Source organism: Sphingobium sp. L-44, from assembly GCF_056859495.1.
The window spans coordinates 1-171,582 of the sequence record NZ_JBSXOQ010000093.1; the positions used below are offsets into that span (position 1 = coordinate 1).

Below are 171,582 nucleotides of genomic sequence, written 5' to 3' on the forward strand. Positions count from 1 at the left end.
TTCGGATGGATGACCCGATGGCGCCGTCTGGTCCGCGACTACGAAAAGCGCATCGACGTCTCACAGGCGATGATCCTCGTCGCCATGGGTGGAAACCTACTACGCCGAAACGCTCATCCCTGATTTTCCAAACGGACTCTAATTCCAAGAGCAGTTCAGTCGTTTTGGTGTACCAACGTTCCAAAAAAATTAAGTGATGATCCGGCCACGCAATATATGATGGCCATGGCAGACAGAGAGGGCAACCCTTTGCAGGCAGGAAAGCTCTATAAAATAGACATTCCCGCAAAAATGCCGGTTAAGCAATTCTGGGCATTAACCGTGTATGACTTTTCTAATTTGAGTTTCATTTATAGTAATACGAACCGTACTACTCTTTCATCTTACGATCTAGATAAAATGAAAAAGAATTCAGATGGTAGCGTAACTATTTATGTCGGCCCTAAGGCGCCAAGCGGCTTGGAATCGAACTGGATTCCCACGGTCGGGAAAAGGCCTATTCCTGCAGTGCGCTTTTATGGTCCTACTCAAGATTTCAATAATAAGACATTTAAACTTCCTGATTTTGAATTGGTGAATTAGTTAAAAGAGATTGATTTTGCGATGTCTTGATAATAATTGAAATAATGATTTTATATGTATTTTTTTTGTTACATTGTATTTTAGGTGATGGAATATGTTAAATAACATCGGATATTTAATGTAACCATGATTAACGTTGGTAGATTTGGTGTATTGCATTGAAATAAATGATTGTTGATCGCCGATGAGAATGGTCCCCTTGCTTTGACGAGCGAGTCGGGTAATTGTGGCTCGCGCCGCGCACTTCGCCCTGAGTAGGGCCAGAACAATCGTCGCTTTCTTGGGCTTGGTGCTCTAAACCCCGCATTCGCGAATATTCCAGGCACAGCTATAATCTGAATGTCCGCTCCGGGCGCGGAAAACTCGCTGTCGAACGGCTTGGAACGGGACTGACCAGCCCCTCCCACCCCTCCGCTTCCGCTCCCCCTTAATCACCGCTATAGCCGCGCCATGGTCGCTGCGATCCTCTTGTCCGCGCTGGCGATGACGCTGATCGTCGGGGTGCGCTATCTGATTGCCAGTGGCGGTTTTGCGCTGGCGACAAGGCTGCGGCAGCCGGGCCTCTATCGCGGGCAGGGGCGGCAGATCGGAAGGGAGATTGGCTGGTCGCTGGCGTCCGCGGCCATCTATGGCATTCCCGCCGGTATCGTCGCCTGGGGCTGGCAGGCGCGGGGGTGGACGCGCATCTATGAGGATGTCGGCTACTATCCGCTCTGGTATCTGCCGGTGTCGGTGCTGCTCTATCTCGCCGCGCATGACACATGGTTCTACTGGACGCACCGGTGGATGCACGCGCCCCGGCTGTTCCGCATCGCCCATGCGGTGCATCATGCCAGCCGGCCCCCGACCGCCTGGGCGGCGATGAGCTTTCATCCGTGGGAGGCGCTGACCGGGGCGGTGGTGATCCCGGCTTTGGTCTTCCTGATCCCGATCCATGTCGGCGCGCTGGGCGTGGTGCTGTCGATCATGACGATCATGGGCGTGTCCAACCATATGGGGTGGGAGATGTTTCCGCGCTGGATGGTGCGCGGGCCGATCGGCCGCTGGCTGATCACCGCCAGCCATCATCAGCGGCATCATGAGCAATATCGGTGCAATTATGGCCTCTATTTTCGCGTCTGGGACCGGCTGTGCGGCACCGACCGGGGGCTGGGTGATTTCAGGCGTGATTTGAGGAAGGAACAGGCGTGATCGGTCGGGTGCTATTTGCGGTGGCGGCATTGGCAGGGCTGGCGGGGGCGGCGCCGCTGGACCTGGCCCAGCCGATCAGCATGACGGCCGAGGGGCTGCGATCGGCCAAGGGGCGCATCCTGATCTGCGTGGCGCGATCGGCCGATTATTTTCCCGATTGCAGCAAGGATCCGGACAAGCGCCACCTGATCGTGGCGACGACGGGCAATGCCATCCCGCTCGGCAATCTGGCGCCGGGCGACTATGCGATCGCGATCATCCATGACGAAAATGGCAATGGCAAGCTGGACACCTTTGCCGGCATTCCGCGCGAAGGGGTGGGCTTTTCGCGCAATCCGGTGCTGCGCTTTGGCGCGCCCAGCTTCCGGTCGGCCGAGTTCGTCGTGAGCGGCGCGCCGGTGCGGCAGGCGATCCGGCTCAAATATTTCCTGTAACGATGCGGGCGGCCGCGACCTTGTCGGCCAACTCTGGCAGGGGTGGGGGTGACGCCCCACATAAGGCGCTGTATGACGGCGGCGACTAACCGCATTGCAGGAGAATGAAGCGTGGCGACCCTGGGACTGAGCGAGGCCGACAAGGCGGCCGTGGAGGCGTTTCGCCAGGATGTGGTGGAGCCTTCGCGCACGAGCCTGGTGATCGTCGACTTCTGGGCCGAATGGTGCGGTCCGTGCAAGCAGCTGGCGCCGGTGATCGAGAAGGTGTGCGCCGACTATGCCAGCAAGGGCGTCAAGCTGGTGAAGGTGAATGTCGATGAAAATGGCTTCATCGCCAGCCAGTTCCGCGTCCAGTCGATCCCGACCGTCTATGCCGTGTTTCAGGGCCAGCCGGTCGCGGACCTGAGCCAGGCGCGGACCGAAGGGCAGTTGAAGCAGTATCTCGACCAGTTGCTGAGCCAGTTGCCGATCGAATCGGACGAGAAGGCGCAGGCGGAAGAGATTGCGCCGCTGATCGCGATGGGCGAGGAGATGCTGGCTGGCGGCGAGGCGGAGCGCGCCTTGTCGGTGTTCCAGCAGATTGCCGACATCGCCCCCGACAATGCCGAAGTGCTGAGCGGCCTGTTGCGCGCGCTGGTGGCGCTGGGGCAACTGGACGAGGCCGATGCGCTGCTCGCCGAACTGCCCGCCGAGATGCAGAAGGACCAGGCGATCGAGCGCGCCAAGGCGGCGCTGGCGCTGGCCCGCAATGCCAAGCCCGTGGCCGACCTGTCGGGGGTCGAGGCGCGGCTGGCGGCCGATGCCGACGATCATGAAGCGCGCTTCGAGCTGGCGACCGGGCTGATGGGCAATGGCGACCGCGACGGCGCGGCCGAGCAGCTGCTGGAGATCGTGCGCCGCGACCGGGCCTGGAATGATGGCGCCGCGCGCACCCAGCTTCTGACCCTGTTCGAGGCGGTCGGGCTGGAAGATCCGTGGGTGTCGGCGCAGCGCCGCAAGCTGTCGCAGATCCTGTTTTCGTAAAGGATCGGTGAGCCGGTGAATCGCGCGCGCATCTCGATCTTTCCGCTGTCCGGCGCGCTGCTGCTGCCGGGTATGGAGCTGCCGCTGCATATCTTCGAGCCGCGCTATCGGGCGTTGGTGCAGGATGCGTCCGCGCGCGACCGGCGCATCGGCATGATCCAGCCGCGCAGCGAGGGGCAGAAGCCGGCGCTGTTCGACGTCGGCTGCCTGGGGCGGATCAGCCATATCGAGGCGCTGGACGATGGCCGGTTCAACATCATCCTGACCGGGCTCGCCCGGTTCCGGCTGGTGCGTGAGCTGGAGGTGTCGACGCTGTTCCGCCAGATCGAGGCGGAGGTGGAGCAGGCGCCCGAGGATGAGGTGCTGCATCTGGTCGAGCGGGCGGCGCTAGAGCAGGAATCGCGCCGCTTTGCCGATGCGCTGGGCTATGCGGTCGACTGGACGGCGGTGTCGCGGCTGGACGACATGGCGCTGGTCAACGGCATCGCCCAGATCGCGCCGTTCGACCCGGCGGCCAAGCAGACGCTGCTGGAGGCGGACACGCTGAGCGAGCGGGCCGACCGGATCATCCAGTTGATGCAGATTGTCGGCCGCGCCGAGCGCGACGGCGGCGCGACGATGCAATGAGCGAGATTATGAGCGAAGAGACGGCCCCGATCGATCCCTGGCTGCTGGCCAAGCTGGTCTGCCCGGTGACGCGCACGCCGCTGCGCTGGGACGGCGCGCGCCAGGCGCTGGTGTCGGACGCGGCGGGCCTCGCCTATCCGGTGCGCGACGGCGTGCCGGTGCTGATCGTGCGGGAAGCGATCGCGCTTTCCTGACCGGGCGCGGTCGGTGTCGGCCTAACCCTGTCCGCCGAGCAGCTGATATTTGAGGCCCATGGCCTGGGCGAGGTTGCGCAGCCGGCGTTCGACCGCTTCGCCGTAGAGATCGGCATCCTCGTCGCGCAGATGGAGGTCGATGCGGTCGCCATGCCGCTCCAGATAGGAAATGACGAGCGGGCCTTCGACGCCGCCCGACAGGCGCTGGGCCAGGCGGATGGCGAGGCCCCAGAGGGCGGCGCGGCGCAGTGCGTCGGGGCTCGCCATGCGGTCGAGGTTGGGCAGCGTGCCGACATCGCCGCCGAAATGGGTGTGCAGCGCCTGGCCCAGCATCGCGCGCTCGGCAGCGGTGATGCCGACCCAATTGCTGTGCAGGGCGATTTCGACGCCGCGCTCGGCGCGGAAATCGGGATTGGCGCGCCAGCTGACATCGGCCAGCAAACAGGCGGCGCGGCGGATACGGTGGGCATCCTTGTCATCGTCGGGGAAGAGCGGCGCGATCCAGCGGTCGATACGGTCGCCATGGCCGCGGAAGCGGGCCTGGGCCTCGCCCTCCGCCTCGGCCGCGACCAGCAGCGGGTCATGGGCGCGGATATCGTCGGGCAGATTTTCGTAGAGCAGCCCTTCGCGCAGGCCATAGGCCGACACGATCATCCGGCTCGACTTGAGCTGGCGCACGACCACCGACAGCAGCGCGGCGGCATCCGGCAGGGTCGGCACGCGCGATCCGGTCATGGCCGGGATCTGCTTCAGCCGGCCCTTGTCGACATGGGAGATGATGCGGGTAAGCTGTTCGGCACGGGCGGCGCTCATCTCATATTGATGCACCACCGGCAGCGGGAAATGGGTGAGCTGCATGTCGAAGCGGGCGAGCGAGCGCCAGGAGCCGCCGACAAGATAGAAGGGCAGGTCCGGTTCCGCCTGCCAGCCGGCCTTTTCCAGCATCTTGGCAACGCAGCGATCAAGCGCACGTGGCCCCTTGGCCCGGATCTGCGGCAGGCGCAGCACGCCCAGCGGCAGCGAGATGGTCTGTTCGACCGCGCCCTTGCGCACGCGGGCCAGTTCCAGGCTGCCGCCGCCCAGGTCGCCGACAATGCCGTCGGCATCGGGAATGCCCGACAAGACGCCCATGGCAGCGCCGATCGCCTCCTGCGCGCCCGACAGCAGTTCGACGGTCAGGCCCATCGCCTTGGCGCGGCTGATGAACTCGGCGCCATTGGTGGCGTCGCGCACGGCGGCCGTCGCCACGCAGCGTATGTCGGTGACGCGCATGTCGCGGCACAGATGGGCAAAGCGGCCGATGGCACGCAGGCCGCGCTCCATCGCTTCCGGTTCGATCGCACCGGTCTTGGCCAGCGAGGCACCCAGGCCCGCCATCACCTTTTCATTGAACAGGATGAAGGGGATGCGGCGCGGCCCGTCATAGACGACCAGGCGGACGCTGTTGGAGCCGATGTCGATGATCGCCGAGCGCGCCGTGGCGGGTTCGGGCGAGGTCGCCATGGTCTCCGCCATGGCGCGCACGCGGCTGAGCATCGAGTTCATCGCGCGATCAGGCCCGGCCACGCAGGCGCAGGGTCGGCACCGCGCCATGCTCCTGCGCTGCGCCGCGCCCGGACAGCGACGGGTTGGTCATGAAATAACGGTGCAGGTTGAACGGCCGGTCGCCCGGCTCCAGCCGGGTATAATGGCCGTCGCGATCCAGCACCCAGCTCTGTTCGGTGTCGATCAGATTGGCGACCATCACCTGGTCCAGAATCTGGTCATGGACGGTCGGATTTTCGACCGGTGCCAGAAATTCGACGCGGCGGTCGAAGTTGCGCGGCATCCAGTCGGCCGAGCTGATATAGACCTTCGCGCCATTATTGGGCAGCGCCTTGCCATTGCCGAAGACGGTGATGCGGCTATGTTCCAGGAAACGGCCGACGACCGACTTCACCCGGATATTTTCCGACATGCCCGGAACGCCCGGCCGCAGGCAGCAGATGCCGCGCACGATCAGGTCGATCTGCACCCCGGCATTGCTGGCGGCATAGAGCTTCTCGATGATCGCCGGGTCGACCAGGCTGTTCATCTTGGCCCAGATGGTGCCGGGGCGGCCGGCGCGGACATGGTCGATCTCCGCATCGATGCAGGCGCACAGCGTGTCGCGCAGGTCGCGGGGCGACATGACCAGCTTTTCCAGCCGCTGCGGCTCGACATAGCCGGTGATGTAGTTGAACAAAGCGGCGGCATCGCGGCTATAGGCCGGATCGGCGGTGAAGAAGCTGAGATCGGTATAGATGCGCGCGGTGATCGGGTGGTAGTTGCCGGTGCCGAAATGGCAGTAGCTGCGGAACTGGTCGCCCTCGCGCCGCACCACCATCGACACCTTGGCATGGGTCTTCCAGTCGATGAAGCCATAGACGACCTGGACGCCCGCGCGTTCCAGCGCGTCGGCCCACATCAGATTCTGTTCCTCGTCGAAACGCGCCTTCAGTTCGACCACGGCGGTCACCGACTTGCCGGCCTCGGCCGCGTCGATCAGGGCGCGGATGATCGCCGACTGCTTGCCCGCACGATAGAGGGTCTGCTTGATCGCGACCACATCCGGGTCGGACGCGGCCTGTTTCAGGAAGGAGATGACGACGTCGAACGCCTCATAGGGATGATGGACGACGATGTCCTTGGCGCGGATCGCGGCGAAACAGTCGCCGCCATATTCGCGGATGCGCTCGGGGAAGCGCGGCGCATAGGGTTCGAACTTGAGGTCGGGGCGGTCGGCATCGACGATGCCGCTAAGGTCACCGATGCCGATGAAGCCCTCCACCTCAACCACGATCGCCTCATGGCCCTGGAGCATGTCCTGGAGCATTTCCTCGACCGGTTCGGGGATGCGTTCCTCTATCTCCATGCGGATCACGCGGCCGCGGCGGCGGCGCTTGATGGCGCTGCGGAAATAGCGGACCAGATCCTCCGCCTCTTCCTCGATCTCGATGTCGCTGTCACGAATGATGCGGAACACGCCGCTGTTGCGGACGCGATAGCCGGGGAAGAGATCGGCCGAGAAGCGGCGGATCACCGCCTCCAGCGCCATGTAGCGCATCGGTTCGCCCGGAATGCGCACGAAGCGGGCGAGCGAGGAGGGGATCATCACCAGTTCGCGGATCGGCTGCTTGTCCGACAGACGCTCCAGATCGAAGACGATCGACAGCCCCTGATTGGGGATGAAGGGGAAGGGATGTGCCGGGTCCAGCGCCTGGGGCGTCAGGATCGGGAAGATCTGGGTCAGGAAATGCTCGCGCAGCCATTGGGCGCAGCCGACATCCATTTCCGCGGACGGACCGATCACCTCGATCCCGACCTGCACCAGCTCGCCATGCAGCGCGCCCCAGACCTTCTGCTGGGCGCGCATCAGGCTGGCCGTGGTTTCGGTGATCGCGCCGAGCTGCTGCGCCGGGGTCAGGCCATCGGCCGACCGCAGATCGACATCCTGCAATTGCTGCCCCTTGAGCCCGGCAACGCGAACGGAGAAGAATTCGTCGAGATTGGCGCCCGAAATCGACAGGAAGCGGAGCCGTTCGAGCAGTGGGTGGGCCCGGTTCATCGCCTCTTCCAGCACCCGCTGGTTGAAGGCCAGCCAGGAAAGCTCGCGGTTGAAATAGCGCTCGCCCGCGGGCGAAAGGCTGGCGATGGGATCGGCTTCGGCCACGGATTACTCGCGCTGGTCGTTGGTGGGATCGGGCGGGACTATAGGCAAGATTCCTGCAGATTGCAGGGCCTCTTTCGCCAGTGCGACCGAAATCTTACGTCCAGATGACAGCGATGCCTCATCCAGCAGCGCCGTCACCGCCGCAATCGCGCCATAGCTGCGCTCGATCCGCCGGAGCAGCCAGGGGGCAAGGTCCGGCGCGAAGCTGGCGCCCGACGCGCCCAGCCGCCGCTCGATCAGCGCCAGCGCCAGCGCCTCGTCCGGCTCCTCGATCGCGACATGGGGCGATCCGGCCAGCCGCGATCGCAGGTCGGGCAGCGCCACCGTCCAGCGCAGTGGGGACGTGCGGCCGATCATCAGCAGCGGGCGATGCTCGGTCTGCGCCTCGTTCCAGGCATGGAACAGCATATGCTCGTCCTGCCCCTCGGCATCGTCGATCACGCTGCCGCCGCTCATCGCCACGAACTGGCGGCCCAACGCCGAACGGCCCGACAAGGGCGGGCCGGTCAGCACGGTCACGGACACAGGCCAGTCGCGCCAGCGTTCCAGATGGGCAACGGCCAGTTGATTGGCCTCGCTCACCAGAAACTCCTCGCCCTGGCCCTGCCATTCGAAAGGCAGGCTGATCTGGCTCATGGCTGTCCTGCGGGCGCCTGCCGGCGCGAGATGCGCATGGTGTTGCCCGATACCGCCACGCTGTAGCCGCGGGCCTGCAATCCGGTGCGCAGCGTTTCGGCCGTGCCCTCGAAGCTGACCTGCATCACCGACGTGCCGCCCAGCGCCAGGCTGCTGGTCGCGGCTGAGCGGACGCCCGGAATGCTGCGCAAGGCCGATTCGCCGGCGGTGACCGATCCGACGTCGGGCGTGTCGAATTGGATCGCGAAGCTGGCAACGCTGGCGCCTGCGGTGGGCAGCGGCATGTCGACCGCGTCGATCGGCGCCTCGGTCGCATTCTCGATCGCCAGCGCGCTGGGATCGACCGGTTCCTCGATGATCAGTGACGGATCGGGCCGCAGGCGGCCGTCATTGAGCGCGCGGATATAGAGTTCGTCGATCCGGCGCGCGCCTTCGTCCAGCATCTGCGGGATGCCGCTGTCGTTCGAGGCACGCAGCGCGAAGCTGCCGATCAGGCTGTTGTCGGGGCCATAGCGGGCGGTGAAATTGGCCGTCACCGGGCCGCCGGGCCATTGCCGGTCGAGCCGCACCATCGGGATCACCACGTCGGCCGCGCCATATTGGTCGAGCAGCACGCGCCACCACAGGCGGCCGCGCCGTCCGGTCTGGCCGGCGTTGAGCAATACCGGGTCGGCGACCGAGCCCGCGACCCGGACATAGTCGATCGCGCTGTCGCCGGTGCGATAACGCGCCCAGGCCTTCTGCCATTCATTGACCCGTTCATAGGATACGGCGGAGCCGCCATCCCACAGGACCGGGATCACCAGCAGCGGCGGCGAGCGCATCACATTGCCGGAAACGCCCAGCAACTGGCCGGTACGCGCGCGGTCGAACAAGATGCCGAGCGTCGCGACATAGCGACCGGGGCCGGCCTGTTCATATTCGACCTCGATGCCCGAGATCATGGCTTCGAGCTGCGAATCGGACAGGCTGGGCACGCCGGTGCCGCCATGGGTGCGGGTCCACAGCATCTTCCAGGCCTGACGCTGGGCCAGCCGCCAGCCGGCATAGCGGGCCGCATCGGCGCTGCCGGCCTGGACGTCGACCTTCACGCCGCGCACCTCATAATCGCCGCCGCTGGCGATCGGCGGGACGCCGCGTTCGCCCTCCATCTGGGCGAACAGCGCCGCGCCGACCAGGCCGATTCCCACCGCGCCGGCGATCTGCGCCGGCCGGGACAGGGCATGGAGAGCAAGCGCTGGCGGAAACGACAGGCGACGAAGAGTCTTGGCAAGGATCACGGGCGTCCTTTTGGCGAGATTTGCCCCGCATGCCAAGCGCCAACCCATCCAGCCTTCCGTTTTCGGCTCTATTGTTCTAGGGCGCTGGCCCATGAGCGACAACGAATCCTACAGCTACGCCAAGGCTGGCGTCGACATCGCCGCGGGCAACGCCCTTGTCCGTGCCATCGCCCCCCTGGCCAAGGCCACCCGACGCCCCGGCGCGGACGCCGAACTGGGCGGTTTCGGCGGCTTTTTCGACCTGAAGGCGGCGGGCTATGACGACCCGTTGCTGGTCGCGGCCAATGATGGCGTCGGCACCAAGCTGAAGCTGGCGATCGACCATGACCGCCATGACGGCGTGGGCATCGACCTCGTTGCCATGTGCGCCAACGATCTGATCGTGCAGGGCGCCGAGCCGCTCTTCTTCCTCGACTATTATGCCACCGGCAAGCTGGAGTCGGGCGTTGCCGAGCGCGTCATCGCCGGCATCGCCGAGGGCTGCCGCCAGGCCGGCTGCGCGCTGATCGGCGGCGAGACCGCCGAAATGCCCGGCATGTACAGCGACGGCGACTATGACCTGGCCGGCTTCTGCGTCGGCGCGGTGGAGCGCTCCAAGGCGCTGACCGGCAACAAGGTGAAGGCCGGCGACGTCCTCATCGGCCTCGCCTCCTCGGGCGTCCACTCCAACGGCTTCTCGCTGGTTCGCCGCCTCGCCGCCGACAAGGGCTGGAAGCTCGATCGCCCGGCGCTGTTCGACAATGAAGTGCTGCTGATCGACGCGCTGATGGCGCCGACCAAGATCTACGTGAAGAGCCTGCTGCCGTTGGTCCGCGCCGGCATGATCAATGCGCTCGCCCACATCACCGGCGGCGGCCTGCTGGAAAATATCCCGCGCGTCTTGCCCGAAGGCACCCATGCCATCGTCGATGCCGACGCCTGGGAACAGCCGCGCCTGATGGCCTTCCTCCAGGCGCAGGGCAATATCGAGCCCGAAGAGATGGCGCGCACCTTCAACTGCGGCATCGGCATGATCCTGGCGGTGGACGAGGCGCATGTCGCCGGCGTCACCCAGGCGCTGGAGGATGCGGGCGAAACCGTGTTCCGCGTCGGCACCGTCAGCGAAGGCGACAAGGGCTGCACCGTCAAGGGCAGCGCTGAAACCTGGAGCGCCAAGGCCGACTGGTTGGCCACGCATCTGGGCTGACAAGCACCACCAATCCCCCTCCCGCCTGCGGGAGGGGTTAGGGGAGGGTTTTCCAAGGGATCGCCTTTAAGACAGGCCCTCCCCCGGCCCCTCCCGCCAGCGGGAGGGGAGACCCCATGACCAAAGCAAAGATCGGCGTCCTGATTTCGGGCCGTGGCTCGAACATGGCGGCCCTGCTCTATGCGGCGAAGGCGCAGGACTGTCCGTTCGAGATCGTGCTGGTCGCCGCCAATGATCCGGACGCGCCCGGCCTGGCGCTTGCTGCAGCCGAAGGCATCGCCACCTTCGGCCAGAGCCACAAGGGCATGAAGCGCGCGGAGTTCGACGCGGTGATCGACGCGCAGCTGCGTACCGCGGGCGTCCAATATGTCGCACTTGCCGGCTATATGCGGCTTCTGTCGCCCGAGTTCGTGTCCGGCTGGGAAGACAGGATGCTCAACATCCATCCCAGCCTGCTGCCCAAGTACAAGGGCCTCGACACCCATCAGCGCGCGATCGACGCGGGCGACAGCCATGCCGGCTGTTCGGTCCATATCGTCACCGCCGAGCTGGACGATGGCCCGGTGCTGGGCCAGACCCCGGTGGCGATCCTGCCCGGCGACACGGCCGACAGTCTGGCCGGGCGCATCCTGATCGCCGAACATCAACTCTATTCGCGCACGCTCGCCGATTTCGTCACCCGCGAGCGTCAGCCCGACTGGCTGCTGAACAAGGTGCGCGAGGCCGCGTTGGCGCTGCCGCAGGCGGACGAGATCGTGTCGCACGGCATGCCCTGCTTCGGCATCGTCAAGGGCAAGAAATTCGCCTATTTTACGCGCGACCATCATGGCGACGGCATCATCGCCGTGCTGGTGAAGACCACCGCGCCGGAGGAGCAGGCGACCCTGATCGAAGCCGACCCGGCCCGCTATTATCGCCCCGCCTATTTCGGCAATGACTGGGTCGGCATCCGCCTCGACCTGGGCGATACCGACTGGGACCATATCGGCGAGCGGCTCCATGCCAGCTGGCGCCAGATTGCGCCGAAGAAGCTGCTGGGCCTGATGGATATCGCCGACCAGTTCTGACCATCTGCTCGATGGGCCGAACAAATATGCAGGATGAGTTGTGATCTTCCTGCGTCGGGCCGATGCTGGACATTGTCCGGAAACATTGTGCTGTATTTACAGTATATTGCCTGGAAATTATTGTGCCGGGCCATGGATGCCCGTGCGCCGGCACGGGGGCTGGTCGATCTTCGGACGGCCGTTTCGACAGGGATTTGCATAATGAAATCGACGATGGTCCGATCGAGCATCGCGCTGCTTGCCATGGGCGCAGCTGCGCAGGTGGCAGTCAAGGCGCAGGATCTCAGCAGTTCGCGCCAGTCGGTGGGGCAGCCGAGCAAGGACCGGGTCGTCATCGGCCTGGGCGCGGCGGTGACGCCGGTCTATCAGGGCGCCGACGATTATCGCGTGCTGCCGCTGCCGGCGATCGACATTGTCGAGGGGCGCTTCTTTGCCAATTTCCGCAATGGCGTCGGCCTCAACCTGGTCGATGAGCGGGCGCTGACCATCGGTGCGGGCGTCACGCCGATGCCCGGCTATCGGCGGCGCGACGTGCCCACGGGCGTCGATCGGCTGTCCTGGGGCGTGGGCGGGCGCGTGTTCGCCAATCTGACCGGCGGCGGCGTGGTGGCGACGCTGGGGGCGACGCAGGGCATTACCGGCAGCACCGGCGGCTTCATTGCTGACGCCAGCCTCTCCTATCCGGTCATCCTCAATCCGAAGGTCATCATCACCCCCTCTATCGCCACCAGCTTTGCCGACGGCAAGCATATGGACGGCTATTTCGGGGTGAATGCGCGCGAGGCGGCAGCATCCGGGCTGGACCAATATCGCGGCAAGGCAGGGTTCAAGGATGTCTCGGCGCTGCTCAACATCGTCTATCGGCTCGACAGTCGCTGGAGCGTGACCGGATCGGTCGGGGCGACCAGCCTGCTCGGCCGGGTCAAGGACAGCCCGCTGGTCGAGCATGCGACGCGGCCGACCGGCTTTCTGGCGCTCGCCTACCGGTTCTGAACCAGGCGATCGGCGGCGGGTTTAGCTGCCGACCGTCAGTTCCTCATAGCAGGCCTGCGCCTCGGGCGCGGGGCCGCGCCGGGTGGGCAGCTGGATCACGCGGACGACGCGGACGCCGGCGGCGTGGGGAAAGGTGATGAGGTCGCCGGCGCGCACTGGCGCATGGGACCGGTCGATGCGCCGGCCGTTGAGGCGAATATGGCCGTCCTCGGCCAGCTTCTGCGCGGTCGATCGGCTTTTCGACAGGCGCGCGAACCACAGATATTTATCGATGCGCAGGGACGGGCCGACGCCCGTCCCCGGCATTGTCATGGCCCCCTTGGGGTCAGCCATTGCGCCCCAGCAGTTCGGCCAGGCCGGCGAAGGCATGGTTGCTGGTGGCGGCCTTGTGGCTGGCGGGGGTAGCGCGCGGCGCGCGATTATCGTCGCGGTCGCCACCCTTGCGCGGGCCGCGATCGCCGCCCTTGCCGCCACGGTTTTCACCGCGAGTGTCGCCCTTGCCGGCAAACTTGCCTTCGGGGCGCTGCTGCTGGTCGCGGCGGGGACCGCGCGGGCCACGATCGCCCTGCGGGCGGCCCTTCTGCCGGCCCTTGAACACCCAGTTGGCGCCGGTGGCGGCCACGGGCGCTTCGGCCGGGGTTTCGGTTGCCGCTTCGGCAGGCGTCTCCGCGTCCGCTTCGACGGGGGCCTCGGCAACGGCTTCCGCTGCGGCTTCAGGCGCAGCGTGGGTTGCATCGACCACGTCCGTGCCTGCCACGGCGGGCGCGGCTTCGGCCGGCGCCTCGGCGACGGGCGCCGGGGTCGGCACCGGATCGATCGGGCGGAATCCGGCGGCGCGCATCAGCTGCAGGAACGCCTCTTCGCTGAGGCCCAGCGACACGATCTGCGGGCTGAGCGCGCTGAACGGCTCGTTCTTCGCGATCGTTTCATGCGCGGTGCGGGCCATGCGCTCGGCCATGTCGATGCGCAGCATCTGCGGACCGAAGCTGCGGAAGCCGGCGATGCGGGCGCCCATTTCCTGCACCTTGTCGCCGGTCGGGATCAGGGTCAGGCCCGGCTGGGGCAGCGGCAGGCAGGGCTTGCCGATGCGCGCCGCCTGCAGCGCCGCACGCCAGCGCGCCGCGCCCGGCTTCAACAGGCCGGGGTGATAGAGGTCGAGCACGCCGATATTGATGCCGGCGCGGCGCAGCAGATGGCGCTGATCCTTGTCGAGATGGCCGAGCGCCGAATCTAGGTCGAGTCGCGGCGCGACGCCACCGGCATCGGCCAGCTGCGCGAAGACCGCGCGGACGACGGCGGGCACGGCCGGATCGGCAGCGCTTTCGCTCATCTTGACCAGCGGCAGCAGATGCTTCTGCTTCTGCGCCTCGAACCAGGTCGCCAGACGGGTGGTCACCTGCTTCTGCACATCCGGGCCCAGCGCGGCGAGCGCGCGATCGAGCCGGATTTCAGGCGCGAGCAGGCCTGCGCCCGCCATCAGCGTTGCGACCGGGGTTCCCTGCCAGGCGATGCCCGGCGTCTGTCCCGCATCGTCCATGAGCGCGAAATCCGTATCCGCAGCGCTCATCAATTCGTCAGCCTTCACTCGTAATACCTTTCCAAGGCGCCTTTCCGCCGCCGCCAGCAACAGCTTTCTGTCCTGGAGTCGCGTAGCGGGATCGACTGAGAAACGAAATCCGTCAAGTCGCCCGATCGTCTCGCCATCGACGCAGACCGTCCCATCCGGGTCGACCGTGACCGGCAGATTGCTCGCATTCTGTCCGATGTCCCTTAGCAGAACTGAGGTGCGTCGGTCCACGAAACGCTGCGTCAGGGCCGCATGCAGCGCATCGGACAGTTTTTCTTCAAGTGTCCGAGTGCGTTCCGCCATCTCCACCGGATTGGCGAGCCAGTCGGGGCGATGGGCGATATAGGACCAGGTGCGCGCGGCGGCGATCCGGCCCGATAATGTGTCGATATCGCCCTGGACCGAATCGAGGCGGGCAATCTGCTGGGCGAACCAGTCGCGCGGGATATGGCCGCCAAAGCCGGAGCCATTGCCGGCGATGAAGCGCCAGATGCGCGCCACGGTGCGGGCATGATGCTCCGCGCCCAGCTTCTGGAAATCGGGCAGGCCACAGGCGGCCCAGAGCCGTTCGACATCGCGCTTGGAGCGGACACGGGCTTGGACCTCCGGATCTTCGGCCATGCGGTGCAGCACGGCCAGGTCGACCGCCTGCGGCGCTGCACGCAGTTCCGGGCGATCGGGCCGGGCCTCCAGATCGATGATGAGATGATCGATGCTGTCGGTGCGCGGTGCGCCGTCGCGCCAGAAAAGCTGGTCGACGGACGGAAAGCGATGCGCCTCGATCGCCTCTATCTCTTCCGGCGTGAAGGCGGCATCGCCATCCTCTGACCCCAGGCTGCCGAAGGTGCCGTCCTTGTGATGGCGCCCGGCGCGGCCGGCGATCTGGGCCATTTCGGCGACCGTCAGGCGGCGCGAACGGCGACCGTCAAACTTGCGCAGCGAGGCGAAGGCGACATGGGCGACGTCGAGGTTGAGGCCCATGCCGATCGCGTCGGTTGCGACCAGATAATCGACGTCGCCATTGAGGAACATCTGTACCTGGGCGTTGCGGGTGCGGGGCGAGAGCGCGCCCATCACCACCGCCGCACCGCCCCGGAAGCGGCGCAGCATTTCCGCCACGGCATAGACTTCCTCGGCCGAGAAGGCGACGATGGCGGAGCGGCGCGGCAGGCGCGACAGCTTCTTGGCGCCAGCATAGGAGAGCGTGGAGAAGCGCGGCCGGCCGATGATCTCGACCTCCGGGACCAGGCTCTTGACCGTCTTCGCGATGCTGGCGGAGCCCAGGATCATCGTTTCTTCGCGGCCGCGGGCGCGAAGGATGCGGTCGGTGAAGATATGGCCGCGCTCGGGATCGGCGCCCAGTTGCGCCTCATCCAGCGCGACAAAGGCGAAATCGCTGAGGCCGCCGGTCATCGCGGCGGCTTCCCTGCCGCCACTGATGGGCATGGATTCGGCGGTGCAGAGGAAATAGCGCGCGCCCGGCGGCACGATCTTTTCCTCGCCGGTGATGAGGGCGACCTGCTGCGCGCCCTTGATCGCGACGACGCGGTCATAGACTTCGCGCGCCAGCAGGCGCAGCGGAAAGCCCATCATGCCGCTCGAATGGCCGCACATGCGCTCGACGGCGAGATGGGTCTTGCCGGTATTGGTGGGGCCCAGCACAGCGGTGACGGGCGAACGGGCGAACTGGGCCATGATGGGGCCTATGTCGTGCAGGATGGCGGGCAGGGCAAGGACTTTGCGCGATCGGGCCGATGTTCCGTTGGTTAACGGGACTCTGCCCGGCCATGGGCACGTTTCGTCGCAGCGGCGCGGGTCATGGCGGCGTCTTAAATTGACTTTAACCCTGCGCGTTCACAAGGGTGCGGTCCGACGCATGGCGCGGGGACCATTGCGTTGGCGATGCGATAAAAAGCACCCCGGGGGTTGCGGCTTTTGTTCCAGGATAATCAGTCGGGTTTTCAGCAGGGTGGCGCGTCCATGTCGCTATGGCTGGCGGACAGCCTGCAGCGACCGGCGGCGCCGCGCGACTGGCGCACGCGCCTGCGCGACTGGGCGGAGGACGTCAATCTGGTCCCGGACCTGGGGCAGAATGTCGGCAGCCTTACCTGGTTCCGCGGCCTTGCCACCTGTTTTGGCCTGTGCGCCACCGCCCTCTATCTCTCGCCCGGTTTCCAGCCGGTGCCCGGCGCGCCCGAACCCCTGCTGACGCCAGCCCAATATGACGAGGTGCGCAGCCAGATGATCACGCCGCTGGCGCTGGGCGCGGACAGTGGCCGGCGGATGGGCGCGACCGATGCGGTGCAACCGCTCAAGGAAACGCCCGAGCGCCCGCAGATCGAACTCAATGCCCAGATCGGCAGCAGCGACACGCTGGCCCGCGCCTTGTCGCGTGCCGGGGTCAGCAGCGGCGATGTCGCGACTGTGACCAGCATGGTCGGCGGCGATATCGGCGCGGGGGTGAAGCCGGGCACCCGGCTCGACATCATCCTGGGCCGTCGTGCCAGCCGCACATCGCCCCGGCCGCTCGACAAGCTCAATTTCCGCGCGCGGCTCGACCTGGCGGTCGAACTCAACCGGGTCGGCGGCGTGCTGCAGGTGACGCGCGTGCCCATTCGCGTCGACAACACCCCGCTGCGCATCCAGGGCGTGGTCGGCGACAGCATCTATCGTTCGGCCCGCGCCGCCGGCGCGCCGCCCAAGGCGGTGCAGGCCTTCCTGCGGGTGATCGCCAAGCAGGTCGATCTGGGATCGATCGGCGCAGGCGACCGCTATGACATCATCACCGAATATCATCGCGCCGAAACCGGCGATGTCGAGGTGGGCGAGCTGCTCTATGCCGGTTTCCGCCGGGCGCGGGGCAAGGCGGTCGACATGCTGAAATGGACCAGCGAGGGCCGCACCGAATGGTTCGAGGCATCGGGCGTGGGCGAAAAACGCGGCGTGCTGGGCGCGCCGGTTGACGGCGCTCGCATGACGTCGGGCTTCGGGATGCGCCGCCATCCGATCCTGGGCTATACCCGCATGCATGCCGGCATCGATTTCGGCGCACGCTACGGATCGCCCATCTATGCCGTGACCGACGGCGTGATCGCCTTTGCCGGCCGCCATGGTGGCCATGGCAATTATGTCCGTGTTTCCCATGGCGGGGGCCTCGCCACCGGCTATGCCCATATGAGCCGGATCGCGGCGGTGCCGGGCCAGCGGGTGCGGCGCGGCCAGGTGATCGGCTATGTCGGCTCCAGCGGCCTGTCGACCGGTCCGCATCTTCATTATGAGCTGTATCGCAATGGGCAGGTGATCAATCCGCTGTCGGTGAAGTTCACCACGACGGCGCAGCTGACCGGCAGCAATCTGGCCGCCTTCCGCACGCGCCTTGCCCAGCTCAAGGGGCTGAAGGTCGGCACGCATGAGGTGGCGGCGGCCGCGCCGACCGTTGGCGCACCGGCTGCTGCGGGGAAATAAGCGGCTTTGCGGCGCTGGCTCGCTCGGCTAACGAGCGGGCATGACATCCTCCGATCCCGCCACCATCACCGCGATCCTGCTGGCAGGCGCGCGGCCGATCGCCGATCCGCTCGCCACCGCTGCTGGCGTGCCGGTCAAGCCGCTGGTGCCGGTCGCGGGGGAACCGATGATCAACCGCCCGGCGCGCGCCTTGCTCGCCCATCCGGCGATCGGCCAGCTGGTGGTGCTGACGCAGAATCCCGAATATTTTGTCGATGATCCGGCCACCGCCTGGCTGGCCAGCGATCCGCGCGTGCGGTTCGAGCGCGGCGGCAAGGGCATTGCCTCCTCTCTGCTGGAACTGATGGAGAAGGCGGACCTGCCTTTCCCGCTGCTGATGACGACGGCCGACCATGTGCTGCTCGACGCGGCGATGCTGGACCAGTTCGTGGCGGAGGCGACGGGCGCCGACATCGCCGTCGCAATGGTCGAAAAGGCGACCCTGCTGGCCCATTATCCGCAGTCGCGCCGCACCTGGCTCAAGTTCCGCGATGGCTGGTGGTCGGGCGCGAACATCTTCTGGTTCGGCAGCGCCAAAGCGCGCCCGGTGATCGCGCTGTGGCAGGATGTCGAGCAGGACCGGAAGAAGGGGTGGAAGATCCTGTCCGCCTTTGGTCCGCTGGCACTGGTCGGCGCGCTGCTGCGCATACTGACCCTGCGCGGCGGCATTGCGCGGGTGGGGCGGCGGTTCGGCCTGACTGCGCGGCTGGTGGCGATGGACCAGGCGGAAGCCTGCATCGACGCCGACAAGCCCGACGACATCGTGCTGATCGAATCCATCCTTGCACGCTGAAGCATAGGGCAGCCCGTATCGGGTTATTCCCGATGCCGCGCGTCTTGGCCGCATGCTAGAAGCAATCGGACCCGGCAGACGGGCCCGATGAAGGGAGCACCCGCATGCGCAAGATTCTGCCCCTGGCGACTTTGTTGCCCGCCACCCTCGTCCTGATGGCACAGACAGCGCCCGAAGCGGCGCCCCCACCGCCGGCGCCGACGCCGGTCACTCCGGTCAGCGGCGATTCCCGCGACGTGTCGGTCGCGGCCTGCCTGAACGAAGCCAAGGCCCAGGGCGCGAAGAAGGGGGTGATCGACGTCACCCTGCGCGAGGTCGAGGATACCGACAAGAAAAGCGACAGCCGCGGCGCCGTGCGCGCGCTGGTCAATGTCGCGATCGACAAGGACGGCAAGCAGAAGACGGTCAAGAAGACGTTCAAGTGCAGCACCCAGAATGGGGTGGTAACCGCCTTCAAATATTATTGAATTTCCCTAGCCCGGTCTCATCAGGCTGAACCGGGCGCGGCACCAGTGCGTCGTTCCTCTCCCCCCTCGATCCAGGGATGGCGCGCTGGTGTCGCTCAGTTGGCGTCGGGCTCCGGCGGCAGCGTATCGCGCAGCGCCAGCGCATGGCGGGTGGCAAGTCCCATCATCAGGAAACCGGCGATCGAGGCGACGATATTGGCGATCGCCGCGCCGATCGTGCCGTTCATCGGCAGCAGCACCGCCTGCATCCCCAGCAGCAGCAGGGTGGAGGCAAAGGTGATGCGCAGCGACAGGCCGGCCCGGTCGGTCGCCATCAGCAGCGGGCGATAGCTGACCCCGACCAGGTCGATACAGGCCGACACGCCCAGCAGCATGAGCAGCGGATAGGCGGGCAGGAATTCCTTGCCCGCGATCAGGCCCAGCAGCGGATGGCCGATGGTCAGGATCAGCGCGATGATGATGGCGCCGGCGATCAGCGCCAGCCGGTTGGTGCGGCGGAACAGGGACCGCAGCGCATCCACGCCATGGCTGGACTGGGTGCGCGACAATTCGACGAAGATGCTGCGCGAGAGCAGGCTGGAAATCTTGGTCAGCGACTGGGCGAGCTGGTTGGCAAGGCGATAGAGGCCCGCGCCCACCGGCCCGACGAACAGGCCGACGACCAGAACCGCCACCTGCTGTCCCATGGCGGACAGGCTGGTCTGCAGGTTGGTGGCGGTCAGGAAGCCGACGATGCCGGGATTTTCGTGGCGCGCATCAAGCGCTCGGCCGGCGGTCCAGTTGCCGAGCCGTCCCTTGCCTTCGCGCAGGGCGAGATACCAATAGGCCGCCGCGCACAGCAGTTCGGCGGCGCCCCAGGCGATCAGGAAGCCGGTGATGCCGGGCATCAGGGCGAGGGCCAGGCCCGCGCCGATCATCCGCCCGATCGGGATCATGGTTTCGGCGACGGCGGCCGAATCGAACCGGTCGAACAGGCGCAATATGCCGGTGGGGGAGGAGCGGATGGTGATCATCATCACCATGCAGAACAGCCAGGCCTGAAGCCCCATGCCCGGCCCCAGCTGCAGCTGGTTGCCGAAGGCCAGGATGATGATCGCGGCGATCAGGCCGCCGGCCACGGCCGAGGCGAGATCGATCAGGATGCAGAAGCGCAGCACCCGGTTGAGCGCATTGCCGTTGCCGTCGGCCAGATGCGGCTGGCCATAGCGCACGACGATCTGCCAGCTGTCGAACGACACCAACGTCTTGATGACGTTGGCGGCGCTCAGCACCAGCGCGAAGCGGCCGAAATCGGCGACGCCCAGCGTGCGCGTGACGATGGCGAGATAGGCAAGGCTCAGCACCGCGCCCACGCCCTTGCCGCCCAGCAACCAGCCGGTATTGGCCAGGATACGGGCAAAGCCATCCTGTGCGCTGCTACCCTTTGCGCGCTTCAACTTCACCGGAACAGGAGCCTTTCGCGTGACACGCCGTTTGTTGCTGGCGGGCGTCTATCTAGGGAAGGGCGGTGCATTGCGCAAATGCGTCCTTCTCTTCCCTGCGCTGCGAAATCGCTCTAAAGCGCGGGCATGACCATCAAGAAAGCCATCATCCTCTCCGCCGGCCAGGGTTCGCGCCTGCTGCGGCTGACCCGTGACGTGCCCAAGTGCATGATCGACTTCAACGGCCGCACCCTGATCAGCTGGCAGATCGCCGCGCTGGTCGCAAATGGCGTGACCGACATCGTCGTCGTCACCGGCTTCCGCACCGAGCGGGTCGAGGATCATGCGCTGCAGCTTTATCGCGAGACCGGCGCGCGCATCCGCACGCTGTTCAATCCCTTCTTCCAGGTCGCCGACAATCTGGGCAGTTGCTGGATCGCGCGTGAGGAGATGGACCAGGACTTCATCATCCTGAACGGCGACACCATCGTGTCGGACGAGATCGTGGCGAAGCTGGTCACGGGCGCGAAGGACGCGATCACCGTCACCGTCGATGTGAAGCCCGACGGCGACTATGACGATGACGACATGAAGGTGAACCGGGACGAGACCGGTCGCCTGCACCATATCGGCAAGCGGCTGCTGCCGCCCGACACCAATGCCGAATCGATCGGCATGCTGGCGTTCGTGGGCGAAGGGCCGGCGATCTTCCGCAACCAGGTCGACCAGATGATGCGCACGCCCGAAGGCGTTGCCCGCTGGTATCTGCGCGCGATCGACATCATCGCCAAGGGCAACCGGGTCGGCACCGTGTCGATCGAGGGGCTGGAATGGCAAGAAGTCGATTTCCCGCAGGATGTCGATGCCGCAAACGCGCTGACCGAGAAATGGGTGGAAGAAGGGCGTTACGGGGCATGAGCGCCTAAAAGGCTTCCCCGATCCCGAAATAGAAGGCGGCGCCGTCCTTGCCCCAGGCGATGTCGGCCCGCAGATTCACATTGGCCTCCTTCGAGGCGAGATAGCGCAGGCCGAAACCGCCGGCCGGCAGCATCTTGGTGTGTTTCCAGATATCCTTGCCGCTGCGCGCAATGCCGCCGATGCCGCCGAAGGCGACCATGCCGATCTTGCCGAACAGATGCTGGCGCACCTCGCCCTGCAGCGCCCAGCTGGCCCGGTCGCGATAGCGGCCGGTCTCATAGCCGCGCAGGTCGCCATTCTGGCCATAGAGGCACAGGTCATAATAGGGCGCGCCGTCCGACGCCTCGCACAGCGTCTTGCGCACCACCAGCACGGTCTCGCGCCCCAGCGGGAAATAGCCATTGCCCGCAATCTGCAACTTGTGATGGGAGAAGTCGCTGCCCAGCCAGTCGGCGCCATAGGTCAGCGAACCGGTGGTGTAGACGCCCTTGCGCGGATCGACCGGATTGTTGCGGCTGTCGAAGGTGAAGGAGGGGCCGAGCATGGCAATCTGGCTGTGCCGCTCGATCGCGGGCGGCGTCAGGTTCGGATGATTGGGCAGCGGCAGCGAAACGCGGGCGTTCATGTCGAGATAATAGAGGCGCGCGCCGAAGGAGAGGTGGCGCAGGAAGCCCTTGCTGAAGATCTGATATTGGGTGTCGACCATGGCGGCAAAGGCCTTGTCGCGCAGCTTGATCGACAGGTTCGACGCGCCGGCATTGGCACCGATGCCGTAGAAGCGCAGATTGGCGACGCCATAGCCGGTCCAGCCCTGGAAGCGCAGCCGGTCGTCGGCCAGCGTCATATTGTGCGACGCGCCCAGGCCCCAGCTATCGGTCCTGGTGTAGCCGCCGCCAAAGCCGCTGACCCAGGGGCGGGACGATCCGTTGGGATTATAATAGAGCACCGCCGCACCGGCGAGGCCGGTGCCCATCGCCGGATTGGACAGCGGGATCGGCGCGATCACCAGGTCCGGCTTGGTGCTGGGCGGGGGCGGGGCGGCATCGGGCGCGGGTTCCGGTTTGCCGGCCTGCACGCTTTGCGCCTGATCCATGATCTCGCGCGATGGCGTATTCTGGGCGGCGGCGGGGAGGGCCATGCCCAGGCACATCATCAGGCTTGGCCCGGCCAGCGCGTGTCGCACGCCATGTCTCCCTGTCATATCGGACCAGCCTAGAGGAAGGCAGGGGCGGCGCCATCGGGGGAAATGTGCAGGCAAAAGGGGGAAATTACCCAGAAGCCAGGCGAGTGCCTTTCCCGCATATTGTCTGCCCGGCCGAAGGAGCGGGGCGCGGGGCCGGGGGACAGGGGATGATGGCGATGCGAGGAGTGACGCTGCTATCGGTCATGACGCTGGGCGTGGCGGGCCATGCCCGCGCAGAAGAAGTGCCGCCCGTCCCGATCATTACCCAGGTCGCGACCAGCGCCGATCCCGTCAGCGGGACGGCCGACACGCCGATGCCCGTTGCGCCCGCAGAAGGGGCGGCGGAGCCCCCGCCCGAGCGCAGGACATATCCGCTGCTGCCGATCGGCGGGCGGGCGGCGATCGAGCGCGGCTATCATATCCAGCGCGCGCTGGGCGCCAGCGGCATGCTGATCCACAATGTCCAGCATATGAACAGCCGGAACCTGGCAGTCGCCATTGCCAAGGGCGAGGATCCGCCCGAGGGCGCGTCGCTGCTACAGGTGCCCTTCGTCACCACGACGGAGATGGAAAGCCGGACCAGCAACACCGAATTCAAGGCGGATGTCTGGCTGTTTCCCTTCCTCAACCTGTTCGCCGGAATCGGCAAGGTGAAGGGGCATGTCGATGTCGGCGTCGACATCGACCTCGATGCCTTCGTGCCCTTCCCCTTCTGTCGCCCGGCCAAGCCCTGCGGTCATAGCCAGCTGCCCTTCAAGGCGGATGTCGACAACACCTCCTTCACCTTCGGCAGTATCCTGGGTTATGGCAGCAACAGCTGGTTTGCCGCCCTGTCCCTCGCCAAGACGATCAGCGTGGCGAAGAAGGACCGGTCCGACATGCGGATGACCAACATCGCGGCACGGGCCGGCCCGCGCGTCTCGCTGGGCGGTGACACGATCCTGACACCCTATGTCGGCGCCAATTATTTCGACATGGATGTCACCGTGTCGGGGTTGGTGCGCAGCGGCCCGTTGTTCGACGACGGCGATGGTGTCGGCCTGCGCTACAAGGTCGATCTGTCCAGCCGCCGCCCTTGGGCCGGCATCGCCGGCGCCAATCTGGAACTGTCCAGCCATTGGGCGATGCAGGCCGAATATAATCTGGGGCAGGAATCCAACCGCTTCGTGCTGAGCCTGACCTTTCGGCCCTGATCAGCCCGGCCCCGATCCGACTGGTCAGAGGGCGAAATGCCCCTTCAGCCAATCGCGCAGCGACGTGTCAGCTTCGCTGTCAATCTTGACCGCGCTGCCAAGGTCAGGCTGGCCCGGCCAGCCGGCGTCGGTGATGGTCAGGCCGGCGGCGCTGCGTTCCCCTTCGTAGCGGGGGATGACATGGAAATGGACATGCGGATCGACCATCATCAGCATGAGATAATTGATCTTCGCATAGTCCACCGAGCGGGTCAGCGCGGCCTCGATCGCGGCGGTGACGGTCTTGAGTTCGGCATGCGCCGCGCCCGGCAGGTCGCCGAACGCGGTCGCGTCGCTCTTGGCCGCCAGCACCAGCGATCCCAGCGTCGGCTGGGCCGGGCGCAGCAGCACGACCCAATGATCGAATTCGGCGACCAACGTCGCGGGCCAGCCGAACTTGGCGATGGTCGCGTTCATGCCGCGGCTTCCGCTTCGTCCATCCAGCTGACGATCGGCCGGCCGGAGCGGTGGACGATATAGGCCTGGGCCAGGCGCACGGCATGGACGACCAGCGAGATGATGGTCCACCAGGCAAGCGCGATCAGGCCGATGTCGGGCCGGCCGAACAGCAGCGCCACGAACAGGATCACCATGTTCGGGTTGCGGCGCGCGGTGATCAGGCGGAACTGGCTGTCGAACGGACGCCAGACATGGATGTCCATCTTGAAGTCCTTGAGGAACATCCCCTCGATCAGGCGCTGGAGGATATAACCGGCGATCACCGCGGTCATGATGAAGGTGAAGGTGCCGGCCGACAGGCCCAGCCCCCAATAAGTGAGGCCCGTGCCCCAGAAATACCACCAGAAGGGCGGGTGGACCAGGTCGACGCCATGATCGATCACATTGCCCCATTTGGACGAAGTGATGGTGCAGCGCGCGAGCTTGCCGTCCACCGTGTCGAGCACCATGAAGATGAAGCCGCACAGGAAGCCGGTCCAGAACAGCCCCTTGGCGAACAGGAAGGTGGCGACGAGGCAGAGCGTCACGCCGATCACCGACACCATGTTCGGCGTCATCTTCAGCTGCGCGGCGATGCGCGTCAGGATCAGCGCCAGTTCGGGCCAGAGATATTTGGTCAGCAGGTCGGTCACGCCCTTATAGGCGCCGAAATAGCTTTGCCGCTCGATCGCCTTGCGGGTCTGGGGCACCAGTTCGCGCACCATCGGCTGTTCCAGCTTGCGCAACTGGCGATTGTAGAGCTTGCGCCCGTCCGACAGGTCGATGAGGCCGCTGGCCTGCATCGGGTCGCTGCCCGCCGTCACCTGGCCGACGATCGGCTGGCCGGCCCAGGCGAACATCGTGCCGGGCGTTTCCAGCACCAGCCGCAGCAGCAGCGGGTCGAAGGCATAGGCGAGGTTGAAGACCAGTTCATGGCCCGGCGCCAGCGTGCTGCCATTCTTGGCCGCGCTTTCCGCCATGCGGCGATTGCGTTCGGCGTTGGACATGCCCCAGATCGGGGTCGCGTTCTCGCCGAGCAGGCGAACCGGGCCGAGGGTGGTGCTGATCGTCTGCATCATGCCTGTGCCTTCTGCGCAAAATCGAGGATGAGGGCGGCCTGCCGCTGCGAGGCGGGGACCGGAGAAAGATCGATACTATCCTGCATTGCCGCTTCCTGAGCAGCAACCAGGCCCGGTTGCAAGTCCGCTGCCCGATCGAGCGCGCCCTGAAGCGCATCCGCGCGGTCGATCACCTGGCCTAGACGCCAATGGGCGAAGGCCTGATCCTCGCGCCAGTCATGATGGTCGAGGTTCAGGAAGATGCAGGGGCGGGGGGTGAGCAGAAACTCGTAAACCTGGCTCGATACGTCGCCCAGATAGGCGTCGGCGCTGGTCGTGTAGCTCATGTCGATCGAGTGGCGGCTACCCATGTCGACGCGGATATGGGGGCTGTCGCTGTGGATCGGCGGGACGCGACGGGCGAGCTTCACATGCGGCGCGATGATGACGTTCCAGCCCCGCAACGCTTCGAGCGCGGCCATGACCTGCGGCCCGTGCCTGACCCAGGAGGACAGCTCCGGGTCGAAATGCGGATTGTAGAGCAGTACCGGCTTGTCATCGTCGAACAAGGGGCGGCGCGGCGCGCGCAGTTCGAACTTGGCATAGCCGCCGACCAGGCAATTGGCTTCGGTGCAGAGGCCGTAGCCGATCATCCGGCGCCGGTCCTTCTCGCCCGCGACGATGGTCAGGTCGAAATCGGCGTGGCGCTGCTTGTAGCCGCCGGCCCGGTCGCCCGCGCCATGCTTGATCAGGATCAGGCGGGTGGCAAAGCCGGGCACCCGTTTCAGCCAGGCGCTGGTGATTTCCGTCGTCACCAGCGTCGGGAAGCGGGCGATGGCGCGATAGTTGAGCAGCAACGTCGCCAGCCGCGAGGGCAGGCGGAACAGGGAGTCGGGCTTGGTCGAGGGGCGGCGCAGCTTGATGAGGTCGAGCCGTCCTTCGGGATCATAGCTGGCGACCAGATCGAGAATCAGGCGCGAGGGCGAAAGCACATGGACGCGCACATCCGCGCGCTTGCCCAGCTCAAGGGCGGCCGGCAGCCAGTGGAACACCTGCTGGGCTTCGGCGATGGCAAGAAAGGCGATGTCGATCGGCAATGAAGGCGGTCCCCACAGATATTCGCCGCCGCAGGGGCATGACCTGCGTTTGCTTTACTTCGCCCCGCGTCGCAATGCGAGGGGGGAGCGAAACGAGGTCGCTCTAGCGTGGCTGGCGCGGGACGCAAGCCGAAGCCCCTCTTCGGCAATGATTATTTGCAATCGATTTGCAACAAGGCCCGCCGGGGCAGAATCATGGTCTCAGTGCTGGACCTTTGCAGATTTTTCGTTATGCGGACCCCCATCAGACAGACATCGACGAAGAGGCTCGACGAGCGATGGCCGAATTTGCTTTGCCCAAGAACAGCAAGATCAGCGGCAAGGGCGTGACCCACAAGGCGCCCGAGGGCGCGACCAATGTCCGCAGCTTCAAGGTCTATCGCTACGATCCGGACTCGGGCGAGAATCCGCGCTACGACACGTTCGAGATCGATCTCGACAATTGCGGCCCGATGGTTCTCGACGCGCTGCTGAAGATCAAGAACGAGTATGACTCGACCCTGACCTTCCGCCGTTCGTGCCGCGAAGGCATTTGCGGTTCCTGTTCGATGAACATGAACGGCAAGAACGGCCTGGCCTGCACCACCGCGATCGACGAATGCGCCGGCAAGCAGGTGCAGATCACCCCGCTGCCGCACATGGACGTCATCAAGGATCTGGTGCCGGACTTCACCCACTTCTACGCCCAGTACAACAGCATCAAGCCCTGGCTGCAAACCGTCAGCCCCGCGCCGAGCGGCAAGGAGCGGCTGCAGTCGCCCGCCGATCGCGAGAAGCTGGATGGTCTTTATGAGTGCATCCTGTGCGCCTGCTGCTCGACCAGCTGCCCCAGCTACTGGTGGAACAGCGACAAGTTCCTGGGCCCGGCGATCCTGCTGCAGGCCTATCGCTGGCTGGCCGACAGCCGCGACGAGTTCACCGGCGAGCGCCTCGACGAGCTGGAAGATCCCTTCCGCCTCTATCGCTGCCACACCATCATGAACTGCGCGAACGTCTGCCCCAAGGGCCTGAGCCCGGCCAAGGCGATCGCGGAGACCAAGAAGATGATGGTCGAACGGCAGCTGTAAGTTGACCAGCGACGGTGTTGCAGGCGGACGACCGCTGAACGAAGGGAAATGGTCGGGCTGGACCGCCTGGCACGATCCGCATCCTGACACCTTCCTGCAGGCCATCGGCCGCGGCTACATGCGCGGGCTGGGCGAGAAGAAGGCGCATGTCGCGCTGGAAACCCGCACCAGCCACCGCAACCGGCTCGATACGCTGCATGGCGGCTTCCTCGCCGCCTTTGCCGACCATGCCTATTTCGGCGCACTCTGGGCGATGGGGCATCAGGGCCAGGTCAATGGCGTGACCATCGACCTGTCGATGCAATATCTGGGCGCGGGCAAGGTCGGTCCCGACCTGCTGGCCGAGGTGGAATTGCTGCGCGAGACCGGGCGCCTGATGTTCCTGCGCATGCTGATCACCCAGGAGGGCGAGCCGGTCGCGGCGTCCACCGCCACGCTGCGCAAGGCGCCCAAGGCGCAGTGACCAGCGTCATCGCCCGTTATGATGCGCTGGTCGCGGCTGGCGAATTGCGGCCCGACCCGGACCAGCGGGCCGCCGCCGTGCGACTCGACCAGCTTCAGCATGATCTGGAAGCGACGCCGGCGCGTGGCTCGACGCTGTGGAAGCTGCTGCGCAAACAGCCCGAGCCGCCGCGCGGCCTCTACATGTGGGGCGGGGTCGGGCGCGGCAAGTCTATGCTGATGGACCTGTTCTTCGACACGGTCCATGTGCAGCGCAAGAAGCGCGCCCATTTCCATGAATTCATGCTCGACGTGCATGCCCGCCTGGCCGAGGCGCGCAAGTCCGAGTCGGGCGATCCGATCCCGCCGGTGGTCGAGTCGCTGGCCGAAGAGGCGCGGCTGCTCTGCTTCGACGAGATGGTCGTCAACAATATGGCCGATGCGGCGATCATGTCGCGGCTGTTCACGGGGTTGCTGGAAAAGCGGGTGACGATCGTCACCACCTCCAACCGCGAGCCCGACGAACTCTACAAGAATGGCCTCAATCGCCAGCTGTTCCTGCCCTTCATCGACCTCATCAAGGCCAAGCTGGACGTGATGACGCTGAACGGTCCGGTCGATTATCGCCGCGACCGTCTGGGCGACTCGAAGCTGTGGCATGTGCCCAATGGGCCGGAGGCGACCAGGTCGCTGTCGGAGGCCTTTTTCCGCCTGACCGACTTTTCGGTCGAGGATCGGGCCAAGGTGCCCTCGGAGGAGATCGTCGTTCAGGGCGGGCGCACCATGCATGTGCCCAAGAGCCTGAAGGGCGTTGCCGTCTTCTCGTTCAAGCGGCTGTGCGTCGAGGCGCGTGGCGCGCCCGACTATCTGGCGATCGCGCGCAAATATCATACGGTCATCATCGTCGGCATTCCGGTGCTGGGGCCGGAGAAGCGCAACGAGGCGGCGCGCTTCGTCACGCTGATCGACTCGCTCTACGAATATAAGGTCAAATTGCTCGCCTCGGCCGATGCCGAGCCGATGCGACTCTATCCCGAAGGGGATGGGGCGTTCGAATTCGAGCGGACCGTGTCGCGGCTGATGGAAATGCAGTCCGACGATTATCTCGCGCTGGGCCACGGCCCCAAATAAGCGCGACGCACCCCGTCGTGCGCGCATTTCGCCCTATCGCCGCTTGCGTCGACGTTCATCAGGGCGCAACTTTCTTACGGAAAAACAGACCGGATGCTTCCACTTGGGAAGCATCCGGCAGGCTACCGCTGCAGGGAAGGCTCTAGGTCCAGGGTAGGAGACCAGGAGCGACAGGGTGTGAAAAAGCCTCTAATGCAACTGCGAATGAATTGCAAAGATAATTTGCCGCAGGGGGCTTTGTTTGGTTGAAACCCCCACAATATGGGCGTAGGCGCACTGACAATTCCAGAGTTCACATCTTGGAGGATGATTGCATATGGCCCGTAAGAAGATCGCGCTCATTGGCGCTGGCAATATCGGCGGCACGCTCGCGCATCTCGCGGCTCTCAAGGGACTCGGTGACATCGTCCTGTTCGACGTCGTCGAAGGCGTTCCCCAGGGCAAGGCTCTCGACCTGTCGCAGTGCGCCTCGGTCGAAGGCTTCGATGCGAAGATCACCGGTTCCAACGACTATGCCGATATCGCGGGCGCGGACGTCATCATCGTCACCGCCGGTGTCGCCCGCAAGCCGGGCATGAGCCGCGACGACCTGCTGGGCATCAACCTCAAGGTCATGAAGGCCGTGGGCGAGGGCATCGCCGCCAACGCCCCCGACGCTTTCGTCATCTGCATCACCAACCCGCTCGACGCGATGGTCTGGGCGCTGCGCGAATTTTCGGGCCTGCCCGCGAACAAGGTCGTCGGCATGGCCGGCGTTCTGGACAGCTCGCGCTTCAACCACTTCCTGGCGGAAGAATTCAACGTCTCGGCCAAGGATGTCACCAGCTTCGTGCTCGGCGGCCACGGCGACACCATGGTTCCGGTGATCGAATATTCGACCGTCGCCGGCATCCCGGTTCCCGACCTGATCAAGCAGGGCCGTTCGACCCAGGAGCGCATCGACGCCATCGTCAAGCGCACCCGTTCGGGCGGCGGCGAGATCGTCGCGCTGCTCAAGACCGGTTCGGCCTTCTATGCGCCCGCCACCAGCGCGATCGCCATGGCTGAAGCCTATCTGGGCGACAAGAAGCGCCTGCTGCCCTGCGCCGCGAACCTGACCGGCCAATATGGCGTCGACAATCTCTATGTCGGCGTGCCGGTCATCATCGGCAAGGACGGCGTTGAGCAGGTCATCGAGATCGAGCTGAACGACGAAGCCAAGGCCAACCTCCAGGTGTCGGTCGACGCCGTCAAGGAACTGCTGGAAGCCTGCAAGGGTATCGATCCCTCGCTCGCCTGAGCCAACCAGCTTGCACCGTCCCGTTCCAGGTAAGTGCGCAGCCTGGGACGGGTCGCTTTAGACCCAAGTGCCACGTCCACAGAGAATAAAGGGACACCCATGTCCATTCTGGTGAACAAGAACACCAAGGTCATCACCCAGGGTATGACCGGTGCCACCGGCACCTTCCACACCGAAACCGCTCTTGCCTATGGCACGCAGATGGTTGGCGGCGTGACCCCCGGCAAGGGCGGCACGACCCACATCGGTCTGCCGATGTTCGACACCGTTGCCGAAGCCAAGTCGAAGACCGGCGCCGACGCCTCGGTCATCTATGTTCCGCCGCCGTTCGCGGCCGACTCGATCCTGGAAGCGATCGATGCCGAAATCCCGCTGATCGTCGCGATCACCGAAGGCATCCCGGTTCTGGACATGGTCAAGGTGAAGCGCGCCCTGTCGGGTTCGAAGTCGCGCCTGATCGGCCCGAACTGCCCCGGCCTGCTGACGCCTGGCGAGTGCAAGATCGGCATCATGCCCGGCAACATCTTCTCGAAGGGTTCGGTCGGCGTCGTGTCGCGTTCGGGCACGCTGACCTATGAAGCCGTGTTCCAGACCACCAATGCGGGCCTGGGCCAGACCACGGCCGTCGGCATCGGCGGTGACCCGGTCAACGGCACCAACTTCATCGACGTGCTGGAACTGTTCCTGGCCGACGACGCCACCGAATCGATCATCATGATCGGTGAAATCGGCGGCGACGCGGAAGAACAGGCTGCTCAGTTCCTGATCGACGAAGCCAAGAAGGGCCGCAAGAAGCCGATGGCCGGCTTCATCGCTGGTCGCACGGCGCCTCCGGGCCGTCGCATGGGCCACGCCGGCGCGATCGTGTCGGGCGGCAAGGGCGACGCGGAAAGCAAGATCGCGGCGATGGAAGCGGCCGGCATCAAGGTCGCTGCCAGCCCGAGCCTGCTGGGCGAGACCCTGCTGGAAGTGCTGAAGGGCTGATCCGCCTTTAAAATATGATATGGAAACGCGGCCGGGCTGCACCCCGGCCGCACTTTCCCGCTCCGCGACTGCACGCGGCATGCATGGGACACAAGACGATGGGTTACGAGAACCAGGATTTCGAGATCGAACAGGGGCCGAGCTGGGCACGCCCCAACTGGCCGTTGGCGGACACCGACGACCTGACCGGGGCGATGGACCCGACGCAGATGCAGGTGGCCGTGAAGGCTGCTGCAAAGGCGCAGGGTGCCGCTGTTTCCGAGGCCGATATCGCATCGGCTGCCGAGGACGCAATCCGCGCGCAGATGCTGATCCGCACATATCGCGTGCGCGGTCATCTGGCCGCCAATCTCGATCCGCTGGGCCTGGCCAAGCGTGACCTGCCGGCGGACCTGACCCCGGAATATCATGGCCTGACCGACGCGTCGAAGAAGGTCTTCCTGGGCGGCACGCTGGGCCTGCAGTATGCGACCGTCGCGGAGATCGTGACGATCCTGCGCCAGAATTACTGCGGCAATGTCGGCCTTGAATATATGCATATCGCGGACGTCGAAGAGCGCCGCTTCCTGCAGGAACGCCTGGAGGGCAAGGACAAGGAAATCCACTTCACGCCCGAGGGCAAGAAGGCGATCCTGGCCAAGGTCATCCAGGGCGAGCAGTATGAGAAGTTCCTGGGCCGCAAATATGTCGGCACCAAGCGCTTCGGCCTCGACGGTGGCGAGTCCATGATCCCCGCGCTCGAAGCGGTCATCAAATATGGTGGCGCATCGGGCGTGCGCGAGATCGTGTTCGGCATGGCCCATCGCGGCCGCCTGAACGTCCTCGCCAACGTCATGGCCAAGGGCTTCCGCGTCATTTTCCACGAATTCTCGGGCGGCACCGCCAACCCCGAAGACGTGGGTGGCTCGGGCGACGTGAAATATCACCTCGGCACCTCGACCGACCGTGAGTTCGACGGCGTCAAGGTTCACATGTCGCTGGTGCCCAACCCGTCGCACCTTGAAACCGTCGATCCGGTGGTGCTGGGCAAGGTTCGCGCGCAGCAGACCTTCCGCGACGACCTCACCAAGCATGAGCAGGTTCTGCCCGTGCTGATCCACGGCGACGCGGCCTTTGCCGGCCAGGGCATCGTCTGGGAGTGCCTCGGCTTCTCGGGCGTCAGCGGCTACAACACCGGCGGCTGCGTCCACTTCATCATCAACAACCAGATCGGCTTCACCACCAGCCCGCAATTCTCGCGCGGCTCGCCCTATCCGTCGGACGTGGCGAAGGGTGTCCAGGCGCCGATCCTGCACGTCAATGGCGACGATCCCGAAGCCGTGACCTTCGCGACCAAGCTGGCCATGGAATATCGCCAGAAATTCCATCGCGACGTCGTCGTCGACATGTGGTGCTATCGCCGCTTCGGTCATAACGAAGGCGACGAGCCGGGCTTCACCCAGCCGCTGATGTACAAGGAAATCCGTCAGCATCCGCCGGTCAGCGACATTTATGCCGCGCGCCTGAAGGCAGAAGGCGTGGTGGACGACGCGTTCGTCTCCGGTTCGACCGACGAGTTCGTCGCCCATCTGGAAGACGAGTTCGAAGCCGCCAAGAGCTACAAGGCCAACAAGGCCGACTGGTTCGCCGGTCGCTGGTCGGGCCTGCACAAGCCGGCCGATGCTGAAACCGCGCGCCAGAGCGTGGAATCGGCGATCAATCAGAAGCTGTTCGACAGCCTGGGCCGGACGCTGACCACGGTTCCCGAGGGCCATAATGTCCACAAGACGCTGAAGCGCGTGCTGGATGCCAAGGCCGAGATGTTCAAGTCGGGTGCCAATTTCGACTGGGCGACCGGCGAGGCTCTGGCCTTCGGTTCGCTGCTGTCGGAAGGCTATGGCGTTCGCCTGTCGGGTCAGGACTCAGGTCGCGGCACCTTCAGCCAGCGTCACGCGGTCTGGACCGACCAGGACACCGAGGCCAAATATATCCCGCTCTCGACCGTGCCGCATGGCCGTTTCGAAGTGCTGGACTCGCCTTTGTCCGAATATGGCGTGCTGGGCTTCGAATATGGTTTCGCCCTGGCGGACCCGAAGAGCCTGGTGATCTGGGAAGCGCAGTTCGGCGATTTCGCCAATGGTGCGCAGATCATCTTCGACCAGTATATCGCGTCGTCGGAAACCAAGTGGCTGCGCTCCAACGGCCTCGTCTGCCTGCTGCCGCACGGCTATGAAGGCCAGGGGCCCGAGCATAGCTCGGCGCGTCTGGAACGCTATCTGCAGCTCTGCGCCGAAGGCAATATCCAGGTCGCGAACATCACGACCCCGGCCAATTACTTCCACGCGCTGCGTCGCCAGATGCTGCGGCCCTTCCGCAAGCCGCTCATCATCATGGCGCCCAAGTCGCTGCTGCGTCACAAGGCCGCCGTCAGCAAGGCCGAGGACTTCCTGGGCGAAACGCACTTCAAGCGCATCCTGTCGGACCCCAATGGGTCGGCCGACAAGGATACCAAGCGCCTGGTGCTCTGCTCGGGCAAGGTCTTCTACGACCTGATGGAGGCCCGCGACGCCGCCGGCGACGCCAACACCCAGATCGTCCGTATCGAACAGATTTATCCGTTCGCGACCGACGCACTGGCCACGCGCATCGAGCGCATGACCAATCTGGAAGACGTCGTCTGGTGTCAGGAAGAACCGCGCAACAACGGCGCCTGGTCCTTCGTCGAACCCTATATCGAGGAAGCGCTGGCCAAGGCCGGCAAGGCGCCCAAGCGCGCCCGCTATGCCGGCCGCAAGGCATCGGCATCGCCTGCCACGGGCCTGGCCTCGCGCCATGTGTCCGAACAGGGCGCCCTCGTCGCCGATGCGCTGGGTCACAGCGTTCGTGAAGAAATCCGTCGCCAGAAGAAAGGCTGAGAAAGCACATGGCAACCGAAGTCAAAGTCCCCACGCTGGGCGAATCCGTTACCGAAGCAACCGTCGGTCAGTGGCTCAAGAAGCCGGGTGAAGCGGTCAAGGCCGACGAGCCGATCGTCAGCCTGGAAACCGACAAGGTCGCGGTCGACGTGCCCTCGCCAGTCGCCGGTGTCATGGGTGATCTGGTCGCCAAGGAAGGTGATACGGTCGAGGTCGGCGCGCTGCTGGCCTATGTGAACGAAGGCGGTGCCGCTGCCGCCGCACCGGCTGCTGCCGCTGCTCCCGCCGCCAAGGCGGAAGCCGCTGCACCCGCGCCGGCCGCTTCGGCTCCGGCTGCATCGGACGACGAAGAGGGCGGCAGCCTGACCCTGTCGCCGGCGGTCCGCCGCCTGGTGCTGGAGCATGGTCTTGACCCGAGCAAGATCAAGGGCACCGGCAAGGACGGCCGTCTGACCAAGGACGACGTCATGGCCGCCGTCGCCGCCGGCACTGCCAAGGCAGCTGCCGCGACCCCGGCTTCGGCGCCTGCCGCCGACGCCCCGGCCGCTGGCCCCAGCCGCAAGCAGGAACGCGTCAAGATGACCCGCCTGCGCCAGACCGTCGCCAAGCGTCTGAAGGAAGCGCAGAACAACGCCGCGCTGCTGACCACGTACAACGACGTCGACATGACCAACGTCATCGAGGCGCGCGCCAAGTACAAGGATCTGTTCGAGAAGAAGCATGGCGTCCGTCTGGGCTTCATGGGCTTCTTCACCAAGGCCGTCTGCATGGCGCTGAAGGACATTCCGGGCGTCAATGCACAGATCGAAGGCGACGAGATCGTCTATAACGACTTCGCCGACATCTCGGTCGCCGTCTCGGCCCCGACCGGCCTGGTCGTTCCGGTCATCCGCAATGCGGAAAGCCTGAGCGTCGCTGCCATCGAAAAGACCATCGGCGGCTTCGGCAAGAAGGCCAAGGAAGGCAAGCTGACGATGGAAGATATGAAGGGCGGCACCTTCACCATCTCCAACGGCGGCGTGTTCGGTTCGCTGCTGTCCAGCCCGATCATCAACCCGCCCCAGTCGGCGGTTCTGGGCCTGCACCGCATCGAGGACCGTCCGGTCGTCCGCAACGGCCAGATCGTGATCCGCCCGATGATGTATCTGGCGCTCAGCTATGACCATCGCCTGATCGACGGTCGTGAAGCGGTGACCTTCCTTGTCGCGGTCAAGAACGCGATCGAGGATCCGACCCGTCTGCTGATCGACCTGTAATAATCACCATTTATTGTTGCCCCGGCTTCGGCCGGGGCGCCTCTTGCCCTTGATTTGGGGCAGAGCGATGCCAGTTTGGCTGGCATGACTGGAGAAGGGAAAACCCCATGTCCGATTTCGATTATGACGTCCTGGTTATCGGTGCTGGCCCGGGTGGCTATGTCGCCGCGATCCGTGCTGCTCAGCTGGGCCTGAAGACCGCCTGCGCCGAAAGCCGCGAGACGCTGGGCGGCACCTGCCTCAACGTCGGCTGCATTCCGTCCAAGGCGCTGCTGCACGCCTCGGAACTCTATGACGAGGCCGCCAACGGCGCGCTCGCCAAGCTCGGCGTCAAGATCGACAAGATGAGCCTGGACCTGCCCACCATGCAGGGCCAGCGCGTCGATGCCATCAAGGGCCTGACCGGCGGTATCGAATATCTGTTCAAGAAGAACAAGGTGACCTGGCTCAAGGGCCTGGCCAGCTTCACCGGCGCCAACACCGTCGAAGTGAATGGCGAGAAGGTGACGGCGAAGAACATCGTCATCGCCACCGGTTCGTCGGTCGCCCCGCTGCCGGGCGTGGCCGTGGAAAATGAAGGCGGCAAGATCGTCGATTCGACCGGCGCGCTGGAACTGGACAAGGTTCCGGGGCATCTGGTCGTCGTCGGTGGCGGCGTCATCGGTCTGGAACTGGGTTCGGTGTGGAAGCGCCTGGGCGCCAAGGTGACCGTGGTCGAATATCTCGACCAGATCCTGCCTGGCATGGACGGCGAAGTCCGCAAGGAAGCAAACAAGATCTTCAAGAAGCAGGGCTTCGAATATAAGCTCGGCACCAAGGTAACCGGCGCCGAAGTCGGCAAGTCGGGCGTGACCCTGACCGTCGAACCCGCCGCCGGTGGCGAAGCCGAGAAGATCGAGGCCGACGTTGTCCTGGTGTCGATCGGTCGTCGTCCCAACACCGAAGGCCTGGGCCTCGACAAGATCGGCCTGGAGCTGAACGCGCGCGGTCAGATCGAGACCGACCATGAGTTCGGTACCAAGGTTCCGGGCGTCTGGGCGATTGGCGACGTCATCCCCGGCCCGATGCTGGCGCACAAGGCCGAGGACGAGGGCATTGCCGTCGCCGAGAATATTGCCGGCCTGACCGGCATCGTGAACCATGACGTGATCCCCTCGGTGGTCTACACCAAGCCGGAAATCGCGGGCGTGGGCCTGACCGAGGAAGCCGCCAAGGAACGTGGCGCCGTCAAGGTCGGCAAGTTCCCGATGATGGCGAACAGCCGTGCCAAGACCAATCACGAGCCCGACGGCTTCGTGAAGATCATCGCCGACGCCGAAACCGACAAGGTGCTGGGCGTGTGGATCATCGCCACCGTTGCCGGCACGATGATCGCACAGGCGGCGCAGGCCATGGAATTCGGCGCGTCGAGCGAAGACATCGCTTACACCTGCCACGCGCACCCGACGCACAGCGAAGCGATCAAGGAAGCGGCGATGGCCGTGACCGGCAAGCCGATCCACATGTGATCGACTGCGCTATCGCAGGATAAGGGAAGGGGCCTCCGCCAAGCGGGGGCCTTTTTCTTTTGGGGAAGGACGCGCGCTGCTCTATCGGACGTGCATGAACCAATTCCCCTCCAGCCAGTCGGTGCCGTCAGCCAATCCCGAGCGGTTGTTCCTTGCGCTGTGGATCATCTTTTCGGTGCTGACCGCGCTGGCCGACATCATCGCGATCGTCCGCCATCCCGAAATGACGTTGCAGATATTGCCGCAGACGGCCCTGGGGCTGGCGGTATGCCTGCCCTTCAGCGCGGTCGCCATCCTGCTGCGACGCCGGCGGCTCAAGCGCCAGGCCGCGCGCGACGCCTTTCTTCAGGCGATGGCGCGGCTCGACTGAGCATCGCCGGCGGGCGCCAGCGCGGGCCGAATGGCGACGCGGTTGCGGCCCTTTTCCTTCGCTTCATAGAGCGCGCTGTCGGCGCGGGCGATTGCGTCATGGATTGAGCGGTCGGCACGATGCAGGCTGGTGAGGCCGAAGCTGGCGGTGAGCGGGCCGGGCAGGCCAAGCCGGCTTGCCGCCTGTTCGGCAAAGCGCAGCCGGATCGCGTCGGCAATGCCGGTCGCCATGGCGGGGTCTGCGCCGGGCAGGAAGAGGATGAACTCCTCGCCGCCGAAGCGGGCGATGACGGCATCGGCCGGGGCCAGCGCCCGCAGCGCATCGGCCAGCGCAACGATCACCCGGTCGCCCAGCCCATGGCCATGGGCGTCGTTGACGCGCTTGAAATGATCGATGTCGCAGGCGATCAGGCTGCCGCCGGCATCATGGCGCGCCACCGCTTCCTCGAACCCGCGGCGATTGAGCAGGCCGGACAGCGGATCGACATGGGCATCATGACGATAGCGGGTGAGAACGTCCTGCATGGCCGCCGCGAGCGCGGAGAGGGCCAGGAACAGGCCGAACATGCAGGCCAATGCCTGCATCAGGAAGGCATATTGGCTGTCGCGGAACGCGCCGCCGCCGGGCAGGGTGAAGGACACGCTGCTGCCGCGCAGCAGATTGTCGAGCGCCACCAGGGTGACTGCGGCATAGAGGGCGCGATCGGGCCAGCCGCGCAACTGGCCGCGGCCCGCGATCAGCGGAATGGAAATCAGCAGGAAGCAGCCGAAGTCGGACGACACCAGTTCCAGCGGGACGATGTCCTGCATCACCGCAAAGCTGCAGAGCAGGATCGATATCGCCCAGGTGGCGATGCGCAGCCCCAGCACCCAATTGGGGCGCCAGCGCGTCAGCAATGCCTGGCTGAACAGCAGGAAGCCGGTGGCAAAGGCGGTGTCGGCGACGATACCCCACAGGTCGGTCGGCAGGAAGTCGAACGCGACCGGCACGGCAAAACCCATGGCGACGCTGAAGAAGGCGCCGCTCCACCAGCCCGCTTCCCGCGCGCCCCAGCCCCAGACGATGAGGAAGGCGACGCCGAAGCTGGCCATCATGATGGGCAGGAAGAAGGCGAAATTCTCACCCACGAAGCGCGACCGATCCTTTGTGCAGCATGACGGCATGACGTCGCGTCATGCAGGAGCGCCATCCTGCATTTTCCGGTAAATGTCGATGGTTAAGAGAGCGTAACGGTTGCGACGGGCCGAGCAGGGAAACTGTCTAACCTGGATCAGAAACGCGGTTTCCGCTTCTCGCGGAACGCCGCGACCCCTTCGGCAAAGTCGGGATAGGTGAAGGCGTCGCGGAACATTTCGAGCGTCACCATGTCGTCATCCGCCTGTCCGTCAAGGATGCGGCGAACCATCGCCTTGGACGCGCGCACGCTATGCTGGGCATTGGCGGCAATCTCGCGGGCGAGCGCGGTGGCGGCAGCCAGTGGATCGGCCGCGATCTCGTCCACCAGGCCGATGGCAAGCGCCGCCTTGGCATCGTGCAGCGCGCCGGTGAAGAGGATGCGCTTGGCCCGTGCCGGCCCGACCAGATCGACCAGCAGGCGGGTGTCGAACAGCGAATAGACGATGCCGAGCTTGGCCGGGGTGATGCCCAGCCGTGCGGTGGGCGCCGTAATGCGCAGGTCGCAGGCGATCGCCAGGCCGCATCCGCCGCCGACACAATCACCGTCGATCGCCGCGATCACCGGCTTTTCCGCATGGGCCAGCGCATATTGGCTGGCGCGGATCGCGGCCTGGTTGGCGGCGCGCCAGTCAGCGTCGCCCGAACAGGCGGCAAATTCGTTGATGTCGGCGCCGGCGCAGAACAGGCCGGGCGTGGCCGAGGCGAGGATCAGCACGCGGATATCCGCATCGGCCATGGCATCGGCGACCATATGGGGCAGAGCCTCCCACATCGCCTGGGTCATGGCATTGCGGCGATCGGCCCGGTCGATCAGCAGCCGGGCGACCGCGCCGTCCCGCTCCAGGCGCAAGGTCATGCCGGCCAGGCTTCCAGCATCGGCACCAGTTCGTCGAAATGGTGGATCACCGCGTCGGCCTCCAGATTTTCTACCGGGCCATCGAGGAAGCCGAAGCTGACCGCGATGCTGGGAATGCCGGCATTGCGGGCGCCGGCAATGTCGTTGATCGTGTCGCCCAGGAAGATGGTGCGGCCGCCGCCGGCGCGCTCGATCATTGCATGGATCGGCGCCGGATCGGGCTTGGCAATGCCGACCGTGTCACCGGCAATGACCGAGGCGAAGCGGTCGAACAGGCCCAGTTGGTGCAGCAAGGGAAGGGTGAAGCGTTCCGCCTTGTTGGTGCAGATGGCGAGTTTTACGCCGCGCTCCGCCAGCGTATCCAGCATCGCCATCATGCCGGGATAGGGCAGGGAGTGGAGCGCCAGATTCTGTTCATAATAATCGAGCAGGATCGGCAGTGTCTGGTCGAGGATCGCCTCGTCATAGCCGCCCGACGCGTCGAGCGCGCGCTGCAGCATCACCTTGGCGCCCTTGCCGACGAAGGGCCGGATGGAATCGACCGGGAAGGGGGCTCGGCCGATCGTGCCGATCGCATAATTGACCGCCGCGGCCAGATCGCCGCTGGTGTCGAGCAGGGTGCCGTCGAGGTCGAAGCCGACAATGTCGAAGGATAAGCGTGCCATGGCATCGCCATGCCGCGTCGGCGGTGGCAATGGCAAGGCAAACATGGCAGAGAGCCGTGATATTCCAGACCACTTGAACGAAAAGGACGCGCTCGCCGTGACCGCACCTCGCCCCCTCGCAGTCGTCATCCTTGCCGCCGGGCAGGGCACAAGGATGAAGTCCGGCACGCACAAGGTGCTGCACCCGATCGCCGGGCGGCCGATGCTGCTGCACCTGCTTGCCAGTGTCGCGGACCTGCTGCCCGAGCGGCAGGTGGTCGTGGTCGGCGCCGGCCGCGAGCAGGTCGAAAAGGCGGTCGAGGGCAGCGGCGTCGCCATCGCCGTGCAGGAACAGCAGCTTGGCACCGGTCATGCCGTGGCGCAGGCGCATGATGCGCTGGCGGGGTTCGCCGGTGACGTGCTGATCCTCTATGGCGACGTGCCGCTGGTCAGCGGCGCGACGATGAAGGCGATGCTCGATCGGCTGAGCCGGGGCGACGAGCCGCGCGCGGTGGTGCTGGGCTTCCGCCCGGATGATGCCGCCGCCTATGGCCGGATCATCGCTGATGGCCAGGGCATCATCGAGAAGATGGTCGAGTTTAAGGATGCGAGCGAGGCCGAGCGCGCCATCACCCTGTGCAATAGCGGCCTGATGGCGGTGCGGGCGAGCGACCTGTTCGTGCTGCTCGACCAGATCGGCAACAACAATGCGGCCGGCGAATATTATCTGCCCGACATCATCATGCTGCCCGGCGCGAACAGCGCCGTGATCGAGACGGAAGCGTGGGAAGTGGCCGGCGTGAACAGCCGCGCCGAACTGGCCGGCGTCGAAGCCGTGTGGCAGGACCGCCGCCGGGCCGAGGCGATGCGCGAGGGCGTGACCCTGGTCGCGCCGCAGACCGTCTTCTTCTCGTACGACACTGTGCTGGGTCGCGACGTGACGGTCGAACCCAACGTCGTCTTCGGTCCGGGTGTCACCATCGCCGACAATGTCGTCATCCATGCCTTCTCCCATCTGGAAGGCGCGACCGTGGCCAGCGGCGCCGACATCGGCCCCTATGCCCGGCTGCGTCCGGGCGCTGACATCGGCCCCAAGGCGAAGGTCGGCAATTTCGTCGAGATCAAGAAGGCGCGCCTCGACGAAGGGGCGAAGGTCAATCACCTGTCCTATATCGGCGACGCCAGCGTCGGCGCAGCGGCCAATATCGGCGCGGGCACGATCACCTGCAATTATGACGGCTTCTTCAAATACAAGACGCAGATCGGGGCGGGCGCTTTCATCGGCTCCAACAGCGCGCTGGTCGCGCCGGCGACGATCGGCGATGGCGCGATCGTCGCGGCGGGCAGTGTCGTGACCAAGCCGGTTCCGGCCGACGCGCTGTGCCTCGTCCGGCCGCAACAGGAAAGCAAGCCGGGCTGGGCGGCGGCGTTCCGCACCCGCATGCGCGAGCGGAAGGCGAAGGCTTGAGCTTCATCCGGCGCCGGCCGTTTCTGTCCGCTCTGCTGCTCCTGCTGCTGATCGCGGTGGCAGGGCCGCTCTGGCTGTTGATGAATGCGCGCGCCATGCCGGTCGTGCGGCGCGCCGAGGTCGTGCTGCCTTTCCCGGCGGGCGCGCCGCAGCAGCCGATCAGGGTCGCGCTGCTGACCGACACCCATCTGTCCGGGCCGGACAACAGCCCGGCGCGGATGGCGCGGATCGTGGCCCGGATCAACGGCCTCAAGCCCGACCTCATCCTGCTGGGCGGCGACTATATCGGCGACAATAAATGGGGCGCGACCTATGATGCGCGCCACGCGATCGCCCCCTTTGCCGGGCTGCGCGCGCCGATGGGCGTGGTCGCGGTGCTGGGCAATCATGACAGTCGCAGCAGGAAGAACCGGGTGGCGCTCAGCGCCGACGACTGGCAGCGCGCCTTTGCCGATCTGGGCATCACCCTGGTGCAGGATGGCGCGGTGCGGCGCGGGCCGCTGGCGATCGGCGGGCTCAAGGATATCTATACCCGCAAGCCCGACATACCCGATACGCTGAAAGCGATGCAGGACATCGGTGGCGCGCCGGTGATCCTGTCGCACGGGCCTGATGTCTTCCCGCTGCTGCCCGATGCGCCGTCGCTGACCTTGGTCGGCCATACCCATTGCGGTCAGATGGCACTGCCCTTTGCCGGGATCGTCTATGTCCCCTCCCGCTATGGCACCCGCTATGCCTGCGGCCGCTATCAGGATGGCAAGAAGGCGATGATCGTGTCCGGGGGCGTGGGCACCAGTGGCCTGCCTTTCCGCATGCTGGCGCCGCCCGACATCTGGCTGATCACCATCCGGCCACGATGACATTCTTTTCATGGCTCGGCCATGGCGCTGTCGCCCGACCGGCATTAATGGCATGGCGACAAAGCTGTCCTATATGGACGCTATCTGACTAATCTGGTTCGGCGGGGCTTTCCACCATGTGCGGTATCATCGGAATTATCGGTAAGGATCAGGTCGCGGAACGACTGGTCGATGGCCTCAAGCGACTGGAATATCGCGGCTATGACAGTGCCGGCGTCGCCACCGTGCATGATGGCCGGATCGATCGCCGCCGGGCCGAGGGCAAGCTCAACAATCTGGTCAAGGAACTGGCCGCCTCGCCGCTGGCCGGCACCACCGGCATCGCCCATACCCGCTGGGCGACCCATGGGGCACCGACCACCAGCAATGCGCACCCCCATGCGACCGGCGAAGTGGCGCTGGTCCACAATGGCATCATCGAGAATTTCAAGCCGCTGCGCGACGAACTGATTGCCCGCGGCCGCACCTTCGACAGCCAGACCGACACCGAAGTGGTCGCCCATCTGGTCAGCGAACTGGTGGAGCAGGGCGTGGCGCCGAAGGAGGCCGTGGCGCAGGTGCTACCGCGCCTGCACGGTGCCTTCGCACTCGCCATCCTGTTCAAGAGTCATCCCGACATGCTGATCGGCGCGCGCCTCGGTTCGCCGCTGGTAGTGGGCTATGGCGATGGCGAGACCTTCCTCGGCTCCGACGCGCTGGCACTGGCGCCGCTGACCCAGCGCATCGCCTATCTGGACGAAGGCGACTGGGTCGTCATCACCAGGGACGGCGCCGAAATCTTCGACAAGGACAATAACCCGGTCGAACGCCCTGTCACGATCAGCGGCGTATCCGGCGCGATGATCGACAAGGGCAATCATCGCCACTTCATGCAGAAGGAAATCTATGAGCAGCCGGTCGTCGTGGCCCAGACGCTCAAGGCCTATCTGCAGCGGATGGACGACCGCGTGTCGCTGCCGATCCCGGATTTCGACCTGTCGACCATCCGCCGCGTCACCATCGTCGCCTGCGGCACCAGCTTCTATGCCGGCATGGTCGCGCGCTACTGGTTCGAACAATTCGCCCGCGTGCCGGTCGATTTGGATTTCGCCTCCGAGTTCCGCTACCGCGAGCCGGTGATGGAGGAGGGCGGCCTGGCCCTGTTCATCAGCCAGTCGGGCGAAACCGCCGACACGCTCGCCGCGCTGCGCTATGCCCGCGCCCAGGGGCAGAAGATCGCCGTCGTCGTCAATGTGCCGACCAGTTCGATGGCGCGCGAGGCCGACCTGCTGCTGCCGACCCATGCCGGCCCGGAAATCGGCGTCGCCTCGACCAAGGCCTTTACCTGCCAGTTGGCCGTGCTGGCCGCCTTTGCCGCCAATCTGGCGCGGGCCAAGGGCAAGCTCAGCGCCAAGGATGAGAAGGAAATCGTCCGCCACCTCGCCGAAGCGCCCGCCGCGATCAACGGCGCGCTCGCCTATGACGAGGCGATCGAGGCGATGGCCCATCATATCGTGCCGGCCCGCGATGTCCTGTATCTCGGCCGCGGCACCGACTATCCGCTGGCGCTGGAAGGTGCGCTGAAACTCAAGGAAATCAGCTATATCCATGCCGAGGGCTATGCCGCCGGCGAGATGAAGCATGGCCCGATCGCGCTGATCGACGAACTGGTGCCGGTGATCTGCATCGCGCCCAGCGGCCCCTTGTTCGAAAAGACCGTCAGCAACATGCAGGAGGTGCAGGCGCGCGGCGGCAAGGTGGTGCTGATTTCCGACTATGACGGGGTGCAGGCGGCAGGCGAAGGCTGTCTCGCTACCATCACCATGCCCAAGGTCCACCCGCTGATCGCGCCGATGGTCTATGCCGTGCCGGTTCAGCTGCTGGCCTATCATGTCGCCGTGCTGAAGGGCACCGACGTCGATCAGCCGCGCAATCTGGCGAAGAGCGTCACCGTCGAATAATCGGCCGCCACGCAGCGGCGGCCGATCCGAGGGATAGGGTCAGCCGCCACCGGGCGAATTATGGCCACCGGCCGGCACCGGGCCACCGCTTGGCGCGTGGCTGTGGTCGGGATTGCTGTCCCAGTCGATATGATAAAGGTCGAAGCGGCGGTCGCGCAGGTTGCGGACCGTGCCTTCGGCGCGCGCCCAGCTGAGGTCGGCCAGATTGACGTCCGCCATGGTCAGCGTCTCGACATTCTCGCTCGCCTCGGCTGCGATGCCATCACGGGCGAAGGGCAGGTCGCACGGCGTCAGGATCGCGCTCTGGGCATATTGGATGTCCATATTGTCGACGTTGGGCAGATTGCCGACATTGCCCGACATCACGACATAGCATTGATTCTCGATCGCGCGGGCCTGCGCGCAATAGCGCACGCGCATATAGCCCAGGCGCGAGTCGGTGCAGAAGGGGACGAAGATGATGCGCGCGCCCTGATCGACCAGGCGGCGGGCCAGTTCGGGAAATTCGCTGTCATAACAGATCAGCACGCCGATCGGGCCGCAGTCGGTCTGGATCACGTCGAGCGCGTCGCCGCCCTTGATGTTCCACCAGAAGGCTTCGTTGGGGGTCGGGTGGATCTTTTCCTGGGTGTGGACCGATCCGTCGCGCAGCGCGACATAGGCGATGTTCTGGATGTCGCCATCATCGGCGCGGGTCGGGTGCGATCCGCCGATGATGTTGATATTATATTCCAGCGCCATCCGCGTCAGTTCCTTGGTCAGGCGCGGGGTATAGCCGGTCAGCCGGTCGATCGCCTCGATCGGCGACAGCTTCTTGGTCTCGAACGAGAGCAGGGGCAAAGTGAACAGCTCGGGAAAGACGATGAAGTCCGATCGGTAATCGGCCGCCACGTCGACGAAATATTCGATGTTGCGAACGAACTCGTCGAAATCCTTCACCGCGCGCGCCTGCAGCTGGCAGGTGGCGAGGCGGACGCTTTCGACGCCGCGCGGCACCCGCATTTCCGGCGCCTCGTCCGGGTCTACATAGGGATTGCGCCAGACCAGATGCGCCGCATGTCCGTCCGACTGCTTGTCTTCGGGAAGGTAATTTTCCAGCACGCCCAGCGGCTCGAACTGGTTCTTCAACTGGAAGCTGATGACCTGGTCGCGCAGCTTGCCGCTGACCACCTTTTCCAGATAGTCGGCTGCGCTGCCGGCGCGGCGCTTGGCGCGGGCATAGCCGGGCATGCGGCCCGCAATGACGATGCCGTGCAGGTCGAGTTCCTCGGCCAGTTCCTTGCGCTCGTCATAGAGGCGCTGGCCGATGCGCAGCCCGCGCAGCTTGGGATCGACCGCCATTTCATAGCCATAAAGCCATTCGCCCGCCGCGCTGTGGCGGGTGCCGAAACCGTTGGCGGTGATCTCCTCCCAGTCATGATGGGAAAAGGCCATCGCCTTGCTGACGCGCATGGTGGCGCAATAGCCCACGACCTTGCTGTCATAGAGGGCGACGAAGCAGCCATTGGGGAAATTGTTGATCTGGCCGCGGATGGTGGCCAGCGAATAATTGGGCATGCCGGGATAGGCCCGAGCGATCAGCCGCTGGATGCCGCGCACATCGCCGGGCACCGCCGCCCGGACTTCCAGGCGCTTCTTGGCTGTCGTGGTCATTCTTTGCTCCCGTCGCATCAATCCGAAAAGGAAAAGGCGGCGCCGGGATGCGGCGCCGCCTCGTTCCGTTTCCGTATTGAAAGCTTCAGGAAGCGATCAGTTCCGGGAAAAAGCCTTTATCAGGCCCACTTGGCCATTTCGGCTTCCAGATTGACGCGGATCGCCTCGAAGAACTGCTCCGTGGTCATCCAGGCCTGATCCGGGCCGATCAGCAGGGCCAGATCCTTGGTCATCGCGCCGCCTTCGACGGTCTTGATGCAGACCTGCTCCAGCGTCTCGGCGAACTTCACGACGTCCGGCGTGTCGTCGAACTTGCCGCGGAACGACAGGCCCTGGGTCCAGGCGAAGATCGAGGCGATCGGGTTGGTCGAGGTCGCCTTGCCCTGCTGGTGCTGGCGATAGTGGCGGGTGACGGTGCCGTGCGCGGCTTCGGCTTCCACGGTCTTGCCGTCGGGCGACAGCAGGACGGAGGTCATCAGGCCGAGCGAGCCGAAGCCCTGGGCCACGGTGTCCGACTGGACGTCGCCGTCATAGTTCTTGCAGGCCCAGACGAACTTGCCGCTCCACTTCAGCGCCGAAGCGACCATGTCGTCGATCAGGCGATGTTCGTAGACGATGCCGGCCGCCTTGAACTTGTCGGCGAATTCGGCGTCGAACACTTCCTGGAACAGATCTTTGAAGCGGCCGTCATAGGCCTTGAGGATGGTGTTCTTGGTCGACAGATAGACGGGCCAGCCGCGGTTCAGGCCATAGTTGAAGCTGGCCTTGGCGAAATCGCGGATCGATTCGTCGAGATTGTACATGCCCATGGCAACGCCGGCGCTGGGGAATTCGAACACTTCATATTCGAGTTCCTCGCCATTGGTGCCGACCCACTTCATGGTCAGCGTGCCGGCGCCGGGCACCTTGAAATCGGTGGCCTTATACTGGTCGCCAAAGGCGTGACGGCCGACGACGATCGGGTCGGTCCAGCCCGGAACCAGGCGGGGGACATTCTTGATGACGATCGGTTCGCGGAACACGACGCCACCCAGGATGTTGCGGATGGTGCCGTTGGGCGACTTCCACATCTTCTTGAGGCCGAATTCCTCGACGCGCGCTTCGTCGGGGGTGATGGTGGCGCACTTCACGCCGACGCCATATTCCTTGATCGCGTTGGCCGCGTCGATCGTGATCTGGTCGCTGGTCTCGTCGCGCTTCTCGACCGAAAGATCATAATATTTCAGGTCGACGTCGAGATAGGGGAGAATGAGGCGCTCACGGATCCATTCCCAGATGATGCGGGTCATTTCGTCGCCGTCGATTTCCACGACGGGGTTTTTCACCTTGATCTTCGCCATAGCGCCTATTCGCCTTCTTCTCTTGGGTGGAATTATGGGGACGCCCTACGGCCTGCGCCGCCAATGTTCAACCGTCCAGCGCCGGATTTCCGGCCGATCATGCGATGCATGCGCAAGACTGTTGTGCGATGCGCGTTCATGCCGGGAGCCAAGGACGGGGATCGTCGTTGTCAGGATCAATGTCTCCCCCTAAAGACATGCCCATGGAAAATGACGAGATCACGATTGCCGCAGGCGGCAATGTCAAATGGCGCTTCCCCTCGGTCCATCCCGAAGGGGTGAAGTTCGGCGCGATCGCGGCTGCGATCACCGGCCTGTTCTTCGTGATGGGCTGGGAAATCATCGGCTGGCTGATGCTGATGGTCACCATCTGGGTGCTGGCCTTCTTCCGCGATCCGATCCGCGCCGTGCCGCAGGATGAAGGCGCGATCATCGCCCCGGCGGATGGCCTGGTGACCCTGATCCAGCGCGTGCCGCCGCCGCGCGAGATGGCCGGGCCCGATGGCCTGGGCGATCAGCCGCTGATCCGCGTGTCGATTTTCATGAGCGTGTTCGACGTCCATATCAACCGTACCCCGATCGGCGGCACGGTGAAGGCCGTCACCTATATTTCGGGCAAGTTCCTCAACGCCGATCTCGACAAGGCGAGCGAGGATAATGAGCGCCAGCATATCCTGGTCGAGCGTCATGACGGCCTGCGCGTCGGCTTCACCCAGATTGCCGGCCTTGTCGCGCGTCGCATCGTGCCCTTCGTCAAGCCGGGCGACATGGTCGCCGCCGGCCAGCGCATCGGCCTCATCCGCTTTGGCAGCCGTGTCGACGTCTATCTGCCCGCCGGCACCGCGCCGCGCGTGATCCTGGGCCAGCGCACCGTCGCGGGCGAGACGATCCTGGGCCAGATCGGCGATCGCCGCGTGATCGCGGGCATCCAGCAGTGAGGCGGCGTCGCGCCGTTCCGCGCGGGCTGCGGCGCGGCATCACGCTGCGCATGCTGGCACCCAATGCGGTGACGGCGATGGCGCTGTGCTTCGGCCTCACCGGCGTGCGCTACGGCATTTCGGGCGAGTGGGAACGGGCGGTATTGTCCATCCTGTTCGCCGGCGTGCTTGACGGACTGGACGGTCGGATCGCCCGGATGCTGCGGGGCGAGAGCCGCTTTGGCGCCGAACTGGATTCGCTGTCCGATTCGATTGCCTTTGGCGTCGCGCCGGCGCTGATCCTCTATCTCTGGTCGCTGCATGCCATGCCGAAATTCGGCTGGATCTTCGCGCTTGCCCATGCCCTGTCCTGCGCGCTGCGCCTGGCGCGGTTCAACGCCAATATCGATGTCGAGGAACAGCCGCACAAATCGGCCGGCTTCCTGACCGGCGTGCCGGCCCCGGCCGGCGCCGGCCTCACCTTCGTGCCGCTCTATCTGTGGCTGGTGACGGGCGAAGAGATTTTCCGCGCCTGGTATGTGGTCGCGCCCTGGACCGCGTTCGTGGCCTTCCTGATGATCTCGAGCATTGCCACCTATAGCTGGTCGGCGCTGCGGCTGCGCAAGCGCGTCCGGCTGGAACTCATCGCCTTTGTCGGCCTGTTGGCGGCGGCGCTGGCGACCCAGCCCTGGTTCACTCTGCTGCTGATCTGCGGCGTCTATGTGCTGCTGATCCCGTTCGGTATCCTGTCCTACGCCAAGGTGCGCAAGCAGCCTGTCGGCTGAGCCGAATGCCCTGTTCAGGCAGCGAGGGCGCTGCCGGGCAGGGCGGTGGCGGACAGGGTAGTGCTGCGGCCCGGCTGGCGAACGCGGTTCCGCGTGATGCGGATGTGATAGACGGGCGGGGTCTGGGGAATCGGCTCGAACAGCAGGGCTGCCGCCATCTTCTGATGATAGAGCGCAAACATCCAGGCAATGGTGCCGACCGCCAGCAGGAAGGCGGCGGAGAAAATGGTCGCTGCAACAATGGTGAACATGGCCGCTGACTTTCTATCTTGCCATTTGCACGCTTAGGCTCACTATGTCGTTGCAAACGGGCGTTTAGACTGTTTGTTCCATCTGTTCACTTTATGTTCTCATATTGAGAGCGAGTCAACCCCTTGCGCAACGGGGTTTTGGGCGTTAAAGGCGCGCCCATTCCACATGGGAATCGACATATCCGGTGCCGGACGGGTCTTTGAGACCATCCAAGGTTCCTGATTCCCAGAGGTAGCAACCGGAAGGAGAAATGATTATGGCGACCCCCGTCGTCACCATGCAGCAATTGATCGAGGCTGGCGCCCACTTCGGCCACCAGACCCACCGCTGGAACCCGCGGATGAAGCCGTATATCTTCGGCGACCGCAACGGCATCCACATCCTTGACCTGTCGCAGACCGTGCCGCTCTTCGCGCGCGCCCTCGACTTCGTGTCGGCCACCGTCGCCGGCGGCGGCAAGGTTCTGTTCGTCGGCACCAAGCGCCAGGCCCAGGATCCGATCGCCGAAGCCGCCCGCAAGTCGGGTCAGCACTTCGTCAACCATCGCTGGCTGGGCGGCATGCTCACCAACTGGAAGACCATCTCGGGCTCGATCAAGCGCCTGAAGACCCTCGAAGAGAAGCTGTCGGGCGATACCCACGGCTTCACCAAGAAGGAAGTCCTCCAGATGACCCGCGAGCGCGAGAAGCTGGAACTGTCGCTGGGCGGCATCCGCGACATGAACGGCATCCCCGATGTCATGTTCGTGATCGACGCCAACAAGGAAGAGCTGGCGATCAAGGAAGCCAACACCCTGGGTATCCCGGTTGTCGCCATCCTCGACTCGAACGTCTCGCCCGACGGCATCGCCTTCCCGGTTCCGGCGAACGATGACGCCAGCCGCGCCATCCGCCTCTACTGCGACGCCGTTGCCGCCGCCGCCACCAAGGGCAACCGTGGTGCGCAGCAGGCTTCGGGCATCGACCTGGGCGCTCTGGACGAGCCCGAGGCCGAAGAGGTCGTCGCGCAGGCCTGATCCGCGGTCTTCGAACTGCAAGAATGACAGGCTAGGGCGCGGTCCATTACGGAACGCGCCCTAGTGCTTATCTGATTAAACCCCTTTTGATTTAGGAGCCTCAACATGGCCGAGATTACCGCTGCCGCCGTCAAGGAACTGCGCGACCGTTCGGGCGCGGGCATGATGGATTGCAAGAAGGCCCTCACCGAAGCCAATGGCGACATCGAAGCGGCGACCGACTGGCTGCGCGCCAAGGGTCTGGCTGCTGCCCAGAAGAAGTCGAGCCGCACCGCCGCTGAAGGCCTGGTCGGCGTTGCCGTCGCCGGCACCAAGGGTGTTGCCGTCGAAGTGAACAGCGAAACCGACTTCGTTGCCAAGAACGACCAGTTCCAGGACTTCGTTCGCACCGTGTCGACCGTTGCGCTGGAATCGGGCGCGGCTGACGCCGAAGCCCTGTCGGCCCAGCCGCACCCCGCCGGCGGCACCATCGCCGAAAAGCTGGTCGCCAACATCGCCACCATCGGCGAAAATCAGAATCTGCGTCGCGTCGCCCATGTCGAAGTGACCGAAGGCGTCGTCGTGCCCTACGTGCACAACGCTGCTGCGCCGGGCCTCGGCAAGATCGGCGTGCTCGTTGCGCTCGAAGGCGATGCCCCCGCCGACGTTCTGGAGCCGCTGGGCAAGCAGCTGGCCATGCACATCGCCGCTGCCTTCCCGCTGGCCCTGTCGGCTGACGACATCGATCCGGCCCTGCTGGAGCGTGAGCGCGCGATCGCCGCTGAAAAGGCTGCCGAATCGGGCAAGCCCGCCGAAATCGTCGCCAAGATGGTCGACGGTGCGGTCGCCAAGTTCGCCAAGGAGCAGGCCCTGCTCTCGCAGCTGTTCGTGATGGACAACAAGACCCCGATCGCCGACGTCGTCGCCAAGGCGGCCAAGGATGCCGGCAAGTCGATCTCGCTCAAGTCCTATGTCCGCTTCCAGCTGGGTGAAGGCATCGAGAAGGAAGTCAGCGACTTCGCCGCCGAAGTGGCTGCTGCCGCCGGCGCCTGATCGCCGATCGAGCGACAAGCAAAGGGAAGGGGCGTCCTGCGGGGCGCCCTTTTTCTATGAGAGCATGGTGCGTTCGGCGGTCGGCGCCGGTCGGGCCGGGCGCCATCGGTGCCGCTTTCTCCATGAAGAGGCTGGAGCGCACGACAAACGCCCCTTGGCATCGCGCTTTACCGCCTCTAATGTCCCGGCCGCTTCCCCTGCCAACCATCAAGGATTCTTGCCCCACATGACCCGGCCAGCCTTCAAACGCATCCTGCTGAAATTGTCGGGCGAGGTGCTGATGGGGTCCGGCCAGTTCGGCATCGATCCCGAGACCGTCGATCGCGTCGCTGGCGAAATCGCCGCGGCGAAGGATGCGGGCTTCGAACTGTGCGTGGTCGTGGGTGGCGGCAACATCTTCCGCGGCCTTGCCGGCGCGGCCAAGGGCTTCGACCGCACCAGCGCCGACTATATGGGCATGCTGGCGACCGTGATGAACGCGCTGGCGGTGCAGAATGCGCTGGAAAAGATCGGCTGCGACACCCGCGTTCAGTCGGCCATTCCGATGGCGTCGGTGTGCGAACCCTATATCCGGCGCAAGGCCGTGCGCCACATGGAGAAGGGCCGGATCGTGATCTTCGCGGCGGGCACCGGCAATCCCTTCTTCACCACCGATACCACGGCGGCCCTGCGCGCAGCGGAAATGAACTGCGACGCGCTGTTCAAGGGCACCAGCGTCGATGGCATCTATGATGCCGATCCCAAGAAGGTCGCGGACGCCACCCGCTATGAGGCGATCAGCTTCGATCAGGTGCTGACCGACAATCTCAAGGTCATGGACGCCAGCGCGATCGCGCTGTGCCGTGAAAATCATATTCCCATCGTCGTCTTCAACATCCGCGAGGAAGGCAACCTGGCCAAGGTGCTGGCGGGTGAAGGCACCGCGACGATCGTGCAAAATCAGGAGCGCTAATAATGGCCCAGTATAACAAGTCCGACCTCGAACGCCGCATGGCCGGCGCAATCGAAGCGCTGAAGGGCGATCTCACCGGTCTGCGCACCGGCCGCGCCAATGTGCAGCTGCTCGATCCCGTCATGGTCACCGTCTATGGCGCCAACATGCCGCTGAACCAGGTCGCCACCGTGTCGGCGCCCGAGCCGCGCATGCTGTCGGTCCAGGTGTGGGACAAGGCCAATGTCGGCCCCTGCGACAAGGCGATCCGCTCGGCGGGCCTGGGCCTCAACCCGATCGTCGACGGCCAGACGCTGCGCCTGCCGATCCCGGACCTCACCGAGGAACGCCGCAAGGAACTGGCCAAGCTCGCCAGCAAATATGCCGAAGGCGCGCGCGTCGCCGTCCGCAACGTCCGTCGCGACGGCATGGACAGCCTGAAGACCGACGAGAAGAAGGGCGAGATCAGCGAAGACGAGCGCAAGCGTCTGGAAACCGAAGTCCAGAAGCTGACCGACGCCACCATCGTGGATATCGACGCGGCCGCTTCGGCCAAGGAAAAGGAAATCCTCGGCCAGTAAGCCGGGGCTTTTCTTTCGCGGCCAAAGCACGCATTCCTATCTGATGGCCACACAAGCCAAGCCCGATCTTACCAGCGCTGCGCCTGCCCATGGTGCGCGTCATGTCGCCATCATCATGGACGGCAATGGCCGCTGGGCGAAGAAGCGGCTGTTGCCGCGCATCGCCGGCCATCGCGCCGGGGTGGAGGCGGTGCGCCGTGTCGCCCGCGCGGCGCAGGATATGGGCCTTGAATGCCTGACGCTCTACGCCTTTTCTTCGGAGAACTGGAAGCGTCCGGCGACCGAGGTGTCCGACCTGATGGGGCTGCTGCGCCATTTCATCCAGTCGGATATCGACGAGTTCCATGCCAATGGCGTGCGGCTGCGGGTGATCGGCAACTACAAGGCGCTGGAGCCTGGCTTGGTCGAACTGATCGAAAGCGCGATGGCGCGCACCGCCGCCAACACTGGCCCGGTGATCGCGATCGCGCTCAACTATGGCGCGCAGGACGAGATGGTGCGCGCGGCGCAGCGTCTGGCCGAGCGGGTGGCGAGCGGTGAATTGTCGGCCGAAAATATCGGCATCGAAGCGATCGACGCCGAACTCTACACTGCCGACCTGCCGCCGCTCGACCTGCTGATCCGCACCTCGGGCGAGCAGCGGCTCAGCAATTTCATGCTGTGGCAGGCGGCTTATGCCGAACTCTATTTTACCGATATGCTCTGGCCCGATTTCGATGGCCGGGCATTGGCGCAGGCGCTCGACGCCTTCCGCATGAGGGACCGCCGTTTCGGCGGACTGTGAGTAACATGTCGAGTGAATTGCGGACCCGCACGATCGTTGGCCTTGGCCTGATCGCCGTTGCCGTCGGCGCGCTGGTCTTTGGCGGCTTCGTCTTCTGGATGCTGCTGTCGATCGCCGGTGTGCTGATGATGGGCGAATGGGGCATGCTGACCGGCGCCTCGTCCGATCAGCGCAAGATGGCGATGTATGCCGTCTCGGTGCCGCTGGCGATCCTCTGCCCGGTGGCGGCGGGCGTGTCCTGGCTCGGCTTCGGCCTGATGATGGCCTCTTTCTTCTTCGTGCTGATCACCAGCCGCGCGATCAAGCTGGCGCTCGGCATTCTCTATATCTGTCTGCCGGTGATGGCGCTGCTGTTCCTGCGCGGGCAGGCGCCCGACAGCCATGGCCTGCTGCTCGCCTTCTGGGCACTCGGTCTGGTCTGGGCCACCGATATCGGCGCCTATTTTGCCGGTCGCTCGATCGGCGGGCCCAAGCTGGCGCCACGGGTCAGCCCGTCCAAGACCTGGTCGGGGCTGGGCGGCGGCGTGCTCGCGGCCCTGCTCACCGGCTTCCTTCTCTATCGTTTTGCTGACCTGCCGATCCAACTGGCGGCGGCAAGCGGCCTGCTCGCGGTTGCGGCACAGCTTGGCGATCTGCTCGAAAGCGCGATGAAGCGCCGCGCCGGCGTCAAGGACAGCAGCAATCTGCTGCCCGGCCATGGCGGGGTGATGGACCGGCTCGACGGCGTGGTAGCGGCGGCGCCGCTCGCCGCCTTGCTCTATCTGGTCCTGGCGGGCGCCTGATGCGCAGCGTTTCCGTCTTCGGCGCCACCGGATCGGTCGGCATGTCGACGCTGGACCTGATCCAGCGCGACCCCGATGCCTATGCGGTCATTGCCCTGACCGCCAACCGCGATGTCGCCGGCCTTGCCGCCGCCGCGCGCGCGGTCGGTGCGCAGATCGCCGTGGTCGCGGACGAAGCCCATTATGGCGCGCTCAAGGACGCGCTTGCCGGATCGGGTGTCGAGGCGGCGGCGGGCGAGGGCGCGCTGGTCGATGCCGCGGCGGCGGGTGCCGACTGGACCATGGCTGCGATCGTCGGCTGCGCGGGCCTCAAGCCCACCATCGCCGCGCTGCAGGCCGGCGGTACGGTGGCGCTGGCCAACAAGGAATCGCTGGTGTCGGCCGGCGCGCTGATGATGCAGGCGGCGACCGCATCGGGCGCGACGCTGCTGCCGGTGGACAGCGAGCATAATGCGATCTTCCAGTGCCTGGCGGGCAGCAGCCTGGACGATGTCGCGCGCATCATCCTGACCGCGAGCGGCGGACCGTTCCGCACGCTCGGCTATGAGGATATGCGCGCCATCACACCGGCGCAGGCCGTGGCTCATCCCAACTGGTCGATGGGCGCGAAGATCAGCGTCGACAGCGCGACGATGATGAACAAGGGGCTGGAATTGATCGAGGCGGCCCATCTCTTTCCGGTCGGGCTCGACCGGATCGAGATATTGGTCCACCCGCAATCGGTCATCCATTCGATGGTCGAATATCGCGACCGGTCCACTTTGGCACAGCTCGGTTCGCCCGACATGCGCATCCCGATCGCCCATGCGCTGGCCTGGCCGGCGCGGATCGCCACGCCCTGCCAGCCGCTCGACCTGGCCCGGATCGGCCGTCTGGACTTTGAAGTGCCCGACGACCGGCGCTTCCCGGCGCTGCGCTTAGCGCGCGCGGCGGCGCAGGCGGACGACGCATCGGCCGCCATCCTCAACGCCGCCAACGAGGTCGCCGTGGCGGCCTTTCTGGCCGGCCGCATCGGCTTCCTTGATATCGCCATGATTGTGGAGGATGTTCTCAATCGCTATAGCGCGCCGATGCCTGCCTGCATGGACGATGTCCTGCACGCCGATGCAACGGCACGGGTTATGGCGGGTGATGTGATGGAAAGATTGACGGTTTGATCCACAATCCCGGTTTCCTGTTGACCATCTTGGCTTTCGTGGCGGTCATCGGGCCGCTCGTCTTCGTGCATGAACTGGGTCATTATCTGGTCGGACGCTGGTGCGGGGTGAAGGCGGAGGCCTTCTCGATCGGCTTCGGCCCGGAAATCGCCGCCTGGGTGGACAGGCGCGGCACCCGCTGGCGGCTCGCGGCGCTGCCGCTGGGCGGCTATGTCCGCTTCAAGGGCGACATGAACGCGGCCAGCCAGACCGATCCCAAATGGCTGGAAATGTCAGCGCAGGATCGCGCCGAAAGCTTCCCGGCCAAGCCGTTGTGGCAGCGCGCGGCGATCGTCGCCGCCGGCCCGGCGATCAATTTCCTCTTCGCCATCCTGATCCTGGCCGCCTTCGCCTTCCTGCATGGCGAAAGCCGGACCCCGGCGGTTGCTGGCATGGTCCAGCCCGGCAGCGCCGCTGCCATGGCCGGCATTCAGCCGGGCGATCGCATCGTCTCGCTCAATGGCCGGGCGATGAGCACCTTCGACGATATCCGTCTTTATGCGCAGATCCGTCCCGGTGAGCCGGTGACGATCCTGCTCGACCGCAAGGGGCAGGTGATCGAGAAGCAGGGCCATGTCGGCGCGGTCAGCGAAGATGACGGTTTCGGCAACAAGTTCCGCATCGGGCGGCTGGGCATCGCGCCGGGCGAGCCCGTGATCGAGCCGGTCAGCCTGCTGCGCGCGCCCGTGGTGGCGATCGAGCGGACCGGCCAGATCATCCGCACCATGGTGGAGACGCTGGGCCAGGTGATCGGCGGCGACCGTTCGGTCAAGGAACTGGGCGGGCCGCTCAAGATCGCACAGGTGTCGGGGCAGGCGGCGACGCTGGGGCTGGAGAGCTTCATCTTCTTCATCGCCCTCATCTCGATTAACTTGGGGTTCATCAACCTCTTGCCAATTCCCATGCTGGATGGCGGTCATCTGCTTTTCTATGGGGTGGAGGCAGTGCAGCGGCGGCCGGTGAGCCCGCAGGTGCAGGATTGGGCCTATCGGTCGGGTCTGGCGCTGCTGATGACGGTCATGTTGCTGGTGACCTTCAACGATTTGTCGTCTTTCGGATTGTGGGAGCGGCTGTCCGGCTTGATCGGCTGAGCCGCATCGGGCAGGGAAGGCGCGGTTCGGCGCCGTCTATTTCTGGCGAAACAGTTTTTTACTTTTTTGAGGTGAGCGGGTGACAGCGATGAACAGCAGCAAGGGCCAGCGTCCGATCATCGCGGCCCTGTTGGCCACGACGATGATTGCGGGCCTGTCGGCCGTGCCGGCGATGGCCCAGAATGCGGCCCCGGCAGCACCGGCGGCTGCGCCGATCGCGACGTCCACGGCCAATACGCCCGAAGGCACGATCCGCAGCATCACCGTGACCGGCACCCAGCGCCTGGAGCAGGACACGGTCATGTCCTACACCAAGCTGCGCGTGGGCCAGGCCTTCAGCCAGGAATCGCTCGATCAGGCGCTGCGCGACCTGTATGAGACCGAACTCTTCGCCGACGTCCAGATCCGCAACGATGGCGGTGCGCTGACCGTCGAGGTGAAGGAAAACCCCGTCATCAACCGTATCGTCCTTGAAGGTAATAAGCGCCTGAAGGACGACAAGATCCGTCCCGAAATAAAACTGGCGCCGCGCCAGATCTATACCCGCTCCAAGGTCCGCGCCGACGTCGCCCGCATCGTCGAGCTGTATCGCCGCCAGGGCCGCTTTGCCGCGACGATCGAGCCCAAGATGGTCCAGCTGGACCAGAACCGCGTCGACATCGTGTTCGAAATCTCGGAAGGGCCCAAGTCCAAGGTCCGCCAGATCAACATCATCGGCAACGAGAAGTTCAAGGACGGCGAACTGCGCGGCCAGATGGTGACCAAGCAGTCGCGCTGGTTCCGCATCTTCTCGTCGGGCACCAGCTATGACCCGGATCGCCTGGCCTATGACCAGCAGAAGCTGCGCCAATTCTACCTGACCGAAGGCTATGCCGATTTCCGCGTGATCTCGGCCGTCGCGGAACTGACGCCTGACAAGCAGGACTTCATCATCACTTATGTGGTCGAGGAAGGGGATCGCTACAAGTTTGGCGACGTGAAGGTCGAATCCGATATTCGCGACCTGTCGGGCGATGCGCTGACCCGCCGCCTGCCGATGAAGAAGGGCGACTGGTACAATGCCAAGCAGGTCGAGGACACGGTCGATACGCTGAGCGAAACCGCCGGCCTGTTCGGCTATGCCTTCGCCCAGGTCGAACCTGACTTCAATCGGTCGAAGGACGACCTGACGATGGGGATCAATTTCCGCATCGCCAACGCCCCGCGCGTCTATGTCGAGCGCGTCGACATCAACGGCAACACGCTGACCCAGGACAAGGTCGTCCGCCGCGAGTTCCGCCTGGCCGAAGGCGACGCCTTCAACAGCTTCCTCGTCAAGCGCTCGAAGGACCGTATCAACTCGCTCGGCTTCTTCCAGGAAAAGCTGGACATTGAGCAGAAGCCCGGCTCGGCGCCCGACCGCATCGTGCTGGAAACCAACGTCCAGGAAAAGTCGACCGGCGAACTCTCGCTCTCGGCCGGCTACTCCTCGCTCGAACGCTTCATCATCTCGGCGTCGATCACCCAGCGCAACTTCCGCGGCAAGGGCCAGGAACTGCGCACCTCGGTCAATTATTCGGCTTATTCCAAGTCGGTCGAAGTGGGCTTCACCGAGCCCTATTTCATGGACAAGAATATCGCGCTGGGCGGCGACATCTATCGCCGCGACCTCAACAGCTTCCGTTATCTCAGCAATAACGACCGCGACACCACCTATGAACAGACCACGACCGGCTTCCAGCTGCGGGCCGGCGTGCCGATCACCGAATATGTGTCGCTGGCACTGCGCTACACGCTGAACTTCGACGACGTGACGCTGGACAAGGACACCTATTATACCGACGGCGTCTGCGACCCGCTGCTGGCCGGCCGCTATCTCTGCGATGCCATCGGCAAGCGCACGACCTCGTCGATCGGCTACTCGCTGATCTATGATACCCGTGACAACCGCATCCGTCCGACCCGTGGCCAGACCGTTACGCTCAGCCAGGACTTTGCCGGCCTGGGCGGCGATGTCCGCTACATCCGCACCCGCGCCAATGCTGCCAAATATTGGGGGCTGGGCGGCGGCTTCATCTTCTCGCTGACAGGCGAAGGCGGCTATATCCACAGCCTCCAGGGCACGCGCTATGACGCCACCGGCGCCGAAGTCGACCCGATCCGCCTGACCGACCGCTTCTTCCTGGGTGAACCGCAGATGCGCGGCTTCGACATTCGCGGCGTTGGTCCGCGCGTGAAGCGCTATTATCTGGTTTCGCAGACCAATGATGACGGTTCCACCAGCTATGTCCGCCAGACCGGCAACAATAATGTGTCGGATGACGCGCTGGGTGGCCGCGTCTATTATATGGCCCGCGCCGAAATGGAGATTCCGCTGGGTTCGGGTGCCCGTGAAATGGGCCTGCGTCCGTCGATCTTCGCGGATGTCGGCGCCGTTGCCGGCCTGAAGAATCCGGGCACCATCAACTTTGCGGGCTATTGCTCCGACTCCACCGGTTCGCTGAGCACCGTCCGTGCGACCGGCACGGCGGCCAGCCCGGTCTGCCCTGTTGGCTATGACACCAAGAGCGGCATGTTCGAGGAAGATTATCTGGGCGACACGCTGAAACCGCGTCTGTCCGTGGGCTTCGGCGTCAACTGGAACTCGCCCTTCGGGCCGTTCCGCATCGACATCGCCAAGGCCCTGCTCAAGGAACCAGGGGACGACAACAAACTCATCACCTTCAACGTAGGGACTCAATTCTGATGAAGACGTTTATCAAGGCTCTGGCGCTCGGTATCGCGCCTGTCACCGCCATCGCTCTGACCGCCGCGCCGGCCGCTGCCCAGTCGAAGCAGGGCATCGCCGTCGTCGATCTGCAGCGCGCGGTTGCCACCAGCGCGGCCTATTCGACCGCTCGCACCCAGATCCAGACCACCTACAAGGCGCAGATCGACAGCTTCACCGCGCGCAAGACCGCGATCGACACCGATCTCAAGACCAAGGGCGACGCCCTGCAGGCTGCCCTGAAGGCGGCCGGCGGCAAGCCGACCCCGGCGATCGAAACCCAGTATCAGCAGTTCCAGCAGTCGCAGCAGACCGCGCAGGCCGAACTGCAGCGCCTGGGTCAGCCGATCGCGCTCGCCAATGCCTATGTCGAGGAACAGATCACCGCCAAGCTGTCGGACGCGCTGAAGGCCGCCATGACCAAGGCGAAGGTCGACCTGGTCCTGTCGCCCGACGCGACCGTCTCCTATCAGCCGACCGTCGACATCACGGCCGCGGTCGTGACCGAACTCAACACGCTGGTGCCCAGCGTCGGCATCACCCCGCCCGCCGGCTGGCAGCCGGGCGGTCGTCAGGGCCAGGCTGCGGCCCCGGCCGCTGCCGCTCCGGCCCCCGCCAACCCGGCGCAGGCGCCCAAGTCGCGCTGATAAGATGACCGGAGAGGTTGATAACAAGGAAGCCCGTGGCCCGATGGATATCCGTCGGGTCATGGCCGCCCTGCCGCATCGTTACCCGATGCTGCTGGTTGACCGCGTGGCGTCGCTGGTGCCGAGCCAGTCGATCCATGCGATCAAGGCGGTGTCGATGAACGAGCCCTTCTTCCAGGGGCATTTCCCCGGCCGGCCGATTATGCCGGGCGTGCTGATCGTCGAGGCTATGGCCCAGGCGGCCGGCGTGCTGGTGGTCGATTCGCTGGGGCTCGCGGATTCCGGCAAGCTCGTCTATTTCATGAGCATCGACGGCGCGAAGTTCCGGACCCCTGTGGAGCCGGGCTGCCTGCTCGACCTGCATGTCGAAGTGACGCAGATGCGCGGCGCGGTCTGCAAGTTCGCCGGCCGTGCGCTGATCGACGGCAAGCTGGCGGCGGAAGCCAATTTCGTCGCGATGATCGCCGATCCGCCCAAGGACTGAGGGAGCGCGCGAGGCGTTAAACGGAACGCCGGTCGCGCGCTCGTTCTTTGTTACCGCATCGTTTTAAGCGAAAAACCGGTTCCCACTTTTTCGCACGATGCTTGGGCGCATCCTTTTCCTTGCTTTGGCGCGCCGAAAACGCTAACGGCGCGCCTTCGCATTTTATCGCATCCATAGCCGGTCGGAACCGGCACACACACGGAGCAAGACGCCATGAAGGCCGATACCCACCCCGATTACCACTTCATCACCGTCCAGATGACCGACGGCACCACCTTCCAGACCCGCTCGACCTGGGGCAAGGAAGGCGACACGATGGCGCTCGACATCGACCCCAAGTCGCACCCGGCCTGGACCGGCGGCAACCGCCAGCTGGACACCGGTGGCCAGGTTGCGCGCTTCAACAAGCGCTTTGGCGGCCTGACGCTGAAGAAGTAATCGGCCTTTCACAGGCACGATATCGAAAGGGCGCCTCCACCGGGCGCCCTTTTTTTGTGCCTGGGCGCGATGCGCACGGCACAAAAAAAAGGGCCTCCAGCTAAAAGCTGGAGGCCGAGGTTCAGGGGAGGATCAGCGGCGACAGAGGGGGATCTGCAAGGGGATGCCGCTGACAAGGACTGGTCTAGCCCGCAAATGCTGCGGGCGAATGTCCCGATTATTACCGAGGCCGATGGGTGCTGAAATGTCGGCACAATGCTATATTCCTCCCCTCCCTTCCAGGGAGCGGGCGGGGGTGGGTGCGCCGCGTAGCGGCGGTCTACGGTCGATAGGGCAGAAGCTCGCTGCGCTCGCTACCCACCCCAACCCCTCCTGGGAGGGAGGGGCGGTAATTGCCTGCTGCGTAATAGGCCCTCGTCAGGCGCCAGCGCGGTCCGCGTCGAGAAACGCCGCCACATCGTCCAGCACCACATCCTTCGACAGGAAGGTCTGGCCGATGCCGCGCGCCAGCAGGAAGGGCAGGGTGCCCGCCGCCATCTTCTTGTCGTGCAGCATATGTGCGACCAGCGCCGCGCCGTCGGCCGTCACATGGGCGCTGGCCAAGTCATGGGGCAGGCCGATCGCTTTCAGATGCGCGGTCACCCGTTCCGCATCCTGCGCGCTGCACAGGCCAAGGCGCGCCGAATAGCGGAAGGCAAGCGCCATGCCGGCGGCCACGCCCTCGCCATGGAGCAGCGTGTCGGAAAAGCCGGTATCGGCCTCCAGCGCATGGCCGAAGGTGTGGCCAAGGTTCAGCAGGGCGCGCCGGCCGGTCGTCTCGCGCTCGTCATCGGCGACGATCGCCGCCTTTGCGCGCACGCTGCGCTCGATCGCATAGGTGCGGGCTTCCGCGTCGCCGTCCAGCAGCCGGTCGGCATTGGCCTCGCACCAGGCGAAGAAGTCGGGATCGTCGATCAGGCCATATTTGACCACCTCGGCATAGCCGGCGCGGGTTTCGCGCAGCGGCAGGCTGTCGAGCACCGACGGGTCGATCAGCACCAGGCTGGGCTGGTAGAAGCTGCCGATCAGATTCTTGCCGGCGCGCGCGTTGATCGCGGTCTTGCCGCCGACCGAGCTGTCGACCTGCGCCAGCAGGGTGGTGGGCAGCTGCACGAAATGGCAGCCGCGCTTCAGGATGGACGACGCAAAGCCGACCAGGTCGCCGATCACGCCGCCGCCCAGCGCGATGACATGGTCGCCACGCTCGATCTCCAGCGCCAGCAGCGCGTCGAGCAGTTCCTCCAGATGGCGCCAGCTCTTGGTCTGTTCGCCCGCCGGCAGGATGATCGGTTCGATGACGATATTGGCGCGGCGCAGGCTGGCGTCGAGCCGGGGCAGTTGCGCTGCCGCGACATGGGTGTCGGTGACGACGACCAGCCGCCCGCCACGGGCATAGCGTGCCAGATGATCGGCCGCACGATCGAGCGCGCCCTGTTCGATGACGATGTCATAGCTGCGCGCGCCCAGCGCGACGGGGACTAGTGCCATGCGGATAGCTGCTCCAGGATGCGGTCGACGGCGACCTCGTGCGGCGCGGCGATGCTCTTCACATGGATCGGCGCCAGCGCGTAGATGGGGTTGCGGACCGCCGCCAGCTCGGTCAGCACGATGCGCGGGTCGCGATCCTTGAGCAGCGGGCGCCCCTCGCGGCGGGACACGCGATCGACCAGCACCTCGATATCGGCATCCAGCCAGATGGTGGTGGCATGGTCCAGGATCAGCGTGCGGGTCTCGTCCTGCATGAAGGCGCCGCCGCCGGTCGCGATCACCTTGGGCACGCCGTCCATCAGCCGGGCGATCACCCGGCGCTCGCCATCGCGGAAATGGGCCTCGCCATAGCGGGCGAATATCTCGCTCACGCTCATGCCGGCGGCCCGTTCAATCTCTTCATCGGCATCGACGAAGCTCAGGCCCAGGCGCGCGGCAAGGCGCCGGCCGACGGTGGATTTGCCCACGCCCATCATGCCGATCAGCACGATCGGGCCGCGCTTGGCTTTGCTCTCCGGGAATTTGCTGTTTCGCTGCATGGCGAGGGGGGCTATACAGCCAGCCGTCGCTGAGGCAAACGCAACTTTCCCCTGTCGTCCGGCAAACATCGCCGGGCCAGCCGCAGAAGAGACCATGAAGAATAATCGTTCCCTGAGCAGTTTCGAAGGCGGTTCGCGCCGTCGCACCCGTCTGCCGATCCTTCCGATCGCGGCGGTGTTGGTTCTTATCCTGCTGATCGGCGTGCTCTGGTCGCGCGGTGGCGAACAGCCGCAACAGCCCGTCGAGAAGGTCATCCCGGCCGAGAAACTGGGTCAGTAAGCCGCATGAGCCGCCTGCGGGGGAATGCGAAATGGGCGCTGGGCAGCTTTGCGCTCGCCCTGGCGCTGCCGGTCGTCGCGCAGCAGGCGCCCGAATCGCTGCTGCCGCCCGGCTTTGGTGATCCGGCCCCGGCGCCGACCCCCACGCCCGCGCAGCCGGCCCGTCCGGCATCGCCCGCACCGGTCGTGCCGGTCACGCCGTCGCCGTCGGGCGAAATCGTCCAGCCGCTCGACCTGTCGGTCGCCAATGCGTTGGACAATGCCGCCGAGGCGATGAGCGCGGACGAACTGGCCGCTGAAAAGGCCAAATATGACCTGCCGCAGAGCGCGCGCCGCTCGCTCGACCGCATCGGCCCGCTGACCCCGGCCACGCGCGGCATGGAACCCGACGCCTTCGGCGCGGAATATGGCCCCTATCTCGCCACGCTGATGAAGCAGACTCATGCGCCGATCCTGTCGCGCTGGGCCTCCATCCTGCTGCGGCGCGCGCTGCTGAGCGCCACAAACACGCCGCGCGGCATCAATGGCGCCGACTGGGCGGCCGAGCGCGCTTGGCTGCTGCTGCGCATGGGCGAGGCGGATAGCGCCCGGCTGCTGGTGCAGAGCGTCGACCCCGACAAATATACGCCGCGTCTCTACGCGATCGCGATGCAGACCTATCTGGCGACCGCCGATCCTGCGGGCCTGTGCCCGCTGTCGGCGGGCGCGCTGCGCACCAGCAAGGAACCGGGCTGGGACATGACGCGGGCGATCTGCCCGGCGCTGTCGGGCGATCAGGGTTCGGCCAGCGCTGCACTCAATCAGGCCCAGCGCAAGGGCGTGGTGCGCGGCATCGATTATCGCTTGGCCGAAAAGATGGTCGGCGCGGGCTTCAATGCGCGTCGTTCGGTCAAGATCGAATGGGACGGCGTCGATGGCCTCACCGCCTGGCGCTATGGCCTGGCGACGGCGCTCAACGTGCCGATCCCCGACGACATGTTCGGTAGCGTCGGCCCGCACGTCCGCGCCTGGGAAGCGCGCGCGCCGGCCCTGACCGCCGTGCGCCGCCTGCCGGGCAGCGAAGTCGCCGCACGGCTGGGCGTCTTCTCCAGCGAGGCGCTGGTCAATTTCTATGCCGAGCTGGGCAGCGAAGGCGATCTCGCGTCCGATCTGGCCGATCGCGTCGATGCGCTGCGCAATGCCTATTCCGGCCCGACTGCGGGTGCCCGCATCCAGGCGATGCAGACGCTGTGGCGCGACAATGGCGCGCCCGATTATGTGGGCCTGATCGCCACGGCCCGCGCCGCCGCCGCACTGCCGGTATCGCAGGCCGATGGGCGCGATGCCGCCAATCTGGTCGCGGCGATGCTGACCGCCGGCTATGATCGCAATGCGGCCCGCTGGGCACAGGCGATCGGCCAGATCGATGGCGATGGCGCGCAGGATTTCTGGGCGTTGCTCGCGGTCGGCGCACCCAGCGCCGTGGTTGACAGCGGCAGCAGCCGCATCTCCAGCTATGTCGGCGATGCCGGCCCTGAAAAGGGACGGATGCTGATCGCCGCACTGGCGGGCCTGTCGCGCCTGTCGGCCAATGATGCGGCCGCAGTGGCGCAGGATAATGGCTTCACTCTGGCCGCCAACAGCCGCTGGGCGCGTGCGATCGACGCCGCCGCGCAGCGGGGCGAGAAGGCGACCGTGGCGCTGCTCGCTGCTGTCGGCATGCAGGGGCGCGACTGGCATCGCCTGCCGCCTGGTCATCTCTATCATGTGGTGGCGGCGCTGCATCGCGTCGGGCTGGACCCGGAGGCGCGGATGATCGCGGCCGAGGCCCTGACCCGCCTGTCCTGACCCGGTCCGGGGCGATGGATGATGATGCCGTCCTGATCGACCGCTTCCTCGAAATGATGGCGGCGGAACGGGGCGCGTCGCGCAACACGCTGCTTGCCTATCGCACGGACCTTCAGGGCGCGGGCGAGATTGTCGGCGGGCTTGCCGCGGCCAGCCAGGACACGCTCGGCCGCCTTGCTGGCGAATGGGCGCCGCTCGCGGCCTCCACCGTGGCGCGCAAGGCGTCCGCGCTGCGCGCCTTCTACGCTTTTCTGGAGGAAGAGGGGCTGCGCGCCGACAATCCCGGCGCGGCATTGCCCCGGCCGGTCACACGCCGGCCGCTGCCCAAGATATTGTCGTCGCAGGAGGTCGATTCGCTTTTTGCCCTGATCGCGCAGCGGGTGGAGACGGCGCATCCCGCGCCGCTCGACCTGCGGCTCTCGGCGCTGATCGAACTTCTCTATGGCTCGGGCCTGCGCGCGACCGAACTGGTCTCGCTGCCGCGCAAGGCGCTGGCGGTCGATCGCCCCTTCCTCATCATCAGGGGCAAGGGTGCGCGCGAACGGCTGGTGCCGATCTCCGACCGCGCCCGTGCCGCCGTCGCCACCTGGCTCACCCATGTGCCGGCGGACAGCCCCTGGCTTTTCCCCTCGGGCAAGAGCCATGTCAGCCGCATCCGCCTCTATCAGCTGGTGAAGCAACTGGCCGCGGCGGCCGGCATCGCGCCCGAACGGGTCAGCCCCCATGTGCTGCGCCACGCCTTTGCCACCCATTTGCTGGAGGGCGGGGCGGACCTGCGCGCGCTGCAATCGATGCTGGGCCACGCCGATATCGGCACGACGCAAATCTACACCCATGTCGACAGCCGCCGGCTGGTCGAACTGGTCAACAGTCGGCACCCGCTGGCCGGCATGCAAGCCAGGATCGCGCATCCCCGCGTTGACGGCGACGCGTCCGCGCCTTAACGCCATCCGCCATGGTAAGCTTTCTCGAATTTGAAAAGCCGGTCGCAGAGCTGGAAGCCCGCATCATCGAACTGCGCCAGACGGCCTCCGTCGGCGACATCGACATCAGTGGCGAGATCAACACGCTGGAACAGCGTGCCGACAAGATGCTGTCGGACATCTATGCCAAGCTGACGCCCTGGCAGAAGACGCAGGTGGCCCGCCACCCCGAACGCCCGCACTTCAAGGATTATGTCGCGGGCATGTTCGACAATTTCATGCCGCTGGCCGGCGACCGCGCCTTTGCCGACGATCAGGCGATCATCGGCGGCTTCGCGACGCTGGGCGAACGCAAGGTCATGGTCATCGGCCATGAAAAGGGCGACGACACAGCCAGCCGCGTCCGCCACAATTTCGGCATGGCCAAGCCCGAAGGCTATCGCAAGGCGATCCGCCTGATGGAACTGGCCGACCGGTTCGGCCTGCCGGTCGTCACTTTGGTCGACACCTCGGGCGCCTTTCCCGGCGTCCAGGCCGAAGAACGCGGCCAGGCAGAAGCCATTGCCCGTTCGACCGAAGCCTGCCTGGCGCTCGGCGTCCCCATGGTCGCGGCCGTGGTGGGTGAGGGTGGCTCGGGCGGCGCAGTGGCGCTGGCCGCGGCCAATCGCGTGCTGATGTTCGAACATGCCGTCTATTCGGTGATCTCGCCCGAAGGCTGCGCCTCGATCCTGTGGCGCACCGCCGACAAGGCCAGCGATGCGGCGACCGCGATGCAGGTCACGGCGCAGCATTTGAAGGGCCTGGGCGTGATCGACCGCATCGTGGCAGAGCCGGTGGGCGGCGCCCATCGCGAGCCGGTGCAGGCGATCGCCAATCTGGGTGCAGCCATTGGCGAGGAACTGGACGCGCTGTCCGGCCTCGAACCGCAGGCGCTGCGCACCGATCGCGCCGACAAGTTCCTGGCCATCGGTATCTGACGTCAATTTCCCGGAACAGCATCCTGTCCTCGCTCGTTACGGCACGCTAACAGGGGACAGGGTGTCAAGGATGGGAATGGAATGAATCGGACATGGTTGTCGGCCGGCCTTGGCGTCGGCCTGATCGTAGCGGGCGTGGCGCCGGCGGTGCTGGGGCAGCAGCGGGCGATTCGCACCGTCTCCTCGATCAGCGCGCAAGACAAGGCATCGGGCGCCAAGCAGCATCCCGAACTGCTCAAGGAATTTGGCGGCGCCTATGTCGGGCCGCAGGCGCGCTATGTGGAAACGGTCGGACGCCGCATCGCGGTCCAGTCCGGCCTCTCCAACGCGCAGGGCGATTTCACCGTCACCCTGCTCAATTCCCCGGTCAACAACGCCTTCGCCATCCCCGGCGGCTATGTCTATGTCACGCGCCAGCTGATGGCGCTGATGAATGACGAGGCGCAACTGGCCGGCGTGCTGGGCCATGAAGTCGGCCATGTTGCCGCCCAGCATGGCCAGCGGCGCCAGCAGGCGGCGCAGCGCAACGCGATTGGCGGCGCGCTGCTGCAGGTGCTGACCGGCGCCTTGCTGGGCGATTCGGCGCTGGGCGGCGTGCTGCAGCAGGGGATCGGCACCGGCAGCCAGCTTCTGACCCTCAAATTCTCGCGCAGCCAGGAATATGAGGCGGACGATCTGGGCATCCGCTACCTCGCCTCGGCCGGCTATGATCCCCGTGCGCTGTCGGACATGCTCGCCTCGCTCGCGGCGCAGACCAGTCTGGACCAGCGTGTGTCGGGCGACGCGCGCTCCATGCCCGAATGGGCCAGCACCCATCCCGATCCGGGCGAGCGCGTCGATCGGGCGGCGCAGATGGCGTCACGCACCGGCGCGACCAGCACGTTGCGCAACCGCGACGCCTTCCTGACGGCACTCAATGGCGTCCTTTATGGCGATGATCCCAAGCAGGGCGTGATCGATGGCAGCCGTTTCCGCCATCCCGACCTGCGCCTGTCCTTCACTGCGCCCTCGGGCTTCGGCATGGAAAATGGCGCGGACGCGGTCAGCATCACCGGTTCGGGCGGTCAGGCACAGTTTGGCGGCATGGCCTATAATGGCAATCTGTCGACCTATATCGATTCGGTGCTCAAGCGACTCGCGGGCAATGCCGGCGCCCCGCCTGCAGGCGAGGTGCAGCGCACGACGATCAACGGCCTGCCGGCCGCCTGGCGCACGGTGCGCGCCAACACCAAATCGGGTCAGATCGACGCGACCGTCTTTGCCTATGATTTCGGCGGCGGAAAGGCCTATCATTTCCTGCTGCTGACCCCGGCGGGCAAGGGCATTGGCCCGTTCGACTCGATGGTCCGTTCGGTCCAGCGCCTGTCGGCGCAGGATGCGGCGGCGATCAAGCCGCGCCGGGTCAATCTGGTCACCGTCAAGGCGGGCGACACCGTCCAGTCGCTTGGCCGCCGCATGGCCTATAGCGATTATCCGCTGGAACGCTTCCTGGTGCTGAACGCCCTCAACGAACGCTCCGTGCTGAAACCGGGCGATCGGGTGAAGATCGTCACCTGGTAAGATTCGGCACATTCCTGGCAAAGAAAAAGGGCGGCGGAATTGCTTCCGCCGCCCTTTTCTAACATCGGTTTCGAGCTTACTTCAGGTTGCCCGAAACGTTGTTGAAGGTGCTGCCCAGCTTCGAGCCCAGGCTGGTCATGGCGCCGATGGCGGCCACGGCGATCAGAGCGGCGATCAGGCCGTATTCGATGGCGGTCGCGCCCTTTTCGTTCTTCAGCATCTTGCGAATGAACTGCATGTGATGTCTCCTTGACAAACGTTACGTTAAACTACCCGGCCGCCCCGCTTTGGATTAGGTCAGCGAAGACCTCTCTAGATTGGCTCGGTTGAGAAAAGTTTAATGCGGAAAGTGGCGTGTCAGAATTTGTTGGTTAATGCTTGGTAACTTCTTCGGCGACGTTGTTCCACATGCCGGTGGTTCGTGTCGCGACATTGTTCAGTGCCGCGATCATGGCCAGCACGATCATCGCGATGATCAGGCCATATTCGACCGCGGTTGCCCCCCGCTCACATCGCGAAAGCGCGGATTTCGTGACGAATTCGATGATCGCGCGCATATGACCCCGCTTGGCTACAGACACTCCACGATCAGTGTGTAAAGCAGCCACGGTTAACAAAGCCCTTGCAAGGGAGCGTTATGCAGAGTTTTACCCCGTTTCTGGTCGTCGCCGTCGCCCTGATCGATGCCGATGGGCGCGTTCTGGTGCAGCAACGGCCGCCCGGAAAGCCGATGGCGGACCTGTGGGAATTTCCCGGTGGCAAGGTGGAGCCGGGTGAAACGCCCGAGGCGGCACTGGTGCGCGAACTGGAGGAGGAACTGGGGATCCGCACCCATGAAAGCTGCCTCGCGCCCGCGACCTTCGCCAGTGCACCGCTGGAGAGCAAGCATCTGCTGCTGCTGCTTTATGTCTGCCGCAAATGGGAAGGGATGCCCGAAGCGCGCCATGCCACCGCGCTGCAATGGGTGCGGCCCGCGCAAATGTATGCGCTCGACATGCCACCAGCCGACCTGCCGCTGATCGGCATTCTCGACGCGCTGATCTGACGGGAAATCCGGCTCTGCACCGATGGCGCAAGGTTAGGCCATAAAGGGCAGGGGAAGGGCGATGCGCGCCTTCCCCCGCAGCCTGTAAACGGGGCCAACCGCCGGACAGCCGGCCCCGCGCGTCAGTCTCAGTCTTCCTTGGCCTTGCTCTGCAGCTGGACATAATTCTGGATGCCCATGCGCTCGATCATCTCGAACTGGGTTTCCAGCGTGTCGACATGCTCTTCCTCGCTTTCGAGGATATACTGGAACAGGTCGCGGCTGACGAAGTCCTTGATCGACTCGCAATAGGCGATGGCGTCGCGCAGCACCGGCAGCGCCTCATATTCCAGCTCCAGGTCCGCCTTGAGGATTTCCTCGACGGTTTCGCCGATCTTCAGGCGGCCGAGCAGCTGGAAATTGGGCAGGCCGTCAAGGAACAGGATGCGCTCCGCCACCTTGTCGGCGTGCTTCATCTCGTCGATCGATTCCTCATATTCGAACTTGGCGAGCTTCTCGATGCCCCAGTGATTGAGGATGCGATAGTGGAGGAAATATTGGTTGATCGCGGTCAGCTCGTTCTTGAGGACCTCGTTCAGATAATCGATAACCTTCTGGTCGCCCTTCATGGCGCTATGCTCCGGCTGTTATTGGGAATGCCGGACATATAAAGGTTTCGCATCCGGTTGTTAAGCTGGAAAGGCGCAGAAAACCGCCATTTTTCAGGCGGCTATTGCGTCGACTTCGCGATTGTCAGGGGCCTTTTACTGCGCCTGCTTCGCAATGATATCAGGCCGTCGCGCGCTCTGCTGCAATGATCGTGCGGGCATAGCCGACACATTGGCCGCACTTGGGGCGGCGGCCGAAACGGGCATAGGCGCTACAGGGGGTATCGGCACCATCGCGCGCCGCTTCCCGCAGATCCTTTTCGCGAATGGCATTGCAAACACAGACGACCATTGGATTCTCCTGACCCGTGAAATAGGTCAGATGCTAATGGATCGCAATAGAAGATCATGCGCTTCTGCGAATCTTTTGCACTTTTCCCTTTTGCAGGCTGCGCCAGACCCATTCGGCCGGCCCCATCGCGAATCGGTTGAGCCAGGCTTGGGACCAGAGCAGCATCACTGCCCAGACGGCGATAAGGAAGAGCGGAAAGGCTGCCGGGCGCACCTGTCCGAACAGCCCCAGGCCCCAGCCATAGAAGATCGCCGTCATGATGAGGCTGGTGCCCAGATAATTGCTGAGCGCCATGCGCCCGGTCGCGGCGATCCGGCCGACCAGCCAATGATCGCGATGCCGCGCCAGCAGCCACAGGATCAGCGCTGCCCAGCCGACCGCCAGCGGGATGCGGAAGGGGAAGGACCATAGCAGAGCGGTCGAAAAGGCGGTCAGCGGCGCAAAACCGCTCGCGATCACCCAGATGGTCAGGCCGATCATCGGCACCAGCCCGATCAGGAAGCAGTGGCGCGCGGTCTGCCTATATTGCTCGGCGGGCCAGCGGCCGATCAGGAAGCCGCCTTTCAGCATCGCCATGCCCAGCAGCATGAAGCCCAGCGTGTCGAGCCCGGTGAAGAGGAAGGTCCACAGCCAGTCGCCGACAAAGCCGGTCAGATGGTGGCGCACGATCCCGCCGAAGCTGCCGGTATAGATGGCAATATCCTGCTGGATGATCGGACTGCTGGGGTCGGACAGGCCAGCGAGGAAGCTGTCCAGTCCCTCGCGCGTCGCGGCGGCGGCACCGGGTGCGGCGGCGGCATGAGCCCAGCCATAGAGGCTGGCGATGAAGGCGCCGCAGATCAGGAAGTGGATCAGGAAGGCGAGAAACGCCCATTTGACCAGCGCCAGCGGCTCCTTCTGGGCAAAGAGCAGGGCGATGGTGCCGACCACCGCATAGGTCACTAATATGTCGCCCCACCACAGCAATATGTGATGCAGCAGGCCGATTGCCAGCAGCCAGCCGCCGCGCACCAGTTGCGTCCGCGTGCCATCCCGCCCGGCCATTTCTTCCCGGTCGATCAGCAGCAGCATCGAGGCGCCGAACAGCAGCGAGAACAGCCCGCGCATCTTGCCGTCGACCAGGATCAGGCTGCTCGCCCAGAAGGCGATGTCGCCGGCCGACATCAGCCCGGCCGCGACCGGATTGAAATAGGCGTTCTGCGGCAGGGCGAAGGCGGTGATATTCATCCACAATATGCCCATCACCGCGCAGCCGCGCAGCACGTCCATGGCGGGGATACGGGGCGATGCGGCGGTCATGCGGGCAATCCTTGAAGATGCTGGCCATCGGGGCATTGGTCTGTCATGCGCCTAGCCATGAATGATGGCCGCAAGCAACGGATAAGCGAGTCCTTCGGCGCGGCGGCCGACCGGTATGACGAACATGCCGGACCGCAGCGGACGGCCGCCGGGTTGGTGGCGGACATCGCCCAGCGGCAAAGCCCGGACGGCGTCGCGCGCATCCTGGAAATCGGTTGCGGCACCGGCCTGCTCACGCGCGACATCCAAACCCGCTGGCCCGGCGCGGATCTGGTCGCGACCGACATCTCGCCAAAGATGCTGGACCGGGCTGCATCGGCCGGGCTGGTGGCCGGCACCTTCCTCGCGATGGATGGGGAGGCACCCTCGTTCGAGGGCGAATGGTTCGACCTCATCCTCTCCAGCCTTGCCTTCCAATGGTTTGATGACCTGCCCGCCGCGATCGCGCGGCTGGTGGCGCTGCTGCGCCCCGGCGGCAGCCTCATCTTCTCGACCATGGGGCAGGGCAGCTTTGCCAATTGGCGCGCTGCCCATGCGGCCTGCGATCTGACGCCCGGCGTCCCCGCCTATCCCTCGCTCGACGCGCTGCGCGCGATGCTGGCGGCCTATGGCGACGCCTTCGCCTTTGACGAGACTGTCCTGCTGGACGGGCAGGGCGCGCGCGCACTGATCGGCCATCTCAAGGGCATCGGCGCGGTTGTGCCGGACGAAGGGCGGCGACCGCTATCCCCTGCCGCCCTGCGCCGGGTCATGGCCGCCTATGACGAGGCGGGCGGCCGCGACGTCTATCAGTTGCTGATCGGCCGGGTGACGCGCGCCGCCCAGGCATAGGGACCGACCACAGTCCCGACGAAGCCGCCAGCCTCATGGGTGCTGAGGAAGCGGATATCGACATCGCGTGCCAGCACCGCCTCCCGCCCATCGACGCCATAGACGAAGCGCGCCATGCCGCCATCGAAGTCCATCGTCAGGCGGACGGGCTTGGCCGGATCGATCGGCGCGGCCGCGACCAGCCTGTCACGATCGCTGTCCTCGCGGACCATCAGGGCGACCTGCGGTTTCCCGTCCTTCTGCGTCACGCCGAAGAACAGGAAGGATCGGTCGGACTGCACCGCCGCCAGCCCCGCACGATCCCCCTCCGTCTCCGGTCGATAGATTAGGTCGGTGCTGATGGTCGCGACATGGTGCTGCTGACGCCGCCCGACAAAGGCTGGCGCACCGCTCAGGTCGCCCAGCGCGGTCGTGCCGTCCAGCACCAGCGCGCCCGCCTCCAGTCGGTAAAGCGGTGCCTTGGGCGTCCGCAGCCCGATCCGGTCCATGCTAAGGCGCGGTCCGTCGAACCCGTCGCGATAGGCAAAATCGCCGCTGGTCGGCGGCGCATCCGCATCGCGCACGGGCAGGGCCGGGCGTTTCGCCGCATAGGGAATGGTCTTGCCGGCCTCCAATATATGCGGCCAGCCATCGCGCCATGCGACCGGCAGCAGGAAGGTTTCGCGCCCGATATTGTAGAGGTCCGGGCCATAAGGGCGGGTGGCGAGGAAGGTCGCCCACCAGACGCCCGCCTGCGTCTGCACCAGCTTGGCATGGCCGGCCGATGTCACCGGATGGGGACGGGCCGGGTCCAGACTGCGCTGGCTCAGGATCGGATTGCCGGCATAGGGGGTGAAGGGCCCCCGCAGGTCGCGGGCGCGGAACACCACTTCGCTATGCTGGTCGCCGGTGCCGCCCTCGGCTGCGATCAGATAATAATAACCCTCGCGCTTCAGCAGATGCGGTCCCTCGATCCAGGACGGCTTCTGGCTGATGTCGACGCCGCCATTGACGATCTGCGTCGCCGTGCCGGTCATCCTGAGCGCGCGCCAGTCAAATTCCTGCACCCAGATCGCCCGATGCCCCTCATAGCGGGGAGGTTCGGCCGGCGCGCGATTATTGACGATGAAGGCCTGCTCGCCTTCCCAGTAAATCGACGGATCAATCCCCTCGAACGGCAGCCAGTGGGGCTTGGACCAGGGGCCAGCCGCGTCCTTTGCCGTCATCACGAAATTGCCGCCGCAATCGACGCAGGTGCCGACCAGATAGAAGAGTCCGTCATGGAAGGAGATGTCGGGCGCGAACATGCCGCGCGAACTGCGCAGGCCGCTGAAATCAAACTGGTCGGGCCGGTCGATCGCATTGCCGATCTGGCGCCAATGCACCATGTCGCTCGACCGGAAGACCGGCAGCCCCGGATAATGGGCGAAGGAGGAGTTGACGAGATAATAGCTCTCGCCAACCCGCGTGATCGACGGGTCGGGATAATAGCCCGACAGGATCGGGTTGCGAAAGTCGTCCGGTCCGGGCGTCACCTGTTCCTGGGCGCGACCGTCATAGCGGAAATCGCTGAAACGGGCGGGGCCTGCCAGGGCCGGGCTGGCGATCGCAGCCAGCAACAGCCAAGCGGCACGACGGGTCTTGCGCATATCCTCTCCTCCCATTTTTGCCGAACATAGGAGAGAGTTTTTGATAGCGCTATCAAAAATCCGGCCCTGCGCGCGCAAACGGCCTGGATATGTCAACTTCGCTGTCACTATCTATCGTCGGCGCCCGGCCGCGATGAAGGCGATCGGCAGGCCGACCAGAATGCAGTGGGAGAAAAGCTGGTTGCCGATGTTCCAGGCGATCCGGCCGATTGGCAGTGCGGCATAGGCGGCGGGCAGCCACATGGCGGGCCAGCGCCACGGCCGCACGATCCAGTACATGATCGCCCAGAGCAGCAGGCCATAGAGCAGGCCGGCGACGACCGGATGGCGGCGCAGGGCAGGGCGCCGCTGTGCAATCAGCATATAGGCGCCCGCCATGCAGGCCATGATCGCGAAATGGACGGCCAGGCCGGCAATCGCCCATAGCCAGGCGGGATCGCCCCGCGCGCGATCGCCCAGCGGGCCGCTCGCGACAAATTGCAGCACCGCATGCGGCGCCGTGCCTGCCATGCCGGCAAAGACGAAGGCGGAAAATATGTCGAGTGTGCCGGCAACCAAGGTTGCCCGGATGATCCTCTCGCGCATGGTGCGCTCCCCATTTTCTCGGGGTGGATCATGACAGATTGCGATGAATTTGTCCCGCCGGATGCGCTGCACCCGGCGGGACGGAAAGATTTAGAGTTCGCTGTCCATCAGCGCGGGGAAGAAGCCCTCATGCGCGGTGCGCAGCGCGTCGATCGACACGCCCGCCACGCTGTCGCCGCCGACGGTGCCGATCTTGACCGCGCCCGCAATCTCGACGCCGGCCGGCGCCGTGACGACATAGCGGCTCTGGTCTTCGCCGAACGCCGAAGCGGTGGTCAGCGCCACGTCCAGCGTCGCGCCGATCTTGCCGGCCAGCGCCATCTCCGCGATCGTGACGATCAGGCCGCCGTCGGAAATGTCATGCACGGCATTGACCGTGCCGGCCACCACCAGCGCGCGGACGGCGTCGCCATTGGCGCGCTCGACCGGCAGGTCGACCTTGGGCGCATCACCCGCTTCGCGGCCGGCAATCTCGCGCAGCCAGATCGACTGGCCCAGATGCGTGCCTTCGCCACCGACCAGCCAGATCGCGTCGCCTGCATTCTTGAACGCCACGGTCGCCATGGCATCGATGTCGGCCAGCAGGCCGATGCCGCCGATCGCCGGGGTCGGCAGGATCGCCGAGCCACCGCCGGTTGCCTTGGATTCATTGTAGAGGCTGACATTGCCCGACACGATCGGGAAGTCGAACGCGCGGCAGGCGTCGCCCATGCCTTCCAGACAGCCGGTCAGCTGCGCCATGATCTCGGGGCGCTGCGGATTGGCGAAGTTGAGGCAGTTGGTGACCGCCAGCGGGGTCGAGCCGACCGCGCTCAGGTTGCGATAGCATTCCGCGATCGCCTGCTTGCCGCCTTCATAGGGATCGGCATAGCAATAGCGCGGGGTGCAGTCGGTGCTGATGGCAATGCCCTTGCTGCTGCCATGGACCCGGACCACCGCGGCGTCGCCGCCGGGGCGCTGCACCGTGTCGGCGCCGACCATATGGTCATACTGCTCCCAGATCCAGCGACGGCTGGCGATGTCGGGGCTGCCCATCAGCGTGACGAGGTCCGCGCCGATATTGGCGCTTTCGGCGATCTCACCCAGCGGCTCGACCTTCGACCAGATCTTATATTCGTCCTTCGGCATCGAGGGACGGTCGTAGAGCGGCGCATCGTCGGCCAGGGGGGCAAGCGGAATATCGCAGACGATCTCGCCCTTATGCTCCAGCACCATGCGGCCGGTGTCGGTGACATGGCCGATGACGGCGAAGTCGAGTTCCCACTTCCGGAAGATCGCCTCGGCAAAGGCTTCGCGGCCGGGCTTGAGCACCATGAGCATGCGCTCCTGGCTTTCCGACAGCATCATCTCATAGGTGGTCATGCCGGTTTCGCGCTGCGGCACGTCATCCATCTTGAGGTGCAGGCCGACGCCGCCCTTTGACGCCATTTCGACGCTGGAGGAGGTGAGGCCGGCGGCACCCATGTCCTGAATGGCGACGATCGCGTCCGACGCCATCAGTTCCAGGCATGCCTCGATCAGCAGCTTTTCGGTGAAGGGATCGCCGACCTGGACGGTGGGGCGCTTCTCTTCGCTGTCCTCACCGAAATCGGCCGACGCCATGGTCGCGCCATGGATGCCGTCGCGGCCGGTCTTGGAGCCGACATAGACGATCGGGTTGCCGACGCCGCTGGCGGCCGAATAGAAGATCTTGTCGGTGTCGGCGATGCCCACGGTCATCGCATTGACCAGGATATTGCCGTCATAGGCCGGGTGGAAATTCACCTCGCCGCCCACGGTCGGCACGCCGACGCAATTGCCATAGCCGCCAATGCCATGGACCACGCCGCTGATGAGATGCTTCATCTTGGGGTGGTCGGGGCGGCCGAAGCGCAGCGCGTTCATGTTGGCCACCGGGCGGGCGCCCATGGTGAACACGTCGCGAAGGATGCCGCCGACGCCGGTCGCGGCGCCCTGATAGGGTTCGATGTAGCTGGGGTGGTTGTGGCTTTCCATCTTGAAGATGGCCGCCTGGCCATCGCCGATGTCGACCACGCCGGCATTTTCGCCGGGGCCACAGATCACCTGCGGACCCTTGGTGGGCAGCTTCATCAGGTGGATCTTGGAGGATTTGTAAGAGCAGTGCTCCGACCACATGACCGAAAAGATCCCGAGTTCCGTCAGGTTCGGCTCGCGGCCGATCGCCTTCAGGACGCGATCATATTCTTCGGGGGACAGACCGTGCTCGGCAACGATCTGCGGGGTGATCTGGGGGGCGCTGCTGGACATGAGCGCGCCTTTAGACGCGTGGCGCGGGATTCACAATGGGGAGGCGGCGGCCAAGTCATGGCCGCCGCCCATAAGTCGCTTAGCAGCTGCTGTTGCGGTCGATCGCGCGGCCAGCCAAGGCGCCGGCGCCAGCGCCGACGACGGTGCCGGTGGTGCGATCGCCACGGGTGTCGACAGCCCGGCCCAGCAGGGCACCGGCAACGCCGCCCAGCAGCAGGCCGGTGGTGCCGCCCGACTTCCGGCAGCGATAATCACCGCGATAGCCGCGACGGTCGGAATAGCGACCATGGTCATAATGGCGGTCGCCACGGTGCCAGCCACGGTCATGGCCGCGGGCGAAGGAGGTCGCCGGAACGGCGGTGGCGACGGTTGCGGTCGCCAGGGCCATGGCGATCAGGCTCTTCTTGAAGTTCATGGGTCATCTCCTCGACCTGTTTATCTTTGGTACGAGGCTGTTCTGTCACCGGCTGGCTGGCAACATCCTGAACCGGCACGTTATCTGTCGTTCAGGAAAGGCACCGGGCATGAAAAAAGGGCCGGTTCCTAGGGAAGAACCGGCCCCTGTCAGAAAAAAGACTCAGGCAATGCTGCGATCAGACGTGGCAGGCCTGCGCCGACTTGCCGGGGACGGTGATCGTCACGTCGTTGCCCGAGCCCTTGACCTCATAACCACCTTCGGCGGTGAAGGGCTGGCCAGCTTCGGCAGCCTTCAGCATGGTGGGCGCGCCATTCTTTTCGGTGCGCAGGATCGCGCTCTTGTCGTCGCTCATATAGTCGACGAAGAACAGGCTGTTGTCCTTGCAGCGGAACTGCTTGTTGGCCTTGACCGACGGCGGCAGCTCGACCGGCGCGGCGTTGGCAAGCTGGGCAGCCATCGGATCGGCGGGGCCGCCGACGACTTCGGGTTCGTCACTCTTGTTGCAGGCCGACAGCATGGTCAGGCCGGCAACGGCGATGAGGGGGAGATAATATTTCATAGCGATCCTTTTATGTGCGCTTGCAACATTGTGCGTCAACGCAAAACTGCCCGAATTCCGCCACGCCTGTGCAGCGACGTCATGACGTTTGCGTGACAGCGGCGCTATTGACCCACTATTGGGCGGCCTTGGGTCTGCTGCCATGTCATCCGCGCTTGACCCCGTGGACAGGGGCGGTCAATGCAGGCGCATGGCTGAGGAAAATACCCCGCAAAAGGATCTGTCCCAATTGTCGTTCGAGGATGCGCTGCGCGCGCTCGAATCGATCGTCCGCCGGCTGGAAAGCGGCGATGTCCCGCTCGATGAGTCGATCTCGCTCTATGCCCAGGGTGAGGAACTGCGCAAGCGCTGCACCGAACGGCTACAGGCGGCCGAAGCGCGCATCAGCAAGCTGACCGTCGATGCCGGCGGCGCCATCACCGGCGCCCAGCCGTTCGGCGCGGATTGACCCACTGCATGGAACGGAGCGCGGCAGGCGCGCTGGTCGCCGCCCGTGCGGCAACGGTCGCGGCCGATATCGACCGGGCGTTCGACGCGCTGCTGGCGATCCCGGACGATCCGCGCCATCGCCTCTATGAGGCGATGCGCCATGCCGCGATCGGGGGCGGCAAGCGGCTGCGGCCGCTGCTGGTGCAGGCGACCTGCGACCTGTTCAACATTTCCCGCGAATCCGCGCTGCGCGTCGGCCTCGCGATCGAATGCATCCATGTCTATTCGCTGGTGCATGACGATCTGCCGGCGATGGACGATGACGATATGCGGCGCGGCAAGCCGACCGTTCACAAGGCGTTCGACGAAGCGATCGCGATCCTGGCCGGCGACTGCCTCCATGACCTTGCTTTCGAAATCCTCGCCGACGAACAGACCCATCCCGATGCCTTCGTCCGCATCGACCTCGTCAAGGCACTCGCCGTCGCCAGCGGCCCGGCCGGCATGGCAGGTGGGCAGATGATGGACCTGGAGGCGGAAAAGACCCGCTTCGATCTCGCCACCGTCACCCGACTGCAAAATCTCAAGACCGGCGCGCTGATCGGCTTCTGCGTCGATGCCGCCGCCATCATGGCGCGCATCCCGGTCGAGGCGCGCACCGGCCTGCACGGCTATGCCCGCGACATCGGCCTTGCCTTCCAGATTGCCGACGACCTGCTCGATGTAGAGGGCGACGCGGCCCTCGCCGGCAAGGCGCTGGGCAAGGATGCCGCCGCCGGTAAGGAAACCTTCGTCTCGCTCCTGGGGGTAGACCGGGCGCGGGAACAGGGGCGTCTACTCGTTGAACAGGCCAAGGTGCACCTGCACGGCCATGGCGCGGAGGCGGACCTGCTGCGCGCCATTGCCGACTATATTGTGGAGAGGGACCGCTAGATCATGAGCAAGTCGCGTATCGGTGTCTATCCCGGCACCTTCGATCCCATCACCCTTGGCCATATGGACATCATTCGGCGTGGCGCGAAGCTGGTCGACAAGCTGGTGATCGGCGTCACCACCAACATCAGCAAGTCGCCCATGTTTTCCGATGAGGAACGGCTGGACATGGTTCGCCGCGAATGTGCGGACATCGACACCGAAATCGTCGTCACCGGCTTCAACTCGCTGTTGATGGACTTTGCCGAATCGCAGGGGGCCAGCGTCATCATCCGGGGCCTGCGCGCCGTCGCCGACTTCGAATATGAATATCAGATGGCGGGCATGAACCAGCAGATCAACAGCCGGGTCGAAACCGTCTTCCTGATGGCCGACGTCTCGTTGCAGCCGATCGCGTCGCGTCTGGTCAAGGAAATCGCCCTCTATGGCGGGCCGATCCACAAGTTCGTCAGCCCCGCCGTGCGCGAGGAGGTGGAGGCGCGGGTTGCCGCGCTCGGCCTCAAGGGGCAGGGCTAGGAACGGGTTGCCTTCATTGTTGCCGTCTCGTTTCAGCCCGCGTTCAGTTGCCAATCCCGATCAGGGCGCTATCAGGACGGCTTGACCTTCCCGGGCAAGATCTAAGGAAAGCTTATTCGCATGCGTTTCACTTCCGCGCTCAAGACCGTGGCGATCGGTTTCGCCCTCACCGCGTCCAGCGTGGCCTTCGCCCAGGGTGGCGGCGGTGGCGGCGGCGGTGCCGAGGAAATGAAGAAGGCGGAGACCGCTGCGAAGGCGGAGCAGAATGCCAAGTCACTGGGCGCCCAGCTGACGCCGCAACTGCCGCCGGCGACCATTCCGGCCGACCCGCAGAATATCTGGGATCTTGACCTGTCGAGCGGCGGCCGCGTGCGCATTCAGCTGCGCCCGGACATCGCCCCCAACCATGTCGAGCGGATCAAGGAACTGACCCGCCAGGGCTTCTACAATGGCCTGAAGTTCCACCGCGTCATCCCCGGCTTCATGGCCCAGGGCGGCGATCCCAAGGGCGACGGCACCGGCGGTTCGACGCTGCCCGACCTCAAGGCCGAGTTCAACCCGATGCCGCATCTGCGCGGCACCCTGTCGATGGCCCGCGCCCAGAGCGAAGACAGCGCCAACAGCCAGTTCTTCATCGTGCTGCTGCCGCGCATGCAGCTCGACAAGAAATATACCGTCTTCGGCCGCGTGATCGAAGGCATGCAATATGTCGACGCGATCCATGAGGGCGAGCCGCCGGCCGACCCGACCGTGATCCTGCAGGCCTCCATCGAGAGCGACGGCAAGCCGCCGGTGCTGGCACCGCCGCCCCCGCCGCCGGCGCCCGAACCTGCGGCCCTGCCGTCGAAGAAGCCGGCTGCCCCGGCCAAGAAGCCGGCCCCCAAGAAGAAGTGAGTTTGCGCCCGGAAGGGCCATCGTCATGCGTGTAGACCTGTTCGATTTCGATCTGCCGGCGGAGAATATCGCCCTCCGCCCGGCCAGCCCGCGCGATTCGGCGCGCCTTCTGCTCGTGCCCGGTGACGGCGCGATGGAGGATCGCATCGTGCGCGACCTGCCATCGCTGCTGCGCGCGGGCGATGTGCTGGTCTTCAACGACACCCGCGTCATTCCCGCCCAGCTGGAAGGGATGCGGGGCGAGGCACGGATCGGCGCGACCCTGCACAAGCGGCTGGGCCTGCGCCAGTGGCAGGCCTTCCTGCGCAATGCCAAGCGGGTGAGGGATGGCGACCGGATCGATTTCGGCGCCGGCGTCACTGCGATCGCCGGCCCGCGCGACGACGATGGCGGCGTCACCCTCGATTTCGAGGGCGAGGAACCGGTCGAGATCCTGCTGGAGCGGACCGGGCGCATGCCGCTGCCGCCCTATATCGCCAGCAAGCGCGCCACCGACGAGCGCGACCGCAGCGATTACCAGACCATGTTCGCGCGCGAGGATGGTGCGGTCGCTGCCCCAACCGCCGCGCTGCACTTTACGCCCGACCTCACCGCCGCACTGGCGCAGACCGGCGTGCTGACCGAAACGCTGACCCTGCATGTCGGCGCAGGCACCTTTCTGCCGGTCAAGGCGGACGATACCGACGACCATCGCATGCATGCCGAATGGGGGCGGATCGATCAGGCTACGGCCGATCGCCTGAACGCCGCGCGCGCGGCCGGCGGCCGGATCATCGCCGTCGGCACCACCTCGCTGCGCCTGCTCGAAAGCGCGACCGGCGAGGATGGCGTGATCCGCCCCTTCGCCGACGAAACCCGCATTTTCATCACACCCGGCTACCGCTTCCGCGCGATCGACGGGCTGATGACCAATTTCCACCTGCCCAAATCGACCCTGTTCATGCTGGTAAGTGCCTTGATGGGCCGCGATCGGATGCAACAGGTCTACGCCCATGCGATCGCCGCCGGCTATCGCTTCTACAGCTATGGGGACTCCTCGCTGCTGCTGCCGTGACGGCGATCGGTCATTACTGCACTCGTTTGATGCAGGCGATGCTGCCGACGATGTCGGTACGGGTGCCGCGGTTGCAGTGCCAGGACGGGTCATCCTGCAATGTCGGCGGATGGTCCTTGGCGGCCGAACGATAATGGGCATTATATAGCCAGATAAGTGCGGGGCGGCCGCTTATGGCACGGGCGCGCAATATTGCGTTCGGGTCGTCCCTGCGGTCCACGACCAGCGGTTCCACGGGCACGTCCATTCCGGCCCGTGCCAGGAAATAGCCGCCAATGGCCGCAAGCGATGCGCGGTCCATGATCTTTGCCGAGGGGGAATCCCATAGGAACAGGACGCGGTCGGGCCGTTCCGCGCGGATGAAGTCGCTGCCCTGTTCATAGCCGTAGATCGTTCGGTCGCCCAGTTCGGTTCGCATCAGCGCGGGGTTGAGGACGGGCGCCATGAAGGCGAAAGCCATGCCCAGTGCGGCATGGTCGGGGCGCGGCGTGCGCTGGATCAACAGGGTCAGGCCCAGCAGCGCGCTTGGCACCAGTGGCACCAGATAACGGTCGGTCAGGGACGGCTGGAACAGGCTGACCAGGATCGCAATGGCAAAGCCGATCACCGCCGTCAGTGCCGTCAGCGGCAACGGGTCGCTGCCGCTCGATAGGATATCGTATTGCTGGCGCCGCATATGGATCGTCGCGACGATGACAAGCGCGATGACCGCGAACAGGGCGACGATATTCTGCGCGCCCAGAACGAAGGCCAGGTTGAGCATCGCTCGGGACAGGCTGGTGGGATCATACCAGGCGACATCGTCGCGCGCATAGTCCGCCAGCCGGGGCAGATGATAGGCGAACCAGCCAAGACCTGGTGTCGCCACGATCATTGCCGGCCACATCCGCGCCAGACTCAGGCGATGTCGGTACAGCAGCACCAGTATCTGGCCCAGGATCAGGACGGCGGCATAATAATGGGTGAGGAACATCAGTGTTCCAAGCCCGACCCAGAGCATCGCCCAGCGCAGCGTCAATCGCTCAAGCAGGTGCGCGACGGTCAGGCAGGATGCGGTCGACAGCATCATCATCAGGCCATAGCCGCGTGCGTCCACCATGATGCCCAGATTGGGCGGCCACAAAAAGAGGAGGGCGGCCCATGTCCAGGCGCCGGTGCGACCGAGCGTGCGCGGGCGCCAGAGCAGCGGCAACAGGGCGGCGGCGAGGATGAACAGGATGGACGGGAGGCGCAGCATCAGATTGCTGTCGCCGAACAACGTCACCCAGCCTGTCAGCAGCAGATAATAGAGTGGCGGATTGCAATCGAGCCAGGCCTCGCGCCAGAAGGACGACCAGTCCGGCCGCGTCGCGATCATCCCGCTCCAGGTTTCATCGAGCCACAACGGAGTCGTGGCAGCGAAGTTCAGGCGCATGCCGACCAGATAGAGGGCGCCAAGGAGGAAGAAACTGCCGGTCAGCAGGATGATCGGTGTCGCGGGCAACCGGCGCGCGGCGGGAGTCTCGGGCAAGATCGGATCCTCGGATGAATTGCGAGGACAGTGATTTGCCATGGTTAATATATGGATAAGTGAAGGCGGGCTTCGTGATTGGGTGCGATGTCGCGGCCGGCGAGGACAGTGTGATCCCGGCCTTCGCCGAGGAAAGCCGCACCTTGGTCGCGTGGCGCTATCGGTTCTACAGCTATGGGGATTCCTCGCTGCTGCTGCCGCAAGGTTGAACCCGGCGGCTAGAAGGCCTCCGCAATCCCGACATAGACGGCATGATCGTCTTTTCCTGCCGCAAGATCGACGCGCAACTGCACGTCATTGCTGCGGAAAGGACGATAGCGCAGGCCTATGCCGCCGGCCGGCAGCAGCTTGCCCTTGTCGATGATCGTGCCGGCCGATGGCGCGATGCCGCCCAGCCCGACAAAGGCGGTCGCGCCCCAACGGCCGCTGACATGCTGGCGCCATTCGGCCTGCGTCGCCCAACTGGCCTTATCGCGATAGCGACCGGTGACATAGCCGCGCAGATCGTTGTTCGCGCCGAACAGGCACAGATCATAATAAGGGGCGTTGCCCCCGGCGGCACATAGCGCGCCCCGCAGTGCGATCACCGTGCCGGCGCCGATCGGCAGATAGCTGTTGGCGGCCATCTGCAACTTGTCATGGCTATAGCTGTCGCCCAGAGCGCGCAGGCCGAACAGCCAATTGGCGCTCAACATTACGCCGCGATGCGGTTGGGTCGCGCTGTCGCGCGTATCATAGGCAAAGCTCGGGCCGATCGCGGACAGATTGCTGTTCATGGCGTCGGGCGGCGGCGCCGGCAAGGATTCGACCTCCGCCTCTTTCAGCCGCGCGTCGGTGGTGCGCAGGCGGTAGCGGATGCCGGCATAGCCGCGCGGGAAGACGCGCATCAACGCCTGGAGGTCGATGTTGAACTGCTTGCTGTCGATCTCGCGATGGAAGCCGTCATCGCCCGCAGCCGCGCCGATCCCATAATAGTCGTTGCGATCGTCGATATAGGAGAGGCTGGCGCTGAAGCGCAGCCGATCCTTGTCGAACGACATGGAATGAAAGGCGCCGACGCCCCTGGTCCCGCGCGAGGTATAGATGATGCCGCCAGCGCTGATCCACTGCTGGGGCGCGGCATTGGGATTGTAGAAGGCGATGGCACCTGCGGCGAGGCCGGTGCCGGTTGCCGGATTGGACAGCGGCACGGGCGCGAAGAGGATCTGGGGCTTGCGGGTGGTGGAGGGCGCCGTGGTGCCTTCAGCGGGCAGGGCGCGTGACAGGCTGTTCGCATCGGTCTCGCTCTGGGCCATTGCCATGCCCGCTGACAGGCAGGGGACGGACGTAAGCGCCACGCATCCGAGGCGATAGCGCCGGATCATGCTGGGGCCTGTGGGAGAGACGGGCGGATGGCCATGCTGTATCCATCCCTCATCTCCGGCAGAGGAACCATCGGGACAAACACTGAAGCATGGCCGGCGATCCTGCGCGGCTTCATGTTAAAGCCGTCGAATTGCGCCGTGACGGTCGGGGAAATGCGAGTGGACGGATGCAGGGCAGGGCATGCGCAAGCGACTGAAATGGCAATGCCCCCACATGTCGATCGCTTTGCGCTCTCGCCTGACTATCGTCATGGAAAGCCGGCGTCGGCCGGTCACCACTAGGGATAATCCCTGAGCCATGCCGGTGTTTCGCCCGATGGCTCCCGGCCCCGGAAACGGGACATGCTGCCCCCGATAGACTGAGGGGGTCATATGGCCAATCTGGCGGAATTTCTGGACAAGCTGCCCATCCTGCTGGTCGGGTTTCTGATGCTGGCGACCATGACGCTGACGGCGACGGCCGGCTATGTCCTGCGGCAGCGGGTGCGGCGGCTGTTGACGCACAAGGGCGCGACCGAAGAAAATGGGGCGGAGGGCTATATCGTCTCCGCCGTGATCGGTCTGGTTGCGCTGCTGCTGGGCTTCACCTTCGCGCTGGCGGTTGGCCGGTTCGAAACGCGCCGGGCGCTGGTGCTGCAGGAAGCCAATGCCATCGGCACCAGCTATTTGCGGGTCCAGGGCCTGCCCGAACCGCATCGCACGCGGATGTCGCAGATATTGGTCAACTACACCAATAATCGCGTCGAACTCGGCACAGCCAGCCCCGACAAGATGGCGCCCTTGATCGTTGCCAGCGATCGGCTGCTGGTCGAGCTATGGGCCGGCACGCTGGCGGCGACCGATGCGATCGGCAATTCCGCTCTGGCCTCCTCGCTCCATTCGACCGTCAACGAAGTGATCGACATGGACAGCGCGCGCAAGGCTGCACGCAAGGTGCGGGTGCCGGGCGAGGTGTTCCTGGCGCTATGGGTCTATATCGCGGTGACCGCAGGGATGCTGGGCTATGCCCGGTCGGAAACGCAGGGGCGGATGCTGGCGGGCATATTGTTCCTGCTCTTCACCATGTCCTACATGTTGATCATCGACATCGACCGGCCGGCGGGCGGCAATATCGTCGAAAGCCAGGGGCCGATGATCGAACTGCGCGAGACGCTGAAGCAGCAGCCGCCCGGCACCTTCGACATCTGGCGCAAGCCGGTCGCGGCGCCAGCGACCTAAGCGCGACCGAATGCCACTGCCAATGCACGGAGCATCGGCGGTGGCGTCTCGCGCAGATGAATGGCGCGCGGGCCATGGAGCAGGCCGATCGTCCGGCGCTCGCCAAAGTCGCGCAGCGCCGCGCGCGCCATGCCGGCCCATTGATACCCCAGCGGCATCACCGTGACCCCCAGGCCCGCCGCCACCATCTGCATCACCCGCTCGTCATTGGTCGACCGATAGGCGAAATGCGGGCGGATGCCGCGATCGACGAAATAGCGGCTGGTTGCCGACAGCGCCTCGCAATGGCGGCGCACGATCATCGTCTCGCCCGCCAGTTCCTCCGCCGCGATCGTCTCGCGTCCGGCGAGGCGATGGTCGGCGGGCAGGGCCAGGCCATAGCCTTCTTCTGCCAATATCCGCGCCGCATAACGCTCTTCCGCGCCCGGCCGCACCAGGGTCAGCGCCACGTCGATCCGCTCGGCATCCAGCCGCCCGAGCAGTTCGCGCTCTGATCCCGGAATAAACTCCACCCGGCCGCGCGCCTCGGCCGGGCAGGCGGCGACCGCAGCCGCCACCGGCGCGCCGGCGATGCTGGTCAGCAGGCCGATACGCAGCGTCTGGATTTCGGCCGTCTGCGCGCCCGCCTGTTCGGCCAGGTTGAACTCGCGCTCGATCCGCCGCGCGTGGCTCAGCAGGCGACTGCCGGCCTCGGTCAGTTCGACCCGCTGGTTGCTGCGCAGGAACAAGGGCGCGCCGACGGCCTGTTCCAGCTTGGCGATGCCGACCGACAGGGTCGGCTGCGACACCAGGCAATGCGCCGCCGCACGGGAGAAATTGCCCTGGTCCACGACCGCCAGGAAATAGCGCAGCAGATAACGTTCGATCATAGATGGAAACTATACACTCCTGCCCGTGGTTTCAATTTTTCCCTTGCCGCGTTCAGGACTAGGGTGCGGCGCAGGAGAGATGCCAATGACCGACTTCGATTTCGCCCTGGGCGAACATGCGGACATGATCCGCGAAAGCACCGCCCGTTTTGCCGCCGATCATATCGCCCCGTTGGCGGCGGAGATCGATGCCAAGGACTGGTTTCCCCGCGAGCTGTGGCCAGCCATGGGCGCGCTCGGCCTGCACGGCATCACCGTGGACGAGGCGGATGGCGGCCTGGGCCTGGGCTATCTGGAGCATGTGGTGGCGCAGGGGGAGGTGGCGAGGGCCTCGGCCTCCATAGGTCTCAGCTATGGCGCGCACTCAAACCTCTGCGTCAACCAGATCCGCCGCTGGGGCAATGACGCGCAGAAGGCGCGCTATCTGCCCAAGCTGATTTCCGGCGAGCATGTCGGCAGCCTGGCCATGTCGGAGGCTGGCGCCGGATCCGATGTCGTGTCGATGAAGCTGAAGGCCGAGAAGAAGGGCGATCGCTACGTCCTCAACGGCACGAAATTCTGGATCACCAATGCGACCGAGGCGGACACGCTGGTCGTCTATGCCAAGACCGGCGAGGGATCGAAGGGCATCACGACCTTCCTGATCGAGAAGGGCTTTGCCGGCTTTTCGATCGGCCAGAAGATCGACAAGGTTGGCATGCGCGGCAGTCCGACCGCCGAACTGGTGTTCGACGATTGCGAAGTGCCCGAGGAAAATATCATGGGGCCGCTGAATGGCGGCGCGGGCGTGCTGATGTCGGGTCTCGACTATGAGCGCACCGTGCTCGCCGGCATCCAGCTCGGCATCATGCAGGCCTGTCTCGACACGGTGCTGCCCTATGTTCGCGAGCGCAGGCAGTTCGGCAAGCCGATCGGCGCGTTCCAGCTGATGCAGGCGAAGGTTGCTGACATGTATGTCGCGCTCAACAGCGCGCGGGCTTATGTCTATGCCGTGGCGCGCGCTTGCGACGCGGGCAAGACCACGCGTTTCGATGCGGCCGGTGCCATCCTGCTGGCCAGCGAAAATGCGATGAAGGTCGCGCTGGAAGCGGTGCAGGCGCTGGGCGGTGCGGGTTACACGAAGGACTGGCCGGTCGAACGCTATATGCGCGACGCCAAGCTGCTCGACATCGGCGCCGGCACCAATGAGATCCGCCGGATGCTGATCGGCCGGGAATTAATTGGGGCGTGATTCAGCTCCGCCCCACGAACAGGAAGCCGACCGCCGCCATGATGCAGGCAAAGGCCGCCGCGTGGCGCCAGTGGAGCGGTTCGCCCAGCACCGTCACCATGAAGATGCCGAAGATCACGAGGGCGATGGCTTCCTGCGCGATCTTGAGTTGTCCGGCGGACCAGCCATGGGCAAAGCCGATGCGGTTGGCGGGCACCGCCAGGCAATATTCGACGAAGGCAATCGCCCAGCTGATCAGGATGACCAGCATCAGCGGTTTGTTCATGCCGCCCCTGAGGTGCCAGTACCAGGCGGTGGTCATGAACAGGTTGGAGAGGATGAGGAGAATGATGGTGGGCATATCTGCTCTGTGGCACGCGGACGCCGGGAAGGCGAGGGCATGAGCGCACCCGTATTGGACAGCAAGCTGTCGCCCGATGGCGAAAGCTTCCGTGCCAATGCCGCGCATAATCGTGCGCTGGCGGAGGAATTGCGCAGCAAGGTTGCCGACGCGGCGTTGGGCGGATCGCCGGCGGCGCGTGACAAGCACACCGGGCGCGGCAAGCTGCTGCCGCGTGATCGCGTCGAACGGCTGCTCGATCCCGGCTCGCCTTTCCTTGAGATCGGTCAGCTCGCCGCCAATGGCCAATATGGCGACGAGGTGCCGGGCGCCGGCATGATCGCCGGCATCGGCCGGGTGTCGGGGCGACAGGTGATGATCGCCTGCAACGACGCCACGGTGAAGGGCGGCACTTACTATCCCGTCACGGTGAAGAAGCATTTGCGCGCGCAGGAAATCGCGCTCGAAAACCGGCTGCCCTGCGTCTATCTGGTCGACAGCGGCGGCGCCAACCTGCCCAACCAGGCGGAGGTTTTCCCCGACCGCGACCATTTCGGCCGCATCTTCTATAATCAGGCGAACCTGTCGGCGCGCGGCATTCCGCAGATCGCCTGCGTCATGGGCAGCTGCACCGCCGGTGGCGCCTATGTCCCGGCCATGTCGGACGAGACGGTGATCGTCCGCAACCAGGGCACCATCTTCCTCGCCGGCCCGCCGCTGGTGCAGGCGGCGACGGGCGAGGTCATCAGCGCCGAGGATCTGGGCGGCGGCGACCTGCATGGTCGCAAGTCGGGCGTGGTCGATCATGTCGCGGACAATGACGAGCATGCGCTGTCGATCGTGCGCGATATCGTCTCGACCCTGCAGCCCGATCGCCAGAGCGACCTCAACCTGCACGACCCGCGTCCACCCAAGTTCGACCCGGCCGATCTTTATGGCATCATCCCGCAGGATGTGCGCGCCCCCTATGATGTGCGCGAAGTGATCGCGCGGATCGTCGACGGCAGCGAATTTCACGAGTTCAAGCCGCTCTACGGCACCACGCTCGTCTGCGGCTTCGCCCATATCTGGGGCATGCCGGTGGCGATCCTGGCGAACAATGGCGTGCTGTTCAGCGAAAGCGCGCAGAAGGGCGCCCATTTCATCGAACTGGCCTGCCAGCGGCGCATTCCGCTGCTGTTCCTCCAGAATATCTCCGGCTTCATGGTTGGCGGCAAATATGAGGCGGAGGGGATCGCCAAGCATGGCGCCAAGCTGGTGACGGCGGTGGCCACGGCACAGGTGCCCAAGGTCACCGTGCTGATCGGCGGCAGCTTCGGCGCGGGCAATTATGGCATGTGCGGCCGCGCCTATCAGCCGCGCTTCCTCTTCACCTGGCCCAACAGCCGGATCAGCGTGATGGGTGGCGAACAGGCGGCCAGTGTGCTGGCGACCGTCCATCGCGACGCATCGAAATGGACGCCGGAAGAGGCCGAGGCCTTCAAGGCGCCGGTGCGCCAGAAATATGAGGATGAAGGCAATCCCTATTTCGCAACCTCGCGCCTGTGGGACGATGGTGTGATCGACCCGGCCCAGACACGGGATGTGCTGGGGTTGGCCTTCGCAGCCGCGCTCAATGCGCCGGTGGAGGAACGCGCCCAGTTCGGCGTGTTCCGGATGTGATCGGGGTGGAGGCGATGCTGCCCCTCTCATTCCTCCCTGAGCTTGTCTCGGGGAGGGGGACCGCCATTAGGCCCCATCGTCATGCTGAACTTGTTTCAGCATCCATCGGGGGGCAAGGCTGGAAGCCCGATGGAGGGTGCAAGGTCGGCCCAATGCGGATTGTCGCTCTCGATCAGGTTGATCTTCCATTGCCGGTGCCAGCGCTTGAGCTGCTTCTCGCGCAGGATAGCGGTTTCCATGCTGCCGAACATCTCGAATCGGACGAGGCGATGGACGGCGTGGCGCTTGGTGAAACTGGCGATGCTATCGGTGCGATGCTGATAGAGCCGGCCGACAAGATCGGAGGTCACGCCGATATAGAGCGTGCCATAGGGCTTGCTGCTCAAAATATAGACGCATGGCTGTCTTTCCATCGCAATGCCCAGCCTGCGGCGAAATGGATGCTGAAACAAGTTCAGCATGACGAATTGGGAGACTGTGGTGCTTGAATCCCTCCTCATCGCCAATCGTGGCGAAATTGCCTGTCGGGTGATCCGCACCGCGCGGCGGCTGGGTATCCGCACGATCGCGGTCTATTCCGATGCTGACGCCGATGCGCTGCATGTGCGCGAGGCGGACGAGGCGGTGCATATCGGCCCGTCGCCGGTGCGCGAATCCTACCTGGTCGGTGACCGGATCATCGCGACAGCGAAAGCGACAGGCGCGCAGGCGATTCATCCCGGCTATGGCTTCCTGTCGGAAAATGCCGAATTCGCGCAGGCGGTGATCGACGCGGGGCTGATCTGGGTCGGCCCCAACCCGTCCTCCATCACCGCCATGGGCCTGAAGGATGCGGCCAAGAAACTGATGCAGGATGCCGGCGTGCCCACCACGCCGGGCTATCTGGGCGAAGACCAGTCACCCGAGCGGCTGGCGGCGGAGGCGGATGCGATCGGCTATCCTGTCCTCATCAAGGCGGTGGCCGGTGGCGGCGGCAAGGGGATGCGCAAGGTCGATGACCCTGTCAATTTCGCCGACGCTCTACTGTCCTGCCGGCGCGAGGCGGCGTCCAGCTTCGGCAACGAGCAGGTGCTGCTGGAGAAATGGATCACCAACCCGCGCCATATCGAGGTGCAGGTGTTCGGCGACAAACATGGCCATGTCGTCCATCTGTTCGAGCGCGACTGTTCGCTCCAGCGCCGCCACCAGAAGGTGATCGAGGAAGCGCCCGCGCCGGGCATGGATGAAGCGACCCGCGCGGCCGTGTGTCAGGCGGCGGTCAATGCGGCCAAGGCGGTCGACTATGTCGGCGCCGGCACGATCGAGTTCATTGCCGACGGATCGGATGGGCTGCGCGCCGACCGCATCTGGTTCATGGAAATGAACACCCGGCTTCAGGTCGAACATCCCGTGACCGAGGAGATTACCGGCCAGGATCTGGTCGAATGGCAGTTGCGGGTCGCGTCGGGCGAACCGCTGCCCCGGACGCAGGAGCAGCTGTCGATCAATGGCTGGGCGATGGAAGCGCGCCTCTATGCCGAGGATCCGGTCAAGGGCTTCCTGCCCTCGATCGGCACGCTCGACACGTTCGAACTGGGCGGCGGTGCGCGCATCGATACCGGCGTCGAGGAAGGGGCGGCCATTTCGCCTTATTATGATCCGATGATCGCCAAGGTCATCGCCCATGGCGACACGCGCGACGCGGCGCGGCTGCGGCTGGCGGCGGCGCTTGATGATACGGTGATCTGGCCGCTGCGCACCAATGCGGGCTTTCTGGTCAAGGCGCTGGAGAATGCGGATTTCGCGGCGGCCCGGCTTGACACTGGCCTGATCGCGCGGGAGGGCGACGCGCTGTTGCCGCCGGCCGATCCGTCTGACGCGGCACTGGCCGACGCTGCAGCGGCGCTGACGCCGGGCGGGGCGCTGGCCGGCTTCCGCCTGAATGCGCCGGTCCGGGCGGAGGCGAATTTCCTGCTGAACGGCCATCCCCATGCCGTGCGCTATGATCCGCGTCTGGGCGACGCCCGGCCGCTGGAGGATGTGCTGATTGCCGAGGGCGGGCAGGTCTGGGAAATGACGCCCTGGCGCGTTGCCGGTGGCGCCGGTGGTGCGGCATCCGACGGCGCGATCCTGTCGCCCATGCCCGGCCGCATCATTGCCGTGGCGGTGACGGCCGGGCAGGCGGTGACCAAGGGGCAGAAGCTGCTGACGCTGGAGGCGATGAAGATGGAGCATAGCCTGGTCGCGCCGTTCGACGGCGTGGTTGCCGAACTCAACGCGGCCGAGGGCGGGCAGGTGAGCGAAGGCGTATTGCTGGCCCGGATCGATCATGGCGAGGATTGAGCCGATCCGGCTTCATGGAATGATAATTGCACTATCGTGCACATTTATATAGAGGGCGATACATGGCGGGCAGGCATTTTGACGAATGGCAGGTGGGCGACCGGATCGCGCATGAGCTGCGCCGCACGGTGACCGAGACCGACAATCTGCTGTTCACCACCATGACCCATAATCCCCAGCCGCTGCATCTGGATGCCGAGGCGGCCAAGGCGTCGGAATTCGGCCAGATCCTGGTCAACGGCACCTTCAGCTTCGCGCTGATGATCGGCCTTTCGGTGGGCGACACCACCATGGGCACGCTGGTCGCGAACCTGGGCTATGACAAGCTGGTCATGCCCAAGCCGGTGTTCATCGGCGACACACTGCGCTGCGAGACTGAGGTCACAGACCTCAAGGAAAGCCGCTCGCGCCCCGAGGCCGGCATCGTCACCTTCACCCATCGCCTGCTCAACCAGCGGGACGAGATTGTCTGCCAGTGCCTGCGCATGGCGTTGCTCAAGAAGAGGTCTGCATGAAACTCCGCTCGCTGCTCTTTGTGCCGGGCGATCGCCCCGAACGGTTCGACAAGGCGGCGGCGAGCGGCGCGGATGCGATCATCCTCGACCTGGAGGATTCGGTCGCGCCCGAGCGCAAGGGCTATGCCCGTGATGCGATCGCCGGCTGGCTGGCGGAGGCGCGCAATTGCACCGCCTTCGTCCGGGTCAATCCGCTGGAGGGCGGGCAGACGGCGGCTGATCTGGCCATCATCCTGCCGGCGGCGCCCGATGGCATCATGCTGCCCAAGGCGGAAGGGGCGGCCAGTATCCTGGCGCTGGAAGAACTGGCCGGGGCAGGGCGCCTGCCGCCGATCCTGCCCATCGCCACGGAAACGCCCGCCGCCCTGTTCGAGCTTGGCAGCTATCGCGGCGTGCGTGATCGGCTGGCCGGCCTCACCTGGGGCGCGGAGGATCTGCCCGCCTCGATCGGCGCCACCAGCGCGCGCGAAGCCGATGGCCGCTATACCGCGCCGATCGAGATGGCGCGCAGCCTGACCCTGTTCGCGGCCCACGCCGCCGGTGTCGCGGCGATCGACACGGTCTTCCCCCGGATCGATGCGATGGATGATCTGGCCGCCTATGTCGGCCGGGCGCGGCGCGATGGCTTTACCGGCATGATGGCGATCCACCCGGTCCAGGTCGCGGCGATCAATGCCGGTTTCACCCCGACCCCGGCGGAGGTCGATCATGCTCGCGCCGTGGTCGATGCCTTTGCCGCCAATCCGGGTGCCGGGGTGCTGAAGCTGGACGGCAAGATGATCGATCGCCCGCATCTGGTGCAGGCGCAGCGGGTGCTGGCCGCCATATGAAAAAGGCCCGGCATCGCGGCCGGGCCCTTCATTCCACCGTCCCGATTTAGCGGTAACGGCTCTTTTCATAATTGGTCGACGATCCGGCGCCATAGGTGCCGCGGGTGTCGTCGCGATCGCCGAACAGCGCCTGCTGTTCGCGCTCGATGCGCCAGGCGTGCTGGGCCTCATCCGCGCTCTTCTCCAGCGTCACCTTGGTCGCATCGACCGACTTGATCCAGGAGGAGGGGATGGAGTGGTGGACACCGCCGGCATCGCTGTCGCTTTTGGTCAGGATGATGCGGTCGCCGCGCAGCTTGTCGACGGTGCCGACATGCTCGCCATCGCTGCCGACCACTTCCATATGTTCGCGCACCTGCGTCACTGCCTGGCGCTGCTCGCCGCGACGGGTGCGCCAAGTGCCGAATTCGCTGTTGAAGCGATCGCGATGTTCGCGCTGATATTCGGCATAGTCACGGTCCAGTTCGTCGATCCGCTGCTGGCGCCAGCTATAATAGTTGCTGTCATGATGCGCGCCATAGTCCTGCTGCGGGCCGAAGGCGCGGTTGCGATAGCCATGATCCTCGCTGCCATAGCCGCTGCGTTCTCCGGTATAGGGGGCAAAGCCACGGCCGGGCAGATAGTCGCTGCGCGCAGCCGAGGCATAGCCAAGCCGGCTCGACTGGTCGCGCGGGTCGCCATAGGGGCGGTTATAATATTCGTCATATTCGCGGCGGCGTTCCGCCTCGTCATCGCCGAACCAGCTGCGAATCTCGTCGCCCGCCCGGTCGAAGAAGCCGCGATCGTCGGGATCATAGCCTGAAGGATAGGGGCGGGCACCCGGCCCGCTGAACTGGCCGCGCATGCCGTATCGATAGGCGCGCTCGTCGCGTGGCGCCCTGTACCGATCATTGTAACGGTCGTTGCCGCGATCCCAGTCGGTCGAATAGCGATCATCTCCGCCATAGCGGCGTCCGCCTTGATAACCCATGGTCCGTCTCCTTGTGCTTGTCGGAGGATCGCGCCCTCCGGTGGTGCGTGCTTGTTGCACCGACAGGCCATCAATGGGTGGCGCGGCCCATCGTTCCGGGCGTTACGGGCGGGTAACGTCGCGCCTTTCAACCGCCCTGCCGAAGGCGGAAAGGGCCGATTTCCGGGGCTCTTGATCGAGATCAGGAAAGGCGGCGATTTTTTGCGCAAAAGACCGTTGCAAGGCGAAAATCCCTCGCCTATAGGCAGCCCACCTTTGGGGCCTTAGCTCAGCTGGGAGAGCGCGTCGTTCGCAATGACGAGGTCAGGGGTTCGATCCCCCTAGGCTCCACCATTTCCCTTCGAAATGAACGAACTGTTCCGTGTGGCATTGGCTGTGCGGACCGGACGCCACCGGCCGGCGCACCCCATGATGATCGGACAGCATGACAAGATGCGCGATCTCGCACGGGCGGATCAGGGCAGTCTTTCCCCCATCGACGCTTCGAGCACCGCATACCATTCACCGCGGGTCCATTCGACCTTGAAGGCATCGATACTGCGGGCGATGCGGGCAGCGGACTGGCTGCCGACAATGGGAATCGGGCGCGCGGGATGCGCCATGATCCAGGACAGGGCGGCGGCGGTGATATCGACGCCATAGCGCTCGCCCTGATCTGCAAGCATCACAGCGGCCGGGTGCAGCGCCTTGGCGAGGCGACCACCACCCAGCGGCGACCAGGCCAGAACCGCCATGTCGCGCGCCATCGCCTGATCGAGCGTGCCGTCATGGAGCGGCGCCGTGCGCAGCGCGGAAAATTCGGGCTGGGTGCTGACGATCGGCAGGTCGAGAAAGGTCTGGAGCGCATCGAGTTCGTGAATCGCATAGTTGGACACGCCGATCGCGCGCACCTTGCCAGCTTCGACCATGCGGGTCAGGCTGGCGGCGACTTCCTGCGGATGGGTCAGGAAATCGCGGCGATGGATCTGGTAGAGATCGACCCGGTCGATGCCCATTCGCGTCAAGGACGCATCGATGGCCTCGGCCAGATAGTCTGCGCCGCTATTATAGGGGATGCCCGGCCGGATGCCGCCCTTGGTGGCGATGATCATGCGCTGCCGCAGTTCAGGGGCGTCCGCCAACATCTGGCCGAACAGCGTTTCGGCCGATCCGAAACCGGCGGGTGTGTCGCAGCCATAGATGTCCGCCGTGTCGAGCAGGGTGATGCCGGCGTCCAGCGCCGTCTCCACCCTGGCGCGGGCCTCGGCGATATCCTCGCCGGCCAGGCGCCACATGCCCCAGGCGATCGGAAAGACGGAAATGCCGCTCTTGCCGAGCGGACGTGGTTCGGCGGAGAGGCGCAGCGTCGTCATGGATCGATCAATGGCACAAGCAATGTGCCGGCGGTAGGGGCCATCCGCGTCCCACATGACCGGCCGGGCGACCGGCGCTTGCCGGGGCCGGTGTCACGCCCTGGATGAAAAGCTCATGTAACGCGCGCGCCAGGCGGCGACTTCGGCGCGCAGGTGGGCCGGGGCGGCGTCCCCCGACAGGACGAGGGCGGCGACCTCATTGTCGGGATGCATCAACATCTTCCGCGATCCGTCGCTGAACCAGACGGGCACCAGCTGATCGCAAAGACTGTCGAGGATCGCGCCGGCCATGCCATTCTCGATCGCAGCGCTGCCGGGCAGCATGCGAACCATGATCGATACGCCTTCGAAGCAGTTGCGCGGTTCGCGGACGAAATCGATCGATGCCAGGATGCCGGACCGGTCCGGACGGGCTTCATCGGGCATGGCCTGGACCCGGCGCCATGCGCAAAACCATGTCCGGCAGATATGCGGGCGCACCGCATGGATGCTGCATCCCTGCTCGCCCAGATGCGCGCAGGGCGCGCCCGCCGCTTTCTTGAAATCGGGTGTGTCGACGGTCAGAATGGTGCAGCACATGGTGCAATCGCCGCAGGACCGGTCAGGGATGACAGGGCCCAGCAGAGCGGTTTCCAGATCTGTATCCATGTGCATCCGGGCGGGGTGCCTTGGCCTTGTCGGGAATGCAAGCGGCATCATGCGCGCCGCCTCGCGGCAGATGCCCTGCGCCGGTCAGGCGCGCATGAAGCGCCAATGGTCAGCGTCGCTCTCGCCCGGATCGAAGCGATATCCGTCGCTGTCGAAGCCCTGCATGGCCTCGACATCAGCGACATGATGTTCGCACATCCAGCGCGCCATCATGCCGCGTGCCCGCTTCGCGTTGAAGCTCACGAAGCGCGGGCCGTTCGGCCCCGGCTCGCGAAAATCGACATGGATCACGCGCAGGCCGTCCAGCCTTTTCTCGACCGCCGCGAAATATTCCTGGCTGGCCAGGTTGAGGACGACGCCCGATCCCTCTTCCGCGGCCTGTGTGCGCAGCAGCGCGGCGATGCGATCGCCCCACCAGTCGGTCAGCTTCTTGTGCCGCGGTGCCCAACGTGTGCCCATTTCCAGCCGATAGGGACGGATCGCATCCAGCGGACGCAGCAGCCCGTAAAGGCCCGACAGCATCCGCACATGATCCTGCGCGAAGGCCACCGCCGCCTCGTCCAACGTGTCCACCTCGAAACCGGAATAGACGTCGCCGGCAAAGGCATAGAGCGCCTGCCGTTCGGGCAGCTCGGCAAAGTCCCGGAACCGGTCGGCATTGAGCTTGGCCAGGCGCGGCGAGATATGCATCAGTTCCGCCAGCCGCTTCTGCGAAAGATTGGCGGCCGACTTGGCGAGCCCGCGCGCTTCCTCGGCGAAATGCGGCGTGGTGACGGCAAGGGGCGGCAGCGCGCGCTCGAAGTCGAGCGTCTTGGCGGGAGAGAGCAGAACGATCATGCCCCGCGCGGTAGCCGCGCCTCGTCCGGGCGTCAAACCGGACCGCGCCTCCCCCTCCCGCCCGCCGGCGGATTTCGCTTCAGCGCCCGCCTGTGGCCCCTGATGGCCGCGCCACCGCATACATGGCCTGCGCCATTTCCCGGTAATAGGCGTTGCGATCGCCGTCCCGTGCATAGACTTCGTTGATGCTGTGCGACGCGCCGGGGACATAGATGAACTCTGCCCGGCCACCCACCTTGCGGAACGCTGCCTCCAGATCATGGACGGCACCATCGAGATAATAGGAATCGGTGGTCCCGACCACGACATGGACCTTGTCGTCCAGATCATGGCGCAGGCGCGGCCATTGGGTCTCGATCCGGTGGCCGATATCATAATTGTCCCGCCAATATGCCGCGACCTGCGCATCGACTGCGCCCGTCACCCGATCGAAGAGTGGCGCCGGCGTCCCGTCCGCACGGCGCGGCGAGAAGGTCCAGTCGAAGGATCGCAACTGGCCGCCATCCCGGCCCAGCACCGTCTCGATCCCCGCCGCCTGCGCGATCGTCGTCTTCACCGCGCCATGGGCGCGCTCCAGCGGACGGGCCACGCCCTGGGCATCGCGATACATGTTCGCCCCCGGCTGATAGAGGTCGACGCCGATGAAGTGCCGGAAATCCACTGGATCGGGTGACGAGGCCCAGCTTCCACCGAAGAAGGCGGGATAGCGCACCATCGCCCAGAGCGCGAACCAACCGCCCGAACTATGGCCGGTCAGGAACCGGCCCGAGGGCCTGGCATCCATCCGATAGCGGCTTTCGAGCGCCGGAATGATCTCGCGCGTCAGCGCTTCGCCCCAGGGACCATTATTGACGCTGTCGGCAAATTCGGTCGTGCCGGTGGGCGAGGCGAAGTCCAGCGTCACCCAGATCATCGGCGGAATGGCTTTTGTCTCCATCAGGTGCCAGATGCGCGACAATTGCTGCCCGTCGACCCGATGATTGGTCCCGAACGCACCGGCCGTATAGACCGTGGGATAGGTGACGCGGCCGTTGGGATCATAGCCCGGCGGGGTCAGCACCCAGGCGGCGACGCTCTGCGGCGTGCCGCGAAAGCGGGTCAGCGCCTTTGATACGACCTGTTCGTCGTGCAGATGCGGGCGCGACGCGGTGATCTGCTCGGCGGCGCGCGGCGGCAGGCCGGTGACGTCGAACTGTCCGGCCACCGGCGGCAGTCTGTGATCGAGCGCAATCGACGGCCTGGCGCCAAGCGGTAGATGCAACGTCACCACCTTCGAGACCAGGTCGCCCGGTCCCCGCCCGCCATAATTATAGTCGCCGTCGCGATCGAGCACGACCTGCACCCGATAGTCCCCCGGCGCCAGGGTCGCGAACCCCTTGGGGAAGGCGCCTTCCTCGGCATCGATGCTCACGGTGCGATCAGGCCCGAAACTGGCGACATCGCGGCCCGCCACGAAGATGCGGGCGTCGTCGGGGCCATAGATGTCGATATCCTCGCTTTCGCCATTGTCGGCGCTCAGCGGTGCCGCAAAGAGCAGCAACCGTCCCGATGCGTCATCGCTCAGCGCAGCCGGCAAACTGATATCGAAGCGCGTTTCGGGCGGCGCGGCGCCGATCAGCGCCAGTGCAAACAGGGGAAGTGCAAGCAAGCGGGCCATTGCATTAGTCATCAGGATATCCTGCCATTTCGCCGGCGCAGGGCAATCAACTGGGCGGCAAGGCCCAGGATCAGCATCGCCAGAAGCGCCGCCTGCGATCCCAGCAGCAAGGGCGACTTGAGGTCGGTGACGAGAGGATGACCATCCAGCACGCGGCGCAGGATTTCGGTCACGGTCGGCACCATCAGCAGAAACGCCGTGAGGCTGAGAAAAACCGTCTCCAGATAGCGCCGCGCCCGCCCGAGAAAGCGGATATTGTCCACGCCATAGCCGGCGATCAGAAGCAGGATCGTCACCGTGCCGATGCCGTAGCTGACCGGCTGATGCGCCACCAGGAACACGGTGCCGGCACCGATCAGCATGAAGATGAGATAGGCGATGCCCGGTGCCGTTCGCGGCATGATCCGGCCATGGCGCGCAAACATATAGGCGGCCAGCGGAATGGCGGGCAGGCTGCCGAGCGTATGGACCCAACCCAGGGGCGTTATTCCAAACATGGTCTGTGTCTTTCTGTTGGCGGGCGATCGCCGCGCTTATGCGGCAAAGCTGGTGGAGCGGGACAATGCGCGCCATTGCGCGATCTCTGCTTCCATGGCGGCCATCTTGCCTTCGACCAGGCCCAGCGCATCGTCGCCCAGGAACAGGCGGGTCGGCGGTGCCGGCGCCTCCACCAGCGCCAGCAAGGCTTGCGCCGCGCGCGCGGGATCGCCCGGCTGCTGCCCGCTCTTGGCCTGACGCGCCGCCCTTATCGGGTCCATGACCGCGTCATAGTCGGCGATGCTGCGCGGCGTGCGGTCCATCGACCGCCCGGCCCAGTCGGTGCGGAACTGGCCGGGCGCCAGCGCCGTTACATGGATGCCGAACGGCGCCACTTCCTTGCCCAGCGCTTCGGAAATACCCTCCAGCGCGAACTTGCTGCCGCAATAGAAGCTGATGCCGGGCATGGTGATGAACCCGCCCATGGACGTGATGTTGACGATATGACCGCGCCGCCGTTCGCGCATGCCGGGCAGCACCGCCTTCATCATCGCCACCGGGCCGAACACATTGGCGGCGAACTGGCGCTGCAGATCGTCGATCGACGATTCCTCCAGCACGCCCTCATGACCATAGCCCGCATTGTTCACCAGCACGTCGACCGGCCCGGCGCGCCGCTCGGCGTCCGCCACGGCCGCCGGAATCGCGTCCAGATGCGTCACGTCCAACTGCAGCGGATGCGCGCGTCCGGGCGCCAGCGCCGCAAAGGCTTCGGCATCCTTGGGGTGCCGCACGGTCCCGACGACGGCATGGCCGGCGTCCAGCGCGCCCTCGGCAAAGGCCCGGCCCAGGCCGGAACTGACGCCGGTAATCAGGAAAGTCTTGGGGATCAGCGCCGACATGGCCTACTCCATGATTTGAACATCAACTATATCATGATATAGATAGCAACATGACGTCCATCAAGCCCCCCTCGACCGGTTCGCGTGGTGAACCCGTGCGCAATCGTGTGATCGACGCGGCCGAACGCCTGCTGCGCGACGGCAAGGCGGAATTTTCGATGCGCGATCTGGCGACCGAAGCGGGCGTCAGTTTCGCCACGCCGTTCAACCAGTTCGGCAGCAAGGCCGCGATCATGCACGCCCTGTCGGCGCGGCGGATCGCCACCGCGACCCAGCGCTTCGCGGACAAGCCGCGGCTCGACGATGCCGGCCGGCGCGTGCTGCTGGCGGTCGCCACGGTGGTCGAGCTGATGCTGGAAGAACCGCGCGTGAACCGGGCGGTGATGGGGTGGCTCGGCACGCCGGGGCCGACCCATGGCGAAGTGCTGGCGCAGTCCACCGCGCTGTGGACCCTGGCGATCGGTGCTGGCGAAGGTCTGATCGACGGGCACCCAACGCTGCCTGCCCTGGCAAGGCATCTGGCCTTCGGCTTTCGCGGTGTGCTGTCCTTCTGGACGGCCGGTGAATTGCCTGATGACGAACTTGCTGCCAATGCCCGCGACGTGGCGAACGCCTTGCTGGGCGGCGCAGCCAGCCAGTCCTGATCGTCATGCCTAGGGCGGGCGGCGCGCCTTATCCGTTCGCGCCCTGCTGTGCCTCGCGATAGGCGCGGGCGGACAGGCCCATGTTGCGCTGGAAGAAGCGGCTGAAATAGGCCGGGTCGGCAAAGCCGATCGAAAAGCCGATCTCGGCAATCGACAGGTTGGAATAGAGCAGGGCCCGCTGCGCTTCGAGCAGGGCGCGCTGGTCGAGCATCTGGGCCGGTGATCGGCCGGCCATCCGGGCGCAGGCGACGCGCAGCGCGGTCTGGCTGACGCCCAGCGCGGCGGCATGGACCGACACCGGTTCGCGCAGGCGGAAGCGCTGCTCGATCCGTTCGCGCAGCCGCGCGACGATCGACGCATGCGGTCCGGCGCGCGGGGCGGCGTGGACGGCGGCGCTGCGATGGCGCAGTGCCGTCACCAGCAGCGACAGCATCGCCGCATCGACCGCCGCCCGGTGGCCCGGCGCCGACCAACTGAGTTCGCGCATCAGATCGGCGACCAGCCGTTCGACCGGGGGCAATTGCGCCGCGCTCATCTCGATCGCGTCGGGCCGCTCGAACAGGCCGGTCAGTTCCGGGCCATGGCGGCCAAGATCCTGCAGATAGGCGTCCGCCATGGTGATGACGAAGCCAGCGGTTTCCTCCAGCCATTTGAAGCCATGCACGGCGGTGGCCGGCACCAGCAGGAAGCTGGGCGCGACGAAGCGCAACTCCGCGCCATCCGCCTCCATCGCGCCGCCGCCCGAGGTGATGAGGAAGATATGGCTCAGCTCGCTATGGGCATGCGGTTTGATCGTCCATTCGCTGGGGCGTGAGCGATCGTCCAGGGTTTCGACATGGACGAAGCCCTCCGCCACCAGCCTGTGGGGCTCACCATAAAGATAGAAGGTCGGAAAGGACTGTTTCGACATCGGGCATGGTCCCGTCGAGATGCGCTGGGGCTGATGAATTGTCCAATTAATAGGCTGGTGCGCCCATGTCCATCGCCGACCGTGCGGATAGGGTAGGCGCATCGGACAAACAGGGGCGCCGTCAGCGTGCCCGGATCATGAGAGGATGCGAATGCGCACCAGCATAGCCATTATCGGTGCCGGCCCGGCCGGCATGTTCCTGGCCCATCTGCTCGCGGCGGAGGGCATTGCCGCGGTCGTGCTGGAACGGCGCGACCGGGCCTATGTCGAGGGGCGGGTGCGTGCCGGCGTGCTGGAACAGGTGACGACCGACCTGATGCATCGGTTGGGCCTTGGCGAGCGGCTTGATCGCGAGGGGCTGGTCCATGGCGGCACCCAGATTTCGCTCGACGGTTCGCTGTTCCGCATCGACATGGCGGCGCTGACCGGTGGCAGCGCGGTCACCGTCTATGGCCAGCAGGAGGTGATGCACGACCTGTTCGAGGCGGCGCCGGAGCGCGGCGTAGAGATCGTCTGGAATGCGCAGGATGTGACGCTGGAGGGGCTGGACGGCGATCATCCCGTGGTCCGCTGGCGCCAGGACGGCGTCACGCAGGCATTGCAATGCGACTATGTCGTCGGCTGTGACGGCTATCATGGCGTCAGCCGCAATAGCATCCCCGTCCATGTGCTGCGCACCTTCGAGCGCGTCTATCCGTTCGGCTGGCTCGGCATATTGGCCGACGTACCGCCCGCCGACCATGAACTCATCTACGCCAATCATGAGCGCGGCTTCGCGCTCGCCTCGATGCGTTCGCCCACGCGCAGCCGCTATTATATCCAGTGCGGCCTGGACGAGCAGGTCGAGGACTGGTCCGACGACCGTTTCTGGGACGAGCTTTGCCTGCGCCTTGGCCCCGACGCCGCATCGCGCGTCACCCGCGGGCCGAGTTTCGAGAAGTCGATCGCGCCGTTGCGCTCCTTCGTGTCGGAACCGATGCGCTGGGGCCGGCTGTTCCTGGCCGGCGACGCTGCCCATATCGTGCCGCCGACCGGCGCCAAGGGGCTCAACCTCGCCGCGTCGGACGTCATCATGCTGAGCGAGGCGCTGGTCGATCATTATCGCGGCGGATCGGATGCCGGGCTGGACGGCTATTCCGCCCGCGCTCTGGCGCGTGTGTGGAAGGCGGAGCGCTTTTCCTGGTGGTTCACCTCGATCACCCACCGCTTCCCCGACATGGACGGTTTCGCCCGCCGCATCCAGGCGGCCGAGATCGACTATATTCGCGGGTCGCAGGCGGCGCAGCGCACGCTGGCGGAAAATTATGTCGGCCTTCCGCTGATGGCTGCCTGACGCCTCTGGCCGGGGCGGGGCTTTACCGCCCCGCCGGATGCGGCCTAGACCGGGGCATGAGCGAAGAGAATGACGCGGGACGCCCCGCAGCGACGATCGTGATCGTGCGCGACCGGCCGGGGGAAGCGCCCGACCTGCTGATGATGGAACGGGCCGCGACCATGGCCTTTGCCGCCGGTGCGCTGGTCTTTCCGGGCGGTGGCGTCGACGATAGCGACCGGGCGCTGGCCGCCAATATGTCCAGCGATCTGCCCAGTGATGAGGTCGCTGCGCGGATCGCGGCCATTCGCGAGACGATTGAGGAAAGCGGCCTGGGCGTCGGTCTGGCGGGGTCTGTCGATGCCGCTACCGTGTCGGCGATTCGCGCGGGCCTGCTCGGCGGGGCGCCGCTCGGCGATCTTCTGGCGCCGCGCGGCATCGCCCTGGCGCTGGATGCGCTGGTGCCGTTTGCCCGCTGGCACCCGTCTGCGCGGGAAAAGGCGATCCGCGTCTATGACACCCGCTTCTATCTCGCCCGCGCGCCACTGGGGCAGGCGGCGAGCGTCGACGCGACCGAGAATGTTCGCCTGTTCTGGAGCAGCGCCGCCGCCACCATAGCCCGCGCCGATGGCGGCGACGGGCATGTCATCTTCCCCACCCGCCGCAATCTGGAACGGCTGGCGCAATATGACAGTTTCGACGCACTCGCCGCCCATGCCCGCAGCATCCCGGTGGAAAAGGTGCGCCCCTGGTTCGAGGAGCGCGACGGCGAGCCGCATCTCTGCATCCCGGCGCACCTCGGCTATCCGGTCACGTCGGAACCAATGCGGCAGGTCCGGCGTGGTTAGGGGATGCACCGCCTTCATCTGACCCTTCGTGCCCTTGTCATTATCGCTGTCATCCTTGGCCTGCTCTGGGTCGGCTATGCGCTGCTGCGCCAGCGACCGCAGGATCTGCCCTGGACCAGGCTGGACCTGTCGCAGCGGGTCGGCCTGTTCACCGGTCGCAAGCTCGCCGCGCTGACCGGCGATCGGGCGCAATGTCTGGCGCTGCTCGACCGGGCGGGCATCGCCTATACGGCGATGAAGCCGGGCGGGGGCGAGGGGCAGTGCGGCTATGCCGACGCGGTCCGGCTGAAGGCGGAAAAGGGCATGATCGCCTTGTCACCCGCCGGGGTGGCGCCGTCCTGCCCGGTGGTTGCCGCCCTGCGCGTCTGGGAATGGCAGGTGGTGCAGCCCGCCGCGCAGCGGCTGTTCGGCCAGCCGGTGCGCTCCATCACCCATTTCGGTTCCTATAGCTGCCGGCGCATGTATGGCCGCAGCCAGGGCGACTTCAGCGAACATGCCACGGCCGACGCGATCGATGTCGCGGGCTTCGTGCTGGCCGATGGCCACCGGATCAGCGTGGTCGGCGACTGGAAGGGGCAGGGCAAGGACGCCGCCTTCCTGCGTGACGTGCGCGATGGCGCCTGCGGCCTTTTCTCGACCGTGCTCTCGCCCGACTATAATGCCGCCCATCGCGACCATTTCCACCTCGATCAGGCGGAACGCGGTGCGACGGGCTGGCGGGCCTGTCGTTAGGGATTAAGGCGTTCGGGCTGAGCGAAGTCGAAGCCTTCTCCTGAGCGCAGCGAAGCGCTTCGGCTTCGCCTCAGCCGGGCCCTTCGACTTCGCTCAGGGCGAACGGTTGTAATTACTGCCCGTAGCCAGCCTGCTTGGCGAGGCTGACGGCTTCGCGCGCGGCGGCGAGCAGGGCGCCGCTCTTGGCCTCGCATTCGCGCTGCTCATATTCGGCGGTCGAATCGGCGACGATGCCGGCGCCGGCCTGGACGTGCATCACGCCATCCTTCAGCACGGCGGTGCGCAGCACGATGCAGCTGTCCATATTGCCGTCCGGGCCGAAATAGCCGACGCCGCCGGCATAGGCACCGCGCGTTTCCGGCTCCAGTTCGGCGATGATCTCGCAGGCGCGGACCTTGGGCGCCCCCGACACGGTGCCGGCGGGGAAACCCGCGAACAGCGCGTCGATCGCGTCCTTCTCCGGTGCCAGCCGACCGACCACGTTCGACACGATGTGCATCACATGGCTGTAGAATTCGACCGTATAGCTTTCCGTCACGGTGACGCTGCCGGCGCTGGCGACGCGGCCGACATCGTTGCGGCCCAGGTCCAGCAGCATCAGATGCTCGGCCCGTTCCTTGGGATCGTCGAGCAGGCTGGCGCGGTTGGCGGCGTCTTCCACCGCATTCTTGCCGCGCGGGCGGGTGCCGGCGATCGGCCGGATCGTCACTTCGCCATCGCGGGCGCGGACCAGGATTTCCGGGCTGGACCCGATCAGCGCAAAGCCGGGCAGGTCGAGATAATAGAGGAAGGGCGACGGGTTGATCCGGCGCAGCGCGCGATAGAGCGCGATCGGCGGCAAGGTGAAGGGGCTGGTGAAGCGCTGCGCCAGCACCACCTGAAAGATGTCGCCCGCGACGATATAGTCCTTGGCGCGGTCGACCATCTGGGCATAGCGGCCCGGTTCCAGCACCGGCGTCACGTCGATCTCGGCAATGTCGGCCGGGGCGGGCACGGCCGGCAGCGGCGCAGCCAGGCGCGCGGCGGTCGCGTCGATCCGCTCCAGCGCCTGCGCGATCGCCTTTTCCGCGTCGGCGGCCTGATCCTTCCACACCGGCGCGACCAGGAACAGGGCGTCGGCCAGGCGATCGAACACCAGGATGACGGTCGGCCGCACGAACAGCATGTCGGGCAGGGCGATGTCGTTGGCGGCCGGGCGGGGCAGCTTTTCGACCAGACCCACCGTCTCATAGCCGAAATAGCCGACCAGACAGGCGAGCGCGGCCGGCAGGGCGGGGTCCAGATCGGCGCGGCATTCAGCGACCAGCGCGCGCAGCGCCTGCAACGCATCCTGTTCGGCGGGGACGAAGGCGTCGCGATCCGTCGCCCATTGGCGGTTGATCTCGCCCTTTACCCCCTCGGCGCGATAGACGAGGTCGGGGGCCAGGCCGATCAGGCTGTAGCGGCCGCGCACCGCGCCGCCCTCGACCGATTCCAGCAGGAAGTCGCCCCGGTCCGGCTCGAACAGCTTGAGCGCAGCGGAGATCGGCGTGTCGGTGTCGGCAATCTGCCGCCGCCATACCAGACCCGAACGGCCCTGTGCCAGTGCCGCGCGAGCGACGGCCGTGCCGTCCACCATTCCCCCCTGCGCCGCCATCTTACTGCTCGCCGCTATTGGTAGCGGACAGCGCCTTCTGGGCTTCGGCCACGGCGTTCGCCTTGCGGGTCACGCCCATGTCCTTCTCGATCGCGCGCTCGAACTGGGCGCCATATTCCTCGCCCACGACGTCGCCCAGCTGGGTGCGGACCTGGTTCAGCAATTCGGGCTGACCGGCGGCGTCGCCACGCTTGATGGCGTTCAATTGCACCACGAAGGTGCCGCGATCCTGGCCGATCGGCAGGGTCTTCACGCTGTTGGCGGCCATCGAGAAGAGGATGGCGATTTCGGCCGGCGGGCGCTGCTGGCCGCGCATCAGGTCGGCGCGACGGCCACCCACGACCTGCGGGGCGGGCAGCTTGACGCCGGCCTGGGCCAGCGCATCGGCCAGCTTGGTGCCCTTGGCGACCTTGGCGCGGATGTCCTCGGCAACCTTCTGCGCCTTCTCATAGCCCTGGCTCAGCTTGTACTGGGCCACGACCAGCGGCTTGATCTTCGCGAGCGGCGGCGGGGCAGGGGCGACGATGTCGCCCGGCGCGGCCAGCGCATAGCGCTTGTCGGCGGTGATCGGCACCAGCTGGGCATCATCGTCGGCGCTCATCGCGAAGACGGGGGCCAGCAGCGGCTGCAGGTCGCTGTTGGGCTGATAGGTCTCGTCCTCGACCTGCTTGCCGCTCGACACGAGCAGCGGCGAGGTTTCCAGCTTCAGGCCATTATCCTTCGCGACTTCCTCGAAGGTGCCGCCATTGGCGATCTGATCCTCGATCTTGCCGGTGAAGTCGGTCAGCAGCTGCTTTTCCTTCTGGGTGCGCAGCGTGGCGATGATCTCATCGCGCACCGAAGCCAGCGCACGGGCCGGGACATTGTTGAGCGCGGTGACGCGCAGCACGATCCAGCCGAGCGAACCACGGACCGGGCCAACCAGTTCGCCCTGCTTGGCGGCAAAGGCGGCGTCGGCGACCGGCTTGGACGCGGTGGCGGCCAGCGCCTCGCGGCTCTGGTCGGTCAGGGTCGACACGGCAAGGCCCGCGCCCTGCGCCGCGGCGGCCAGCGTCTTGCCGGCCTTCACCTGGTCGGCGATCGCCTTGGCGCCCGCCTGGGTCGGCAGCACCAGCTGTTCGACGCTGCGATTTTCCTTGGCGGCATAGGCCGCCTTGTTCTGGTTGTAGGCGGCGGTGATTTCCGCCTCGGTCGGCTGGGCCGCCTGGGCGAAGCGCTCACTGTCGATCACGGCATAACGGATGCGGCGCTGTTCCGGGATGGTGTAGCGCGCGGCATTCTTCTTGTAGAAATCGGTGACCTGCGCGTCGGTCGGCTCCTTGGCGTCCAGGAAGGCGGCGGCCGGGATCGCGGCGATCGTGCCCTGGCGTTCCTCCAGCAGCAGCGACGCATAGGGCAGCGCCACGCTGTCGGGCAGCTTCACGCCCAGGCCGACCGGGGCCAGCAGCTGGCGCTGCAGGATTTCACGGCTGATATCGTCGCGCAGCGACTGTTCGCTGATCCGCTCGCGCTGCAGCAGGGCGCGGAAATTATCCTGGCTGAAATTGCCGGCGGCGTCCTGGAAGGCGGGGATCTGCGCGATCTGCGCATCGACCAGCCGCTTGCTGATATGGACGCCCTGATCGCTGGCGAACTGCTTGAGCGTCAGCGCCGCAACCAGCTGGTCGAACACCTGCTTGCCGCCGCCCTGGGCAAAGAAATCGCCGATCTGCATGCCGGGATTTTCGCGGCGCGCATTTTCGAACACGCGCTGGATGCGGTCCTGCAACTCGCTCATGCGCAGCTTGGAACCGCCGGCCTTGGCGACGGTGTCGCCGCCGCCCAGGCCAGTCCCGAACTTGCCGCTGGAAATGTCGCCCAGGATGAACGCCGCCGCGATCAACCCCAGAAAGAGGATCGCGAAAAAGGCGCCGAATTTGGAACGGATGAAACTGCGGAAGACAGAGAGCATGAGAATGTCCGGTTTTTATGCGGCGATATGGCGGCCCGCTTTAGGGGCGGATCGACCCGGCGGCAAGTGCGGCCGTGGCGGACGGTCTGGACAAATGCTGCATCGCCGTCCATCGGCTTGATTGCCTGAAAGCGGAACCAGGAGACGCGGTGCATGCCGTGGGGACCCGCTGCGGGCACGTGCAGCAATAATCACAAGGGGACATGGACCGATGAGCAGGCGCAAGCTGGTGGTCGGCAACTGGAAGATGAACGGGATGCGCGCGCATCTCGACGAGGTGGAGGCGATCGGCAAGCTCGCCGCGCAGCATCCGGCGGTGGAAGTCGGGCTTTGCCTGCCGGCCACGCTGATCATGGCCGGGTCGCAGCTGAAGGGCGCGGCCTTCATCGGCGCCCAGAACTGCCATATGGAATTGAGCGGCGCCTATACCGGCTCGCTGTCGGCCGAGATGCTGATCGAGGCGGGGGCGACCTGGGTCATCACCGGTCATAGCGAACGGCGCGAGACGCGCGGCGAGACCAACGCCGATGTCGCCGCCAAGTCGGTCGCCGCCCATGCCGCGGGCATGAAGGTGATCCTGTGCGTCGGCGAAACGCTCGCCGTGCGCGATGCGGGCGATGCCGACGAAGTGGTCACCGCCCAGTTGCTCGCCTCGCTGCCCGAAGGCGCAGGCGCCGACTGGCTGGCCGTCGCCTATGAACCCATCTGGGCGATCGGCACCGGCCGCATCCCGACGCTGGAGGCGATCCAGTCGATGCACGCCACCCTGCGCGCCGCGCTCGCCAGTCGGATCGGCCAGGAACAGGCCGACGCCATGCGCATCCTCTATGGTGGATCGATGAACGGCGACAATGCCGCCGAGATCATCGCCCTGCCGGACGTCGACGGCGGTCTGGTCGGCGGCGCCAGCCTGTCGGCCGCCAAGTTCGAACCGGTGATCGCCGCCGCGGATTGATGCGGAGCGCCCCCTCTTCGTGCGGAAGAGGGGGCATTCTGGCTTGATGCGAGTCGAGCGCGTTGCTGGCTGTGCGTTGAAGGGGCGGGCTATCTTCACTCCGTTCGCCCTGAGCGAAGTCGAAGGGCGCTGCTGAGCGAAGGCGAAGCTATTGCCTCGCTCCGCTCGGCCGAGGGCTTCGACTTCGATCAGCCCGAACGGTTCTTTCACTGTCCAGACTTGATTATATGGGCCATTGCAAGCCAGCCGCAGCGCCTTCTGCACGTGCCCTCATCCATGCCTTCGTTCATATCGACAGGCTCGCCGGTTGCCCCGGCGGTCCATCATCGCTATGTGCGCGCCAACGCATTCCTTCATTGGACAGAAAAGAACCCGCATGTTCACCTTCCTTCTCGTCGTGCAGGCGATCGTCGCTGCCCTGCTGGTCACCGTCATTCTGATGCAGAAGTCGGAAGGTGGCGGTCTGGGCGTCGGTGGCAGCCCGGCCGGGCTGATGTCGGCGCGCGGCGCGGCGGATTTCCTGACGCGTTCGACCACGATCCTGGCGACCATCTTCGTCCTGCTGTCGATCACCCTGGCGGTCATCGCCTCGGTCCGTCATGCCGGCGGCGACATCGACACCTCGCTGGTCAAGTCGGCCCCCGCCACGCAGGCTCCCGCGCCCGCGACCGGCAGCGCCGACCCCCTGGCCGGTGCGGCCAGTGCCGCCGGCAATGGTTCGGCAGCGAACGGCGCAGTTCCGCTCGCTAACTGACCTTTTCGTCGTTCATCGCCATATTTTTTGCGAGCGTGCGGATTCGCGCGCTTGCTCAACTCGTTTGTATAAGGCTAAGCCTCTTCTCCCATGACGCGGTATATTTTCATCACCGGCGGCGTGGTCTCCTCGCTTGGTAAGGGCCTCATGGCCGCATCCTTGGCAGCGCTGTTGCAGGCGCGGGGCTATCGCGTGCGAATCCGGAAATTCGACCCCTATCTCAACGTCGATCCGGGCACGATGTCGCCCTATCAGCATGGCGAAGTCTATGTGACCGACGACGGGGCGGAAACCGATCTCGATCTTGGCCATTATGAACGCTTTACCGGCGTGTCGGCGCGCCAGTCGGACAATGTTACCCAGGGCCGGGTCTATCAGACCATCATCCAGCGCGAACGGCGCGGCGACTATCTGGGCGCGACCGTCCAGGTCATCCCGCACGTCACCGACGAGATCAAGGCGTTCGCCACGGCGGAGACCGACGATCTGGACTTCGTCCTGTGCGAAATCGGCGGCACCGTCGGCGACATCGAATCGCTGCCCTTCATGGAAGCGATTCGCCAGCTCCATAATGATCTGGATCGCGGCCAGTCGATCTTCGTCCACGTGACCCTGGTGCCCTATCTCGCGGCGGCGGGCGAACTGAAGACCAAGCCGACCCAGCACAGCGTGCGCGAACTGACCTCGCTCGGCATCCAGCCCGACATCCTGCTGTGCCGCGCCGAGCATCCGCTGCCCGAGAGCGAGCGCAAGAAGATCGCCCTCTTCTGCAACGTTCGTCCCGAGGCGGTCATTCCGGCGCTCGACGCCAAGAGCATCTATGCCGTGCCCGAGCAATATCATGCCGAGGGTCTCGACAATGAAGTGCTGCGCGCCTTCGGCATCACCGATGCGCCCGCGCCGTCGATGGACCGCTGGACCGATATCATGGATCGCCAGCTCAACCCCGAAGGCGAAGTGACGATCGGCGTGGTCGGCAAATATGTCGGCCTGCTCGATGCCTACAAGTCGCTGCACGAAGCGCTGCACCATGGCGGCCTTGCCAACCGGGTGAAGGTCAACATCAAGTGGATCGACGCCGAACTGTTCGAGAAGGGCGACGACCTTGCCGCCAGCCTCGAACCGATGCACGGCATTCTCGTCCCCGGCGGCTTCGGCGTGCGCGGGTCGGAAGGCAAGATCGCATCGGTCAAGTTCGCGCGCGAACGCGACGTGCCCTTCTTTGGTATCTGTCTTGGCATGCAGATGGCCTGCATCGAAGGCGCGCGGAACACGGCGGGGATCGAGAATGCCTCGACCACCGAGTTCGGCGAAACCAGCGAGCCGGTCGTCGGCCTCATCACCGAATGGATGAGCAAGGAAGGCCTGCAGAAGCGGACCGCCGAGACCGATCTGGGCGGCACCATGCGTCTGGGCGCCTATCCGGCCAAGCTTGCCGGCAACAGCGTCGTCGCCGGCATCTATGGCAGCAACGACATTAGCGAGCGTCACCGCCACCGCTATGAGGTCAATGCCGGCTATCGCGAACCGCTGGAAAAGGGCGGCCTGATCTTCTCGGGCATGTCGCCGGACGGCACGCTGCCCGAAATCGTCGAGCGGCCCGACCATCCCTGGTTCGTGGGCGTGCAGTTCCACCCGGAACTCAAGTCCAAGCCGTTCGACCCGCACCCGCTCTTCGCCAGCTTCATCGAAGCGGCGGTCAAGCAGAGCCGGCTGGTATAAAAGAACGGGGCCGGAAGGCCCCGTTTCTCGTTTCAGCCCTTCGGCGTGTCGAAGAGATGGCGATACTGGCGCGGCTGGCAGCGCAGATATTGCGGCGCGGCCTTCACCGATGCGCCCAGATGGGCGGCGGCATGCCAGGGCCAGCGCGGATCATAGAGAATTGTGCGGGCGATCGCGATCAGGTCGGCGTCGCCGGTGCCGATGATCGCCTCCGCCTGCTCGAAATCGGTGATCAGGCCGACGGCGATCACCGGCATGTCGACCGCCTGCTTGACTGCGCGGGCCAGCGGCACCTGATAGCTTGGACCCACCGGAATATCCTGACGCGGGTCGAGGCCGCCGCTCGACACATGGATGGCGCTGCAGCCGCGCGCCTCCAGCGCCTTGGCAAATGCGACCGTCTGCTCGATGTCCCAGCCGCCATCGACCCAATCGGTGCCCGACACGCGCATCGTCACCGGCTTGTGCGCGGGCAGGGCGGCGCGCACCGCGTCGAAAATCTCCAGCGGCAACCGCATCCGGTTTTCCAGGCTGCCGCCATAATCATCGTCGCGCTGGTTGGAGAGCGGCGAGAGGAACTGGTGCAGCAGATAGCCATGGGCGCCATGCAGCTGCACCGCATCGATACCGATTGCATCGGCCCGCTTTGCCGCCGCGACGAAGGCGTCGCGCAGCCGGTCGATCCCGGCCTTGTCCAGCGCCATCGGCGCATGGGTGCCCGGCGTGAAGGGCAGGGCGGAGGGGGCGACCGTCTGCCAGCCATTGACCGCATCGGGCGCGATCTGCGCGCCGCCCTGCCATGGCACCTGCGTCGATGCCTTGCGCCCGGCATGGCCGAGTTGGATCGCGATGGGCATGTCGCTATGGCGCCGCACGCCGTCCAGCACGCGCTGCATCGCCGCCTGCGTCGCATCGTCCCACAGGCCGACATCGGCATGGCTGATCCGCCCCTCGGGCAGCACGGCGGTCGCCTCGATCGTCAGCAACGCCGCGCCCGACAGGGCAAGCTGGCCCAGATGAATGAGGTGCCAGTCGTTCATCTGGCCGTCGACGGCGGAATATTGGCACATCGGCGCAATCACGATGCGGTTGTCGAGGGCAAGGCCGCCGACATCGAAGGGCTGGAACAGCTTGGGAGCGCTCATGCAGGTCTCCAGAAGTGGGAGAGGGAGAGAAGGCCCGCAAGATAGGAAGCCGGCCGGGCGGCCGAAAGGGGGCGTCTCTCGCGGTCGCAAGATGGTCCGGTCTTCAAAATGTCATCAATCGGTCATCGCGGTGCAGCGCTTCGGAAACGCCGCTGTCGCGCAGCTTTCCTAATCGCGACCCCGACCAGAGGGGACTCGATCATGACCAGGATTTTTGCGGCATCCATCAGCCTGTTCGCACTCGCGATCGCCGGCACCGCCCATGCGCAGCAGCCGCTGCCCGAGGAGGAAGGCGGCATCGTCGTCACCGGCCAGCGCGCGCAGTTGCAGCGTTCCATCGACCAGAAGCGGGCAGCGCTGGGCATCGTCGATGTGACCGCGTCCGATGATATGGGCCAGCTTCCCGACAAGAATGTGGCCGAAGCGGTCGAGCGCCTGCCCGGCGTCGGCGTCCAATATGACCAGGGCGAGGGACGCTATGTCGCGGTGCGCGGCGTGCCCTCCAGCCTCAACGGCTATACCATCAATGGCTTCGAGATCGGCAATCCCGACGGGCTCGACCGGCGCCTGCCGTTCGACATCCTGTCGGGCCAGCTTTTGAAGCAGGTGGAGGTCGCCAAGGTGAAAACCGCCGACCTGACCGGCCAGGGCATCGGCGCGACCATCAACCTCGTCACCCAGACCGCCTTCGACTTCGACGATCGCTTCATCTTCCAGGCGAACGGGCAGGTCGGCTATCAGGAACTGCGCAAGGGCGACCAGCCGATCAAGGGCGATGTCACCATCGGCACCCGCTTCGGCGCGGACGAACAGTTCGGCATCCTGCTGGGCGCCAGCTATTCCGACCGCACCTATACCAGCTATGGCATCTATCCCGATGACTGGACGCCCGACGCCGATGCCGCGCGCGGCGCCGTGCCGGTCAACATCAAATATAATGACTATCGCCTCAAGCGCGAGCGGATCGGTGCGGCCGGCTCGTTCGACTGGCGCGGCGAGAGCGTCCAGCTCTATGTCCGCGGCATCTATTCCAAATTCTCCGAGGATGAATATCGTCAGCGCTTCCGCCTCGATTTCTCCGATATCGACTGGGACGCCAATGGCCTGACCGGCATTGCCTCGACCAGCGAGCAGCGTTCCGACCTGCGGCTGGAATATAAGGAAAAGTCGGTCCTGTCCTTCATGGCCGGCGGCACGGCCGCGCTGGCCGACAACTGGTCGCTCGATTTCGGCGCGGCACGTACCCGCAACGAAGTGATCGAACCCAATCAGCTCTGGCAGTTCCGGGGCAATCCCGGCGCGGTCGCGGTCGATTTTTCGGACAAGCTGTTTAGCGCCGTGCCGGTCGACGGTTATCTCGATCCGTCGGACCTGGGCTTCCGCCAATATTCGGCGCAGGATGAATATGGCCTGGAAAAGACATGGCAGGGCCGGCTCGACCTCACCGGCAAGCTGCCGACGATCGGCCAGAACAGCTTCGTCAAGTTCGGCGCCAATGGCCGCTGGACCGACAAGCGCTTCGATTCCTCCAATGACGTCTATGGGCGCGGCAGCAGCGCCAACCGCTTCACCCTGGATGGCCTGTCTGGCGACACCGTCATCGTGAAGCTGGGCGATGGCCGCAATTATTTTCTCGGCCCGGTGATCGATGCCGACCTTGTCGATGCCTATACCCAGGGAAAGCTGGGCGGCGCGCAGTTCGTGCTCAACGAAGCGACCAGCCTGGCCAATGAAACGCTGAGCGATTTCGACCTCAGCGAGAATGTCTATGCCGGCTATGCCATGGCCAATCTGGACTTTGGCGCGCTGTCGGTCACGGGCGGTCTGCGGGTCGAGCGGACCGACCTGGACATTGACGGCTATCTGCTGGAAGGCGACGTCGTCCGCCCGACATCGGGCCGCACTCGCTATACCAACTGGCTGCCCAGCCTGGTGGTGCGCGTGACCCCGTCGCACGATACCGTCTTCCGCCTTGCCTATTCGCGCAGCATCGGCCGGCCCAGCTATGCCGACCTGTCGCCGGGCGGCACCGTCACGGTGGAGGGCGCGGACGAGATCAGCGTGTCGAGCGGCAATCCGGCGCTCAAGCCCTATGTCGCAGACAATCTCGACATGTCGGCCGAATGGTATTTCGCGCCTGGCGGCCTGATCAGCGTCGGCGCCTTCGCCAAGTTCATCCGCAACCCGATCTTCACACAAAGCTACACCATCAATGACGGCAGCTTTGGCGGCGTCGCCTATGACCGGATCAATTTCAGCCAGACGCGCAACGCCGACACGGGTGATATCATCGGCCTGGAAGCTGCCTGGCAGCAGCAGTTCACTTTCCTGCCGGGCCTGCTTTCGGGTCTCGGCATGAACCTCAACCTCACCCTGATCGACTCCAGCCTGCGCATGCCCGACCGTGGCACCGTCGCCTTCCCCGAACAGTCCAAGCTGCTCTGGGGCGCGCAGCTCTTCTATCAGAAGGGTATCGTCGAAGCGTCGGTCGCCTATCATCATACCGGCCGCGCCTTGCTGTCGGCGGGTGATATCCGCCTCAATGACCAGTATAATGACGATCTGCGTCGTCTGGACGCGAAGATCGGGGTGGATGTGACGAAGAATGTGCGCCTCTTTGCCGAAGGGCAGAATCTGACCGACGAGCCGACCCGCCAATATCAGGGCGGCGTGCGCGACTGGGTGATCCAGAATGAACGCTATGGTCGCACCTTCTATGTCGGGGCCTCGGTCAAATGGTAAGAACGCTGCTTGTCGGAACCGCGCTGCTGGCGCTGACCGGTGCGGCGATCGCGCAGGCGCCAGTAGATGCGCCTTCGCCGCCACCTTCGCCGGTCGGCCTGCGGATCAAGGCGCCGGAAGCGCATCAGGGCGCGGCGTCGGACGGCACCCATGTCTATGCGATCGACAATGACCGGATCGGCAAATATCGCATTGCCGACGGCCAGCGCGTCGCCCAGTGGCAGGGGGAGCGCCGCCTTTATCCGCACATGAACAGTTGCACCGTGGTCGGCGCCGAACTGGTCTGTGCCGCGTCCAACTATCCCGCCGTGCCGCAGACCAGCGCGGTCGAGATTTTCGACACGAAGACGCTGAAGCATGTCCGCAGTGTCAGCCTGGGCTTTGGCCCCGGATCGCTGACGGTGATGGATCGGCATGCCGACAAATGGTGGGCGGTCTTCGCCAATTATGAGGGCAAGGGCGGCGAGCCGGGGCGCGATTATCGCTATACGCTGCTGGTGCGGATGGACGATGCTTTCCGGGCGGAGGCAAGCTGGGCGTTCCCGGCCGACGTGCTGGCCCGCTTCGCGCCCAAAAGCTGTTCCGGCCTTAGCTGGGGCGCAGACGGCCTGATCTACGCCACCGGGCATGACCGGCCCGAAGTCTATGCGCTGAAACTGCCCGAGGCGGGATCGGTGCTGGAGCATGTCGGCACGATTGGCATTGCCACGCCGGGCCAGGCGATCGACTGGGATCCCAAGGCGCCGCGCCGCCTTTGGTCGATCGGCCGGGGTGCTGGCGAGATGGTGGCGAGCGAGATGCCGCCGGTCCGATAGGACGGCTCAGCGCACCTTCAGCCCCAGTTCGGCGAGCAGTTCGCCGGCCTGGTCGCGCGAGATGGTGGCGCCGCGAAAGCGGCTGGCATCGCCGAGATGGACGCCGCCTATGTCCGCGCCGCGCAGGTCGGCACCCTCGAACCGGGCACCGTCCAGCATCGCCTCGCGCAGGCTGCAGCCTTCGAAACTGGCCATGCGGAAATCGCATTTGCGCAGGTCCGCCTGCGAGAAATCGATGCGGCTCAGCCGTTGCTTGCGGAAGGACAGGCCGGGCAGGCGCGCGTCGATCAGCAGGCATTCCGCCATCTCGATCTCCAGCGCGCGCAGGTCCGACAGGTCGGCGCCGGTCAGCTTGCACTGGGCCAGCCGCGCGCCCTCCAGCCGCGCCCGCCGCAGCACGACATTGTTGAAGTCGCATCCGGTCAGCACCGCGTCGCTGAGGTCGCAGCCGGTGAAATTCGCGCCGCCGCCCCGGCAGCCCTGCCAGCGCGTGCGCTCCAGCATGGCGCCGGCCAGATCGGCATTGCGCAGGTTGCAGCGCTCGAACTGCCAGCCGGTAAGGTCGAGCTGCGCCAGCTCCGCCTCCTCCAAGTCGCAGTCGATCAGGGCATGGGGCGTGCCCGCCAGCGCAATGATGTCGGCGCGCGCCAGTTGCTGCCCGTTGCGCGCGGGCAGGGGATCCATGTCGGTCATGCCGCCGTCTATGCCTTGGGCGTCAGCTTGAGCAGGCGGCCCTGCGACTTGCCGCCATCCTCCAGCAGCCACAGCGCGCCGTCCGGCCCCTGTTCGACCTCGCGGATGCGGGCGCCCATGTCCCACTGGTCGGCCTTTTCCGCATTCTCGCCGTCCAGCTTCACCCGCACCAGCGACTGGCTCGACAGGCCGCCGATGAACAGCGATCCCTTCCACTGCGGGAACAGGTCGCCCGAATAATAGATCAGGCCGCCCGGCGAGATCACCGGATTCCACCAGACCTTCGGCGCCTCATAGCCGTCGCCGGGCTTGTGATCGGGAATGTCGCGGCCGTCATAATGATCGCCGTTCGACACGCGCGGATAGCCATAGTTGAGGCCCGGCTTGATCAGATTGACCTCGTCGCCGCCCTTGGGCCCCATTTCCTGTTCCCACAGGCGCCCGTCCTTGTCGAAGGCGATGCCCAGCAGGTTGCGATGGCCATAGGACCAGACCGCCGGGTTGAAGCCCTTGGCGCTGAGCGGATTGCCCGCCGCCGGCGTGCCGTCGAGGTTCAGGCGCAGCACCTTGCCCAGGGTCGATTTGGGGTCCTGTGCCGGGTCGAACTTCTGTCGCTCGCCATTGGTGAAGAAGAGATATTTGCCGTCGGGCGAGAAGGCGATGCGGCCCGAATAATGGCCATTGCCCTCGACATAGTCGCTGGCGCGGAAAATGACCTTCACGTCCGCCAGCCTGGTCGTGCCGTCGCTCGCCTGGTCGAAGATGCCGGTGGCGAGCGCCACGCCCTTGCCGCCGGCACGATCGCCTTGGCCGACCTCGGAAAAGCTGAAATAGACTTTCTTGTCCTGCGCGAATGTCGGGGAGGGGACGATGTCCATCAGCGCGCCCTGACCCTCGCTATCGACCTTGGGGATGCCGGCGACCGGAATCTTGGTGCCGTTCTTCGGATCGAACAGGATCATCTCACCGGCCTTTTCGGTGATCAGCATCCGCCCGTCGGGCAGGAAGGTCATCGCCCAGGGCGATTCGAAATCGGCGATCACCGATGTCTTGAACGGCTTTTCCCCGGCGGTCGCACCGGCATTCTGGCCGGTCGCATCGTCGGCTGAACAGGCCAGCAGGGCGAGGGGGAGAGTGACGGCCATCACGCGCAGCATGGGAAACTCCTGTTATAATATTCGCGGGGGAAAGCCGATTTTCGGCGGGGGTTCCATGCCCGCATCCTCCACCGGATGCGGGCATGGATGCAAGCCTCATCGGCGATCTGCCGATTTCTTAAGCTTCTGCCGCTAGAGACCGGGGCGGCAAGAGGGGGAATATGGTGCTGCACGGCGTATCGGATTTCGATGCTGCGTGCGCGCAGGCAGGCGCCTTGCGCGTCGAGCCGCTATGCCTTGCCGACGCGCTGGATTCGAGCGCGCTTGCCCGCGCCTGGGAAAGGCTGGAGGCGCGCGCCGACTGGCCGACCCAGACCCGCCTGTTCGCCGCCACGCTGAACGACCTGATTGCTGCCGGGCCGAGCCGCATCATGACGGTCTGGGCGGGCGCCGATCTGGTCGCGCTGCTGCCGCTGTGCCGCGATGGTGGCGCACTGGCCCGCTGGCGGATGATCGGCGCGCGCGAAACCTATGAACCTGGCGACATGCTGTGCAACGGGACGGCGGCGGCAGATGCGCTGGCCGGCGCGATCGCGCGTTTGCCGCATCCCTTGCTGCTCGATCGCATTTCGGCCGGGTCGCCCTTGATCCCCGCACTGGCGCGGGCGGTGCGGCGGCGCGGGCGGCTGGTCGTGCGGCCGGCCATGGCCTGTCCCCATATCGCGCTGGATGAGGGCTGGCGCGACCCGGAAAGCCGTTTCAACGCCGGCCGCCGCTCCGACTTCCGTCGCGCCCGGCGCAAGGCGGAAGGGTGCGGCCCGCTCCGGTGCGAGACGCTGGCGCCGGACGCGGACAATTTCGATGCCTTGTTCGACGAGGCTGTCGCGGTCGAGGCGCTGGGCTGGAAGAGCGAGGCGGGCACCGCCATCGCCACCGACCCGCGCCAGGCGGCGATCTTCCGCGCTTTCTTCCGCGCGGTGGCACAGCGCGGCGACCTGCGCATCTCCTTCCTGCGGATCGACGGCCGGGCCATCGCGATGCAGATGGCGGTGTTGTGGAACGGCCGCTACTGGCTGTTCAAGATCGGCCATGACGCCACCTTCAACGCCTGTTCGCCCGGCGTGCTGCTGATGCTCCATGCCATTGGCTGGGCGGCGCAGGCGCGGTTGCACAGTTTCGAATTTCTCGGCGTCGCCGAACCCTGGATTCGCAAGCTCTGGACCCAGACGGAGCATGACTGCGTCCAGTTGCGCACCTATCCCTATAATCTGCGCGGCGCGGCGGCCTTTGCGGCGGACGCTATTGTCTGGTCGCGGCAACGGCTGTTGCGGCGGTGAGGGGCGGGGCGGCCTGGCGCCTGTTGCGGGACACGCGTTATGCTCTTCCGGCTGCGCTGGGGCGGGTCATTCCGGCGCCCGATGCCCCCCATGCCGTGGCGATCGCCCGGCAACAGGCCCGCGCCGGCGCTGCCACCACGATCGGCTATTTCGAAGGGGCGGGGGGTGATCCCTCGTCGATCATGGCCGCCTATGCGCGGGTGGCACAGCGCGCGCGCGGCCTGGACCTCAGCCTGTCGGTGAAAGCGCCGCCGCTGCGTTTCGATCCGGTCAGCCTGCGTGAACTGGCGCAGATTGCGCGCCAGTCCGGCCTGTCGCTGGTGTTCGACGCTCATGGTCCGCAGGATGCGGACGAGACGCTGGCGGCGGTCGAACGGCTGCTGCCCGACTTTCCCGATACCGGCATCGTCCTACCCGCCCGCTGGCAGCGCAGCGTGGCCGATGCGGTCCGGCTGCGCGACAGCAGCGCGCCGGTCCGGCTCGTGCGCGGTGAATGGCCCGACCCGGCGGGCGATGCCGTCGATCCCGATGCCGCCTATCTGACGCTGGTCGAAGCATTGGCCGGACGCGTGGCGCCGGTCGCGATCGCCACCCATCGCCCCGCGCTGGCCGACCGGGCACTGGCCCTGCTGCGCAACGCCGGCACGCCGTGCAGCCTGGAGCAGTTGCGGGGCCTGCCGGGCCGTCGTTGCCGGGCGGTGGCGCGGGGGCAGGGGGTGCCGGTGCGCCTCTATGTGCCGTTCGGCCCCGGCTGGATTCCCTATGCGCTGGACCGGGCGCTGGCCCGGCCCTATCTGCTGGCGTGGATGTGGCGCGACTGGATGGGGCGCGCAGACCCCTGAAATAGCGCATTTTACGAAAGATGTTGCAGGTCATTGGCAACCTGCCTATATGGATATTGCTTCCTTACATCGTCACACATGTCAGGGTCGTAGGCACCAAGCCTGCGGCGGCAACAAGCAGGCTTATCTGTTTTCTGGAGTATTCATGGCGGACATCGCCGAACTGACCGCATTGATCGAGCCCGAGGTGAAGGCCCTGGGGTTCGACCTCGTGCGCATCAAGCTGTTCGGATCGGGCGACGAATATACGCTGCAGATCATGGCCGAAGACCCCAAGACCAAGCAGTTGGTCATCGAGGATTGCGCCGCCATCTCGCGCCGCCTGTCCGACGTGATGGATGAAGTCGACCCGATCGAGGAAGCCTATCGTCTGGAAGTCAGCTCGCCCGGTATCGACCGGCCGTTGACCCGCCTGCACGATTTTCTCGAATGGGCGGGCCATGAGGCGAAGATCGCCGCGACCGAAGTGGTCGAGGGGCGCAAGAGCTTCCGTGGCATCCTCAAGGGCGTCGAGGGTGAGGATATCCTGTTCCAGGATGCCAAGGCCGGCGATGTCACCATCCCGTTCGCGCTGGTCGGCGATGCCAAGCTGATGCTGACCGATGCACTGATTTCTGCTACCATGCCGCTCTCCTCCGATGGGGCGGACGAGTTCGAAACCGAGGAATAAGGGTTTTATCGTCATGGCCAACGCCATTTCCGCCAATAAGGCCGAGCTGATCGCGATCGCCAACAGCGTCGCCAGCGAGAAGATGATCGACAAGGCGATCGTCATCGAGGCGATGGAAGATGCGATCCAGCGCGCCGCCCGTGCCCGTTACGGCGCCGAGAATGACATCCGTGCCAAGCTGGACCCGGACAGCGGCGACCTGCGCTTGTGGCGCGTCGTCGAAGTCGTCGAGGTGGTCGAGGATTATTTCAAGCAGGTCGACCTCAAGCAGGCCGCCAAGCTGAAGAAGGACGCCGTGGTCGGCGACTTCATCGTCGATCCGCTGCCCGCGATCGACCTGGGCCGCATCGACGCCCAGTCGGCCAAGCAGGTGATCTTCCAGAAGGTCCGCGACGCCGAGCGCGAGCGTCAGTTCGACGAGTTCAAGGACCGCGTGGGTGAAATCATCACCGGCGTCGTCAAGTCGGTCGAATTCGGCCATGTCGTCGTCAATCTGGGCCGCGCCGAAGGCGTGATCCGCCGCGACCAGCAGATCCCGCGTGAAGTCGTCCGCGTCGGCGACCGCATCCGTTCGGTCGTGCTGAACGTGCGCCGCGAAAATCGCGGTCCGCAGATTTTCCTCAGCCGCGCGCACCCCGAATTCATGAAGAAGCTGTTCGCGCAGGAAGTGCCCGAAATCTATGATGGCGTCATCACCATCATGGCCGCCGCCCGCGATCCGGGTTCGCGCGCCAAGATCGGCGTCATCAGCCGTGACAGCAGCATCGATCCGGTCGGCGCCTGCGTCGGCATGAAGGGTAGCCGCGTCCAGGCCGTCGTGCAGGAAATGCAGGGCGAAAAGATCGACATCATCCCCTGGTCGGAAGATACCGCGACCTTCGTCGTCAACGCGCTGCAGCCGGCCCAGGTCGCCCGCGTCGTCATCGACGAGGAAGAAGAACGCATCGAAGTCGTCGTCCCCGACGATCAGCTGTCGCTCGCCATCGGCCGCCGCGGCCAGAATGTCCGCCTCGCCAGCCAGCTGACCGGCAAGGCGATCGACATCATGACCGAGGCCGACGCCAGCGAGAAGCGCCAGAAGGAATTCGTCAGCCGTTCGGAAATGTTCCAGAACGAGCTGGACGTCGACGAGACGCTGTCGCAGCTGCTGGTCGCCGAAGGCTTTGGCGAGTTGGAAGAGGTCGCCTATGTCAGCGTCGAGGAACTGGCCGGGATCGAAGGTTTCGACGAGGATCTGGCTGCCGAGCTGCAGAGCCGCGCGCAGGAAGCGCTCGACCGTCGCGAACAGGCTGCCCGTGAAGAGCGTCAGGCACTGGGCGTCGAGGACGCGCTGGCCGACATGCCGCACCTCACCGAAGCGATGCTGGTCACGCTCGGCAAGGCCGGCGTCAAGACGCTCGACGATCTCGCCGACCTCGCCACCGACGAACTGGTGCAGAAGAAGCGCGTCGACCAGCGTCGTCGCAAGTCGGACAGCGGCAATGAGGACAAGGGTGGCATCCTGGCCGCCTATGGTCTGAGCGACGAGCAGGGCAATGAGATCATCATGGCCGCCCGCGCCCATTGGTTCGAAGGCGAGGAAGCGTAAGCCAACATGCCTTTCGTCGACATCCGCCTGGCCGGTAGCGCGACTCGCGAGCAGAAAGCCGCGATCGTTGCTGACGTCACCCAGTCGCTCGTGGAGCGGCTGGGAAAGCCGGCGGCTGCCGTCCAGATCGTGATCTCGGAAGTCTCGACCGAAAATTATGCGGCCGGCGGTCAGTTGATCGCCGACCGCGCAATTTCTCCAGCCAGGGAGGACGCCAATGCTGCGGACACTCCCCGATGAGAGAATAAGCCTACTCGACAGCGTTGGTCTTGCCCTTTTGTCCGTTTTGGCGGAGGGGCGCGCATGACCGAACGCAAATGCATATTGAGCGGCGACCGCGCCGATCCCGAAACGCTGATCCGCCTGGCCATCGGCCCTGAAGGGCAGGTGATGCCCGACGTCCGCGCCAAGGCGCCGGGCCGGGGCGCTTGGATCGGCGTGTCGCGGGCCGAGCTGGAAACGGCGCTGGCCAAGGGCAAGCTCAAGGGCGCACTCGCCCGCGCCTTCAAGGAAGGCGCTCTTGAAATTCCCGACAATCTTCCCGATCTGGTAGAGGCCGGGCTGCGGCAGGATCTGCTCAGCCGCCTGGGGCTGGAGGCTCGCGCCTCCATGCTGCTGACCGGATCGGAAAAGATCGACGTCGCATGCCGCAAGGGCATGGTGAAAATGCTGCTCCATGCCGCCGATGCGGGCACGGACGGCAATCGAAAACTGGACCAGGCCTTGCGCGTGGGACAGGAAGCGGAAGGCACGGATCTTGCGGGCATCGTCTTGCCTGTGGACCGGCACGCCCTATCTATGGCAATGGGGCGCGACAATGTCGTCCATATCGCGGTGACCGACTCGCGGGCGACAGTGCGCCTGCGTGCGGCTCTGGGCCGCTTGGAAAGCTATCTGGGATGCGCTACCGGGGCGCCGGTGCATGGGGAGCAGGACTCCGCCGATGCGCAGGCGCATGAGGCTGCATGGAATGATGCGTCGGCGGCTGCGCCGGCTGATGATGATGTGAAGGGTTAAACATAGTCGATGAGTGACAGCAACGAAGACAAGCCGGTTCTGGGCCGCAAGCCGCTGGGGATCAAGCGCACGGTCGAGTCCGGTCAGGTGCAGCAGCAGTTCAGCCATGGCCGCAAGAACACGGTCGTGGTTGAGGTGAAGCGGCGCCGCGTCCCCATGGGCAAGCCGGGTGAAAGCACCGGCGGCGCCCCCGCTGCTGCGCCCCAGGCTGATCCGACGCCGGCCGCGCCCGCAGCGCCGGCCGCACCCCGTCCCGCCGCGCCTGCGCCGCAGCAGCGCGCGCCGCAGCCCGCCCCCGTGCGCCAGGCGCCGCCGCAGAGCCTGATGTCGCGTCAGGAACTGCAGGCCAAGCTGTTGCGCGAGGCCGAGGAAGCCCGCATGGCCGCGCTGGAAGATGCGCGCCGCCGTGAGGATGCTGCACGCCTTGCCGCCAGCGAGGAAGAAAAGCGCCGCGCCGAGGAAAATCGCCAGGCTGCCGAAAATGCCGAGGTCGAGGCCGCCAAGGCTGCCGAAGCCGCCGAGCAGGCCAAGGTCGCCGAAGCCGCCAAGCCGGCTGCGCCGGTCGAGGCCCCGGCCGCGCCGGCTGCTGCAGCCGAGCCTGCCGCTGCCGCCCCGGCTGCGCCCGCCGCGCCGGCGACCACCAGCTCGACCATGCCGCCGCCGCGCCGCTTCACCCCGGTCGCGCCGGTCAAGCGCCCCGAGCCGGCGAAGCCCGATCGTGCCAAGCGCAACGACGATAATCGCCGCCAGTCCGGCAAGTTGACCGTCACCCGCGCGCTTGCGGACGACGACAGCGCCCGTGCCCGCAGCCTCGCCGCGCTCAAGCGCGCTCGCGAGAAGGAACGTCGTGCCCATTATTCGGGCGGCAGCCAGCCGCGCGAGAAGCAGAGCCGCGATGTCGTGGTGCCCGAAAGCATCACCGTGCAGGAACTGGCCAACCGTATGGCCGAAAAGGGTGCGGACCTGGTCAAGGCCCTGTTCAAGATGGGCACCGCCGTCACGCTCAACCAGCCGATCGATCAGGATACGGCGGAGCTGCTGGTCGAGGAATTCGGCCACCGCATCCAGCGCGTGTCGGATGCCGACGTTGAAATCGGCATGGAAGGCGAGGCTGACGCACCCGAAACGCTCAAGCCCCGTGCCCCGGTCGTGACCATCATGGGCCATGTCGACCATGGCAAGACCTCGCTGCTCGACGCGCTGCGCGGCACCGACGTGGTGGCCGGCGAAAGCGGCGGCATCACCCAGCATATCGGCGCCTATCAGGTGAAGACGAAGAGCGGTGATCTCATCACCTTCCTCGACACGCCGGGCCACGAAGCCTTCTCGGAAATGCGTGCCCGTGGCGCCAACGTCACCGACATCGTCATCCTCGTGGTGGCGGCCGATGACGGCCTGATGCCGCAGACGATCGAAGCCATCAACCACACCAAGGCTGCTGGCGTGCCGATGATCGTCGCGATCAACAAGTGCGACAAGCCCGACGCCAACCCGCAGAAGGTGCGTGAGCGCCTGCTGAGCGAGGAAATCGTGGTCGAGGACATGGGCGGTGACGTCCAGGACGTGGAAGTGTCGGCGCTCAAGAAGACCGGCCTTGACGAACTGATCACCAAGATCTTGCTCCAGGCCGAGGTTATGGAACTGACCGCCAACCCCGATCGCGACGCCGAAGGCAATGTGATCGAGGCACAGCTCGACAAGGGCCGTGGTGCGGTTGCGACCGTGCTGGTCCGCAAGGGCACGCTGAAGATCGGCGACACCTTCGTCATCGGTTCGGAAAGCGGCAAGGTCCGCGCGATGATCAACGACAAGGGCCAGCAGGTGAAGGCCGCCGGTCCCTCGACCCCGGTCGAGGTTCTGGGTCTGTCGGGCGTGCCGATGGCCGGTGACCAGCTCACCGTCGTCGAGAATGAAGCCCGCGCTCGCGAAGTCGCTGCCTATCGTCAGGAACAGGCGACCAAGAAGCGCACCACGGCTGCCCCGACCAGCTTCGAGCATATGTTCTCGGCGCTGAACACCAAGGTCATCGAATATCCGGTGGTGGTGAAGGGCGACGTGCAGGGTTCGGTCGAAGCGATCGTGTCCTCGCTCAACCGCATCTCGACCGACGAGATCAAGGTCCGCATCCTGCATTCGGGTGTCGGCGCGATCACCGAAAGCGACGTCACGCTGGCAGCTGCCAGCCGCGCGCCGCTGATCGGCTTCAACGTCCGTCCCAATGCCAAGGCCCGTCAGCTCGCCGAGCGCGAGAAGATCAGCCTGCGTTATTATGACGTGATCTACGACCTGCTTGAGGAAGTTCGCGGCGAAATGGCTGGCCAGCTCGCCCCCGAACGGATCGAGACGATCGTCGGCCGCGCCGAGGTGCTGCAGGTCTTCCCGGCCGGCAAGAAGGACAAGGCGGCTGGTCTGCTCGTCCTCGACGGCATCATCCGCAAGGGTCTGGCCGCGCGCCTTACCCGCGACGATGTCATCGTGTCGCGCACCAACATCGCGTCGCTGCGTCGCTTCAAGGACGATGTCTCCGAAGTCCGCGCCGGCATGGAGTGCGGTGCGGTCCTGCAGGACACCAACGACATCAAGCCGGGCGACACGCTCGAACTGTTCGAAGTCGAAGAGCGCGCACGCACGCTGTAAATCAAGGCGAACGATCTTCCCTTCGGGGAAGGACCGGGGGTGGGTGCGATTGTGCAAGCAATCGCTTCCACCCTTTCGCTATTCGGCCGTGCCCGCTACGCTCACCATCCAACCTGCACCCTCCCGGCCGGGGAGGGGGAGTTATTGACTATGTCCAATCAGCCCGAAGGCCCCTCTGTCCGCCTGCTGCGCGTCGGCGAACAGGTGCGCCATGTCCTTTCCGACATTCTCCAGCGCGGCGACGTGCATGACGATGTGCTGAGCCAGCATGTGGTCAGCGTCACCGAAGTGCGCATGTCGCCCGACCTGCGCCACGCCACCGTCTTCATCAAGTCGCTGCTTGGCAAGGATGAGGAAGCGGTGCTCAAGGCGCTGCGCACCAACACCGCCTATCTCCAGCGCGAAGTCGCGCACCGCATCCGCCTCAAATATGCGGCGAGGCTCAAATTCCTGTCGGACGAGAGCTTCGACGAGGGCAGCCATATCGACAAGCTGCTCCGCGACCCCAAGGTCGCGCGCGACCTAGAGCAGGATGAGAGCGAAGATTGACTCATGACGCGGTAAGACGCATCTTACCGCAATGAACGCCAAGACCACCCTGTCGGCCAAGGGCCAGGTCGTCATCCCCAAGGATGTCCGTGACCAGCTCGGGCTTGCGCCGGGGCAGGTGCTGGATGTCGTGCCGATGGGCGGCGGCATATTGTTGAAGCCGCAGTACAAGAAGTCCGGCCGCAGCTTTGACGAGATCATGGCCGGGATCAGGGCGCGCTACCAGCATCAAGGCCCGCCGGTTTCCATCGAGGAGATGGACGAGGCGATCGCGCAGATGTTTCGAGACCGGCAGGATTGATGGTCGCAGCCATCGACACGAATGTGCTGGTGCGGTTCCTGACCGGGGACGATCTTGCGCAGGCGGCTGTGGCGGCGGACCGGATCAGCCTGGGATTCGTGTTGCTTCCGACCGTCGCTGTCGAAACCGAATGGGTATTGCGTGCCGGCTATAGTTGGTCGCGCGAACGGATCGAAGCCGCATTCCGGGACGTCATCGACCTGCCCGAAGCGATCGGATTGCCTGCCAATATGGATTGGGTGCTGGATCGCTTCGCTGCCGGCGCAGACTTTGCCGACATGATGCATCTGTCCATGGCTGGCGACGCGGATGCCTTTGTGACATTCGACCAGCGGATCGAAAAACGGGCAGGGGATTCCCCGCCCGTTGCCGTCATTACTTTGGCATAAGAATTAGAGTGGGGAATTTCATGCGGGCTTTCTGGTTGTCCTGTGCGCTTCTGTCCTGCGCGGCTACGCCGCTCATGGCCCGCGAACCCGCCACCCATCCTGCCGTCACCACCGATCCCGTGCCCGACGCCGCCAACCCGGCGCGGATGGACGCGTTCGTCATTCCCTCGGGCGAGGGGGCGATGAATGCGGTCATGTATGTCGCGGCGGGCAGCGGCGTGCATCCGACCCTGCTGCTGCTGCACGGTTTTCCAGGCAATGAGCAGAATCTGGATCTGGCCCAGGCCGCGCGCCGCGCCGGCTGGAATGTCCTGACCCTCCATTATCGCGGATCATGGGGCAGCCCCGGCATCTTCTCCTTCACCAACGCGGCGGAGGATGCGTTCAACGCGCTGCTGTTCCTGGAGGAAGCCTCGACCGTCGCCAGATATCGCATCGATACCAGCGCGATCGTGGTCGCCGGCCACAGCATGGGCGGCTTCATGGCGGCGGAGGCGGCGGCCGCCGAACCGCGCGTTGCCGGCCTGTTCCTGATCGATCCCTGGGATCCGGCCCAGACCGTGGCCGCGCTCGCAACGCCCCAAGGGGAGGCGGGCTGGAAGGCGGAGGTGGCGGGCGACCTGCCGCCGCTGTCGGGCGCAAGCTATGAAAGCCTGACCGCCGAGATCAAGGGCGACGGCCAGAAGTTCGACCTCGGCCGCAAGCTGGTCGGCTATGGCCGCCGTCCGCTGACCATCATCGGCGCGGATCGCGGTATCGGCGCGATGGCGCGCAAGGTGGGGGCGGATGCCCAGTCGGCCAATCCCAACACCCGCCTGATGGTCTGGCCGACCGATCACAGCTTCTCCGACAAGCGGATCGCGCTCGCCGACGCGCTGGTGCGTTTCCTGGCTGGCGTTGCGCCCACGCTGCGTTAAAGCACCGGCCAGCATAATCAGCGCAACCGCACCGTAATTTTGCCGTCATCCCGGACTTGATCCGGGATCCATTCCGCGCTTCCTCGCGAAAGCAGCGCCGAATGGATCCTGACATCCGTCAGGATGACGGCTGTCACTGGTTGTACCGGGGGTGCTTCCACTGGAGGGGATCAGCTTCTAAGGCAGGCGCCATGGCGAAGCTCTATTTCTATTATAGCTCGATGAATGCGGGCAAATCGACGACCCTGCTGCAGTCGAGCTTCAACTATCAGGAGCGCGGCATGGCGACGATGCTGTGGACCGCGGCGGTCGATGATCGCTTCGGCCATGGCCGGATCGCCTCGCGCATCGGGCTGGAGGCACAGGCGCATCTGTTCGAGCCGGGCGTCGACATGCTTGCCGCCATCGCTGCCCAGCATGACGCGACGCCGCTCTCCTGTGTGCTGGTGGACGAGGCGCAATTCCTGACCCGCGATCAGGTCTGGCAACTCGCCGCGGTCAGCGACAGCCTCGGTATTCCCGTCCTCTGCTATGGCCTGCGCACCGATTTCCAGGGGGAATTGTTCGAGGGCAGTGCCCATCTGCTTGGCCTCGCCGACGCGCTGACCGAGATCAAGACGGTGTGCGATTGCGGCCGCAAGGCGACGATGAACCTGCGTGTCGATGCGTCGGGACGCGCGATCCGCCAGGGCGCCCAGACCGAGATTGGCGGCAATGACCGTTATGTCGCGCTGTGCCGTCGCCATTTTGTCGAGCAGATGCGCGGATGAGCCGGATGGACGATCTGCTGGCGCCGATCGAAGCGCCCGGCCTCTATCTGGAGCAGCTGGCCGACCATCATCGCGAAGCCTTGCGCGGGATTTGTCCGGTCGACGATCCGGTATGGGATATCTATCCCGTGCGCTTTGCTGGACCGGATTTCGATGCCGCCTTCGACGCGACGCTGACCAGCGCAGACCGCAATGCCTTCCTGATCTTGGCGGATGGCCAGCCGGTCGGCATGTCGGGCTACCTCAATGTCCATCCCGCCGACAATGCGCTGGAAATCGGCCTCACCTATATGACGCCGGCCACCCGCGGCACCGGTCTCAATAGCCGGATTAAGCCCTTGCTGATCGGCCGGGCGCTGGCCTGCGGTTTCCATCGCATCGAACTTCGGGTCGACGCCCGCAACATCCGCTCGCAAAAGGCGGTGGAGAAGCTGGGCGCCGTGCGCGAAGGCGTGCTGCGCAAGCAGCGCATCACCTGGACCGGCCATGTCCGCGACACGGTGATCTACTCGATCCTTGCCGACGAATGGGCTGCCCGCGCCGCCTGAACTTCAGTTGATGCCGGCAATCCAGTCGGGCAGTTCGCCCAGCCGTTCCAACTGGGTATAGCGCGCCGCGCCGATCGGCGGCTGCGCCCGCTCGTGCGACCAGGCGCCCTCCTGCGGGATGAACGCCGCCCAGGCGCCGGCCTCCAGCGCCGGCAATATGTCCGACCGCATCGAATCCCCGGCCATTACCGCCTGTTCGGGCGCGATGCCATGGCGGGCGAACAGGGTGCGGAAGGTGTCGACCTTCTTGTCGCTGACGATCTCGATCCCGGAAAACAGGTCGCCCAGGCCCGACGCGGCCAGCTTGCTTTCCTGGTGCAGCAGGTCGCCCTTGGTCACCAGCACCAGCGGGCCGATGTCCGCCAGCCGCTCCAGCGTCTCCTCCACCCCGTCGAACAGCTCGACCGGATGGGCCAGCAGCGCGCGGCCCGCCGCCAATATGTCCTGGATCATTGCGGTCGACAGTTGATCGCCGGCCAGCTCCACCGCCGCCTCGATCATCGACAGGGTAAAGCCCTTGGCGCCATAGCCATAGAGCGGCAGGTTGCGGATCTCGCAGGCGATCAGCCGTTCGCGCGTCACATCGACATCGGCAAAGGGCTGCAACATATCGGTCAGCGCGTCCTGGGTCGCGTTGAAATGGCGCATATTGTGCCACAGCGTATCGTCGGCATCGAGGCAGATGAGCTTGATCGTCATGGCGCCGGAATAGCGCATTAAAGGCTGACACGCCAAGGCGGGACATATAAGGCCCGCCGCCATGCACGGCTGGATCATCCTCGACAAACCCCATGGCCTTGGCTCGACCCAGGCGGTCAGCGCGGTGAAGCGCGCGCTGCGGACCCAGCGCGAGGTTCTGGGCGGCACGGAGAAATGGAAGGTCGGCCATGGCGGCACGCTCGATCCGCTGGCGACCGGGGTGCTGCCGATCGCGATCGGCGAGGCGACCAAGCTCGCCGGCCGGATGCTCGACAGCGACAAGATCTACGACTTCACCATCGCCTTCGGCGCACAGACCGACACGCTCGACCTGGAGGGGAAGGTGATTGCGGAAAGTGACGTGCGCCCGACGCTGGCCGAGCTGGAAGCCATCCTGCCGCGCTTCACCGGCCCCATCGAGCAGGCGCCCCCCGCCTATAGCGCGATCCTGATCGACGGCCAGCGCGCCTATGACCTCGCCCGCAAGGGGGAGCAGGTGGAGATGAAGACGCGATCGGTGACGATCCATGCGCTGGCGATCGCGGGGCAGGAACAGGAGGAGGGCGCGCTCGCCTCCGTCACCCTCACCGCCCATGTCTCCAAGGGCACCTATATCCGCTCCCTCGCCCGCGACATCGCGCTGGCGCTCGGCACGGTCGGCCATGTCACCATGTTGCGGCGGATCAAGGCCGGGCCCTTCACCCTGGAAACCGCGATTTCGCTGGACAAACTGGACGAAGCTGCTAGGGGCGGCGACATCGGCGAGCTTATGCTCCCGTTGACGGCAGGGCTGGACGATATCCCGGCTCTTGCAGTCTCTCCCGATGAAGCATTGGCACTCCGACAGGGGAAGATGCTCATGGGGAAACCGCACACCGGTCTCCTGCTGGCGATGTTGGGCGATACGCCCGTCGCGCTGGTGGAGTCCAGTGGCCCGGAGATCCGGGTGGTGCGCGGCTTCAATCTCTAGATACGAAAGGAAGCCCGATGTCGATCACTGCAGAGCGCAAGGAAGCGCTGATCAAGGAACATGCCCGCGTCGAAGGCGACACCGGTTCGCCGGAAGTCCAGGTTGCGATCCTGTCGGAGCGCATCTCGAACCTGACCGAGCATTTCAAGGGTCACCACAAGGATAACCACAGCCGTCGCGGCCTGCTGATGCTGGTCAACAAGCGTCGTTCGCTGCTGGACTATCTGAAGAAGAAGGATGCGGCTCGCTACACCGACCTCATCACCAAGCTGGGCCTGCGCAAGTAAGCCTGCTAATAAGGGACGGCCCCATTCGGGGTCGTTTCCGATTCTAACGGACGTCCTTTTGGGGATGTCATTCGGGACGGGCGCAATCCGGCGCCCCGTTTCGTTTCAGGGGCCATACGATGCTCCACAACCGCCGCGGACCGGTTTCGTCCGCATATGAGGCCCCGCCCGGCAATAGGGCCAGGTGGGCAAAGGAACATATATGTTCGATGTAAAGAAAGTTTCGATCGAGCTGGCCGGCAAGACGCTGACCCTCGAAACCGGCCGGATCGCGCGTCAGGCCGACGCCGCCGTGCTGGCAACCTATGGCGAAACCGTGGTGCTGTGCGCCGTGACCGCCGCCAAGTCGGTGAAGGAAGGCCAGGACTTCTTCCCGCTGACCGTTCACTATCAGGAAAAATATTCGGCCGCCGGCCGCATTCCGGGCGGCTTCTTCAAGCGTGAGCGTGGCGCCACCGAGAAGGAAACCCTGGTTTCGCGCCTGATCGACCGTCCGATCCGCCCGCTCTTCCCCGAAGGCTTCTACAACGAAATCAACGTCATCGCCCAGGTGATGTCGTTCGATGGCGAGAGCGAGCCCGACATCGTTGCGATGATCGCTGCTTCCGCTGCCCTGACCCTGTCGGGCGTGCCTTTCATGGGCCCGATCGGCGCTGCGCGCGTCGGTTACAAGGATGGCGAATATCAGCTGAACCCGTCGCTGGACGAAGTGAAGACCGGCGAACTCGACCTGGTCGTCGCTGCCACCAGCAACGCCGTGATGATGGTCGAATCCGAAGCCAAGGAACTGTCGGAAGACGTCATGCTCGGCGCCGTCCTGTTCGCCCATGAAGCGAGCAAGAAGGTCGTCGACGCGATCATCCAGCTGGCCGAAAAGGCCGCCAAGGATCCTTGGGAAATGGCCAAGGGCGACGATCTCGGCGCGCTGAAGACCAAGCTCAAGGACCTGATCGGTGGCGATATCGCCGCCGCCTACAAGCTGACCGACAAGTCGGCCCGCTCGAACGCCCTGAACGAAGCCCGCGCCAAGGCGAAGGCGATGTTCACGGAAGACGGCCTCGACGCCCAGACCGTGATGGCCGGCATCAAGCTGACCAAGAAGCTGGAAGCCGAGATCGTGCGTGGCGCCATCCTGAAGGACGGCCAGCGCATCGACGGCCGCACCACCACCCAGATCCGTCCGATCGAGGCGATGGTCGGCTTCCTGCCGCGCACCCATGGTTCGGCCCTGTTCACCCGTGGCGAGACGCAGGCGATCTGCACCACCACGCTGGGCACCAAGGACGCCGAGCAGATGATCGACGGCCTCACCGGCCTGCACTATGAAAACTTCATGCTGCACTACAACTTCCCGCCCTATTCGGTCGGTGAAGTGGGCCGCTTCGGTGCGCCGGGTCGTCGTGAAGTCGGCCATGGCAAGCTCGCCTGGCGTGCGCTGCACCCGGTGCTGCCGACCAAGGACGAATTCCCCTACACCATCCGCGTTCTCTCGGACATCACCGAGTCGAACGGTTCCTCGTCGATGGCCACCGTCTGCGGTGGTTCGCTCTCGATGATGGACGCGGGCGTTCCGCTGAAGCGTCCGGTGTCGGGCATCGCCATGGGCCTGATCCTGGAAGGCAGCGACTTCGCCGTCATCTCGGACATCCTGGGCGACGAAGATCACCTCGGCGACATGGACTTCAAGGTCGCTGGCACCGAAGCCGGCATCACCACCATGCAGATGGACATCAAGGTTGCCGGCATCACGCAGGAAATCTTCGAGACCGCCCTGCGTCAGGCCAAGGAAGGTCGCGCCCACATCCTGGGTGAGATGAACAAGGCCCTGTCCTCGACCCGCACCGAACTGTCGGCGCACGCCCCGCGCATTGAGACGATCCAGATCGACAAGTCGAAGATCCGTGACGTCATCGGCACCGGCGGCAAGGTCATCCGCGAGATCGTCGCCGAAACCGGCGCCAAGGTCGACATCGACGACGAAGGCATCATCAAGATTTCGTCGTCCGACACCGCCCAGATCGAAGCTGCCAAGAAGTGGATTCTCGGCATCGTCGAGGAAGCGGAAGTCGGCAAGATCTACACCGGCAAGGTCGTCAACATCGTCGACTTCGGTGCGTTCGTGAACTTCATGGGTGGCAAGGACGGCCTCGTCCACGTCAGCGAAATGAAGAATGAGCGCGTCGAAAAGCCGACCGACGTCGTGTCGGAAGGCCAGGAAGTGAAGGTCAAGGTTCTCGAGATCGATCCGCGCGGCAAGGTTCGCCTGTCGATGCGCGTCGTCGACCAGGAAACCGGCGAGGAACTGGAAGACACCCGTCCGGCCCGCGAACCGCGTGAACCGCGCGGCGACCGTGGTGATCGCGGCGATCGTGGTCGCGGCCCGCGCCGTGACGGCGGCGACCGTGGCGGTCGTGGTGGCGATCGTGGCCCGCGCCGCGACCGTGGCCCGCGCAGCGAAGGCAAGGGCGACGATGACGGCTCCAACGCCGGCCTGCCCGACTTCCTGACCCAGGACTGATCGGCAGCATCATCGCTGACAAGAAAAAGGGGCGTCCGGTTCGACCGGGCGCCCTTTTTCGTGACGAATCCTGTCAGGGCTGATTTCGATCAAGGCGCGGGGGACGACATCTGATACGCTCGCGTCACGGTCCCGGGGGGAATATCCATGCAACGCAGGAATGAGCGGTTTGTCGAGCGCCTGCCGCTCGTGCTTCCAAGACCGGTCTATGGCTATGCCCTGAGCCTGCTGCTCTGCATGCTCGCCTGGCTGGCGCGTGTCGCAGCGGAAACGCTGCTGCCGGTCGGCTATCCCTTCGTCACCTTCTTCCCGGCGGTCATCCTCTCCTCCTTCCTGTTCGGGGTACGGCCGGGCATCTTCGCCGCCGTCATCGGCGGGCTGCTGTCCTGGTATTGCTTCATCCCGCCCTTCTATGCGCTGGCCTTCAACCCCGGCGTCGCCATGGCGCTGATCTTCTACACGATGGTCGTGGCCGTCGACATATTGCTCATCCACTTCATGCAGCGCGCCAATTTCAACCTGGCGGTGGAGCGGGAGCGCAGCCGCGCCCTGGCCGAGAATCGCGAATTATTGTTCCGCGAACTCCAGCACCGCGTGTCGAACAATCTTCAGGTGGTGGCCGCCATGCTCTCGCTCCAGCGGCGCCAGATCGACAATGATGTCGCCCGTCGCGCGCTGGACGATGCCGCCGCCCGCCTCGCCCTGATCGGCAAGATCAGCCGCGCTCTCTATGATCCCTCGGGGCAGGGGCAGGAACTGCGCGCCTTCATGGTCATGCTCTGCGCCGATATCGTCGATGCGTCGGGCCGCACCGATATCGATTGCACCATTTGCGCGCCCGATGGCCTGTCGCTCGAACCCGATGTCATCGTGCCGCTGGCGCTGATCGTGGCGGAATCGGTCAGCAACGCGATCGAACATGGCCTGCCCGATCGCGCCGGGCGGGTGGCGGTGACGCTGGAACAGCAGGCGGACGGCGCGCTCCATCTGCGCATCGTCGACGACGGGCGCGGCCTGCCGGACGGGACCATGCCCGACGGGCCGACCAGCATCGGCCTGCGCATCGCCGTCGCGCTGGCGCAACAACTGGGCGGCAGTTTCCGGCTGGAACCCGCGCCGGATGGCGGCGCCATGGCCTGCCTCGACCTGCCGCAACAGACGCGCTGACACGCCTTAACGTTCTGCAACATTCTGGCGCTTGGCGACGGCGATCCGCTCGGCTATGACCCGGCGCATGCTGACGAAAACCCTGACGCGCATCGGCGCGGCCACCACTCTGGTCCTGATCGCCTCGCCTGTGCTGACCGGCTGCTCCACATCGAAGAACAAGGCCGACACCCTCTACGTCGCCCGCGACGTGTCGACCCTCTACAACAGCGGCAAGGCCCGCCTCGATCGCGGCCAGTACAAGCTCGCCGCCGCGCTGTTCGATGAGGTCGAGCGCCAGCATCCCTATTCGCCCTGGGCGCGCCGTGCGCAGCTCATGTCGGCGTTCAGCTATTATATGAACCGCGACTATCCGGAATCGATCGCGGCCTCGCAGCGCTTCCTGTCGATCCACACCGGCAACAAGGACGCGCCCTACGCTTATTATCTGATCGCGCTGTGCTATTATGAGCAAATTGCCGACGTCACCCGCGACCAGAAGATCACGCAGCAGGCGATGGATGCGCTGGGCGAACTGATCCGCCGCTATCCCGACACCCGCTATGCCGCAGACGCCCGTCTGAAGGTCGACCTGGTGAATGACCACCTCGCCGGCAAGGAAATGGAGCTGGGCCGCTTCTACCAGCGCCGGGGCCAGTGGCTTGCCGCCACGCTGCGCTTCCGCACCGTGATCGACAAGTTCCAGACCACCACCCACACGCCCGAAGCGCTGGAGCGTCTGGTCGAATCCTATCTCTCGCTCGGCATCCCGGCCGAAGCGCAGAAGGCCGCCGCCGTGCTGGGCCGCAACTATCCCGGCACCAAATGGTATGAGCGCAGCTACAAGCTGATGCAGCAGCATCCGGTCAAGAGCTGAGGCGCACGCTTTATTTGTTCCCCTTTTGTGCGATGGCAGGTAGACAGGCGCCATGCTGACCTCGCTTGCCATCCGCAATGTCGTGCTGATCGAGGCGCTGGACCTGGAGTTCGGCGCCGGCCTGTCCGTCCTCACCGGTGAAACCGGCGCGGGCAAGTCGATCCTGCTCGATTCGCTGGGGCTGGCGCTCGGCGCCCGCGCCGACAGCGGCCTCGTCCGCGCGGGGGAGGCGCAGGCCAGCGTCACCGCCAGCTTCGATCCGCCGCCCACCGGTCATCGCGCCGCGCTGCTGCTGGCCGACAATGGCATCGAGATCGAAGCCGGCGAACCGCTGCTGATCCGCCGCACGGTCAAGGCCGATGGTGGCAGCCGCGCCTTCATCAACGACCAGGCCTGTTCCGCCGCGCTGCTGCGCGACCTGGGCGGCGCGCTGGTCGAGATTCACGGTCAGCATGACGATCGCGGCCTGCTCAATGCCCGCGGCCACCGTGCCCTGCTCGACAGCTATGGCCGGTGCGAGGCGGACGCCGTCGCCAGCGCCCATGCCGCCTGGCGCAGCGCTGCTTCCGATCTGGCGCAGGCGCGCGAGACGATCGCAACGGCCGCGCGCGACCGCGACTATCTCGACCATGCCGTCGCCGAACTGTCGAAATTCGCGCCCGAAGCCGGCGAGGAAGCGACTTTGGCGGAGGAGCGCGCGACCATGCAGAAGGGCGCGCGCCTGTCCGATGACCTGTCCGCCGTCACTGATTGCCTGACCGGCTCGGATGGCGGCCTTGCCCAGTTGCGCCAGGCGGCGCGCCGGCTCGACCGGATCGCGGGCGAATATGAACCGCTCTCCGCCGTGCTGGAGGCGCTGGACCGCGCCGTCATCGAAGCGGGCGAGGCGGAGGACAAGCTGGCCGAGGCGGCCGAGGCGCTGAGCTTCGACCCCGCCCGGCTGGACGCGATCGAGACCCGGCTGTTCGACCTGCGGGGTCTCGCCCGCAAGCATCAGGTCGCGCCCGACGATCTTGCCGCGCTGCGCGACGAGATGGCCGCCCGCCTCGCCGCGATCGAGGGTGGGGAGGAGCATATCGCTGCGCTCGAAGCCGATGTCGCACGCAAGGCCGCAACCTATCGCGCCGCCGCCCAGGCGCTGTCGGCCGAACGCCAGCTGGCCGCCGGCCGGCTCGATGCGGCGGTCGCGGGCGAACTGGCGCCGCTCAAGCTTGACGCCGCCCGCTTCCGCACCGTCGTAGCCCCACTCGACGAAGGGCAATGGAGCGGCGCTGGCATGGATCGGGTCGAGTTCGAGATTTCGACCAATCCCGGCGCGCCCTTCGCGCCGCTCGCCAAGATCGCCTCGGGCGGCGAACTGTCCCGCTTCATCCTCGCGCTCAAGGTCGCGCTGGCGGAGCGGGGCGGGGCCGACACGTTGATCTTCGACGAGATCGACCGGGGCGTCGGCGGTGCGGTGGCCGATGCGATCGGCGAGCGCTTGTCGCGCCTGGCGCAGAGCAACCAGATCCTCGTCGTCACCCACAGCCCGCAGGTCGCGGCGCGCGGCGCCGGCCATATGCTGATCGCGAAATCCAGCGACGGCACGGTGACGCGCACCGGCGTCCATGCGCTGAGCGATGGCGAACGCCGCGAGGAAATCGCCCGCATGCTCTCCGGCGCGGAAATCACCGCCGAAGCACGGGCACAGGCGGAACGGCTGCTGGAAGCTTGACTCCCACCTCCGTTCGGTTCGAGCTTGTCGAGAGCCAGAGTGCAGGGTTCTCGCCCTTCGACAGGCTCAGGATTCTCGAACCGAACGGGGAGATAGCCGCATGACCCATAATCGCAGAGACATGCTCGGCCTCACCGCCGCGACGCTGGCCGCCAGCGCCATCCCCGCCACCGCCCAGGAGGCAAAGCCCCGCTACGGCCTGATCGGCCAGATGCTCAGCACGCCGGGCAAGCGCGACGAACTGGTCGGTTATCTCAAGGATGCGATCGGTGCGATGCCCGGCTGCCTCTCCTATGTCGTGGCGCTCGACACCGCCAATCCCGACGCGCTCTGGATCACCGAAGTCTGGGACAGCCGCGAAAGCCACGCGGCCTCGCTGAAACTCCCCGCCGTCCGCGCCGCCATCGCCAAGGCCCGCCCGATCATCGCCGGCTTCCCCCAGCATTTTGAAACCGTGCCGGTGGCGGGAGTGTGATATCTTCCCATTCGATTTGAGTAGGGGCTAAACCTGTATAAACCCCGCATCGACGCACTTGCCCTTCGACATGAGGCTTTGACTTTGCTCAGTGGCTACTCAGGACGAGCGGAGGGCGCTAAGGAACGCCCATGAACGATGCAAATCTCCCGAAAAAGAAGCTTCGCAAGCAAGAGGTGTCGAAACTGGCGGGCGTGCCACCGGAGGCGCAGGCCGAGCATTCTCGGATCATGCAAACGATCCAATATCACGATGATCGCTACTACGTGCATGATGATCCGACGATCAGTGACGGAGAATACGACGGTCTCAAAAAGCAGTTGAGAGATCTCGAGCGCGACTTCCCGGATCTGGTTGATCTATTTGATCCCACTCAGGCAGTTGCCGGTTCGCCAGCCGCAGGCATGCAGAAGGTGCCGCACGCGGTCCGCATGATGAGCCTCGACAATGGCTTTGCCGACGAGGATATCGCCGAGTTCGCCGCGCGCGTCCGCCGCTTCCTCGCGCTGGCCGAAGACGCGCCGGTGGCGATGACTGCCGAACCGAAGATCGATGGCCTGTCCTGTTCGCTGCGGTACGAACAGGGCGAGCTGGTGCTGGCCGCAACCCGCGGCGACGGCACCACGGGCGAGGATGTGACCGCCAATGTCCGCACCATCGCCGACATCCCTGAGCGCCTGACCGGCGAAGCCATGCCCGACCTGTTCGAGATACGGGGCGAGGTCTATATGGCCAAGGCGGATTTCGTCGCCCTCAACCAGCGGCTGCTGGACGAGGCGGAGGATGCGGACAAGGCGCGCCAGTTCGCCAATCCGCGCAACGCCGCCGCCGGCTCGCTGCGCCAGAAGGATGCCAGCGTCACCGCCAGCCGCCCGCTGCGTTTCCTCGCTCATGGCTGGGGCGCCCATAGCGCGCTGCCCGCCGACACCCAGTTGGGCGTGATGCAGGCGATCGCGAGCTGGGGCCTGCCGGTGTCCGACATGCTGGTCTGCGTCGATAGCATCGACGCGATCCTGGCCCATTATCGCGCGATCGAGCGCGCGCGCGCCGACCTGCCCTTCGACATTGACGGCGTCGTCTACAAGGTCGACCGGCTCGACTGGCAGCAGCGGCTCGGCTTCGTGGCCAAGGCGCCGCGCTGGGCGATCGCCCATAAATTCCCGGCCGAACGCGCCCAGACCACGCTGGAGGCGATCGATATCCAGGTCGGTCGCACCGGCAAGCTGACCCCGGTCGGGCGCCTGACCCCGGTGACGGTCGGCGGCGTCGTCGTCTCCAACGTCACGCTCCACAATGCCGACGAGATCGAACGGCTGGGCGTGCGGCCGGGCGACCGCATCGTCGTCCAGCGCGCCGGCGACGTCATCCCGCAGGTGGTCGACAATCTGACCCGCGACGAAGTACGCGAACCCTTTCCCTTCCCCACTCACTGCCCGGTCTGCGGATCGGAAGCGGTGCGCGAGGAGGAGGAAGTCGATTATCGCTGCACCGGCGGCCTGATCTGCGCCGCCCAGCGGTTCGAGCGGCTGCGCCATTTCGTCAGCCGCGCCGCGCTCGATATCGAGGGGCTGGGCGAAAAGACGATCGAGGAATTTCTCGACCTTGGCTGGATCAAGGAGCCGGCCGACATTTTCCGCCTGCGCACCCATGCCGGCGAACTGCTGGGGCGCGAGGGCTGGAAGGAAAAATCGGTCGACAATCTGCTCGCCGCGATCGAGGCAAAGCGCGCGCCCGACGCCGCCAAGCTGCTGTTTGGCCTCGGCATCCGCCATATCGGCGCCGTCACCGCGCGCGATCTGTTGAAGCGCTACACCACGCTTCCTGCGCTCCGCACCCTGGCCGACGAGATCATTGCCCTGCGCGATCAGGACCATGACACGCAGGCCAAGAAGGACAAGGCGATTGCCGAGCATATCGGGGTCGAGAATGTCGGCGCCGCCGTCGGCCATGCGCTCGCCGACTTCTTCCACGAACCCCATAATGTCGAGGCTTGGGACGATCTGCTCTCCGAAGTGTCGCCGCCCGATTATGTCGTCGAAACCACCGCCAGCGCCGTCACCGGCAAGATCGTCGTCTTCACCGGCAAGCTGGAAACCATGAGCCGCGACGAGGCCAAGGCGCAGGCGGAGCGGCTGGGCGCCAAGGCGGCGGGATCGGTCAGCGCCAAGACCGACTTGGTCGTCGCCGGCCCCGGCGCGGGATCGAAGCTCAAGCAGGCGACCGCGCTCGGCATCGAGGTGATTAGCGAACAAGCCTGGGCTGACATCGTCAGGGCGGCAGGCTAAGGGGCGATCATGTCAAACAGCAACAACAGCGGCACCGTCCTGGTCGATGGCGCGCATTATGATTGGGAAGTGCGGCGCGAACCGCAATGGAGCGATGCGGATGGCTGGCGCGGCATGACCGTCGCCCTGCAGCAGCAGGGGACGCAGCGCGGCGCCGTGCTGGAATTTCCGCCGCCCAAGCGCCTGCTCAAAGGACTGGCGCGCGGCCGGCTCCAGATCAACGACGCCATCGTCGCGCGTGGCGTACGCGCGGCGCTGGCGGCCGGCTGGGAACCGGAATCGCGCGGCAAGGCGATGCAGTTCATGGTCGACGCCGACGGCAATTGATGCCGGCGCCCCAGGGCGGGCGCTATCGTTCACGCAAATTTACCCAATCTTATCGCGTGGGGGCGTAGGGCAGGGAGATGATGGGGCAGGGTCGGACGCGATTGCAGGAACTGGACGCGTTGCGTGGCATCGCGGCCTTTTCCGTGCTGCTCTTCCATTATTTCAACATCTACCCCAAGCTCTTCCCGCACGGCCATCGCCTGCCGCCTTTGTTCGAACATGGCGGCTATGGCGTGCTGCTCTTCTTTGCCATTTCCGGCTTCGTCATCGCCTTCTCGCTGGAAGGGACGCGCAGCGCCGCCGATTTCGCGGTCAAGCGCTTCGCCCGGCTCTATCCAGTCTATTGGGCGGCGATGGCGCTTTCGATCGGCATCGTCCTGCTGCTTGGCGCCGGTCAGTTGCTGCCGCCCGCCTGGGTGATCCCGGTCAACATGACGATGCTGCAGGGCTATTTCTACCTGCCCGCGGTCGATGGCGTCTACTGGACGCTGGGGGTAGAACTCGCCTTCTATTGCTGCATGCTGGCGATCTGGATGGGGCGCGGCTTTGCCCGGCTCGAATGGCTGCTGCTCGGCTGGCTGGCGATCGAGGCCGCGATTGCCGGCTGGCACGCGATGCCCAGCCGCCTCGTCATGCTGCTGGTGCTCGACTATATCCCCTTCTTCATCATCGGCATGCTCTTCTACCGCATCTGGTCGGGCCATCGCCGCTGGGGGCAACAGGCGCTCTTCTTCGTGGCGGCGCTGGCGACGATCGCCTGGGCCGACCCGCGCGAATATCTGGTCGCGGCGCTGCTGGTGATGGCGATCTTCGCCGCGATGCTGCGCGGCTGGCTGCCCTTCCTGCGCCATCGGCTGCTGCTCTGGCTGGGCGCGATCAGCTACGCGCTCTACCTCATCCACCATAATGCCGGGCTGGCGATCATGAACCTGGTCGACCGCGCCGGCCTGTCGACCTGGATCGGCCTGCTGCTGGCAACCGCAGCCTCGCTGCTGCTGGCAAGCGCGCTCACCTATGGCGTGGAGCGTCCCGCCGCCCGCCGCATCAACCGCTGGTGGCGTGAACGCACCGCGTCGCAGGGCCAGCGCGCCACCCAGGCCGGTTAGGCGGCCTCGGCCTCCCGCGCGTCATGCGCCCGGCGCGCGTCCATGATCGCGCCGACATGGCCCTCGGCCCAGCGGGTGATCTGGTCCAATATGCCGATCAGCCCCTGCGCCATCTCGGTCAGCCGATATTCCACCGTCACCGGCACCGTGGCATAGGCCGCGCGGCTCACCAGCCCGTCGCGCTCCAGGCTCTTCAATGTCTGCGACAGCATCTTCTGCGAGATCGCGCCGATCCTCCGGCGCAGATCGTTGAACCGCACCGGCCCGTCCTTCAACGTCAGCATCACCAGCACCGCCCATTTGTCGCCGATCCGGTCCAGCACATGGCGGGTCGGGCAATCGGGATCATAGGCGTCGCCGATCCGGGGCAGGGGCGTGGGCGCAGTCATGGCAGGCGGTATCCTCGGCGTAACCAGGTGATGGCAAAGTGCCTTCTTGCGACCATGATATCCTAATCGCTATCTGGTTTCCATTGGCAACTACCCATGGAGAATGGAACATGAAGATCGCGATCATCGGCGGCAGCGGCCGGGCAGGGCGGGAAATCAGCGCGGAACTGGCCCGTCGCGGCCATCAGGAGACGGTGATCTCGCGCCATCCCGAAAATGCCGTGCAGGATGCCGGCGTCACCGCCGTCGCCGGCGACGTCAATGATGCGGCGGCGCTCAGTGCGCTGCTCGCCGGCCATGATGTGGTGGTAAGCGCCGTCATGTTCGTCGACACCGATCCGGCATCGCTGGTCGGCGCGGTGCGCGCGTCGGGCGTGACCCGCTATCTGGTGGTCGGCGGCGCCGGCAGCCTGGAGGTCGCGCCGGGCGTCAAGTTGATCGACACGCCGGAATTCCCCGAAGCCTATAAGGCCGAAGCCGGCCGGGGCGGCGATTTCCTCACATATCTGCGCGGCATCGAAGATCTCGATTGGACCTTCCTCTCGCCCTCCGCCCTGTTCTTCGTCGGCGACCGCAAGGGGGCGTTCCGCCTCGGCACCGACCAGTTGCTGGTCGATGGCGAGGGCCATAGCAGCATCTCCTATGCCGACTATGCCATCGCGCTCGTGGACGAGATCGAAGCGCGGAAACATAGCCACCAGCGCTTCACCGTGGGCTATTGAAAAATTCCTCCCCAAGCCTGGCTTGGGGAGGGGGACCGCCGCAGGCGGTGGAGGGGCCGGTGCGTGATCGCGCATCTTGGCCCCTCCGTCCGTGCTTCCCGTTTCTCGACAGGCTCGAAACGAACGGAAGCTATGGAATGGGTGTCAGGCCACCCCCTCCAGCTTGTCCTGCGTCTTCGTGGCAAAGTCGCCGGCGTCATGCCGCTCGTGCAGCTGATCCTCCAGCGGCCCGTTGGTCTTGTTGACGATCCGCCCGCGCTTCACCGCCGGGCGCGCATCGATCTGGTTCGCCCAGCGCAGCACATGGGTGTAGCTGCCCGCGTCCAGAAATTCCGCCGCGCCATAGACCCGGTTCAGCAGCACGCCCGCATACCAGGGCCACACCGCGATATCGGCGATCGAATATTCGTCGCCCGCCAGATAGTCATTCTCCGCCAGATGCCGGTCCAGCACGTCCAGCTGCCGCTTCACTTCCATCGTGTAGCGGTTGATCGGATATTCGTATTTTTCCGGCGCATAGGCGAAGAAATGGCCAAAGCCGCCGCCCAGGATCGGCGCGCTGCCCATCTGCCAGAACAGCCAGCTCAGCGCCGCAGTGCGCTTGGCCGGATCGGTCGGCAGGAACTTGCCGAACTTCTCGGCCAGGTAGAGCAGGATCGCGCCGGATTCGAACACGCGCTGCGGCGGCGACACGCTATGGTCCATCAGCGCGGGGATCTTGCTGTTGGGATTGACGTCGACAAAGCCGCTACCGAACTGGTCGCCATCGCCGATGCGGATCAGCCAGGCATCATATTCGGCCTGCGTGACGCCCGCCTCCAGCAATTCCTCCAGCAGGATCGTCACCTTCTGCCCATTGGGCGTGCCCAGCGAATAGAGCTGGAGCGGATGCGGGCCGACCGGCAATGGCTTGTCATGGGTGGCGCCGGCGATCGGCCGGTTGATATTGGCAAAGGCGCCGCCCTTATCCTTGTCCCAAATCCAGACGGCGGGCGGGGTATAGCTGTCGGTCATGCGGGCATCGCTCCGATAAATCTCTGATGCCCGGCAGGTAGGAACGGCGCCCGTCCGCCGCAACCGAGCGCCGCTCAACCCCTGTTGATTATTTCTGCTAGTCCGCCGCCTGCGTCCGCACCACCAGCACGCTGACCGGCGACTGATGGATGATCGCCGACGCATTGGACCCCAGCAGCTTGGACGTGAGCGAGGGCTGGTGCGAACCGATCACCACCAGGTCGGCCTTCAGCCGCGCCGCCTCGCTCAGCACCTCGTCGCGCACTCGCCCGCGCCGGGTCAGGAAATGGGTGCGATCGGGCGCCAGCCCGGCCTCGCTCGCCCATGCCTTCATCGCCGCCAGCGCATCGCGCTCCTCATTCTCGTCGAAACTGCCGTCCAGCAGTTCGGAATAGCGGGTCGGCAGATAATAGCGGACATAGAGCAGATGGACGACGCCCTCGTCCCCCGCCACATCGGCCGCGCCGGCAATGGCGGCACGGGCGAGGTCGGGGGCGTTGACATCGACGGCGGCGACGATCGTGGCATAGGACATGGCGCTCTCCTCTTATCGCTTATGCGCCATCCAACCACCGACGCGCGCGCGGGATGCTCCAGCCATCAAAGATTCCCGACGCGACATGAATAAGGACATGCCGCAATCGCCGGGCAATGGGGGAGGGGGCAAGCCGGGCCATTCCTACCCGTCGCGGAGATGGCGGAGTGGGGTGGGAAGCTGGCCACCTGTTTCACAGCGTCATCCCCGCGCAGGCGGGGATCCATCTCACCAGCTTCGGACCAGATGCGAGGTCAGGAGATGGATTCCCGCCTGCGCGGGAATGACGAAAAGGGTGGATTGGGGACTGTCTGCTAAACGCTCTGTAGAGCGTGTTAGCCGACTTCCTCTAATTGAACGTATCGCTCAAAATGATCCAGTATGTGCCCCTGCGCATCAGGTCGCCATTGTAAGCGGATATGCCACTCAGATTTTCCATCCGGCGAAACGAAAAGTGATTGGCCATCGTCATAGGGTAGGTAGCTGGCACCAAGAAAGGTCCATGCCTCGCCTTCTCTGTGAACGTGTCCGTCAAAATCGACAAACTCTGAAACAACCATATATCGACGATTAGCGGCCAAGTGCTGGAGTGCTGACTTACAGCCTGCGCCTGTCCAATGTCCCAAGGGATGCGGTCCAATCATGAGGCTGAATTATGCTGTCGCGCCCATGTCCGCAATCGGGATTAGAACTGGATCGTCTAAGCGGCAAAAATTGGTCGTCAGCCGTCAAAGCCGGATATCGTCATTGCGAGCGGAGCGAAGCAATCCACTGGCGCGAGATGGATTGCTTCGCTCCGCTCGCAATGACGGAGATGCTCGCTTCACCGATGCTGTCCTACATGCCCGATTTCTGATCTACCCTGCGCGATGGACCAGCGCCTTTCTCCGCATCGCCGCGTCTGCCTCGCCTGTAGCCTCATTGATGCGCGGCAGGCGCCTATGTGTCGCGTCACCGTCGCTTCGTCGCCGCATGACGGGCGCGTGCCATGGGCCCATGCCCCCACACCCCCGAGGCGCGACAGGCGCGTGGCCGACGCGTTCCTGGCGCGTGGCAGGTGCAAAGACGCCGGAAACCCCGTTTACACTGTGAACTTCGACAGGCGCGTGTCCCTGTGCTGTCACCCGTCCGGCCGCCTGTCGCGTCGCAATCCCCGTGCGGTCCGTCGCGCCCGGCATGACGGGGCGGGGTGATTGCGCTATGGCCTGCGTGCCTGCCCGATCGATCCCCGATCCATCGGGACGGCGAAAATTTTTATCCCGTCCCGCCCTTGACCGGCGAAACGACTTTTCCATATGCATGCCGCTAGCACTCTCCATCAGCGAGTGCTAACAATGAGAGAGTTCATCGGGAGAAGGACAAGGCGGGGCACAATATCGCACGGGGGCATTCCTCTTGCGGGCCGCGCCGGACCCATCCCAGCACAAAGGGAAAGGCAATCATCATGGCATTCCGTCCGTTGCATGACCGCGTTCTCGTTCGCCGCATTGAAGCGGAAGCGAAGACGGCCGGTGGCATCATCATCCCCGACACCGCCAAGGAAAAGCCGCAGGAAGGCGAAATCGTCTCCGTCGGTTCGGGTTCGAAGGCCGAAGACGGCAAGGTCACTCCGCTGGACGTCAAGGTCGGCGATCGCGTGCTGTTCGGCAAGTGGTCGGGCACCGAAGTCAAGGTCGACGGTGAAGACCTGCTCATCATGAAGGAATCGGATATTCTGGGTATTGTCGCCTAAAAAGGCGACGGGCTGGGTATCGTCGCCTGAGCGACAGCAACCCGCAGAATTTCGATTTTCCATTTTTCCCTATTTTTCGAAGGAATTAAATCATGGCAGCGAAGGACGTAAAGTTTTCGCGTGACGCTCGTGAGCGCATCCTGCGCGGCGTTGACATCCTGGCCGACGCGGTCAAGGTGACCCTGGGCCCGAAGGGCCGCAACGTCGTCATCGACAAGAGCTTCGGCGCCCCCCGCATCACCAAGGACGGCGTCAGCGTCGCCAAGGAAATCGAACTGAAGGACAAGTTCGAGAATATGGGCGCCCAGATGGTCCGCGAAGTCGCTTCGAAGACCAACGACATCGCCGGTGACGGCACCACCACCGCGACCGTCCTGGCCCAGGCCATCGTGCGCGAAGGCATGAAGTCGGTTGCCGCCGGCATGAACCCGATGGACCTGAAGCGCGGCATCGATCTCGCCGTCGCCAAGGTTGTCGAGGACATCCAGTCGCGCTCGAAGCCGGTTGCCGGTTCGGCCGAAGTTGCCCAGGTCGGCATCATCTCGGCCAATGGCGACAAGGAAGTCGGCGAGAAGATCGCCGAAGCCATGGAAAAGGTCGGCAAGGAAGGCGTCATCACCGTGGAAGAGGCCAAGGGTCTCGACTTCGAGCTGGACGTTGTCGAAGGCATGCAGTTCGACCGCGGCTACCTGTCGCCCTACTTCATCACCAACCCGGAAAAGATGGCTGTCGAGCTGGCTGATCCGTACATCCTGATCCACGAGAAGAAGCTCTCGAATCTGCAGTCGATCCTGCCGATCCTGGAAGCCGTGGTTCAGTCGGGCCGTCCGCTCCTCATCATCGCCGAGGACATCGAAGGCGAAGCGCTGGCGACCCTGGTCGTCAACAAGCTGCGCGGCGGCCTGAAGGTTGCTGCGGTCAAGGCACCGGGCTTCGGCGATCGCCGCAAGGCCATGCTGGAAGACATCGCCGTCCTGACCAAGGGCGAAGTGATCTCGGAAGACCTGGGCATCAAGCTCGAAAACGTCACCCTGGGCATGCTGGGCACCGCCAAGCGCGTCACCATCGACAAGGACAACACCACCATCGTCGATGGCGCCGGTGATGCCGACTCGATCAAGGGCCGTACCGAGCAGATCCGTGCGCAGATCGAAGTCACCACTTCGGACTATGACCGTGAAAAGCTGCAGGAACGCCTGGCCAAGCTGGCTGGCGGCGTTGCCGTCATCAAGGTTGGCGGTGCGACCGAAGTCGAAGTGAAGGAGCGCAAGGATCGCGTCGACGACGCCCTGCACGCGACCCGCGCTGCCGTCGAAGAAGGCATCGTCCCCGGTGGCGGCACCGCGCTGCTCTACGCGACCAAGGTTCTCGAAGGCGTCGCTGGCGCCAATGACGACCAGACCCGCGGTATCGACATCGTCCGCAAGTCGCTGACCGCGCTGGTTCGCCAGATCGCCGCCAACGCCGGCCATGACGGTGCTGTCGTCTCGGGCAAGCTGCTCGACCAGACCGACACCTCGTTCGGCTTCAACGCGTCGACCGACACCTATGAAAACCTGGTTGCCGCCGGCGTTATCGACCCGACCAAGGTCGTGCGTACCGCGCTCCAGAACGCTGCCTCGGTTGCTGGTCTGCTGATCACCACCGAAGCCGCGGTTTCGGAACTGCCCGAAGACAAGCCCGCCATGCCCGCCATGCCGGGTGGCATGGGCGGCATGGGCGGCATGGACTTCTAATTCGGTCGCGACCGAAACGAAGTTCTCGCTTATGCGACAAGAAAGGGGCCGGTGGAGCGATCCACCGGCCTTTTTCATGCCCGTCGTTTCCGCTGTCCTACAGCCCGTTTCCGGTCCCATATGGCGGTGCCCTGGCCGGGGAGTGGTAGGGGGATATTGTTGATCGGGCAGCGGAATTGATCTGCTTTGGTGGGCATCTGGTTTACCAAATCTCAAGGCTGATCCGCCACTATGCTGGCACGTGTCACGCCTCGTCCGCCATCTGTGCGCAGTCCTGCGCGCGCGCTTTGCGCCCCGTACCCAGCAGAATGCTGAGGTGCAGGACAGCCTCGTCAAAGCGCTTTATGCCTCTCCGGCATCGCTGCTTTCTGGCGCGATTTCAGGAGGTTCGCTCAGTCTCGTGATCGCGTGGCAGGCCCATGTCCTGACCATGCACATCATCGCCGCGCTGGTCCTGATCGTGGGAATCAGTCGCTCCATTTCCGCCGTCTATTTCCAGCGCGCGCTGGCGCATCAGGATGGTCCGGCGCGTCCGATCTGGGGGGTCGCCTATGAAATGGGGGCCTGGATCTATGCCGCGCTGCTCGGGCTTCAATCGCTCGCGACCCTGACGATCAGCCAGGATGCGACCCTGCATGTGCTGGCCGTCGGCATGGTCGCCTCCTATGCGGGCGGCATTTCCGGCCGCAATGCCGGCCGGGTCCATGTCGCGGTCGGCCAGACCTGCTTCACCATGCTGCCGACCTCCATCGGCCTGCTGATCGCTGGTGGCGTCGGCTATGTCGTCCTTGGCGTGCTCTGCTTCCTGATGATCTTCGCCATGGCGGAAATCACCAAGACCACGCACCGCATCGTGCTGGAAGCGATGCAGGGCAAGCAGGAGAAGAGCAACCTCGCGATCAAGTTCGAGCGGCTGGCCCGTTATGACAGCCTGACCGGCGTGGAAAACCGCATGGCGATGCAGATGCGGCTGCGCGACCTGTTCGACAATCGCATTTCCGATGCGGATCAGACCGCCGTCCTGTGGATGGACCTCGACCGGTTCAAGGAAATCAACGACACGCTGGGTCATATCGTCGGCGACCAGCTGCTGTGCCAGGTGGCTGAACGGCTGACCCGTGCGCTCGACCGGCGTGGTCATGTCGCGCGTTTCGGCGGCGACGAGTTCGTGCTGATCTGCCCCGGCGTCAGCCGCATCCAGGCCGAAGTGATCGCCGGCGACATCACCCGCATTCTTGCCGGCGATTTCGAAGTTGGCGGCCATCACCTGACCATCTCCGCCTCGATGGGCATTGCCGTCGCACCGGAAGATGGCGCTGATGGCGACGAACTGCTGCAGCATGCCGATCTGGCGCTCTACAAGGCCAAGCATGCGGGCCGAAACCGCCATGCCCAGTTCGACTGGACCATGAAGGAGCGGCAGAACCGCACCTATGAGCTGGAGACGGGGCTGCGCAGCGCGCTCGCCAATGGCGAGCTGCAACTTCATTATCAGCCGATCTTCGATACCGAGACTGGCCGGATCACCATCTGCGAGGCGCTGATGCGCTGGCAGCATCCCGAACTGGGCTGGATTTCCCCGGCCGAGTTCATCCCGATCGCCGAAAGCTCGGCCCTGATCGAGCCGATGACCAACTGGGCGCTGGCCCAGGCGTGCCGCGACGCGATGGGCTGGGACGAGGATATCCGGGTCGCGGTCAATATCTCGCCCGCACTCATCAAGACCGACGGCCTGCCGCGCGCCGTCATTTCCGCTTTGCTCCAGTCGGGCCTCAAGGCCCGCCGGCTGGAACTGGAAGTCACCGAATCCATCTTCCTGGAAGATGATCGCCGGACCCATCTGATCCTCAGCGAATTGCGCCGCATCGGCCTGCGCCTGGCGCTCGACGATTTCGGCACCGGCTATTCCTCGCTGGGCGCTTTGCGCACCCATGAGTTCGACACGATCAAGGTCGATCAGAGCTTCATGCGCGGCGTCGGCGAAAATCCCCGCGACCGGGCGATTGCCCAGTCCGTCGCCTATCTGGCCCGCGCGCTGGAGGTGGAAACGGTGGCCGAGGGGATCGAGACCGAGGAACAGTTGCGCTACGCCCGCGAAACCGGCTTCACCAACGTCCAGGGCTTCGTCCTCAGCCGACCGGTCCCGATCGGCGAGTTGCAGGCCCTGCTCAACCGCAACAGGGCCGATGTCCATGACATGGCGGCGCTGATCCGCCAGCGCCGCCTGGCCTGATCCTTATTTGGTCAGGCGCGTCTGGGCCGACGCCAGCCGGCGCATCATGCGGATATCCTTGAGGTCGGTCTTGAGCGCCGAAGCGGCCCAATTCTCGACAATATCCTTCAGTTCGTCATGGTGCAGCGGATCGACCCGGCGCCCGGCTTCATAGACGCCGACATGGCCGGCATGGTGCGGGCGATTGCGGGTGACGAAATCACGCACCGCCGCTTCCCCCTCGCCATCCTCGACCAGCGTATGGACGATGCCCATGTCGAGCATCTCTTCCGCGGTGAAGACCTTGCCCGACAGGATCATGCGTTCGGCCGCCAGCCGGCCCAGCTTGCGCGACAGGATCGAATAGGCGCCCATGCCGGGGAACAGGCCGAACAGCATTTCCGGCAGGCCGAAACGGGCGCTGCGCTCGGCGATCACCACGTCGAAACAGAGCAGCGCCTCGAACCCGCCGCCCAGCGCATCGCCCTGCGCCAGCGCGATCGATACCACCGGCATGTCGCCGTTGCGCCAGGTGCGATGGACCACGTCGATGCAGGCATGGCCATATTGGACCAGGCCGGGCAGGTCGCCGCGTTCGATGCAGCCGGCGAACAGTTCCAGGTCGCCGCCCAGGTTGAACACGCCGGGGAAGCGGGAACCCGCGACCATATATTTGACCGGCAATTGGCCGGCATCGAACAGCCGCTTGGTCTCGGCATACCAGTAGCGGACGTCGCGCAGCATGGTCATGCTGAAATTGGGTCGATTGGCCGGCGTCATGAACGCCCAGAGTGTTTCGGATTCGGCCTCCCACTGCACGTCGATCTGGCCCAGGTCGAACAGTTGGGAAGGGGTGGGGGATGACGTTACGGCATCCTCGCCAAAGCTTTCGATCTCGAATGCCGCTTCGACCTCGGTCGCGCGCTCGTCAGCTGCACTAAAGCGTCCTGAATCAATCATGTGCGCCCCATTTTTCTCTTGAATCTGAACCTTCGACGGTCGGCGCTTATGATGCAGTGCGGGACAAATAGTTGACAGATCATTAACCATTTTTATCCGCAACTGTTGCCCGGAAAGCGCGGTAAATGCGCCGAAATGGAGATTGTTGTTGCGATATCGCAACAGAAATTTTCGTTTCCGCTTTTCAGCCCCTCTGCTCAGCCCTTTGTTAACCATTGTTAATTAGAGCGATCGCATGGACATGCATCGCCTTCCGGCTCGCAAGAATGTGACACTCACGCTACAGGATGCTCAGGGCCAACCCTGGACCTTGCGCCTGTCCACCGATTGTCTGCGCTTCATCGGCCGCTATCGCCGGGTCGAGGGGTTCGACATCGACGCGATGACCCTGTTCGACGGCGTCCGCCGGGCCGGCTGAAACGGCGGTCCGACCGCGCTGCTCTTGTGCGCGCGGGCGTTCGCTCCTAGAGCGCGGCGATGACCAAGCCCCGCTTTTCCTTCTCGATCGCCGCCACCGACGGCAAGGCCCGCACCGGCACGATCCAGATGCGCCGCGGCGAGATTCGCACGCCCGCCTTCATGCCGGTCGGCACCGCCGCCACCGTCAAGGCAATGCGCCCGGCCGAAGTGCGCGCCACCGGCGCCGACATCATCCTGGGCAATACCTATCATCTGATGCTGCGCCCCGGCGCCGAACGCATGGCGCGGCTGGGCGGGCTGCACGGCTTCATGGGGTGGGACCGGCCGATCCTGACCGACAGCGGCGGCTATCAGGTGATGAGCCTCAGCGCCCTTACCAAGATGAGCGAGGAGGGGGTCGCCTTCTCCAGCCATCTCGACGGCTCCAAGCATATGCTCAGCCCCGAGCGCTCGATGGAGATCCAGCGGCTGCTCGACAGCGACATCGTCATGGCCTTTGACGAATGCACCAAGAATGGCTGCACCCATGATGAAGCTGCCAAGTCGATGGAGCGATCGATGCGCTGGGCCAAGCGCTCGCGCGATGGCTTCGATGCGGGCGGCGACCATGCCGAGCGTGCGGCGCTGTTCGGCATCCAGCAGGGCTCGCTCAACGAAGGGCTGCGCAAGATTTCGGCGGAAAAGCTGATCGAGATCGGCTTTGACGGCTATGCCGTGGGCGGCCTGGCAGTGGGCGAAGGGCAGGAGGCGATGTTCGCCACGCTCGACTTCGCGCCCGACATGCTGCCGCAGGACAAGCCGCGCTACCTGATGGGCGTGGGCAAGCCCGACGATATCGTCGGTGCCGTGGAGCGCGGCATCGACATGTTCGACTGCGTGCTGCCGACCCGGTCGGGCCGCAATGGTCAAGCCTTCACCTGGGCCGGCCCGCTCAACATCCGCAACGCCAAGTTCAACGAGGATCTGGGCCCGCTCGATCCGCGCTGCGGCTGCCCGGTCTGCGCGACCTGGAGCCGCGCCTATCTCCATCATCTGGTGAAGTCGGGCGAGATGCTGGGCGCGATGCTGATGACCCAGCATAACATCCACTTCTATCAGGAACTGATGCAGGGCCTGCGCGACAATATCGCGGCCGGCACATTGTCGACCTTCACGACCGATTTCCGCCGCGACTATCAGCGGGTCTGACGCTTTTTCAGGGAATGACGCTGATCGCTATGCTGTAGCAGCCCGCTTCGGCATCATGATCGAGCGGGGAGCGGAGCTGGCGCGACAGGCCGGTCAGCACCCGGCCATAACGTTCGTTCAGCAATAAAGTCATTTCCGGCCCGGCGCGCAGCGCGGGCGACGCCATCTGCAACAGGGCGCGGTCGTTCCGATCGGCCTCCAGATGCACCGAAATCCGCATCGTCGCGCGCGGATCGGACAGCATCGCCAGTTCGACCAGTTCGGTCACCAGGAAGGCGACCGGAACGGCGACATCCTGGCTGATGTGCAGATCATCGTCGCTGTCGATCTGGATGCCGAAACGGCGCGCCTCATACGGGGCGGTGCCGCGCAGGCTGGCGGACAATTCGCTGATCAGCGGACGCACGCCGACGCCGCGATTGTCCTCCAACTCGGCAAAATGGTTGCGATGGACGACCGACAGGGCGTCGACCCGGCGCTGGATCGACCCATAGGCCGAAACTGCTTCGGGCTCATGCGCCGACCGGGCGTGCAGGCTGATCAGGCTGGCGATGATCTGCAGGTTGTTCTTGACCCGATGATGCACCTCGCGCGTCAGCTTGCGCTGGGTGTCGAGCGCGGCGGCCATTTCCGCCTCATGGGTCGCGACATCCTCGCTGATCTCGCGAAAGGTGTCGCCCAGGTCGCTGATCTCGTGCGCGGGGGTGCGGATGCGCCGCAACGGCTCCAGCACTTCGCCGGGCTGATAGGCGGCCACCTGGCGCCGCAGCAGCACCAGCGGGCGGATCAGCAGCCGATTGACCACGAACCAGCCGATCGCCGCGGCCGCGAACCACATCACCAGCGGCAGGAACAGCGACAGCAATCGGGCGATCGTCGCCGGCGGCTCGCGCACCGTCATGGTCAGCAATATGTCGGGCGGGTCGAGCCGGGCGGACAGGCTGCTGCTATGGCCGTCGATCCGGCTGCCGGGGCGGCTGACGATCATCTGCCGCTCGCCCTGGCGCAGGCTCAGTTGCCGGTTCTGCAGCGCGGTCGCGGGATCGGCGACGCTTTCGAGATGCGGCCGCGAATAATAGGCCAGCGCCGCGACGCGATTGTCATGGCTGTGGGTGCGCGACAGCAGGAAGTCGCCGGACGACAGCAGTTCGACACGCGGACCGATGAAGCGGCGCGTGGGCGGAATGCCGGCCGGCTCCGGCGTGGTCGATCCGCACAGCTTCTTGCCCGACCGGTCGTAGATATAGAATCGGATGCCGCTGCGGTCCTGCGCGGTAAGGAAAAAGGAGAGGCGGTTGCAGATTTCGCCGTCTGCCTTGCCATCGGCCAGCGCATTGACGGTCAGGCCCAGCGCGGTGCGATCGGCGTTGAGATCGGCGGTCAGCTTGCGCGCGCTCTGGGTCACGGCGACACGCAGCAGCGCTTCCTTCTCCAGGTCGGCGGTGCGAATCGCCTGCAGCGACGCCACCAGTGCGATCAGCCCCAGCGGCAGCAGCGCGAGCGTCAGGATGAGGAACATCTTGACGCCGGTGGACCGGAGATAGACGCCGAACATAGTCATGGGGGATCGAGAGGGTCCTTGTATGGGCGGCAGGGAAATGCCGCCCCGACCAGCATTGATCAGTCCAGTTTGCTGAGCAGGTCCAGCATTTCGGCGGGAATATCTTCGTCGACCGTGCGCTGATAGACGGACTTGAGCACCTGGGACACCTGGGCCTCGTCCTTTTTCGCGGCCGCGCGGCGCTTGCGTGGTTCGGGCGCAGTCTTCATGTCGCGGTCGCGGATGGTCGTGCCGACGTCAATATCCCCTCCCATCCTGTCCCGTTCCGTTGTTGAAGAAACCAAAATCAGCCCCTTTGAAGCTAAATCCGTGACGCCAGCCTGTCCGCTATTTCGCCGCAACGCATAGCGGCGTCAATTCACCAAGCTGGGCAAATTTCACCAAAAAGCCGTTACCGTCGAAAAAACCGAACGAGAGTGAAACAAATCTTGGTGTCGACGGTTCCGGCATTCGAAGCATTTTTTGCACCGTCGGTCATTCGGCGGCAGGGGGAGAGGGGCTTGCCAGCGCGGCATCATCATCCCATCCTCCGGCGGAGCCGATGTTTCGGACAACAGGCCCGACAGGGCAGGGAGAAGACTTACCGATGTCGCTTGGACAGCAACTGCACCCCCATCTTCCTTTCTTGCGGCGCTATGCGCGTGCGCTGACGGGCAGTCAGACTCATGGCGATGCCTATGTCCGCGCCACGCTCGAAGCTATCGTCGCCGCGCCGGAGGAGTTTCCCAGCGGTGTCGATCCTCGCCTCGGCCTCTACAAGACCTTCCATGCGATCTGGTCGTCCTCGCACCTTGATGACGAGCCCGGCTTCTCTGGCTCGATCGGGCAGGAGGCGATCGCCCATGCCCGACTGGCCCGGCTGACCCCGCTGCCGCGCCAGGCGCTGCTGCTGACCGCGCTCGAAGGCTTCACGACGGAAGATGCCGGCTATCTGATCGGCCTCGACACCGCCGATGTCGAAGCCCTGGTCGAGGAAGCGCTGGAGGAGATCGAGGCGCAGACCCGTGCCAAGGTTCTCATCATCGAGGATGAGCCGATCATCGCGATGGATATCGAGACGATCGTGCGCGACCTTGGTCATGACGTGACCGCCATTGCCGTCACCCGCGAGGATGCGGTGCGTGAGGCGCTGGCGGAACGGCCCGGCCTGGTGCTGGCCGATATCCAGTTGGCCGATGATTCGAGCGGCATCGACGCGGTGAAGGACATTCTCGCCGAATTCTCGGTGCCGGTGATCTTCATCACTGCTTTCCCCGAACGGCTGCTGACCGGCGAACGGCCCGAGCCGACCTTCCTCATCACCAAGCCGTTCCAGCGCTCGACGGTCAAGGCCGCGATCTCGCAGGCGCTTTTCTTCGACGAAGCGACCGCCCCGGCCTGACCTGTCTTTCCGCCGGCCGATCCTTGTGACGGTCGGCGGAACCCTCCCGGCTTTAACGCGTTAAATATGCGTAACGATTCGGAGAGGGCCGATGGCCGACGAGGAGCAGCATATCTCCACGCAGGACGCACGGGGCGGCGCCACGCCGCACGTCGTTCGCTATGTGCTGGGCATTTCGCTCGCACTGGCCGTGATCGTGATGCTGCTGGTTCTCTGGCGGTAAGGCAGTGGAAAAAATGGGCGTTTCTAGGGGTATCTTGGGAATTGGCCTTTGGCGGTAATCGAACTAGGGTGCGGATGCATATATGGCTTTGACGACTTCGGTTCATGCAGCGAGGGCGACAGTCGAAACGGGGGTTGCTGCCGTGGATGAAGGGCTGAACCAGGCGCCGCGCGAGGCACTGTCGGACGGCGAGTTCAAGCGGGAACTGGCCGCGGTCATTCCGCATCTGCGCGCCTTCGGGCGATCCCTGTCGGGCAATCGCGACACCGCCGACGATCTTGTCCAGGAAACCCTGCTCAAGGCCTGGGCCGCCCGTGCCCGCTTCCAGGCCGGCACCAACATGCGCGCCTGGACCTTCATCATCCTGCGCAATCATTATCTCTCGCAGATGCGCCGCTCGCGTTTCCGCGGCGATTGGGACGACCTGACCGCCGACCGGCTGCTTGCCGCGCCTGCGGGGCAGGACAAGCATGTCGAACTCAGCGACATGCAGCGCGCCCTGCTGCAATTGCCCCAGCCCCAACGCGAGGCATTGATCCTCGTCGGCGCGGGTGGCTTCGCCTATGAGGAAGCGGCGGAAATCTGCGGTGTCGCGGTCGGCACGATCAAGAGCCGCGTGGCCCGCGGTCGCGCCGCGCTCGAACAGATATTGGAGGAGGGCGCGCTGCCCTCGCGCCGGACGCAGGAAACGACCGATACGGCGGTGCTGGACGAGATCATGGACGATGTCGATCGCCTGAGCCGTGGTCGCATCTCCGACAATCTGGTCGACCATGGTGCCGACGACGACGGCGATGACGACATCGGGGACAAGACCGCCGAGGATTGAGGGCGGGATGCACTTGCCCCGGCGTGATCGGGAACGATCCGCCCGGCTTGTCGGTTGAAATGCCATGGGAAGGATGGAAGCCATGGGCAGCGACCCGCAACATCGACAGGATCGGACCGGGCGACGCTCGGATCGTCCGCAGGGCAGCGGCGGCATCGTCTTCGCGCTGGTGGCGCTGGCCCTGATCCTGGCGATCGGTTTCTTCTACCTCACCAACGAAAGCCGGGAGGATCGTCGCGCCGACGCCATTACCCAGGCGGCGGATTCGGTCGATAATGGTGCCCGGATCGTGGGTGAAGCCGCGCGCAATGCCGCGGACAAGCTGCGCAACAACAACTGAACCTCCTTGCGATCGGGCGGGGCAAGGCGATCCGGTGTCGCCTTGATTTACAGTCACTGGCGCCATCTTCAGATTTTCTTTGCCATTTTCAGGCAGGGTCTGAGCCCTGTCGGATTTCCTTACAGCTTGTTGTAAGGCTGGGCCGACTCCAGTTGGCGGCCCTTCCCGACCGGAGGGGCGGTGCTGCGGGAAGAAGCGCGATACGATGATCAGGCTGTTCAAACATTATGTCCCTCATGCGGTGCTGCTGCTCGGCCTGCTCGATTTCCTGCTGCTGATCGGCGCGGCGGAAGCGGGCTGGATCCTGCGCGCGCACCAGATCGGCATGGATGTCGAGCCGATCGCGACCCGCATCGGCCCGCTGCTGAGCTTCGCCTTCGCCATCCAGACCGGCATGATCGCGGTCGGCGTCTACAGCCCCGAAGCGCTGCAATCGATCCGCTTCGCCTTCGCCCGCCTGCTCGTCGCCATCTCGCTCGGCGTCATCTTCCTCTCGGTCATGTATTTCCTGCTGCCCGGCATCACCCTGTGGCGCTCCAATTCGCTCTACGCGATGGGGCTGGCGATGGGGCTGCTGCTGCTGGCCCGCATGCTGCTGGGGTCGCTGCTCGGCGGGGAGGCGTTCAAGCGCCGCCTTGTCGTGCTGGGCGCCGGCCGGCGTGCCAACCGCATCCGCGACCTGGAACAGAAGCGCGGCGCCGGTTTCCTGGTGGTCGGCTATATAGCCATGAATGACGGCGACCAGGTGGTGGAGGAAGCGATCAACCGCACCGCCATCTATAACATGTCCGATTATGTGGTGCGTCTGAACGCCAGCGAGGTCGTGCTGGCGCTGGAGGAACGGCGCAACGCCATCCCCATGTCCGACCTGCTGCGGATCAAGACCACCGGCGTCCATGTGAACGACCTGTCGACCTTCCTGGAGCGCGAGACCGGGCGCGTCGATCTCGACAGCGTCAATCCCAGCTGGCTGATCTTTTCCGACGGTTTTTCCGCCGGTCGTCGCCTGTCCAGCATCGCCAAGCGCATCTTCGACATCATCGCCAGCTCGATCCTGCTGCTGCTGACCGGTCCGATCATCCTGATCGCCGCCTTGCTGGTGAAGCTCGACAGCCGTGGTCCGGCTTTCTATCGGCAGCAGCGCGTCGGCCTCTATGGCCAGGAATTCTGGATCGTGAAGCTGCGCACCATGCGCCAGGATGCGGAGGTCAAGGGCCAGGCGGTCTGGGCGGAGAAGGACGATCCGCGCATCACGCGGCTGGGCTATTGGCTGCGCAAGCTGCGCATCGACGAACTGCCGCAGAGTTGGACCGTGCTGAAGGGCGAGATGAGCTTCGTCGGCCCGCGCCCCGAACGGCGCCAGTTCGTCGAGGATCTGGAACAGCATCTGCGCTATTATGCCGAACGGCACATGGTAAAGCCGGGCATCACCGGCTGGGCGCAGATCAACTATCCCTATGGCGCGTCGATCGAGGATGCCCGCCACAAGCTCGAATATGATCTTTATTATGCCAAGAATTACACGCCCTTCCTGGACCTGCTGATCCTGATCCAGACGGTGCGGGTGATCCTCTGGCCCGACGGCGCACGCTGAGCGGCAGGCCATGAGCGCGCTGCTGCAATTCATCGGCGACTGGGGCCATGCACTGGCCGCGGTCCTGTTCGCCGCGCTTGGCATCTTCATCCTGCGGCGCCGGGACGATGCGGCCGAGCCGCGCATGCTCGCCAGCGCGCTGCTGCTGACCTCCTGCTGGGCGCTTTATGTCTCGTTTGGCGGCGTCGACAAGCCGCTGTCGGGCATCGGGGAAAGCGTCCGCAACGCCGCCTGGCTGATGCTGCTGTTCGTCATGCTGCGGCGCGGCCCGGCCTCGCGCAGCGGCGCACTGGTCGCCGTCGGCCTCGTCTATCTCGCCGTTGCTGGCCTCATCTTCCTTCAGACCTCGACCGATCTCACTTGGCGGCAATTGCCGGTCCGCAGCGACCTGCACCAGATGTTGGTAGCGGTGTCGCTAGTGCTGCGGATGATGACCGCGATTGGCTGCCTGCTGCTGGTCCATCATCTTTACACCGCCTGGCCTTCGCGCGATCGCGGGCGGGTGTCGCTGCTGCTCGGCGCGCTGGCGGCGATGTGGACCTATGACCTCAATCTCTATGTCATCGGCTATTTCGCGATGGACCGGGTCAACGAACTCTATGCGCTGCGCGGGCCGCTTATGGCGCTGCTGGCGCCGGTCATCGCCATCGGCATGCGCAAGGAAATGGCCGGCCGCCTGCAATTGTCGCGCACCATCGCCTTCCAGTCGCTCTCGCTGGTCGCGGTCGGCCTCTATGTCGTGGTGCTGACCGCGGCGGCGGTGCTGATCGAGATGATCGCCGGCCCCTATGCGCGGGTGGTGGAGATCGGCGCGGTCTTCTTCGTGGCGGTGACCGCGCTCGTCCTGCTGCCCTCGCCACAGATGCGCGCGCTGTGGAAGGTGCAGGTCGCCAAGCATTTCTTCCAGCATCGCTACGACTATCGCACCGAATGGATGCGCTTTGGCGAAACCATCGGCCGTCCGGGCGAAAATGCCCCGCCGCTGGGCGAGCGGGTGGCCAAGGCGGTCGCCGACATCACCGATTCCCCTGCCGCGCTGTTGCTGCTGCGCACCGATGACGGTCGGCTGGCGTTCGAGGCGCAATGGAACTGGCCGCAGGAGCCGATCGCCGGCCTGTCCCTGCCGCTCGATCAGCTGGAAAGCTGGGAAGGAAGCGGCTGGATCGTCGATGTCGGTCGCATCCGCGATGGCGACGCCACCTTCGACCTGCCGCTTTGGCTGATCGAGGATGCCCATGTCTGGGCGTTGGTGCCGCTGCTCCATTATGGCCGGCTGATCGGCGCGATCCTGCTTGCGCCGCCGCCGATCGACCGCCGCCTCGACTGGGAGGATTTCGACATGCTGCGCGCTGCCGGGCGCCAGGCGGCGACCCATATCAGCGAGGCGCAGGGGCAGCAGGCGCTCGACGACGCCCAGCGCTTCGACGAGTTCAACCGCCGCTTCGCCTTCATCGCGCATGACATCAAGAATCTGGTCAGCCAATTGTCGCTGCTCTCGCGCAATGCCGAGCGGCACGCCGACAATCCCGATTTCCGCGCCGACATGCTGCTGACGCTCAAGGAGTCGGTGGGCAAGATGAACGACATGCTCGCCCGCCTGTCGCAGCATAACAAGGGCCGGCCCGAAGAGCCGCGCCCGGTGGCGCTGGGGCCGCTGGTCGATCAGGTCGTGCGCAGCCGCGCCCGCCTGCGCGCCATCACCGTCAGCGGTGACGTGCCGGTCGCGCTCGCCGATCCGGCGCGGGTCGAGCAGATACTGGTTCATCTGCTGCAAAATGCGATCGACGCCAGTGATGCCGACCGACCGGTCGAACTGCATCTGGGCAGTGCGCATGGCCAGGCGACGCTGGCCGTGGTCGATCAGGGCTGCGGCATGACCGCCGAATTTATCCGCCGCGATCTGTTCAAGCCCTTTTCGTCCAGTAAGGCCGGCGGCTTTGGCCTCGGCGCCTTCGAGGCGCGCAGCCTGGCCGAGGCGATGGGCGGGCGGATCGACGTGGAAAGCAAACCCGGCGTGGGGAGCCGTTTCACCCTGCGCCTGCCGCTGGCGCCCGCGCCGGCGCGCGATGATGTTCAAGGAAAGGCCGCCTGATGAGCGACACCCGCCCCAAATTGCTGATCGTCGAGGATGATCCCGGCCTGCAGCGGCAATTGCGCTGGGCCTATGAGGATTATCAGCTGTTCATCGCCGGCGACCGGCTGGAAGCGATCGAGATGCTGCGGATGGAGGCGCCCGATGTGGTGACGCTCGACCTGGGCCTGCCGCCGGACCCGGACGGCACCAGCGAGGGCTTTGCCACGCTGGAGGAGATATTGCGCATCAAGCCCGATACCAAGGTGATCGTGGCGTCGGGCCATGGCGCACGGGAAAGCGCGCTCAATGCCATTTCCGGCGGTGCCTATGATTTCTACCAGAAGCCGGTCGATATCGACGAACTGGGCCTGATCGTGCGCCGCGCCTTCCACGTCCACGCGCTGGAGCAGGAAAATGCCCGCCTCGCCGAAGCCGCGCCGGAGGGGTGCAGGGTGCTCGGCCGGATGATTACCGGCGCGCCGGAGATGATGCGGGTCGCCCGCACGATCGAGCGGGTCGCCAGCGCCGATGTCTCGGTCATGCTGCTGGGCGCCAGCGGCACCGGCAAGGAATTGCTGGCGCAGGGTCTGCATGATGCCAGCCCGCGTCGCGGCGGTGCCTTCGTCGCGATCAATTGCGCGGCCATCCCCGAAACCCTGCTGGAATCAGAACTGTTCGGGCATGAAAAGGGCGCCTTCACCGGCGCGGTCAAGACCACCCCCGGCAAGATCGAGCAGGCGCAGGGCGGCACCCTGTTCCTGGACGAGGTTGGCGACATTCCGCTGCCCTTGCAGGTGAAACTGCTGCGCTTCCTGCAGGAAAGGGTGATTGAACGGATCGGCGGGCGCCAGCCGATCGCGGTGGACACGCGCATCGTGTGCGCCACCCATCAGGATCTCGACGCGATGATCGCCGCCGCCAGCTTCCGTGAGGATCTCTATTATCGCCTGGCCGAGATCGTCATCCGCATCCCCGCGCTGCGCGACCGGCCGGGCGATCCGGCGCTGCTCGCGCGCCATTTCCTCACCCGCTTCGCGCAGGACATGAACCCGCAGGTCAAGGGCTTCGCCCCCGATGCGCTCGCCGCACTCGATGCCTGGGGCTGGCCGGGCAATGTGCGCGAACTGGAAAATCGCGTGAAGCGCGCGGTCATCATGGCGGATGGCAAGCATGTGACGGCGGCCGATCTCGACCTTGACGGTGATCGGGCCGAAGGCAGCGAGGTCGTCAATCTCAAGGCCGCCCGCGAAATGGCCGATCGACGCGCCATTCGCCGGGCGATCGCCCGTACCGACGGCAATATTTCCAGCGCCGCCAAGATATTGGGGATCAGCCGGCCGACCCTCTATGACCTGCTCAAACAATATAAGATGCAGGGCTGATCGATGCGGCGCTCACGCCTGATCCTGCTGGCGGGCCTCGCCCTGCTGCTGCTGGCGCTGGCCGGCCTGTGGCAGTGGCGCGTGCATGAGGCGGACGGCAGTGCGGCGCTCGCGCGCGGACTTGCCGCGCTGGATGCCGGCGATGCGCGCACGGCCCGGATCGAGCTGATGAACGCCATTCGCGGCAATCCGGCATCGCTTCCGGCGCGGCTGGGCCATGCCCGCGCGCTGGTGCAATTGGGCGATGGCGCCGGGGCGCAGGCCGATCTGCTGCGCGCGCGCAAGCTGGGCGCCAGCGTCGCGGACATAAATGGGCTGCTGGCGCAGGCGCTGCTGTTGCAGGGCGATGCCGATGGCGCCCTGCGCGCGGTGCAGGCTAGCGAAGGCAAGTCGGCCGAGGCCGCCCGTGTCGCCGCCCGCGCATGGCAGGCCAAGGGCGACAATGACGCCGCGCAGCGCGCCTTTGACGATGCGCTGCGTCTCGCCCCGCGCGAAGCACGGACCTGGATCGATCTCGGCCGGTTCCGCCTGACATTGGGCGACCAGGCCGGGGCGATCGCGGCCGCGGACAAGGCATTGGCGCTGGCACCGGGCGATCCGGATGCGTTGACCCTGCGCGGCATGCTGATCCGCGATCAATATGGGCTGGTGGCGGCGCTGCCCTGGTTCGAACGGGCGCTCGACGATCATCCCAATGCGCTTGCCCCGCTCACCGAATATGCCGCGACGCTGGCCGATGCCGGCCGCGCGAGCCGCGCGCTCAGCGTCAGCCGGCGCATCCTGGCGCTTGATCCCGGCAATCCGCGTGCCTGGTTCCTGCAGGCGGTGATCGCTGCCCGCGCCAGCCAGATCGATCTTGCCCGCACCCTGCTGGCGCGCACCGATGGCCGGCTGGATGGCGAACCGGCGACCCGGTTGCTGCGCGGCGTGCTGCACCTGTCGGATGGCAATGCCGTGCTGGCAACCGATGCGCTGGCGCCGTTGGTGGCGATGCAGCCCGACAATCGCGTGGCGCGCACGCTGCTGGCCCGCGCATCCTATCTGACCGGAGACTATGCCGGCACGGCGGCGACGCTCGCGCCCCTTGTCGATCGCCATGATGCCGATCCCTATGTGCTGACGCTGGCTGCCCGCGCGCAGGAGCAACTGGGAGATCGCGCGCAGGCCGATGCGTTGCTGGCCCGCGCCTCCTGGCCGGTGCGTCCCTCGTCGGACCTGCTGGGCGGTACGAACGCCGTCATGACGCCGCCGGCCGATGTCGCCACCGCGGCCGACAATATCCCCTATATCCGCGCGTTGCTGATGCAGGGGCGCACGGGCGAGGCGGTTGACCGCGCCGGGCTGCTGGCGCGCGCCAATCCCGGCGCGCCGGCCGCCCATGTCGTGCTGGGCGATGCGCTGGTCGCTGCCGGTCGGCCCGCCGATGCCGCCCGCAGTTTCGAGGCGGCGGCCAATATCCGGTTCGATCGCAATGCTGCGCTGCGGCTGGTCGCGGCCTGGAGCGCGGCGGGCGATCCTGCCCGCGCGCTGCAACTTATCCGCCTGTTCCTGGCGCAGAACCCGATGGATGTGGAGATGCAGCGGCTGGCGGCCGGGGCGGCGATGCAGGCGCATGACTGGCGCGGCGCGCTGCGTCTGTTGCAGGCGGTGGAAGCGCAGACGGGCGGCCATGATGCGCTGCTGATGGCCGACCTGGCCCGCGCGAGCCTGGAAACGGGATCGCCCGGCAAGGCGCGCCTCTATGCCGCCCAGGCCTATCGCCTGATGCCGGCCAATCCGGTCACCGCCGATATCTATGGTCTGGTGCTGCTGCGCACCGATGCCAAGGGTCCGGCGGCGATCGACCTGCTCGAAAAGGCGGTCGCCCTCGCGCCGCATAACCCGCCTTTCCAGTTCCATCTGGGGCAGGCCTATGCCGCCGCCGGGCGCAAGGCGGAGGCGAAGCGCGCTTTGTCGCGCGCGGCCGCCGCCCATTTCCCCGATCGCCAGCAGGCGGTGAAGGCGCTCGCTTCCTTGTAAAAAAAAAAAAGCGCCCCGTGGGGCGCTCTTCTTCAGACCTTCTGGCTGTCCAGTTCTTCGAGCCGGATGCCCAGCCGCCGGATTTGCGCTGCGACCGGCGGCCAGACGCTTTCCAGGAAGCGGCTGCGTTCCGCCTCGCGCAGCTTGCGGGTCGCGCCATCGGCGACGAACATGCCCACGCCGCGCTTCACGACGACCAGACCGTCATCCTGAAAGCTCTGATAGGCCTTGGCGACGGTCAGCGGATTGGCGCCCTGCTGCGCGGCAAAGGCGCGGACCGAAGGGAGGAGGTCGCCATCGCGATAGTCCCCATCCAGGATGGAGGCGGCAATGATCTCGCGGAGGCGGAGATAGACGGGTTTGGATTCGTCGCTCATAAGTGCATCAGTGCCATAATACAGCCGTGCAGGTCAATGGATCTTGTTACGTGAAAGCCCGTATTTTCGGCAATTATCTGTCCCATGTCGATACGATATCGTTATAATCTGGCCGGGGTCGCTCTTCCAGCGCGCGTGAGGGCGTGCCGATGAAGACGAATCCGGCCAGCCGCTCGTCCGCGCTGCCAAAGGCGTCGCGCACATCGTCATTGAAGCTCGGCCATCCGGTCAGCCAGCCGCCGGCAAAGCCCAGCGCATGGGTGGCGTGCAGCAGGTTCATGATCGCGGCGCCGGCCGACAATTCCTGTTCCCAGACCGGAATCTTGCTGCCCGCCACCGGCTTGGACAGCGCTACGACTAATGTCGGCGCCTGATGCGCGAACTGGTGCATCGCCTCGATCTCCAGCCGTCCGGCCTCCGGCTTCTCGGCGCGATAGGCGGCCTCCAGCAGCGCGGCCAGCTTTTCCCTTTTGTCCTGCGGCACGATCACGAAGCGCCAGGGCGCCAGCTTGCCATGATCGGGCGTGCGCAGCGCGACTTCGAGGATCTGGCGCAGCTGCGCATCGTCCGGGCCGGGCGCGATCAGGTCACGCGGCTTGCCGGAACGGCGGGTCTGCAGCAGGGTGAGGGGGCTGGAAAGGTCGTTGAACATCGGTTGCCAAATGGGACGCTTTGCCGCCGGGCGCAAGGGCGAAGGGCGCACTTCCTATCGCTTCAACCCTGCTTTGACTCTGCCCACCTTTCCCCTCTAGGGTCCGCGCCATAACGCCGCCGCTCTTGCCGGCCGGCACAAAAAGACAATTTCAAGGGGGTCCGATGGCGACCGCAATCACCGTACCGGCGGAGGCAGGCAAGACCTGGCTCGGCCATCCGCGCGGCCTGTTCCTGCTGTTCTTCGCGGAAATGTGGGAACGTTTTTCCTATTATGGCATGCGTGCCATCCTGATTTTCTACCTCACCAAACATTTCCTGTTCGGCGAGGACAAGGCCTATATCCTCTACGGCGCCTATACCTCGCTGGTCTATATCACCCCGGTGATAGGCGGCTATCTGGCCGACCGGTTCCTGGGCCCGCGCAAGGCGGTGCTGGTGGGCGGCGTATTCATCGCCATCGGCCATTTCCTGATCGCCATCACCGAAGGGCCGGGGGGACAGGATGCCTTCTATCTCAACGGCTTCTATCTGGCGCTGGCCAGCATCATCGTCGGTACCGGTTTCCTGAAGGCCAATATCTCGGTGCTGGTGGGCGAACTTTATCCCCGTGACGATCATCGCCGCGACCCGGCCTTCTCCATCTTCTACATGGGCATCAACCTGGGCGGCGCCAGCGGACCGATTGTCTGCGGCCTGCTGGGCGAGCTGTGGGGCTGGAGCTGGGGCTTCGGCGCCGCCGGCGTCGGCATGCTGCTCGGCCTCGTCATGTTCGTCTGGCTGCGGCCCTGGCTGCTGGGCAAGGGCGAGCCGCCTGCGCCGGAAAAGCTGCGCGCGCCGGCGATCGGCACGATCTCGCAGGAATGGACCATCTATGCCAGCGCCGCGCTGGGCGTGGCGGCGATCTGGATGGTCATCCGCTATGCCGAACTGCTGGGCTATACGCTGCTGATCTTCTCGGCCCTGACGGTCGCCTACATCCTTTGGCGCTCGGTCACGGTGCTGACCAGGGTGGAGCGCGACCGGATGTTCGCCGCGCTCTTCCTGATCGCGCTCAATCCGCTCTTCTGGGGCCTGTTCGAACAGACCGGTTCCTCGCTCAACATCTTCACCGACCGCAATGTCGATCGCGTCATCCTGGGCTGGGACGTGCCGGCCTCTTTGTTCCAGTCGGTCAACTCCATCTACATCATCCTGCTCGCGCCGCTGTTCGCGGTGCTGTGGACCTTCCTCGACAAGCGCCGGCTGGAGCCATCCTCGCCCGCCAAGTTCGGCATCGGCCTCATCCTGTGCGGTGCCGGCTTCCTGGTGCTGGTCGCGGGCGCGGCGATGGCCGGCCAGTCGCTGACGCCGGTGATCTTCGTCTTCCTCATCTATCTGCTCCACACCATGGCGGAACTCTGCTTCTCGCCGGTCGGCCTGTCGGCGATGACGCGCCTGTCGGTGTCGAACATGGTCGGGCTGGTGATGGGCACCTGGTTCCTGGCGATGGCCGCGGGCAATTTCATCGCCGGCCTGATCGCGCGCGCCACCGGCAGCGGCGAGGCGGGCGACGTGACCCAGGTGCTGGACGTCTACAGCCGCATCGGCTGGTTTTCCGTGGTGGTCGGCGGCCTGGTGCTGCTGGTCTCGCCCTATGTGAAACGCATGATGCATCTCGATCTCATTGCCGCTGAAAAGGGGAAACAGGCATGAACGCACGCAGCAAGCTGCTGCTGGGGCTGGCGCTGGTCGCGACCGGCATGACCGCGCCGGCGGTCGCCAGGAAGGAAAAGGATCAGCCCGCACCGGCGTCGCAGGGCAGTTCGGCCGAGCCGGACAATCCTTACCCTTCCACCTACAAGCCCTATCCGGGCGTCGCCACGGCGATCCGCGGCGCGACCATCTTCGATGGTGAGGGCGGGCGGATCGACAAGGGCGTCGTCTTCCTGTCGGGTGGCAAGATCACCTCGATCGGCGGCCCTGACACGCCGATCCCGGCCGACATCGCGGTGTTCGACGGCACCGGCAAATATGTGACGCCCGGCGTCATCGACATTCACAGCCATCTCGGCGTCTATCCCTCGCCTGCCGTGGACGCGCATTCGGACGGCAATGAAATGACCTCGCCGGTCACGCCCCATGTCTGGGCCGAACATTCGGTCTGGCCGCAGGATCCCGGTTTCGGTCGCGCGCTCGCCAATGGCGGCGTCACCACGCTTCAGATCCTGCCGGGGTCGGGCAATCTGTTCGGCGGCCGCAGCGTGATCCTGAAGAATGTCCAGGCCCGCACCATGCAGGGGATGAAGTTCCCCGGCGCACCCTATGGCCTGAAGATGGCCTGTGGCGAAAATCCCAAGCGCGTCTACGGCGCCAAGGGCCGCGAACCCAGCACCCGCATGGGCAATATGGCGGTCGATCGCCAGACCTGGATCAAGGCGCGCGAATATCAGAAGAAGCGCGCCGCCGGTAAGGACCAGACCCGTGACCTGGGCATGGAGACGCTGGCCGACGCGCTGGAAGGCAAGATCCTGGTCCAGAACCATTGCTACCGCGCCGACGAGATGGCCAATGTGATCGATATGTCGAAGGAGTTCGGCTACAAGGTCACCGCCTTCCACCACGCGGTCGAGGCGTACAAGATCGCCGACCTGCTGCGCGAGAACGGCATCTGCGCCGCCATGTGGGGCGACTGGTATGGCTTCAAGATGGAAGCCTATGACGGGATCAAGGAAAATGTCCCGCTCGTCCACCAGGCCGGCGCCTGCGCCATCGTCCATTCCGATGACGAAAATGGCATCCAGCGCCTGAACCAGGAAGCGGCCAAGGCATTGGGCGCGGGCCGTCGCATGGGCATCAATATCCCTGACGAGATCGCCTGGACCTGGCTCGCCATCAACCCGGCCAAGGCGATGGGCATCGCCGACCAGACCGGCAGCCTGAAGGTCGGCAAGATGGCCGACGTCGTGCTGTGGAACGGCAATCCGTTCAGCACCTATACCCGGCCGGAAAAGGTCTGGGTCGACGGCGCCCTGCTCTATGACGCCAATGATCCCAAGCGGCGCCCGGTAACCGACTTCGAACTCGGCCAGATCGGCGCGGGAGACGTGAAATGACGATGAAGACCGCAATCCGCGCCGCCGCCGCGCTGCTCGCCATTGCCGCCTCGCCCATGGCCCTGGCCCAGACCATCGCGATTACCGGCGCCACCCTGGCGATCGGGGACGGGTCGGAACCGATCCAGAATGGCACCGTGGTCATTTCCGCGGGCAAGGTGGTGGCCGCCGGGGCCGGCGTCGCCGTGCCGGCCGGCGCCAAGACCATCGACGCCAGCGGCAAATGGGTGACGCCCGGCATCGTCTCGGGCTTCTCGCGCGTCGGCCTGGCCGAAGTGCCCGGCGTCAAGGAAACCAACGACATCAACGCCCGCACGCCCTTCTCGGCCGCGATCGATGTTGCGCCGGCGATCAACCCGCTCGCCAATCCGATCGCGATCAGCCGCACCGCCGGCGTGACCCGCGCGGTGGTCGTGCCCGCGACCGGCAACGGCATCTTTGCCGGGCAGGGCGCGGTGGTCGATCTGGGTGCCGATATGGACCCGATCACCAAGGCGCGCGCCTTCCAATATGTCGAGATGGGCGAAGAGGGGGCGGAGGATGCCGGCGGCAGCCGACCGGCGGGTTACCTCACCTTCAAGATGATGCTGCGCGAGGCGCAGGATTATGCCAGGGCCCCGGCCAGCTATGATGGCCGGTCGAAGGACGCGCTGCTCAACCGGGTCGATGCCGAGGCGCTGGTCCCGGTCGTCACCGGCGCCATGCCGCTGATGATCCATGTCGAAAGCGCGCGCGACATTCTCGGCGTGCTGGCGCTCCGGAAGGACTTCCCGGCGCTGAAACTGATCCTCGCCGGCGCGACCGAGGGCTGGATGGTCGCCAGCCAGATCGCCGCCGCCAAGGTGCCGGTGATCGCCGGCGGGCTCGACGACCTGCCCTCCAGCTTCGAGAAGCTGGCCGCGACCCAGAGCAATGTCGGCCGCATGGTCAAGGCCGGCGTGCCCGTCGCCATGGGCCTGATGGACCGGGACGAAGCGCTGCAACTGCGCCTCGCCACCCAGCAGGCGGGCAATATGGTCGCCCTCAACAAGGTGCCGGGCGCCACTGGCCTCAGCTGGGGCCAGGCGCTGCGCAGCATCACTTCCGCCCCGGCCGAGGCGATGGGGCTGGGCGACCGGATCGGCTCGCTCAAGGCCGGCAAGGCGGGCGATGTGGTGATCTGGGACGGCGACCCGCTGGAAATGGAATCGGCGCCGGTCGCGGTGTGGATCGACGGCATCCAGCAGCCGATCGACAATCGCCAGACCAAGCTGCGCGACCGCTACGCCACCCCGGCCGAGGGCAGCCTGCCCAAGGCCTATGAATGGTAAGATGGGGAAGGGGGCCACGGCTCCCTTTTTCATGCCGCGCACATCTGCCGGCAAAATGTGGGGGCCATGGCACCAAAGGCAACCCTGCCTCGTTTGGGCAGGACGCAACCGCGATAGGAGAGGCCCCATGCCCGATGAACTGAACGAAGCCCTCGAGCGGTTCCAGATATTTGCCGCCCGCTTCAAACTGGATGATCTGATCGATGTCGAAAGCGGCTTCACCGGCAACGACGCCGCTCTGCTGGCCGGCGAAGTCGAAATGGCCATCCAGACCAGAGGCATGCAAGACAGCCCCGAGCCGGATATAGACGGCAGCCTGTTCTAGGCAGCACGAAAGACTAGGATAGTCTGGCATCATTGCGAACGCAGCAAAGCAATGACGATGTCGGGCTTTGGCGGCTAATAACCAACAGCAGCAGATGATCTCGAAACGACCATAAGCTGCCATCGTCACCCCGGCCTTGAGCCGGGGTCCCGCTTCTTTATCCGTTGCATAGAAAGGCGGGATGCCGGGTCAATTCCAGCAGACGTATGTGGGTAGGGCGGCCTGCGACCATTTTGTGCTGTCCACACTCGGGAATTGTTCCTGATTGCGGACGTTCGATGTGAATGGCATTGATGAGCTATGAGCAAAAATGATCGTCTCTGGGATCGATATTGGGGTATCCGCGACAATCACAAAACTGGCTATGCTATGCCTATAATCTGGCACCTTTCCGTTCAGCGCGATCCATTAGCGATGACGGAACTTGGCAGCACATTCGACAAGCCCGGTAGCCTTGCCAATCCATTTGGCCAAGCTGGTCTTGCCTATCGAGCATTTCGCCGTAGCCACCTAACCGCCGCGCAGCATCTTGCTATGAACGCATTCAATGGACGTGATCTTCACGGATATCGGTATTGGCTGGCGCGTGCTGCTAAGCTTGGAGACGGTCACGTCCGTCAATGTGGTGTAATTTCGGTGCTGGCCATCGGGCTGCATTTTCAGGCGGCCTTGGGTGTAATCTGTAGCGGCTGAACCTCCTCGGTTATGGGTGTGGCAAGGGCGGCCATGCCCTCGATCTGCATGT

General features: G+C 65.3%; 167 protein-coding genes, 1 tRNA gene and 1 pseudogene. 112 read left to right on the plus strand and 57 right to left on the minus strand.

The genetic code is table 11. The features are described from left to right. From AC13EK_RS12875 to AC13EK_RS12905, 7 genes and pseudogenes are all read left to right on the plus strand, one after another. Nucleotides 1–123: pseudogene (locus AC13EK_RS12875) on the plus strand (IS5/IS1182 family transposase); the annotation flags it as partial. 93 nt (nt 124–216) lie between these two features. Next, complete coding sequence (locus tag AC13EK_RS12880; RefSeq protein WP_081331649.1) at nt 217–582, plus strand: DUF1214 domain-containing protein; 366 nt, start codon at nt 217–219, stop codon at nt 580–582. Between the two features lie 450 nt (nt 583–1,032). Next, entirely contained in the window at nt 1,033–1,773 is a 741-nt protein-coding gene (locus AC13EK_RS12885) for a sterol desaturase family protein (protein ID WP_069336488.1), read from the plus strand. Continuing rightward, entirely contained in the window at nt 1,770–2,207 is a 438-nt protein-coding gene (locus AC13EK_RS12890; RefSeq protein WP_069336489.1) for a DUF2141 domain-containing protein, read from the plus strand. The genes AC13EK_RS12885 and AC13EK_RS12890 overlap by 4 nt, the downstream gene beginning before the upstream one ends. Before the next feature lie 111 nt (nt 2,208–2,318). Further along, nucleotides 2,319–3,230, plus strand: coding sequence for a tetratricopeptide repeat protein (locus AC13EK_RS12895; protein WP_069336490.1), 912 nt, complete (start codon nt 2,319–2,321; stop codon nt 3,228–3,230). Nucleotides 3,231–3,245: 15 nt separating this feature from the next. Beyond that, a complete protein-coding gene (locus AC13EK_RS12900) occupies nt 3,246–3,857 on the plus strand; it encodes an LON peptidase substrate-binding domain-containing protein (RefSeq protein ID WP_037517693.1) in 612 nt (203 codons plus the stop codon). Between the two features lie 8 nt (nt 3,858–3,865). Further along, nucleotides 3,866–4,051, plus strand: a complete 186-nt coding sequence (locus AC13EK_RS12905; RefSeq protein ID WP_234792137.1) for a Trm112 family protein — start codon at nt 3,866–3,868, stop codon at nt 4,049–4,051. 21 nt (nt 4,052–4,072) lie between these two features. Here AC13EK_RS12905 and AC13EK_RS12910 read toward each other — a convergent pair whose 3' ends face one another. Genes AC13EK_RS12910 through AC13EK_RS12925 form a run of 4 tightly spaced genes read right to left on the minus strand, consistent with a single transcriptional unit; the run spans nt 4,073 to nt 9,658 of the window. Next, nucleotides 4,073–5,596 (minus strand): Ppx/GppA family phosphatase, encoded by a 1,524-nt coding sequence (locus AC13EK_RS12910; protein WP_069336494.1) that lies wholly within the window; start codon nt 5,594–5,596, stop codon nt 4,073–4,075. A 7-nt stretch (nt 5,597–5,603) separates the two neighbouring features. Then, complete coding sequence (locus tag AC13EK_RS12915) at nt 5,604–7,742, minus strand: RNA degradosome polyphosphate kinase (RefSeq protein WP_010337022.1); 2,139 nt, start codon at nt 7,740–7,742, stop codon at nt 5,604–5,606. Nucleotides 7,743–7,745: 3 nt separating this feature from the next. After that, on the minus strand, nt 7,746–8,378 hold the full coding sequence (locus AC13EK_RS12920; protein WP_004211120.1) for an HdaA/DnaA family protein: 633 nt from the start codon (nt 8,376–8,378) through the stop codon (nt 7,746–7,748). Then, nucleotides 8,375–9,658: a hypothetical protein gene (locus AC13EK_RS12925; protein ID WP_069336492.1), complete on the minus strand. Its 1,284-nt coding sequence runs from the start codon at nt 9,656–9,658 to the stop codon at nt 8,375–8,377. The genes AC13EK_RS12920 and AC13EK_RS12925 overlap by 4 nt, the downstream gene beginning before the upstream one ends. A 91-nt stretch (nt 9,659–9,749) precedes the next feature. Here AC13EK_RS12925 and purM point away from each other — a divergent pair, with 91 nt between their 5' ends. The 3 genes from purM to AC13EK_RS12940 all read left to right on the plus strand — a co-directional run bounded on the left by purM (nt 9,750) and on the right by AC13EK_RS12940 (nt 12,904). Next, the gene (gene purM / locus AC13EK_RS12930) at nt 9,750–10,844 is read left to right on the plus strand and encodes a phosphoribosylformylglycinamidine cyclo-ligase (RefSeq protein ID WP_069336493.1); all 1,095 of its coding nucleotides are present in this window, start codon (nt 9,750–9,752) and stop codon (nt 10,842–10,844) included. Nucleotides 10,845–10,960: 116 nt separating this feature from the next. Continuing rightward, complete coding sequence (gene purN, locus AC13EK_RS12935) at nt 10,961–11,911, plus strand: phosphoribosylglycinamide formyltransferase (protein WP_277788127.1); 951 nt, start codon at nt 10,961–10,963, stop codon at nt 11,909–11,911. A 201-nt stretch (nt 11,912–12,112) separates the two neighbouring features. Next, nucleotides 12,113–12,904, plus strand: a complete 792-nt coding sequence (locus AC13EK_RS12940; RefSeq protein ID WP_069337762.1) for a MipA/OmpV family protein — start codon at nt 12,113–12,115, stop codon at nt 12,902–12,904. 21 nt (nt 12,905–12,925) lie between these two features. Here AC13EK_RS12940 and AC13EK_RS12945 read toward each other — a convergent pair whose 3' ends face one another. Beyond that, nucleotides 12,926–13,210, minus strand: coding sequence for an RNA-binding S4 domain-containing protein (locus tag AC13EK_RS12945; protein ID WP_010337495.1), 285 nt, complete (start codon nt 13,208–13,210; stop codon nt 12,926–12,928). 19 nt (nt 13,211–13,229) lie between these two features. Beyond that, nucleotides 13,230–16,166, minus strand: coding sequence for a helicase-related protein (locus tag AC13EK_RS12950; RefSeq protein ID WP_483022231.1), 2,937 nt, complete (start codon nt 16,164–16,166; stop codon nt 13,230–13,232). Nucleotides 16,167–16,406: 240 nt separating this feature from the next. On the opposite strand from AC13EK_RS12950, the gene AC13EK_RS12955 reads away from it, so the two are divergent. The 3 genes from AC13EK_RS12955 (at nt 16,407) to AC13EK_RS12965 (ending at nt 19,235) form a co-directional block, all read left to right on the plus strand. Continuing rightward, nucleotides 16,407–17,936: a peptidoglycan DD-metalloendopeptidase family protein gene (locus AC13EK_RS12955; protein ID WP_479681385.1), complete on the plus strand. Its 1,530-nt coding sequence runs from the start codon at nt 16,407–16,409 to the stop codon at nt 17,934–17,936. 40 nt (nt 17,937–17,976) lie between these two features. Next, on the plus strand, nt 17,977–18,768 hold the full coding sequence (locus AC13EK_RS12960; protein ID WP_069337760.1) for a nucleotidyltransferase family protein: 792 nt from the start codon (nt 17,977–17,979) through the stop codon (nt 18,766–18,768). Between the two features lie 104 nt (nt 18,769–18,872). Continuing rightward, complete coding sequence (locus AC13EK_RS12965; RefSeq protein WP_069337759.1) at nt 18,873–19,235, plus strand: hypothetical protein; 363 nt, start codon at nt 18,873–18,875, stop codon at nt 19,233–19,235. A gap of 95 nt (nt 19,236–19,330) precedes the next feature. On the opposite strand, the gene AC13EK_RS12970 is transcribed toward AC13EK_RS12965, so the two are convergent. Further along, on the minus strand, nt 19,331–20,677 hold the full coding sequence (locus tag AC13EK_RS12970; protein WP_277788125.1) for a lipopolysaccharide biosynthesis protein: 1,347 nt from the start codon (nt 20,675–20,677) through the stop codon (nt 19,331–19,333). Nucleotides 20,678–20,803: 126 nt separating this feature from the next. On the opposite strand from AC13EK_RS12970, the gene AC13EK_RS12975 reads away from it, so the two are divergent. Beyond that, the gene (locus AC13EK_RS12975; RefSeq protein WP_483022232.1) at nt 20,804–21,574 is read left to right on the plus strand and encodes a phosphocholine cytidylyltransferase family protein; all 771 of its coding nucleotides are present in this window, start codon (nt 20,804–20,806) and stop codon (nt 21,572–21,574) included. A gap of 4 nt (nt 21,575–21,578) precedes the next feature. Here AC13EK_RS12975 and AC13EK_RS12980 read toward each other — a convergent pair whose 3' ends face one another. Beyond that, nucleotides 21,579–22,757, minus strand: a complete 1,179-nt coding sequence (locus AC13EK_RS12980; RefSeq protein WP_483022233.1) for a BamA/TamA family outer membrane protein — start codon at nt 22,755–22,757, stop codon at nt 21,579–21,581. A 167-nt stretch (nt 22,758–22,924) separates the two neighbouring features. On the opposite strand from AC13EK_RS12980, the gene AC13EK_RS12985 reads away from it, so the two are divergent. Continuing rightward, a complete protein-coding gene (locus AC13EK_RS12985; RefSeq protein WP_069336813.1) occupies nt 22,925–23,950 on the plus strand; it encodes an outer membrane beta-barrel protein in 1,026 nt (341 codons plus the stop codon). Nucleotides 23,951–23,974: 24 nt separating this feature from the next. Here the strand turns inward: AC13EK_RS12985 and AC13EK_RS12990 are convergent, their stop codons facing one another. From AC13EK_RS12990 to AC13EK_RS13000, 3 genes are read right to left on the minus strand one after another with little or no spacing between them, the layout of a single operon-like run. After that, a complete protein-coding gene (locus tag AC13EK_RS12990; RefSeq protein ID WP_069336812.1) occupies nt 23,975–24,406 on the minus strand; it encodes an HIT family protein in 432 nt (143 codons plus the stop codon). Then, a complete protein-coding gene (locus tag AC13EK_RS12995; RefSeq protein WP_069336811.1) occupies nt 24,403–25,506 on the minus strand; it encodes a CDP-alcohol phosphatidyltransferase family protein in 1,104 nt (367 codons plus the stop codon). The genes AC13EK_RS12990 and AC13EK_RS12995 overlap by 4 nt, the downstream gene beginning before the upstream one ends. Beyond that, on the minus strand, nt 25,503–26,582 hold the full coding sequence (locus tag AC13EK_RS13000) for a glycosyl transferase (protein ID WP_069336810.1): 1,080 nt from the start codon (nt 26,580–26,582) through the stop codon (nt 25,503–25,505). Before AC13EK_RS13000 ends, AC13EK_RS12995 begins: the two co-directional genes overlap by 4 nt. Before the next feature lie 278 nt (nt 26,583–26,860). Between AC13EK_RS13000 and AC13EK_RS13005 the strand changes: the two genes are divergently transcribed. From AC13EK_RS13005 to AC13EK_RS13045, 9 genes are all read left to right on the plus strand, one after another. Further along, nucleotides 26,861–27,649 carry a succinate dehydrogenase iron-sulfur subunit gene (locus AC13EK_RS13005; protein WP_004211148.1) on the plus strand — a complete coding sequence of 263 codons (789 nt, stop codon included), beginning with the start codon at nt 26,861–26,863 and terminating at the stop codon, nt 27,647–27,649. Between the two features lies 1 nt (nt 27,650). After that, nucleotides 27,651–28,112 (plus strand): PaaI family thioesterase, encoded by a 462-nt coding sequence (locus AC13EK_RS13010; protein WP_010337482.1) that lies wholly within the window; start codon nt 27,651–27,653, stop codon nt 28,110–28,112. Next, nucleotides 28,109–29,221: a cell division protein ZapE gene (gene zapE / locus AC13EK_RS13015; RefSeq protein ID WP_010337481.1), complete on the plus strand. Its 1,113-nt coding sequence runs from the start codon at nt 28,109–28,111 to the stop codon at nt 29,219–29,221. The genes AC13EK_RS13010 and zapE overlap by 4 nt, the downstream gene beginning before the upstream one ends. Before the next feature lie 316 nt (nt 29,222–29,537). Beyond that, the gene (gene mdh / locus AC13EK_RS13020) at nt 29,538–30,500 is read left to right on the plus strand and encodes a malate dehydrogenase (protein WP_010337480.1); all 963 of its coding nucleotides are present in this window, start codon (nt 29,538–29,540) and stop codon (nt 30,498–30,500) included. Between the two features lie 99 nt (nt 30,501–30,599). After that, nucleotides 30,600–31,484, plus strand: a complete 885-nt coding sequence (gene sucD / locus AC13EK_RS13025; protein ID WP_004211155.1) for a succinate--CoA ligase subunit alpha — start codon at nt 30,600–30,602, stop codon at nt 31,482–31,484. Nucleotides 31,485–31,582: 98 nt separating this feature from the next. Further along, complete coding sequence (locus AC13EK_RS13030; RefSeq protein ID WP_004211156.1) at nt 31,583–34,378, plus strand: 2-oxoglutarate dehydrogenase E1 component; 2,796 nt, start codon at nt 31,583–31,585, stop codon at nt 34,376–34,378. Between the two features lie 8 nt (nt 34,379–34,386). Then, the gene (gene odhB / locus AC13EK_RS13035) at nt 34,387–35,634 is read left to right on the plus strand and encodes a 2-oxoglutarate dehydrogenase complex dihydrolipoyllysine-residue succinyltransferase (RefSeq protein WP_004211157.1); all 1,248 of its coding nucleotides are present in this window, start codon (nt 34,387–34,389) and stop codon (nt 35,632–35,634) included. Nucleotides 35,635–35,741: 107 nt separating this feature from the next. After that, entirely contained in the window at nt 35,742–37,142 is a 1,401-nt protein-coding gene (gene lpdA / locus AC13EK_RS13040; RefSeq protein WP_069336807.1) for a dihydrolipoyl dehydrogenase, read from the plus strand. A 94-nt stretch (nt 37,143–37,236) separates the two neighbouring features. Next, nucleotides 37,237–37,512 (plus strand): hypothetical protein, encoded by a 276-nt coding sequence (locus AC13EK_RS13045; RefSeq protein WP_069336806.1) that lies wholly within the window; start codon nt 37,237–37,239, stop codon nt 37,510–37,512. Here AC13EK_RS13045 and AC13EK_RS13050 read toward each other — a convergent pair. From AC13EK_RS13050 to AC13EK_RS13060, 3 genes are all read right to left on the minus strand, one after another. Continuing rightward, nucleotides 37,488–38,639 (minus strand): GGDEF domain-containing protein, encoded by a 1,152-nt coding sequence (locus tag AC13EK_RS13050; RefSeq protein ID WP_069336809.1) that lies wholly within the window; start codon nt 38,637–38,639, stop codon nt 37,488–37,490. The two genes, AC13EK_RS13045 and AC13EK_RS13050, sit on opposite strands and share 25 nt — an antisense overlap. Nucleotides 38,640–38,782: 143 nt before the next feature. Beyond that, nucleotides 38,783–39,544, minus strand: a complete 762-nt coding sequence (locus AC13EK_RS13055) for an enoyl-CoA hydratase/isomerase family protein (RefSeq protein ID WP_069336805.1) — start codon at nt 39,542–39,544, stop codon at nt 38,783–38,785. Further along, the gene (locus AC13EK_RS13060) at nt 39,541–40,209 is read right to left on the minus strand and encodes an HAD family hydrolase (RefSeq protein WP_170828667.1); all 669 of its coding nucleotides are present in this window, start codon (nt 40,207–40,209) and stop codon (nt 39,541–39,543) included. Before AC13EK_RS13060 ends, AC13EK_RS13055 begins: the two co-directional genes overlap by 4 nt. Nucleotides 40,210–40,363: 154 nt before the next feature. Here AC13EK_RS13060 and glmU point away from each other — a divergent pair, with 154 nt between their 5' ends. The 3 genes from glmU to glmS all read left to right on the plus strand — a co-directional run bounded on the left by glmU (nt 40,364) and on the right by glmS (nt 44,456). After that, entirely contained in the window at nt 40,364–41,656 is a 1,293-nt protein-coding gene (glmU, locus tag AC13EK_RS13065) for a bifunctional UDP-N-acetylglucosamine diphosphorylase/glucosamine-1-phosphate N-acetyltransferase GlmU (RefSeq protein ID WP_069336808.1), read from the plus strand. Then, nucleotides 41,653–42,516, plus strand: a complete 864-nt coding sequence (locus AC13EK_RS13070) for a metallophosphoesterase (RefSeq protein ID WP_069336803.1) — start codon at nt 41,653–41,655, stop codon at nt 42,514–42,516. The genes glmU and AC13EK_RS13070 overlap by 4 nt, the downstream gene beginning before the upstream one ends. 116 nt (nt 42,517–42,632) lie before the next feature. Then, nucleotides 42,633–44,456, plus strand: a complete 1,824-nt coding sequence (glmS, locus tag AC13EK_RS13075; protein ID WP_069336802.1) for a glutamine--fructose-6-phosphate transaminase (isomerizing) — start codon at nt 42,633–42,635, stop codon at nt 44,454–44,456. Between the two features lie 39 nt (nt 44,457–44,495). Here glmS and AC13EK_RS13080 read toward each other — a convergent pair whose 3' ends face one another. Together AC13EK_RS13080 and AC13EK_RS13085 are read right to left on the minus strand one after the other, a co-directional pair. Continuing rightward, complete coding sequence (locus tag AC13EK_RS13080) at nt 44,496–46,109, minus strand: bifunctional GNAT family N-acetyltransferase/carbon-nitrogen hydrolase family protein (protein WP_277788124.1); 1,614 nt, start codon at nt 46,107–46,109, stop codon at nt 44,496–44,498. A gap of 119 nt (nt 46,110–46,228) precedes the next feature. Further along, on the minus strand, nt 46,229–47,449 hold the full coding sequence (locus tag AC13EK_RS13085) for an NADP-dependent isocitrate dehydrogenase (RefSeq protein WP_004211167.1): 1,221 nt from the start codon (nt 47,447–47,449) through the stop codon (nt 46,229–46,231). A gap of 203 nt (nt 47,450–47,652) precedes the next feature. On the opposite strand from AC13EK_RS13085, the gene AC13EK_RS13090 reads away from it, so the two are divergent. Together AC13EK_RS13090 and AC13EK_RS13095 are read left to right on the plus strand one after the other, a co-directional pair. Beyond that, nucleotides 47,653–48,387 (plus strand): phosphatidylserine decarboxylase, encoded by a 735-nt coding sequence (locus AC13EK_RS13090; RefSeq protein ID WP_029547694.1) that lies wholly within the window; start codon nt 47,653–47,655, stop codon nt 48,385–48,387. A gap of 50 nt (nt 48,388–48,437) precedes the next feature. Next, nucleotides 48,438–49,151, plus strand: a complete 714-nt coding sequence (locus AC13EK_RS13095) for a CDP-alcohol phosphatidyltransferase family protein (RefSeq protein WP_069336800.1) — start codon at nt 48,438–48,440, stop codon at nt 49,149–49,151. A gap of 14 nt (nt 49,152–49,165) precedes the next feature. On the opposite strand, the gene AC13EK_RS13100 is transcribed toward AC13EK_RS13095, so the two are convergent. Beyond that, on the minus strand, nt 49,166–49,402 hold the full coding sequence (locus AC13EK_RS13100) for a hypothetical protein (protein ID WP_069336799.1): 237 nt from the start codon (nt 49,400–49,402) through the stop codon (nt 49,166–49,168). Nucleotides 49,403–49,659: 257 nt separating this feature from the next. Here AC13EK_RS13100 and rpsB point away from each other — a divergent pair, with 257 nt between their 5' ends. The 12 genes from rpsB to rpmE all read left to right on the plus strand — a co-directional run bounded on the left by rpsB (nt 49,660) and on the right by rpmE (nt 61,130). Continuing rightward, nucleotides 49,660–50,418, plus strand: a complete 759-nt coding sequence (gene rpsB, locus AC13EK_RS13105) for a 30S ribosomal protein S2 (protein ID WP_010337471.1) — start codon at nt 49,660–49,662, stop codon at nt 50,416–50,418. A 105-nt stretch (nt 50,419–50,523) separates the two neighbouring features. Next, a complete protein-coding gene (gene tsf, locus AC13EK_RS13110) occupies nt 50,524–51,450 on the plus strand; it encodes a translation elongation factor Ts (protein WP_010337470.1) in 927 nt (308 codons plus the stop codon). 226 nt (nt 51,451–51,676) lie between these two features. Beyond that, nucleotides 51,677–52,402: a UMP kinase gene (gene pyrH / locus AC13EK_RS13115; RefSeq protein WP_004211175.1), complete on the plus strand. Its 726-nt coding sequence runs from the start codon at nt 51,677–51,679 to the stop codon at nt 52,400–52,402. A 2-nt stretch (nt 52,403–52,404) separates the two neighbouring features. Then, nucleotides 52,405–52,962, plus strand: a complete 558-nt coding sequence (gene frr, locus AC13EK_RS13120) for a ribosome recycling factor (protein ID WP_004211176.1) — start codon at nt 52,405–52,407, stop codon at nt 52,960–52,962. A 43-nt stretch (nt 52,963–53,005) separates the two neighbouring features. Next, nucleotides 53,006–53,746, plus strand: coding sequence for an isoprenyl transferase (locus AC13EK_RS13125; protein WP_069336798.1), 741 nt, complete (start codon nt 53,006–53,008; stop codon nt 53,744–53,746). Nucleotides 53,747–53,751: 5 nt separating this feature from the next. After that, entirely contained in the window at nt 53,752–54,528 is a 777-nt protein-coding gene (locus AC13EK_RS13130) for a phosphatidate cytidylyltransferase (protein ID WP_069336797.1), read from the plus strand. Next, nucleotides 54,528–55,685, plus strand: coding sequence for a 1-deoxy-D-xylulose-5-phosphate reductoisomerase (locus AC13EK_RS13135; RefSeq protein ID WP_069336796.1), 1,158 nt, complete (start codon nt 54,528–54,530; stop codon nt 55,683–55,685). Before AC13EK_RS13130 ends, AC13EK_RS13135 begins: the two co-directional genes overlap by 1 nt. Continuing rightward, nucleotides 55,682–56,815 (plus strand): RIP metalloprotease RseP, encoded by a 1,134-nt coding sequence (rseP, locus tag AC13EK_RS13140; protein ID WP_017499846.1) that lies wholly within the window; start codon nt 55,682–55,684, stop codon nt 56,813–56,815. The genes AC13EK_RS13135 and rseP overlap by 4 nt, the downstream gene beginning before the upstream one ends. Before the next feature lie 88 nt (nt 56,816–56,903). Continuing rightward, nucleotides 56,904–59,540, plus strand: a complete 2,637-nt coding sequence (gene bamA / locus AC13EK_RS13145) for an outer membrane protein assembly factor BamA (RefSeq protein ID WP_069336795.1) — start codon at nt 56,904–56,906, stop codon at nt 59,538–59,540. Beyond that, nucleotides 59,540–60,208 (plus strand): OmpH family outer membrane protein, encoded by a 669-nt coding sequence (locus AC13EK_RS13150; protein ID WP_004211184.1) that lies wholly within the window; start codon nt 59,540–59,542, stop codon nt 60,206–60,208. The genes bamA and AC13EK_RS13150 overlap by 1 nt, the downstream gene beginning before the upstream one ends. Before the next feature lie 4 nt (nt 60,209–60,212). Beyond that, nucleotides 60,213–60,692 carry a 3-hydroxyacyl-ACP dehydratase FabZ gene (gene fabZ / locus AC13EK_RS13155; RefSeq protein WP_004211185.1) on the plus strand — a complete coding sequence of 160 codons (480 nt, stop codon included), beginning with the start codon at nt 60,213–60,215 and terminating at the stop codon, nt 60,690–60,692. A 213-nt stretch (nt 60,693–60,905) separates the two neighbouring features. Continuing rightward, nucleotides 60,906–61,130 (plus strand): 50S ribosomal protein L31, encoded by a 225-nt coding sequence (rpmE, locus tag AC13EK_RS13160; protein WP_004211187.1) that lies wholly within the window; start codon nt 60,906–60,908, stop codon nt 61,128–61,130. A gap of 417 nt (nt 61,131–61,547) precedes the next feature. Here rpmE and aroB read toward each other — a convergent pair whose 3' ends face one another. Together aroB and AC13EK_RS13170 are read right to left on the minus strand one after the other, a co-directional pair. Then, a complete protein-coding gene (gene aroB / locus AC13EK_RS13165) occupies nt 61,548–62,657 on the minus strand; it encodes a 3-dehydroquinate synthase (RefSeq protein ID WP_069336790.1) in 1,110 nt (369 codons plus the stop codon). After that, nucleotides 62,648–63,196: a shikimate kinase gene (locus tag AC13EK_RS13170; protein WP_069336789.1), complete on the minus strand. Its 549-nt coding sequence runs from the start codon at nt 63,194–63,196 to the stop codon at nt 62,648–62,650. The genes aroB and AC13EK_RS13170 overlap by 10 nt, the downstream gene beginning before the upstream one ends. 94 nt (nt 63,197–63,290) lie before the next feature. On the opposite strand from AC13EK_RS13170, the gene AC13EK_RS13175 reads away from it, so the two are divergent. From AC13EK_RS13175 to AC13EK_RS13195, 5 genes are all read left to right on the plus strand, one after another. Next, a complete protein-coding gene (locus AC13EK_RS13175; protein WP_069336788.1) occupies nt 63,291–63,476 on the plus strand; it encodes a hypothetical protein in 186 nt (61 codons plus the stop codon). A 5-nt stretch (nt 63,477–63,481) separates the two neighbouring features. Further along, entirely contained in the window at nt 63,482–65,302 is a 1,821-nt protein-coding gene (locus AC13EK_RS13180) for a hypothetical protein (RefSeq protein ID WP_069336787.1), read from the plus strand. Between the two features lie 14 nt (nt 65,303–65,316). Beyond that, nucleotides 65,317–66,246 (plus strand): tyrosine recombinase, encoded by a 930-nt coding sequence (locus AC13EK_RS13185; protein WP_069336786.1) that lies wholly within the window; start codon nt 65,317–65,319, stop codon nt 66,244–66,246. Nucleotides 66,247–66,257: 11 nt separating this feature from the next. Beyond that, complete coding sequence (locus AC13EK_RS13190) at nt 66,258–67,202, plus strand: acetyl-CoA carboxylase carboxyltransferase subunit alpha (RefSeq protein WP_010337461.1); 945 nt, start codon at nt 66,258–66,260, stop codon at nt 67,200–67,202. An 81-nt stretch (nt 67,203–67,283) separates the two neighbouring features. Further along, nucleotides 67,284–68,762, plus strand: a complete 1,479-nt coding sequence (locus tag AC13EK_RS13195; RefSeq protein ID WP_069336785.1) for a M48 family metalloprotease — start codon at nt 67,284–67,286, stop codon at nt 68,760–68,762. A gap of 76 nt (nt 68,763–68,838) precedes the next feature. Here the strand turns inward: AC13EK_RS13195 and AC13EK_RS13200 are convergent, their stop codons facing one another. Then, nucleotides 68,839–69,000: a Flp family type IVb pilin gene (locus AC13EK_RS13200; RefSeq protein ID WP_004211201.1), complete on the minus strand. Its 162-nt coding sequence runs from the start codon at nt 68,998–69,000 to the stop codon at nt 68,839–68,841. Nucleotides 69,001–69,133: 133 nt separating this feature from the next. Beyond that, entirely contained in the window at nt 69,134–69,319 is a 186-nt protein-coding gene (locus tag AC13EK_RS13205; RefSeq protein WP_048937848.1) for a Flp family type IVb pilin, read from the minus strand. An 80-nt stretch (nt 69,320–69,399) separates the two neighbouring features. Between AC13EK_RS13205 and AC13EK_RS13210 the strand changes: the two genes are divergently transcribed. Beyond that, nucleotides 69,400–69,807, plus strand: a complete 408-nt coding sequence (locus AC13EK_RS13210) for a (deoxy)nucleoside triphosphate pyrophosphohydrolase (protein WP_069336784.1) — start codon at nt 69,400–69,402, stop codon at nt 69,805–69,807. Between the two features lie 128 nt (nt 69,808–69,935). Here AC13EK_RS13210 and bfr read toward each other — a convergent pair whose 3' ends face one another. From bfr to AC13EK_RS13225, 3 genes are all read right to left on the minus strand, one after another. Further along, nucleotides 69,936–70,415 carry a bacterioferritin gene (bfr, locus tag AC13EK_RS13215; protein ID WP_004211204.1) on the minus strand — a complete coding sequence of 160 codons (480 nt, stop codon included), beginning with the start codon at nt 70,413–70,415 and terminating at the stop codon, nt 69,936–69,938. A 160-nt stretch (nt 70,416–70,575) separates the two neighbouring features. Next, the gene (locus AC13EK_RS13220; RefSeq protein ID WP_004211205.1) at nt 70,576–70,746 is read right to left on the minus strand and encodes a (2Fe-2S)-binding protein; all 171 of its coding nucleotides are present in this window, start codon (nt 70,744–70,746) and stop codon (nt 70,576–70,578) included. A 54-nt stretch (nt 70,747–70,800) separates the two neighbouring features. Then, a complete protein-coding gene (locus tag AC13EK_RS13225; protein WP_069336783.1) occupies nt 70,801–72,045 on the minus strand; it encodes a DUF418 domain-containing protein in 1,245 nt (414 codons plus the stop codon). 57 nt (nt 72,046–72,102) lie between these two features. On the opposite strand from AC13EK_RS13225, the gene AC13EK_RS13230 reads away from it, so the two are divergent. After that, nucleotides 72,103–72,876 carry a methyltransferase domain-containing protein gene (locus tag AC13EK_RS13230; RefSeq protein WP_069336782.1) on the plus strand — a complete coding sequence of 258 codons (774 nt, stop codon included), beginning with the start codon at nt 72,103–72,105 and terminating at the stop codon, nt 72,874–72,876. Here AC13EK_RS13230 and AC13EK_RS13235 read toward each other — a convergent pair. The 5 genes from AC13EK_RS13235 to AC13EK_RS13255 form a co-directional block, all read right to left on the minus strand. Further along, the gene (locus AC13EK_RS13235) at nt 72,834–74,504 is read right to left on the minus strand and encodes a glycoside hydrolase family 43 protein (protein WP_069336781.1); all 1,671 of its coding nucleotides are present in this window, start codon (nt 74,502–74,504) and stop codon (nt 72,834–72,836) included. The genes AC13EK_RS13230 and AC13EK_RS13235 overlap by 43 nt on opposite strands. Nucleotides 74,505–74,615: 111 nt before the next feature. Further along, nucleotides 74,616–75,089, minus strand: coding sequence for a hypothetical protein (locus AC13EK_RS13240; protein ID WP_069336780.1), 474 nt, complete (start codon nt 75,087–75,089; stop codon nt 74,616–74,618). Nucleotides 75,090–75,179: 90 nt separating this feature from the next. Then, nucleotides 75,180–77,357, minus strand: coding sequence for a phosphoribosylformylglycinamidine synthase subunit PurL (purL, locus tag AC13EK_RS13245; RefSeq protein ID WP_069336779.1), 2,178 nt, complete (start codon nt 77,355–77,357; stop codon nt 75,180–75,182). 79 nt (nt 77,358–77,436) lie between these two features. Then, complete coding sequence (locus tag AC13EK_RS13250; RefSeq protein WP_004211212.1) at nt 77,437–77,772, minus strand: glycine zipper 2TM domain-containing protein; 336 nt, start codon at nt 77,770–77,772, stop codon at nt 77,437–77,439. A gap of 178 nt (nt 77,773–77,950) precedes the next feature. Next, complete coding sequence (locus tag AC13EK_RS13255) at nt 77,951–78,334, minus strand: hypothetical protein (protein WP_004211213.1); 384 nt, start codon at nt 78,332–78,334, stop codon at nt 77,951–77,953. A 190-nt stretch (nt 78,335–78,524) separates the two neighbouring features. Here AC13EK_RS13255 and AC13EK_RS13260 point away from each other — a divergent pair, with 190 nt between their 5' ends. The 5 genes from AC13EK_RS13260 to queA all read left to right on the plus strand — a co-directional run bounded on the left by AC13EK_RS13260 (nt 78,525) and on the right by queA (nt 82,160). Then, complete coding sequence (locus tag AC13EK_RS13260) at nt 78,525–78,782, plus strand: exodeoxyribonuclease VII small subunit (protein WP_004211214.1); 258 nt, start codon at nt 78,525–78,527, stop codon at nt 78,780–78,782. A gap of 8 nt (nt 78,783–78,790) precedes the next feature. Then, nucleotides 78,791–79,696, plus strand: a complete 906-nt coding sequence (locus AC13EK_RS13265) for a polyprenyl synthetase family protein (protein WP_069336778.1) — start codon at nt 78,791–78,793, stop codon at nt 79,694–79,696. Between the two features lie 3 nt (nt 79,697–79,699). Next, nucleotides 79,700–80,212, plus strand: coding sequence for a pantetheine-phosphate adenylyltransferase (coaD, locus tag AC13EK_RS13270; protein ID WP_010337450.1), 513 nt, complete (start codon nt 79,700–79,702; stop codon nt 80,210–80,212). 120 nt (nt 80,213–80,332) lie between these two features. Further along, the gene (locus AC13EK_RS13275) at nt 80,333–81,106 is read left to right on the plus strand and encodes a peptidylprolyl isomerase (RefSeq protein ID WP_004211219.1); all 774 of its coding nucleotides are present in this window, start codon (nt 80,333–80,335) and stop codon (nt 81,104–81,106) included. 25 nt (nt 81,107–81,131) lie between these two features. Then, entirely contained in the window at nt 81,132–82,160 is a 1,029-nt protein-coding gene (queA, locus tag AC13EK_RS13280) for a tRNA preQ1(34) S-adenosylmethionine ribosyltransferase-isomerase QueA (protein WP_069336777.1), read from the plus strand. Nucleotides 82,161–82,173: 13 nt separating this feature from the next. On the opposite strand, the gene AC13EK_RS13285 is transcribed toward queA, so the two are convergent. Beyond that, a complete protein-coding gene (locus tag AC13EK_RS13285; RefSeq protein WP_170828666.1) occupies nt 82,174–83,670 on the minus strand; it encodes a glycosyltransferase family 39 protein in 1,497 nt (498 codons plus the stop codon). Between the two features lie 74 nt (nt 83,671–83,744). Here AC13EK_RS13285 and AC13EK_RS13290 point away from each other — a divergent pair, with 74 nt between their 5' ends. Beyond that, nucleotides 83,745–83,879 carry a hypothetical protein gene (locus tag AC13EK_RS13290; RefSeq protein ID WP_268801833.1) on the plus strand — a complete coding sequence of 45 codons (135 nt, stop codon included), beginning with the start codon at nt 83,745–83,747 and terminating at the stop codon, nt 83,877–83,879. A gap of 9 nt (nt 83,880–83,888) precedes the next feature. On the opposite strand, the gene AC13EK_RS13295 is transcribed toward AC13EK_RS13290, so the two are convergent. Then, a complete protein-coding gene (locus AC13EK_RS13295) occupies nt 83,889–84,971 on the minus strand; it encodes a BamA/TamA family outer membrane protein (RefSeq protein ID WP_234792206.1) in 1,083 nt (360 codons plus the stop codon). Between the two features lie 435 nt (nt 84,972–85,406). Here AC13EK_RS13295 and AC13EK_RS13300 point away from each other — a divergent pair, with 435 nt between their 5' ends. Then, nucleotides 85,407–86,252, plus strand: coding sequence for a bestrophin-like domain (locus tag AC13EK_RS13300; protein WP_069336774.1), 846 nt, complete (start codon nt 85,407–85,409; stop codon nt 86,250–86,252). Here AC13EK_RS13300 and AC13EK_RS13305 read toward each other — a convergent pair. Beyond that, nucleotides 86,249–87,121, minus strand: a complete 873-nt coding sequence (locus tag AC13EK_RS13305) for a LysR family transcriptional regulator (RefSeq protein ID WP_069336773.1) — start codon at nt 87,119–87,121, stop codon at nt 86,249–86,251. The two genes, AC13EK_RS13300 and AC13EK_RS13305, sit on opposite strands and share 4 nt — an antisense overlap. 85 nt (nt 87,122–87,206) lie before the next feature. Between AC13EK_RS13305 and AC13EK_RS13310 the strand changes: the two genes are divergently transcribed. Then, nucleotides 87,207–88,352, plus strand: coding sequence for an acyl-CoA dehydrogenase family protein (locus AC13EK_RS13310; protein ID WP_069336772.1), 1,146 nt, complete (start codon nt 87,207–87,209; stop codon nt 88,350–88,352). 1 nt (nt 88,353) lies between these two features. Here the strand turns inward: AC13EK_RS13310 and AC13EK_RS13315 are convergent, their stop codons facing one another. Beyond that, nucleotides 88,354–88,692 carry a DMT family protein gene (locus AC13EK_RS13315; RefSeq protein ID WP_069336771.1) on the minus strand — a complete coding sequence of 113 codons (339 nt, stop codon included), beginning with the start codon at nt 88,690–88,692 and terminating at the stop codon, nt 88,354–88,356. A gap of 39 nt (nt 88,693–88,731) precedes the next feature. Here AC13EK_RS13315 and AC13EK_RS13320 point away from each other — a divergent pair, with 39 nt between their 5' ends. Then, nucleotides 88,732–90,333, plus strand: coding sequence for a carboxyl transferase domain-containing protein (locus AC13EK_RS13320; RefSeq protein ID WP_069336770.1), 1,602 nt, complete (start codon nt 88,732–88,734; stop codon nt 90,331–90,333). Nucleotides 90,334–90,428: 95 nt separating this feature from the next. On the opposite strand, the gene AC13EK_RS13325 is transcribed toward AC13EK_RS13320, so the two are convergent. Next, on the minus strand, nt 90,429–90,746 hold the full coding sequence (locus AC13EK_RS13325; protein WP_069336794.1) for a GIY-YIG nuclease family protein: 318 nt from the start codon (nt 90,744–90,746) through the stop codon (nt 90,429–90,431). Between the two features lie 67 nt (nt 90,747–90,813). Between AC13EK_RS13325 and AC13EK_RS13330 the strand changes: the two genes are divergently transcribed. From AC13EK_RS13330 to AC13EK_RS13340, 3 genes are all read left to right on the plus strand, one after another. After that, the gene (locus tag AC13EK_RS13330) at nt 90,814–92,655 is read left to right on the plus strand and encodes an acetyl/propionyl/methylcrotonyl-CoA carboxylase subunit alpha (RefSeq protein ID WP_069336793.1); all 1,842 of its coding nucleotides are present in this window, start codon (nt 90,814–90,816) and stop codon (nt 92,653–92,655) included. Between the two features lie 62 nt (nt 92,656–92,717). After that, nucleotides 92,718–93,170, plus strand: coding sequence for a MaoC family dehydratase (locus AC13EK_RS13335; RefSeq protein ID WP_007704598.1), 453 nt, complete (start codon nt 92,718–92,720; stop codon nt 93,168–93,170). Further along, a complete protein-coding gene (locus AC13EK_RS13340) occupies nt 93,167–94,000 on the plus strand; it encodes an HpcH/HpaI aldolase/citrate lyase family protein (protein ID WP_069336769.1) in 834 nt (277 codons plus the stop codon). The genes AC13EK_RS13335 and AC13EK_RS13340 overlap by 4 nt, the downstream gene beginning before the upstream one ends. A 46-nt stretch (nt 94,001–94,046) precedes the next feature. Here the strand turns inward: AC13EK_RS13340 and AC13EK_RS13345 are convergent, their stop codons facing one another. Beyond that, on the minus strand, nt 94,047–94,970 hold the full coding sequence (locus AC13EK_RS13345; RefSeq protein ID WP_069336768.1) for a DUF2171 domain-containing protein: 924 nt from the start codon (nt 94,968–94,970) through the stop codon (nt 94,047–94,049). Between the two features lie 257 nt (nt 94,971–95,227). On the opposite strand from AC13EK_RS13345, the gene AC13EK_RS13350 reads away from it, so the two are divergent. After that, nucleotides 95,228–95,303: transfer RNA gene (locus AC13EK_RS13350), tRNA-Ala, on the plus strand. A 122-nt stretch (nt 95,304–95,425) separates the two neighbouring features. Here the strand turns inward: AC13EK_RS13350 and AC13EK_RS13355 are convergent. From AC13EK_RS13355 to AC13EK_RS13380, 6 genes are all read right to left on the minus strand, one after another. Continuing rightward, complete coding sequence (locus AC13EK_RS13355; protein WP_069336767.1) at nt 95,426–96,322, minus strand: aldo/keto reductase; 897 nt, start codon at nt 96,320–96,322, stop codon at nt 95,426–95,428. A gap of 93 nt (nt 96,323–96,415) precedes the next feature. Further along, nucleotides 96,416–96,976 (minus strand): YkgJ family cysteine cluster protein, encoded by a 561-nt coding sequence (locus AC13EK_RS13360; RefSeq protein WP_037491139.1) that lies wholly within the window; start codon nt 96,974–96,976, stop codon nt 96,416–96,418. Nucleotides 96,977–97,054: 78 nt separating this feature from the next. After that, complete coding sequence (gene yaaA / locus AC13EK_RS13365) at nt 97,055–97,807, minus strand: peroxide stress protein YaaA (RefSeq protein ID WP_069336766.1); 753 nt, start codon at nt 97,805–97,807, stop codon at nt 97,055–97,057. 79 nt (nt 97,808–97,886) lie between these two features. Next, on the minus strand, nt 97,887–99,476 hold the full coding sequence (locus AC13EK_RS13370; protein ID WP_069336765.1) for an alpha/beta hydrolase: 1,590 nt from the start codon (nt 99,474–99,476) through the stop codon (nt 97,887–97,889). After that, on the minus strand, nt 99,476–99,961 hold the full coding sequence (locus tag AC13EK_RS13375; protein ID WP_069336764.1) for a hypothetical protein: 486 nt from the start codon (nt 99,959–99,961) through the stop codon (nt 99,476–99,478). The genes AC13EK_RS13370 and AC13EK_RS13375 overlap by 1 nt, the downstream gene beginning before the upstream one ends. Nucleotides 99,962–99,997: 36 nt before the next feature. After that, on the minus strand, nt 99,998–100,843 hold the full coding sequence (locus AC13EK_RS13380) for an oxidoreductase (protein WP_069336763.1): 846 nt from the start codon (nt 100,841–100,843) through the stop codon (nt 99,998–100,000). A 50-nt stretch (nt 100,844–100,893) separates the two neighbouring features. Here AC13EK_RS13380 and AC13EK_RS13385 point away from each other — a divergent pair, with 50 nt between their 5' ends. Next, on the plus strand, nt 100,894–101,487 hold the full coding sequence (locus AC13EK_RS13385; protein ID WP_069336762.1) for a TetR/AcrR family transcriptional regulator: 594 nt from the start codon (nt 100,894–100,896) through the stop codon (nt 101,485–101,487). 28 nt (nt 101,488–101,515) lie between these two features. Here AC13EK_RS13385 and AC13EK_RS13390 read toward each other — a convergent pair whose 3' ends face one another. Beyond that, nucleotides 101,516–102,397: a helix-turn-helix domain-containing protein gene (locus tag AC13EK_RS13390; protein WP_048937875.1), complete on the minus strand. Its 882-nt coding sequence runs from the start codon at nt 102,395–102,397 to the stop codon at nt 101,516–101,518. Nucleotides 102,398–102,548: 151 nt separating this feature from the next. Between AC13EK_RS13390 and pobA the strand changes: the two genes are divergently transcribed. Genes pobA through AC13EK_RS13405 form a run of 3 tightly spaced genes read left to right on the plus strand, consistent with a single transcriptional unit; the run spans nt 102,549 to nt 105,289 of the window. Then, nucleotides 102,549–103,730: a 4-hydroxybenzoate 3-monooxygenase gene (gene pobA / locus AC13EK_RS13395; RefSeq protein WP_069336761.1), complete on the plus strand. Its 1,182-nt coding sequence runs from the start codon at nt 102,549–102,551 to the stop codon at nt 103,728–103,730. A 56-nt stretch (nt 103,731–103,786) separates the two neighbouring features. Further along, entirely contained in the window at nt 103,787–104,557 is a 771-nt protein-coding gene (locus AC13EK_RS13400; RefSeq protein ID WP_069336760.1) for an NUDIX hydrolase, read from the plus strand. A gap of 3 nt (nt 104,558–104,560) precedes the next feature. Beyond that, nucleotides 104,561–105,289: an extensin-like domain-containing protein gene (locus AC13EK_RS13405; protein WP_069336759.1), complete on the plus strand. Its 729-nt coding sequence runs from the start codon at nt 104,561–104,563 to the stop codon at nt 105,287–105,289. A 112-nt stretch (nt 105,290–105,401) separates the two neighbouring features. Here AC13EK_RS13405 and trpE read toward each other — a convergent pair whose 3' ends face one another. Then, complete coding sequence (gene trpE / locus AC13EK_RS13410) at nt 105,402–106,925, minus strand: anthranilate synthase component I (RefSeq protein ID WP_483022234.1); 1,524 nt, start codon at nt 106,923–106,925, stop codon at nt 105,402–105,404. Nucleotide 106,926: 1 nt separating this feature from the next. Then, the gene (locus tag AC13EK_RS13415; protein ID WP_004211254.1) at nt 106,927–108,876 is read right to left on the minus strand and encodes a peptidylprolyl isomerase; all 1,950 of its coding nucleotides are present in this window, start codon (nt 108,874–108,876) and stop codon (nt 106,927–106,929) included. A gap of 211 nt (nt 108,877–109,087) precedes the next feature. Between AC13EK_RS13415 and tpiA the strand changes: the two genes are divergently transcribed. From tpiA to AC13EK_RS13430, 3 genes are all read left to right on the plus strand, one after another. Then, nucleotides 109,088–109,831 carry a triose-phosphate isomerase gene (gene tpiA / locus AC13EK_RS13420; protein WP_069336758.1) on the plus strand — a complete coding sequence of 248 codons (744 nt, stop codon included), beginning with the start codon at nt 109,088–109,090 and terminating at the stop codon, nt 109,829–109,831. A gap of 376 nt (nt 109,832–110,207) precedes the next feature. Further along, complete coding sequence (gene secG / locus AC13EK_RS13425) at nt 110,208–110,585, plus strand: preprotein translocase subunit SecG (protein WP_010337428.1); 378 nt, start codon at nt 110,208–110,210, stop codon at nt 110,583–110,585. A gap of 90 nt (nt 110,586–110,675) precedes the next feature. After that, on the plus strand, nt 110,676–112,307 hold the full coding sequence (locus tag AC13EK_RS13430; protein WP_010337427.1) for a CTP synthase: 1,632 nt from the start codon (nt 110,676–110,678) through the stop codon (nt 112,305–112,307). Nucleotides 112,308–112,339: 32 nt separating this feature from the next. Here AC13EK_RS13430 and AC13EK_RS13435 read toward each other — a convergent pair whose 3' ends face one another. Continuing rightward, nucleotides 112,340–113,452: an NADH:flavin oxidoreductase/NADH oxidase gene (locus tag AC13EK_RS13435; protein WP_069336757.1), complete on the minus strand. Its 1,113-nt coding sequence runs from the start codon at nt 113,450–113,452 to the stop codon at nt 112,340–112,342. Between the two features lie 201 nt (nt 113,453–113,653). On the opposite strand from AC13EK_RS13435, the gene AC13EK_RS13440 reads away from it, so the two are divergent. Continuing rightward, nucleotides 113,654–116,194, plus strand: coding sequence for a TonB-dependent receptor (locus AC13EK_RS13440; RefSeq protein WP_069336756.1), 2,541 nt, complete (start codon nt 113,654–113,656; stop codon nt 116,192–116,194). Continuing rightward, complete coding sequence (locus AC13EK_RS13445) at nt 116,188–117,009, plus strand: hypothetical protein (RefSeq protein WP_069336755.1); 822 nt, start codon at nt 116,188–116,190, stop codon at nt 117,007–117,009. The genes AC13EK_RS13440 and AC13EK_RS13445 overlap by 7 nt, the downstream gene beginning before the upstream one ends. Before the next feature lie 6 nt (nt 117,010–117,015). Here the strand turns inward: AC13EK_RS13445 and AC13EK_RS13450 are convergent, their stop codons facing one another. Further along, on the minus strand, nt 117,016–117,702 hold the full coding sequence (locus tag AC13EK_RS13450) for a pentapeptide repeat-containing protein (protein WP_069336754.1): 687 nt from the start codon (nt 117,700–117,702) through the stop codon (nt 117,016–117,018). Between the two features lie 8 nt (nt 117,703–117,710). Continuing rightward, the gene (locus AC13EK_RS13455) at nt 117,711–118,859 is read right to left on the minus strand and encodes a PQQ-dependent sugar dehydrogenase (RefSeq protein ID WP_069336753.1); all 1,149 of its coding nucleotides are present in this window, start codon (nt 118,857–118,859) and stop codon (nt 117,711–117,713) included. A 161-nt stretch (nt 118,860–119,020) separates the two neighbouring features. Between AC13EK_RS13455 and AC13EK_RS13460 the strand changes: the two genes are divergently transcribed. From AC13EK_RS13460 to AC13EK_RS13520, 13 genes are all read left to right on the plus strand, one after another. Then, a complete protein-coding gene (locus AC13EK_RS13460) occupies nt 119,021–120,136 on the plus strand; it encodes a GNAT family N-acetyltransferase (protein ID WP_069336752.1) in 1,116 nt (371 codons plus the stop codon). A 23-nt stretch (nt 120,137–120,159) separates the two neighbouring features. Continuing rightward, entirely contained in the window at nt 120,160–120,978 is an 819-nt protein-coding gene (locus AC13EK_RS13465; protein ID WP_277788120.1) for a proline dehydrogenase, read from the plus strand. 145 nt (nt 120,979–121,123) lie between these two features. Beyond that, on the plus strand, nt 121,124–121,648 hold the full coding sequence (rimP, locus tag AC13EK_RS13470) for a ribosome maturation protein RimP (protein WP_017499896.1): 525 nt from the start codon (nt 121,124–121,126) through the stop codon (nt 121,646–121,648). Between the two features lie 13 nt (nt 121,649–121,661). Beyond that, nucleotides 121,662–123,236, plus strand: a complete 1,575-nt coding sequence (gene nusA / locus AC13EK_RS13475; RefSeq protein WP_004211271.1) for a transcription termination factor NusA — start codon at nt 121,662–121,664, stop codon at nt 123,234–123,236. Nucleotides 123,237–123,242: 6 nt separating this feature from the next. Then, nucleotides 123,243–123,476 carry a tautomerase family protein gene (locus AC13EK_RS13480; protein ID WP_069336750.1) on the plus strand — a complete coding sequence of 78 codons (234 nt, stop codon included), beginning with the start codon at nt 123,243–123,245 and terminating at the stop codon, nt 123,474–123,476. A gap of 63 nt (nt 123,477–123,539) precedes the next feature. Continuing rightward, nucleotides 123,540–124,253, plus strand: coding sequence for a DUF448 domain-containing protein (locus tag AC13EK_RS13485; protein WP_010337417.1), 714 nt, complete (start codon nt 123,540–123,542; stop codon nt 124,251–124,253). Nucleotides 124,254–124,262: 9 nt separating this feature from the next. Continuing rightward, on the plus strand, nt 124,263–126,890 hold the full coding sequence (gene infB / locus AC13EK_RS13490; protein WP_069336749.1) for a translation initiation factor IF-2: 2,628 nt from the start codon (nt 124,263–124,265) through the stop codon (nt 126,888–126,890). 150 nt (nt 126,891–127,040) lie between these two features. Continuing rightward, a complete protein-coding gene (rbfA, locus tag AC13EK_RS13495; protein WP_069336748.1) occupies nt 127,041–127,439 on the plus strand; it encodes a 30S ribosome-binding factor RbfA in 399 nt (132 codons plus the stop codon). A gap of 31 nt (nt 127,440–127,470) precedes the next feature. Beyond that, nucleotides 127,471–127,740, plus strand: coding sequence for an AbrB/MazE/SpoVT family DNA-binding domain-containing protein (locus AC13EK_RS13500; RefSeq protein ID WP_069336747.1), 270 nt, complete (start codon nt 127,471–127,473; stop codon nt 127,738–127,740). Continuing rightward, nucleotides 127,740–128,129 carry a type II toxin-antitoxin system VapC family toxin gene (locus AC13EK_RS13505; protein ID WP_069336746.1) on the plus strand — a complete coding sequence of 130 codons (390 nt, stop codon included), beginning with the start codon at nt 127,740–127,742 and terminating at the stop codon, nt 128,127–128,129. Before AC13EK_RS13500 ends, AC13EK_RS13505 begins: the two co-directional genes overlap by 1 nt. 20 nt (nt 128,130–128,149) lie before the next feature. Next, a complete protein-coding gene (locus AC13EK_RS13510; RefSeq protein ID WP_069336745.1) occupies nt 128,150–129,046 on the plus strand; it encodes an alpha/beta hydrolase family protein in 897 nt (298 codons plus the stop codon). Nucleotides 129,047–129,237: 191 nt separating this feature from the next. Then, nucleotides 129,238–129,816, plus strand: a complete 579-nt coding sequence (locus AC13EK_RS13515; RefSeq protein WP_004211282.1) for a thymidine kinase — start codon at nt 129,238–129,240, stop codon at nt 129,814–129,816. Further along, complete coding sequence (locus AC13EK_RS13520) at nt 129,813–130,364, plus strand: GNAT family N-acetyltransferase (RefSeq protein ID WP_170828665.1); 552 nt, start codon at nt 129,813–129,815, stop codon at nt 130,362–130,364. Before AC13EK_RS13515 ends, AC13EK_RS13520 begins: the two co-directional genes overlap by 4 nt. A 3-nt stretch (nt 130,365–130,367) precedes the next feature. On the opposite strand, the gene AC13EK_RS13525 is transcribed toward AC13EK_RS13520, so the two are convergent. Further along, on the minus strand, nt 130,368–131,063 hold the full coding sequence (locus tag AC13EK_RS13525) for an HAD family hydrolase (RefSeq protein WP_037491156.1): 696 nt from the start codon (nt 131,061–131,063) through the stop codon (nt 130,368–130,370). Nucleotides 131,064–131,124: 61 nt separating this feature from the next. On the opposite strand from AC13EK_RS13525, the gene truB reads away from it, so the two are divergent. From truB to AC13EK_RS13575, 10 genes are all read left to right on the plus strand, one after another. Next, nucleotides 131,125–132,033, plus strand: a complete 909-nt coding sequence (gene truB / locus AC13EK_RS13530; RefSeq protein WP_069336744.1) for a tRNA pseudouridine(55) synthase TruB — start codon at nt 131,125–131,127, stop codon at nt 132,031–132,033. A gap of 17 nt (nt 132,034–132,050) precedes the next feature. After that, nucleotides 132,051–132,320: a 30S ribosomal protein S15 gene (rpsO, locus tag AC13EK_RS13535; RefSeq protein WP_010337408.1), complete on the plus strand. Its 270-nt coding sequence runs from the start codon at nt 132,051–132,053 to the stop codon at nt 132,318–132,320. A gap of 202 nt (nt 132,321–132,522) precedes the next feature. Further along, the gene (pnp, locus tag AC13EK_RS13540) at nt 132,523–134,838 is read left to right on the plus strand and encodes a polyribonucleotide nucleotidyltransferase (RefSeq protein ID WP_069336743.1); all 2,316 of its coding nucleotides are present in this window, start codon (nt 132,523–132,525) and stop codon (nt 134,836–134,838) included. Nucleotides 134,839–134,985: 147 nt separating this feature from the next. Then, entirely contained in the window at nt 134,986–136,005 is a 1,020-nt protein-coding gene (locus AC13EK_RS13545; protein ID WP_069336742.1) for a sensor histidine kinase, read from the plus strand. 67 nt (nt 136,006–136,072) lie between these two features. Beyond that, nucleotides 136,073–136,861, plus strand: a complete 789-nt coding sequence (locus tag AC13EK_RS13550; protein WP_037492082.1) for an outer membrane protein assembly factor BamD — start codon at nt 136,073–136,075, stop codon at nt 136,859–136,861. A gap of 52 nt (nt 136,862–136,913) precedes the next feature. Next, entirely contained in the window at nt 136,914–138,575 is a 1,662-nt protein-coding gene (gene recN, locus AC13EK_RS13555; protein ID WP_069336741.1) for a DNA repair protein RecN, read from the plus strand. Between the two features lie 100 nt (nt 138,576–138,675). Further along, nucleotides 138,676–139,050, plus strand: a complete 375-nt coding sequence (locus tag AC13EK_RS13560; RefSeq protein ID WP_069336740.1) for a putative quinol monooxygenase — start codon at nt 138,676–138,678, stop codon at nt 139,048–139,050. Nucleotides 139,051–139,280: 230 nt separating this feature from the next. After that, on the plus strand, nt 139,281–141,335 hold the full coding sequence (ligA, locus tag AC13EK_RS13565) for an NAD-dependent DNA ligase LigA (protein WP_139149981.1): 2,055 nt from the start codon (nt 139,281–139,283) through the stop codon (nt 141,333–141,335). Between the two features lie 9 nt (nt 141,336–141,344). Beyond that, nucleotides 141,345–141,662 (plus strand): hypothetical protein, encoded by a 318-nt coding sequence (locus AC13EK_RS13570; protein ID WP_483022235.1) that lies wholly within the window; start codon nt 141,345–141,347, stop codon nt 141,660–141,662. A gap of 77 nt (nt 141,663–141,739) precedes the next feature. Continuing rightward, nucleotides 141,740–142,768: an acyltransferase family protein gene (locus tag AC13EK_RS13575; protein ID WP_069336738.1), complete on the plus strand. Its 1,029-nt coding sequence runs from the start codon at nt 141,740–141,742 to the stop codon at nt 142,766–142,768. On the opposite strand, the gene AC13EK_RS13580 is transcribed toward AC13EK_RS13575, so the two are convergent. Beyond that, the gene (locus tag AC13EK_RS13580; RefSeq protein ID WP_037517791.1) at nt 142,765–143,157 is read right to left on the minus strand and encodes a winged helix-turn-helix transcriptional regulator; all 393 of its coding nucleotides are present in this window, start codon (nt 143,155–143,157) and stop codon (nt 142,765–142,767) included. The two genes, AC13EK_RS13575 and AC13EK_RS13580, sit on opposite strands and share 4 nt — an antisense overlap. A 110-nt stretch (nt 143,158–143,267) precedes the next feature. Between AC13EK_RS13580 and AC13EK_RS13585 the strand changes: the two genes are divergently transcribed. Further along, nucleotides 143,268–143,879 carry an NAD(P)-dependent oxidoreductase gene (locus tag AC13EK_RS13585; protein WP_483022236.1) on the plus strand — a complete coding sequence of 204 codons (612 nt, stop codon included), beginning with the start codon at nt 143,268–143,270 and terminating at the stop codon, nt 143,877–143,879. A 144-nt stretch (nt 143,880–144,023) separates the two neighbouring features. Here the strand turns inward: AC13EK_RS13585 and yghU are convergent, their stop codons facing one another. The 3 genes from yghU to AC13EK_RS13600 form a co-directional block, all read right to left on the minus strand. After that, on the minus strand, nt 144,024–144,893 hold the full coding sequence (gene yghU, locus AC13EK_RS13590; protein ID WP_069336736.1) for a glutathione-dependent disulfide-bond oxidoreductase: 870 nt from the start codon (nt 144,891–144,893) through the stop codon (nt 144,024–144,026). A 97-nt stretch (nt 144,894–144,990) separates the two neighbouring features. Continuing rightward, on the minus strand, nt 144,991–145,428 hold the full coding sequence (locus AC13EK_RS13595) for a universal stress protein (protein WP_069336735.1): 438 nt from the start codon (nt 145,426–145,428) through the stop codon (nt 144,991–144,993). A gap of 335 nt (nt 145,429–145,763) precedes the next feature. Next, nucleotides 145,764–146,072, minus strand: a complete 309-nt coding sequence (locus AC13EK_RS13600; RefSeq protein ID WP_080572845.1) for a DUF3601 domain-containing protein — start codon at nt 146,070–146,072, stop codon at nt 145,764–145,766. Nucleotides 146,073–146,872: 800 nt separating this feature from the next. Between AC13EK_RS13600 and groES the strand changes: the two genes are divergently transcribed. The 3 genes from groES to AC13EK_RS13615 all read left to right on the plus strand — a co-directional run bounded on the left by groES (nt 146,873) and on the right by AC13EK_RS13615 (nt 151,129). After that, nucleotides 146,873–147,160 carry a co-chaperone GroES gene (gene groES / locus AC13EK_RS13605; protein ID WP_069336734.1) on the plus strand — a complete coding sequence of 96 codons (288 nt, stop codon included), beginning with the start codon at nt 146,873–146,875 and terminating at the stop codon, nt 147,158–147,160. A 92-nt stretch (nt 147,161–147,252) separates the two neighbouring features. Then, nucleotides 147,253–148,896: a chaperonin GroEL gene (gene groL / locus AC13EK_RS13610; protein WP_004211302.1), complete on the plus strand. Its 1,644-nt coding sequence runs from the start codon at nt 147,253–147,255 to the stop codon at nt 148,894–148,896. A gap of 241 nt (nt 148,897–149,137) precedes the next feature. After that, on the plus strand, nt 149,138–151,129 hold the full coding sequence (locus AC13EK_RS13615; protein ID WP_069336733.1) for a putative bifunctional diguanylate cyclase/phosphodiesterase: 1,992 nt from the start codon (nt 149,138–149,140) through the stop codon (nt 151,127–151,129). Nucleotides 151,130–151,132: 3 nt separating this feature from the next. Here the strand turns inward: AC13EK_RS13615 and AC13EK_RS13620 are convergent, their stop codons facing one another. Then, nucleotides 151,133–152,068 (minus strand): crotonase/enoyl-CoA hydratase family protein, encoded by a 936-nt coding sequence (locus AC13EK_RS13620; protein WP_069336732.1) that lies wholly within the window; start codon nt 152,066–152,068, stop codon nt 151,133–151,135. Between the two features lie 235 nt (nt 152,069–152,303). On the opposite strand from AC13EK_RS13620, the gene AC13EK_RS13625 reads away from it, so the two are divergent. Both AC13EK_RS13625 and tgt read left to right on the plus strand, forming a co-directional pair. After that, the gene (locus tag AC13EK_RS13625; protein WP_004211308.1) at nt 152,304–152,486 is read left to right on the plus strand and encodes a hypothetical protein; all 183 of its coding nucleotides are present in this window, start codon (nt 152,304–152,306) and stop codon (nt 152,484–152,486) included. A gap of 59 nt (nt 152,487–152,545) precedes the next feature. After that, the gene (tgt, locus tag AC13EK_RS13630; RefSeq protein ID WP_017502261.1) at nt 152,546–153,676 is read left to right on the plus strand and encodes a tRNA guanosine(34) transglycosylase Tgt; all 1,131 of its coding nucleotides are present in this window, start codon (nt 152,546–152,548) and stop codon (nt 153,674–153,676) included. A 7-nt stretch (nt 153,677–153,683) separates the two neighbouring features. Here the strand turns inward: tgt and AC13EK_RS13635 are convergent, their stop codons facing one another. Both AC13EK_RS13635 and AC13EK_RS13640 read right to left on the minus strand, forming a co-directional pair. Next, complete coding sequence (locus tag AC13EK_RS13635; protein WP_069336731.1) at nt 153,684–155,237, minus strand: sensor histidine kinase; 1,554 nt, start codon at nt 155,235–155,237, stop codon at nt 153,684–153,686. Nucleotides 155,238–155,296: 59 nt separating this feature from the next. After that, nucleotides 155,297–155,446 (minus strand): NepR family anti-sigma factor, encoded by a 150-nt coding sequence (locus AC13EK_RS13640; RefSeq protein ID WP_234906575.1) that lies wholly within the window; start codon nt 155,444–155,446, stop codon nt 155,297–155,299. A 377-nt stretch (nt 155,447–155,823) separates the two neighbouring features. Here AC13EK_RS13640 and AC13EK_RS13645 point away from each other — a divergent pair, with 377 nt between their 5' ends. The 8 genes from AC13EK_RS13645 (at nt 155,824) to AC13EK_RS13680 (ending at nt 165,079) form a co-directional block, all read left to right on the plus strand. Next, the gene (locus AC13EK_RS13645; protein WP_004211315.1) at nt 155,824–156,618 is read left to right on the plus strand and encodes a response regulator; all 795 of its coding nucleotides are present in this window, start codon (nt 155,824–155,826) and stop codon (nt 156,616–156,618) included. Between the two features lie 91 nt (nt 156,619–156,709). Further along, complete coding sequence (locus AC13EK_RS13650; protein ID WP_004211316.1) at nt 156,710–156,841, plus strand: hypothetical protein; 132 nt, start codon at nt 156,710–156,712, stop codon at nt 156,839–156,841. Nucleotides 156,842–156,923: 82 nt separating this feature from the next. Further along, a complete protein-coding gene (locus AC13EK_RS13655; protein WP_376745005.1) occupies nt 156,924–157,670 on the plus strand; it encodes a sigma-70 family RNA polymerase sigma factor in 747 nt (248 codons plus the stop codon). Between the two features lie 82 nt (nt 157,671–157,752). Further along, nucleotides 157,753–158,010, plus strand: coding sequence for a hypothetical protein (locus AC13EK_RS13660; protein ID WP_004211319.1), 258 nt, complete (start codon nt 157,753–157,755; stop codon nt 158,008–158,010). A gap of 205 nt (nt 158,011–158,215) precedes the next feature. After that, nucleotides 158,216–159,604, plus strand: a complete 1,389-nt coding sequence (locus tag AC13EK_RS13665) for a TIGR03013 family XrtA/PEP-CTERM system glycosyltransferase (protein WP_069336729.1) — start codon at nt 158,216–158,218, stop codon at nt 159,602–159,604. A 10-nt stretch (nt 159,605–159,614) separates the two neighbouring features. After that, nucleotides 159,615–161,696 (plus strand): XrtA/PEP-CTERM system histidine kinase PrsK, encoded by a 2,082-nt coding sequence (gene prsK, locus AC13EK_RS13670; RefSeq protein ID WP_069336728.1) that lies wholly within the window; start codon nt 159,615–159,617, stop codon nt 161,694–161,696. Then, nucleotides 161,696–163,060, plus strand: a complete 1,365-nt coding sequence (gene prsR, locus AC13EK_RS13675; RefSeq protein WP_277788118.1) for a PEP-CTERM-box response regulator transcription factor — start codon at nt 161,696–161,698, stop codon at nt 163,058–163,060. Before prsK ends, prsR begins: the two co-directional genes overlap by 1 nt. 3 nt (nt 163,061–163,063) lie before the next feature. Then, the gene (locus AC13EK_RS13680) at nt 163,064–165,079 is read left to right on the plus strand and encodes a tetratricopeptide repeat protein (RefSeq protein ID WP_277788117.1); all 2,016 of its coding nucleotides are present in this window, start codon (nt 163,064–163,066) and stop codon (nt 165,077–165,079) included. Nucleotides 165,080–165,111: 32 nt separating this feature from the next. Here AC13EK_RS13680 and AC13EK_RS13685 read toward each other — a convergent pair whose 3' ends face one another. Continuing rightward, on the minus strand, nt 165,112–165,456 hold the full coding sequence (locus tag AC13EK_RS13685; RefSeq protein WP_069336724.1) for a GntR family transcriptional regulator: 345 nt from the start codon (nt 165,454–165,456) through the stop codon (nt 165,112–165,114). A gap of 73 nt (nt 165,457–165,529) precedes the next feature. Then, entirely contained in the window at nt 165,530–166,108 is a 579-nt protein-coding gene (locus AC13EK_RS13690; RefSeq protein ID WP_037511276.1) for a nitroreductase family protein, read from the minus strand. A 164-nt stretch (nt 166,109–166,272) separates the two neighbouring features. On the opposite strand from AC13EK_RS13690, the gene AC13EK_RS13695 reads away from it, so the two are divergent. The 5 genes from AC13EK_RS13695 to AC13EK_RS13715 all read left to right on the plus strand — a co-directional run bounded on the left by AC13EK_RS13695 (nt 166,273) and on the right by AC13EK_RS13715 (nt 171,530). Then, nucleotides 166,273–167,802, plus strand: a complete 1,530-nt coding sequence (locus AC13EK_RS13695; RefSeq protein ID WP_069336723.1) for a peptide MFS transporter — start codon at nt 166,273–166,275, stop codon at nt 167,800–167,802. Beyond that, on the plus strand, nt 167,799–169,202 hold the full coding sequence (locus AC13EK_RS13700) for an amidohydrolase (RefSeq protein ID WP_004211332.1): 1,404 nt from the start codon (nt 167,799–167,801) through the stop codon (nt 169,200–169,202). The genes AC13EK_RS13695 and AC13EK_RS13700 overlap by 4 nt, the downstream gene beginning before the upstream one ends. Then, on the plus strand, nt 169,199–170,512 hold the full coding sequence (locus tag AC13EK_RS13705) for an amidohydrolase family protein (RefSeq protein ID WP_483022237.1): 1,314 nt from the start codon (nt 169,199–169,201) through the stop codon (nt 170,510–170,512). The genes AC13EK_RS13700 and AC13EK_RS13705 overlap by 4 nt, the downstream gene beginning before the upstream one ends. Nucleotides 170,513–170,639: 127 nt before the next feature. Further along, nucleotides 170,640–170,837, plus strand: coding sequence for a hypothetical protein (locus tag AC13EK_RS13710; RefSeq protein WP_069336722.1), 198 nt, complete (start codon nt 170,640–170,642; stop codon nt 170,835–170,837). Between the two features lie 300 nt (nt 170,838–171,137). Beyond that, nucleotides 171,138–171,530: a hypothetical protein gene (locus AC13EK_RS13715; protein ID WP_483022238.1), complete on the plus strand. Its 393-nt coding sequence runs from the start codon at nt 171,138–171,140 to the stop codon at nt 171,528–171,530. Nucleotides 171,531–171,582: the final 52 nt, after the last annotated feature.

What these genes read in the sequence shown, in the direction of transcription:
- AC13EK_RS12880 (WP_081331649.1), top strand. Translation starts at nt 217, where the DNA reads ATGATGGCCATGGCAGACAGAGAGGGCAACCCTTTGCAGGCAGGAAAG.
- AC13EK_RS12885 (WP_069336488.1), top strand. Translation starts at nt 1,033, where the DNA reads ATGGTCGCTGCGATCCTCTTGTCCGCGCTGGCGATGACGCTGATCGTC.
- AC13EK_RS12905 (WP_234792137.1), top strand. Translation starts at nt 3,866, where the DNA reads ATGAGCGAAGAGACGGCCCCGATCGATCCCTGGCTGCTGGCCAAGCTG.
- AC13EK_RS12910 (WP_069336494.1), bottom strand. Translation starts at nt 5,596, where the DNA reads ATGAACTCGATGCTCAGCCGCGTGCGCGCCATGGCGGAGACCATGGCG.
- AC13EK_RS12920 (WP_004211120.1), bottom strand. Translation starts at nt 8,378, where the DNA reads ATGAGCCAGATCAGCCTGCCTTTCGAATGGCAGGGCCAGGGCGAGGAG.
- purM (WP_069336493.1), top strand. Translation starts at nt 9,750, where the DNA reads ATGAGCGACAACGAATCCTACAGCTACGCCAAGGCTGGCGTCGACATC.
- purN (WP_277788127.1), top strand. Translation starts at nt 10,961, where the DNA reads ATGACCAAAGCAAAGATCGGCGTCCTGATTTCGGGCCGTGGCTCGAAC.
- AC13EK_RS12940 (WP_069337762.1), top strand. Translation starts at nt 12,113, where the DNA reads ATGAAATCGACGATGGTCCGATCGAGCATCGCGCTGCTTGCCATGGGC.
- AC13EK_RS12945 (WP_010337495.1), bottom strand. Translation starts at nt 13,210, where the DNA reads ATGCCGGGGACGGGCGTCGGCCCGTCCCTGCGCATCGATAAATATCTG.
- AC13EK_RS12950 (WP_483022231.1), bottom strand. Translation starts at nt 16,166, where the DNA reads ATGGCCCAGTTCGCCCGTTCGCCCGTCACCGCTGTGCTGGGCCCCACC.
- AC13EK_RS12960 (WP_069337760.1), top strand. Translation starts at nt 17,977, where the DNA reads ATGACATCCTCCGATCCCGCCACCATCACCGCGATCCTGCTGGCAGGC.
- AC13EK_RS12965 (WP_069337759.1), top strand. Translation starts at nt 18,873, where the DNA reads ATGCGCAAGATTCTGCCCCTGGCGACTTTGTTGCCCGCCACCCTCGTC.
- AC13EK_RS12975 (WP_483022232.1), top strand. Translation starts at nt 20,804, where the DNA reads ATGACCATCAAGAAAGCCATCATCCTCTCCGCCGGCCAGGGTTCGCGC.
- AC13EK_RS12985 (WP_069336813.1), top strand. Translation starts at nt 22,925, where the DNA reads ATGATGGCGATGCGAGGAGTGACGCTGCTATCGGTCATGACGCTGGGC.
- AC13EK_RS12990 (WP_069336812.1), bottom strand. Translation starts at nt 24,406, where the DNA reads ATGAACGCGACCATCGCCAAGTTCGGCTGGCCCGCGACGTTGGTCGCC.
- AC13EK_RS12995 (WP_069336811.1), bottom strand. Translation starts at nt 25,506, where the DNA reads ATGATGCAGACGATCAGCACCACCCTCGGCCCGGTTCGCCTGCTCGGC.
- AC13EK_RS13005 (WP_004211148.1), top strand. Translation starts at nt 26,861, where the DNA reads ATGGCCGAATTTGCTTTGCCCAAGAACAGCAAGATCAGCGGCAAGGGC.
- mdh (WP_010337480.1), top strand. Translation starts at nt 29,538, where the DNA reads ATGGCCCGTAAGAAGATCGCGCTCATTGGCGCTGGCAATATCGGCGGC.
- sucD (WP_004211155.1), top strand. Translation starts at nt 30,600, where the DNA reads ATGTCCATTCTGGTGAACAAGAACACCAAGGTCATCACCCAGGGTATG.
- AC13EK_RS13030 (WP_004211156.1), top strand. Translation starts at nt 31,583, where the DNA reads ATGGGTTACGAGAACCAGGATTTCGAGATCGAACAGGGGCCGAGCTGG.
- odhB (WP_004211157.1), top strand. Translation starts at nt 34,387, where the DNA reads ATGGCAACCGAAGTCAAAGTCCCCACGCTGGGCGAATCCGTTACCGAA.
- lpdA (WP_069336807.1), top strand. Translation starts at nt 35,742, where the DNA reads ATGTCCGATTTCGATTATGACGTCCTGGTTATCGGTGCTGGCCCGGGT.
- AC13EK_RS13045 (WP_069336806.1), top strand. Translation starts at nt 37,237, where the DNA reads ATGAACCAATTCCCCTCCAGCCAGTCGGTGCCGTCAGCCAATCCCGAG.
- AC13EK_RS13055 (WP_069336805.1), bottom strand. Translation starts at nt 39,544, where the DNA reads ATGACCTTGCGCCTGGAGCGGGACGGCGCGGTCGCCCGGCTGCTGATC.
- AC13EK_RS13060 (WP_170828667.1), bottom strand. Translation starts at nt 40,209, where the DNA reads ATGGCACGCTTATCCTTCGACATTGTCGGCTTCGACCTCGACGGCACC.
- glmU (WP_069336808.1), top strand. Translation starts at nt 40,364, where the DNA reads ATGAAGTCCGGCACGCACAAGGTGCTGCACCCGATCGCCGGGCGGCCG.
- glmS (WP_069336802.1), top strand. Translation starts at nt 42,633, where the DNA reads ATGTGCGGTATCATCGGAATTATCGGTAAGGATCAGGTCGCGGAACGA.
- AC13EK_RS13080 (WP_277788124.1), bottom strand. Translation starts at nt 46,109, where the DNA reads ATGACCACGACAGCCAAGAAGCGCCTGGAAGTCCGGGCGGCGGTGCCC.
- AC13EK_RS13085 (WP_004211167.1), bottom strand. Translation starts at nt 47,449, where the DNA reads ATGGCGAAGATCAAGGTGAAAAACCCCGTCGTGGAAATCGACGGCGAC.
- AC13EK_RS13090 (WP_029547694.1), top strand. Translation starts at nt 47,653, where the DNA reads ATGGAAAATGACGAGATCACGATTGCCGCAGGCGGCAATGTCAAATGG.
- AC13EK_RS13095 (WP_069336800.1), top strand. Translation starts at nt 48,438, where the DNA reads ATGCTGGCACCCAATGCGGTGACGGCGATGGCGCTGTGCTTCGGCCTC.
- AC13EK_RS13100 (WP_069336799.1), bottom strand. Translation starts at nt 49,402, where the DNA reads ATGTTCACCATTGTTGCAGCGACCATTTTCTCCGCCGCCTTCCTGCTG.
- rpsB (WP_010337471.1), top strand. Translation starts at nt 49,660, where the DNA reads ATGGCGACCCCCGTCGTCACCATGCAGCAATTGATCGAGGCTGGCGCC.
- tsf (WP_010337470.1), top strand. Translation starts at nt 50,524, where the DNA reads ATGGCCGAGATTACCGCTGCCGCCGTCAAGGAACTGCGCGACCGTTCG.
- pyrH (WP_004211175.1), top strand. Translation starts at nt 51,677, where the DNA reads ATGACCCGGCCAGCCTTCAAACGCATCCTGCTGAAATTGTCGGGCGAG.
- frr (WP_004211176.1), top strand. Translation starts at nt 52,405, where the DNA reads ATGGCCCAGTATAACAAGTCCGACCTCGAACGCCGCATGGCCGGCGCA.
- AC13EK_RS13125 (WP_069336798.1), top strand. Translation starts at nt 53,006, where the DNA reads ATGGCCACACAAGCCAAGCCCGATCTTACCAGCGCTGCGCCTGCCCAT.
- AC13EK_RS13130 (WP_069336797.1), top strand. Translation starts at nt 53,752, where the DNA reads ATGTCGAGTGAATTGCGGACCCGCACGATCGTTGGCCTTGGCCTGATC.
- AC13EK_RS13135 (WP_069336796.1), top strand. Translation starts at nt 54,528, where the DNA reads ATGCGCAGCGTTTCCGTCTTCGGCGCCACCGGATCGGTCGGCATGTCG.
- bamA (WP_069336795.1), top strand. Translation starts at nt 56,904, where the DNA reads ATGAACAGCAGCAAGGGCCAGCGTCCGATCATCGCGGCCCTGTTGGCC.
- AC13EK_RS13150 (WP_004211184.1), top strand. Translation starts at nt 59,540, where the DNA reads ATGAAGACGTTTATCAAGGCTCTGGCGCTCGGTATCGCGCCTGTCACC.
- fabZ (WP_004211185.1), top strand. Translation starts at nt 60,213, where the DNA reads ATGACCGGAGAGGTTGATAACAAGGAAGCCCGTGGCCCGATGGATATC.
- rpmE (WP_004211187.1), top strand. Translation starts at nt 60,906, where the DNA reads ATGAAGGCCGATACCCACCCCGATTACCACTTCATCACCGTCCAGATG.
- aroB (WP_069336790.1), bottom strand. Translation starts at nt 62,657, where the DNA reads ATGGCACTAGTCCCCGTCGCGCTGGGCGCGCGCAGCTATGACATCGTC.
- AC13EK_RS13170 (WP_069336789.1), bottom strand. Translation starts at nt 63,196, where the DNA reads ATGCAGCGAAACAGCAAATTCCCGGAGAGCAAAGCCAAGCGCGGCCCG.
- AC13EK_RS13175 (WP_069336788.1), top strand. Translation starts at nt 63,291, where the DNA reads ATGAAGAATAATCGTTCCCTGAGCAGTTTCGAAGGCGGTTCGCGCCGT.
- AC13EK_RS13180 (WP_069336787.1), top strand. Translation starts at nt 63,482, where the DNA reads ATGAGCCGCCTGCGGGGGAATGCGAAATGGGCGCTGGGCAGCTTTGCG.
- AC13EK_RS13185 (WP_069336786.1), top strand. Translation starts at nt 65,317, where the DNA reads ATGGATGATGATGCCGTCCTGATCGACCGCTTCCTCGAAATGATGGCG.
- AC13EK_RS13190 (WP_010337461.1), top strand. Translation starts at nt 66,258, where the DNA reads ATGGTAAGCTTTCTCGAATTTGAAAAGCCGGTCGCAGAGCTGGAAGCC.
- AC13EK_RS13195 (WP_069336785.1), top strand. Translation starts at nt 67,284, where the DNA reads ATGAATCGGACATGGTTGTCGGCCGGCCTTGGCGTCGGCCTGATCGTA.
- AC13EK_RS13200 (WP_004211201.1), bottom strand. Translation starts at nt 69,000, where the DNA reads ATGCAGTTCATTCGCAAGATGCTGAAGAACGAAAAGGGCGCGACCGCC.
- AC13EK_RS13205 (WP_048937848.1), bottom strand. Translation starts at nt 69,319, where the DNA reads ATGCGCGCGATCATCGAATTCGTCACGAAATCCGCGCTTTCGCGATGT.
- AC13EK_RS13210 (WP_069336784.1), top strand. Translation starts at nt 69,400, where the DNA reads ATGCAGAGTTTTACCCCGTTTCTGGTCGTCGCCGTCGCCCTGATCGAT.
- bfr (WP_004211204.1), bottom strand. Translation starts at nt 70,415, where the DNA reads ATGAAGGGCGACCAGAAGGTTATCGATTATCTGAACGAGGTCCTCAAG.
- AC13EK_RS13220 (WP_004211205.1), bottom strand. Translation starts at nt 70,746, where the DNA reads ATGGTCGTCTGTGTTTGCAATGCCATTCGCGAAAAGGATCTGCGGGAA.
- AC13EK_RS13225 (WP_069336783.1), bottom strand. Translation starts at nt 72,045, where the DNA reads ATGACCGCCGCATCGCCCCGTATCCCCGCCATGGACGTGCTGCGCGGC.
- AC13EK_RS13230 (WP_069336782.1), top strand. Translation starts at nt 72,103, where the DNA reads ATGAATGATGGCCGCAAGCAACGGATAAGCGAGTCCTTCGGCGCGGCG.
- AC13EK_RS13235 (WP_069336781.1), bottom strand. Translation starts at nt 74,504, where the DNA reads ATGCGCAAGACCCGTCGTGCCGCTTGGCTGTTGCTGGCTGCGATCGCC.
- AC13EK_RS13240 (WP_069336780.1), bottom strand. Translation starts at nt 75,089, where the DNA reads ATGCGCGAGAGGATCATCCGGGCAACCTTGGTTGCCGGCACACTCGAC.
- purL (WP_069336779.1), bottom strand. Translation starts at nt 77,357, where the DNA reads ATGTCCAGCAGCGCCCCCCAGATCACCCCGCAGATCGTTGCCGAGCAC.
- AC13EK_RS13250 (WP_004211212.1), bottom strand. Translation starts at nt 77,772, where the DNA reads ATGAACTTCAAGAAGAGCCTGATCGCCATGGCCCTGGCGACCGCAACC.
- AC13EK_RS13255 (WP_004211213.1), bottom strand. Translation starts at nt 78,334, where the DNA reads ATGAAATATTATCTCCCCCTCATCGCCGTTGCCGGCCTGACCATGCTG.
- AC13EK_RS13260 (WP_004211214.1), top strand. Translation starts at nt 78,525, where the DNA reads ATGGCTGAGGAAAATACCCCGCAAAAGGATCTGTCCCAATTGTCGTTC.
- AC13EK_RS13265 (WP_069336778.1), top strand. Translation starts at nt 78,791, where the DNA reads ATGGAACGGAGCGCGGCAGGCGCGCTGGTCGCCGCCCGTGCGGCAACG.
- coaD (WP_010337450.1), top strand. Translation starts at nt 79,700, where the DNA reads ATGAGCAAGTCGCGTATCGGTGTCTATCCCGGCACCTTCGATCCCATC.
- AC13EK_RS13275 (WP_004211219.1), top strand. Translation starts at nt 80,333, where the DNA reads ATGCGTTTCACTTCCGCGCTCAAGACCGTGGCGATCGGTTTCGCCCTC.
- queA (WP_069336777.1), top strand. Translation starts at nt 81,132, where the DNA reads ATGCGTGTAGACCTGTTCGATTTCGATCTGCCGGCGGAGAATATCGCC.
- AC13EK_RS13295 (WP_234792206.1), bottom strand. Translation starts at nt 84,971, where the DNA reads ATGGCAATGGCCCAGAGCGAGACCGATGCGAACAGCCTGTCACGCGCC.
- AC13EK_RS13300 (WP_069336774.1), top strand. Translation starts at nt 85,407, where the DNA reads ATGGCCAATCTGGCGGAATTTCTGGACAAGCTGCCCATCCTGCTGGTC.
- AC13EK_RS13305 (WP_069336773.1), bottom strand. Translation starts at nt 87,121, where the DNA reads ATGATCGAACGTTATCTGCTGCGCTATTTCCTGGCGGTCGTGGACCAG.
- AC13EK_RS13310 (WP_069336772.1), top strand. Translation starts at nt 87,207, where the DNA reads ATGACCGACTTCGATTTCGCCCTGGGCGAACATGCGGACATGATCCGC.
- AC13EK_RS13315 (WP_069336771.1), bottom strand. Translation starts at nt 88,692, where the DNA reads ATGCCCACCATCATTCTCCTCATCCTCTCCAACCTGTTCATGACCACC.
- AC13EK_RS13320 (WP_069336770.1), top strand. Translation starts at nt 88,732, where the DNA reads ATGAGCGCACCCGTATTGGACAGCAAGCTGTCGCCCGATGGCGAAAGC.
- AC13EK_RS13325 (WP_069336794.1), bottom strand. Translation starts at nt 90,746, where the DNA reads ATGGAAAGACAGCCATGCGTCTATATTTTGAGCAGCAAGCCCTATGGC.
- AC13EK_RS13335 (WP_007704598.1), top strand. Translation starts at nt 92,718, where the DNA reads ATGGCGGGCAGGCATTTTGACGAATGGCAGGTGGGCGACCGGATCGCG.
- AC13EK_RS13340 (WP_069336769.1), top strand. Translation starts at nt 93,167, where the DNA reads ATGAAACTCCGCTCGCTGCTCTTTGTGCCGGGCGATCGCCCCGAACGG.
- AC13EK_RS13345 (WP_069336768.1), bottom strand. Translation starts at nt 94,970, where the DNA reads ATGGGTTATCAAGGCGGACGCCGCTATGGCGGAGATGATCGCTATTCG.
- AC13EK_RS13355 (WP_069336767.1), bottom strand. Translation starts at nt 96,322, where the DNA reads ATGACGACGCTGCGCCTCTCCGCCGAACCACGTCCGCTCGGCAAGAGC.
- AC13EK_RS13360 (WP_037491139.1), bottom strand. Translation starts at nt 96,976, where the DNA reads ATGCACATGGATACAGATCTGGAAACCGCTCTGCTGGGCCCTGTCATC.
- yaaA (WP_069336766.1), bottom strand. Translation starts at nt 97,807, where the DNA reads ATGATCGTTCTGCTCTCTCCCGCCAAGACGCTCGACTTCGAGCGCGCG.
- AC13EK_RS13370 (WP_069336765.1), bottom strand. Translation starts at nt 99,476, where the DNA reads ATGACTAATGCAATGGCCCGCTTGCTTGCACTTCCCCTGTTTGCACTG.
- AC13EK_RS13375 (WP_069336764.1), bottom strand. Translation starts at nt 99,961, where the DNA reads ATGTTTGGAATAACGCCCCTGGGTTGGGTCCATACGCTCGGCAGCCTG.
- AC13EK_RS13380 (WP_069336763.1), bottom strand. Translation starts at nt 100,843, where the DNA reads ATGTCGGCGCTGATCCCCAAGACTTTCCTGATTACCGGCGTCAGTTCC.
- AC13EK_RS13385 (WP_069336762.1), top strand. Translation starts at nt 100,894, where the DNA reads ATGACGTCCATCAAGCCCCCCTCGACCGGTTCGCGTGGTGAACCCGTG.
- AC13EK_RS13390 (WP_048937875.1), bottom strand. Translation starts at nt 102,397, where the DNA reads ATGTCGAAACAGTCCTTTCCGACCTTCTATCTTTATGGTGAGCCCCAC.
- pobA (WP_069336761.1), top strand. Translation starts at nt 102,549, where the DNA reads ATGCGCACCAGCATAGCCATTATCGGTGCCGGCCCGGCCGGCATGTTC.
- AC13EK_RS13400 (WP_069336760.1), top strand. Translation starts at nt 103,787, where the DNA reads ATGAGCGAAGAGAATGACGCGGGACGCCCCGCAGCGACGATCGTGATC.
- AC13EK_RS13405 (WP_069336759.1), top strand. Translation starts at nt 104,561, where the DNA reads ATGCACCGCCTTCATCTGACCCTTCGTGCCCTTGTCATTATCGCTGTC.
- trpE (WP_483022234.1), bottom strand. Translation starts at nt 106,925, where the DNA reads ATGGCGGCGCAGGGGGGAATGGTGGACGGCACGGCCGTCGCTCGCGCG.
- AC13EK_RS13415 (WP_004211254.1), bottom strand. Translation starts at nt 108,876, where the DNA reads ATGCTCTCTGTCTTCCGCAGTTTCATCCGTTCCAAATTCGGCGCCTTT.
- tpiA (WP_069336758.1), top strand. Translation starts at nt 109,088, where the DNA reads ATGAGCAGGCGCAAGCTGGTGGTCGGCAACTGGAAGATGAACGGGATG.
- secG (WP_010337428.1), top strand. Translation starts at nt 110,208, where the DNA reads ATGTTCACCTTCCTTCTCGTCGTGCAGGCGATCGTCGCTGCCCTGCTG.
- AC13EK_RS13430 (WP_010337427.1), top strand. Translation starts at nt 110,676, where the DNA reads ATGACGCGGTATATTTTCATCACCGGCGGCGTGGTCTCCTCGCTTGGT.
- AC13EK_RS13435 (WP_069336757.1), bottom strand. Translation starts at nt 113,452, where the DNA reads ATGAGCGCTCCCAAGCTGTTCCAGCCCTTCGATGTCGGCGGCCTTGCC.
- AC13EK_RS13440 (WP_069336756.1), top strand. Translation starts at nt 113,654, where the DNA reads ATGACCAGGATTTTTGCGGCATCCATCAGCCTGTTCGCACTCGCGATC.
- AC13EK_RS13445 (WP_069336755.1), top strand. Translation starts at nt 116,188, where the DNA reads ATGGTAAGAACGCTGCTTGTCGGAACCGCGCTGCTGGCGCTGACCGGT.
- AC13EK_RS13450 (WP_069336754.1), bottom strand. Translation starts at nt 117,702, where the DNA reads ATGACCGACATGGATCCCCTGCCCGCGCGCAACGGGCAGCAACTGGCG.
- AC13EK_RS13455 (WP_069336753.1), bottom strand. Translation starts at nt 118,859, where the DNA reads ATGCTGCGCGTGATGGCCGTCACTCTCCCCCTCGCCCTGCTGGCCTGT.
- AC13EK_RS13460 (WP_069336752.1), top strand. Translation starts at nt 119,021, where the DNA reads ATGGTGCTGCACGGCGTATCGGATTTCGATGCTGCGTGCGCGCAGGCA.
- rimP (WP_017499896.1), top strand. Translation starts at nt 121,124, where the DNA reads ATGGCGGACATCGCCGAACTGACCGCATTGATCGAGCCCGAGGTGAAG.
- nusA (WP_004211271.1), top strand. Translation starts at nt 121,662, where the DNA reads ATGGCCAACGCCATTTCCGCCAATAAGGCCGAGCTGATCGCGATCGCC.
- AC13EK_RS13480 (WP_069336750.1), top strand. Translation starts at nt 123,243, where the DNA reads ATGCCTTTCGTCGACATCCGCCTGGCCGGTAGCGCGACTCGCGAGCAG.
- AC13EK_RS13485 (WP_010337417.1), top strand. Translation starts at nt 123,540, where the DNA reads ATGACCGAACGCAAATGCATATTGAGCGGCGACCGCGCCGATCCCGAA.
- infB (WP_069336749.1), top strand. Translation starts at nt 124,263, where the DNA reads ATGAGTGACAGCAACGAAGACAAGCCGGTTCTGGGCCGCAAGCCGCTG.
- rbfA (WP_069336748.1), top strand. Translation starts at nt 127,041, where the DNA reads ATGTCCAATCAGCCCGAAGGCCCCTCTGTCCGCCTGCTGCGCGTCGGC.
- AC13EK_RS13500 (WP_069336747.1), top strand. Translation starts at nt 127,471, where the DNA reads ATGAACGCCAAGACCACCCTGTCGGCCAAGGGCCAGGTCGTCATCCCC.
- AC13EK_RS13505 (WP_069336746.1), top strand. Translation starts at nt 127,740, where the DNA reads ATGGTCGCAGCCATCGACACGAATGTGCTGGTGCGGTTCCTGACCGGG.
- AC13EK_RS13510 (WP_069336745.1), top strand. Translation starts at nt 128,150, where the DNA reads ATGCGGGCTTTCTGGTTGTCCTGTGCGCTTCTGTCCTGCGCGGCTACG.
- AC13EK_RS13515 (WP_004211282.1), top strand. Translation starts at nt 129,238, where the DNA reads ATGGCGAAGCTCTATTTCTATTATAGCTCGATGAATGCGGGCAAATCG.
- AC13EK_RS13520 (WP_170828665.1), top strand. Translation starts at nt 129,813, where the DNA reads ATGAGCCGGATGGACGATCTGCTGGCGCCGATCGAAGCGCCCGGCCTC.
- AC13EK_RS13525 (WP_037491156.1), bottom strand. Translation starts at nt 131,063, where the DNA reads ATGACGATCAAGCTCATCTGCCTCGATGCCGACGATACGCTGTGGCAC.
- truB (WP_069336744.1), top strand. Translation starts at nt 131,125, where the DNA reads ATGCACGGCTGGATCATCCTCGACAAACCCCATGGCCTTGGCTCGACC.
- rpsO (WP_010337408.1), top strand. Translation starts at nt 132,051, where the DNA reads ATGTCGATCACTGCAGAGCGCAAGGAAGCGCTGATCAAGGAACATGCC.
- pnp (WP_069336743.1), top strand. Translation starts at nt 132,523, where the DNA reads ATGTTCGATGTAAAGAAAGTTTCGATCGAGCTGGCCGGCAAGACGCTG.
- AC13EK_RS13545 (WP_069336742.1), top strand. Translation starts at nt 134,986, where the DNA reads ATGCAACGCAGGAATGAGCGGTTTGTCGAGCGCCTGCCGCTCGTGCTT.
- AC13EK_RS13550 (WP_037492082.1), top strand. Translation starts at nt 136,073, where the DNA reads ATGCTGACGAAAACCCTGACGCGCATCGGCGCGGCCACCACTCTGGTC.
- recN (WP_069336741.1), top strand. Translation starts at nt 136,914, where the DNA reads ATGCTGACCTCGCTTGCCATCCGCAATGTCGTGCTGATCGAGGCGCTG.
- AC13EK_RS13560 (WP_069336740.1), top strand. Translation starts at nt 138,676, where the DNA reads ATGACCCATAATCGCAGAGACATGCTCGGCCTCACCGCCGCGACGCTG.
- ligA (WP_139149981.1), top strand. Translation starts at nt 139,281, where the DNA reads ATGCAAACGATCCAATATCACGATGATCGCTACTACGTGCATGATGAT.
- AC13EK_RS13570 (WP_483022235.1), top strand. Translation starts at nt 141,345, where the DNA reads ATGTCAAACAGCAACAACAGCGGCACCGTCCTGGTCGATGGCGCGCAT.
- AC13EK_RS13575 (WP_069336738.1), top strand. Translation starts at nt 141,740, where the DNA reads ATGATGGGGCAGGGTCGGACGCGATTGCAGGAACTGGACGCGTTGCGT.
- AC13EK_RS13580 (WP_037517791.1), bottom strand. Translation starts at nt 143,157, where the DNA reads ATGACTGCGCCCACGCCCCTGCCCCGGATCGGCGACGCCTATGATCCC.
- AC13EK_RS13585 (WP_483022236.1), top strand. Translation starts at nt 143,268, where the DNA reads ATGAAGATCGCGATCATCGGCGGCAGCGGCCGGGCAGGGCGGGAAATC.
- yghU (WP_069336736.1), bottom strand. Translation starts at nt 144,893, where the DNA reads ATGACCGACAGCTATACCCCGCCCGCCGTCTGGATTTGGGACAAGGAT.
- AC13EK_RS13595 (WP_069336735.1), bottom strand. Translation starts at nt 145,428, where the DNA reads ATGTCCTATGCCACGATCGTCGCCGCCGTCGATGTCAACGCCCCCGAC.
- AC13EK_RS13600 (WP_080572845.1), bottom strand. Translation starts at nt 146,072, where the DNA reads ATGATTGGACCGCATCCCTTGGGACATTGGACAGGCGCAGGCTGTAAG.
- groES (WP_069336734.1), top strand. Translation starts at nt 146,873, where the DNA reads ATGGCATTCCGTCCGTTGCATGACCGCGTTCTCGTTCGCCGCATTGAA.
- groL (WP_004211302.1), top strand. Translation starts at nt 147,253, where the DNA reads ATGGCAGCGAAGGACGTAAAGTTTTCGCGTGACGCTCGTGAGCGCATC.
- AC13EK_RS13620 (WP_069336732.1), bottom strand. Translation starts at nt 152,068, where the DNA reads ATGATTGATTCAGGACGCTTTAGTGCAGCTGACGAGCGCGCGACCGAG.
- AC13EK_RS13625 (WP_004211308.1), top strand. Translation starts at nt 152,304, where the DNA reads ATGGACATGCATCGCCTTCCGGCTCGCAAGAATGTGACACTCACGCTA.
- tgt (WP_017502261.1), top strand. Translation starts at nt 152,546, where the DNA reads ATGACCAAGCCCCGCTTTTCCTTCTCGATCGCCGCCACCGACGGCAAG.
- AC13EK_RS13635 (WP_069336731.1), bottom strand. Translation starts at nt 155,237, where the DNA reads ATGACTATGTTCGGCGTCTATCTCCGGTCCACCGGCGTCAAGATGTTC.
- AC13EK_RS13640 (WP_234906575.1), bottom strand. Translation starts at nt 155,446, where the DNA reads ATGAAGACTGCGCCCGAACCACGCAAGCGCCGCGCGGCCGCGAAAAAG.
- AC13EK_RS13645 (WP_004211315.1), top strand. Translation starts at nt 155,824, where the DNA reads ATGTCGCTTGGACAGCAACTGCACCCCCATCTTCCTTTCTTGCGGCGC.
- AC13EK_RS13650 (WP_004211316.1), top strand. Translation starts at nt 156,710, where the DNA reads ATGGCCGACGAGGAGCAGCATATCTCCACGCAGGACGCACGGGGCGGC.
- AC13EK_RS13655 (WP_376745005.1), top strand. Translation starts at nt 156,924, where the DNA reads ATGGCTTTGACGACTTCGGTTCATGCAGCGAGGGCGACAGTCGAAACG.
- AC13EK_RS13660 (WP_004211319.1), top strand. Translation starts at nt 157,753, where the DNA reads ATGGGCAGCGACCCGCAACATCGACAGGATCGGACCGGGCGACGCTCG.
- AC13EK_RS13665 (WP_069336729.1), top strand. Translation starts at nt 158,216, where the DNA reads ATGATCAGGCTGTTCAAACATTATGTCCCTCATGCGGTGCTGCTGCTC.
- prsK (WP_069336728.1), top strand. Translation starts at nt 159,615, where the DNA reads ATGAGCGCGCTGCTGCAATTCATCGGCGACTGGGGCCATGCACTGGCC.
- prsR (WP_277788118.1), top strand. Translation starts at nt 161,696, where the DNA reads ATGAGCGACACCCGCCCCAAATTGCTGATCGTCGAGGATGATCCCGGC.
- AC13EK_RS13680 (WP_277788117.1), top strand. Translation starts at nt 163,064, where the DNA reads ATGCGGCGCTCACGCCTGATCCTGCTGGCGGGCCTCGCCCTGCTGCTG.
- AC13EK_RS13685 (WP_069336724.1), bottom strand. Translation starts at nt 165,456, where the DNA reads ATGAGCGACGAATCCAAACCCGTCTATCTCCGCCTCCGCGAGATCATT.
- AC13EK_RS13690 (WP_037511276.1), bottom strand. Translation starts at nt 166,108, where the DNA reads ATGTTCAACGACCTTTCCAGCCCCCTCACCCTGCTGCAGACCCGCCGT.
- AC13EK_RS13695 (WP_069336723.1), top strand. Translation starts at nt 166,273, where the DNA reads ATGGCGACCGCAATCACCGTACCGGCGGAGGCAGGCAAGACCTGGCTC.
- AC13EK_RS13700 (WP_004211332.1), top strand. Translation starts at nt 167,799, where the DNA reads ATGAACGCACGCAGCAAGCTGCTGCTGGGGCTGGCGCTGGTCGCGACC.
- AC13EK_RS13705 (WP_483022237.1), top strand. Translation starts at nt 169,199, where the DNA reads ATGACGATGAAGACCGCAATCCGCGCCGCCGCCGCGCTGCTCGCCATT.
- AC13EK_RS13710 (WP_069336722.1), top strand. Translation starts at nt 170,640, where the DNA reads ATGCCCGATGAACTGAACGAAGCCCTCGAGCGGTTCCAGATATTTGCC.
- AC13EK_RS13715 (WP_483022238.1), top strand. Translation starts at nt 171,138, where the DNA reads ATGAGCAAAAATGATCGTCTCTGGGATCGATATTGGGGTATCCGCGAC.